The 169,189-nt window shown below is 39.4% G+C and carries 134 protein-coding genes and 2 pseudogenes (1 of these 136 running past the window's edge); 87 read left to right on the top strand and 49 right to left on the bottom strand.

Features of this window, described 5'->3' with window-relative positions; translation table 11 throughout:
- Positions 1–1,418: 1,418 nt before the first annotated feature.
- From rpmH to G4Y78_RS28585, 5 genes are all read left to right on the top strand, one after another.
- A complete protein-coding gene (rpmH, locus tag G4Y78_RS28605; protein ID WP_163836336.1) occupies positions 1,419–1,553 on the top strand; it encodes a 50S ribosomal protein L34 in 135 nt (44 codons plus the stop codon).
- Between the two features lie 25 nt (positions 1,554–1,578).
- A complete protein-coding gene (gene rnpA, locus G4Y78_RS28600; RefSeq protein ID WP_163836335.1) occupies positions 1,579–1,953 on the top strand; it encodes a ribonuclease P protein component in 375 nt (124 codons plus the stop codon).
- Between the two features lie 263 nt (positions 1,954–2,216).
- Positions 2,217–3,914, top strand: coding sequence for a membrane protein insertase YidC (gene yidC / locus G4Y78_RS28595; RefSeq protein ID WP_163836334.1), 1,698 nt, complete (start codon positions 2,217–2,219; stop codon positions 3,912–3,914).
- 128 nt (positions 3,915–4,042) lie between these two features.
- Positions 4,043–5,422: a tRNA uridine-5-carboxymethylaminomethyl(34) synthesis GTPase MnmE gene (gene mnmE / locus G4Y78_RS28590; protein WP_163836333.1), complete on the top strand. Its 1,380-nt coding sequence runs from the start codon at positions 4,043–4,045 to the stop codon at positions 5,420–5,422.
- 771 nt (positions 5,423–6,193) lie between these two features.
- The gene (locus G4Y78_RS28585) at positions 6,194–6,379 is read left to right on the top strand and encodes a hypothetical protein (protein ID WP_163836332.1); all 186 of its coding nucleotides are present in this window, start codon (positions 6,194–6,196) and stop codon (positions 6,377–6,379) included.
- A gap of 14 nt (positions 6,380–6,393) precedes the next feature.
- Here G4Y78_RS28585 and G4Y78_RS28580 read toward each other — a convergent pair whose 3' ends face one another.
- On the bottom strand, positions 6,394–6,744 hold the full coding sequence (locus G4Y78_RS28580) for a hypothetical protein (RefSeq protein WP_163836331.1): 351 nt from the start codon (positions 6,742–6,744) through the stop codon (positions 6,394–6,396).
- 209 nt (positions 6,745–6,953) lie between these two features.
- Positions 6,954–8,336, bottom strand: a complete 1,383-nt coding sequence (locus G4Y78_RS28575; protein ID WP_163836330.1) for a DUF6880 family protein — start codon at positions 8,334–8,336, stop codon at positions 6,954–6,956.
- Between the two features lie 976 nt (positions 8,337–9,312).
- Here G4Y78_RS28575 and G4Y78_RS28570 point away from each other — a divergent pair.
- The 3 genes from G4Y78_RS28570 to G4Y78_RS28560 are packed head-to-tail and all read left to right on the top strand — an operon-like array spanning position 9,313 to position 16,873.
- On the top strand, positions 9,313–10,863 hold the full coding sequence (locus tag G4Y78_RS28570) for a hypothetical protein (RefSeq protein ID WP_163836329.1): 1,551 nt from the start codon (positions 9,313–9,315) through the stop codon (positions 10,861–10,863).
- Positions 10,864–10,889: 26 nt separating this feature from the next.
- Positions 10,890–11,858, top strand: coding sequence for a TolB-like translocation protein (locus G4Y78_RS28565; RefSeq protein WP_163836328.1), 969 nt, complete (start codon positions 10,890–10,892; stop codon positions 11,856–11,858).
- Positions 11,859–11,872: 14 nt separating this feature from the next.
- Positions 11,873–16,873, top strand: a complete 5,001-nt coding sequence (locus G4Y78_RS28560) for an OmpA family protein (RefSeq protein ID WP_163836327.1) — start codon at positions 11,873–11,875, stop codon at positions 16,871–16,873.
- A gap of 48 nt (positions 16,874–16,921) precedes the next feature.
- Here the strand turns inward: G4Y78_RS28560 and G4Y78_RS28555 are convergent, their stop codons facing one another.
- Positions 16,922–17,236: an antibiotic biosynthesis monooxygenase family protein gene (locus G4Y78_RS28555; RefSeq protein ID WP_163836326.1), complete on the bottom strand. Its 315-nt coding sequence runs from the start codon at positions 17,234–17,236 to the stop codon at positions 16,922–16,924.
- Complete coding sequence (locus G4Y78_RS28550; RefSeq protein WP_163836325.1) at positions 17,233–17,571, bottom strand: NIPSNAP family protein; 339 nt, start codon at positions 17,569–17,571, stop codon at positions 17,233–17,235. Before G4Y78_RS28550 ends, G4Y78_RS28555 begins: the two co-directional genes overlap by 4 nt.
- Before the next feature lie 148 nt (positions 17,572–17,719).
- Between G4Y78_RS28550 and G4Y78_RS28545 the strand changes: the two genes are divergently transcribed.
- Together G4Y78_RS28545 and G4Y78_RS31825 are read left to right on the top strand one after the other, a co-directional pair.
- The gene (locus tag G4Y78_RS28545) at positions 17,720–18,424 is read left to right on the top strand and encodes an ArsR/SmtB family transcription factor (RefSeq protein WP_163836324.1); all 705 of its coding nucleotides are present in this window, start codon (positions 17,720–17,722) and stop codon (positions 18,422–18,424) included.
- 323 nt (positions 18,425–18,747) lie between these two features.
- Positions 18,748–18,891 (top strand): annotated as a pseudogene (locus G4Y78_RS31825) (transposase); the annotation flags it as partial.
- A 472-nt stretch (positions 18,892–19,363) separates the two neighbouring features.
- Here G4Y78_RS31825 and G4Y78_RS28535 read toward each other — a convergent pair.
- A complete protein-coding gene (locus tag G4Y78_RS28535; protein ID WP_163836323.1) occupies positions 19,364–19,696 on the bottom strand; it encodes a glutaredoxin family protein in 333 nt (110 codons plus the stop codon).
- 210 nt (positions 19,697–19,906) lie between these two features.
- Positions 19,907–20,239 (bottom strand): ArsR/SmtB family transcription factor, encoded by a 333-nt coding sequence (locus tag G4Y78_RS28530; RefSeq protein ID WP_163836322.1) that lies wholly within the window; start codon positions 20,237–20,239, stop codon positions 19,907–19,909.
- A 279-nt stretch (positions 20,240–20,518) separates the two neighbouring features.
- Here G4Y78_RS28530 and hmpA point away from each other — a divergent pair, with 279 nt between their 5' ends.
- The 3 genes from hmpA to G4Y78_RS28515 all read left to right on the top strand — a co-directional run bounded on the left by hmpA (position 20,519) and on the right by G4Y78_RS28515 (position 24,694).
- Positions 20,519–21,727 (top strand): NO-inducible flavohemoprotein, encoded by a 1,209-nt coding sequence (hmpA, locus tag G4Y78_RS28525; RefSeq protein ID WP_163836321.1) that lies wholly within the window; start codon positions 20,519–20,521, stop codon positions 21,725–21,727.
- 154 nt (positions 21,728–21,881) lie between these two features.
- Entirely contained in the window at positions 21,882–22,961 is a 1,080-nt protein-coding gene (locus G4Y78_RS28520) for a hypothetical protein (RefSeq protein WP_163836320.1), read from the top strand.
- Positions 22,962–23,320: 359 nt separating this feature from the next.
- The gene (locus G4Y78_RS28515) at positions 23,321–24,694 is read left to right on the top strand and encodes a multicopper oxidase family protein (RefSeq protein WP_163836319.1); all 1,374 of its coding nucleotides are present in this window, start codon (positions 23,321–23,323) and stop codon (positions 24,692–24,694) included.
- Positions 24,695–24,746: 52 nt separating this feature from the next.
- Here the strand turns inward: G4Y78_RS28515 and G4Y78_RS28510 are convergent, their stop codons facing one another.
- Entirely contained in the window at positions 24,747–26,762 is a 2,016-nt protein-coding gene (locus G4Y78_RS28510) for a M4 family metallopeptidase (RefSeq protein ID WP_163836318.1), read from the bottom strand.
- 989 nt (positions 26,763–27,751) lie between these two features.
- On the opposite strand from G4Y78_RS28510, the gene mnmG reads away from it, so the two are divergent.
- The 20 genes from mnmG (at position 27,752) to G4Y78_RS28410 (ending at position 51,679) form a co-directional block, all read left to right on the top strand.
- The gene (gene mnmG, locus G4Y78_RS28505; protein WP_163836317.1) at positions 27,752–29,656 is read left to right on the top strand and encodes a tRNA uridine-5-carboxymethylaminomethyl(34) synthesis enzyme MnmG; all 1,905 of its coding nucleotides are present in this window, start codon (positions 27,752–27,754) and stop codon (positions 29,654–29,656) included.
- A 3-nt stretch (positions 29,657–29,659) separates the two neighbouring features.
- Positions 29,660–30,334, top strand: a complete 675-nt coding sequence (rsmG, locus tag G4Y78_RS28500; protein ID WP_163836316.1) for a 16S rRNA (guanine(527)-N(7))-methyltransferase RsmG — start codon at positions 29,660–29,662, stop codon at positions 30,332–30,334.
- A gap of 35 nt (positions 30,335–30,369) precedes the next feature.
- The gene (locus tag G4Y78_RS28495; RefSeq protein ID WP_163836315.1) at positions 30,370–31,152 is read left to right on the top strand and encodes a ParA family protein; all 783 of its coding nucleotides are present in this window, start codon (positions 30,370–30,372) and stop codon (positions 31,150–31,152) included.
- 78 nt (positions 31,153–31,230) lie between these two features.
- On the top strand, positions 31,231–32,103 hold the full coding sequence (locus G4Y78_RS28490; protein ID WP_163836314.1) for a ParB/RepB/Spo0J family partition protein: 873 nt from the start codon (positions 31,231–31,233) through the stop codon (positions 32,101–32,103).
- Between the two features lie 448 nt (positions 32,104–32,551).
- Positions 32,552–32,947 (top strand): F0F1 ATP synthase subunit I, encoded by a 396-nt coding sequence (locus tag G4Y78_RS28485; RefSeq protein ID WP_230425668.1) that lies wholly within the window; start codon positions 32,552–32,554, stop codon positions 32,945–32,947.
- A 98-nt stretch (positions 32,948–33,045) separates the two neighbouring features.
- On the top strand, positions 33,046–33,906 hold the full coding sequence (gene atpB / locus G4Y78_RS28480) for a F0F1 ATP synthase subunit A (protein WP_163836313.1): 861 nt from the start codon (positions 33,046–33,048) through the stop codon (positions 33,904–33,906).
- Positions 33,907–33,969: 63 nt separating this feature from the next.
- A complete protein-coding gene (gene atpE, locus G4Y78_RS28475) occupies positions 33,970–34,227 on the top strand; it encodes a F0F1 ATP synthase subunit C (protein ID WP_163836312.1) in 258 nt (85 codons plus the stop codon).
- Between the two features lie 77 nt (positions 34,228–34,304).
- Positions 34,305–34,775: a F0F1 ATP synthase subunit B gene (locus G4Y78_RS28470; protein ID WP_163836311.1), complete on the top strand. Its 471-nt coding sequence runs from the start codon at positions 34,305–34,307 to the stop codon at positions 34,773–34,775.
- Between the two features lie 17 nt (positions 34,776–34,792).
- On the top strand, positions 34,793–35,326 hold the full coding sequence (locus tag G4Y78_RS28465) for a F0F1 ATP synthase subunit delta (RefSeq protein WP_163836310.1): 534 nt from the start codon (positions 34,793–34,795) through the stop codon (positions 35,324–35,326).
- Between the two features lie 17 nt (positions 35,327–35,343).
- On the top strand, positions 35,344–36,888 hold the full coding sequence (gene atpA, locus G4Y78_RS28460; protein WP_163836309.1) for a F0F1 ATP synthase subunit alpha: 1,545 nt from the start codon (positions 35,344–35,346) through the stop codon (positions 36,886–36,888).
- A 107-nt stretch (positions 36,889–36,995) separates the two neighbouring features.
- Positions 36,996–37,856, top strand: coding sequence for a F0F1 ATP synthase subunit gamma (gene atpG / locus G4Y78_RS28455; RefSeq protein WP_163836308.1), 861 nt, complete (start codon positions 36,996–36,998; stop codon positions 37,854–37,856).
- Positions 37,857–37,896: 40 nt separating this feature from the next.
- Positions 37,897–39,276 (top strand): F0F1 ATP synthase subunit beta, encoded by a 1,380-nt coding sequence (atpD, locus tag G4Y78_RS28450; RefSeq protein WP_163836307.1) that lies wholly within the window; start codon positions 37,897–37,899, stop codon positions 39,274–39,276.
- Positions 39,277–39,436: 160 nt separating this feature from the next.
- The gene (locus tag G4Y78_RS28445) at positions 39,437–39,862 is read left to right on the top strand and encodes a F0F1 ATP synthase subunit epsilon (protein ID WP_163836306.1); all 426 of its coding nucleotides are present in this window, start codon (positions 39,437–39,439) and stop codon (positions 39,860–39,862) included.
- A gap of 240 nt (positions 39,863–40,102) precedes the next feature.
- Positions 40,103–41,470: a bifunctional UDP-N-acetylglucosamine diphosphorylase/glucosamine-1-phosphate N-acetyltransferase GlmU gene (gene glmU, locus G4Y78_RS28440; RefSeq protein WP_163836305.1), complete on the top strand. Its 1,368-nt coding sequence runs from the start codon at positions 40,103–40,105 to the stop codon at positions 41,468–41,470.
- 225 nt (positions 41,471–41,695) lie between these two features.
- Entirely contained in the window at positions 41,696–43,531 is a 1,836-nt protein-coding gene (gene glmS / locus G4Y78_RS28435) for a glutamine--fructose-6-phosphate transaminase (isomerizing) (RefSeq protein WP_163836304.1), read from the top strand.
- 469 nt (positions 43,532–44,000) lie between these two features.
- Positions 44,001–44,831, top strand: coding sequence for a TnsA endonuclease N-terminal domain-containing protein (locus tag G4Y78_RS28430; protein ID WP_163836639.1), 831 nt, complete (start codon positions 44,001–44,003; stop codon positions 44,829–44,831).
- Positions 44,818–46,926: a Mu transposase C-terminal domain-containing protein gene (locus G4Y78_RS28425; protein ID WP_163836303.1), complete on the top strand. Its 2,109-nt coding sequence runs from the start codon at positions 44,818–44,820 to the stop codon at positions 46,924–46,926. Before G4Y78_RS28430 ends, G4Y78_RS28425 begins: the two co-directional genes overlap by 14 nt.
- Positions 46,919–48,553 (top strand): ATP-binding protein, encoded by a 1,635-nt coding sequence (locus tag G4Y78_RS28420; RefSeq protein ID WP_163836302.1) that lies wholly within the window; start codon positions 46,919–46,921, stop codon positions 48,551–48,553. The genes G4Y78_RS28425 and G4Y78_RS28420 overlap by 8 nt, the downstream gene beginning before the upstream one ends.
- Before the next feature lie 2 nt (positions 48,554–48,555).
- A complete protein-coding gene (locus tag G4Y78_RS28415; protein WP_163836301.1) occupies positions 48,556–50,097 on the top strand; it encodes a TnsD family Tn7-like transposition protein in 1,542 nt (513 codons plus the stop codon).
- The gene (locus G4Y78_RS28410) at positions 50,087–51,679 is read left to right on the top strand and encodes a Tn7-like element transposition protein TnsE (RefSeq protein WP_163836300.1); all 1,593 of its coding nucleotides are present in this window, start codon (positions 50,087–50,089) and stop codon (positions 51,677–51,679) included. Before G4Y78_RS28415 ends, G4Y78_RS28410 begins: the two co-directional genes overlap by 11 nt.
- Before the next feature lie 61 nt (positions 51,680–51,740).
- Here the strand turns inward: G4Y78_RS28410 and G4Y78_RS28405 are convergent, their stop codons facing one another.
- The 9 genes and pseudogenes from G4Y78_RS28405 to G4Y78_RS31900 form a co-directional block, all read right to left on the bottom strand.
- Positions 51,741–52,898 (bottom strand): pyridoxal phosphate-dependent aminotransferase, encoded by a 1,158-nt coding sequence (locus G4Y78_RS28405; RefSeq protein WP_163836299.1) that lies wholly within the window; start codon positions 52,896–52,898, stop codon positions 51,741–51,743.
- Between the two features lie 199 nt (positions 52,899–53,097).
- On the bottom strand, positions 53,098–53,658 hold the full coding sequence (locus tag G4Y78_RS28400; RefSeq protein WP_163836298.1) for a cytochrome b: 561 nt from the start codon (positions 53,656–53,658) through the stop codon (positions 53,098–53,100).
- 166 nt (positions 53,659–53,824) lie between these two features.
- A complete protein-coding gene (locus G4Y78_RS28395) occupies positions 53,825–60,238 on the bottom strand; it encodes an FkbM family methyltransferase (RefSeq protein ID WP_163836297.1) in 6,414 nt (2,137 codons plus the stop codon).
- Positions 60,239–61,261 carry a TauD/TfdA family dioxygenase gene (locus G4Y78_RS28390; RefSeq protein ID WP_163836296.1) on the bottom strand — a complete coding sequence of 341 codons (1,023 nt, stop codon included), beginning with the start codon at positions 61,259–61,261 and terminating at the stop codon, positions 60,239–60,241.
- 21 nt (positions 61,262–61,282) lie between these two features.
- Complete coding sequence (locus G4Y78_RS28385; protein WP_163836295.1) at positions 61,283–62,329, bottom strand: TauD/TfdA family dioxygenase; 1,047 nt, start codon at positions 62,327–62,329, stop codon at positions 61,283–61,285.
- Positions 62,295–65,321 (bottom strand): amino acid adenylation domain-containing protein, encoded by a 3,027-nt coding sequence (locus G4Y78_RS28380; protein ID WP_163836294.1) that lies wholly within the window; start codon positions 65,319–65,321, stop codon positions 62,295–62,297. Before G4Y78_RS28380 ends, G4Y78_RS28385 begins: the two co-directional genes overlap by 35 nt.
- 17 nt (positions 65,322–65,338) lie before the next feature.
- Positions 65,339–65,710, bottom strand: a complete 372-nt coding sequence (locus tag G4Y78_RS28375; RefSeq protein ID WP_163836293.1) for a VOC family protein — start codon at positions 65,708–65,710, stop codon at positions 65,339–65,341.
- A gap of 26 nt (positions 65,711–65,736) precedes the next feature.
- Entirely contained in the window at positions 65,737–66,621 is an 885-nt protein-coding gene (locus G4Y78_RS28370) for an MBL fold metallo-hydrolase (protein ID WP_163836292.1), read from the bottom strand.
- A gap of 1,117 nt (positions 66,622–67,738) precedes the next feature.
- A pseudogene (locus G4Y78_RS31900) lies at positions 67,739–68,805 on the bottom strand (IS4 family transposase).
- 259 nt (positions 68,806–69,064) lie between these two features.
- On the opposite strand from G4Y78_RS31900, the gene G4Y78_RS28355 reads away from it, so the two are divergent.
- Positions 69,065–69,424, top strand: coding sequence for an aminoacyl-tRNA hydrolase (locus tag G4Y78_RS28355; protein WP_163836290.1), 360 nt, complete (start codon positions 69,065–69,067; stop codon positions 69,422–69,424).
- An 895-nt stretch (positions 69,425–70,319) separates the two neighbouring features.
- Here G4Y78_RS28355 and G4Y78_RS28350 read toward each other — a convergent pair.
- The gene (locus tag G4Y78_RS28350) at positions 70,320–71,021 is read right to left on the bottom strand and encodes a glutathione S-transferase family protein (protein WP_163836289.1); all 702 of its coding nucleotides are present in this window, start codon (positions 71,019–71,021) and stop codon (positions 70,320–70,322) included.
- A 627-nt stretch (positions 71,022–71,648) separates the two neighbouring features.
- Between G4Y78_RS28350 and G4Y78_RS28345 the strand changes: the two genes are divergently transcribed.
- From G4Y78_RS28345 to G4Y78_RS28335, 3 genes are all read left to right on the top strand, one after another.
- Positions 71,649–72,926, top strand: a complete 1,278-nt coding sequence (locus G4Y78_RS28345) for a YjiH family protein (protein ID WP_230425664.1) — start codon at positions 71,649–71,651, stop codon at positions 72,924–72,926.
- A gap of 516 nt (positions 72,927–73,442) precedes the next feature.
- The gene (locus G4Y78_RS28340; protein WP_163836287.1) at positions 73,443–75,422 is read left to right on the top strand and encodes a pilin; all 1,980 of its coding nucleotides are present in this window, start codon (positions 73,443–73,445) and stop codon (positions 75,420–75,422) included.
- Positions 75,423–75,690: 268 nt separating this feature from the next.
- The gene (locus G4Y78_RS28335) at positions 75,691–77,244 is read left to right on the top strand and encodes a methyl-accepting chemotaxis protein (RefSeq protein WP_163836286.1); all 1,554 of its coding nucleotides are present in this window, start codon (positions 75,691–75,693) and stop codon (positions 77,242–77,244) included.
- 26 nt (positions 77,245–77,270) lie between these two features.
- Here the strand turns inward: G4Y78_RS28335 and G4Y78_RS28330 are convergent, their stop codons facing one another.
- Positions 77,271–77,912: a hypothetical protein gene (locus tag G4Y78_RS28330; protein WP_163836285.1), complete on the bottom strand. Its 642-nt coding sequence runs from the start codon at positions 77,910–77,912 to the stop codon at positions 77,271–77,273.
- A gap of 331 nt (positions 77,913–78,243) precedes the next feature.
- Between G4Y78_RS28330 and G4Y78_RS28325 the strand changes: the two genes are divergently transcribed.
- The gene (locus G4Y78_RS28325; protein ID WP_163836284.1) at positions 78,244–78,522 is read left to right on the top strand and encodes a hypothetical protein; all 279 of its coding nucleotides are present in this window, start codon (positions 78,244–78,246) and stop codon (positions 78,520–78,522) included.
- 284 nt (positions 78,523–78,806) lie between these two features.
- Here the strand turns inward: G4Y78_RS28325 and G4Y78_RS28320 are convergent, their stop codons facing one another.
- The 4 genes from G4Y78_RS28320 to G4Y78_RS28305 all read right to left on the bottom strand — a co-directional run bounded on the left by G4Y78_RS28320 (position 78,807) and on the right by G4Y78_RS28305 (position 82,597).
- Positions 78,807–79,928 (bottom strand): hypothetical protein, encoded by a 1,122-nt coding sequence (locus tag G4Y78_RS28320; protein WP_163836283.1) that lies wholly within the window; start codon positions 79,926–79,928, stop codon positions 78,807–78,809.
- A 15-nt stretch (positions 79,929–79,943) separates the two neighbouring features.
- Positions 79,944–81,263, bottom strand: a complete 1,320-nt coding sequence (locus G4Y78_RS28315) for an MBOAT family O-acyltransferase (RefSeq protein WP_222937607.1) — start codon at positions 81,261–81,263, stop codon at positions 79,944–79,946.
- A 487-nt stretch (positions 81,264–81,750) separates the two neighbouring features.
- Entirely contained in the window at positions 81,751–82,362 is a 612-nt protein-coding gene (locus G4Y78_RS28310) for a LysE family translocator (protein WP_163836281.1), read from the bottom strand.
- A 64-nt stretch (positions 82,363–82,426) separates the two neighbouring features.
- Positions 82,427–82,597: a DUF1127 domain-containing protein gene (locus G4Y78_RS28305; RefSeq protein WP_163836280.1), complete on the bottom strand. Its 171-nt coding sequence runs from the start codon at positions 82,595–82,597 to the stop codon at positions 82,427–82,429.
- Positions 82,598–82,794: 197 nt separating this feature from the next.
- On the opposite strand from G4Y78_RS28305, the gene G4Y78_RS28300 reads away from it, so the two are divergent.
- Entirely contained in the window at positions 82,795–84,231 is a 1,437-nt protein-coding gene (locus tag G4Y78_RS28300; RefSeq protein WP_163836279.1) for an aminotransferase-like domain-containing protein, read from the top strand.
- 33 nt (positions 84,232–84,264) lie between these two features.
- On the opposite strand, the gene G4Y78_RS28295 is transcribed toward G4Y78_RS28300, so the two are convergent.
- Positions 84,265–85,161, bottom strand: coding sequence for an EamA family transporter (locus G4Y78_RS28295; protein ID WP_163836278.1), 897 nt, complete (start codon positions 85,159–85,161; stop codon positions 84,265–84,267).
- Between the two features lie 104 nt (positions 85,162–85,265).
- Here G4Y78_RS28295 and G4Y78_RS28290 point away from each other — a divergent pair, with 104 nt between their 5' ends.
- From G4Y78_RS28290 to G4Y78_RS28260, 7 genes are all read left to right on the top strand, one after another.
- Complete coding sequence (locus G4Y78_RS28290) at positions 85,266–86,687, top strand: aminotransferase-like domain-containing protein (RefSeq protein ID WP_163836277.1); 1,422 nt, start codon at positions 85,266–85,268, stop codon at positions 86,685–86,687.
- A 249-nt stretch (positions 86,688–86,936) separates the two neighbouring features.
- On the top strand, positions 86,937–87,851 hold the full coding sequence (locus G4Y78_RS28285) for a mechanosensitive ion channel family protein (RefSeq protein WP_163836276.1): 915 nt from the start codon (positions 86,937–86,939) through the stop codon (positions 87,849–87,851).
- A gap of 16 nt (positions 87,852–87,867) precedes the next feature.
- Entirely contained in the window at positions 87,868–88,329 is a 462-nt protein-coding gene (locus G4Y78_RS28280) for an ATP-dependent zinc protease family protein (RefSeq protein ID WP_163836275.1), read from the top strand.
- Between the two features lie 8 nt (positions 88,330–88,337).
- Positions 88,338–89,243 carry a 30S ribosomal protein S6--L-glutamate ligase gene (rimK, locus tag G4Y78_RS28275; protein WP_163836274.1) on the top strand — a complete coding sequence of 302 codons (906 nt, stop codon included), beginning with the start codon at positions 88,338–88,340 and terminating at the stop codon, positions 89,241–89,243.
- Positions 89,244–89,260: 17 nt separating this feature from the next.
- Positions 89,261–90,322, top strand: a complete 1,062-nt coding sequence (locus G4Y78_RS28270; protein WP_163836273.1) for a succinylglutamate desuccinylase/aspartoacylase family protein — start codon at positions 89,261–89,263, stop codon at positions 90,320–90,322.
- A 228-nt stretch (positions 90,323–90,550) separates the two neighbouring features.
- Positions 90,551–91,000 carry a hypothetical protein gene (locus G4Y78_RS28265; protein ID WP_163836272.1) on the top strand — a complete coding sequence of 150 codons (450 nt, stop codon included), beginning with the start codon at positions 90,551–90,553 and terminating at the stop codon, positions 90,998–91,000.
- Positions 91,001–91,141: 141 nt separating this feature from the next.
- Positions 91,142–92,011, top strand: a complete 870-nt coding sequence (locus tag G4Y78_RS28260; protein ID WP_163836271.1) for a hypothetical protein — start codon at positions 91,142–91,144, stop codon at positions 92,009–92,011.
- Between the two features lie 69 nt (positions 92,012–92,080).
- Here G4Y78_RS28260 and G4Y78_RS28255 read toward each other — a convergent pair whose 3' ends face one another.
- The 4 genes from G4Y78_RS28255 to G4Y78_RS28240 all read right to left on the bottom strand — a co-directional run bounded on the left by G4Y78_RS28255 (position 92,081) and on the right by G4Y78_RS28240 (position 95,178).
- Positions 92,081–92,746, bottom strand: coding sequence for a LysE family transporter (locus G4Y78_RS28255; protein WP_163836270.1), 666 nt, complete (start codon positions 92,744–92,746; stop codon positions 92,081–92,083).
- Between the two features lie 95 nt (positions 92,747–92,841).
- A complete protein-coding gene (locus tag G4Y78_RS28250; RefSeq protein WP_163836269.1) occupies positions 92,842–93,663 on the bottom strand; it encodes a helix-turn-helix domain-containing protein in 822 nt (273 codons plus the stop codon).
- A gap of 454 nt (positions 93,664–94,117) precedes the next feature.
- Complete coding sequence (locus G4Y78_RS28245; protein WP_163836268.1) at positions 94,118–94,315, bottom strand: hypothetical protein; 198 nt, start codon at positions 94,313–94,315, stop codon at positions 94,118–94,120.
- Positions 94,273–95,178 carry a TRAP transporter substrate-binding protein gene (locus G4Y78_RS28240; RefSeq protein ID WP_163836267.1) on the bottom strand — a complete coding sequence of 302 codons (906 nt, stop codon included), beginning with the start codon at positions 95,176–95,178 and terminating at the stop codon, positions 94,273–94,275. The genes G4Y78_RS28245 and G4Y78_RS28240 overlap by 43 nt, the downstream gene beginning before the upstream one ends.
- Positions 95,179–95,278: 100 nt before the next feature.
- On the opposite strand from G4Y78_RS28240, the gene G4Y78_RS28235 reads away from it, so the two are divergent.
- The 5 genes from G4Y78_RS28235 to G4Y78_RS28215 all read left to right on the top strand — a co-directional run bounded on the left by G4Y78_RS28235 (position 95,279) and on the right by G4Y78_RS28215 (position 98,408).
- Positions 95,279–96,015 (top strand): IS5 family transposase gene (locus G4Y78_RS28235; protein ID WP_230425663.1). Its coding sequence is split into 2 segments (ribosomal slippage): positions 95,279–95,555 and positions 95,555–96,015, totalling 738 coding nucleotides; the frame shifts between segments, so codons are not numbered across the junction.
- A 213-nt stretch (positions 96,016–96,228) separates the two neighbouring features.
- On the top strand, positions 96,229–96,480 hold the full coding sequence (locus G4Y78_RS28230; protein ID WP_163836266.1) for a hypothetical protein: 252 nt from the start codon (positions 96,229–96,231) through the stop codon (positions 96,478–96,480).
- Positions 96,481–96,721: 241 nt separating this feature from the next.
- A complete protein-coding gene (locus tag G4Y78_RS28225) occupies positions 96,722–97,087 on the top strand; it encodes a hypothetical protein (protein ID WP_163836265.1) in 366 nt (121 codons plus the stop codon).
- A gap of 114 nt (positions 97,088–97,201) precedes the next feature.
- The gene (locus tag G4Y78_RS28220; protein ID WP_163836264.1) at positions 97,202–97,618 is read left to right on the top strand and encodes an N-acetylmuramoyl-L-alanine amidase; all 417 of its coding nucleotides are present in this window, start codon (positions 97,202–97,204) and stop codon (positions 97,616–97,618) included.
- A 58-nt stretch (positions 97,619–97,676) separates the two neighbouring features.
- The gene (locus G4Y78_RS28215; protein WP_163836263.1) at positions 97,677–98,408 is read left to right on the top strand and encodes a substrate-binding periplasmic protein; all 732 of its coding nucleotides are present in this window, start codon (positions 97,677–97,679) and stop codon (positions 98,406–98,408) included.
- A 62-nt stretch (positions 98,409–98,470) separates the two neighbouring features.
- Here G4Y78_RS28215 and G4Y78_RS28210 read toward each other — a convergent pair whose 3' ends face one another.
- On the bottom strand, positions 98,471–102,118 hold the full coding sequence (locus G4Y78_RS28210; RefSeq protein ID WP_163836262.1) for a DUF2339 domain-containing protein: 3,648 nt from the start codon (positions 102,116–102,118) through the stop codon (positions 98,471–98,473).
- A 225-nt stretch (positions 102,119–102,343) separates the two neighbouring features.
- Between G4Y78_RS28210 and G4Y78_RS28205 the strand changes: the two genes are divergently transcribed.
- Together G4Y78_RS28205 and G4Y78_RS28200 are read left to right on the top strand one after the other, a co-directional pair.
- Positions 102,344–104,008 carry a ShlB/FhaC/HecB family hemolysin secretion/activation protein gene (locus tag G4Y78_RS28205; protein WP_163836261.1) on the top strand — a complete coding sequence of 555 codons (1,665 nt, stop codon included), beginning with the start codon at positions 102,344–102,346 and terminating at the stop codon, positions 104,006–104,008.
- Between the two features lie 542 nt (positions 104,009–104,550).
- On the top strand, positions 104,551–105,702 hold the full coding sequence (locus G4Y78_RS28200) for a filamentous hemagglutinin N-terminal domain-containing protein (RefSeq protein ID WP_163836260.1): 1,152 nt from the start codon (positions 104,551–104,553) through the stop codon (positions 105,700–105,702).
- Here G4Y78_RS28200 and G4Y78_RS28195 read toward each other — a convergent pair.
- Positions 105,605–106,729, bottom strand: coding sequence for an ISAs1 family transposase (locus tag G4Y78_RS28195; protein WP_222937590.1), 1,125 nt, complete (start codon positions 106,727–106,729; stop codon positions 105,605–105,607). The two genes, G4Y78_RS28200 and G4Y78_RS28195, sit on opposite strands and share 98 nt — an antisense overlap.
- Positions 106,730–107,023: 294 nt before the next feature.
- Between G4Y78_RS28195 and G4Y78_RS28190 the strand changes: the two genes are divergently transcribed.
- The 3 genes from G4Y78_RS28190 to G4Y78_RS28180 all read left to right on the top strand — a co-directional run bounded on the left by G4Y78_RS28190 (position 107,024) and on the right by G4Y78_RS28180 (position 113,852).
- Positions 107,024–111,829, top strand: a complete 4,806-nt coding sequence (locus G4Y78_RS28190; protein ID WP_163836259.1) for a hemagglutinin repeat-containing protein — start codon at positions 107,024–107,026, stop codon at positions 111,827–111,829.
- A gap of 229 nt (positions 111,830–112,058) precedes the next feature.
- Entirely contained in the window at positions 112,059–112,580 is a 522-nt protein-coding gene (locus tag G4Y78_RS28185; RefSeq protein WP_163836258.1) for a hypothetical protein, read from the top strand.
- Positions 112,581–112,766: 186 nt separating this feature from the next.
- Positions 112,767–113,852, top strand: coding sequence for an SO_0444 family Cu/Zn efflux transporter (locus G4Y78_RS28180; protein WP_163836257.1), 1,086 nt, complete (start codon positions 112,767–112,769; stop codon positions 113,850–113,852).
- Positions 113,853–113,888: 36 nt separating this feature from the next.
- On the opposite strand, the gene G4Y78_RS28175 is transcribed toward G4Y78_RS28180, so the two are convergent.
- The 4 genes from G4Y78_RS28175 to G4Y78_RS28160 form a co-directional block, all read right to left on the bottom strand.
- Positions 113,889–114,821, bottom strand: a complete 933-nt coding sequence (locus G4Y78_RS28175; RefSeq protein WP_163836256.1) for a hypothetical protein — start codon at positions 114,819–114,821, stop codon at positions 113,889–113,891.
- A gap of 261 nt (positions 114,822–115,082) precedes the next feature.
- A complete protein-coding gene (locus tag G4Y78_RS28170; protein WP_163836255.1) occupies positions 115,083–115,916 on the bottom strand; it encodes an iron chelate uptake ABC transporter family permease subunit in 834 nt (277 codons plus the stop codon).
- Between the two features lie 58 nt (positions 115,917–115,974).
- Positions 115,975–116,712, bottom strand: coding sequence for a zinc ABC transporter ATP-binding protein ZnuC (gene znuC, locus G4Y78_RS28165; protein ID WP_163836254.1), 738 nt, complete (start codon positions 116,710–116,712; stop codon positions 115,975–115,977).
- 19 nt (positions 116,713–116,731) lie between these two features.
- On the bottom strand, positions 116,732–117,226 hold the full coding sequence (locus G4Y78_RS28160) for a Fur family transcriptional regulator (protein WP_163836253.1): 495 nt from the start codon (positions 117,224–117,226) through the stop codon (positions 116,732–116,734).
- A 209-nt stretch (positions 117,227–117,435) separates the two neighbouring features.
- Between G4Y78_RS28160 and G4Y78_RS28155 the strand changes: the two genes are divergently transcribed.
- The 3 genes from G4Y78_RS28155 to egtD all read left to right on the top strand — a co-directional run bounded on the left by G4Y78_RS28155 (position 117,436) and on the right by egtD (position 120,794).
- Positions 117,436–118,404: a zinc ABC transporter substrate-binding protein gene (locus tag G4Y78_RS28155; RefSeq protein WP_163836252.1), complete on the top strand. Its 969-nt coding sequence runs from the start codon at positions 117,436–117,438 to the stop codon at positions 118,402–118,404.
- Positions 118,405–118,549: 145 nt separating this feature from the next.
- Positions 118,550–119,830: an ergothioneine biosynthesis protein EgtB gene (gene egtB / locus G4Y78_RS28150; RefSeq protein ID WP_163836251.1), complete on the top strand. Its 1,281-nt coding sequence runs from the start codon at positions 118,550–118,552 to the stop codon at positions 119,828–119,830.
- 13 nt (positions 119,831–119,843) lie between these two features.
- Positions 119,844–120,794: an L-histidine N(alpha)-methyltransferase gene (egtD, locus tag G4Y78_RS28145; protein ID WP_163836250.1), complete on the top strand. Its 951-nt coding sequence runs from the start codon at positions 119,844–119,846 to the stop codon at positions 120,792–120,794.
- Between the two features lie 27 nt (positions 120,795–120,821).
- On the opposite strand, the gene G4Y78_RS28140 is transcribed toward egtD, so the two are convergent.
- From G4Y78_RS28140 to G4Y78_RS28130, 3 genes are all read right to left on the bottom strand, one after another.
- On the bottom strand, positions 120,822–121,265 hold the full coding sequence (locus G4Y78_RS28140; protein WP_163836249.1) for a hypothetical protein: 444 nt from the start codon (positions 121,263–121,265) through the stop codon (positions 120,822–120,824).
- A 41-nt stretch (positions 121,266–121,306) separates the two neighbouring features.
- Positions 121,307–121,741 carry a LexA family protein gene (locus G4Y78_RS28135; RefSeq protein ID WP_163836248.1) on the bottom strand — a complete coding sequence of 145 codons (435 nt, stop codon included), beginning with the start codon at positions 121,739–121,741 and terminating at the stop codon, positions 121,307–121,309.
- A 261-nt stretch (positions 121,742–122,002) separates the two neighbouring features.
- The gene (locus G4Y78_RS28130; protein ID WP_163836247.1) at positions 122,003–122,602 is read right to left on the bottom strand and encodes a hypothetical protein; all 600 of its coding nucleotides are present in this window, start codon (positions 122,600–122,602) and stop codon (positions 122,003–122,005) included.
- A 511-nt stretch (positions 122,603–123,113) separates the two neighbouring features.
- On the opposite strand from G4Y78_RS28130, the gene G4Y78_RS28125 reads away from it, so the two are divergent.
- Positions 123,114–123,896 (top strand): N-acetylmuramoyl-L-alanine amidase, encoded by a 783-nt coding sequence (locus tag G4Y78_RS28125; RefSeq protein WP_230425662.1) that lies wholly within the window; start codon positions 123,114–123,116, stop codon positions 123,894–123,896.
- A gap of 23 nt (positions 123,897–123,919) precedes the next feature.
- Here G4Y78_RS28125 and G4Y78_RS28120 read toward each other — a convergent pair whose 3' ends face one another.
- From G4Y78_RS28120 to G4Y78_RS28100, 5 genes are all read right to left on the bottom strand, one after another.
- Entirely contained in the window at positions 123,920–124,708 is a 789-nt protein-coding gene (locus G4Y78_RS28120) for a substrate-binding periplasmic protein (protein ID WP_163836246.1), read from the bottom strand.
- Between the two features lie 87 nt (positions 124,709–124,795).
- Positions 124,796–125,560, bottom strand: coding sequence for an enoyl-CoA hydratase (locus G4Y78_RS28115; RefSeq protein WP_163836245.1), 765 nt, complete (start codon positions 125,558–125,560; stop codon positions 124,796–124,798).
- A gap of 39 nt (positions 125,561–125,599) precedes the next feature.
- Positions 125,600–127,138, bottom strand: a complete 1,539-nt coding sequence (locus tag G4Y78_RS28110) for a hypothetical protein (RefSeq protein ID WP_222937606.1) — start codon at positions 127,136–127,138, stop codon at positions 125,600–125,602.
- Positions 127,138–129,279 carry an amino acid adenylation domain-containing protein gene (locus tag G4Y78_RS28105; RefSeq protein ID WP_222937605.1) on the bottom strand — a complete coding sequence of 714 codons (2,142 nt, stop codon included), beginning with the start codon at positions 129,277–129,279 and terminating at the stop codon, positions 127,138–127,140. The genes G4Y78_RS28110 and G4Y78_RS28105 overlap by 1 nt, the downstream gene beginning before the upstream one ends.
- 737 nt (positions 129,280–130,016) lie before the next feature.
- The gene (locus G4Y78_RS28100) at positions 130,017–131,285 is read right to left on the bottom strand and encodes an aromatic ring-hydroxylating oxygenase subunit alpha (RefSeq protein WP_163836244.1); all 1,269 of its coding nucleotides are present in this window, start codon (positions 131,283–131,285) and stop codon (positions 130,017–130,019) included.
- Positions 131,286–131,783: 498 nt separating this feature from the next.
- Between G4Y78_RS28100 and G4Y78_RS28095 the strand changes: the two genes are divergently transcribed.
- The 6 genes from G4Y78_RS28095 (at position 131,784) to G4Y78_RS28070 (ending at position 139,461) form a co-directional block, all read left to right on the top strand.
- Positions 131,784–132,869 (top strand): hybrid-cluster NAD(P)-dependent oxidoreductase, encoded by a 1,086-nt coding sequence (locus G4Y78_RS28095; protein ID WP_163836243.1) that lies wholly within the window; start codon positions 131,784–131,786, stop codon positions 132,867–132,869.
- Between the two features lie 115 nt (positions 132,870–132,984).
- Entirely contained in the window at positions 132,985–134,235 is a 1,251-nt protein-coding gene (locus tag G4Y78_RS28090; protein ID WP_163836242.1) for a sarcosine oxidase subunit beta family protein, read from the top strand.
- 15 nt (positions 134,236–134,250) lie between these two features.
- Positions 134,251–134,544 (top strand): sarcosine oxidase subunit delta, encoded by a 294-nt coding sequence (locus G4Y78_RS28085; protein ID WP_163836241.1) that lies wholly within the window; start codon positions 134,251–134,253, stop codon positions 134,542–134,544.
- On the top strand, positions 134,544–137,564 hold the full coding sequence (locus G4Y78_RS28080; RefSeq protein ID WP_163836240.1) for a sarcosine oxidase subunit alpha: 3,021 nt from the start codon (positions 134,544–134,546) through the stop codon (positions 137,562–137,564). Before G4Y78_RS28085 ends, G4Y78_RS28080 begins: the two co-directional genes overlap by 1 nt.
- Positions 137,557–138,189 (top strand): sarcosine oxidase subunit gamma, encoded by a 633-nt coding sequence (locus tag G4Y78_RS28075; protein ID WP_163836239.1) that lies wholly within the window; start codon positions 137,557–137,559, stop codon positions 138,187–138,189. The genes G4Y78_RS28080 and G4Y78_RS28075 overlap by 8 nt, the downstream gene beginning before the upstream one ends.
- A gap of 321 nt (positions 138,190–138,510) precedes the next feature.
- A complete protein-coding gene (locus G4Y78_RS28070; protein WP_163836238.1) occupies positions 138,511–139,461 on the top strand; it encodes a COG2958 family protein in 951 nt (316 codons plus the stop codon).
- Between the two features lie 168 nt (positions 139,462–139,629).
- On the opposite strand, the gene G4Y78_RS28065 is transcribed toward G4Y78_RS28070, so the two are convergent.
- Positions 139,630–140,382, bottom strand: coding sequence for a hypothetical protein (locus G4Y78_RS28065; protein WP_163836237.1), 753 nt, complete (start codon positions 140,380–140,382; stop codon positions 139,630–139,632).
- 394 nt (positions 140,383–140,776) lie between these two features.
- Between G4Y78_RS28065 and G4Y78_RS28060 the strand changes: the two genes are divergently transcribed.
- The 3 genes from G4Y78_RS28060 (at position 140,777) to G4Y78_RS28050 (ending at position 143,807) form a co-directional block, all read left to right on the top strand.
- A complete protein-coding gene (locus tag G4Y78_RS28060) occupies positions 140,777–141,436 on the top strand; it encodes a peroxiredoxin (protein WP_163836236.1) in 660 nt (219 codons plus the stop codon).
- A gap of 534 nt (positions 141,437–141,970) precedes the next feature.
- On the top strand, positions 141,971–143,161 hold the full coding sequence (locus tag G4Y78_RS28055; RefSeq protein WP_163836235.1) for a hypothetical protein: 1,191 nt from the start codon (positions 141,971–141,973) through the stop codon (positions 143,159–143,161).
- Positions 143,162–143,552: 391 nt separating this feature from the next.
- Positions 143,553–143,807: a hypothetical protein gene (locus G4Y78_RS28050; RefSeq protein ID WP_163836234.1), complete on the top strand. Its 255-nt coding sequence runs from the start codon at positions 143,553–143,555 to the stop codon at positions 143,805–143,807.
- Positions 143,808–143,900: 93 nt separating this feature from the next.
- On the opposite strand, the gene G4Y78_RS28045 is transcribed toward G4Y78_RS28050, so the two are convergent.
- From G4Y78_RS28045 to G4Y78_RS28035, 3 genes are all read right to left on the bottom strand, one after another.
- Positions 143,901–144,155, bottom strand: coding sequence for a hypothetical protein (locus G4Y78_RS28045; protein WP_163836233.1), 255 nt, complete (start codon positions 144,153–144,155; stop codon positions 143,901–143,903).
- Between the two features lie 14 nt (positions 144,156–144,169).
- A complete protein-coding gene (locus tag G4Y78_RS28040) occupies positions 144,170–144,490 on the bottom strand; it encodes a substrate-binding periplasmic protein (protein ID WP_268935116.1) in 321 nt (106 codons plus the stop codon).
- A gap of 260 nt (positions 144,491–144,750) precedes the next feature.
- Positions 144,751–145,887 (bottom strand): DUF1570 domain-containing protein, encoded by a 1,137-nt coding sequence (locus G4Y78_RS28035; RefSeq protein WP_163836231.1) that lies wholly within the window; start codon positions 145,885–145,887, stop codon positions 144,751–144,753.
- 316 nt (positions 145,888–146,203) lie between these two features.
- On the opposite strand from G4Y78_RS28035, the gene G4Y78_RS28030 reads away from it, so the two are divergent.
- Positions 146,204–146,914, top strand: a complete 711-nt coding sequence (locus tag G4Y78_RS28030; RefSeq protein ID WP_163836230.1) for a substrate-binding periplasmic protein — start codon at positions 146,204–146,206, stop codon at positions 146,912–146,914.
- Between the two features lie 18 nt (positions 146,915–146,932).
- Here G4Y78_RS28030 and G4Y78_RS28025 read toward each other — a convergent pair whose 3' ends face one another.
- Positions 146,933–148,024 carry a hypothetical protein gene (locus G4Y78_RS28025; protein ID WP_163836229.1) on the bottom strand — a complete coding sequence of 364 codons (1,092 nt, stop codon included), beginning with the start codon at positions 148,022–148,024 and terminating at the stop codon, positions 146,933–146,935.
- A 270-nt stretch (positions 148,025–148,294) separates the two neighbouring features.
- On the opposite strand from G4Y78_RS28025, the gene G4Y78_RS28020 reads away from it, so the two are divergent.
- Positions 148,295–149,584, top strand: a complete 1,290-nt coding sequence (locus G4Y78_RS28020) for an HD-GYP domain-containing protein (protein ID WP_163836228.1) — start codon at positions 148,295–148,297, stop codon at positions 149,582–149,584.
- On the opposite strand, the gene G4Y78_RS28015 is transcribed toward G4Y78_RS28020, so the two are convergent.
- The gene (locus G4Y78_RS28015; protein ID WP_163836227.1) at positions 149,581–149,937 is read right to left on the bottom strand and encodes a thiol-disulfide oxidoreductase DCC family protein; all 357 of its coding nucleotides are present in this window, start codon (positions 149,935–149,937) and stop codon (positions 149,581–149,583) included. The two genes, G4Y78_RS28020 and G4Y78_RS28015, sit on opposite strands and share 4 nt — an antisense overlap.
- Positions 149,938–150,303: 366 nt before the next feature.
- On the opposite strand from G4Y78_RS28015, the gene G4Y78_RS28010 reads away from it, so the two are divergent.
- The 4 genes from G4Y78_RS28010 (at position 150,304) to gbdR (ending at position 154,364) form a co-directional block, all read left to right on the top strand.
- Positions 150,304–150,819 (top strand): Hcp family type VI secretion system effector, encoded by a 516-nt coding sequence (locus G4Y78_RS28010; protein WP_163836226.1) that lies wholly within the window; start codon positions 150,304–150,306, stop codon positions 150,817–150,819.
- A 230-nt stretch (positions 150,820–151,049) separates the two neighbouring features.
- On the top strand, positions 151,050–152,159 hold the full coding sequence (locus G4Y78_RS28005; protein WP_163836225.1) for an S-(hydroxymethyl)glutathione dehydrogenase/class III alcohol dehydrogenase: 1,110 nt from the start codon (positions 151,050–151,052) through the stop codon (positions 152,157–152,159).
- Positions 152,160–152,174: 15 nt separating this feature from the next.
- The gene (gene fghA / locus G4Y78_RS28000; RefSeq protein ID WP_329604923.1) at positions 152,175–153,029 is read left to right on the top strand and encodes an S-formylglutathione hydrolase; all 855 of its coding nucleotides are present in this window, start codon (positions 152,175–152,177) and stop codon (positions 153,027–153,029) included.
- A gap of 342 nt (positions 153,030–153,371) precedes the next feature.
- Positions 153,372–154,364, top strand: a complete 993-nt coding sequence (gene gbdR, locus G4Y78_RS27995; RefSeq protein WP_163836224.1) for a choline metabolism transcriptional regulator GbdR — start codon at positions 153,372–153,374, stop codon at positions 154,362–154,364.
- Between the two features lie 84 nt (positions 154,365–154,448).
- Here gbdR and G4Y78_RS27990 read toward each other — a convergent pair whose 3' ends face one another.
- Positions 154,449–155,003, bottom strand: a complete 555-nt coding sequence (locus G4Y78_RS27990; RefSeq protein WP_222937604.1) for a PDC sensor domain-containing protein — start codon at positions 155,001–155,003, stop codon at positions 154,449–154,451.
- A gap of 831 nt (positions 155,004–155,834) precedes the next feature.
- Between G4Y78_RS27990 and G4Y78_RS27985 the strand changes: the two genes are divergently transcribed.
- From G4Y78_RS27985 to etfB, 7 genes are all read left to right on the top strand, one after another.
- Complete coding sequence (locus G4Y78_RS27985) at positions 155,835–156,026, top strand: hypothetical protein (protein WP_163836223.1); 192 nt, start codon at positions 155,835–155,837, stop codon at positions 156,024–156,026.
- Between the two features lie 681 nt (positions 156,027–156,707).
- Positions 156,708–157,685, top strand: a complete 978-nt coding sequence (locus G4Y78_RS27980) for a dipeptidase (RefSeq protein WP_163836222.1) — start codon at positions 156,708–156,710, stop codon at positions 157,683–157,685.
- A 3-nt stretch (positions 157,686–157,688) separates the two neighbouring features.
- On the top strand, positions 157,689–158,243 hold the full coding sequence (locus tag G4Y78_RS27975) for a 4-vinyl reductase (protein ID WP_163836221.1): 555 nt from the start codon (positions 157,689–157,691) through the stop codon (positions 158,241–158,243).
- 145 nt (positions 158,244–158,388) lie between these two features.
- On the top strand, positions 158,389–160,449 hold the full coding sequence (dgcA, locus tag G4Y78_RS27970) for a dimethylglycine demethylation protein DgcA (protein WP_163836220.1): 2,061 nt from the start codon (positions 158,389–158,391) through the stop codon (positions 160,447–160,449).
- Between the two features lie 465 nt (positions 160,450–160,914).
- Entirely contained in the window at positions 160,915–162,810 is a 1,896-nt protein-coding gene (locus G4Y78_RS27965) for a (Fe-S)-binding protein (RefSeq protein WP_163836219.1), read from the top strand.
- An 11-nt stretch (positions 162,811–162,821) separates the two neighbouring features.
- A complete protein-coding gene (etfA, locus tag G4Y78_RS27960; RefSeq protein ID WP_163836218.1) occupies positions 162,822–164,060 on the top strand; it encodes an electron transfer flavoprotein subunit alpha in 1,239 nt (412 codons plus the stop codon).
- The gene (gene etfB / locus G4Y78_RS27955) at positions 164,050–164,856 is read left to right on the top strand and encodes an electron transfer flavoprotein subunit beta (RefSeq protein WP_163836217.1); all 807 of its coding nucleotides are present in this window, start codon (positions 164,050–164,052) and stop codon (positions 164,854–164,856) included. The genes etfA and etfB overlap by 11 nt, the downstream gene beginning before the upstream one ends.
- On the opposite strand, the gene G4Y78_RS27950 is transcribed toward etfB, so the two are convergent.
- Positions 164,857–166,146, bottom strand: coding sequence for a coiled-coil domain-containing protein (locus G4Y78_RS27950; RefSeq protein WP_163836216.1), 1,290 nt, complete (start codon positions 166,144–166,146; stop codon positions 164,857–164,859).
- A gap of 412 nt (positions 166,147–166,558) precedes the next feature.
- Here G4Y78_RS27950 and G4Y78_RS27945 point away from each other — a divergent pair, with 412 nt between their 5' ends.
- The 5 genes in view from G4Y78_RS27945 to G4Y78_RS27925 are tightly spaced (at most 17 nt apart) and all read left to right on the top strand, a layout consistent with a single transcriptional unit that may run on beyond the window.
- Positions 166,559–167,155: a GspH/FimT family pseudopilin gene (locus tag G4Y78_RS27945; protein ID WP_163836215.1), complete on the top strand. Its 597-nt coding sequence runs from the start codon at positions 166,559–166,561 to the stop codon at positions 167,153–167,155.
- A 2-nt stretch (positions 167,156–167,157) separates the two neighbouring features.
- On the top strand, positions 167,158–167,712 hold the full coding sequence (gene pilV, locus G4Y78_RS27940; RefSeq protein ID WP_163836214.1) for a type IV pilus modification protein PilV: 555 nt from the start codon (positions 167,158–167,160) through the stop codon (positions 167,710–167,712).
- Positions 167,713–167,724: 12 nt separating this feature from the next.
- Positions 167,725–168,567 (top strand): PilW family protein, encoded by an 843-nt coding sequence (locus G4Y78_RS27935; protein ID WP_163836632.1) that lies wholly within the window; start codon positions 167,725–167,727, stop codon positions 168,565–168,567.
- A 10-nt stretch (positions 168,568–168,577) separates the two neighbouring features.
- Positions 168,578–169,102, top strand: a complete 525-nt coding sequence (locus tag G4Y78_RS27930; RefSeq protein ID WP_163836213.1) for a pilus assembly PilX family protein — start codon at positions 168,578–168,580, stop codon at positions 169,100–169,102.
- A gap of 17 nt (positions 169,103–169,119) precedes the next feature.
- On the top strand, positions 169,120–169,189 hold the beginning of the coding sequence (locus G4Y78_RS27925; RefSeq protein ID WP_163836212.1) for a pilus assembly protein. It continues 4,799 nt past the right edge of the window; 70 of the gene's 4,869 nt are visible here — the first part of the coding sequence; the start codon lies at positions 169,120–169,122; its stop codon lies off the right edge, out of view.

Raw genomic sequence — 169,189 nt, 5'->3', positions numbered from 1 at the left:
GAAAACAGATTGTTTTTCACAAGAAAAATCTATACTAATCAATAAATTACAGACTTAGAAACAAGATAATAACAAGTAGTTTACAAGTTTATTAACAGAAAAAATCTTCTGTTAATAACTTGTTAGTGGATAATAGGATAACCCTGTGCACAACCCAGTGGTTAACTCGTTGAATAACTTTATCAACAATTATTACACAGTCTTTGCAGAGTTATTACACAAATAATTCTCAAGATAGTCACAAACTTATCATTCCCATAAAGTATTGAAATTTAGTAGAAAAAAACACTTATCCACAGAAAAGTCTCATTATAATAATAATAACAATATCAAATCATCAACCTTTCTTAAAAAGAGTATTATTTTATAAATAATGATTTGGCGAATTGAATTTTGGCAATATACAAAAATCGTCAATCAAAACGTCAGTTGATGTGGACAACCCCAACATTAGCTAATAGAATTGGCAGCCCTTAAATCGGAAGTCATAGATTTATCAACAACAAAGCTAAAGAAGCCGTTTTAAGAGCAAACTACATGCTATTTAAAACAACTCTCTGTGTATAACTGTCTACATAAAACTCAACAAATACTAATGATTGTCCTATATAACTTGTTTTTCATTTAAAACTGAGTATATTTTGAACATTAATCTGCATCATCCAGCTGTTCTTGTTAGTAAATCCATTATTTTTTCTAAAAAATTTAGTCATATATCGAAGAATTAAGACTCATATTGGTAACTGCCAACAGCCTTTTGAATAAGATTGACTGAATGGCAGTGGTCTATCTGTTAGCGTTTAGTTATTCACAAATAGAAAGTTTGTAATAGAAAACGGCTCAACAGTGGATAGTAGTGACAAATTTGATCAACTCTTCTTCAAGCGTTAACAGTTCAGCTAAAAATCTTGTCTTACTATCCATTTTTGAGGAAGGAAATATAGAGTTGTTAGCAATCCATAATAGCCATTCGAGCAATTATCCACAGGGAAAGTAACTTTTTATGCCGATAGTTAATCTGTGTATAACCCAGTTAGTGCAAACAAAATGTCAGTTTTGTACTCATACTCCCTTCACCACCTACTTATTTACCTAAAACCAGCAAGTTTTATCGGTTTCATTCTGATATATCCTGATATTTGGTAAAATATCCGAGTTACCCACAGCTAACTGTAATTTTGAGAATAATCTACAGCTTGTGAATAAAGAGTCTTATTCAACCCTTTTAATGGCTGAAAAATATTCAAGCTGATCTACGTTTATCAACGGAAGCCCTTTAAAAACCTGCCCTTAAAACAAAAATTGCAGCTAAGCTGTTAATAAATTGACCTGACTAATAAGATTCCTTACAATTGCGCGTCTTTTAGATCTAAAAAAAGAGCTGTAAGTACTTTCTGGAAAGTAAATAGGTACGACGTATGAAAAGAACTTTTCAACCAAGTAACCTAAAGCGCAAGCGCACTCATGGTTTCCGTGCTCGCATGGCAACTAAGAATGGCCGTTTGGTAATCAAACGCCGTCGCGCTAAAGGCCGCAAGCGCCTGGCTGCGTAATTGGTTTTGATAGGGCACTTGTAGCGTGGATCAAAGATTCAGCAAAGAGTCTCGTTTATTAAACAAGGCTGACTTTCAACGGGTCTTTGACAACGCGCCCTTTCGAGCTTCCCACCCAAATCTGCTGATCCTGGCAACCCCATCTTCCCATCATCAAGCTCGACTAGGCCTGGTTGTGGGTAAAAAGAACACTAAAAAAGCTGTTTCAAGGAACCGAATTAAGCGATTGATTCGAGAGTCCTTTCGCTGTCATAAACAACAACTTCCTCCCATTGACTTGGTGTGCATAAGTCGTAAAGGTCTTGCGGAGTTGGATAACCCAGCTATGTTCCAATTACTAGAACAGCAATGGAAGCGGCTAATCAAAAAAGCTGGCAAACTATCCACAAGTAATAATTAGATAACTTCTATACCAGCAAATCAGCCCAATTAGCTTAGTTCGTAACACCAAAAACTGGCTATCATATGGCTAATACCCTAGAGAACAATAATTAGATCATTCATTATTTGATCTTTTGTATTCCTTTTACACTCAAATTGACCGTAGATTAAACACAATTAAACAAGATTAGCAGTAGGGTAATTAGGCAAACTTGCGTATAATCCCTCCCCTTATTTAGATGTGAATAACTGTTATCAACAGATGGTATGGCTTAAGAAACCATGGATTTTCAAAGAACGTTACTTATAGCTGGCTTAGCAATAGTTGGCTACTTAATGATTTTGCAGTGGGATAAAGATTACAATCAGGTCCCAACAACTACCCAGCAACAGGAACAGCATCAAACCGTTCCATCAACTGGAGATACTCCACAGCTGTCTCAGGTTAATCCTGAGTCTCCTACTACAGATGATGTACCAAAGTTAGATACTGTATCTGATGCAGCTACAGATGCTTCTGTAGCTGCAAATAAGTTGGTTACAGTAACAACTGACACCTTAGCTGTAGAAATCGACACTAAAGGTGGTGACATAATTAAAGTTTCACTGTTGAAATATCCTGTTAAGTTACCTGATGATGAAGAACCAAATCCCCCTTCATTCACTTTACTAGAGCGATCATCAGCTAGAACCTTTATTGCTCAAAGCGGTTTAATTGGACCTGATGGAACTGATAGCAAAGGCAAGCCCACTTATCAGTCAGCTCAAGCCAGTTACGAATTAAATGGTAAAGACACCTTAACTGTGGATCTTTCTCTGATTGATGAGAAAGGAGTTAAGGTTATTAAACGCTATACCTTCACCAAAGGCAGTTATGAGGTCAAAGTCAGTTATGTTGTGGATAACTCTTCTTCCACAACCTGGCAGGCGAACTTATATGCTCAGCTAAAGCGGGATAATACCCAAGATCCTAGTAACTCCGCCTCTTCCATGGGCATGAGTACCTATCTTGGCGCTGCTGTACGTGGCCAGGAAGAAAGGTATGTAAAACTACCTTTTGATGAATTCGATGAGAATAAGTTTAGCGCTGACGTTACTGGTGGTTATGCCGCTATTCTGCAACATTATTTTGTCAGTGCCTGGGTACCTAATCAGGAGCAGCTGAATAATTTCTATACCAGAAAAGCTGGTAGCCAAAATATCGTTGGCTTTAAAAACCAAAACAACCCTCTCAAGTTGGCTGCTGGTGAAAAAGGTGAAGTGAGTGCGACGCTTTATGTTGGTCCCAAAGATCAAAAGCGTTTAGCTGAACTGGCTGATGGTCTGGAGCTGACAATTGATTATGGCATTCTTTGGTTTGTTGCTCAGCCGTTGTTCTGGTTATTGACATTTATTCACAGCCTAATTCCCAACTGGGGCTGGAGTATTATTTTACTTACTGTGCTGGTCAAAGCTGCTTTTTACCCATTGTCTGCTGCAAGCTATCGCTCTATGGCAAATATGCGTCGTCTGTCTCCTAAACTTCAGGAGATGCGTGAACGTTACGGAGATGACCGACAAAAGATGTCTCAAGCGATGATGGAAATGTACAAGAAAGAGAAAATCAATCCTCTTGGTGGTTGTTTACCAATTCTTGTACAAATGCCAGTATTTATAGCCCTTTATTGGGTACTGCTAGAAAGCGTTGAGTTACGCCAAGCACCTTGGTTAGGTTGGATAACTGACCTGTCAGTTAAAGATCCATATTTTATCCTGCCATTGATTATGGGTGCATCTATGTTTGTACAACAGTTGTTGAACCCAACGCCTCCAGATCCTATGCAAGCGAAAGTGATGAAATTGATGCCAATCATTTTCACGGTATTCTTCTTGTTCTTCCCTGCTGGTTTGGTATTGTATTGGGTAGTTAACAACTTATTGTCGATTGCTCAGCAGTGGATGATTACCCGGCAGATTGAAGGCCAAGCTGCTTCAAAATAATCAACAGATTTCCACAATGTTATCCACAAGGCTCTAACTATTGGTTAGGGCCTTTTTCTTGCCTATAATCAATAAGTTAACTCATTTTAATCAACTTCCCTTTCTTAGCTTTTACACAGATAAAGATTATGAATTCCATTGCTACTCTCGATACTGATACCATCGTTGCTATTGCCACTCCCCCTGGTAGAGGTGGGGTTGGGATTATTAGGGTGTCTGGATCAAAAGCCAGGGAAGTAGCTGATCAATTGGTAAAAACTCAATTAAGACCGAGGATGGCACATTTCGGGCCATTCTATAGCCTGGGGAACGATGTTTTAGACGAAGGCATTAGCTTATTTTTCCAAGGGCCACACTCTTTTACTGGCGAAGATGTGTTGGAGTTACAGGGGCATGGTGGACCAGTCATATTGGATCTGATATTGAAAGAAATTCTGTCAATGGGAATTCGTCATGCCCGACCAGGAGAGTTCAGTGAACGAGCATTCCTCAATGATAAAATTGACTTAACTCAGGCGGAAGCTATTGCAGATCTAATTGATAGCGCATCAGAGCAAGCTGCTAAAAGTGCCATTCGTTCACTGCAAGGAGCCTTCTCGAAGCGTATCAACGAACTTGTGGAAAACTTGACTCAGCTGCGCATTTACGTCGAAGCCGCTATCGATTTTCCTGAGGAAGAAATTGATTTTCTGGCTGATGGCAAAGTGGCCAGGGATTTAGATTCAATTATCCACAATGTAGATTCAGTACTGAAAGAAGCTAATCAAGGAGCGATGCTCCGTGAAGGCATGAGTGTAGTAATTGCCGGGCGCCCCAATGCGGGTAAGTCCAGCTTGCTTAATGCATTGTCTGGTAGAGAAACAGCAATCGTCACTGACATAGAAGGCACCACTCGGGATGTGTTAAGAGAACATATCCACATCGATGGTTTACCATTACATATCATTGACACAGCTGGATTACGAGCTAGTGACGATAAGGTTGAGCAAATCGGTGTGGAGCGGGCCTTCAAGGAAATTAGCGAGGCGGATCGAGTATTGCTAATGGTGGATGCTAGTACTTCTCAAGCAACAGATCCTCATGAAATCTGGCCAGAGTTTGTGGATAAACTGCCTACTTTAGATAAAGTTACCATCATCCGAAACAAAGTGGACCTCACTGGTGAAGGTGCTGGGGATAAAACTAATCCACAAGGTGTAATGACCATCGCAATCTCTGCAATGCAAGAACAAGGTATTCAAGAGCTGAAAAGTCATCTAAAAGCCTGCATAGGATTTGAAGGCACAACAGAAGGTGGATTTACCGCCAGAAGACGTCACATAGAAGCCATCAATCAGGCTCAACAATACTTATACACAGGCAAGCAGCAACTCACCAGTTACGGTGCGGGAGAATTACTCGCTGAAGACTTACGGCTTGCTCAGCAATCACTGAGTGAAATTACTGGTGAATTCACCTCCGATGACTTACTTGGACGAATTTTTTCCAGTTTTTGTATTGGTAAGTAATTGGTTTTATCTCCGTGTTTTGAGCCCTTTATTCTTTGGTTAACGGGCTTTTTTGTATCTGTTTTTTGGTTTATTTGAATATTTTAACCCTTTTCTATTTATTACTATATTTTTATTTTAAGATAAATTGTTTAATAATTATTAATTATATTTAATTGTTAAAATTACTATTTTATTTATTTATACGTCAGTTGAATTAAGATATATTTTTAATATATTTAAATTTTTTTGTTTAATATGCTTGTATATTAGCTTTTTGTGTTTTTGTTATATTTTATTTTCTAATATACAATGCTTGTGACTTATAATTTTTTTTAGTATTGTTTGTTTTTTGTAAGATTTTAACCTAGATCTTAAGTTAAAATGAAGCCGGCAATACCAGTAATTCTGAAGCGATTACTGGAATGGATAAATCGATACTCGTATTTTCTGTAAATTATAGAAATAAAATTGCAGCCTATTTATAGACTAAAATGCTATTATTTATTAGCATGTATTTTGCAATTCAGTCTATCATTTTGTGTTCATACAAACTGGTAGGCCTACTCTAATTTATAAATAACATAAGCTTTATTTATTTTTCCAATTTTTTTCTTAAAGCTTTAGCTAATTTATTGCTATATAGGCTGATTAGCTGGCTTGGTCCCCTTGCTATTTTTAATGACATTTAAAAGTGTCATGAAACTTCCCCCTGACATAAAACCTTAAACCTCTCCATTTATCTCTGACCTATACTAAAACCCGCTAACACTTACAAAGGACCACCCAGCAATGCCAGGCAAGGAATATCAGCTGACACCCAAAGAACTAAGAAGCAGAGAGATAGCAGAACAAACAGCCGCATTCTTGAAGTCTGGCGGCAAGATACAAGAAGTTCCACCAGGGACAAGCGGGCTACCCAGTATTAAGGACATTAAACGGTCATATCAGGTAAGTATTAGGGGATTCCTAACTTGATCTATAATTAGTTATTAATGAAAATAGCATAGTAGCTCAATAAATGATGTTTTTAGCTCTGGCAGAATTAATGAACTTGAAGGATCACTTAAGCTTAAAGATCGTGAAGTCACTTCACTGAAGTCTGAAATAGAGTCCCTTAAGCTTGAAAATATTTCACTTCGAAAAAAACTAGGTTTACCTATAAGCGAATCAATACAAGATGACTCTGAATCTGTCGGCTCATACATAGATACAAGTGACAGCTCATTTCTTGCTGGTGCAGTGACAGGTGCTGTAGTTGTGGATAACCTATCTGATCTATCTTCATCTCCAGATTCTACTACCCCCCCTTGGTCCAGACATGGATTCAGGTAGCAGCTCATCAGATGGAGGGGCTGATGAAGGAGGTGAATAGTGAAACTCCTACACCTTAAGCACTCAGTATAACTATGTTAAACATACATACTTGAAATAAGTGTAAAAAATATTCATAAACTCATAGGGCTTCTTAGCTTAACGGCTGCTCCTAAAAGTGATTCACTTTGGCTATAAAGTAGTACTCTTAAAAAAAGATAGGGCTAAAAGCACTATTTTAGTCATTCACCCTACTCCAAAAACTGCGTTTTCTTCCATGTAGTTCTTGAAGGGTTTGATAATACTCTTCAGCTGTTTTTAAAGATTGGTAGTCTTGAATTTGGCTATCTAATGCTATTAATTTTTTCAGATAACGAGCTGCGTGGTTATAGGCTTTGCTGTGTGCATTATCAAGAATATCATCGGTTAATACTCGGTAGCATGCTATTACAGCCAGTAAGCATTTTTGTTTATCAAATGCTTTTACATAGTCGTTTAAACGTTTATAAGGAACACTAGGTAATTCTTTAAATCGTTTTAAAATTAGGTTTTGTGCTTTTTCAAATTGCTTTAAATAAACTAGTTTATCAATAGCAATATAAAGCATGTTACACTGTTCTGCTTCATCGACTGCTTTAGATAGCACTTGTTGTTTTTCTTCTTCTGGTAATAACTCAATTAATTCATTAAGTGCTTCAGCTGTTTGAGTGGTTTGGTAAATTTTTTCTCTGACTTCCCGCAGTTTGGGTTTGTTATTCATTAGCTCATAAACTTTATTAAGCAACTGATAGCGAGTAATTTCATCATTTGTCCAGGGTTGATCCAGCCACTTCAGTGCCTTTTCAGCCTGATTAAATAACAGGTATTGCTCAACCAAGCTTTGGATTTGCATTGAGTTAGGTGTTGGTGAAAGCAGTAATGTAGCATGTTCATATAACTCGGGATCAGCCAATGCTTGAGCGACCTGGTGTAGTTTTGTAGTCAGCTTTATTAGTTCGAAAGTGGGTCTTGTATAACTATTATGAGTGCCCTCCTTCTTCAATTGTGTACGTATTTCATTTTCATAGCGCCAGGATAGCTGCCGGAGTTGTTGCTCATTTAATAGCAAGTTAGCGTTAGGTAATAACGCATCTAAAACCCCATAGTCTTCTTGCTCAACCAGGTCATAGATTTTAGCCAACCAGTCAATGTTATTATTTCCCCAGGCTTTAGCAGCATTTAGCCACAGCACATTAGCACGAAGGAACTCGCCGCCGATAACACCACCAGAATCATCCACACGATTCATCACATCACTGTGAATGGAAAGCAACAAATCAGTTAACTCGAATGCACTTTTAGGGCTATGAGGTAGGATAACTTGCTCGATATCATCAATGATTGCAGAGAGCCTGCCTGCCAGTTGAAAGCTTTCTCCATACTCTATAAACCGGCGACCACGCTTAATAGACTGTATTTGGCTTTTTGCTTGGCGAGTTAGGCCCTCTGGGTTTGAGCGTAAAGCAAGGGACTCGATTTTTAAATCCAGTGTACGGTCCTCTCCTAGTAAGCTGATAACGAATTCAGCAAGAACGGTTGAATCAAGCTGTTTTAACTGGGCTATCAGTTGTTCCTTTTTCATTGATGTACTCTATATGTAATGTACGCTTTTCCCTACCCTGTATTTAAGGGCATAGGTGACTCCTAATATATGAGGGATATGATACCTCACTGTTTAAGAATAAAAAGAAGCTAGCACAGATACTGGGCTTGAGGCTGATCACGAATTGTCAACTCCAGTTTTAAACCATGCGTGTTAGTTTGATGTGAGTAGCATTAGGCGAAGGAATGTTTGATCTAATCTGGTGTTAGTCCAGTTGGTGCTGCTCTTTCATTATTTTCTGGAATGTTCCATCTAGCATGATTTTTCTTAGTCCTAGATTTATATCTCTAACCTTTTCTTGATAGTTGGCTGTTGTATTTGATACACCAATGTATATATATTGTTTTTTTATCGCAGGCTCTACAAAAATGATTTCATTAGTAATGCCTGGGTATTTTTTTCGTGCTCTACTTGCATCCGAAAATAATCGATTTTTTTATACAGGCTAATATGTCTATTCACTTTTACAGCTACCCAAGCTCCTCCTTTATCTTTGAGCTTACTTTTGTCATATAGGGGGATAGTCTTCAGAGGTTATTGTAAATGTCTTAGCAGTAGTCATTTCAGCTAGCAATTGCCAAAAAATAAGCGTTGACATGAGTGTTAAAATTTTTCTATAGCTTGTCATTTTATTGGTGTCTTGCAATTGCTATGGTTTTCAATCATTTAATTTTTTTGTATAGAAGCTTTGGCTAAAAGCTGAATTAGTTTCGATTAATTGCAAGAGTACTAAAGTCGTAGCGTATTAACTTTATATAAGTCATAGAATGTACATATCAATAGAAACTAAGTAGCAGGCAACCCTAAAAGTCCCATGTTATTAAAACGTTGACATACTACACAAGAGAATCAGCGTTTATTTTGGCTATGTACCACTACTCACCAAGGTTAAGCCTGTTTACAATGCCACTCTTGATTAAATGCGGATGCACTGTTGCTAAGGAGTGCTTATTCCATGTATGTACGCTTCACATTTGATGGTAAAACTTATGAATTTCACCACCGTGGGTTGCCAAGAGACTTCGAATTTAGTCGCAAGTCGTTTAGAAATGAGGCAGAAATGCGTCAGTTTGTGGATGCTTGTCTTAGAAGCGACTCAATGGCGGAAACCAAGCTGGCTTCTTTTGTAGGCACTTCTGTTGAGAGTAACTTAGCTGATCGGGTTGTTAAGGCTTTGCAAGCTGGACGGATTCAAGTCAGTGGACGTGGCGAAATACCAGTAATGCCGTTTAATCCGAAGCCTAGGGTTAAAGAGCCGGAATATGTGCCTGAGCCAGCCCGTTCTGTTACAGAAGAAAAGCCTAATCTTGACTATAAAATAGTCGTTGAAGTGGCTGGTATTTGCCAGGATATGAATCAGGTGGTGGTATACGGCAATCGTCAGGAAGGGCTGACAGAGTTAATGGAAGGCGCTGTTCCCTATAAAAAAGACGGCACTTTACACCGCAGTTTAGTCACAATCGGTAATATTCCTAATAAACCCAGGCAGCTGGGTCTCCGTATTGTTATGCATAAAGCAAATGCCGGTACCACAGAGCCACCGCTCTACCTGCCATTTGCTGACAATGTGCAACCCGTCCTCAAAGATACTGAGAAAGATGAGTGGGATAATGTCATCATTCCAGTTAAACCCCTTGGCTACATTACTGAGAATAAGCGACGACAAGAGTCAGATATCCTATCTCAGGGCGGTTGGGTGTATATATTCAAAGGCAGTGAGTTATGGCGAGAATTGCAGGTTTATAACCATCAAACCTATCGGGATACTCGATTACACTACTACCGAAGTATGCGGACCAATAAATTTGCTGCAGATGATCCTGAGCATCGAGAAGCCTTAGGCTCGGCTTACCACACCATTTGGCTACCTTATAAGGCTAATGGCGCAGTGATATCAGGTTATAAGATGATGTATTCCCGCAAGCCACTCACTTGGGAGCAAATTGATCAATTAGAAGCCAACCCAGTCGCGCTAGAAAAACGTACTACTCCTGTTGACGGGGTTGCTATTTATGGAAGCAGCAAAAATTTTGATCTAAATGACGGGCCTATTGGACCTGTTGCCCCTGCTTTATTGGACCAAGTTAAAGAACTGGTTCCTCCTCCAGATAATCCGAGGAAGGCACACCCAAACTATTTGGATGAGCATCGAGAGCATAAATTTCCCGTAGTGTATCTTGATGCGGTAGATAGAACGTTGCGGTTACATTTTGAACTAGACTGCCATGCCCCGGAAGATCGTAACTACTATTTCACTCTGCGTAAGTCAGACAACAGCTGGGAACATTCGTTAAAAATAGAGCAAAAGAAATCGGCATTGGTAGAAGGTGGTAATAACGAGTGGGTTGAACTGGTTTTTGAAGACGTGCCACCAGGTGGTAACTTTGATCTGATTCAGGATCAAGAGGAAGACGGAAAACTGCCCTTTTATGTATTTAGTGATCGTAGCTATGAGTCATTATTAGTCAAAAATTTGCAGTCAGAAAAAAGCGAACAAATTAACTAATAAAGTAGTGAAATAAAGGTATTTTGATGAAAAAACAACTATCAATATTTTTTCTATCCCTGTTTATAATTGCAGGTTGTAGTGAAGAACAATCCTCTTCAAGCAAAGAGACTAGTCAACAAGAACAAAAAATAACATTAACCCAGGCAGATCTTTTAGGCTTAAAGCTAGAAGAAGAGGTTTGGCAAGATCCAAAAAGCTATGATAGCCCTAGAATACAGTTTGTATGGGATGACTCACCTAGTGGACTAGAAACGAAACATCAGATGGAAATATGGAGTGCTAAGCCAGATTTTTCTGATTTAAAAATTAGAGTTCCAGGAAACTTAATAAAAGGAATTGTTCGAGATAGTAAGCCTTCACCAGACGGTCGTTATGTGGCTATGGCTGTTGATGATGGTGAGCGTTATGAAAAGCAGCTTTATGATATTAAGGCAAAGCAACTGAAAGTAATGAGCTTTGGACCTGTTATCCCCTCTTTTGAATGGAGTCAAGACAGTAAAACAGTATACTTCAATGAGGCAGGTAATATGAAAAAGTATCATGTACCTACCAATAAGCTTGAAGTAGTCACTAAATATGAGGAACATGGTAACTCGTTTATTTTAATGGATAAGGACACTAAATTTGTATTCACGCGAAATAAAAAAATAATTATTCGTGATGTTGAAACTGGAAAAAAAATGTATGAAAAAGAATATGGTAGTGTAGATCATAGAGGTTTAATTAAATATAAGAATGGGAAAGTCTTTGGATATCAAACAAACGAAGGTTTTATTGTAGCTAATATAGATAGCCCGGAAAAAGAACTAATAAAATTAGATGGGAGTGTTGGTAATTTACTAGGTTTTGATTTGAAGTCTTATAATAAAATTTGGCTCAATTTTTTTGGTTTTATAGACTTTAGTGTTGGAAGAATTCAGGATGTTGAGAATATAAGTAAATTTTCAAAGGCTGGCGGTTCAAAAAACCAATATGAGTTTTATAACCTATAAACAAGGTTTCTAGGATGTCAAGTAAAAAATTAGCTGAAGTACATGCGTTAAAAACAGTTTATTTGTTATCAGGTATTTATGATACTCAAGGAGTAGTTTCAGGTACCGCTCGGCCATTGATTAATACCCTATTTATTGCCAAAAGCCCTGTAGTAGATAAAAAAGATAAAACAGCTTTATTGGCCACTAATGATGATGGTTATATTAATAGAGTTGATGGGGACTTTACTCAGGGTAGTAGGATAAGAAATTTTTCTAAGGAGGAAGCAACTTATTTTTATTTTCCTCCTGTGGATACTATAGCTAAGTTATTTGCTATATATGGCCAGGATAGTTTTTTAGAAAAAATAGAGGAATGTATCACTAGTCAGCAGTTAAAAAAAAGTAAAGGGATTAAATTAAATACTAAGATCACTGGTGACTTGTTAGAAAAGCCAAGTGAGGGCGATAAGGGTAAGCATTATGAAAGTTGGTATAATGCACACAAAAGCAAGGTAATAGAAGGATTTATCCTGCCTAGGGTTAAAGTAGTGATACTGTCATTCTCTAAAAACTCTATTTTTAATGATGCTACTATTGAAATGTGGAAGCATAATGAGGTTGAGAGTGATAGTAAAATTAAAGGAGGTATGCAAAAAGATGATAACGAAACCCCGGTATTTATTACTATAGATACAGAGGGTAAAAATATTAATGAAGGACTTTATAATATAAGAATTATATTTTCTGATGATGCAAAAGGTGATATAGAAAATAGTCAATACAGTTTTACAAAAAATAAACTAGGATTTTATTTCTATGAACTAAAAGAACAAATCAAATTCGATATTCGAAACCCTACCGCTGATATCTGTATGTTAAATGCAGATCCGATTCATTTGGAAGAAGCTTTAATTAAGCAATTCCCTGAGGTGTTTCGGGATGTTATCAAAATTACCCGAGATATGACTAAGGGGAAAATTGATGGTAAAACAGCTGGGCCTGGTTTAACCCCTTATTTACATGATATGAAAGTGCGTCATGAATATTCGGCCTTGGCTGAAGGTATTATGACCAGTGCCTATACTTCCGTCAGCAGTGGCAAGGTGGATACCCCAGGATTAATTGATAATAGTACCAAGCTAATTGACACGGTTTTAACTGACCAAGGCTATACAGAAGCTGCCTTAGTAATGCGGATTGGTTTTGAGGCTAAGGCGATTCAGGCTACTTGGCAAGGCTTACAGACAGCGTTAAAAGATCAGCAAACCTATGCAAATAACTTAAAGAAAATCCAACGTATTGAAGCTATGTTGACTGATGGTGCACTTCACCCATTCCGTCAGCAATCATTAGCTAATATTATGGAAAAAATAAAATATGAAAACTATGTGAACTTTGAAAAGTTCAAACAAGTTATTAATGTAAGGGAGTGGTTGAACCCAAGTAAGTTTGCCATAAGAGATGCACAAAAAGTCGTAGATAAAGTGGCGCAAGAATATGTGATGGGAGTAAAGTTTAGTATACCGCCAAGGTATGTTCATTTCGGTACTCGTGCGTTTGGGGCATATCAATTTGTTACTGGTCTATCTGGGCTGGTAGATAGCTATAAAAACCTGGATGCGAAGCTTAAAAGTGCTGAAGAAAGCAAATCATTTTATGATGATGTCATTAAAAGTTATAAAGAGCAAATAGGCGAATCCATAACGCCAGAAATTAAAAAAATTCAAAATGACCTGTTAAAAATTGGTCAAGCAACCCATGCGAAAAAAGCCAAAGTTACTGGTGGTTTTAAAGATGGTCGCTATGTAATAAGAACCTTAATCACATTCAATCTAGATAAGCATGAAACAATTACTTTACCACTAGAGTCAGTTGCCAACTTAATTAAATCAGATGAAAAAGTTACTTTATCACTTTATGGGCATGCCTGCCCAATAGGTACTGATAAGTATAACTACGACCTATCCAAAGCCCGAACCGGGCATATCCACAAACAGTTTACCAATGCGGGTGTACCAGCAGACCGAATAGAAGTGGCCTGGTATGGTGAAACTCAACCGTTAAGAGATAAAGAAAGGAAAGTAGATTTTGTAGCAAGCCGGCGGGTAGAAGTTGTTTTGAGTGTACCTGGAGGGGAGCTAATTTTCAGGCCCTCTAGAGAGGCAATGCAGAACTTAGAGCAAGCCAGACAACTACAAGTTAATGCCTATTTTGATTACCATCAAGCACAAATAGAAATGTTATGGGCAATATTTGATGCAGCTTGTGGTATTGCTGCTATGTTTCCTCAAACCATGCTCATCGCAAACTGTTTAATGTTGTTTAAAGATGCCAGCAAGGCTTTAGTTTCAGCAACAGAATATATTGATGATTTGCTTGGTGATAATTTACTGAATGAATATATTGATTATCATCGCTTAGAAAAGGATATCGGTACCAAATCCCTTTACAATCGTAAATTTATTCAAATTGTAAAACAAGATGAGAAACAAGTTGATTATTTAAAATTTTTAAATAATCAGTATCGAATTCGTGCTGAAGTATTAAATAGCTTAATTAAGCTTATTATCCGTGCTGCTTACCAATATAAAAGCTTAGGCTATGTCATCATGAATGGTGGTGAGTTTTCACCTAACTATGCAGAATATAAAAAACAATTAGAAAAACTCCATATCGATAAATTCATTAACTTTTTTGTGCTCAATTCTGAATGGAGTTACCCACACGACAACCAATTTCATTATCCTCTTGATCAGTTTTGGATGGATTACTTAGGTATGCCTGATGTCTGGGACAATTCAGGGGAATATAAAGTGGATAAATCGTTACTATCCACTAAGTTTGAAGAATCCAGTAAAAATGTAATGAGAAAGAACTGGATGCTTCACAGCTCAAGGCTAAGAATTCCAATACCTATGCCAAACTTTGATGAAAAAATGATGTTGGCAAACTTCCAAAGTTGTTTTCCTATTCATGGTGTAGGTAGCCCATCCATTGAATCACTAATGATGGATTTGGATATTAATTATGCTGGTATGGATATTAGTATTTATAAATATACTGGTGTCTATATTAAGCCGGCTATAATAGAAAATAATCCAGAATGGATGCCTTTAGTAGACTATTTACAAAGTTTGGAGAGTAAAGATAGGTCTGTATCACCATTCGACGAAATACGGGTAATTATTGTTTTAAAGAAAGATGAGGAATATACGAAAGAACAAGGTAAGCCAGAGCATTACCTAGAACGAGCTATTCCAGTCAGCTTAAGACCTGTCAGGATGGTCAATGCGTTTGCTGAGTTAGAAGGCCCAGTTTATACAGATGTGACTCAAAAGCTAACAGATATTGATTTGCTGCCAGAAGAAAGTCAGTTTAAAGGCCATTATGGTTGTGTCTTTTATTTGCGTTATCGTTTTGGTGAGAGACGGATTATTCCCGGAATTAAACCAATGACTCAATCCCAGTTATTTGACTTTTTCGATAAGTCAGAGTGGAATAGTAAAACAAACAAGCTTGAAATGCAGTACAAGTTGGAAGTAACAGTAGGACGAAACCGAAAGACAACACGGCCTATCCGAGTTGAAGGCACTGATGAAAACTTTACACAAAGGAACAAGGATATTTTAGACGGTGTTGGAGTAACTGATGTCGTCAATATAGGAGGCGCAGTCGCAAAGATAGGACGAAATTTATACGATAATTATAAAGTTGCCGAAAGTTTTAATGAAAATTTTTGTTTGTCTATTAATCCAGACCGTTCAAAAGCATTAAGAGATGAAGAGGGAAATTGGATAAAGAATTTATTTCCAGAAAGCTATCTGTTTGATAAAGATTTTATGCTCTCAAAAGAGCGAGACTATCAATTTCCGAAACTGTTTTCTGGGCTTACGGCAGTTGCACCTATGTTTAGGGTAGCTGAACAAGGCTCATTTTTTATCTCAGCAAAATATGCTTATGGGCTATCAGGCACTAAGTTTAGCGGTAAAAATGATAAAGCTGATCATAAAACCATGTTAAAGGAGTTTGACTGGAATGATAAGGTTGAGTTGGGCTTACTAGCATTCGTAGAAAAAATTGATGAAGAAATGTACAAAAAAATGGGCCATAGCTGGCAACAACTGACTTGTGCCTATGATTTATCAGAAGAAGGTGATACGTCAACGGTAGGCCCGACAGTTAATACGACCTTAACCTATTTAGGTACACTGAAAGTAGATGCAAAACTTAAAACTAATTCCAGTGGTGGCTATATGGGGATAGCGACTGTGGATATTATAATTGACGAATCAAACTATACCTTTATTGCAAGTAAATTAGCTGAAAATCAATCGCTATTAAATACGTATCAGTTAGCACCAATGTTGTCGATGCTAAATTCTTCAGACTCATTAATCAAGAAACAGCTATTAGAAATCATTAAGCCTCACATCAGTGGTAAAATGTCAGCAACAGTTAAAAATAAAATGGAATTACATGTTTATGCTAGTGTTGAGAACTTATCTTATAAGACTCCAGCTGGCTATGAGGTTGATGGACTAAGGCCATTTGGCAAAAAAGCGATTTCAGATGGCTTCTTTGATTGGTTACTTGGAGCAGACGATAAGGTTGATTTAAAAACAAACAAGATGCATGACTTTAAGTTCTGGATTAAAAACCTGCGTAGTCAAGGTAAATCAGGACTTTCCGATAAACATGTTAAAAAATATGACGACGGTTTATTCTATATCCCTGCTCCTAAAAACTTTGCTGATCCTAAAACTTGTCCTTGGGCTAGAGACTCCGATGACCCTAAAGAAAGGGAAAAGGCAAAAAGTGGTGCATTTGACTTAACTCGTGATAAGAGATGGGTAGACAAAGTAGGAACGGTTACACCTAATAAACTACCTAACCTACCAACGACCAACAATGCGATTAAGTGGTACTTTTATGGTGAGTTTGATAAAAGTAAAGGCACCAATTATAGAAAAATGGCTATAAAAAAATGGGTTGAAGATGGTGTGTCAGCAAAAGATCCTAGTGTGCTGAATTGATAGGATTAAGTATGTAGTAAACATAAGACACCAGAAGTTAATGGTGTCTTATGTGGGATTTTTTTTTATACTATAATCACAAACAACCTCTGCTACTCGTATTCTATAATAATCAAATAAATAGTCTTTACCTCTTTTCTGTGCTCTTCGATGTTCAATTTGGTTACGCCAGGTTTTTACTGCATTTTCGTCTTCCCAAAAAGAGAGTGAAAGAATACGGCTAGGGTTTGTTAAGCTTTCAAAGCGCTCTACAGAGATAAAGCCAGTGATACTTTCTAAACTGGTTTTTAATTCCGCTGCTATTGTAAGATACTCTTCCTTTCCCTCTTCTTTAGGCTCTACCTCAAATATGACGGCGATCATATTTCATCCTTTGCTGGTTGTTTATAGGTTTGGGGTACTACTTTTAAAAATGTACGTTTTTCTGAAATGATAAATTTTTCTTGTTGAGCAAAATTAAAGTTTGCCTTTCCTTTATTATTTTCTTTCAACCTGGCCCTATATTTTTCATAGCCTGCCAGGCTTTGGAAGGTTATTAATCCATAAGCTGTATCATTGGTACCTTCATGGGGTAAAAAATAACCAATTAGCTCGCCTCCACAGGCAGGTATAATTTCACCCCAGTTTTGGGCATATTCTTGAAATTTATTCAGTTTCAATGGATCTATTTCATACTCAATAAAACAGGTAATGCTCATTAGTGTTATTTCCTCTTGGTTGTTCAGGCAGTCTAACAAGCAATAATTGTTTTGCTTCGATGAGCATCGAACTGTTCTCTTTCAAATGGATATATACTTAAAATGATCAGTATAATATTGCCTAAAAAGGTATGAAGGTAGATTTAAGTTGGAACCTGATATTTCATTTGTAGCCAGTTTAATTGGTGATACAGCAAGAGCAAAAATGCTAACTGCATTGATGGGAGGCAAGGCATTAACGGCCACAGAGCTGGCTATAGAAGCAGATATTACTGCACAAACAGCCAGTAGCCATTTAGCAAAGCTAGTAAATGGCGAACTAGTCGTTGTAAGAAAGCAGGGAAGGCACAAGTATTTTCAATTGAAAGACGCTGAGGTTGCTGGGCTTATAGAGAAACTACTGAATATTAGTTCTATAACAACCCATCAAAAAGTTGTAACTGGTCCTAGTGATCCTGCATTGAGGAAAGCCCGTGTTTGTTACGATCACTTAGCTGGGGAGCTGGGTGTAGTGCTTTATGATACCTTAATATCACAAGGTCACATAGTCGACAATAGTACTGAATTAGTCGTAAGTACTCAGGGGAAAGTTTTTTTCAAAGGATTAGGGATAGATTTTAATAAACTGAATAAAACTAAACGCCCGATATGTAAAGCTTGTTTGGATTGGAGTGAACGACGTAGCCATCTATCAGGTAGTTTAGGTCAATGGATATTAACAGATATATTTAGTAAGGGCTGGGCTACTAAACAATTAGATTCCAGAGCTATTAGGTTTACTCGGAATGGTTCCAACAGCTTTGTCAAACAGTATAACTTGCCCTCTACTCTCATAATTAGTTGCCACATTTGACTATACTAGTAAATTAAATATTAAAAATTAGTGAGTTATGAGTTTTATAGGTCTAGCCAAATTATTGGGGTGTCAGCTATTGAGCTATTTGTGGTTCATACAAGTAGCATTGTCAGAGCCAACTACGATTATCTGTAGTACTGATAATCCAAAAGGTTCTTTACATGTACTTGCTCTCGAAAAGTTTGGTGAACTTGTTAGTCGATAATTTTACATTGCCGCGCTGAACAGGCAGCAAGTGTTCGATCATTTTAAATTGTTGTGTTGTAATCTCCATGAGCCTATTGTAACAACATTAGTGTTAACAGGCCCTAGTAACCAAATACCGTAGAAAGTTCTTCACTAATGACATACTCAATAGCCTTGAAGCTATTTGTAATGAACAATGCAAACGCTGGAAAATTGATTTAGAGCAGTTTGGCGGTGAGGCAGACCACATACACTGTAGTGGCCTAATAGTGCCTTGATATGCTCGCTAGGTATCCCTGAATCCCTGACGGTATGCCGGAAACTTTAGATGGAGGGAAGCCCATCTTCCTTTTAAGAGATGAAAACCAAATAGAAACTACCCTTCCATATTTACCATCTAAAGGAATTAGCTCAAAAAGCTTCTATTGCCGCTCCCTATTTAAAATATAATCACTTAACCCTATTTTAATCAGGTCTCTATGTATAGGTATCTTTCTTATTGATTCTTTATTTTTACCTCTATTTCTATTAGCAGGATACTCGTAAAGCTGCGGTATAAAATCTATCACAACTGACTTTGCGACTTTTGCAATCGGTAAGTTTCCTACAATATCGATTAAACAATTAAATGCTGTATCAGCAGAATATCTCGTTCGTTTATTCCACCCCATTTTTGTAGCAAAGGCTAAAATGCTTACAAATTAATCATGTAAAAGTGTATCTACAAACAGACATAGATTTTCTGTATCCTCACCCCTCCAAAGCTGCCACTACTGCTTGGGGGTTATAGCCATTGATGGTTTTCCCCTTAACCGAAAAGAACGGTACTCCTTTGCCATTCAGTTGTTTGTATTGTTGATAACCTACCGCTGACTTTTCTATGTCATACTCTATATAAGGTATTTTATATTTTTCTAAAAATGTTCTGGCTTTTTTGCAGTAACCACACCAACTGGTGGCGTATAGCACAACGTCTTCTTTATTAATTGCTGAAAAGTCAGGTGGTGGATTTAAGAACAAGCTTATTTCTTGTCGGTTTTGAAATAAAACAACTACAGCAACTATTATCAACCACTTCTTCATAACTTCCTTTTTTACTACCCCTCTTGATTTAATCTATTGGATAGTTTTCCCAAACAACCATCCCACCCTTGACTATGTTTATACGTTTTGCATCTACTGTTGCAAACCCTTCATGCTGTATTGTTAACTGGGTTTGGTTAATCAATATCTCTGAAAACTGTAGTGTAATATTTATATTATCTTTGCTGTCATGCCACTACTAAGTAAATATTATTTACTTAGTAAGCTGACATAATCATCCAGATGATCAAGCTGTTGGTTCCAAAAGCTTTCATAGAAGCCTAACCATTGATGTGCTGCTTGTAGCGTTAACGGGTTGATTGAACATATTTGCTCCCGCCCTCGCTTTTTTCTGGTTATCAAGCCCGCTCGTTCTAGCACACCAACATGTTTTGCGACTGCAGCAAAACTGATATCAAAAGGCTCCGCTAACTCTCGAATGCTGTAACTACTCTTACATAATGTTTGCAAAAGCTCACGTCTGGTTTCATCAGCCAGAGCTTTGAAAACTAAATCTAATGATATGGATTGAAGTGTTCGCATAATAGCCAGTATAGATGTTGCACAGAAACACTCAACCAATTGGTTTAATATACCCTGATATATACTGGGTGTGAAACCCAAATAGCTTCAGCAGCGCTTACCACCAATATGATAGTGGTAAATACCTATATTGAGTTACTTGCTCCCTCTAAAATATGGATGTAGCATGCATATTTAAATAATGTATTTAACCTACATATTAAAGTTAACCAGCTATCCTTGTTGAAGCAAAGGGTACCAATCTCGATAACGCCCAGGGTAAATATAAAGGAGCTATTGATGCTAGACACAAACACCATCAACACAGTTAAAGCCACCGTACCACTATTAGAAAAAGCGGGCACAGCAATTACTGAACACTTCTATAAAAGAATGTTTACCCACAACCCAGAACTGCTAAATATTTTCAATGAGAGTCATCAACACACCGGAGAACAACCAAAAGCCTTATTTAATGCTGTATTAGCCTATGCTAAGTTTATTGATAAGCCTGAAGTGCTCACTGGCGCTATTGAGCATATTGCACAAAAACACACTGGTTTTTTAATTCAACCAGAACACTACCCCATAGTCGGTAATCATTTGTTGGCTACGTTAAAAGAATTAGCGCCTGAAGTAGCAACAGATGAAGTATTAGAGGCTTGGGGGAAAGCTTATCAAGTTCTAGCAGGTATTTTTATAGAGCGTGAGGCCACCATTTATAGTGAATATGAGCGAGTAGAGGGTGGTTGGAAAGGCCCGCGAGAATTTACAGTGATAGAAAAAACCATTGAAAGTGAGTTAATCACCTCATTTAAATTAGCTCCTGTTGATGGAAAACCTGTAAAAAGTTTTAAACCTGGGCAATACCTAAGTGTAATGACCAAACCAGAGTCATCTGCATATCAAGAAATACGACAATACTCATTATCTGACAAACCGAATGGCCAAACTTATCGTATTAGCGTGCGACGAGAAGATAGAGGATTAAAACCAGGCATTGTATCTAATTACCTTCATGAGCAAATCAAGGTAGGCGATACTTTAAAAGTGTTACCTCCTGCTGGTGACTTTTATTTGCAAGCCAACCAAGAAACACCTGTTGTACTTATTTCTGCTGGAGTGGGTTTAACACCACTGGTAAGCATGTTAAATACCTTAGTTGCCAGCAATCACCAAGCTCCCATCTTTTACTTACATGCCTGTGAGCACAGTAAAGTACATGCATTTAAGTCGTTTATTAAGCAAACTGAAGCTGAAAATAACAATATTCAATCTATTATCTGGTATCGCCAACCGGAAGCAACTGACCTACAAGGGATAGATTACCAGTTTGAAGGAACTATGCAGCTTGATGCTATTAAACAACAATTGTTATTGCCTAATGCTCAATACTACCTGTGTGGTCCATTTGGTTTTATGCAGGCAGTTAACCAACAGCTGTTAACTATGGGAGTAGAACCAAACCAAGTGCATTATGAAGTATTTGGGCCACAACAAACCTTATAAACAACCAAATGATCAATTGGAGGAACGATAAATAGCCAGCCAGCTCTTAGATTCATAAAAAAACCGACTTAAACCTGATATCTATAAAAAGCGCCACTTGTTATATATCTTAAGCAAGTGGTGTAATTAACGGTGTAGTGTTCAGGTTGTATCAATGATAAATCCAATAAAAACAAATAGTTATTTACCCTCCATGGTAGATGCTGTTGATCTAAGTAGAAGCTCCTCCCGCAATAGTTTAAGCACAATCAGCTTACAATCATTTAAACAACTGTTTAAGTCTAATAGTTTATCTGAAAGTAAATCTTTAGCAGAAACCGTTATTAGCAGGTTAAACCGAAAGCAGCTTTGGCAAGAAAAGCCTATCGATATGCAGCAAGGAGACTTATCTGATATTGCTGTGAATGCAGCACTTGCAGGGTTTACTTATGGCGAATCACTTACCCATATTAGCGATATTGAAGAAAAGATAAACAACTCTTCTCAACACAGCTTATATCGGCTAGAAGATTTTCGCTCTGAGTTTCTTAAAAAACCATTGCTAACTAACCTGAAGTTTTCAACTGAAGGAATCGTTTTTGATAAGCACACAGGGCTTATTGCAGCACTTTTTTATGACAAAACCAGCCACCAACTTAAACTGGTTTTTGGCGGCACGCATTCTGGCAAAGGCTTTGTTAAACCCAAACACTATCGATCCTTATCTCTCCAACAGCTAACTACAGATTTAAAAAACCTGGTAGCTAATTCAGTACCAACACTTTATCTACAGGCAGCTGCAGTTGTTGATGCTATCAAGACAACCACACAACAATTGGCGAATAGCAACAAGCAGCCTCAAATTGCTCCAAATTTATTATTACTTGGGCACTCTTTGGGCGGTGCAATGGCCCAATATGCAGCAATTAAACATAGTGTAAAGGCCATTGGGTATAGCTCAGCAGCCCTCGGTCATGCTGCTTTGCTAGATTTAGCAAAAGCCAATCGTCTTTGGGACGCAGATTGGGTTAAACAACATATTCAGCATTATTTTATTGCTGGGGACCCTATATGCGACCCTTTATTATGGAAAACTGGCGGCCGTTTTCGAGCTAAATTTTCTTTAACCAACTTGGGCACCCGCTACATAATTGACCCACATTCAAAGGGTTACAGCTCTTACCTAGCTAGACACAGTTATTCAGAACAGCATATTTTGATGTTTATTGATAAATATTTAGCTAAGCCCAGCTGATGTTTCTACAAAAATTATTTTATAAAATGCATATAAAAAATTGGCATAAATATACAGGTTATACTAAGTTGTAATTAGTAGCGTTTGATGCCGTACGTTACCTCTTATCCTTTTCAGTGCTTGTAGCCGTTTTGGCTAAACTACTGACGCCGTGGCCTTAATGTATTATCCAAAGTAGTATTTGTTGAGTAATAGGTTTTAACAGCCAACAACAATTGTGTTTTATTAATTGTTAAATGAAGCAGTAGCGTTTTACCCTGAACGATGGGTGTATACCCAACGTGTAGTTCAAGAAGGGTGTATTTTACTTTCTACTTCAGTGCTGGTTAAATGCCCAACAGGTTTTTAGGAGATGTAAAATGGCAATTTCCCGGCGTCAGTTTTTGTTATCCTCTGCAGGTATTATAGCGGCTAGCCAAGTTCCTCAACTTGTATTAGCAGCAAAAGAACCTGGCTTTGACTATGTAATAACAGCCGAAGAAGGCTCTGCCGAACTCATCCATGGTATTAACACTTCAATTTGGGGATTCAATGGTGGTTATCCCGCACCTGTATTACGTGCAAAACAGGGTAAACGCATTCGGATAAAGTTTATTAACAAACTAAACGAACCCACTACAATTCATTGGCATGGTATTCGAATTGATATCGCAATGGATGGTGTGCCATTTTTATCACAGCCACCAATTATGCCTGGCGAAACCTTTATCTATAACTTTGTTTGTCCTGATGCTGGCACATTTTGGTACCACCCCCACATGAACAGCACCCAACAGCTTGGCAGAGGTTTAGTGGGTGCCTTAATTGTTGAAGAAGCAGAAACAATTGATTTTGATGCAGACATCCCTCTTTGTTTGAAAAACTGGCATATTGATGAGAAGGGAGAGTTTACCGAGTTATCAATCCCTCGCTATGCTGCCAGAATGGGAACACCTGGCCGTTACGAAACAGTTAATGGTAAACACAAACCGACAATCGAAATTCCTGCGGGTGGATTGATAAGATTACGATTTTTAAATGTCGATAACACCCTTATTTATAAAATTGCTTTAAAAGACTTCCCAGCAAAAATCATTGCTATAGACGGTAATGCGCTGAGCGAACCTGTGCCATTAACAGCCCATGAAATCGGTGCAGGAATGCGTTTAGATATTGCTTTTATCGCGCCAGAAAAATCAGGTGAAGTTATTGAAGTACAAAATGGAAAAGGCCGGCTTTTCTTTGATCTGTTAAAATTGCAGACAGTTACAGCTAAGTTACCAAAAAGAAAAAATATCCCTGCATTGCCAGTCAACCCCATCCCAGAACCAGATGTAAAGAATGCCAAAACTGTAAATTTTTTATTTGAATGGTCTGGCGCTATGACGCCAGCAGATAAAAACGGTATACCCAAGCATGAATTTTGGACTATCAACCGCCGTGTCTGGAAAGGAATGAGCAAAAGTAATTTACCCGTACCGTTAGCAGAATTAAAACTTGGCAAAACCTATATCTTTGATATGAAAAATGTCACTCCACATAAACATCCTATTCATATGCATGGTCATACATTTACTGTTTTATGGTCAAATAAAAAGAAAATCAGACCATACCATACAGATACTGTTTTAATGGAAAAAAATGAAAGGGTGAAAATTGCTTTTGTGGCAGATAACCCAGGTAGATGGATGTTTCACTGCCATGTGATTGAGCATATGAAAACAGGATTAATGGGGTATATTTCGGTTGTTTAAATGAGAAAGGCCCTGAGGGCCTTTCTCATTTTCATCATTCACAAAGGTTATACTATTTCCAGTTCCATTTCTGTCCTTTTTTATTCTCATCCTTCAACCAAATACCAACCCAGTCCTTGTGCTTCTCATAAAAGTGCTGAATAACTGCAAAGTTATAAGCTACATTTTGTAAACGGCCATTGCTAAGGGTCCATCGTTGCTTCATATCATTCGCATTACAGCTACCAACCATCGCACGGTTTTTACCACTCCACCATTGCTCCATGATCAGGCATTTCTCAGGCTCATTCGCTGGATGTAATAAACCTTTGGAATCCAATTTCCATTGTTGGCTCTTATTTTTACTACAACTACTAGCATTCACCTGCATACTGCCACTGCGGCTTCCTAAACATACCTCCATATCATTCATCATTGGCTTGAAGTCACCTTGTGGTGGCTCTGGGTCTGGATTCGGATTGGGGTTCGGATTTGGGTTGGGGTTGGGGTTTGGATTCGGGTTGGGGTTTGGATTCGGGTTGGGATTTGGATTATCACCATCACCTGGCTTATCACCACCATCAGGCACATTACAACGGTTGCCTAGCCCTACTACTTTAAACGCTGCTTTAACATCACCAACACTCCAGCCTTTATCTTTAGCTGCTTTCATTACCCCACAAGCGCCGTCTTCAAATTGGGTATTTTGTTTCCAATACATTTTGTTGGCAATAACCATCACTTCAAAGGCAGATTTAACCCCCCACCCACTGGTATTGGCTAGGTTGTAAAAAGCGCGGTTATAAACCCCACTGGAAAAGTGCACATCCATCCCATTACGATACTTACTGGCATGATCAATTGAGCGTCCATCTTGACTTGGTTTTTCAAAATAACGAAGTGCTTTCATGCTTTTGGTTATAGTTGCACCAACCAGCCAGTCTACCTTTTTAAACATATGAAACTCAGCAGCTTCTCCCGCCATATCAGAGAAAGCCTCGTTCATACCACCTGACTGACCTCGGTATGCTAAACCTGAATTATGCTGAGTAAAACCATGGCTAACTTCATGGGCTGATACATCTAATGATGTAAGTGGGTAAAAGGTTCTACTTCCATCACCAAAAGACATTGCGCGGCCATCCCAAATGGCATTGTCATAATTTCGACGATAGTGGGCACGCATTTTTAATTTATGTGGCAGTGGCTTCATGTTAAACCACTCTTTATACATTTTGAAAACCATCATTCCAAAATAATGGGCATCATTTAGTGGTGAATAGGCGCCATTAATTTCTTTGTGAGTATTTTCTGGACAGCTAAACTTATGTACCTGACCACCTGAACTCTGATGTTTCATGTCGATGGTTTCAACATTCTCAGTACTCATCCGGCACTGATCATCAACAGGTAGCATGCCATGGTCTTTACCATACATGTATTTACCCATTTTTTTATTTCCACCTGGGCCTGTGGCTTCTCTTGTATTGATACCTTCCCAACTATCAACCACTTCACCGGTATGAGCATCAATTAAATAAAAAGGGCGAGTAGGTTCTGGGTCATGGGTAAAATACGAAACTTCATAGATTAATCGAGGTTTTTCTGGATTTTCAGCATATATATAAAGTTGTTTGTCGTTATGCTCTATTCTGGCTGATTTAAAACCAGCATGCCCTTGTTGCTGTTTAGCAATTTCCAGTGCCTGGTCAGCAGAAATACTTGGCTCAACAACTAAGTTATCCTGTTCAAGGCCTCTTAATAAATGACCACTAAAATCTCCTGCTACACCCTGTTTATCAACACCAGCAACAAAGGTATATCCCCAAACAGGCACCCCTTTGTAATGCTGCTGATAACGAGTTTTTTTAATACCACTATTAAATTTCATCATAGCAGCAGGTTTAGCATCTTTTTCAGATTCTAATTCCAAAATTTCGTGCACAGGTGCAATACTACGTATAGCGCGAGTTAATTCGTGCTCTTCAAGGTTAATTCTTTCTGCCGCTAGCGTTGTCATAGAAACTAGAGTACTGGCACTGAGCACACCAGCATACGCAATTTGTTTTAAAACATGCTGACTTTTCATAATAAGCCTCATCAAAGTAAATTTATTAGGCTTGTCGAGTATGCTAATAGCGAGGTTGATATTTTTATTATTTCAAACAAACACTATCAAATATTGCTAAAATAGCGGCTCAACAATTAGCTTAACTCTTCAATATTTTTTACAAAAAATTCCAAACTGATTGAGATACATAAATAGATAATAAACATTCCAGTTAAACAACAACTCATACCTTATCAGAAATTTTTACTTTACTTACAAGGTATTAACTGGCGATTAATCTGTAGGGTATAATGCAGGAATAAAATTAATTAACTTAGAAAAAGGTCACAGGTTATTCTTTAAAAGTCATCAGTAGTGTTTTTTTTGACCCAATTAAACAACAAACCTTTTATTTCTCCTCAACCGATTTGACTAATAATATTATTTTATAGTGGCCATTAAATATTATTTATAATTAAACCCATTATAATACTTACACTCAAAAACCAAATTACTGAAAGTAAACTAAAAATTACCGTAATTACCAACAAACTTGCTTGGCATTATTTTAAATTATTCGTACTTTAATAATATTAATTTCAAGTGATTTTGGGGTATGAATTCCAAGAAAGGGGGCAATTTGATTCGGCCACAGTCTGTATTACCTAAGAAGAAGCAAGGCAGGGGGAAAAACTACAGGTGTTAACACCATCTCTCTACCCAAGAAAGCCAAAACTATCTACAAAAATAACTGCCCAATCAGTCAACTTTATTCTTGATTTTGTGGATAAGGTGTGATTAGTTGTGGATATCAAGTTAATTTCGTGAGAAATTCCTCAACTTTTCTTTATTATCTGTGGATAACTTTCAGAGAATAAAAAACGCCCTACTACTAATACCTATAGCAATCTCTAAATTTGACTATAAAATAGCCAGACATACTTACAGCTACAGACCTAGTACAGCACTGGAACGCTTTTCTATATACTAGGCGATCATTTAAACAGGCATCTGGGTGAGGTATTACTGTGGACTATCCGACTCGCTATGACGTAATTGTCATTGGTGGCGGCCATGCAGGCACAGAGGCGGCCCTGGCAGCGGCTCGCACCGGGGTTAAAACACTGTTATTAACCCACAATATTGAAACATTAGGGCAAATGTCCTGTAACCCTGCTATTGGTGGTATTGGTAAAAGCCATTTGGTTAAAGAAATCGATGCCCTGGGCGGAGCTATGGCTTTAGCTACCGATAAAGCAGGCATTCAGTTTCGTGTACTTAACTCTCGCAAAGGTCCGGCAGTTCGTGCCACCCGCGCCCAAGCTGATCGCGCTTTATATAAGGCTGCAATTCGCCGGGTTTTAGAAAACCAGCCCAACCTGGATATTTTTCAACAGGCTGCTGATGACTTGATTGTGGAAGGCGACCAAGTTAAGGGCGTTGTTACCCAAATGGGCCTAAAGTTTTTCTCTAATAATGTGGTACTGACAACAGGCACATTTTTAGGCGGACAAATTCATATTGGCTTACAAAATTATTCCGGCGGTCGAGCAGGTGATCCACCTTCTATCGCCTTGGCCAATCGACTTCGTGAACTACCATTTAGAGTTGAACGATTAAAAACAGGTACTCCCCCTCGTATTGATGCCAAATCAGTCGATTTTTCTGCTATGACCCCACAGCCTGGGGACACCCCCACGCCAGTGATGTCTTATTTGGGTTCATTAGCTGATCACCCAGAACAGATTTGCTGTTACATAACCCACACCAATGAGCAAACTCATGACGTCATTCGTGGTGGAATGGACCGTTCACCAATGTACACCGGGGTTATCGAAGGTGTTGGTCCACGATATTGTCCTTCTATAGAAGATAAGATTGTTCGCTTTGCGGATAAAAACTCACACCAGGTCTTTGTTGAACCTGAAGGTTTAACCACCAACGAACTTTACCCTAATGGTATTTCAACCAGTCTGCCTTTTGATGTGCAACTTGAGTTAGTGCGCTCGATAAAAGGTTTTGAAAATGCCCATATCACTCGCCCAGGCTACGCCATTGAGTATGACTTCTTCGATCCAAGAGATTTGAGGCCTTCTTTAGAAACTCGATTTATCGGTGGATTATTTTTTGCCGGGCAAATCAATGGCACCACAGGCTATGAAGAAGCTGGAGCACAAGGCTTACTTGCAGGCTTAAATGCTTCTTTAAGAGCACAAGAAAAAGAGGCATGGAGCCCACGTCGTGATGAAGCTTATATTGGTGTATTGGTTGATGACTTGATCAACAACGGTACTCAAGAGCCTTACCGAATGTTTACCAGCCGTGCTGAATACCGCTTGATTTTAAGAGAAGATAACGCAGATTTACGGTTAACCGAAAAAGGCCATGAGCTTGGCTTGATCAATGATCAACGCTGGGCAGTATTTTGCCGTAAAAAAGAGGCCATTGAACAAGAAACCCAGCGGCTAAAAACCAGCTGGATTCAACCTAATACGACTGCCGGTGAAGAAGCCAATAAAATCTTCGAAAAACCAATTACCCGGGAATACAACTTATTAGAGTTATTGCGCCGACCTGAAGTGAGTTATAAGGCGATAGCTAACTTAGTGGGCGAGCCAGTTTCAGATGATCCTCAAGTCGCTGAGCAGGTTGAAATTCAAACTAAATACCAAGGCTATATTGACCGACAAACTGAAGAAATCGCCCGGCTAAGGCGTCACGAAAACACCCTTTTGCCAGAAGATTTGGACTACCAACAAATTGCTGGCTTATCCAATGAAATTAAGCAAAAACTGTCAGATGCACGGCCAGAAACTCTGGGGCGTGCCTCACGAATTCCTGGTGTAACGCCTGCTGCAGTTTCACTGCTGATTGTTCATTTAAAAAAACGATCCATCGTTGCCGACAAAACTAAAACTGATTTAAGCGCTTAAGTAGTGAACTCAAACTCTCAACAACAATCTTCTAAAAAACATTCCCAAGCGATTGCCACAGGAGCCTCTGCAATGGGGCTTCAACTCACTGAGGCTCAACTGGGACAACTAACGGCTTACCTGACCTTACTCAATAAGTGGAATAAAGCCTATAACCTAACAGCTGTTCGAGATATCCAACAAATGATTCCACGTCACTTGCTGGATAGTTTAAGTGTTGTGCCACATATAGTAGGCAATCACATCTTGGATGTAGGAACAGGTCCTGGTTTACCGGGCATTCCATTAGCGATTTGCTTTCCAGATAAACAGCTCACTTTGCTAGATAGTAACGGCAAAAAAACCCGTTTTTTAGTACAAGCAAAAACAGCTTTACAGTTAGATAATATACAAGTCGTTCAAAAACGCGTTGAACAATTTCAGGTTGATAAACCCTTTGATATTATTATCTCCCGAGCTTTTAGTGCTCTAAAAGATATGGTGAAATGGACTCAACATCTGCTCGCACCAGAAGGGTATTTGTTTGCCATGAAAGGTGTCCATCCAGTAGAGGAGATTCAACAAGCTGAAGCACTTTCAGCAAAGCTGGTAAAATCTATACCACTTAACGTAGCAAACTGTGAAGGTGAACGTCACTTGGTAATATTACAAAACAATAATGCAAACATCGCTTCTTAAAGTGACATAAAATAGGTAACACAAAGGAAACTATCGTGGCCAAAATACTTGCGGTAACTAACCAAAAAGGGGGCGTGGGAAAAACCACTACCTGCGTTAATCTCGCTGCGTCGTTAGTCGCAACTAAACGGCAAGTGTTGGTGGTTGACCTAGACCCACAAGGCAACGCCACGATGGGCAGTGGCATAGATAAAAACAGCTTAGAAAACTCCATTTATGATGTATTAGTGGGCGTAATTGATGCACAAGGTGCATTAATACCAACTGACCCAGCTGGTTTTGACTTGCTTCCAGCCAATGCTGACCTTACTGCAGCTGAAGTAGAGCTATTAGATATTCCACAAAAAGAGTTACGCCTAAAGAAAGCCCTGGCAGATGTAGGAACAATCTATGATTTTATTCTGATTGACTGCCCACCTTCGTTAAACATGTTAACTGTCAATGCCTTGGCTGCCGCTGACGGGGTTATTATCCCCATGCAGTGTGAATATTATGCACTTGAAGGGTTATCGGCATTGTTAGACACCATTAGTCGCATTGTTTCAGTATTAAATCCCAAATTAAAAATTGAAGGTTTATTACGAACAATGTATGACGCTCGCAATAGCTTGACCAATGAAGTGTCAGCGCAATTGGTTGAACATTTTGGCGACCAGGTTTACCGAACTGTGGTTCCTCGTAATGTTCGCTTAGCAGAAGCCCCCAGTTACGGCTTGCCTGTATTAAAATACGACAAACATTCAAAAGGTGCATTGGCTTATCTGGCTTTAGCTGGTGAGCTGATTCGTAAACAAGAGCAAGTAGCTATTAGCGCTTAATTATTAATCAACAGTGTTAACTGGCATTAGTTTACGGCATAATCAACCTAGTATTTTTATTCAGGATTTGCAAAACCAATGGCAACCAAAAAAAGAGGGTTAGGCCGAGGCCTTGACGCTTTACTGGGAAGCACCACAACTGCAACAGCTGTTGTAGAAACCAACGAAGAGCAAAACAACCAGTTAGAAGAGCTACCTGTTGAGTGGATTCAACGTGGTCGCTACCAGCCTCGCCGTGATATGCACCCTGAAGCGTTAGAGGAGTTATCTAACTCAATAAAAGCCCAAGGAGTAATGCAACCTATTGTCGTACGCCCAATTGGTCAAAATAAATACGAAATTATTGCAGGCGAACGACGCTGGCGCGCAACACAATTAGCAGGCCTGGATAAAATACCCGCCGTCATTCGTGAAGTGCCAGATGAAGCAGCTATTGCTATGGCTCTCATTGAAAATATACAGCGTGAAGACTTAAACCCAATTGAAGAAGCCATGGCACTCCACCGACTACAACAAGAATTTGGTTTAACTCAACAACAAGTAGCTGATGCCGTTGGTAAGTCACGTGCAACTATTACCAACCTGCTTCGTTTAATGACCTTAGCTGATGATGTCAAAACCATGCTAGAGCACGGTGATTTAGAAATGGGTCATGCCAGAGCTATTTTAAGCTTAACTAAAACGCAACAGTTAATGGCAGCCAAAACTATTGTCGCTAAAGGTTTATCCGTTCGACAAACTGAAGCCCTTGTGCGGCGAATGCAAGCAGAAGCAGAAAATAACAAACCTGAACAAAAAATTGATCCCGATATAAAACAGCTAGAAGATGAGCTAGGAGAAAAGCTCGGTACTGAAGTATTCATTCAGCACTCCGCAAAAGGAAAAGGTAAGTTAGTAATAAAATACAACAACTTAGACGAGTTAGATGGTGTGCTAGCCCATATTAAATAATTATAAACATTAATGACCTAAATATAACTGATCAATAAATAGTCTATTTTTGAACAACAAAACTATGAATTAAGATCAAGAAAATGTTGTTTATTCATTATCAAGCACACGAATACATTGATGTAGTGTTGATCATATAGGCTATTCGAAATATACTTCTGGCCCCAAATTTTGGCTGAAGTTTATATAAAGCTATTTGGTTATCAATTATCCAACTGTTCGACTTTTGTGAGTAGCTAAGCTCAATTTAAAGCTACAAAAGAGTTTAAGTTGAATAAAACAGTAAGGATAACAAAGGTATTTTATACCTGGCGGCTAATTAATATCCAAATAGCTTTTTACCTGAATCATTATTTGATTTAGAGGTAAACAGCTTTAAAGTTGATCGTTTCTTTAAGGTCGTAAGGGGGGACCTTTTGGTAAGGTTAGTAAGGCGAGTAGTTAATAAATGGGGTTAACTAAAGTAGTGATGGGGGCACCTCGTTTACCTAAACCACCGATCTACCGGGTTATTATTGCACAATTCATTGTGACGGTTTGTATAGCAAGTGTCTTGCTATTACACAGCGTGGTAACGGCCTACTCGGCATTATTGGGTGGACTCATCTGCCTGATTCCTAATGCTTATCTTGCCAAAAAAGCCTTTCAATACTCTGGTGCACGAGCAGCTAAAAAAATTGCTCAGTCCTTTTATAAGGGAGAAGCGGTTAAGTTCGTCTTAACTGCCTTATTGTTTGCACTGGTGTTTGGTTTTGTTGAGCCTCTCAATGTTTTCGCCTTATTCGGAACCTTTATTTTAGTGCAAGCAGTGAACTGGTTTACTGCGGCTTTATTAAAGTTTTAAAAAGCACATTAAGGCTTTAAAGAGAGCCAATAAGGTTTTAAGTACAGAATTTTAGCGTTTCTAGACCGTTTTCTTAGAATTGTCACGAGAGCGTATGTATGGCGAGTGAAAATCAAACAGCAACTGAATATATCCAGCATCACCTGCAAAACCTCACCTTTGGTAGGTTACCAGAAGGCTATGAGCGTTATGACGGCACTGTGCTGACAGACTCAACTTGGACACTTGCCCATGGTGCTGCTGAAGCAAAAGCCATGGGTTTTTGGGCCTTTCACCTAGATACACTAGGCTGGGCTGTTGCATTAGGTTGTTTATTCTTATTCCTATTCCGTAGGGCAGCTAAAAAAGCCACTAGTGGTGTACCAGGTGCTTTGCAAAACTTTGTTGAATTAATGGTCGACTTTGTTGACACCAGCGTTAAAGATACATTCCATGGCCGCAACCCATTAATTGCACCATTAGCTCTCACTATTTTCGTTTGGGTGTTTTTAATGAACTTAATGGACCTAGTGCCCGTTGACTGGATTCCATTACTTGCAAGCGCTATTGGTATTGAATACATGAAGGTAGTACCCACTACCGATCCAAACGCCACCATTGCGATGGCTCTAGGCGTATTCTTCCTGATTATTTACTACAGCATCAAGGTTAAGGGGGTTGGCGGATTTGTTGGTGAGCTTACCCTTCAGCCATTCGGCAAGTGGATGATTCCATTCAACTTGCTGTTAGAAGGAGTTGGTTTAATCGCAAAACCAATATCACTGGCACTACGTCTATTCGGTAACCTTTACGCTGGTGAGCTGATCTTTATCTTGATCGCCCTTATTCCTGTTTGGTGGGCGCAGTGGTTCTTGTCCGTTCCATGGGCAATCTTCCATATCTTAGTAATTACGCTACAGGCTTTCATCTTCATGATGTTAACCATCGTATACCTAAGCATGGCCCACGAAGATCACTAAACAAGATAGTAGTTATTAACTTTTTACCATTAACTTTGTTTACGACAACTGTCGGGAGGAAATATGGAAACTGTAGTTGGTTTGACAGCAATTGCCGTAGGTCTGTTGATCGGTCTTGGTGCACTAGGTACTGCGATCGGTTTCGGCTTATTAGGTGGTAAATTCTTAGAAGGTGCTGCTCGTCAGCCAGAAATGGTACCAATGCTTCAGGTGAAAATGTTCATCGTTGCGGGTCTATTGGACGCGGTAACCATGATCGGTGTAGGTATTGCATTATTCTTCACCTTCGCTAACCCATTTGTCGCATTAGTACAAGGGTAATTATTGTGCTTAAACGACTAATGCCAGTCGTTGTAAAGCATTAGTTTTCCTTAACACTAAACGCGAGAGGTGTTGGCATGAATCTCAATGCAACCCTTATAGGGCAATCACTAGCATTTGCGATCTTCGTGATCTTTTGCATGAAGTATGTGTGGCCACCAGTTACACAAGCTTTACGCGATCGCCAAAAGAAAATTGCAGATGGTTTAGAAGCTGCTGATCGCGCTAAGCGTGATCTAGACCTGGCTCAAGAAAAAGCCAGTAAGCAACTGCGTGAGGCCAAAGAGCAAGCTGCGGAGATCGTCGAGCAAGCCAACAAGCGGGCAAATCAAATTGTTGAAGAAGCTAAAGATCAAGCTCGGACTGAAGGTGAGCGACTCAAAGTCGCAGCCCAAGCTGAGATTGAACAAGAGCTTAATCGAGCAAAAGAAGCACTGCGTAGCCAAGTGGCAAGCATTGCCGTTGCTGGAGCCGAGAAAATCCTGGCGCAACAGATTGATAAGAAAGCCCAGAGCAAACTCGTTGATCAGCTAGCCGCTGAGCTGTAACCAAGGGGGTTATCCATATGGAACTGACCACCTTAGCCCGGCCTTATGCTAAAGCTGCGTTTGAATATGCACTTGCGCATAAAGCATTAGCCAAATGGTCAGAAATGTTGGCTATAGCATCCGCTGTATCACAAGCTGGAAAAGTCCAGCAAGTGCTTGGCTCTCCTGGGTTGACCACAACCCAGCAAGCCAATGCATTTGTTGAAGTCTGTGATAAAGAGCTGGATGAACAAGGCGCAAATTTCATTCGTGCTTTAGCTTCGAATAAACGTTTAACTTTGCTGCCACTCATTGCAGAACTTTTTGAGCTATTAAAAGCAGAGCAAGAAAAGTCTATTGACGTCACCATTACTTCAGCGATGGAGTTAACTGGTGGTCAGCAAGAGAAATTGGCAAAAGCACTCAGCAAGCGTTTAGGTCGCGATGTAAATGTCGTGAACGAAGTTGATGAAAGTTTAATCGGTGGCTTGGTCATCAAGGCAGGTGATCTGGTTATTGATGGCTCATTACGCGCCAAACTTCATCGATTGGCCGACGCGATGAAATCCTGAGTTTAAAGGGGCAGAGCATGCAGCAACTAAATCCATCAGAAATCAGCGATATTATAAAACAGCGCATCGAGAAGCTCGATGTTAGCTCTGATGCCCGTAATGAGGGCACAATTGTCAGCGTATCCGATGGTATCGTACGGATTCACGGATTAGCTGACGTAATGTACGGCGAAATGATTGAGTTTCCAGGCAGCGTTTTTGGCATGGCCTTAAACCTGGAAAGAGACTCTGTTGGTGCCGTTGTTTTAGGTGACTATCAGGATTTGGCCGAAGGCCAAACCGCAAAATGTACTGGCCGTATCTTAGAAGTACCCGTTGGTAAGCAACTATTGGGACGTGTGGTAGATGCACTAGGTAACCCAATTGATGGCAAAGGCCCTCTGGATACTGATTTGACTTCTCCTGTTGAGAAGGTTGCGCCAGGTGTTATCAGCCGCCAGTCTGTTGATCAACCAGTGCAAACTGGTTTGAAAGCAATTGACTCGATGGTACCTATCGGTCGTGGTCAGCGTGAGCTGATTATCGGTGACCGCCAGATTGGTAAGTCTGCGGTTGCGATTGATACGATCATCAACCAAAAAGGGACTGGCATTAAGTGTATCTACGTTGCCATTGGCCAGAAGCAATCTTCTATTGCTAACGTTGTTCGGAAACTAGAAGAACACGGCGCTATGGAGCACACCATTATTGTTGCCGCCGGTGCAGCCGATCCTGCAGCAATGCAGTTCCTGGCTCCATTTTCAGGCTGCTCGATGGGTGAGTATTTCCGCGATAACGGTGAAGATGCACTGATTGTTTATGATGACTTGACCAAGCAAGCTTGGGCTTATCGTCAAATTTCATTGTTACTTCGTCGTCCGCCTGGGCGTGAGGCGTATCCTGGTGACGTTTTCTACTTGCACTCTCGCTTACTTGAGCGTGCCGCTAGGGTAAATGCTGAATATGTAGAAAAATTCACTGACGGAAAAGTGAAAGGTAAAACAGGCTCATTGACTGCTTTACCAATCATTGAAACACAGGCCGGTGACGTATCTGCATTCGTTCCTACAAACGTAATTTCGATTACCGATGGTCAGATCTTCCTGGAAACAAGCTTGTTTAACTCAGGTATCCGACCAGCAATTAACGCAGGTCTGTCCGTATCTCGGGTAGGTGGTGCAGCACAAACAAAAGTCATCAAGAAACTTGGTGGTGGTATCCGTTTGGCGCTAGCCCAATACCGTGAATTGGCAGCATTCTCTCAGTTTGCTTCTGACTTAGATGAAGCAACCCGTAAACAATTGGAACACGGTCAACGTGTTACTGAGTTAATGAAGCAAAAGCAGTACTCACCAATGAGTGTTGCAGAGATGGCGGTCAGCCTGTACGCAGCAGACAAAGGCTACCTCGAAGACGTTGAGCTGAAAAAAGTCGGTGACTTTGAAGCCGCATTGATCTCTTACATGAACAGCGAACAAGCTGACCTAATCAAAGAAATCAATGAAACTGGTGGCTACAGCGATGAAATCGAGAAAGGCTTGAAGGAAGGGATTGAGAAGTTTAAAGCAACTCAGTCTTGGTAAGCCTTCTTAAGTGAATGGTTATCGAAACATACAGATAGCCGTTCGCTTACTGCTGCAAATGCAAAGCTGACATGTTTAATGTGTCACTAACCTGAAATAGGTGCTACATGGCAGTCGGAAAAGAGATTCGCACACAGATTGCGAGTATCAAAAACACGCAAAAAATTACCAGCGCCATGGAAATGGTGGCCGCTAGTAAGATGCGTAAAGCCCAGGACAGAATGCAACACAGCCGTCCTTATGCTTTGCGGATCCGTGAGGTTGTTGGCCATATTGCCAACTCGACACCAGAGTATCGCCATGCCTACATGACTGACCGTGAAGTTAAGCGAGTCGGATTTATTGTGGTTTCTACTGATCGTGGCCTTTGTGGTGGTTTGAATATCAACCTATTCAAACAAACGATCAATGAAATGAAAGCATGGGATGACAAAGGTGTAGAAGTCGATCTGTGTTTAGTAGGAAATAAAGCAGGAGCGTTTTTCCGCCATTTTGGTGGAAATATCGAAGCGTTAATTAACGGTCTGGGCGATACGCCAACTCCATCAGATTTAGTGGGTGGAGTCAAAGTCATGCTTGATGCGTATGATGAAGGCAAAATCGACCGGTTATTCCTGGTATACAATCAGTTCGTCAATACCATGACGCAAAAGCCTCATACCGAGCAACTCTTACCTTTAAAGCCAATCGAAGATAAGGCTTTAAAGCATCATTGGGATTACATTTACGAACCCGATGCAAAAGAGTTACTGGATGGGTTATTGGTTCGCTATATCGAATCACAAGTTTACCAAGCAGTAGTAGAAAACAATGCCTGTGAGCAAGCTGCTCGAATGGTTGCCATGAAGAGCGCAACTGATAACGCAGGTGATCTGATTGGTGAACTGCAACTGGTGTATAACAAAGCCCGCCAAGCGGCAATTACCCAGGAAATTTCAGAGATCGTGGGCGGCGCTGCCGCAGTTTAACGGTTAAACAGGTTCATTAAGATTGGTAGAGGAACCAGCTATGAGTAGCGGACGTATCGTACAAATTATCGGCGCCGTTATCGACGTGGAATTCCCTCGCGACTCTGTACCTAAAGTGTATGATGCTCTTAATGTTGAGGGCAAAGAAACCACACTTGAGGTGCAACAACAGCTAGGTGATGGCGTTGTACGTTCAATTGCTATGGGATCAACTGAAGGGTTGAGCCGTGGCTTAAATGTAAGTAACACTGGTGCGCCTATTGCGGTGCCAGTAGGTAAAGAAACTTTAGGTCGGATCATGGACGTCTTGGGTAATCCCATTGACGAAGCGGGTCCAATTGGTGAGCAAGAGCGTGCCTCTATTCACCGTGAAGCACCTAAGTTTGCTGACCAGGCAGCCACAAATGAGTTGCTGGAAACCGGTATCAAAGTAATCGACTTAGTTTGTCCATTCGCTAAGGGTGGTAAAGTTGGTCTGTTCGGTGGTGCGGGAGTAGGTAAAACCGTAAACATGATGGAGCTTATTCGTAACATTGCGATTGAGCACAGTGGTTACTCTGTATTCGCTGGTGTAGGTGAGCGGACGCGGGAAGGTAACGACTTTTATCATGAGATGAAAGAGTCAAACGTACTCGACAAAGTATCTCTAGTATATGGCCAGATGAACGAGCCACCAGGAAACCGTTTACGAGTTGCTCTAACTGGCTTGACCATGGCGGAGAAATTCCGTGATGAAGGCCGTGACGTATTGCTGTTCGTTGACAACATTTACCGTTACACCCTAGCAGGTACTGAGGTATCAGCACTGTTAGGCCGTATGCCTTCTGCGGTAGGTTACCAACCTACGCTGGCGGAAGAGATGGGTGTACTACAAGAGCGGATCACGTCAACTAAAACCGGTTCTATTACGTCTATTCAAGCGGTATACGTACCTGCAGATGACTTGACTGACCCATCACCAGCGACCACGTTCGCTCACTTGGATGCGACAGTTGTATTGTCACGGCAAATTGCTGAGCTAGGTATCTACCCTGCTATTGACCCACTAGACTCTACTTCCCGTCAGCTTGACCCATTAGTAATTGGTCAGGAACATTATGAAGTAGCTCGTGGTGTTCAGGCGGTACTGCAACGCTATAAAGAACTGAAAGACATTATCGCTATCTTGGGTATGGATGAGCTTTCTGAAGAAGATAAGCTAACGGTTTCCCGTGCACGTAAGATCCAACGGTTCTTGTCTCAGCCATTCTTCGTGGCAGAAGTATTTACTGGTTCTCCAGGTAAATATGTACCATTGAAAGAAACAATTCGTGGCTTCAAAGGCATCCTGAATGGCGAGTATGACGACCTACCAGAACAAGCGTTCTATATGGTTGGCTCAATTGATGAAGCAGCAGAAAAAGCTAAGTCAATGAAATAAAACCCCAGTGATAAGGCTTAGCTGCTAGGGGTAATGCTCAAAGCATTATTTTTAAAGGCAAAACCTTATCGCTGTTACGTCATTCAGTGAGGGGGTAAAAGAACACAGTCAACATGTTGTACTTTAATAACACTCCCTCAAGCCAGCGAGGCAAACAACAATGGCAATTACAGTGCATTGCGATATAGTCAGCGCCGAAACCGCAGTTTTTTCCGGTTTAGTGGAAATGGTGATTGCTCCTGGGCAACTGGGTGATTTAGGTATCGCACCTGGCCATGCGCCGCTGCTGACAAATCTTAAACCTGGCCCTATTCGGGTAATTAAGCAAGGTGGCGAAGAAGAAATATACTACCTTTCTGGTGGTTATTTAGAAGTGCAGCCAAGCGAAATCAAAGTATTAGCTGATTATGCTATACGTGCTGATGATGTAGATGAAGCTGCTGTCTTAAAGGCCAAGCAAGAGGCTGAGCATTTAATGGCTAATAAGAGCAGTGACTTTGATTACACGCGAGCTCAAACACAGCTTGCTGAAGCAGCTGCTCAACTTCGCACATTGGAACAAATTCGTAGGAAATTGGGCCGGTAGCGAATATTTCGAAGCTGAAAAAGGGTAGCATATGCTGCCCTTTTTTTGTTTTATACCCTTCACGAATAATTTTCCACCCTGGCTAAAGTCAAAGCGAAAAATTATTCGCGAAGAGTATATATACTTAAGGGCACCTCTAAAAATAGTAATTTATTCATGAGAGCAAGGCAGCACAGCTATCGGGTAGAAAGTGCATTTTTAGAGATACCCTAATAACTGTCGGATTTGGATAGAAAAACCATGAAGGTAGATACAGTTATTCTGGCTGCAGGCCAAGGTACACGCATGAAGTCAAACCTACCCAAGGTGCTTCATGAAATTGCAGGAAAGCCGATGCTAGCCCACGTAATTGAAACTGCACAACAGGCACTGACAGAAAGCCAAACTCATGTGGTCATTGGCCATGGCAGTGATCAAGTCAAATCAACTCTTAGTCAGTACCCGGCTAGTTGGGTATTACAAGAGCAGCAGCTTGGCACCGGCCATGCTGTTCATCAAGCAATAGAGCATGTCGCAGGCTCAGATTTGGTGCTGATTTTATACGGCGATGTGCCACTGCTTAAAAAAGAAACAATACAACAGCTGATTAATGCAGCTCAGCAAACTGGATTCGCTTTATTAACAGTCACACTTGCAGATGCTACTGGCTATGGTCGTATAGTTCGCAACAATGAAGAAAAAATTACAGCAATTGTTGAGCATAAAGATGCCACACCAGAGCAATTAGCTATTAACGAAATTAACACAGGCATCATGGCTGTCAGCTCCGAAAAACTACACCACTGGTTACCTAAATTATCTAATGACAATGCTCAGGGTGAATATTATTTGACAGATATTGTTGCCATGGCTGTAGCAGATGGCATGACCATAACTGCCGTACACCCTTCTTGTGAACAAGAAGTCGAAGGGGTAAACAATAAAATTCAGCTTGCCAAGTTAGAGCGTTGGCATCAATTACAGCAAGCAGAAGATCTGATGATAGCAGGGGCAACATTAAGAGACCCCAGTCGTATAGATATCCGCGGTGAAGTATCCGTTGGCAAAGATGTGATCATTGACGTTAATACAGTCTTTGAAGGCCAAGTGACACTTGGTGATAACATTACTATCGAGCCCAACTGTATTTTGAAAAACTGCCAGGTTGGCTCAAATACCACCATTAAAGCCAACTCTATTATTGAAGATTCTACTATCCACAGCAGCTGTGATATCGGCCCATTTGCTCGACTACGTCCTGGTACTGAGTTAGCCGATAAAGCCAAAGTGGGTAATTTTGTAGAAACTAAAAAAGCCAAAATTGGTATAGGCAGTAAAGTTAACCACCTGAGCTATGTGGGTGACGCTGAGGTCGGCGCACATGTGAATATTGGAGCTGGTACCATTACCTGCAATTATGATGGCGCCAACAAGTTTACAACCACAATTGAAGACAACGTATTCATTGGCTCGAATACCTCATTAGTAGCGCCTGTTACTATCAGCAAAGGTGCTACAACAGGAGCAGGATCAACTATCACCAAAAATGTTCCAGCCAATGAGTTAGCTATCGGCAGAACCCGCCAGACAAACTTAGGGGGATGGCAGCGGCCCACTAAAAAATCCTAGTTGTCGTGAATTACCTTTATGCTTTGTTGTGTCGTTCTTGATCACCAAGGATGGTAAGAATGCAGTTAACGCATGGAGCATTTAACTGTCATCCCAGTCACTTATTACTCATAAGCTCCTGGGCTTTATCACTTGACGGCCTCACCTAAAGGCAATTCATTTTGACTATAGTGAACAGGTTATTTTGTTGGTATCAGGAAAGAGTTTAAATAAAGGAACTCAACTATGTGTGGAATTGTTGGCGCAGTAGCGCAACGTGATGTAGCAGATATTTTAGTGGAAGGCCTACGCCGCTTAGAATACAGAGGCTATGATTCAGCAGGCGTTGCCATCATTGATAATGAAGGCCAACTAAAGCGAATCAGACGGCTAGGTAAAGTAGCTGAGCTGGCTGATGCTTTGAGTTTGGGCCCTTTAACTGGTGGTACTGGTGTTGCTCATACCCGCTGGGCTACCCATGGTGAACCCAGTGAGCGTAATGCCCATCCCCACTTTTCTGGTGAAGATATTGCCGTTGTCCACAATGGTATTATTGAAAACCACGAAATTCTAAGAAATTACTTAGTGCAAAGTGGCTACGAATTTACCTCTGATACAGACACTGAAGTCATCGCTCATCTAATTCACCACGAACTGAAATCCAATGGCAATAACTTATTAGAAGCCGTAAAAAAAACTGTTCATCAACTTGAAGGGGCATATGGCATGATGGTTATCGACCGTCGTGATCCTAGTCGAGCTATTGCTGCTCGTTCTGGCAGCCCTTTAGTGATTGGTTTAGGCATTGGTGAAAACTTTGTTGCTTCAGATCAGCTGGCATTATTACCCGTTACTCGCCGTTTTATGTTTTTAGAAGAAGGCGATATCGTAGAAATTACCCGCCAATCTGTTCAAGTCTATGATACCAATGGCGATCAAGTAGAACGTGAAATAGCCGAAAGCTCTGTAGAACATGATGCAGGCGATAAAGGTAAATATCGCCATTTCATGTTAAAAGAAATTCACGAGCAGCCAGAAGCAATTAATAATACGCTGGAAGGCCGTTTAAGTGAAAAACAAGTTATTGAAGAAAGCTTTGGGCCAAATGCCAAAGAACTATTTAGCAAGGCAGAAGCAGTACAAATTATTGCTTGTGGTACCAGCTATCATGCTGCAATGGTAGCCCGCTATTGGTTTGAAGCAATCGCCGGTATTCAATGTAATGTCGAAATTGCTTCAGAATTCCGCTACCGTAAATCTTTTGTGCCTAAAAACTGTTTATTTGTCACTATATCCCAATCCGGTGAAACCGCCGATACTTTAGCTGCCTTAAGGCTAGCAAAAGAGTCCGGCTTTATGGCATCACTCTCTATCTGTAACGTACCTGGTTCATCATTAGTGAGAGAGTCTGACCTTGCTTTTATGACTCGTGCAGGCGCAGAAATTGGTGTTGCTTCAACTAAAGCATTTACCACTCAACTAATTGCACTATTAATGTTGGTTACTTCTATAGCCAAACAAAAAGGCTTATCAAAAGAGCAAGAAGCAGAAATAGTTAAAGCCTTAAAAGAAGTCCCTAATAAAATTAATCATGTTTTACAGTTGAGTAATGACATCGAGCACTTAGCTGAAGAGTTCAGTGAAAAACACCACAGCTTATTTTTGGGCCGCGGCAACCAATACCCAATTGCTATGGAAGGGGCCTTAAAATTAAAAGAAATTTCTTACATTCACGCAGAAGCCTATGCGGCAGGTGAATTAAAACACGGGCCATTAGCATTAATTGACACCGATATGCCAGTGGTCGTAGTGGCACCTAATAACGAATTATTGGAAAAATTAAAATCCAATATGGAAGAAGTCCGCGCTCGTGGTGGATTACTTTACGTATTTGCCGACACCCACACCAAACTAGCCAACTCCGAAGGTGTAAAAGTGATGCACCTTGAAGACGTCCCCGAAGTCATCGCCCCCATTATCTACACAGTACCTTTACAGCTACTGTCTTATTATGTGGCGATTATTAAAGGTACAGATGTGGATCAACCAAGGAATTTGGCGAAGTCAGTGACGGTTGAGTAGCAAAAAACTATTATAACCAACTATTGTAGAAAGACATTAAAGTATGTGACAAACAATAAAGTATCATACTAAACAAAAATGTCTCATACTTTGCTGATCAAAAAAAGCTCTAAAAGTAAGAGTTATATATGAATAATGTATCGATAGAAAGCTCTTAAAACACTGTATTTAAGTGGTTTGAGACTTAAATGTGGCAAACTTTTAAAGCTCAATGAACATGCTTAGTATGATACTTTATTGTTTGAATAATGTAGAATATCCATAAACAAGACGACAAAAGTATGATACTTTAGCAATGATCACAGAAAAGTTGTTCTAGTAAAATCAATGGCTTACGACGCTCAAAAGTATGATGCTTTATTGTAAATCTACAACTATTGTAGAAAGACAATAAAGTATCATACTTTGGCCATTCTGAGCTATGCTAACAGTGTTGGCATAGCTTGGACGTTCATTTCTCGAACCCTCCATAAAGCCCGTCGTAGAGCTGCTAAAGCCCAATATAATAAGGCGCTTCAAAGAAGGTCGTGGTGAAGGACACGGTAAGTACTACAAGCCTTTTCTTAAAGTTCAGGATGTTCCCAGTAAGGGGCGAGTCCACAGACGACCATCCATAACCCATGGCCGAATTGTTCATTTACTATCCGACCTTGAGCTTGCTGCATTCTTACTATTTGACTGGTCTGAGAAAGTAGTCGATATCCGAGAACAGTTTCCCTTAGACCCCGAAAAGACTTTGGAAATTTCTGAAAGGGTTGGCATTAAACACCCAGCTTATAAAGGCGTGTTTCAAGTCATGACAACCGACTTGCTTATCGACCTGGAACAGGAAGGTATCATCACAACCCATGCAGTTGCAGTTAAGTACGCTAAAGATTTAGAAAATAAACGGGTAATCGAAAAGCTAGAACTAGAACGAAATTTTTGGGAATCACAAGGTTTTTCGTGGTTTATATTTACTGAACAAGAGGTACCCAAAACTCTCATTCAAAATATTAAATGGCTAATACCACACTTATATAACTTTGAATTGGATCAGCAAAACCAACAACTGGTTTTCTCAGAAATATGGAAAGCATTACAAACCTACCCTGAAGCTAAAATAGCTCATGTCATGTCTCTCCTTGATGAAAATAAAGGTGTAAAACGTGGCACTTACTTACTTTATTTGCGTCATTTATTAGCTCAGCAAGCTTTTTACTGGAATATGTCGAATATTAATCATCGATCATTAAGGTCTAATCAAATTCAAGCTTCTGAACATTGGCTGAAAGGAAAAACAGCTTATGTTTATGCCTAATGATGTTTACCAATATGGTGACAGTCGCATTAGAGTGCTGTGGTCCAATAAACAGATCATATTTTGGATAGATATTGATTCAGAAAATGCGTTACCCAAAGCAGTAGAGCGAGCAGACTTTGAGCATCAAACGGCAAACGGTTCCTTGAAAAAAATCGAAGACCCCTATGTTCACATTGCACTTACCGCACCCAAAGAAGGCTCTAAAGCTGAACAGGTACAAGAAAATGCCTGGGCTGCAATTAAAGACATTATTTCTGCTCAACCGGCTATTTACCTTCGCAAAGAACGGGGCTCTCTCATTGATCAAGTGCAAAAACAAAGTGGTGCAATAAAGCAAACCATTTATCGGTGGTTACGCCGATATTGGCAATTTGGTCTGTGCAAAAATGCATTAAGTGGTCGTTATGAAAAATGTGGCGGTGCAGGTAAGACTCGAGCTGCAGGTGAGAAAAAACGTGGAGCTCCAAGAACCCGGTCAGCTGGTACCGGTATTAATGTTGACGATAATATTCGTAGCATTTTTCGGGTTGCCATTGAAAAAAGTTATTTAAATGAAAATAAATACGACTTTGATTATGCCTACAACCAAATGCTTATTGCTTTTGGTGTAAAACTACCTTGTAAACCCAAAGATCTGCTAGAAGTCCCCACTGAGCGACAGTTTAAATATTTTTTTGAAAAAGAGTATTCCCCTATTGAGGTAACCAAAAAACGAGAAGGTAAAGTTAATTACTTGAAAGACTTCCGACCGGTACTTAACACCTCAACAGCAGAAGTATCAGGCCCAGGTAGTCGTTATCAAATAGATGCCACCATTGCTGATATTTATTTGGTCTCAACTCAAGATCGTGAGCGTATTATTGGTCGACCAACCATCTATTTAGTCGTTGATGTATTCAGCCGCATGATAGTCGGTTTGTATATTGGTCTGGAAAATCCTTCCTGGGTAAGTGCTATGGAAGCAATCGCTAATGCTGCTTTTGACAAAGTTGCCTACTGCAAACAATTTGATATCGATATAACAGAAGAAATGTGGCCATCCGTTGGTTTGCCGGAAACCATTATTGGTGACAAAGGTGAAATGATGGGTAGGCATGTGGAAGTGTTAAGCAAAGCTTTTCACATCAACATAGAGAATACACCGGCTTATCGTGCTGACTGGAAAGGTATCGTTGAACGGTATTTCCGAACAATACAGACCAAGTTTAAACCCTTCGTTGAAGGCTATGTTACCAAAAACCCAATTGGTAAAAAGCGGCATGGGAAAGACTACCGTCAGGATGCTATACACACCTTGCGAGAGTTTAGTCAGCTCATGATCAAGATTGTGCTCTTTTATAACAATGAGCATTGTTTATCAAAATACGATCCTGACGAAGATATGCCAGCATCATTGCCTCATAACCCGGTAACACTTTGGAACTGGGGCATTGAGTACCGTACTGGTCGGCTACGTCGCCCGCCAGAAAAACTGGTTCAAGTAAACTTATTTCCTCACACTAAAGCGACAATCACTGAACATGGCGTCAAATTATTTGGTTGCTACTACACCTGCAAAAAAGCAATTCAAATGGGGTGGTTTGAAGGTAATTACTCTGGACTTAAATCAGTTACAGTTGCTTATGACCCTTACTTTTCAAATAAAATATACATACGCCCAACTGATTCATATTCTGAATTTATGGAAGCTGAATTAACTGAACGTAGCCGAGAGTACCGAGATTTAACCATTTGGGAGGTTTGGCTTAAGAATGATATTAAGGCAGAGGTTGCAACAACCTCAAAACTTAAAAAACGAGCTGGTTTAGTGAATCTGACCACAGAGCTTGAGGAGATTGCTAATCAGTCGAAGCTAGCAAAACCCAATATTTCGTCGTTAAGTAAGTCAGAACGGGTGAAAGGAATTAATGAAAACAAGAGAAATGAACGTCATTATGAGCGAACTAAAAAAGCCCAGCAAAAACTGCCACCTAGTAACAAAGAAACACCAAAAAATGTGACTCCACTTCGACCAACAGAAGAAAACAGAGCAAGCTTTAAAGTCCCTACCCGCTTAAAAGACCTTCTGAATCAGGAGGAGTCTGATGAATAACGACCATCAAGACTTCAAAATACCCGAAGCAGACTACATTAATCCTGGGCTAGCTGAATATGCGGATAATCCGCTAATCAGTGCCTTGCCTCCTATCATGAATACAGCCAGTGTTGTAAAGCTACTGAGTAAAAGGCCGGTGTTTCAAGAATCAGAAAAGAATCTTCCTGGCCACATTAGAGTCCATGCAATTGCCAGGTTAACTAAAGATTTTTTTGAGCCACTTTCTTCTCACATTGTTCTTGAAAGAAAATTATCAATCCTGATCCGACAAGGCTATCTGGGTAGAAACCCTAAACATGCCAGCTTTAAAAAGCACTTAAATAACGGCTATCAAAGAATTGTCGAAAAAGACTTAGATGCTTATATGCATGATGATGTGGACTCTACTGCATCATCCATGGCCGTGATTGGAATTTCTGGCTCAGGCAAAACGACAACCTTTAACCGATTACTTAAAGCTTATCCCAAAGCAATATACCACCCAGAGTACAACATGATTCAAATACCTTGGTTAAAAGTAGACTGCCCTCATGATGGTACGCTGACCGAGTTCTGCCTGAGCTTTTTTATGGCCCTGGACAGGCGGCTAGGAACAAACTACTTGAAAAAGTATGGCGGCTCTCGAAAAGGTATCGGTTATCTAATTACAAGCGCCGCACAATTATCTTTGATTCACGCAGTCGGCTTACTGGTTATAGATGAATTTCAACACCTTGATTTAGCAAAAGGTGGTGGCGAGAAGAAAATGATCAACTTTCTCGTAAAACTAGTGAATACCATTGGTGTATCAGTTGTATTGATTGGAACACCAAAAGCCCTGCCTATTTTTGCTGGTGAATTTCGTAAAGCTCGACGCTCCGCCGGAGAAGGTAGTGTGTTTTGGGACAGGATGGTCAAAGACGAGAGCTGGGATGACTTTATATCTGAGCTGTGGCAATTCCAGTGGCTTAAAGAGCCTAAACCACTCACAACAATCATTCGAGATACCTTGTATGACCTTTCTCAAGGGATTCTAGATATTGTGGTTAAGCTGATGTGCTTGGCTCAAGCCCGGGCAATATTGGTAGGTAATGAATTCATTACCGTTGATCTACTTAAACAAGTTTACAATGACGAATTCACAACAGTTCACTCCATGCTAAATGCACTTCGCCAGGGTAACAAAAAGAAAATATCCGAATACGGTGATCTTTTCATGCCTGAAATAGAAGGAAAACTACTCAACACCTTTGACCATTTAACAGCTATTAAGCCAGAGCAACACTCCCGGATAGATACTGGTGTACCAGAAGAAACAGACAAAGCCAAATCCGCTATTGCCATGCTGATAGAAATGGGAGTAAATGAAGATATTGCTGTTCCGCTAGTTACTGATGCTTTACGGCGTACCCCTGATATATCAGTTATCCAATTAATTCATTCCACAACAGCAGAACTAGCAACCAAAAAGGCGGCACAAGCAAACATACCAAAACAAAAGGCTAAAAATAAAAAGACTAAAGACTGGGGGCAACTACCTGAGGAAGACCTTAGAAACGTCTTTGAACTAAAAACTGGAACAATGTACGAGTCAATAGAATCCCGTGGACTTATTTATCCGGTGGAAGATATGTTATCGGGGTAAGTATGGTTGCTTATTTTCCTTGCTCTTATCCAGATGAGTTATTGTACAGCCTAATTGCACGATATGGGGCTCACACAGGGCAAGAAAACCAAAAAGCGATCATCCAAGACCTATTTAACAGCAAAACAGTTGTGGCAGTTCCAGACTTTCCCAGTCACCTACCTGAATTAGTAAAATCAACAAATACAGTCTGGCAAACGAGTGTTGACGAAATCATTCAGAATCACACACTAGCCCCATTATATTTGCCATTTATTGCACCAGAGAATTCCGATAAAGTTTTAATTTCAATGAAGTCTACTTATGGAGGAAATATCCATACGAGGCTTGGTGTTGCAGCCTCATCAATAAAAACCCCTACCTACTTTCGCCACTGCCCCTACTGTATAGAAGACCAACAGCAGCAATATGGCGAAGCCTACTGGAAACGTATTCACCAAATCCCAGGTATAGCAGTTTGCCATCAACATAGTGTGCCTTTAATTGAAACAGCAATCTTTTTTCACCCTAAGGCTAAACACCTTTATGTTTTGCCACCCCAAAAAATGTTCGGTTTACCAAATTCAACCATTCACTTATCAAAAAAAGAATGGGCTGTTATCGAGCTTATCAATCAGCTTCTATCACTACCTATTGGTAACAAAATAAGCCAGTGGCAATGGACTCAATTCTACCGCTGGATAGCCACTCACCGTGGCATGATTAAAGGTAGTCGTATCAATCACAGCCAAATCGTAAAACATGTAGTCCAAGATTGGCAGAATAGCTTATTTAGACTACAGGTGGAGTATTGCCTCGAACAAAGCGACTCATGGTTGGTAAACCTGTTTCGAAAGCACAGAAAGTCTTTCCACCCACTACGCCATACTTTAGTTTGGCAAAGTTTTCTTCCTGAAGATGATGCAGTAGACATTATTGAACAAGTGCAGCAGTTTTCAAAGGTACCAGAAATAGCTAAACCAAGGGCTTCAACTAAAAAGCCATCAACTGCTGCTATTCAAGATAAGCGAAAACAGTGGTTAAAGGTCATGACAAAACACCCTGGTATGGGAGTGAAAGCGCTAAGGCAACAAACAGTTGGCGGAGCCCTTTATGCCTGGCTTTATAAACATGACCAAGCATGGCTCAGAAAAAACAAGCCTGAGCGAGTTAGTCCCAAACAACACTATGGCGCTAACTGGCGAAAAAGGGACCTTTCAACCATAAGACAACTAAAAGCTCTGCTTGCTGAGCTGATCAAATCAGAGAACTACCCCCAATTAACTAAAACATTTCTCATTCACCAACTAGACATGGCAAGCACCATCGAAAAACACTTGGCTGATTTACCAAAGTCTAATCAGTGGCTAAATAAGCACTGTGAAAGTACTGAGAACTATCAAATCCGTCGACTTCAAAAAGAAGCACAAGAGCTGACAAAAAGTGGTGAGAATGTGATAGTTTGGAAGCTTGAAAGAAAAGCTGGACTTCACAGAGAAAAGCTAACAAAAAAGGTTAAAACAATAATTAAGAAACTAGAAGGCACAGGAAAAAGTGGCAAGTAATACATATTTTAAAGGCATTCCAGAAGGATCAAAGTTATTGTTATTGGGTGACCTTTACAGAAAGCCATCTGAAGGCTGGAAAATAGTTGCCTATTTTTTAACACCAGAAAATCAGCCTCTACGAAAAGCATTTCCCATTGATGCCATTCCTGCACTGACTGTTGGCAGTATTTTCCCAATCACCAGTGATAACCAGGCTATAACCGGCTACAGAGGTCGATTTATTTTACCACCAACACACTTATGGCAGCAGAAAACATACAAAGACATGCCTGGTAGCCTTCAACGAATGAGTGAATATTATGATCAATTAAAAGACCAAGTTGTATTTTGTATTGAAAGTGAACACAAGATTTACTGGTTACCCTCTCTTGAGCTCGCCCGCCGACTTCACCTCTGTTCGGCAGAGTTGGTTCGTGTGGCCATGTTAGAAGGCACTACACGATCAATCGCTAATGTGAGCAAAACTAACTGGGAAGGTACTATCAACTTGATGCCAGATATTCCTATTGCATACCTTAACAACCAGGAATACAGAAAGTACTTTACATGGTTGTTATTTAACAATGATGCAGAAAACAGCTTTTGTTCTATTTACCGCCATCAAAACAAAGAGGCACGTATTGAATCAGGAGTAGAACGGTGGTCATTTAACTTCACACCACCCAGTCTTGAAGGCTGTGAAATCTCTTGGTCAGGCTTCACTGATGGAGAGCAAAATCATCATTATATTCGGAGGATTCAATCTATTGCGGGACTACCGTCTCCTCCACTAGAAAAGGTCTGGTTCAGTCATCCTGATGACCAAATTGTGATCACAGATAGCGAAAATAAAACTGATAGAACAAGGACTACAGAGCAAACTAAAGCCTCAGAAAAAAATGAAATTGATCCAGATGCCACACCCAGGCCAACTAATAAACACCGCCTTCTAACAGTCTCTCCTGCCGGCTTACATTTTGATCTTGAAATCGACATGAAACGTTCACCAAGGCATGTTCAATTTTTGCCAGCAGGAGAACAGTCTGATGTAGAAGAAAAAGAGTTAGAAGATAGCGTTGGTATTACTCAGTCTGACGCGACTGGTACAGTACCACGAGCAGACATTGACACTCGAATTGAATCTGACCTGGTAGAAGCACAAGACAAATTCACCCTGTTTCACAAACTATTAGAACAACTCGAGCAAAAACATAGCTGGAAAAGCACTGTACAAACAGGCAACGTGCCTCGTTGTAACTGTAAAACAGCACATTTAATTGATGGTCGTGAAAGGCAATACTCCTTCGTCACCTTACAGCGAGATGAAAATACCATAGTATATTTACTGGAAATTGAGCTTAAACCAGAGCAAAGCCTATCAACTCTTATATATCGAGCAGACCCTGCTGAAGAGTGCAATTTAAAAGACCAAATCCTCAAAGACCTGATGTCCAACTCCGTTAAATGGGAACGCAGAAATATCACTGAGCAGACAGTTTCTCGTTATTACTTGGACCACCCAGATAAAAAGATTAAAAACGAGGATGAAGCGTTGGAATCTTGGGTAGCGCGAGCTGCTTATAAAATTAATCTAATCTAAGTGCCTATTTGAAATTTTGCAATCATGAAGGAACAAAGTTATCAGAAAGTGGCTTTTGGCTTCATAAAGGTTCTTTTGCAGCACTGAAATCCTTTAACGCATCCCCAAGCAGGTCAAGTGCCTCAGCCAGTGTATTCAGTGATAAATAACCAAATCCCAGACGAAAAACCCTTCCACATTCTCCAAACCAATGACCATCAGCCAACTGCAACTCTCTATCTGCTAAGCCTTTCCAGAACCTAGTCAAACTTTCACTATCGAACTGACTCTCCTTTAGACGCATACAGCATAAGGCCCCCCCATCTGGACGCACCCAATCCAAATACTCCTCATGAATCCTGGTCCATTCAGCAACAATAGAAAGCCCTTGCTTTAGTAAAGTTTTTCTTGAAGTAAGTATTTGTGCTCTTTGCTCCAACAACAGAGCTGCAAGATTTTCATTCAACGGTGAGCCCGAGATTACAATGTTCATTTTGGCTGTGATCAGGCGTTGGCGTAGTTCTTCATCCTCCACAGTCAACCAGCCAACCCGGAGCCCTGGAGCTCCGTAGGCCTTGGAAACCGAAGCAGCAGTAATAATACGTGGATGTAAACCAGCGAAGCTTGCTGGCACCTTAGCCTCACCATATGTCGCTTCACGGTAGGTTTCATCAATGAATAAATAGGCATAGGGCGAAACCCTCAACATAAGCTCCAACATAGCCTCGATAGTTTCCTGGGATACCGTTACTCCACTAGGGTTCTGGGGTGTAGCTATACTTACTAACCTGGTGTTTTCCGTCAAGCATGCAGCGAAGTATTCAAGGTCAATCTGGTAACCATCATCAAACTCCAAAGGCACTTGTCGCAGGTTAACACCACTACCCACAAGACTGTCACGCGAGGGTGGAAAACAAGGGGTGAAAATAACTACATCATCACCTGGCCGGCACAATTCCACTGCAAGAAGATAAAGTCCTAGTGCCGTACCCTGCGTGCTTATCACATGTTCAGCGGGGATATTCATCATCTGACCCACTATCTGCCTCAAAAACTCAAGTCCCTGTGAATCCCCATAACCAAGACATATATTCCTAACAGCATTTGGTCCTACAAAATCCAGTAACTCTTCAAAGCTCAGATTTTGTGATGTACTTTCCGCTAGATTGTACCGCCTATTTACGTTAAGCAGTGAAATTATCTCATTCGGAGGAAAACGGCCCGCCCATGTATCAGTCATCTTCTTCTACATCTTTCTTTAGTATTTGATGGGTTTTGGCTAGTTCCAAACCATCAATTCTTTTAATTGATTAATTTTGATCGCCGAGACCTCAGGCAGAGTAAGGCAATTATATCTATGACTGCTATCTCGGCAGTGAACTCCCCTTCAAAATGCTGAGCCCAATTGCCAGAAATGAATGGGTATAAAAGGACTCCCGTTAGGTGCGCAGCATGCGTCTAAGGGTAGCATCACGATCAAGTAAGTGATGCTTCATGGCTGCTAAGACATGCAGGATAATCACCACTGCCATAACCCACATTCCGATTTCATGAATGTCGTGCCCTAATGCAGCCAAGTCTGCATCAAATGGCGTCATTCCCTTAAACTCTCCATTTTCCATTATTGGAGTACTTGTTGGAACAATTGCCAGGCCAAACAGCCCAAATCCATAACCGCTGTAGCCAGATGAAACCATGCCGGAAATGGGCATTGCAGCAGTGCAGATGATCAGCACCCAGTGTGTCGCTCGTGCAACAACTCTCTGCAACTTCGGACTATCCGATACTGCATCAGGCCACCCCTCCTTCAAACGCCAAGCAATTCGCATGACGGCTATAACAAAAAGAACAACTCCGAGCGATTTATGCCAGTCATACAGACTAAACACCTGATATTCAGCCATATACCAGCCAAGGAGTAGCAGCCCGATCATTCCCAGGGCAATCAGCCAGTGGAGCAGTTTTGTAGGGCGCGAAAGTTTCTGAGGGAAGCTATTCATTTTTTTCTCCTGATTGTCTCTTACTACTTATGAACTATTTACCCAGCTGTGTACTTGTCGTTAAAAATGGGTACACAAATCATTCACCAAATCAAACTTTTTCCAGAGGCAGCCACCCTGCTTATCTGGTGGCTAGCCAAAAAATATCCATAAAGGGCGCTGCAGGTCAGCTCAGCTCTAGATAACTCCTTATGCCGGAACGGTCAAAAACCACCTTTGGATCATCTATCAGAACCGCATGCTCACCAGCAATTTCCAAGCTGGTGAACTCACCCTTAGTCAATGTCAGCCATTCTTCCATGCCTTCTTTAGAAACGGTAATATCGTCAGTAGGCCAGATCGATACAACCTGGCACACCTTCAATGGTTTCAGCTCACTTTCATAACTGGTTGCCAGTTTTGACATACCTCGCAGAGCTTTGCAGACAGGGGCTAGAATTTCATTATTATCCAGGAAATGCTCTGGCATGCTTTTTAGTCTGCGCAATTCATCCTTTAGCTCCTGGTCACTCAACAAATGATAGCCTGGTGCAGGACCATCTGGGTTGGGAGCACCGGACCCGATCACAATCATCGCAACGGGTTCGATTTGCAGCAGCCGTGCAGTTTCATAGGCCAGAACAGCCCCGAAGCAACTTCCTACAAATACTAACGGCACGTCCGCCAGGGGATGCAACGCCTTAGCTAGTGCCTGAATCAGAACCTGGAATGGGATATCAGGAAGATTATCAAAGTCCGGATAACGCAGACCATGTAGCGCCACATCCTTGGGCAACAGATCGCACCACGGATCCAGGACTGACGGAGCTACACCAACCTGTTGGAACCCAATTACGCGCGCGGATGGTTTATCTACACGCTCAGTAGTCAACTCATTGAAGCCCACATGGCGCAAGGTGAGATAGACCTGGCAATATTCAATAATCGCCTCCACGGTTTCCAGCATCACAAATTCCGGCAGTGCAAACCTGCAGGACATTTGCTCCATCAAAGCACCAGCCAGCCGGACCCTCTGCAAGGAGGAAAATCCCAAATCACAAAGCCAATCCGTAGGTTCTGCCCTACATTCACCAATTTTGGAAACATGCTTCAGGACCTGGGCCGCAATCAAGTCATTGGTATTGCTCACATTAGCTTTCAGCAACTGATCGACGGAGTTTTTAATCTCGTCACCTATTCGCTTCGCAATTGTAGAATCCAATTTGCAGGCATCATATTGAAAACCAACTGTCAGTCTGTTGCCAGATAAATCCCAATCAACCGCAATAGGCATCATTGCATCCACAGCGAAGTAGCGGTTTTCCACTTGGTGATAATCGCCATTACTTTCATCTGGCTTATTGAACTGGATAAAGTTGAATATACTATCGATCTCCGCATGGTCACCTATCCAATGGGACAATTGCTCATGTGATATTGCTTTGTGAGTGAAGACTTGGCGATCAAAAGCATCAAATGCCCTTGCATCGACTACAAAATCTCCTGATTCCGATAGAGGGACTGGCAAGACATTCAAAAACATCCCAATTGCTAGTTCAGACCCTTCTACTTCAGGCCGCAGTGAATATACGCAACCAAGGCTGGATGGCCGATTGCCCAATGCTACGGACATAGCGCTTGCATGCAGCCCGAAAAGCAAAGCCTTTGTAGAGACCCCAAGATGACGGGAATAGGGACCGATGGCATCATACGCCTCAGCAGAGGACAACACATCTACCTGATGCATATCCGTTGTGTCACTGACCGACCTGACAGGTACAACAGGTTCTGAAGACGTTTTTCCAACAAACATTTTCTGCCAGAAACAGCGACTGTCATTGGACTTACCAGCCGCAGTCTCATCACTGGCCAAGGCTTCGAACACCGCAATATCGTCCGAAGTCTCAACCGGCTGCCCCATATATCGACGGACAAGTTCCGTGATCATCGCATTCAGACTGAGGCCATCCAATGCAGCGTGATGCTCTGCAACCAGGATATCAAACCGATCGACAGCGCGTTCAAACACCTGGAACCTGACCAAATCCCCTTTATGGGGGTTGAATGGTGTCGAACGTTCCTCATACACCGCCTCCTGAATGATCTGGTTGGCCTTTTCAAATTCAACCTCTGTCAAGTCATGATATTCAAAGCCAGCATTTTCCAGAGCTGGATCAATCTCAAACGACATGCCAGCTTCATTAAACACCAAGCGTGATTTTAGGATTGGATGCGCCCTGCGAAGCGCTCTAAGAACATCTGCAAAACATTCATGACGGTATCGCACCAATACAGGTGTGACAGTCGCATTATGGTAAACTTGGGGGTCATTCCGGATCATGGAAGCAGTCAACATCATCCGCTGCATCCCTGATGCCACCCAAGAACTTGCATTTCCAGGCTTCCTGGCCCATTCAATGCCTCCTGATGAATTTTCAGGAACCTTGGCGGAAGTCGCTTCAAGTGCCGATTTAACGGCACCTTTTGAAGTGGCCAACAAACCGGCAACGGTTGGCTGGTTGTTCAACTCACGTAGACTGATGGAAATACCTGCTTTCCGTGCTTCGGACTGCATCAGGATTGCTCGGATTGAATCCCCACCATTGTGGAAAAAGTCGTCCTCCTCCCCAAGATCAGGTTTACGCAAAATCATACGCCAAATCTCCAGCAAACTGGCTATGGCCTGGTCCTCTTCTTCCTGCAAAGCTAGGTTACTCTGCTCCGAAGCAGGCTCGGCGACAATATCCGCCAGGGTGGTTACCGTCGGATTGGCGTTCAAGTCCCTCAAACTGATCTCAATTCCCAGTTTACGCAGCTTTGACTGCATCAAGATCGCACGAATTGAATCTCCGCCATTGTGGAAGAAGTCATCATCTTCTCCCAGACCAGGCCTGCGCAGTACTTCTCGCCAGACCTCAAGCATATTGTGAACCACGAACAACCTAGAGCCCACCTTGTCATTCATGACAGCAGGCTGGCCTGACAATACTGGGTTGTCTCCAGACATCGCCAAAGGATGGCTTTCTTCCCTATCCGCGAGATCCAACAAGGCACACTTATCCAGCTTACCCTGTGCAGTCATAGGAAGTGCCTCAACAGTAAGCACTGTGTCCGGAATCATATAGGCGGGTAACTTTTTGGCCAACCGGTCTCTAATCTCCTGAGTATTTAGAGGTACATCCACTTTGCCTTGTGTGATAGGAATCTCCACATATTCCCGGGTATCTCTTTCAGCTCCTACAGGACGGTAGGCAACACAGTTCCAGCGGTCAGTGCCTATTAGATATTCATCCTGAGAGGTCTTAACGATAAAGCCTGCACCTTCCAAAAGATCAGAAACCTCTTTAACCCTACCTGAGGTCTTGCCCTTTGGGTCATCATGAATCTCGAGGGACACACATCGAATTTTGCTGAAATGACGTGCCTCGATCCCCTTGAGAACATCCAGCTCGGCACGTTGAACATCGATTTTCAGAATATCGATATACTCCAACTCCAGTTCATCAATCACTGAGGATAGTGTCCTCAATTGACAGGCATGCGTTTCTGCGTCGAAACGCCCTTCAAGCACTTTTTCGAGGTTATCATGGAGCATGGCAGCCGACTCGTCACCACCATCAGCCGCATTAGACAGATACGTTCGGATGACGGATTTCTCCATAGCGGCATCCGCATCATCGGAGCGGCTAGACATCATCGAATAGCCAGGATAGTAGGTGAACTCCACCTCCCCCTTATGGTCTGACAGCCCATAGGGAAGCACCTTCGCATTAGGCACATAACGAGTCACATTGCTTTCAAGACGTTTTCGAATCGGGGCTAGTGGTTCAAAAGCGAAGATCTTCGCATGGGGAACATTCTGTGCCACAAACATACTGAACATGCCGATATTCGCCCCCACATCGAACACAACGGCATCCTTTGGATATCTTATATCAGGACTGGTATAGATCCGGTCTTCGAAAATCTCCTTAAACTGATAGTTGGTCTCGTTCACGTTAACACTGGCCACCTTGTGTCCAGTCGGCAGATCAACAACCAAATAGTCATCTTTTTCCTCTAACTGGATGCCACTGTTCAAGGTGACGACCGCTGCCACCAGGCGGGGGGCTCCATCCATCCTTTTGTCGATAATAACAGCTGCATCGCTAACTTCTGGCATCTCAACAAGGCAGGATTTAACCTCACCGAGTTCCATACGCTGACCTGCAATTTTCACTTGATCATCACATCGGCTGACGAATGCGTAGCTACCATTGGATTGTTTTCGCACTAGGTCTCCAGATAAATAAGTGGCTGCACCGCTTCCAGACCTGGAAAAGCGCACCTGCTCGGATTCCGATGCACCGACATATCCTTGAGCAATGCCGGCTCCGCTGATTATCAGCTCCCCAGTGGCGCCGACAGGAACTTCAAGACCATTTTCATCGACGCAGGCCACATGGATATTCTCAAGCGGATAGCCTAGGGTTGGTACCGAGAAGTCTTTTACTCGGGCGACCAGTGTGTTCACCGTGGCTTCCGTTGGGCCGTAGACATTCCAGACCTCACAATCCTGCCAGGCACGTGCGATATCCCATAGCTCCTGGTCCATAGCTTCACCACCGACCAAAATCCAGCGAGGCATCGCGCATTTATCTGGACCGAAGCCGGCTGCGATCATGGCCTTGAGAATCGTTGGCGTGACATCTAGAGCTTCGATTTCCATCCTTTCCACGTACTCAATCATGGACTCTGGATCACGACGGACATCAGCCGGAATCGGAACAATCGTTCTACCTATTGCAGCCTGGAAAAACTGTTTCATGGAAGCATCAAACGCAAGCGGGGCATTGACTGACATACGCAAAATCCCTGTGGCTCCTGCATAAATCCGGTTTTTCAAGGCATTTAGAAGGTTACTGACGGATGCATGAGTCACCGCCACACCCTTGGGATGGCCGGTTGATCCTGAAGTGAAAAGAATATAAGCGCAACTTTCCGCATCATAAGATGCCTGTACCAATTCTCCTTTCTGCTGGGGGGCATGCCCCCGGGCGGCCAGAACCTTTCCACCGGTTAAACGCCGTGCGCGTTCCAGTTCTGACGGCTCTGCTACCGCACCCATTGCGCCAGACAGGCGGTGGATGTCAAGAATCCTTCTGTCAGGATATTCTTGCATAACTGGAACGCAAACCATTCCTGCTTTCAAGACTCCAAACATGGAAACCATAGCGTCAAAGGACCGGTCCGCAAAAATCATAATCCTACTACCGGGGGCATGCTCTTTAGCGAGACGTGCCGCCAGCGCCTCCGATTCCTGGTCCAGCTCCCAAAAATGATACCTGTATTCATCCGTTATAAAGGCAACCTCTTCCGGAATATGACTGATGGTTTCCCTGAATAGGTCGATGATGGTTTTACGTGTTGACGCAACAGCCGGAAAGTCTGGGCGGTCGCAGCCAATCAGTTGTGCAAGGTTAAAACTGCAAGAAGAATCTTCCATTTGCCCCAAGGCATCAGCAATAGCTCGTACAAGAGCTTCCAGGCCAGCATCGTCCACATCAGCAAGTGTCGAAGCCACCTGAATGTTGCGGCTATTCGAAGTCTGAGTGATCAGAATGGAGAGCTCCGCCTGTTCGCCTGTTTCCAGCTTGATACTGGCATCTTCGAAAACTTCATGAGTTGCGGGGCAGGAAACAGAAGTTACCAAGCAGGGCTGTGGTTTGGTATGGACCATTCCAGATATCTGTATCTTGGTAGTATTTTCCGCCAGAATCTTTTTGACCCTTCCAGTAAGGTCATTGACACCTATTTCTTGCTTAGCTTCCAGCAACAGAGGGACAGCAACCCTAAAAGGCCCTGCCATAACGCCAAAATCCTCAAAAAAGCGGCCATCAGCTGAAACTGTGATGCACTGATGACCATTCGGACTCTTTTCCAGAACTGGCATAAGGACTGAGTAAGTAGCTGACACAACTTGTATATCTGAAAGGAGCTGATCACTAGTTATTATTTTGGCTACTTGGCTGGTGCGATATGCTTCAGGGTTGCCTAAGGCTGGCCTGAAGGAAACTAAACTGCTTGCGATGCTCGGAGGCATTCCACTGCCGCTTTGCTCAAGACACCATTCTGAAAAATGCTGGAACATAAGCTCCTCAGTGGGAAGGTCTTTTCCCAAGCAACGCAATAGGCCATCAATATCAGTAATATAGGGAGGTGCAGAGAGTCCCAGACGGATCAAACCATCAGCATTAACCAACATTGCAACTCTGAGTGTCTCGACACCTGTCAGCTCAAACCGTTGTGAAAGAAGGTTGTCAAAAATATCCCGGTCTTCCACCAGTTCAATTCTAATCTGCCCTTCACCAAGCACTTGAAGACTTTCCCCAGAAAATTGCTCAATATGAATGCGAACGGAAAAAATTCCATGTGCACTGACCGCTTCCTCCAGTCTGGTGCGCACCTCCTGAACAGAAGCTGGTGAATCCCATGCACATTCAATCCACACATTGTCACGATGCCGATCCTGGTAAGCGGCTAGTGCACCTGCCTGTACAGGTGACAGGGGGAAACCTTCAACCACCGCATGCGTCTGGTTCTGAAGTTCATTAGTGATCATTTATATATTCCTCTCAATCAAACCAGTCATGCTGACCAACGTTGTCCTAGAACCTGTGAAAGGAGCCCGACCATGTAGGCAGCGAATATTGTTCAAAAGCAGTACATCCCCTGATAGCCAGGGGAACAAGAGAGTGCTCTTCTGGTAGACTTCCCGAAGATGCAGGATCGTTTCGTCTGGTATGGTGGCACCGTCACCAAAAGTGACATTCCGAGGCAGGTTCCCAGCTCCATAGGTTTCCGTTAGCGCCTCCCTTAAAGGTGTCGGCATAGCCGCAGGATGGAATATATGAGCGTGATTGCAAAACAACAGCTCACTTGTTTGCGGGTCACGGACGAAGGCTGCTTGCTGTTGAATGGTTTGAAGGTGTTCTTCTCCCAACCATCGCCATTCAATGGCGTTTTCTCTGCAATATTCCGCAACTTTTTCCCGATCGTCAGTTTGGAAAGCAGAGCGCCAATCCATATCTACATCAGGTCTGAAGTTTCGTGTATAACGTAGCCCTCTCTTCAGAAACTCGCGTTTAACAGCCTCATCAATCATTGCAGTAGAGCGGTATTCATCTGCAACAGGAGTCTCTCCACCGGTTTCTGCAATCGTATCTGCATAAAAAAAGATCTGAGCGGGTATGCATCTTGCGAAGGACATTTCATGATGTAGATCCACCCAGACTGTTGGTGAGAACTCTGTTGAAGTGAAAACCCCTGTCACGACTTCTTTTCGAACAGCTGCTCTCTCAAAATATGGGAGAGTGGGGTTTCCAAATGCGTTAACAGCTGCCTGGAAATCAAGTGCCTTTCGCACAGGGAATCCCCTGAACAAAATGCCTCCCGTCTCTAGTAATAGCTTGTTCAATTCACTGGCTTGTGACTGGATATAGTCTGACAAAACCATATCCTGATCAGGTGCCTCTACAATAGAAACAAAACCTGTAGATGCATCAATGTATTTGTTTTTGTCTATAACTGCAGGTTGAGCCGGGCGTGGCTTTATGGGAGTTTTTTTAAACTGGTCAATTTGCATGGCTTTGGTTTTTTTCAGAATTTACCGTATGATCGGACCAAATTTGTCCTGGCTGGAGTATGGTTTGGCCATCAATGTGAGGATACTGCGTTGTCCCTCGAAAGGATCCCGTCCATGCTGACAAATCATATTGTCCAGAACCAGAACATCACCCATCTGCCAATCAAACGACACCTTTTCACGGGAGACTGCAAGCCTCATTTCCAATAGATCTTTCTCAGAGAACGGTTCACCATTGCCAAAAAAAGTATTGGTCGGAACAGACTCCAGTCCGACTGCCTCAATCAGAGCACGCGAAAGATCCTCACCCAGGCTGGTAACATGGAAAAACAGTGCGTGATTAAACCAGATCAACTCCCCTGTATTGGGATGATGCTGGAACGCTGACCTGCGTTGGCGGGTGCGCAGATGGTTTTCCGTTAACCAGTCGAACTCAATTCCACGCTCGAAACAAAATGCCTCCACCTCGGCTTTTTTTGTCGTCTGAAAGGCAGTTTCCCAGCTCACTCCCAAACCAGGGGTGTAGTTCCGCTGATAAAGGACACCATACTTTTCAAATTTCTTCCGCAGCCTCTGAGATAGATGTTGGGAAATCCTCCGGTTATCTGCAATTGGTGTGTTCCCACCCTTATCCGCCTTGATGTCACAGAAAAAACAAATCAGGCAGGGCCAGTCCAGTGTGTAGGACTGCTCGCTGTGGAGCTTGATATCCTGGTCCTGCGGATGATCCGTCGATGTATAGACACGTTCAGCAACCGCATGCCGAGGAGATGAACGTTCTGTATACCTAAGAATATCTGGATCAATTTCCGAAATTGCATCAGAGAAATTAGTCGCACTGGCCACATAAAATCCACGAAACAGAATGCTACCAAAACGGTTCAGCTCCTGTATTAAATGAACTTGCCTGGATCTGATAAAAGCAGAAAGATCTTTCTCTCCATGTGGCGCCTCTATAGTGAGGGGAAATGCCGACGAAGAACCTGCTGCATCCTCTTTCCTAACGACTAGACGCACAGGGTGCAAAGGTTTGTCACGCTGGAATGCATTCATGTCTAATACTGCCATTTCTCAATTCCACTTCAGTCAAATGAGATATAACTTTCAACCTGGTAATAAATGCTTGATGCCAGCTCTCTAACGCTTTTTCAGAGAATATGCCCGACTTTCCATTCCAGACCGCGACATATCCATTTGGCTGCTCATCAATCCAAAGAGTTAGATCCAGCCTAGATGTTGGGTTCGGCAGAAAACTGGCTTCGACCTGACACTGCTTAGTCGATCCACGCGCATTGTGAGCTCCGAACGCAATAGAGAAGGGCGTCATCTTAGGCTCACCCCGCAAAGCCCTAGCCCTTTCTAAGATTGGCTTAATCCCAAGGTGGCTGTAAGCGACAAGGTCAAACAGAGAGCTTCCCAGCCCTTTAAGTCGATCGATCTGGGAAACTTCACCATCGACGCATACTACTATTGGCAACGTATTAACTCGGCAGTCGATCACTTCATAGTTACCTGGATATCGATCTGCCAAAGCAACCCCGACAGAAAAGCAGGTTGCGCCAGTACGCTGACTGACCACGTCCGCAAAGGCGCTAAGCATTACCCCCACCTGACTGATACCAACGGCAGACGCAATCCTTTTAACAGTATCAATCACAGTGGCTGCCAGAGGCTTACCAACCACAAGCGAAGACTCGCTCACTTCAGACATGCCAGCACTATAATCAGGCTGAAACTGGACAGGTTCCGAGTTCGCTAGGCTTTCAGAATTGCGGAGTATGAAACAATCATCCCTGGTCGGAACCAAGGGAGATCTCTGCCCCCTCTTTTCCACAGGCAGCGGTTCTCCAGATAATACGAGGTCTAGGTGTTTTTCCAGAACACCCAGCGACCAATGATCAAAAGACGTATGATCCGCGATCACCAACGCCTTGGCACTCCCCTCATCCTGGGCAATGATCACCGTTAAAGGACAGCCAGCTTTCATATGCAGGTCAAGCCAGTGGGTGTAATGACCATCGTCAATATTCCCCACATCATCAGTGCGGCTCACAGCTTGGCCAATCTTGGAAATGGGCCGGCGTATCAAACCAGCCCCATCAAGGGTAATTTCTGTGTGAAGTGCAATATGATGCTGAATGACTTGCCGGAAAGCATTTTCAAGTGATTCAGCACTCACTCCTTTGGCGCATACCTTAGCAAACAACCGATAGGCTGCCGGTTCGTCCGCCATCTGCATTGATAACCACATCTGGCTCTGAGCTGCCAAGACTGATGGCTCATCCGGTATGCTTTCAACGGCGTTTTCCGGGCTTGCTTGGGATAACAACTTCCTCAGGCCTCTAATCGTGGGCACACCAAATGCGTCTTTCAACATGATTACCCTGCCGGAAATACGCCTAAGCTCCGCAACAATCCGAACAAGATCCAATGACACCCCACCAAGGTCAAACAGAGTTTCATTTTCTGGAATATCAAAGCTACCAAGAACCTCTTGAAACATGGAGCTCACTGGATCGTCTGACTTGTCATCATCAGCAGATACCACTGGGTTTGGAAGCTTATTCTTGTCCAATTTACCACTGTTTGTAAGTGGGAAGACCTCCATATGCAAATAATGCAGCGGATGCATGTAACTAGGTAAATGGCTGGCAACCTGAGCCTTTATCATACCTACAGCTTCAGCCAAACTATGATTCTCGCTGGCCCATGTATAGTAGGCGACAAGCCCCTTGCGTGAGCCATCTCGTTTACGGCTCAAATCCTTAACTTGTACACTTGCCTGAGAAACACCAGGCACCGCACCGATTACAGATGCGACTTCCATTAGTTCAATGCGATGTCCATGTAGTTTGATCTGATCATCCAATCGTCCGACATAATGCAGATTACCATCTGGAAGCTGTCTGACTCGATCCCCAGTTCTGTACATGACCTGCCCAGAACGCCTTCCAGATGGGCATGGCAGAAAACGCTGTGCAGTCAAATCTGGTTGGTTGAAATAGCCTTTGGCTAGGCCTATACCGAAGAGGCAGAGTTCTCCTGGCTCCCCTTCCTGAACAGGCTCTAGCTGTTCATCCAAAATAGCAAAGTCAGTTCCTGGTAGGGGCCTGCCAATTGGCACATCCTCTCCGACATCACGGGCCACCAGGTATTCAGTTGAGTAAACAGTATCTTCCGTGGGGCCATATAAATTGAAAACCCGATCCACACCCTGCTCATAAACCTGGTACGAAAGTCCACCGTAAAGCGGCTCTCCAACAAAGATGCAGGCACGGACCGAGCTAGGTAGGCCCGCTACGGTCAACATCGCGGACATAGCAGAAGGCACAGTATTGATCAAGCTGATCTTTTCTCTACACGGGTTGTCCGCCAGATCGATAATCGAGTTCACAAGGCATAGACTTCCACCACAGGCAAGGGGGCCGAACAGTTCAAGAATTGAGATATCAAAAGAAAAGGACGTGGCTCCCAATACACAAGCCATATCCGAAGTACTGAATCGTTCCAATACCCAACCAATCAGTGCCGAAGAACTGCCGTGGGTGATCATAACCCCTTTTGGACGCCCTGTAGATCCTGAGGTAAAGATGACATAGGCTAGGTCATCTGGGGATATTTCATCGAAGCTACAAGACCTCTGGGGGCCATCGCACCACCGGAGATCAAGTACATCAACATTTTCCATAACCACAGGCTGATCTGTCAAAAGCCATCGGCACTCGGAAATATCGAACATATAACGGACACGATCTTCCGGTAGCTTGCGGTCAATAGGGAGATAGACAGCTCCCAGTGACATAATCGCATATATCGCTGCTACAGCATCGAAACTCCGTTCAGCCCTCAGCGCAACCAGGTCACCATGCCCTACCCCCCTAGCCTCAAGGCTACCAGCGATCTGCTCAACACGCGCCAGCAAATCACTATAGGTATAGTCACTCCCCTGGCTATGGAGCGCTGTTTTTCCAAGCACTACCTCACTCTCACAGAGCCGGAAAAATCTTTCATGAAGTAATAGACCACCGTGCCGTGAATACAATGTCAGCTCTTTCAACATCCCAACACTTCCTCCTGTTAGCCTTCCCGAAACTCAACAAATTCATGTACGTTGCCGCTGGGATCTTTGAAGGGAATGTAAACTCCTACTGGGCACGGTTCCGGTTTGGAATTGAGGAACTTAACCCCATTACTCTTAAGTTTATCCACGAGATTCTCAAGATTCTCACGAACCCTAAAATTGATCAGGGTCTGCGACTGAACCGGATAATGTAGCTCTGCTTTCTCCTCAACACGCGTGAGCAAAAGAAAAAAGCCTTCATTCTTCAGAGTCACCACCTGAGGGTAGTGATCCTTCAAATCTTCTTCGAACCCGAGTTTGCCGCAATAAAAGTCAAGGGCCTCGTCCATATCATGGACATTAATTTGAACTGCACTAATTTCATACATGAGCTTGATTCCGAGTTAGTGGTAAACTACCACCCGTGAAAGATTGAAAATGCCATTCTGCGTACATAGGCTGGGAAATATTTGTCATAATTCTTCCAGTCCTTGTATTCATCCATGCGGATCACATTTGGCAGTTCAAACAACAACGGAATACCCGGTTTAACCGCACCGGACTTCTTGTCCATAACCTTTTGATACTCAGTCAAGACAAGGTCATGCAGCTTGCGGTACATCTTTGCATTCTCACGCAAGCTTTTCACCGTATTACCAGGAGCATGGGCAGTAATCGCGTAACGGGGTTTCAGCGCAGCCATAGCCTCAAGGTTCAAGAGGGCACCAACATAGTTAGTACCCTCTTTAAACTTCGCAAAAGTAAACTCGCGGGGCATATACATATCCGCGGAAAAGATCACACCTTCTGTTGGCACATGGATGAAAGCAGTTCCCATTCCATCTCCCGGCGCCACATGCACCATGCGGACCAAAACTCCACCTACATCAAGACGCAGCTCATCATCAAAAGATAAGCTGACTTCTGGAACATCCATCAAGGCTGACATTTTAAAGAAATCCGAACAACCAGACGCGCAAGCAACTTTGGCTTCTCCAAATATCCTGGTTCCGCCAACATGGTCATAGTGTTCATGCGTTAGTGCTACATAACGAACGGGCGAAGCTGTCAGTTTGGATATTTCTGATCTCATCCGTATGGCACGTTCATTGAAGCCCGGATCAGTAACCAAAACAGAATCTTTGCCTATTACAATCAAACTGGAATAGCCACTGTCGCGAAAATGGTATAATCCGTTTTCAATTTTTTCGATTTCGGTATCTGCAACCAACTGCTGTTCAGCAAGAGCAGTCGTTATTGCCAACGATAAAGCCAATACAATGATAGATAAAATTCTCATTAAACACCTTACTTTCTGTGTAGCTGATAATAGGTACAATTAAAAATTAGACCTGCTCAGATATTTAACCCAAATTCATAATGATTAATAAAACTCAGTAATCGAGTCATACATCTCATCTACTTTTGAGAAACAACTTTTTCTCTTAACCATTGCAAGAATTTTTCAAAGCCAATTAACTTTGACCTGATTTTTTTGGTTATTTATTTTTCCTTGCTACATACTGAACTTTATTTATTAGTTTTTCACACAAATAACAATGAATCGCACATTTTAACAAAATAAGGTAAATTTAGAATTCAAAATATTACAAATAGATCAAACCAAAAAGGCAGCAAGAACTCCACCATATTAATCCGGTAAGATAGTATAAAACAAAAGCATTATTTAATTTATTTCAACACCCAACAAAATCATGTAATAACATTTCATCCACGCCTAAACAAAACTTAATGGCACCAGCACCTCGAAAACATATATAATTAAAAATATAACTTTTTATCTATCGCTCTTTGTTTTCAAATATAATAGAGTAAGACTGAATTTTAAAAAGCAAAAGAACGCTTTTTAGACACAATAAGCTCAATTACTAGTACATAAAAATTAATTTTCACTTAAGAGAATAACATTCCCACCCGTATATGAGCCGAGCTATTGACTAAAAATCTAACGATACCTACAGGATTAGCACATGAATACTTAACTTGACGTATTTTACACAATTGATACAAATCTGCAAGTATTTACTTTAGAAACTAATTAGAGAATACCACACTTAAAAAATATGCTCATATAAGACTTTATGCTTATGATTTAGTTTTAGTTTTAGTGGCAATAAGAGTTTCATGTGATTAATTCGTAAAAAATGATGGTTTTTATGTATGATATTTGTAATTAAATGTATCCAATCAGTAATTAACGCGAATAATATTGATTTTCATCTGTCTTATAGTAACAGTTACTATAAGACAGATGGTCAAATTTTGTTTGTATCAGAAAATAGTGCTTTATTTAATCAAAGGAGGCAGCTATAGAACAACTATTCAATATGATTAAATTGCATACAAAGCATAGTATTGACTAATATTTAATCTCTAGAGCTAACTTCTGATAGCACTCAAAGTCGTAATAGCAAAAGGATAACTTTTAAACAATAATGAAACTGCTGTATTTTAGTTCTTCCTTCAACTAATAGCCGATGTAAGTAGTCGATTCCGATACGAAATAGGCTTTTGGACTTCCGGCCATGCTTTTTTAGCTTGATAGGCTTAAGTGTATTTTGCCAAATGCCTAAAGTGAAGCACCAGCCAAATGCTAATGCCAATACAAAAAATAGCTTATCTAGTCGCTCATAATGCTTTAGGTGAGTCGCTTCTAAATTGAATCCTCGGCTTTTTAAGCAGCCAAATAACGTTTCAATCGACCATCTTATGGAGTAGCGCTCGATAGCTGTTTTTGGCTGATCGTTAGTAGCAACGATAACACGCCCTTGCTTACCCATCATGCAGGATAAATAAACAGGAATTCCCCAAATCTCTCGCTGTTTGTTTAAGCTCATTTGTTCACCTTGTTGCAAACCAAACATTCGACTAACAGGAAATTGTTGATTTCGGTGTTTATTCCACACCTGAGTATTGTTGGGAATTCTCACACAAAATGGAATCTCCTCATCAACCAAAAACTGCAGCCAGTCCTTACCTTTGAATTCTCTATCAGCTGTTAAATAGGCTGTTTTTTAGTATCAAATACATACAAAAAGCGATTGATTAAAGCTTTTCGCTCGTCTGTATTGGAATTTCCTTTTTTTGGTAATAATACCCAAAATAAAGGGATTGCTAGTCCTTTGTGCGCAACGGCAAGCACCATAAAGTTAATTTTCAATGAACCGAATTGCCAATTAGTCCGGTCCAAACAAAGTACCCAAGCATCCTCAGGGCAAAACCACTTAGCTAACACTCGAGCGCATTGATCATAGTCCAGCGTAAACTCTCTTAAAAATCGCTGAAGCCGTTTATAATTGGATGCAGGTAAGGCCGTTCCATAAAAAACGTGTGCTACTTGAGTCAGGTTCGTCGAGCGAACTTTCAGCAATGCAATTATAAATTGAGCAAGTAGTACTACTCGGGCTTGATGCCAGCCAAAAACCCCTTTAAGCTCTTTGGCCAGTGAGTTGATCTCTCTCATTTGTTGTACAATTCTTGATGGTTTGGTGACCTGATTTGTAATGACAAGGAGGGATCAACTCACCTCTAACCGATTGATTTATCTCAATAAAATGCTATTTTGTCCTGTACTTAGGTGAGTTATACATTTTTTGATTTTTAAAACACGTTCCAAGCTTTCGAGATATTCATCATACCTACTATTAGATTGGTTTAGCTAAAAAATATATAATAGTTATAGTTCAACAATCAAAATTTGTAGCTTACCTTGAGTAATTTTTATGGATAGCCCAAAAGCTTATTTTGTTATACGTAGTGATTTAGAGCTTAATTCAGCCAAACTTGCTGTACAAATAGGGCATGGTACAGACTTGATATGGCAGCATCAAATTACTGATCAAGCTTCATTCAATTCCTGGCTAGATCCCAAACAGGGTGATAGACGAAAAATTGTATTAGAGGTTAAATCACTTGAAAAATTAACCCATTTAAAGGAAAAGCTAGTAAATAACGGCTTCTATTGCTACGACATTGTTGATTCAGGGTATAACTTTGTAGAAGCTAATACTCAAACGGGCATAGTAATTTTTCCAACTGCTGTGAATAACAATACAATTAAACGACTTAGGGTTTATAAATAATAGGCAGTCAAATTTTTGAGTATATATACAACGAGTCGCATACATCCTGTAGTACAGAGATGGAGGGCCAAAGCGTTGTCACAACTGGAGGAAGACCTCATAAATGCTTTCGATGCACTGTCGATAGAACATGAGCTGCAAGTTAAAGAACTACAAAATGCCCAAGCGAAATTACAATAGTTGTAAGCTACATTGAAAGAAAATGCTCAGTTACGAATGTAAATCGAGCACTTGGATAATAAAATAGGTAACTTAAATGGGCAACTCCGATTATTAAAAGCATCATTGAAATAAACAAAATCACCATATTACCAGTTAAAATAGACTTTCAAAAATCAGTCAGCCACACAACAGCCAATAAACATGATTAAATTGCATACAAAACGAAGCATTGACTAATATTCAATCTATCAAGCAGCGACAACAACAAAAGAATAGTTTTTATACAATAGAAGCACTATTCTCCACACCTAGTATTTGATTAATAATCAAACAAACACAATGAGAAGAACTACAAAGAATTACCCTCATAGGCCATGAGTGTGACTTATGAAATTTTTATAATTCTTAAGTCATTATATCTAACTGATTTTTATAGGAAATATATGAAAGTATGATACTTTATTGTTCAGGAAAACCACAAAAACCAAATGAAAGGCAACAAAAGTATGATACTTTACTGGAAATGCTTAAACTACTCCCTAATAAAATCAATGACTTACAAAACTCAAAGTATGATACTTTATTGTCAATCTACAACTATGGTAAATAAATAGTTATTGATTTACCAACTATCTGACTCTCTCAGATAGTTGGTCCTTATCTTCAAAAACTAAATTAGTATACCTAAGCTATTTTTCCATACAACTATTAGTACATTAATCAGTCTCCATCATTATTTATAAAACTCACCCTGTATCCGCTTACAATAACTCACCAGATTTTCAAAACTTCGTGCTTGTTTATTAAAATCATTATCGATTTCAACTAAAATACATTCAGCTAAAAAAGCATAGGCACTGGCATCTAGCGAGCAGGGTTTATCGCCTAAAAAATAGGGTTTCTCACCTAGCATTACTGATAAACTTTGTAGTGAGTGTGAAAATATTTTCTTAATTTCATCATTTGAGTGCCTTCCTAGCCCTTGTTTTTCTAGTGACTTTTTTACTCCATTACGAAGTATGGTTGGCATGACTTGTTTAACAGGAAACAGCATTGAATTAAAAAATGCTTTTTTGATAATCGGCCAGGTGTCATCACACATCCAACGAGAGTACACGATACACCAGTAAAAATTTTCATCTAATGATTTTGCCACCAAATGAGCTATGGCTCTTTGTTCATCTGATAGCCACTGATCTAGTTTTGACTGATATTTTTCCGCTAAATATTCAATAATAAAGTAAGAGTCACCAACAACCTTTCCATCATCTTCAATAAAAGGTAGTTTACCTTTTGGGGCTTTCTGCAAATTTGCCATGCTTGATACTGTCTCATATTTAATACCAGACATCCTCAAATAAGCATCAACTTTCAATACAAACGGGCTTGGGTCTGCAACCCCAAATCCACTGCCAAAACCATATAATTTGACCATTTGCTACCCCCTAGTTTATTCCATAAGATTCATCAATGATGAAACTATAGGACACAGCTACTGACAACAGTATGTCAGTAGTGCTTTATTTTAGTCAGTAAGTAAACACGCACAATTAATCGGTTATAGTAACTACTCGCAACCCACTGTAAGTAAGACTGTTCAAAGAACAAAACTCAAACTATCTGAACAATATTTAACCTTTCAAGTAGCTCTTGTATATTCCAGGCACCTCTCTCTTAAAGCAAAGCGTAGTGAAAGTGTGCTGAGGAATAAACATGGAGTAAAACTGCCTGAAAGGCTGAAATCCAACCGTGTAGATTTGCCAAACTAAAACATCTAGAATGCCTTTGCCAGAAAACGCTATGGTATAGATGCTCCACTTGACTTGGGCAAGTCAGTATCTAAAAAGGAGGTCGCTTTTCAGAAAGTAATAGGCTAAGTGTGCATTCTGGAAAGCTTTACAATAAGCGTGAAAGATAGGTAAGTACCAATTACTGTCAGTATAGCTGAAAGAATATAAGAGAATTTTGCATGCAAGAGCAAGTATTATCAAGAAGTGAGCTATTCAATTTAAGAAATATATTGGTTTTTGTGATCCCCTCTTTAATAGGGATCTTATTATTTATGACACCAGTTGCTTATCAGGACAGCCTTACTATTCCTGTTGCTATTTTGGCAAAAAATATAAAAACTGCTCTTGGTGACAATGCTTCTTTGGTGCTGACTTGTTTAGTAGTTTTATCCGCCGGCTTAAGCCTCATTACACAAACCTTAAAACCTGTTCTGATTACACAGCACCCTTTTTTAAATGCATTATTTAATGAGTCATGGTTTTGGCTGACTATACGAGTTTTAGGGGCTATTTTTATTCTTCTTACTTTTTTAAAGACAGGCTCAGATGTTGTGTATAGTGATGCCACTGGCGGCCTGGTGTTAAATGATTTACTACCAACATTATTATCTGTCTTTATATTTGCAGGGCTATTACTTCCACTATTAGTCAATTTTGGGCTATTAGAACTGCTTGGCACTTTATTAACTGTAGTTATGAAACCACTTTTTAAGTTACCAGGACGCTCAGCAATTGACTGTATGACTTCATGGTTGGGGGATGGCACTGTCGGTATTTTATTAACCAATCAACAGTATGAAAATAATCATTACACCCAGCGTGAAGCAACGGTTATTGCAACCACTTTTTCCGCTGTTTCGATTTCTTTTAGCTTAATTGTTATTGCCCAAGTTAAATTAGAGCACCTGTTTCTACAATTTTATTTAACGGTGTGTTTGGCTGGCTTTGTTGCAGCCATTATTGTACCTCGTTTACCTCCATTAAGCTGGAAAAAAGATCACTATATTGATGGTAGCGAGAAGAGTAAAAATGAAGCTGTAGTCCCTGAAGGATATACAGTGATATCTTGGGGATTCGAACAGGCTTTACAAAAAGCTAATTCAGTTACAAGCTTCAAAAAAGTATTCACTGATGGCTTGAATAATGTTATTAGCTTAGTGTTTGGCTTGTTACCAGTAATAATGGCTGTTGGCACCTTAGCACTGGTTGTTGCAGAGCATACACCAGTATTCGAATGGTTAGGAAAACCGTTTCTACCCTATTTAGAACTGCTACAAATACCTGAAGCCGTTGCAGCATCCAAAACTGTAGTTGTTGGTTTTGCTGATATGTTTCTTCCATCAATATTGGCTGCTTCTATTGAAAATGACATGACACGATTTGTCGTTGCAGCAATGTCAGTCACTCAGTTGATATACCTATCAGAAGTTGGTGCATTATTATTAGCCAGTCGTATACCAGTTACTATATGGGAGCTATTTGTAGTGTTCCTGTTAAGAACCTTGGTAACACTACCAGTCATTGCAGGAGTAGCACATATTATTTTCTAAAATAGCCTACAAAGTCAGGCCTAAATATTTAAGGCCTGACTTTAATACCCATAATACCAAATAAATATAAAATTTATTTCACCTCACTATCTACAGTTTAATTATTTCACTCTAGTTACTAAATTACTTAAAAGCTTTATCCAGCCTATATTTTCATCACAATTTATCTATACCCAATATTTTATATATTTACCACATACTGAGGGTACAACTGATTTATCTTATTACTTCCATCAAGTATGATTCCTCCCGCTATAATTCAATGAGTTCTTTGAGTTAATCAAAGTGTTGAGAAATCACTAAATGATGAAAGAGATTATTATGCGTCACTATCTAGCCACTTTACTTATATGTGTTTCTATACTGAGTGGTTGTTCCGACAGCGATAAACAAACCCCTGATAAGCCCAAGGCTGCTCCTGAGAAAGTTCAGCTTAAGATGGCCAACTTTACAGACAAAAGCTGGTTAAGAACCCAGTTACCTGTGGATACTCTAGCTTATTTAAGAGTACCAAATGTGTGGTTTTTATTTGCCAACGTAGAAAGTGGCTTCAAATATGCCCAAGGTAACGAGCAACATGTAGCCCAGCTCAAAGCTATTCAGCAAGGTCTGTATCAAAACCTCATAGATAAAATGGAAGATGCTGTTAAACCAATTGCTTCATTATTAATTAAACATATTAATGGCCCATTTGAAGCTGCAGTATTAAATAATCCTGACAATACAATGATGCCTTATGTGGTAGTTGCTACTAAACTTGATTTCAAACAAGTTTCAGATTTTGAAGCAAGCTTTACCCAATTATTACAACAACAGCCAATGCTTCAAATAATTGACAAAATTAATGCAGAAGGAAACGGCAGCATACAGTTTGCGCCAATGGGTGTAAATGGTCAGTTTCAATTCAATGCACAAACTGGTCGTTTTCAATTAGTTGCAGCAATGGGGGCACAACCTGAAAAGCTAAAAAATATTTTAAATAGTTTAGTTCCCGTTAAAGATCACCCAATGTATGCAGTGGAAGCAAAAACAGATTCAAGTGGAAAAGGCTTATTCGGATATATTAACGCCAAGCTTATTTTGCCTATTGCACTAAAAACTATGAAACCAGAACAACTAACTGTTTTAAAAATGTCTGGTTTTGATTCAGTCAATTCGTTGGCATTTGGCTACGGAACAAGCACTGATAAAACACGCTTGAAAATCATTGCAGAAATGCCAGTGGCTGGTTTTAGAGCTTATTTACCTAGTGTTAAAAATAGTTTTGATCTTTCAGCTAGAGGTGAGATCGACTCTATTGGTATTTTATCCTTACCCACAGAAGCACAATACAGACAAATTGAAGCAACTGCGACGATGATGAAAGGCTCCTCACCAGGATATTTCAAAGCCAAGGAAGAATTTAAAAAACTGTCTGGTTATTCAATCGAACAACTGCTTTCAATATTTGGTCCAGAAGTTATCTATTTTTCTGATGCAGTAAGTGACTTTGTTGCTATTCGGCTAAGCAAACCAGAACAATTCAAACAACTAATCAGTAATGCACAACAAAAAGAGTGGTTAAACTATCAAGAATATAAAAAGAATGGATTGACCATTAAACATATTACAACTCCCTTTACCCCACCCTTTATGAGCTTTGGTGACATTACTGAGAGTATAACTAAAGACTCTCCTTTGCTAAAACAAATCAGTGTTCAAATAAAAAGTCACTATTATTGGATTGAAGATAATGGATACATGATTATCTCTGCAGTACCTCAACCATTAGTTGAGCGTATTAGTAGAAAAGATATCACCAGTATTGGTGAGTGGTTAACTAAGTCTCAGAAGCACGATCTTTCTAGTGCATTTTTAGGATATTCAACTTCAAAATTAAAATTATCTCGGACCTCCTACCATGTATATTTACAATTAATCAACATGCTGGCAGATATTAGTGATGCACAAGTAGATATTTTCTCATTACCTCATGCAGGCCAACTTAGTTTTGCCGACAAGGGTAGCTTAGGTGTTAACCTAGATTTTAATGAAAATTATCTGGCATTAGAGTTTCTTTTTGAACAAAGTATGCTCGATTTACTTTATGTAAGTGATTATAACTCTGTTGCTATGATAGGTATTCTAGCAGCAGTGGCAATTCCTGCTTATCAGGATTATACAGTTCGCGCTCAAGTCATGAATGCATACATTGCTGCTCAACCAATTCAACAGGAAATTCGCCGACAAATTGATAAGGGAACTCCTATAGATCAAATAACAAATGGCACTGGTAATATATTACCAGCAATTGATTATCGTTCTGACTATATTACTTCCATTGAAGTAAATGATGGTAATATTGCCATTAATCTTGGAGGAGAGAAAATGAATCACAAGCTACATGGATTCTCTATAAACCTGACAACACAATATGAAAAATCAACAGGTCAATTAATCTGGGAATGTTCCGGAGCAGATATAGAAAGTAAATACTTGCCTACAGCTTGCCGATAAAATAATGGGCTACAGCCCATTTTTTTATATCTTTATTTATTATCATACTGAAATATAATATGTTTTCTTTTGCTTGCGTTATTGTTCCTAGACATAAAAAATTAACAATAATAAACCTTTTAGTTATTAGTAACCTCATGTGAAAATTTACCTATTTTTAGGTACACTGCTATAATAAATAGCTAATAATGTCTAATTCATACAATAAATCTACAAAGCCCCTCCCACTATCTACCAGTTTTTTGTGAACAACAAGGGGAAAAGACGAGTGCGAAAAAATCTTCCAGTTACAGGTAAAGAAAAGTCTTTTTCTCCAGAACAACGGTTAATTTCTACTACAGATTTGAAAGGACAAATTACCCATTGCAATGAAGTATTCATGCAAGTTGCTGGCTTCAGTCAGGATGAGCTTATCGGCAAGCCTCACAATATCATTCGTCACCCAGATATGCCTGCAGCTGCATTTAAAAATATGTGGGAGTATCTCAAAGCAGGTCAACCATGGATGGGTATTGTAAAAAATCGTTGCAAAAATGGAGACTATTATTGGGTTAATGCTTATGTGACACCTATTTTTGAAGGAGAAAATATCATTGGTTATGAATCTGTTCGTACTTGTCCCACCAAAGAACAAGTTACCAGAGCGGAAAAAATTTATTCAAATATAAATAATGGAAAAAAATTAAAACTAAGCCCTTTTATAAATCTAGCCGAAGGTGCTGCTTTAATATTTATAATGGCTACACTTGTACTGCTCATTTTACAATTACCGGCTATTGCTGCAATAACTGGTGCAACAGGACTTTTTGTGAGCTTATGCTTAAACCGATGGAAACAACAACGCTACAACCAACTTTTACTCAAACTATTAACAGGTAGTTTTTCAGACCCACTTGCTGGATTAGTGTATGCCAATGACCCTGGTCCAATAGGCCAAATTCAAGTTTCAATTCTCAGCTTAAAGGCACATCTCAATACAGTAATTACTCGTATTGAGGAGCTATCAAAGCATGTAGCACTTCAAGCCGATAAAGCGCTAAAAGCTACCCAGTGTTCGCAACAGGCTATGCAAAAACAGCTTACCGAAACTGAATCTGTTGCCCTTGCAATGAACGAAATGACAAGTGCAATTGGTGAAGCATCATCCCATATACAAGACACTGCTCAGCAAACCGAAGAGGCCAGTCAACATGCCGCATCAGGAAAAAACATTGCTGTTACAACACGGGAAAGCATTGCTCAACTCCAAAATAAAGTGAATGACATAAGCCTATCAGTTGAAGAGTTATCAGCTCAAACAGAAAATATTGCCAATGCTGCTAACTTGATTGAAGGGATTGCAGACCAGACCAACCTCCTAGCGTTGAATGCAGCCATTGAGGCTGCTAGAGCAGGTGAGCAGGGGCGTGGTTTCGCTGTTGTAGCTGACGAAGTCCGTCAGCTTGCACAGAGAACCCAAAGTTCGACTCAAGAAATTCATAACATTATTCAAAGGCTAACTGCACAAGCGAAAACTTCAGTTGAAACTGCCAAACAAGGTCAGAGTGATGCTGATAATGGCTTAAATAACGTAATGGAAGCTGAAGCTATGCTTGGAGAAATTACTAGTGCACTTTCAAAAATAGCAGCAGTTTCTGCTCATATGGCAACATCTGTTGAACAGCAAGCCAAATCATCTGAAGAAATTAATCATCAAGTAAACTACATTTCTTCACTTGCTCAAGAAACTATGGCTACAGAACAGGAAACACTAGATGGGATTCAATCCTTAAAAGGAGCATCAAGCGACTTGCATATTTTGGTAGAGCGTTTTCAACGCTAGTTTTAACAAAACATAAGGAAGGGGGATTAAACCCCACAATCCCCATAAAACTTTATTGCATCACCACCCATTGGTTTTAATAAACGAATAACACCAGTGTAATTTGTATGTTCAACTCCAGATTTTCCAGAATTCATTTCAACCTCTATCTGAATGTTTTTATCAGCAGCTACTTCATAAACTCGTTTTTCATTAGTTTCTGACTTAGTAGCATTTACCAATTTTATTTTTTCCCGCTTATTATTAATTTGCATGTAAGCTGTATCTTTAGAATCATCTAAAATTGTTACAAAAACAAATTTCCAAGTTTCTTTATTATCAAAATCAAACTTATGGCCTTCCTTGAAGAAAGTGCAATAGGAATTAGCACCTGGCCAGTGCATTTCTCCAATAGTGGGTGATTTTTGATCAGTTTCTACAACAGGCATTGTCTGCTCTGCTTCTACTGCTTCTAACACTGGCTCTTCTGATATAGCTTGGACTTGAGGCTCTGCTTGTTCTTGTTTCGCTATCCCTTCATTTTCTGTTCCCTGCTTTGGTTGTGCTGGCTGCTCTTGCTGTACTGCTTGATTTGCGTTCTCTTGGTTTTTAGTAGGTGATTGTGATTCATCAGTACCGCAGGCTGATAACAATACTAGAAATGAAGATAATGCAAAAACTCTCAGCATAGTTATTCCTTACTTTATAAAAAGAATAGTGAGACTAACAGGCGATAGAAATTATTGCACTAATTTAATTACTTTTTTTTGATAAATACATCATTAAATATCAAAATTACTCACAACTGTTGTATTTTGGATACGCTTTCTTATAGAGGATACCAAGTATTTATACACTATGTGTAAACAAAAAATTAACCTTATTTTGATAAATATATTAATTGAATAATATATTTATCTTTGTATAACCCTAAAATCGATCGAAATTTAACCAGAAAAACTTGCAATTGATATTTATTCGGGTAATAATAAATTAATGTTGGTTATTATGAGGTATTTTATGGAGCATTTAGGAACTTATCTCATTGTTGCTATTTTGGCACTGATTGTCATAAGTAATGTTTACGCTACTTTTGTAGTTGCTAAAACTTATTTTGAAATTAAACAACGTCGTTTATATCAAATTTTATTTATCTGGTTAGTTCCTGTTATAGGTGCCGCACTAGCAATATATCTTAATCTTGAAAACTATTTTGAACAAAAACGTTCAACTCAAATAGGAAATCACCCCAACATTACTGATGCACAAGCTGTTACCTTAGCTGCAACAGATCGGTAGTTATACTCTTCGCGAATGATTTTTATTCCTTTTTACCATCATTTGATCACCAAGGGTGGTGCGATGCATGGTGGTATGGATACCACTAATTAGAGCAATTGCCGAGGAGCAATAAACTGCCTTCACCACAATCATCTAGTTTATCTAAGCGTCCAGTAACGCTTTTATATAAAATAAAGCAGCTACTTCTCCTAGGGGTTTATCGCTTGGTAGCCTTGCCTAAATTATACTTCGGCTGTGAGTATATATCGATTTACTTTCTCACCTACAAATGATTCATGATGTTATTTAAGCTTATTACCAAACTGTTTGCTAGTAGCATTACAGTCTGATTGATTCATAACATTCAACATAATGTCTCCAAGTGACTTTCGGTAATGTGATGGTTCCCAGAACCACTTCAACGCTTTCCCTTTTGTTTTAGTTGGTTGCTCATTGCTGAATCGACGATCACTTGCAAAATCCCAAAATTCTAGCCTTGGATGCTTTGATGTTTCTAGTATATCAGTCAATATTTTTAGCCACTGCTGATATTTATTGTTTAATTTATATTTATTAATTAACTTCCAATAGTCGTTATGGAAAGGGTTTGTAAATAGTTTTACAGAAATTTGTTTTTGTTTAGCTATTTGTATAAAATTTTCTAATTCATCAAAATCAGTTGACCGATTTCCTGCTGAGTCAAACAAGTATTTTGGACGACTGAGACGAGCTGACAGCTCTGGTAATTTTTGTGAGAATAGTGCTATAGCTCCCTCTTCATTGATAACAGTTAAGTAGTCTTGTGCTGGGTTAAAGCCATTATCTTTACGATTACTGGCATTGGAATTTTGTTGCAAAATGGTTTTAAAACTACTATTCAATGCATTCAAAGTTAATAAAGATTGATAACTATCTATAAAATATTGCCATTGATACTTTTCATTTTTTTTGCCATTTTCATTATATTTCATCCTTTTTATAATATTCAAATTGATATTTTTTTGTTGATTTTCATAATCTTTTTGATCAATTAAGAAATCTGTAAAATCGACACCTATATATATTTTCTTAATATTTTTTTGATAAATCTGATTCAGTGCATAATGCAATTGCATTTTTATACCAGCACCTGGAATAGCCAAATTATAAACTGAATGTTTATTAAAGCACTGGTGATTAGGATCAAAGCCCATCTCAACCCTAGAGTTTCCAACAATTAACGTATCCATTGACATTCTTACAGGCTGATAAGCTTTTGTAATACGTACATAATTATTAATATCTGCCTTATAATAATTAAAGCCTGATATTCTGGGTGAGCTAAACATAAGGTATGGATCAATAAACCAGTTAAACATGGCAATCACTAATGCTAAACAGCCACCAGACCAGAGCAGTCTACTTAAATATTGTTTTGCATTCATGTTGATTGCTTCCTGTTAAAACTGGAAATACAAAAATTCAGAAACCTGAGTAAGAGTTAGAATACCAAAAACCAGCATCAATGCTGTTTTAGCTACCCATCTATTATTGTAATCCCATTGAAGCCAATGCAATGAAGAAAGCTGAAACTGAATTTTTGAATCACAAGATACTTTTTCTTTTGATGCAAATATTTCCACTACATTTGGAGCTTTCAACGCAATCGCTGCTGCCACTACAACCCACAGAGCATTTAAGACGAGTTGTTTGCCCCCCCCCTGGGATATTCCAACCCCCATATCAGCTAACCAATTAGACATTCCACCCAACTGGGCATAAATACCTGAAGGCAGGTTTGCACCATATTCTCCAGCCATTGCTAGAAGGATGGTATTGGCTTGCTCAAGATTAGGTGCACGAAAGTAAACCCAGCCAACAACCACCGCTAATAGTGTAAGAGCCCAACTAAACAGCTGATAAAGCTTGTACTTTTCTATTGAAAGATTAAATGTTTTTAATAGATGAACCCAGGCATGGTTGACTACCAAATAGAAGCCATGCAAACACCCCCAAATAACAAATGTCCAACCAGCGCCATGCCAAAGCCCTCCGAGTACCATAGTTAGTAATAGGTTAGTATAACGCCTGACTTTGCCATGGCGGTTACCCCCCAATGCAATGTAAAGATAGTCTCTTAGAAATCGAGATAAGGTAATATGCCAACGCCGCCAAAACTCAACTATACTAGTTGACTTATATGGGGAAAAGAAGTTGATGGGTAGCTTTACTCCAAATAGCCTAGCACACCCAATAGCCATTTCGGAATAACCTGAAAAATCAAAGTATAGTTGTAATGTATAGGCTAAAGCACTGCCCCAGGCAGTAAAAAAATCAATGCTTGCTGTTAAATTTGTATTATCAAATACTGGGCTGACATAAAGTGCTAAATTGTCAGCTATTACTGTTTTTTTGAAAAAGCCAATAGCAAATATAGTAATACCAATGACAAAGTTTGTTGCTTGTGGCCTTAAGTTTGTGGGGCGCAAAATTTGTGGCAACATTTCTTTATGATGGACAATAGGCCCAGCAATTAGCTGTGGAAAAAAGCAAACAAACAAACAATAGTGTAAAAAACTATATTCCTTAGTTTCTCCTTTCCAAGCATCAACCAAATATGCAATTTGCTGAAATGTAAAAAAAGAAATCGCTAGGGGTAAAACTATATTGGCTATACTCAACTGAGTGGCCAATACTAGGTTTATATTTTCAACAAAAAAGTTAGCATATTTAAAATAGGCTAATAAACCCAGGTTCATGGTAATACCAAATATTAACATGCCTTTAGGCTTTTTTATTGATGATTTATTACTACAAGATCCACTTATTTTTTTACCAACAAAAAAATTAAACCCTATCGAAAATAGCATTAATGGTAGATATGAAGGATTCCAAAAGCCATAAAAAAATAAAGATGCAAATACAAGTAGAGCTAAACCACATTCAAGAGAGAACTTCCTCACAATAAAAAAATAACTGAATACTGTAATAGGCAAAAACAGAAAGAGGAATTCAAAAGAATTGAACAGCACTACGTCATTCCTTGAGTCATTAATTTCTACTGATGGTTGACAGCTTACGTTTGCATACTAATCTTCAAGGTGGCTGTATTCAAGAAAAGAAGGTGGTACCTGTAGGATTTGCTCAAGGATACCACCAAAATATGGGAATATGTCACATTAATTATTATGATCAGTAGAACTGGCTATCATTCAATTAATCCATAGTGTTCAGTGACAGCCTAAAAACTATTCGCGTTGAATATAACTATCGATTCAAAAAGACATCAAACAAAAGCCATAAACCAACTAGCACTAAGCTTAATGCAAAACCAGCATTTAAATATTTTGCCCAATAGGTATTTTTGATTAGTTTGATAATAAGTGAGCCCATCCATATCCAGATAAAATGTGATGTAATGTTTAACAGGGCCAACATGACTATTAGGATAGCTATACCATATTCACCATACTCTTTAGCTGACTGGTCGGTGAACAAGGTAAACATCAACGCAACCAATAGCCACCCTTTAGAGTTAACTAGCTGTAATATCACACCATCTTTAAAGCCCAAATTACTATTTAGTGTTGAGGAAGATTTGTTTACAGGCTTGATAAATTTGATTGCTAACCAAAAAATATAGAGTGAGCCAATAACCTGCAAATACAATAAACTCTGTGGATATAGTGCTAGAGTAGAGCCAAAGCCTACACCAACTAAAATAGATTTTATTAAAAAAATAAAGTCTACGCCTAACAATAATGGTAATGACTTTCTAACTCCAACATTAGCGCCATTTGCTGCAAAAACAACATTAGCAGGGCCAGGACTAAATGCTAAAGGAAACATTACTGCTAACCAGCTAACAAAAAAAACCATCTACTTCCCTTCCTTTACTGGTTAAAAACTTATTTGCAATAAAGTGTATAACTCGCAGGGGGAATTATTTCTCCCAAAAAGGCTTATTGCACTCGGCTAATGCTTCATTAGGGGAAATACCTACATCTTTTAATTCATGATTTTCTAACCTTAAAAGTTGTCTGCGAGTACTCGAACGTTGATGCCAGCAACTCAAATATTTAGAGAGGTGGTAAAAGAACTCATATACGGCCATGTCGCTCTTCTCGTGTCGATGACTGGGTAAATAGAAATATCTTGGTGATCACGAGAAAAATGATACGGCTTTCCTAATAAGCATTACAGATGCAAAATCATATTATATAACCATTACAGTTAGTGAAAATAAAACTCTGTGCTGGTAATATTGCCTCTAAACTGTACTGACAAAATTATCTGTAATGGAAATGTGTCATGAAACTCTATGAGAGGATTGCCGAGAAACTTACGCAACTTATCAGTCAGGGTTATTATCCTGCGGGCTCCAAGCTCCCTTCCATTAGAGACTTGAGCAAAGAGCAGGGAGTTAGCATTTCAACCATTCAGGAAGCTTACCGGCTGCTTGAGGAACAGGGCTCTGCTGAGGCGCGTCCGAAATCTGGCTACTATGTTTGTCAGAAAAATACTCCCCCAAAACTTCCTGAGACTAGCCGCCCAGTTCAACGCCCCATTGATGTTTGCCAGTGGAATCAAGTATTAGATTTACTAACCAGCCATACCTTTTGTAGCAAAGACTGGATCTTCCTAGGTAGAGCAATTCCTGACTTCCATTCAGCAACACTCAATCCATTACTAAAGACCATGGCCAATATGAGTCGGGATGCAAACCATTTTGGTATTGACTATGAACAAATAAATGGCCTCAAACAGCTAAGAGTTCAAATTGCTCGTCAAATGATGCATTCCGGCTGTCAGTTACATCCAGATGACATCATAGTCACTAATGGTGGTCAGGAGGCGCTATCACTCAGTATTCGGGTAACGACCAAACCAGGTGATGTGGTTGCTGTCGACTCCCCCAGCTATTACGGCACTATGCAAACCCTTCGATCACTTCAGTTAAAAGCACTGGAAATTCCCACTCATCCAGAAACAGGAATTAGCCTCGAAGCATTAGAGCTTGCCCTGGAACAATGGCCAATTACTGTGGTTCAAGTCACCCCCAGTTGTAACAACCCGCTTGGCTATACCATGCCAGACGATAGGAAAGAACAATTGTATAAGCTTGCCCAACGCTATGATATTGCCATTATTGAAGATGATATTTTCGGCGATCTTGCTTATAGCTCCACCCGATCTCGCACAGTGAAATCATATGATAAAGATGGACGTGTAGTGTTGTGTAGTTCATTTTCCAAAACAATTGCACCAGGCTTTAGGCTGGGCTGGGTGGCACCTGGCCGTTATTGTGACCTGATGACCCATACTAAATATGCCTCTAGTGGCTGCACTACCACATTACCACAACTTGCTTTAGCAGACTTTATGGCCCAAGGGGGTTATGAACGTCACTTACGTAAAGTACGCCAGCATTATAAGCAATCCCGTGATGTGATGTTGGATTGGCTGAAACGTTATTTGCCAGAGAATATTTGCACAAGCTATCCGCAGGGGAGTTTTCTACTATGGATAGAGCTACCTGAAGAAATAGATTCAGTAGAGCTAAACAGGCGATTAGTGTTACAAAATGTGCAAGTAGCCCCAGGCATATTATTTTCAGCTACAGGCAAATACCGCAACTGTATTCGGGTTAATTACAGTGGTGAGCCTTCAGCTCGCCAAGAAACAGCTATAAAAAAGCTAGGGGAAGAAGTTTTTAAAATGTTAGACGAATCTGAAAACAAACAGTAACTAATCTATTAGGCACTGTTTGTTGCTATCATACTATTTTGATACACGCGTCTTGGCGAGATTCCCCAAGGCCGTTTGGTACCAAGCCACACCCATCGGAATCATTACCCCTACAGTAATAACAATACAAGCTAACACTTTATTTAAACTGACTAATTCATTATAAAATAACGCAGACCCAATTAAACCAAAAATGGGTACTAATAAATTAAGAGGAGCAATAGCAGACATAGGGTAGATAGTCATTAGCCTATTCCATACCCAATAGCCTAATAACGTTGTAATGAACGATTGAAATAAAATAGAAAAAACGCCTAGTTCATCTATTGACTGTATTTCATTAAATACATTCTGATCATTAATTAAAAAAGCCAATGCAAACAATGGTAATGGCGCAAATAAGCAAGACCACACAATAAAGGCAAACATTTGCTTAATCTGGGATTTTCTTATAATTAAACTAATACAGCTCCAGGACACTGCTGCCAACAATCCTAAAATTAAGCCTATTAACGTAACAGATCCATCTTCTATAGTTAAGATAAGGCCAAGACCAACAAAAGCAAATAATAAACCGACTATTCCAACCTTACTCAACTTTTCTTTCAGAAAGACCACTCCAAATATTACACTGATAAATACAGTAAACTCCAAAATCAAACCTGCCATGCCTGCCGATACACCAGAATAAATTGCTAAATTCATTAGTCCCCAAACTCCAACACCAAATAGTAATCCATAGCTTATCAACACTTTTAATTTCACATTAGGTCTTTTAATAAAGAATACGGCTGGTATTGCAGCAAAGGTAAACCTAAACCCGGCAAGAATGAGTGGATCCATAGCCTCTACACCTAGCTTAATAACAGAAAAGTTAAACCCCCATAAGCAAGTTACAGCAATCGCAAGCAATAAATGTTTGGTTGTCATATTTCATACCTCAAAACTTGATCAATCTCGATCATGTTTGACAAGTATGCCGATGGGTAACAAAATGGACAGATATAATTTTTATGTTTTTTGAGGGTACAGTTATGGTGGCCTTATACAAAGCACTGGCTGATTCAGTAATCGACAGCATCCAGTCAGGTAAGCTAAAAGTAGGGGCAAAAATGCCATCAATCCGCCAATTTAAAGACCAACACCAGGTGAGCAAAACCACTGCCTTAAACTGCTATTACCTACTACAAGAACAAGGTTGGCTTCAATCTAAACCTCAGTCTGGCTTTTATACTTCACTCCCCTGGGGGGAGCAACGATTACCACTGTACCCTAAATTTGAAGCGATGATCACCAAGCCTAGACTACCGCGATTTTCCATGGGTGAGCGAGATGCACCATTTTATGCGTCACAACTGGCACCAGAACTTATCCCCTTAGAACTATTAAACAGGTGTTTTAAAAGGGCCAATTGCCGTAGTGATAATGGAATTAATCTTTACCCCCAGGCCCAAGGCAACCCAAAACTGATCAGAAGCCTTTCACAGCATTTTAGTCAACATTATTTCCCTATTTCAGAAAGTATAGTAATCACTAACGGCTGTATTGATGCAGTATGTACCGCTATTGAAGTAACCACCAAAGTAGGGGATGCTATTGCCATAACCTCTCCCTGTTTTAATGGTTTATTGGAGTTACTCGCCAATTTACAAAGAATGGTGGTGGAAATACCAAGTCATAATGGAGAGTTAGATCTTGATCAATTAGAACACCATATGAAAACAGGTACAATAAAAGCCTGCTTGATGAGCTCTAATCATATTAATCCACAAGGGTTGGTTTTAACCGTTCAACAAAAACAGGTGTTGGCCAAACTAGCAACTCAATACCAAGTTGCCATTATAGAAGATGATGTTTTTCTAGAATTAAGTTACACAAAAAATAACCCTTTACCAATCAAACATTGGGATAAAAAAGGCTGGGTATTATGGTGTGGATCTGTATCTAAAACACTATCACCAAGCTACCGCATTGGCTGGTGTGAACCTGGTAGATTTTTTAACCAATATTTGGCTCAACGACAAGTTAAGTTTTATGGAGTAAGCCAGCCCGTTCAAAATACACTTCATGAGTTTATTAACTCCGGTCTTTACTTAAAACATTTAAATAAATTACGTTTAACATTAGCTCAACAGGCTAGGGATTATTATCAATTTCTGCAGCAGCATTTACCAACAACAGCCAGATTAAGTACAGCTTTAGGTGGAATGGTTATTTGGATTCAAGTTCCCAAATTAAATAGTCAAAAACTGTTTAACACAGCTAAAGAACAGGGGATATTTTTCAGACCTGGTAAAGAGTTTAGTAGCCGTAACTTGTATAACGACTGTTTTCGAATAAATACTGGGTGGCCAATTAGTTTAAGTAGTAATGCCAATACTCAAAAAGAGCAAGTTGATAATAGAAGAGATGAGTTAAAAAAGCTATGTAATTTAGTTATACAACAGTGTGAATGAGATAGAACAACTATCGAAAAATTCTGCGTATAAACAGTTAAAAGTATATTTTTTAAGATTAAATTGATTGTATCAGTAACTTCCAATAGGTGATAAATATTGTCACCAAGGCAAAAAAATGTTCTCTATAATTTAAAGTTTTTTTAACACTAAAGCCATAATAAAACTTTTATGTTAACCTTTAGTACTCAGTACAAGTATATTTAAACTATAGACTAATAATTTTGCAACAAAAATTTAATTCCAAATATGAACAGTTTCTTTACAGAAAACAAACTTATTGCATCAGTTGTTGTTATTGCCATTATTTTAATACTTCGCTGGTTAGTTATAAGACACTTACGGCAACGTCCTTTAGACGAGGATGGATTTCCTAGAAGATGGATCAACACAGCAAAGAACACAGCCAACTTATTGATTGGTATCAGCTTAATTGTTATTTGGATATCAGAGCTACGGCTTATTGCCTTATCTATCGCTACTTTTGCTGTTGCACTGGTCTTCGCTACCCGGGAGTTTATTCAAAGCTTTTTTGGATCACTATACAATGCTAGTGCTCGCACCTTTTCTGTAGGTGACTGGATAGAGGTAGGTGCATACTGTGGTGAGGTTGTTAAGAGCGACTGGTTAAGTACGACGTTATTAGAAATTGACTTGGCAGGTGCTAGTTATGGCTATACAGGTAAAACACTAATAATACCCAACAACCAATTCACCTCACATACACTTACAAATTTGAATTATATGCGTCGTTATGTCACCCACTCATTTTCGATAGTGCGAGATTCAGATCTTGTGGATGTTTTTACTGCAAAAGCATTTATTTTAGAAAAGATTCAAGAATACTGTACACCTTTTGAAGAGGTTGCTGCAAGATACAACAGTTTAATTGGTAGTCGTATGGGGGTAAATATACCAGGACCAGAACCAAGTGTGCGAGTAACCACTAACAATGTAGGTAAAAACGTTTTCTCTGTTTCCTTTTTTTGCCCTACTCAGGAAGCAGTTAAAGTTGAACAGCAAGTCATTGAAGCCTTCATGCACCACTGGTATGAAGCCAATGAAAATTTAAGAGAAAAAGACAAAAAAGAAAAAAAATATAAGAAAGTAGAAGATGCTGACAATACAGCTATAGATATAAGAAAGGAAGAAACTGTGCCATAACCAGTTAGGTAAAGAAATGGATGCAAACAAAATCACTATTGGCTGGCGAGAATGGATCAGCTTACCAGCCCTAAATATTAACCATATTAAAGCCAAAGTAGATACTGGCGCAAAAACCTGCGCCTTACATGCATATTATATTAACCCATATGAAAAAGACGGAGAAACCTGGGTTAAATTTGGTATTCACCCTATTCAGCTTAATACAGATACTTCAGTCGAATGTCATGCTAGGTTAGTTGATCAACGTAATGTTACAGACTCTGGTGGCCACTTAGAACAACGTTATGTCATTATTACTACACTTATAGCAGGTACTCAAAAATTTGATTCCGAATTAACACTTACCAATAGAGACTCGATGCGATTTCGCATGCTGCTAGGGCGTAATGCACTAAACAACCGTTTTGTCGTTGATCCAGTTAAATCCTTTTTATTAGGGCCAGGACTTGGTACTGATGATATGGATAAGGAATAAAGTACACCATGAAAATTGGTATTTTATCAAGAAACAGAAGACTGTACTCAACTAAACGACTAGTGGAAGCAGCCAAACAACGAGGCCACGAAGTAACAACTATCGACTGCCTTAAGTGCTATATGGACATCACTTCAACTAAGCCTGCTGTTTGGTATAAGGGTGAAAAGTTAGAAGGATATGATGCTGTTATTCCTAGAATTGGTGCCTCAATTACAAGCTATGGTACTGCTGTAATACGACAGTTTGAAATGATGGGGGTTTATTGTCTTACAGAGTCTGTTGCATTAGGAAGATCAAGGGATAAGCTAAGAGCACTACAGCTGTTGTCTAGAAAAGGGGTTGGCATGCCTATTACAGGTTTTGCTAACCATCTTGATAATACCAAAGATCTGATAAAACTAGTTGGTGGCGCTCCGCTTGTGATAAAACTACTTGAAGGTACTCAAGGAAGAGGAGTCGTATTGGCAGAAACCGCCAAAGCTGCAGAAAGTGTTATTGATGCCTTTCGGGAATTAGATGCAAACTTCTTGGTCCAAGAATTTATTAAAGAAGCTGGTGGTAGTGATGTGAGATGTTTTGTAATTGGCTCTAAAGTAGTAGCAGCAATGGAGCGAACGGCTCAAGCTGGAGAATTTCGATCAAATTTACACCGAGGAGGAATAGCCAACCTAACGAAACTAACTCCCACTGAGCGGAAAACTGCAATCAATGCAGCACAAACATTAGGACTTAAAGTATCTGGTGTCGATATTTTACGTTCAAGCCGAGGACCTTTAGTTATGGAGGTTAACTCATCACCAGGTTTAGAAGGAATAGAAAAAGCTACTAATAAAGATGTAGCTGGGGCTATTATTGAATTTATCGAAGAAAATGCTAAGCCTAATCAAACCCGCACCCGCGGTAAAGGATAAAGTAGCTGTAAGTAGAGATGAAAAATAAACCCATTGTAATTAGCGGCGTTACCATTAAGCCTGGCGAACAAAAAACCATTGATATTCCTCTAGTAGCAATGGTTACTCACAACAACGTACAAATGACCGCTCATGTTATACATGGAAAAAGTGCTGGCCCATCTTTGTTTATCAGTGCGGCTATTCACGGTGATGAAATCAATGGTGTTGAAATTATCCGTCGACTACTTAAACAAAAACAAATGCAAAGAATTAGCGGTACCATAATCGCTATTCCTATAGTGAATGTACATGGTTTTATTACCCATTCACGATATTTACCCGACGGCCGTGACCTAAATAGAAGCTTTCCTGGCAGCAGCAAGGGATCACTTGCTGCCCGAATGGCAAACACCTTTCTTAAAGAAGTAGTTTCCAAATGTACTCATGGTATTGACCTACATACTGGCTCAAGACACCGGGAAAACTTGCCACAAATACGTGCTGATTTGAGTACAGATGAGGTTAGAGAGTTAGCTCATGCCTTTGGTGTGCCAGCTATTATCAACTCCAAAATTCGTGATGGTTCTCTACGTGCTACTGGCGGTGATGCAGGCATACCAATTTTATTGTATGAAGCAGGTGAAGCACTTCGTTTTAATGAAGTGTGTATCCGTGGAGGAGTTAAAGGAATTTTAAGTGTTATGCGACAATTACGTATGCTGCCAAGACTAAAAGCCAAAGAGCTCCCTAAACAGCCTATCGTTTCCGATAACACATCCTGGATACGTGCACCTTCCAGCGGAATTCTAAGAGTCTTAGTTCCCTTAGGAGCCAAAGCAGAAAAAGGTAGTGTATTAGGTGTAATAGCCGACCCATTAGGAGTGGTCGAATCAAAAGTCATTGCATCACAAGAAGGCGTAGTTATCGGTCGCACAAATCTACCATTAGTTCATGAAGGAGATGCTCTATTTCACTTAGCTTACTACGACCATAGGGTAGATGCAGTGGTAAACTTGGTAGAAGACTTTCAAGAGAAACTGGAACCAGCAACACCTTCTACTGCACCCCATAAGCCAGCTGATGGACCTATACTATAATAGAGTCTTCTAAAGTTTTTAGAGGACGCAAAAACAAGCAGCCTGTAAATTTAATTGGTTTTGCTATTAAAATTTATTAGTTATACCTTCTTGATATTTATACCTGTTTTAAATTTTTTGAGTATTGTAAATGCACTTAATTATGGTTTATCAGTATCGCAGTCATTACAACACCCAATGATGTATATCACAAAGTTATAAGGTATAATTTTAAGAAAGGAGGCAATTATGCACTTCAAATTAGAAGGCGCTAGCATTCATTGTATTCGTACACATACAAATCATAAAACCAACACAATAACTGAAGAGATTGTCGTTTCATTCGATAGTCACTTACAGGAAGTTGCACCACATGTAGCTGCCAGGTTAACAGAGGATGAAATTTTCTCCTTACGACATTGGCTAAAAGAAAGAGACCAAATTGATCAAGAGCCTACAGCACAAAACTTGTTGGAAGCATTGCCTGACGTTATCGAAAAAGCAACCGAAGCATTAGCAGATTTAGACCACCTTGATAAGATCACTTACGATAAACTAGTCAATATAATAGAAGTTTTTCTAAACAAAATAAAACAGTATGATGGTGTTTGTGATGGTAGCCGTATAGAGTTTAATGAAATGGACCAAAACCAGATTTTAGCCGAACGCATTCATCAAGTTAAAAAAGACCTTACCTAATAACATTTTATAGCTATCTTGCCAGTTAACTACGTAACAGCTATAGAAACTTAGTTTTTATCTATTTTACTATTCCATATATGTTAATATTGCTACTCAGAGTTACATCTATATTTGTTTAATTTTAATAGGAATTTGTTAGTGAAAATATTTTTTTTAAGTTCATTAGCTAGTATATTAATTATTTTTGGCCATACAATCCAAGCACAAGTCACTCTTTCTAACGACCCAATTTCTGCTAAAAGTAATGGGGTTGCCGCACTCCTAGCTAAAGTAAAACGATCTGTTGCAATAAAAATACTCACTAATATAGATAAGGACACTTCAAGCATGGATCAGTACATGGAATGTAGTGCTATAACTGAAATATCTGGTGCTTATATTTGTGTAGCTTTTTATCAAGCTGATTTAAACAATGCTTTTACTCGAATTGGCATATTTATGGGCGCAGGTAAAGGTATGAAACGAGGCACCCTGTTAAAAGAAGACGACTGGAAACTAAAAAACTATAAAAAAATAGTTGCCGGCCATAATATGCCAGGTAAAACCATTATAGAGTTCTACAATCAGGTTAAAGAAAGCTCTTCAATTAAGCTAAACCAAAAAGAACAAGCATTCAAAGAGGCATTCATAGATACCCCATCAATACAAGTAAAAAAAGAAAATTTTTATGTAATTGGTCTATCTGTTCAAAGCACTAAATCTCAAGCATCTGTAGCAAGTCATGAGATATTTCATGCCCAGTATCTTCTAACACCTAACTACAAAAAAGTAGTAGATGATTTTTGGCACAATCAAATTACTGAGATAGATAAAAAGAAGATTAAGACAATATTAGGTAAAGCATACAATACTGAAGACTATATTATTATTGACGAATTTCAGGCTTACCTGATTCAAGATAATGCTGAAAAAGACTTTTTAGGAGAGTTTGTTAATAAGTATCGCAAAGCATTGATCAGTGCTTTAGCAAAAGCAGGTGTTGATATAGTGAGAGTAGCATCCAACTGAAATAAATTTGCCAGGTATTTATATGTATCTCAAGTAAATAAGATAACTACCTGGCAAACTTGGAAAATGCTATATTATGATTCGGAATATTATAACCAACCCAACACTACTGAATAGAAGCCCTGTTAGTATGTTAATATAACCTTCAAATTCTTTTATCCAATGTTGCATCTTCTTTGAAGACAAGAATATTGCTAATACAGAAAACCATATAAAAGTCAGTAAAAAAAGCTCTGCAGCAATTCCAAATTTAAGTGATATAGAGCTGCTGTTTACGACAAATGCAGATATCAAACTAATAAAATAAACTAATGCTTTAGGGTTAAGCAGATTGGTAATTAGCCCTGTTAAATAGACCTGCCAAATTCCAGTAGTATTTTGGGTGTTTCCACTCATCCTTACGCTGGTTACATAACCTGATTTAACCCTAATCCAACCAGTCTTTAATGCACCACAGCCTAAAAAAAGTAAATAAGCAGCGCCAATTAACTGTAAACCAGTAAATAAAATCAGATGATTTTTAATAAGCATACTAACGCCAATTATAGACAGCAAGGTATGTATTAATACCCCACTGGATAACCCCAATGCAGTTATGCAAGCAAATTTTCTAGAAAGAGAAAGGCTATCACTTGATAAACTATTTCTTAATACCAGGGCAAAATCTGGTCCAGGGCTAATTAAGCCGCCTAAATGGACTGCGCCCACAGTTAGTAGCAGCATTAAATCAGTCATTTACTTTTCCATTATGCACTTAAAAACTGCATTCTAGGAAAATTGTAAAGTCATGAATTGTAAATTATTGCAGAAATCGCTTTTAGAGGTTCAGTTTATTTTATCGACTGCTGTATCAGGGAAGGCACAACCCCAAAGGCTTGCTTAAAAGCACGGTTAAAGTGGCTTTGATCGTAAAAACCCACTGCCTGAGCAGCGTCACAGATAGTGTTGCCTTTTTGTAATAATTTCAGACTATACTCTAACCTCAAACATTTTAGATAAGCATGAGGAGTAATATGCATAGCTTGTTTAAATTGACGCAAAAATTGAAAACGACTTAATCCAAATAAGTTAGCCAACGTTTGCAAATTTACTTTTTCACTTAAATTGGCTGTTAGATAGTCTTTAACCAGACTGAGTTGAGACCTGCTTAATGCCATCGGATCTGAACCACACGCAGACTGTCCCTGATGCTTGAGTAAATCAGCTATGCAGGTTAGCAGCTCTGCATCAATAGCCAAAGTAGCTCCTCCAAATTCCATAAGATGATGCAATTGCATAACTTTTTGGAATAAAGCTGGCTTGAGTATATTTGGCTGATTAAAAAAAGGCAGCAGCCCTGGCTTATCAGCAATATCTTCTACCCAAGATTGCATTAGTGTAGGACTGATTGCCAGGACCCGAACCTGATAGCCTTGAGCTTCTAAGCTATGGCCATCATGGGACTCATCAGGATTGATGGTAGAAATCTGGCCAGGACCCAAGTTGTAGGTATTTCCTCGGTGGTAAAAGCATTGGTAGCCTTGTTGTACTACTCCAATATGGTAGTCAAGATGGAAATGGCGCTGGAACTGAAACTCGACATAACGAGCCACACTGAGGTTTAGCCCTTCACAAGACGCCAATTGCCAACGTTTAACCTCATCAGCTTTCATCAATACTACCTAAGCAGCAAAGCCATTTTTGAAAAACCTAGATTTACACACTCTCTACGGGATTATAAGACCTTGTGGCAGTTAAAGGCTTGTAAAAAATTGCAGAGTAAGGATGACAAACTTGTTAAGTGCCAAATATAAGGCACTGTGTAAGCAACTAAAGTATAAAAAACTACCATTTGTCAGGTTTTTGAATTTTTGATGTCATTGTAGACTTACGTCCCAGTTTATTTGGTGAATATGGTTATGATTAAGTCTCATTCTTTATGAAAAAGGACTCAATATTATGATGACAACTACGTCACCCCAGCCGATCCGTGGTCACTTTCCTAAACCCAAGCCAAAGCCAGAGCCAACTACTCCAAATAAATTCTAAATAACGTTAATAGATAGAGCAGATTACCCTCCATGGGTGGGGGATAGAGAGTGGGAATACTCCCACTCGTCTTGTATTTTATTTATTTATAACTTCTAATACTCCTTGTACCACCATCTCTCCTTCTAAGTAGCTTCCATAACCTATATTTTTATACTGCTTGTACCAAATTTTTTTTGCTACATTTATCCATTTTTGTTTATCTTTAAGCTCATCAACTTGCATTCCTTTACTTATAAGTTCTTTTTTGAAAAAATATTTTTCTTGATAATCCATTTCCACTCATACTCGGCTGCTTCTAACGCTGCTCTATTTACTGCAATTTTAAGTTTATTAGGTAAACTTTGATAAAAAATTTCGTTTATTAAAATAGGTCCAGTCCATAAGAATGGAGCGTTATTAGTAACATATTTTTGATCTGCTTCCCAAAACTTAGAATAGTATATAACGTTATAGGGATTTTCTTGCCCATCTACGTGCTTTTCTTTTAATGCGTTGAAAGTATCCCCCCAGTTTAATGCTTTTACTGTTGCACCAAATGCCAAATAAGTATCACGCATCAATCGGTTACGAGGAGTACGAATAATAAGTCCTTTCATTTCATCTAGCTGAGTTACAGGCCTCTTAGAATTAGTCATATGGCGGTACCCACCTATCAGCCAGCCAATAGCTCGAACATTATGCTTTTTTGCAAGTATATCATTAACTTTTTCAGTCATGAGTTTACTCTTAAAAAGCTTTTCTGCTGACTCTATTTCAGGGAAAATATATGGAAGCATTAAAAATTCTAAAATGTATGCCTTTAAAGATGCATTTCCTGAAGCAATTACTGTAATGTGCAAAGGCTGCTTAACTTTTGGGTGATTTAGCCCTGACATTACCATATTCATATTAGTTTCTTCCCCACTGATGGCAGGGTATTTCTGGTTTCCACGGTAATGAATTTTAGTAATAAGTTCTCCATTAGAGTATCGACTAACAAGTTCACCAAACTTTTCGAGAGCAAGTACATGTAAAGAAACTTTTGGATTATCAGTACTACAGATAATCGTAGTTGGCTCTGACAATGCTACTTGTATGAACCACAAATAGCTCAATAGCTGACATCCCAATAATTTGGCTAGACCTATAAAACTCATAACTCACTAATTTTTAATATTAAATTTACTAGGGCCTGTTAACACTAATGTTGTTACAATAGGCTCATGGAGATTACAACACAACAATTTAAAATGATCCTTGCTGCCTGTTCAGCGCGGCAATGTAAAATTATCGAATATACAAGTACTCAACGCCGTTCTCTATGTTGCCGAGCATGGTTGTAAGTGGCGAGGGTTACCGAAATATTTTAGCAACTGGCACAGCATTTATACACGCGTTAATCGATGGGCCAAAAAAGGTGTTTTAGATGATGTTTTTTCTGTATTACAAGAAGCTGATGTCATCAATATCCAGGTTGATCTTGTATCGCTCGATAGCACAATCATACAAGTTCATCCTGATGGTACAGGCGCGTTAAAAAAAACGGTCCACAAGCGATTGGTAAATCAAGAGGAGGATGGTCAACTAAAATTCACCTGGTAGCAGCAGATGATCAAACGGCGGTCACTTTTTCATTATCTCCAGGTCAAGCAGGTGATGCACCGGAAGGTAGAAAGCTATTAAAGAGGCTTGAAAACTGTGGCTGGGAAGGTGCGCACGTCATTATGGATAAAGCCTACGAAGGTGACGAAACCAGGCAACTCGTATTTGATTTAAATATGGAGCCTGTGGTTCCGCCAAAAAGTAATCGGTTATCACCTTGGAAGTATGATCGTGAAATGTACAAGAACCGTAATGAAGTTGAACGCTTATTTCGTAGGCTAAAAGGCTTTAGACGTATATTCTCTCGATTTGAAAAATTAGACACTGTTTTTCACTTTTTTATTCACTTTGCACTTATCGTCGACAAACTAATTAGTGTTAACAGGCCCTAGTACTAAATGATATTTTAGCTTATAAACACAGTGATAATGGGATTTCATCTATTTACAATAATGAAGAACAAAAAGTGATGTCGCTTTTGGACATATAGGCAAACAAGGTCAGTTGTAATATCGCATCACCTCATGACGATTCATCGATAGAGAGTATGTCGCATGGGCCTTTCAGGGACTTAATATAATTTTTATACAGGAGTTATTTAAATAATGAGCTTGAGAAACTGTTTTACAGCAATTCGTGCTATGCCAAAATGTGATTGGATAGTACCAGTTAAAAGTCAGAATGTAACATGGCAAGTGTATAGAAGTAGTTTATCAACTAAAATTAGGGATTTAAGAAGGAATAATCATATGGAAGAGGCTGATGCTGTACTTGCTTTACAAAAAGCTATAGAGGATGCTATTAGCCATCATCTTATACACTCTGAGGATCAAATTCCTGATGATTTTAAATTTTAAAATCCTTGCTAATATAAAAATATTTATTCTTTAAGTTCGTAACTCATATTGATATAATGCGCCTGTTGTTTAGATTACTTTCCTAAACACAGCAATCATTTTTAATATTGTAAAAGCCCCATCCCTATGGGGCTTTTTTTTACCCCGAATTTATTGTTTTGGTCTCTTTGTTGTCATCTTTATCTATACCGCTTAAGTCGTATAATTCTCGATCCTTACGTCAAAAAGAAAATAATTAACCATGAAAAAGATAATAGTTACAGCTTTAGCTGTTGTGGGTATTAATAGCGCCCATGCAGATTTGGTGACTAAAAATGACGAGTTTAGAGCTATAGACTTACCACCAGAGTTTAGGCTAGTCGCGCAAGAAATTGAATGTAGGTATAAGCTTTGTCGCCGTCCTTATTTAGGCTTAGACATATCAATTGAGTTCGCACTTGGAGGTCCACACTGGCCTAAGCCACCTAAAGAAGGCAGTAAGCCTATTGAGTTTGCGAATCTAGCTACGGGCCGTGGTGGGATGAGACCTAGTGTTGTTCCTACAGTTACTGTAAAAGGTGGGCCTAGCTGCCCAAGACCACCAAAAGGTAACAGAGCACTAGGTTAATAATTTATTCATATTGGGTAGACTATAATTGGTCTGCTCAGTACTAAAAACAGACAATTAATATCCTTTCAAGCCCCACATTTTTGGGGCTTTTTTTATACTTAAATAAAAATCATGAAAATAACAAAACTCGTCATCCATTGCTCAGACACGCCAGACGACCGGGACGTTACCGCCGCTGATATTCACCTATGGCATGTGCAACGGAATTGGTCAGGCATCGGCTATCACAAGGTAATTCGGCGTGATGGGGTGATCGAGAATGGCCGCCCTGAGTTCTGGCCTGGTGCTCATGTTAAAGGGCATAACCGCAACAGTTTAGGTGTTTGCCTGATTGGTCGAGATGAGTTTACAGAAGACCAAATATTGAGCCTGGACTATGTTTTGAGTGAGTGGAAATTTAAATACCCGTTAGCCGAGATATGTCGACACCGGGACTTAGACCCTAAGAAAACCTGTCCTAATTTTGGTGTGGGGGAATGGTGGGAAAGTGAACAAAGTGGAATATTATCATCTAATCTGTACAGATAAGCCTAAGTAACTAATGCTGGTCAAGTCAGTAATGAAGCTTTTTTACATAGTATTAACTATGCTTTCAATCCAAGCTAATGCTGAACTAAGCATAACTTTGTCTGGTGGGGAGTGGCCACCTTATGTATCAGAAAAGTTAAAATATAATGGAGTAACACCTAGATTAATTACCGATGTGTTTGCCTCAGTTGGGATAAAAGTCAGTTACAGATTTCAAGTTTGGGCTAGGTCTATAGAGGATGCTAAAAAGAGTAAAGTACATGGAACATTTCTATGGTTTAAAACACCTGAAAGAGAAAAGGAGTTTTTATTCAGCGATCAACCTATAGGCTATATAACATTTGTATTTTTTCACTTGAAAAATCGTCAATTTGATTGGAAGAATTTTAATGATTTACATGGGTTGAGAATAGGCGCTACAATTGGTTATAACTATGGCCAGGACTTTATGGACGCTGAAGCTAGCAGTAGTTTGCAAGTGGTGAGAGTAAAGTCTGACCTGCAAAACTTAAAAATGTTACTGAAAAATAGGATTGATATTTTTCCCCATGACTTAAGTGTGGGCTATTTTGAGATAAATAAATTTTTTCCAAAGACAATGGTTCAGTTATTTACTAATCATAATAAACCATTAAAAAAACAAGGTGCATATTTGCTACTTTCTAATAAAATAGAAAAAAATAAGGAGATAATGAGTTTGTTTAATAAAGGATTTAATGAATTTATGGACTCAGGGAAATATGAACAATACTACTTCGATGATCTAGTTAATAATGTGTATGTAAAGTAAAGACTTTGTTACCCACCAGCTGAGCCAATGATGCCAATTTACAAGCAAATGCTAGGGCTATTTTACGTCCGTTCCTTCATTCGCTGGAACTGATATGCTCCTACAAGCAAAATAGTACCTACGGCTATCATGACCAGCATTTTGTGGAATAATGAATAGTCTTGCATATCGTAAAGCACAAGTTTTATTGTGCAGGCTGCAAATAGTAGCAGTGAAAGTTTGAGGATATTTCGATAGTATTCTTTTAAGGTCATAAACAGCACAATAAGCGCATGGATTAGCAAGGTGATAGTAGTTGCAACCGCTAGTACACTACCAAATAGTAATTTAATTATTGCAAGATAGCTCAATAGCAAAATACCATGTCCCACCCATATTTGAATATTGAGTTTTTGGTAGTTTTGCCAAAAAATTTTATTTTGATAACACAGTTTATGGGTGATAAAAATTCCAATTATACCATATATTATTAAAACTATTATGTTAGCAATATTGATATTACTAGCAGCTAGAATGTTAGGAGCTAGTAATAATATCGATAACATCAGTACATAGTTTATTCTAAACACTGCATGTATAAAGGAAAATAAGGGATTGCGAAACTCACTATAAGTCATAATAAGTAGAGCAGGCAACATACTTAAAGCTATATTGCTTGTGAATCCATAAACAAGGGCAGCTATACAAAAGCACATTAGAAAATAGCTAGTGCCAAATGACTGTTGATATCGCGACTGCTTTAATTTTTCTGCTGTTAGTGGCCTCTCTATAATAAGTAACAAGGATACACTAAGAAGTGCTGCAACAATATTTAATAATGTAGCTCCACTAAAGATAGTGACAGCTGAAATCAATGCATTAAATATAGTTATAATGGTTGCGATATAAAATATTACATAAAACTCAATAGTCAGCTGTTTTAGCTTTAAGAGCCAGTTTAAACCCCAACAAATCGCCAATGAAAACCAGAATGCGCTAGTAATGAACTGAGGATAGTGCCGATAAATATGGGGTAATGGAATTAATGGAATGGCTAGATAGACGATTATTCTTACAATATCAGCTGCTTTAGTGAGTCGTCCATCTTGTTCCTGGTTAATATACTGATAAAATAAAGGTAGTGCCCAACCAGAAAAAAATAACTCAGCCCAAGCCAACTTAGTTGTTAATAACTGATCAGAAAAATGAAATGAGCCTACCTGAATACCTCCTTGTATAATGGCAACCACAAAGCAAAGTGGGATTAGCCAGGCAAAAACTTCGCTTACTTTCAGTTTGTATTTCAATGCACTATAAAGTAAGACCGCCCAGGGAATAATGGCTAAGTTCAACCAAATTTCTGTATTTAAAGAAGCAGCGGTATATAGAAAAAATACGGCTAAACCAATACCTAAAGGTTCTGACAATATTAACCTATATTTTTCATAAATTGTCTCGCTATCAGGTTTAAGTTGATAAATTAATAGATATAAAAATATGACTATAATAATTAGGTTAATTATATAATTGTACCACAGGTTACTGTTAATTACGGGGTATTGGCGAATACCAATGTGATTGACAAGTAAACTAATAACATCTAAACCAAGAAACACAGGCATGATTGCATAAGCAATCCCCTGATATATATATGGTAGCTTATCCGTGCTTAGTTTAAACGTGGCAAACCGGCTAAGCTGACTAATCAAGCTAAAACAGCCTATAACACACAACCAGTTAATCCAACTAATGGGAGGTTGTATTAACCAGTAGTATGCTGAATGATTGCTTACAATTGTGAAAGCTGTTAATAGAGTAACTGCTTCTAATAGGCAAAGTAGAGGAATAGTGTACACCAACCATTCAGTTAGTTTTAATTGATGATATTGATTGCGCCACATCAACCATACCAGTAAAGGGACTGATGAAATGGCTAGCCAATATACATTGCTAGTTAAACAGATTATTAACCAAGAGCTAAAGGCTGATAAACTCACGCCCTCATTAGAGTACCTCATAATGATACTTTCAAAAGGCTTTTGTACTTCATCGTAAGGCTGGATAAGTTTAAAACAGCACCAGAGTAAGCCTGTTAATCCAAATAAAGGTAGAAGTATTTCTACGAGAGCAAAATCAGTTGAAAACCAATCTGCGAAAACTACATCTGAAATTAGCTTTAACAGTGCAATTCCATATAAAAAATAGCCTTCAAGTCTTAAGTAATAGGCTTGATAACTGTAACCAAGGTAAACTAAGACTAATCCTTCGATACCAACTAAAATGCCAAACCAATCAAGTGGCATTAGGGCAAACAATGCGCAAGCCAATTGCAGCGAAGCCATTAATGAGACGACGGGGCCAAGTGCTGTTGCTCTTAATTTAAAAAACTGAAATATTGTAGTTATTAAAATGGCATTTGTGAGTAGTAACCCTCCTATTGCTATGTTGCTGGCAGGCAGGCTGAAGCAGGCATAAATAAAGTAAAATAAAATAGTGTTTAAAGCGATAAGGTCAAATGGGACTAATTCAGCTTTAGGCTGTCTATCTTTAACTCCCCAGTTATAACTGAATAAGTAGAAAAAGCTGAATAAAAAGAAAATACTGACTAGATTGAAGTGGTTCCAAAAATAACCACCATATTCTAGTAAGCCTAATGTCGTAAACAGTGCAATATTAGCTAGTATCTGCCAATTAATTCGATGGGCGATGTGTAAATTGGCTATTGTCAACAGCAACAGATACAGGGCAAAGATATGACCAACTACAAATGTGTCGCCCGTTACGATAGGTGATAGTGAACCACCCAATAACGTGACAGTAGCGACCACTTTTGTTTCAAAAGTAATGGCTAGTACATAGGAAATTAATGTAATAATAGCCAGAATGAGGAAACTAGTAAAACCACTGACAACTTCAAAATAAGGCCCAAGAAAGTAGCTAACTAAATAGTCAATGATAATACCTAAGCCAATTAAGCTAGATCCATACTCGCTGAAAGCGGGTTTTTTGATACAAAGCCAACAGCCGAGCAGTGATACAGCGATACCAATCAAATAACAAACGGCAAATTTTGCGTAAAAAGATAAAAACTCAGTAAACGAATATTGAAGTAAATAACCAAATCCTATAACTAAGGTAGTAATACCTGCTGCGGTCATTAAAAAGACTGGTGTCTTACCCTGTTGTTGGTAATGCTCATAAATGTGAGTTATTTGCTCAATTAACCGAGCAAAGGGGCCAATATAAACAATACAGGATATTAGCCAGTTAAATGCATCGACCAACTTATTCGGCTTTTCTTCTGATGTATTTTCTACGTTTTCTAAAGTGTCTGTTGTGTCATCAATAAGTCGTGATTCTGTTAGTTCAGCCCCCTGAGAAACAGGCTCTGTCGACTCTTCTATAGTATCTTGCTGGTTATGAAACTGTTGTTCTGTTTCAGCTGGTATTATAGAAGCTTGTAGTGATGCCTGCTCTGCTTCACCCTGTGTTTCTTGTTGTACACTCCCCAGCCCTATATCAGAATGGCCTGGCTTTGACTGAGAATCTAGATCTAGTTCAGTTTCATGATGTTGTGCTGATAAATCTTCAGGTGATGTTTGAGCAAATTGTTGGCTAATTGTATCAAGCCTAGCTGATAACTGGTTTGCTCTGTTGCTGAACTGCTCCTGCAACTCTGCAAGTTCCTTTTTCAGCAATGCTATTTCAGCTTGATAGGCCGATTTATCCATAATCGCCAGTTAACAATAGATAGTTTCCATCATTATAAGAAAGACAGTATAACTCATATATGACTAATCGTTTGTTTTAATTGTAATTGGACATATAAACTAGCTGCTATTCATTAAAAACGTTGACTCGTCTTATTAGTGTCACATTGGCAACTATTTACTACACTTTGGTTCACTAAAGGATTTAATTTAGTGTAATAATTTTTTTAATAAGAATTAAAAGTAATGCTGTCATTAATTAAAACAAAAGGCAATAAATTATTAGTTTTGCTAGTTGCTACTAACTTTTGTTTGTATGAGGATGCATCAGCTGTAGATATACCGACTGAGAATAATCAATTAAGAAATCCACTAATAGACGAAGAGCAACGTTTGAAAGCAGAAGAAATACAGAAAAAACAACAGTTTACTCCAGGTCAAGAGCTTAAGTATGAACCTGAAGCCAAACAGTTTGACGATATTCAGTGTGTAAAAATAAATAAAGTTAAATTTAAAAGCGTCACTTTGATTGCAAAACAGTACCAACAGAAATTAGTTAATGGTTATGAGTTTACCTGTTTGACAGCAAAAAAAATTAATCAGCTGTTATTGGATATTACCCGGTATTATATTGAAAGTGGCTATATTACCAGTCGTCCTTTAAAGCCTATTATTGATGAAGATACAAACCTTGTGGTACCCATTGTTGAAGGAAAAATCTCTGAAGTAGAACCTGCGACAGGTAATGCCATCAATATTAATACAGCTATACCTAACTTATATAAAGATGTCTTTAATATTAGGGATCTAGAACAAGGTTTAGACCAAGTAAATAGACTAACGTCTAACGATGTTACAGTTGAATTGGCTCCAGGCAAAGCTTTTGGTACCAGTAAATTAGTAGTCAATAATACTGATGAGAAGCAGTGGCACTTATACATAAGTGCTGATAATTACAATGAAGGAAGAGATTCAGGCAGCATCAGTTTCAGTTACGATAATCTACTTGGCTTAAATGATAACCTGTTTTTGAACTGGCGCCATCAGTTATGGTATGCAGAACAAGATAATGAAAGTAAATCGATTAATTGGTCCGTACCTTACGGTTATTGGACATTTGCTGCCTTTATCAGTGAGTTTGAATATCTAACACCAATTGAACTGCCAAATCAAAAATTAAATGCTACTGGTTTTAACCGAGAACAAGGGGTGAGAGTTGACTATGTTGCTTTTCGCGACCAGAAAAATAAACTCAGCCTTGCAGCTCAGTTGATTCATAAAAAAATCAGAAACTATTTAAACGATAGCCTGATTACTATCAGTAGTCATGATTTAACACTAGCTGACTTTTCGATTAACTGGTTTCGCATAGGACTGGGTGCCTTGTGGGTTTCGGAAGTAGGCTATAGTCAAGGACTAGGCATTATTGGTGGTGATGATAAAGATCCACCTGATACTCAATTTGAAAAATGGCGTTATAGCATCAATATGATCAAGTCCTTTACAAATAATTGGCAGTTGGTTAGCTTGCTATCTGGGCAGTTCAGTCGAGATATTTTACCTGGTACTGAGCAACTGCAAATTGGTAGCCCGTATACTGTTAGAGGTTTTAGAGATCAAAGCGCCAGTGCCAGTAAAGGAATTTATTGGCAAAATACCCTCTATGCGCCTTGGAGTAACCTTATAGCTGAAGACTTAAAATGGAGGCCTTATCTTGGCCTGGATACTGGACGTGTGGCAGCGAATGGCGATACTTCTGGCAGAGAACTTGCCGGAGTAACAACAGGTATTACTTTTGACTGGCAACAAACCGGCCAAGTGGATATCCAGTTAGCGCGGTCGCTAAAAAAACCAGACAGCTTTGACCAGGAAGGCTGGCATGCCTTGATCCGATTTGCAATCAACTGGTAACTCTTACCAAGCACAGTAATTCCTCCAATTAGATGTTCTAAAACTAAGCCTATTAATAATTTACAATTATGTGATAACTATCGCTTTTTTGTTTGTATAAGTAAGCCGGTAATAGTTTCTTTACACCGCAAATATATCTGTAAGCCCCATTTTACCTGGCTTGCTAAAAATAATGTAAAAAATTAATACCCTTATCTATGATAAGTCCAACTATTTATTTTAATTTTATAAAGCGATAAATAGATTCTAGTAATAATTAATTGCTATTAAAAAGATGATATCTTGACTAATTCTCATCCATTAGACGACAGCGTTTTGACCATTACGTTTTTTTATTAAACGCATAGTAATTTTCATTTATTAATATTGATTGGCTAGTCAGTATACTACTTACCAAGTTAAACATATGTATGAATTGAGAGATTAACTAACCCTACCTCTCTCAAGATAAACCACAAAATTTAAAATATTTTTGGTGCAAACACGCTGCTACTTGTTTGTGTCATTAGGCAGTTTTTATCTTATGAATGGAGAATATTGACATGAATAAGCCATTATCCGGATTAAGCGGCAAAGGTAAATTAAAATTAGCCGTGGTTGCAGTAATTGTCACTTCAGCTAATACTGCTATTGCTGGCGGTATTAATCCTGCCAATAGTAATACTACTGTGACTCAGCAAAATGGTGTCGACATTGTCAATATAGCAAAGCCTAATAGCAAAGGTTTATCTTACAATAAGTATAATAAGTACAACGTAAGTAAGCAGGGTGTTGTGTTAAATAACGCTACATCTAAAGCCCATTCTCAAATACTAAATAAATCACTTAAGGCAAACGCAAACCTAAATGGTAAATCAGCATCAGTCATTTTAAATGAAGTAGTCAGTAAAAACCCATCCACTTTACTAGGCTTGCAAGAAGTATTAGGTAATTCTGCCAAAGTAGTGGTTGCTAATCCTAATGGCATTACCTGTGATGGCTGCGGTTTTATTAATACTCCCAGTGCTACCCTGGTTGTTGGTAAACCAGCTGTAAGTAAAGGGGAATTAAAATCTTTTAATGTCAATAATAAAAATTCCAGTTTAAATATTAGGGGGAGCGTATCTGCAGCAGATGCAGTATTAAACCTGGTAGCTCCAAAAGTTATCGTTAATGGCCAAGTTAAAGCAGGTAAAGAACTAAGTATTGTTGCTGGTTTAAACCAGGTAGACTATGACCAGCAGTCAGGCTCTATTACAGCCATTAGACCTTTAACTCAAACCATCAGCAGCTTTGATGCTCAATTAATAGGAGCCATGCAAGCAGGCCGTATTCGCATTGTAAATACAGCTCAAGGTGTGGGTGTAAACTTAAGCGGCGCGAGTATAGAGGCTGACGAGTCAATCTCTATAGCATCAGCTGGTAACATAAATATTGCCTCAAAGAAGATAAATGGTAATAGATCTGTACAGGGAGCCAAGCTGAAGAGCAAAAAAAATATTGATCTAAAATCAAAAAATAATATTGACTTAGCTGCAGTAGTTTTAGATTCAAAAAATATCAATATAGCTGCTAATAAACAGGTTAACCTTAACAGCAGGGCAATCGCATATAAATTTACACGGAACAAATCAACTTCATTAAATACTCATGATCCCAACCAGCAGACAGCCTCTTATTTTTTATACCAATTTTATAAGTGTCATCTTGTTTAAGTATATTAAGGGCTATTTGTCTAATCCTGGACATGTTTTCAGCTGAATGGCCTATACGAATTCGACTATCATCTTCCCTAAATGCAACATCCAGACTCCAATGTAGGCTATTCTCAATTTGCCAATGATGCTGAATCATTTCACTGACAGCTTTTGCTGACAAGGGCTGGCTAGAAATATAATAGCGTTGTTCTTTTGCTTTTTTGCCTTGCAAGGTGCGCTCTGTTTCAACCCTAACGACAGCCGCTAAATCGATCCACTCTGTTGCTATAGGTAGTTTAGCCACTGAGTGATAAACCCAGCAGCGCCGTATCTCATGACGGCCATGCTGTTCTTTTTCTGAAGAATGAAAGTCTATAGCGGGACGTTGATACACTTTGGCTTTTTTAGAATACAGTTGTTCTTGAATAGCAGAATATAAACGAGGTTGGTTATTTTTAACTGCCAACAAGTAATGAGCCTCTTTTTCACGAGTTTTTTCAGCAATGGCTTTGTGACATCCCATCGCATCTATTGATACAACAGCACCTTTAACTGTTATTGCTTCTAATAGTTCAGGAATGGCGGTGATTTCATTGGATTTCCTATCAGTTTTAAGTTGGCCTAACACCAGCTTATTTTCTATTGACCATGCGTTAACCAAGTGAATAGCGTTCTTCTTATCAGGTTCAGTAAATGATCGTCTAAGGGTTTTACCATCAATTGCTACCAGCTTGCCAGGTAAGCTATCAGTGATTGACTGAATCCATTGGATGAAGCAGCTTTGAAACGAGATAGGGCAAAGGCGTGAGAAAAAACGACCAAAGGTATCATGAGAGGGTATTCCATTCGGTAGTTCTAGAAAGCTTTTAAACCATGATTCTTTGGCGTTACCAAATCGCTCAATAGCTACCCAGTCATCTGCTCCACATAAAGCGGCACAAATCGTAATAGTAATAATATCAATGAGCTTATGGCGACGATGGCGTTCCATTCGAGGATCATCTAACTGTTCAAAATGATCTAAAACTGTACTATTTTTTACCAATGTTGCACTCTATATCAGTTGCTTTTTATCCTATTATACTGATTTTGTTGTATTTTTATATGCGATTGCCCTGACCTTAACAGTTTATCTACGGTAAAAACGAACATTGGAAAAGACTATCAATTACATGAAGACTTTGCCGGAACTGATATTGGTGAAACAACCACTACGAATACTCATACAGAAAAGCGCAGTCATACTACTCAGCTAACTGCAACCAACGATATTAATATTACTGCTGAAGAAAAATTAATTTTAGATGGTGCTAGTTTAACTGCAGGAAAAAATGTTAATTTGCTATCCGATAGTGATATTCAATTAAATAGTGTAGAAAACATAACTGAAACTAATAAAGATTATTACAAGTGGTTTCGGTTATATGAAAAGAAAACAGTTAATAATGCTAAAAATGTAACCAAGCAAGGTGTTGTTATTCATGCCGGTAATAACATCAACCTTAATTCTGGAAGGAACTTAGAAACTAATGGTGCTGAGCTTAATGCTGAAAATAGCATTAACTCACTAGCAAAAGGGAGTATTATTTTAACTGATAGCTTAAATAGTTTCTCAAATTCTTATTCTTTAAGGACAAAGAATGAAGGCTTGTCACTGAAAAATAGAAAGAATAGTAGAAATCAAGTAAGTAGAACTGTAAATAAAACAAATATCGTAGCAGGAAACAATATTAATTTTGATGTAAGTGACTCAGTTAAACTTTCAGCTGCTCAGCTGAATGCAGAGGGTGATATTAATATTTTGACTGGAGATAATTTAACTGCTGAAGGTGCAGAGATTAATGCAAAAAATAATTTTTATGTAAACACGCAAGGTGGTGTAGAATTAATTGGCAAAATTGCCACATCATCAAATAGCAATATATCAAGTAACTCAAACGGTTTCACAAGCCAAACGTCAAATGACCAAAACACTAAACAGACCGTTAGTCGAACAACGATTTCTACAGGAAAAAATCTAGCCATTCAGTCAGATAAATCAATAACCCTTGCAGCAACTGAATTATCTGCTGAAGGAAATATAATTCTTGATGCTAATAATGACGTAAATATTACAACTCGCCAATACAGTCAAACCAGTAGTCAGAATTCATATAGTGGTGATACAGTGGGCGGTGCTTTCTGGGGTTCTTCTGGTAGCTCAAATCGCGATGATATGCTAAACGAACGTTCTACAGTTAAAGCTGATGGTGAACTATTTATTAATGCTGAAGATAATATACGTATTCAGGGTAGTACTGTCTCAGGAAAAGAAGGGGCATATGCTTTAACCGAAAAAGAATCCATTACTATCGATAATGCAACGAATATTAGCGAAGCAGGGCTATCAGATTATAAAAACCGATTTATTGGGATAGTGACCTCTAATAACGAATCTGATTCAAGAAAAAAAGAGGTTGTTGGTTCTGAAGTTTTATCTGATACCAATATTCAAATATCAAGTGCTAAAGATGCTCAAATAGTGGGCAGCTTGGTAAAAGCAGCCAAAGACTTAAATATTAAAGCAATAGGCAATATCATTGTTGAAGCAGCTTTCAATACCGATTCATCAAATACCAATAAAGACAACACTACGTTTTTTACTGATGGTAATGTTGATGATGAAGCTGGTGAGGCTAGTGGTGCTATAGGAGTTAAAGTAACGAATATAGTTGAAAAAAATGATAAATCAACAGCTATCAAAGGTGGCTTGGTTGCTGGAAATAACTTAGATATTGAAACTAAAGAAACATTCAAAACAAAAGGAGCAGATGTTACTGCGAAAAATGATTTAAATATCACAGCTAAAGAAATAGTAAACGAAGCTGTTTATAATACTGAAACCAATAGCAAAACTACTACCGAAACTAAAGGTGGGATTACCTATTATGCAGGTGTTGAGCGTATTGGTCATGATTATAGAGTAGATTTCAGTAAAAATACTACTACTGGATCATCGTCTAATGCCGTGGTTAATACGTTTAAATCAGGTGGAAATCTTAATCTCAATGCTGATAAGTTTACTGATGAAGCCAGTAATATTTCAGCTAAAGGAAAAACACAAATCAATACTAACCAGCTAACTCAAAAAGCTGTTTATAATACTAAAACGGTTGCTGAAAATTCTGAGACTGGTTTTGGGAGTATTGGTGTAACAATTAACCCTAGTTTAAAGAATGTTTACGAAGATCAGGTTGGTGATATTAGAAAAGATGTTATACCTACACCTGTTGAAACACAGCATATTGATCCTGATTTCGGTCTAAACTTGGCTGGTGGCTTCGATGCTAATAATAATCAACGCATAATTAAAAATGCTATCACAGGCTCTTTGAGTGGTGCTCAAGTAGTGCTAGCAGGGAATTATGTCAACTTATCAGGCACAAGCTTACTTGCAGATTCAGGTGATGTGGTTATTAATGCAGATAAATATACCCATACTGCAGCTTATAACTCAGATATTTTTTCAGCGTTTGCTGAAGGAGGAGCTGGGAGTGCCCGTATAGCTACTCAAACGACAAAGGATGTACGTATATCTGGTAAAGGAGAATACAATTGGAGCAATAATTCTAAGGAAGCTACTAACGCTGTTACTGGCCACATTACTGCTAAGGGTGGAAATGTCTTGTTCAACGTTGGTGAAGGTTATCTGGAAGGTGTTGATATATCTGTCGGTGGTAATGTTTTAGGTGTATCTGAGAATAACTTCACTTTCTCTGCGGCCGAAAATACTGAAAACTCTTCTGATCATTCATTTAAAGCAGGCGGTGAGTTCAGTCTAAAAATCGGCAAGCATAAGAATGGAGCCGTATGGACTGATCAGCTATCCAGTAAGATCTCTGGTAAAGCAAAAAATAAAGCAAGCACTTTATTTGCTTCAAACTCTGATAAGCCCTCAAAATTTGGAAAGTTTAAATATAAAGTAACTTCAAGTAGTGCTTATAGCAAAGCAAACGATATTTTAGCAAAAACCAAGCAAAATGTTAATGATACACGGGTTAAGTCAGCTAAAGGTATTGGTCTTGCTGGTAATTATGAAGAAAAGGTAACAACAAAATCTTCAACCACACATAAAGTAGGTACTATTACAGCAGGTGGAGATATTCGTTTCACTGCCAAAAATGGCGACATTACCTTAGAGGCTACCCAAATAAATTCAGATGGTAAAACAGAATTCATTTCTGAAAAAGGGACTGCCGAAGTACTAGCTGTTTACGATACGGAAAGTAATAGTGTTTCCCACCACAAAGTTGCTGGTGAAGTGGGTATTAAGGCTGATAAAGACGAAGCTAGTTTGAGAAGTAATAATGATGCTGATGCGAGTGATAAAAGTGATTCAAACCAGCAAGATAAAGGTAAATATACCTCGAAAGACACATCAAAAAATAAAGCAGTTGCTGACACAAGTGATAAATCTAACGATAGTAGTAAAGGATCAACAACCAAGGATAAATCAAAAAGCCTGAAAAATGGTGCTTTTAATAAGCTACAAAGAGCAAAAAGTTTTGTAAACATTGGTGCTGATGTGCAGTGGAATGATACTGAATCAGGAAGTCAAACTGCTGTTGTTAGCAATATAAACTCTCAACAAGGTATCAATATTATCTCTGGAAAAGGAAAAACTGTTATCCAGGGAGCTGATATTTCATCTGCACCTGATGCCGACATTAAATTAGCTGGAAAAGGTGGTATTGACTACCAAGTGGTTTCTAGTACTAGCTCTATTAAAGAAAATATCAATAATATTGGTTTGGGCGTAGAGCAGAAAAAAGATGTTGTTTCTATTAATAGCGACCATAAAGCATTGGATAATTTTATAGTAAAAAGGAAAACCAAACCTTTTACTAAACATAAGATATCTAATGATAGAGTTGCTGGTTTAAACCTAGAGCTTAGCCGGGCAGACTACATCACCACCACAGAACAAGCAGGCTCAATTAAAGGCGGTGCTATTGAGGTGGTATCCAATAATGCTGATGTAGTGTTTGTGGGGACTGATATTAAAGCCGATTCTTTTAAAGTAGTTGCTAAAAACTTTACCCATGACGTGACCACATCAACTGTTAAAGGTAATGGCTGGAATGCTAAATTAGCGGTTAATCCATTAGAAGCAACGGTAATAGATGATAGGATCAGCGGACTAGATAAAGTTGATAAAGCCAAAGCAGCTGGTAGGAATTATAAAAATGGTATTGTTGGTGGTTATGACAACAGAGACATGGTCACTCACCAGGGTGGTAATATTCAGGTCAACAGTATTGATATGAAAATAAATGAAACTGCTCGTTTTGTTGGTACCAATTTAACTTCTGACCAAGGGGAAATATCGGCTGGTAAAGATATTCAACTGGAGGCGGCGACTTCCAACCATAACCAATATAAAGTACAGGCTGATTTAGGGGTGGGCTTAGAAAGTAAAGCAAGTGTTGAATACAAAGATATTGATAGGGTAGATCATCAAGGCAGTCAGTTATATATTAGCAAAGGTAAGGTAACTGTTGACAATAACCTGTCGTTAACCAACTCTACTATTACTGGCAATATTAATGTAACAGTGGATGGTAACTTTAATGCCACTAGTGTGAAAGATAAAGATGTCAGCACTGAAATCGATAGTTTTATAGCGTTAAAAAGACCGGCTGGTACCGTTACTTTTACTGATGCTGTAGAGAAAAATCTGCCAATCTTGAATGTGATCAGAAAAATAAAAGATATATTAACTCATCAGGTTGGTGCTAAAGCTGACGTTAAAACCAGTGATACCAACGCAGTTACACAAGCTTCTAAAGTAGATGTTAAACGAATAAAGGTTGGTGGTGATGTGACTTTAACGGGAGCCAATTTTGATGCTGAGTTAATTAGTGTCAATGGGGCTATTAATACCTCAGCCGTATCTGGTTCCGTTGATAAAACGGAAGCAACTGGTGAAATCAGTTTAGGTTTACAACCCGTTGTGGATACAGTTAAACAAGCAGCAACAGATATAGTTGAAGGAAAAGTTATTGGTGAGTCGTTAAATGCAGCAGTGACAGTAAGATCACCTGTCACTTATGTAAAGGAAAAACAACAACAAACTATTAACTCAGAACTAACAGTCAAAAAGTAGTAGGAACTTTATGAACTCTATATTAATCCTGACTCTTCACTGATAGTCAGGATTTTTATTTTATAAAATTATAAATTGTTGTGTTTATTAAATCTACTGGTTATAAATTGAGGGTGATAGCGTAGAGCCTTCTTCTAGGCTTTGGCATCTCTTAATCAAAGAAAGCATTCATCTTCAAAGGGTTTCATCTACACTTTAATCAGTGAACTCAAAATTGGTAGTTAGTTTGATGAAAATGAAGTTAGCTATTTGTGGATTGTGGTTAGTAGTTGCTGCTCATGTGGGTGCAAGTCAAACAACTGTTCAATTGGAAATTCCTAAAGACTGGAAAGTTGATACTCAACCGATCAAGGAAGAACCAACTGGTGCAGATGCAAAAAAAGTTTGGGTAGCTTTAGAAGAATCGGCATTTATTGAGATAGAGCAGCCCAACACAGATGTAATGTTTGTAATTGGTTTATTAGCCAAAGCAAATCTGCCAATAAAAGCAAAAGATCCATTATCTTTTCAGCAAGAAACGATAAAGATAGAGCATAAAACCCCCCTGTCAGGACCAACTTCTATCAAACTGGATAATGTGCCTTTTTCTACTTTTGATGTAAAAGTGAGAGGGGCTAAAAAGAAAGAATTTTTTGAATCTCATTATATTGGTTATTTGGGGGATCATATTCTGCAAATTTATACATCCTGCCTGTCGAAGCAAGAGTGTGCCCCTGCGAATAAAGCGATTGCTCAGCTTAAAATCAATTAGGAATGTAACCGTCTGTTTTTCTGAATGTTTTTTTGTTCTTGAGAGTGATGAAAAAGTACTGTTGCTTGCTTGACCTTAGAGCTAACTCTAGGGTTTATACTGCTGTTGTGATTAGCTCTGTTAGAGTGGTTATTGATAACACTCAGTAAATTAATACAACACTTTGGTAACACCGGAGGCCCCATAGTGACAGTTGCAACCCAGTTTTGGTTACTACTTACTGAGTCAGCCCCTTGGTTATTGTTGGGATTTTTTATAGCGGGTTTGATTAAAGTTTTTATTCCTCCTAAATGGATCGAAAAACACCTAAAAGGTCAACATTTTAGCAGTGTTATTAAAGCAGCAGTTATTGGTGCCCCACTACCATTGTGCTCTTGTGGAGTTATTCCTGCTGCTATTGGTGTGCGCCGAGCTGGAGCATCGAAAGGAGCCACCACTGCATTTATGGTAGCAACCCCAGAAACAGGCGTTGATTCAGTTAGCTTGTCCTACGCAATGATGGGGCCGGTTATGGCAATTGCTAGGCCCATTGCTGCAATTTTCAGTGCGTTAGTTTCTGGCTTGCTTGTTAACTTATTCGAAAGAAAAAGTAAAGCAGATGAAGTACTCCTTAATAATTCAAAGTGCGGAAGTTGTTGTGGGCAAAAAAACAATGCTAACAGTCAAAGCAGTTGTGGTAATCAGCCTTCAAAGCTATCAATTTATCATAAGTTATTAGCTGCCACTAAGTTCGCGACGACTGATTTACTAGCAGATACGGCTGGTTGGTTATTAATAGGTTTATTAGGTGCTGCACTGATAACTAGTTATGTACCACAAACCTTTTTATTAGAGTGGGGGAATGGGGTTATTGCCATGATGTTTATGGTATTAATCAGTATTCCTATGTATATATGTGCAACCGCTTCAACGCCATTAGCTGCTAGTTTAATGTTAGCCGGTATTTCTCCTGGCACAGCTTTAGTCTTTATGCTTGCTGGCCCTGCGACTAATATTGCAACCTTAGGTGTGATTGGTCGGGAATTAGGTAAGCGCTCTTTAGTTGCGTGTTTAGTTGGAGTAATAGGAACTGCTATTTTCTGTGGATTGGTGCTAGATGCAAGTATCAACTATTTTGGTTGGACAATGGTGTTAGCTGGTAGCCAGGAGCATCACTCGCAAGGGATAGGTTGGGAAACGATAATGGCATTATTGCTTGTTGCATTAATGATTAGAGTATATTGGCAAAAAATTAGACGGCAGTTCTCTCCATCTTTAGTTAGTGTGCCTTAGTTAATATAGCCTTCTCAGTTTAAACTCTGAAGAAGGCTATTGAGCATACAATGCAATATGCGGCTTTAATTCAGTATTCACCCTCTTCAGCAGGTTTAACTCAAAATAAGGGTTAACCTGACGAGTCCTGGTTTTTAATAATGCTGCCAACCACCTTGAGTCTTTCATTGACCGAGTTGTAACTACTGCTCTGGCATTTTCTTTTACCATTTGATCGACAATACTATCCAACACATAGCGTACATCGAATAAACGATCCTGAACTTCATTCTGATTTAAAATAATAATATTCAGAAGAACTGAATTAACATCTTGAGGTAGCTCAGCTAATACCCGGCGTTGCTCATCACTGAGGGACTCAAATAAAGTCTTAGCGATCAGCGAGTCATCTCCTTTTGCTGGAGGCTGAATAATTGTTACTTTACCAGTGGATTTAGTGCCTTTAGTGGCAGACGCAACTTGTGCTTTTACTTGTTGCCGAATCTGGTTGACTAACTCATTTCCTCCAGCAATATCTGGAACAACTTGTTGAGCAACATTGGCATAGTATAAAGCTTTTGCTTGATTATTTTGGCCATATTCATGGTAAGCCACTTGCATTAACCTGCGTGCTAGAGTTTGTTTAAGGCCAACCAGTTCTGGGTGAGAAGGAGCGTTTTGCTCCAACTCATGGATGTTAGTTAAAGCACTGTTTGAAATTGGCTTGGTGAGATTTCCTGTATCAATTAAACGTTTAATTTTATTGGCCAGTTGATCAGCTGCAGAGGTTTTTTTAATTGTATAGTTGGTTGGCTCTGATTGAGTCGCTGAAAGCCTGGTTTTAATCGCAATAGGCTTGCTGGCCAGGGCTGTTTGGGTGGCTGTTGTTGGCTGCTCTTGTACAGGAGGTATTGATTGACAGCCCATTACTAAAGCAGTAATGCCAATTAGAATTTGCTTACTCACTGCTTTAGAGGCAACTTTTTTCATAACCCCAGGAACACTTAACTGGTACACAAAATTATCTTTCTTTTATTTGGTTGGAGCAAAGCCCAAAGTTCATCTTATTTAATAGCGCTATATTGATGATATATGGCCAAATTATGTAGTTATTTACTTGGCTGGCGCTTAGTATTGTTAAATAAACAGCCAATCAACATAAAGTTAAACTGGATTACATAATACCTTATCTAACCAAGCCTTTAAATCAGTTGCTGAGCTTAATTATGTAACAAACTATTAAACTAGAAGCTAATCGCTTCCTTTTAACCTTTTTTCAAAAAACTGTGATAAAGTCGGCATAATTAAAGTCACTAAAAATAAAACTCCTGCACATACCACTATGGTGGGGCTTGTTTGTGTATCCCAATGGTAAGAAACGAGAAGGCCACTTACCACGGCTAAACTACCTATTACGCTTGCTCCCACAGCCATCGATTCAGGGGTATTGGCAAAACGTTGAGCGGTTGCAGCTGGAATAATCATCAGCGATGTTATTAGTAACATACCCACTATTTTCATGGCTACAGCAATTACCAGTGCAATTAGCAGCATTAAGGCTAAACGCAACCAAGCTACCGGCAAACCTTCTACTTTTGCTAAATCTTCATCTACCGTAATCGCCAGAAAGGGCTTCCATAGTAAATAAAGCACTACTAGGACAAGTCCTCCACCAGCAAATATCCAGACAATATCGGTTGTGGTTGCTGCTAGAAGTTCTCCAAATAAATAGCCCATTAAGTTGTCACTAATTTCTGTGCTATCCATCAGGCTGATCGTGACTAGCCCTAAAGATAATGAGGTATGTGCCAAAATCCCCAATAATGTATCGGAAGCAATCATGTGCTTTTGCTGTAAGGAAACCAATAAAATAGCCAGCAATACACATACTATTATCACTGCCAAGGTAAGGTTAACTTGCAATAAAAAACCAAGAGCTACTCCTAGTAATGCAGAGTGAGCTAAGGTGTCGCCGAAATAAGCCATTCGACGCCACACAATAAATGACCCTAAAGGCCCAGCCACTACTGCTACGCCAATGCCTGCCAGCAAGGCATCACTTAATAACCAAAAAAAATCAACCATATAACTTACTGTTACTTAATATTGTTAGGATCTTAACAAACTACTTGCTTGAGATTTTTTATTGGCTGATGACTTTTCCATCCACGCCATGTTGATGGTCATGATGGTGGGTATATACAGCCAGTTCTTCTTCAGGCTCTCCAAAAAGTGCTAAATATTCTGGATGATTACTTATTTGTGAAGGTGAGCCAGAACAACAAATGTGGCGATTTAAACATACAACTCGATCAGTGGCCGCCATTACTAAATGTAAATCATGAGAGACCATTAAAACGCCACAGTCTATCTCGTTACGAATTGATTGAATCAATCGATACAGCTCTTTCTGGCCACTAATATCTACACCTTGAACAGGCTCATCCAGCACTAACAATTGAGGCTTGCGTAATAAAGCTCGCGCCAGCAAGATTCGCTGCATCTCTCCACCAGAGACTTTTTGAACAGGGCTTTTCTGCAGTCGTGAAACTCCTACTCGTGCTAGAGCAGCTTTAATTTCTGGGATAGAGTAATGCCCTGCCAGTGCAAGAAAGCGTTCTACTGTAAGGGGAAACGTTGGCTCAATATGCAGTCGTTGTGGCATATAACCAATTCGCAGATTATGCTGTTGAAATCGTTCACCGCGATCAGGTGCCAGTAACCCTAATACCAGTTTGACTAAGGTAGTTTTACCTGCGCCATTAGGGCCAATCAGGGTAACGATTTCCCCTTGGTGCAACTCTAAATTGACACTTTGCAACACTTGTCGCTGTTGAAAGCTAACACCAATATTTGTTAGCGAAACAAGTAATTTGGTCATAGATTAATTAACCAGATACTCACTGCGATGATTGACAGTTAGGGCATAACCCTACAACTTCAACGGTTTCATTTTCCACTGTAAAGCCTGCTTGATGTGCAAAAATACTGAGTTCTTTGGCTAGGGTATCGCTATTGATCTCCATAGTTATGGCGCAATTACGACAAATCAAAAAGAAACTCTGGTGTTGATGTTCAGGCATAGGGCAACCAATGAAGGCATTCAAGGAGCTTATTCGGTGTACTAAGCCTTGCTCCTGCAGAAAGTCTAGTGCCCTATAGACTGTAGGAGGCGCTGCTTTTTTACCCGACTGATCTGAGAGCAAAGCCAATATATCATAAGCACCGAGTGGCTTATGACTTTGCCATACTAGCTCCAGAACTTGGCGGCGTAACTCAGTTAACTTAACACCACTCTTCTTGCAAAGTTCATCGGCGCGTAACAGGGCATCTTCAATACACTGGCCATGATCGTGAGGGTTAAGCAGTAAAGTTTGTTTATCAGATCTAGACATAGTGACCAAGTTATTGTCTAATTAACGTTATAGTATAACATTTCATATAAATGCTTAAACAATTTAAAAACTGTGGCAAAGCTTAAACATAAGTCTTGTACACCGTAAAAGTTGAGCATTGTAACTAATGAATGCTTTGCAAATGATGGTTGCACCAAGTACAAACAATTCAGCTGATGGCTTGTTATTTGTGGTATGGAGCTAGGATCTTGTTCAACACCTTTAAGCAATTAGTAGCCTGTTTTACCCGACGGTTTACAGTTATCTGCCTCACTATTCTTGGCTTGGTTTGGCAAGTAGCTGCGTTTGGTGCTGAACAAGTAACTCAAGTTAGCACATCACCAGTCAATATTTTAGTGTCGGTAAAACCTCTCCAGCTCATTGCTAAAGCAATTACTGGTGATATAACCACACCAGAAGTTTTAGTTCCCACTTCTGCTTCCCCACATCATTATGCGCTTAAGCCGTCTGATCTTACCAAAATTCGTCAAGCAGATGTGGTGTTTTGGGTTGGGCCTCAAATGGAAATGTTTTTACAAAAGCCGTTAGCAAAACGTTCTCTAAGTCAGCCCACAGTATCCTTAATGGATCTTGATAATTCAGTAGTAGGGCTTGCTCCCATAAGTCAGCAGCATGATCATCACAATCATAGTTTTGAGAGCAAATTGCATATATGGTTAGATCCAAAACAGGCATTACGTGCCGCACAAACAATCACTAACACCTTATCAGAGCTATACCCTAACTATCGTAATCAATGGCAAGCTAACTTGACTCAATTTGCTGGACAGTTACACAAAGTAGATATTGATAATCAACAGTTACTTTCAACTGTTAATCACAAAGGTTTTTTTGTCTTACATGATGCTTATGGCTTATTAGCTGAACACTATCAGCTCAATATTATTGATAATGTCACAACAACCCCTGATCAACTATCTAGCACACGCCATATCATCCAGCTAAGAAAAAAGCTGTCGTCTGCGGGTAAAGCTTGTTTATTTCTTGAGCCACAGTTCTCGCCCAGAATTTTAACTAAATTAACCCAAGGTCTCCCTATTAAAAAAGCCATTTTAGACCCACTTGCTATTGAACAAGTGGTAACTCAAAATGGTTATGTTAATTATCTGCAAAGTTTGGTGGGCAGTTTGTATTATTGTCTATCGACAACAGGTTAGTCTGAATATCCAGAATCATTGATATTCGGTGAAATACTCAGGTTAGCTTCCTTCAATAAACTGTAACATCACGCCAATAATCTATTGCTACCCTTTAAGTTTGAATAAAATTTTTTATCATCAAACGAAAGCAAAGGAAAAGCATGTGACGCATAGGTCGGCAGTTGTCGAAAAGCTAGACAGTTACCAGGAAAAATACCAAAGCTGTCGAGCTCACACTTGGGTATTATGTGAGCCCTTAGAGCTGGATGACTATAATTTACAAGCTGTAGTTGAAACAAGTCCAGTTAAGTGGCATTTAGCTCATACAACCTGGTTTTTTGAAACCTTTATCCTCGCCAAGTTGGAAGACAACTTCAAACCATTTCATCCAGCCTTTCATCATTTGTTTAATTCCTACTATAACGGCATAGGTAAGCCCTTTATCAGGCGAAACCGACATTTACTTTCCAGACCAACTGTAGATACTGTTTACAGATACCGAGAGCATGTTGATGAAAAAATAAAAACATTACTTAAGCATAACAGTAAGCTTTCTGATCATCAGCGAGAGTGGTTACTATTCAGATTGGCACTTGGTATTCATCATGAACAACAGCACCAGGAGTTGATACTAACCGATTTAAAATATAATTTTTTTCAGAATCCTCTACTGCCACGTTATCAAACTAAGTTACCGAAAATAAATCATAAACTTACCAGTCCAGAGTTGAAGTTTATTGAGTTTCCTGGAGGGAAAACCACCATCGGTTATGAAGATAAAGGCTTTAGTTTTGATAATGAAAAACCACCTCATGAAATATTGGTACAGCCATTTTCCTTGGCAAATCGTCTGGTATTGAATCATGAATACTTAGCATTTATTGAAGACAAGGGTTACCAAAACCCCGAGTTTTGGCTGGCTGATGGTTGGGAGTGTATTTGTCGGAGCGGTGTTAATAAGCCACTATACTGGTATCAAAAAAATCGTGAATGGTATGAATTTACTTTATACGGCAGTATGCCACTTAATATGCAAAGTCCGGTATGTCATATTAGTTATTATGAAGCTGATGCCTATGCTCGCTGGGCAGGATATCGCTTGCCTACAGAACAAGAGTGGGAGTTTGTAGCAAAACGATACAGCCACCTAGCGGATGTTTTACCGAATTCCCCTTATCATCCATTGCCTCATACTAACACTTATGAAATCAATCATTTATTTAATCATTGCTGGCAATGGACCTTATCAGCTTATTTACCTTATCCTAAGTTTAAACCATTTATAGATGAAGTGGGTGAATACAACGGTAAATTTATGTGTAACCAAATGGTGTTACGCGGTGGGTCATGCTTGACTCCTCATGACCACATTAGACCAAGTTACCGTAACTTTTTTTATCCTAAAGACCGGTGGCAAATGACTGGCATCAGATTAGCAAATTAAAGGACTAAAAAATATGTCTACTAATACTGTTTTTTTCTATGATCGTTTAGCCGCTGCTAATGATACCAATGAAGAAATTTTACAAGATTTAACTGCCTCTCCTAAAAGAATAAAACCAAAATATTTCTATGATAAAGTGGGATCTCAACTATTTGATAGGATTACCCAATTACCTGATTACTATGTAACAAGAACTGAACTCAGTATATTAAAAAAATATTCTGAAGCCATTGCTCAGGCAGTTGGTAACCACACTTTATTAGTCGAATATGGTAGTGGTAGTAGTGAAAAAATCAGAGTTTTGTTAGAAGCTGTACAACCAAAGGCTTACATGCCATTGGATATATCCCGTGCTCACTTACTCGATTCAGCACAAAAGCTGGCTAATGATTATCCTTGGTTAGAAGTACATGCTGCTTGTTTAGACTACAGTCAACAATTAAGCCTGCCAAATACCGAGTACACCCATAAAGTAGGTTTTTTTCCTGGCTCTAGTTTAGGTAATTTTGAGCCAGAAGAAGCTAAATTATTTTTGCAAAGGCTAAAACAACAGTTGGGTGATGATAGTGCTCTAATTATTGGCATAGACTTAGTTAAGCCAGTCGAAATTTTGAATAAAGCTTATAACGACAGCCAAGGAGTGACAGCCAAGTTTAATAAAAATGCTCTGCTGCATCTAAATAAGCTTGTTAATGCTAATTTTAACCCTGAACTATTTTCTCATAAAGCTTTTTTTAACAATGAAAAAAGTCGCATTGAGATGCATCTAGTAAGCTTGATCGACCAGATTATTACTATTAATAACAAAAAAATTCGTCTAGCTAAAAATGAATCAATTCATACTGAAAATTCTTACAAATATACAACTGCAGACTTCATTAGCCTAGCAAGTAGTGCTGGTTTAGCTTGTACTCAACGTTGGGTTGATGACAAGCAATGGTTTGCTATTTTTTATGTAGAATAACTATTTTAAACGACTAATAGTCCATGACTAAGCAGCGGCTGATATCTGTTTGTTATGTGTATTACAGTGTTTAGTAGAGCAAGCAGGAGTAAGTACGACTGGGTAGTATTCTTTTACTGCTCTGTGCCCATTAAACTGCCAACGTTCGATTAATATCGAGTTTTTTAGTTTGTTATCTTCGGCATTTACAATTAACTCAATAAAACTGCCTGATTCAACATAGGTGGCTATTGGGGTGATTAAATCATCCAAGTCACCTTCTGGTGTTTCAGATAGAACTATTTGATTAATATTTCCATTTTTATCAAACTCTACAGAAAAACCAGATTGCTTAAACTCATCCATGATAAATGGCTGTTGGTTGTCATAGGTAATATCACTACGCTGATAACATAAAGCTTCTAATAGAGGGATAAATTGTGAACGGTGAATAAAAAAGTGTGAATGGTAATGACAATATTTGTCCATCATAATTCCCGTAAAAATTACTAGAAAAATTTTCTTAATTAATTTTATTGACAACTGTGTATACGGTGTACAACTACTCCCCAAACAACATTGTCTACATACCCTGTAATATTAATTGGTTTAGTCTGTGGGTTGCGAGTGATTAGCCAAGCTTTATTTTTAGTCAGTTGTATTTCTTTGACTGTTAACTCTTTTTTTTCTAGCTCTGCAATGACAGTGCTGCCATTTTGAGGTGTTAAAGAGCGATCCACCATCAAAAGGTCACCTGAGCGAATCCTTACTTCTAGCATAGGTTCCCCCTCAACCTGAACAAAAAAAGTGGCCAATGGATCTTTCACTATAAACTCATGAAGATTGATCTTGGCCTCAGCATGGTTGTTTATGGGAAATGGGTCTCCAAATGCTGAGTGATTACTGAGCAATGGTACTTTCTCTGTTGGCTGAATCTGCTTAGCCGTAAATAGCTGAGTGACGTGCATGATGATAACCATATACTGTATTTATATACAGTATATTAATCGAAAATCTGGTTAAGGCAATTATTAATTTCTATCTTATAAAAGATTCTGATAGCTTTTTATTTTAATGAAATGAGCTTTAACAATTATGAAGTTAGTTATTAACCACGATCTTTTTGGTGTTAGTTATAGGTAGTTAGGAAAGGAGCACTGGCTGGATAAAAAAAAGCCACATAGGTTTATGTGGCATTTGTTCAAATTTCAACGGCAGGTTATTTATGATCAGGCAGTTTGCATATGCCCTTGTACGTGGTTAGCCAGATTATAGAGTGAATCAACACGGTTATGGATCGTTTCTGCTATGTCTTGCTTCTGAAACTCAGAAAGGTTCTCTAGCTTGTCCAACATTAATAAGTTTAAGTGCAAGCAAGGGCTTTGGGCACGAAACTCTCTCAAGTCGCCGTTTACTAATACAGGCAAGAACTGATGTCCTTTATTCTTAAGGAAGCTGTTAAGCACTTCTAGGCCTTGGCCTAAAGGGTAGATCTTTTGCTGTTGCTTAATTGGTAGCACCATATACAGCTTTTTGGTTTTATTCACTGTATTCGCCACGAGCATAATATTAGTAGGGCGAATAGCACTTTCATCAATATGATTGAAAGTATCATGAAAGCAATAAAAATTGGGAAGTATCACCAAACCACTGTTGTAGTTATTTGGTGTTATAACCTCATAGTTTGAGTACAGTTTTGAAACTGTTGGACTGTACACGCAAAAGCAATCTGCAATCAGTTTAAAAAAGTCGATTGCCTTTTTGCGATTAAAAATATGATTTAGATCCCATACTAAGTCTTTGTTGTCGACGTCCGTATAGCTAACCATACATTCACCCTGCTTCCTGCCATTAAAAGAAACTTGTGTTACAAATTAAACACTATATCGGTAACATTGGGAAACGTTCTTATTTCTGATTTGTTAACTAATTATTAATAAAATGTGATTTAACTCATATTATTCATTAATAACTTTTAAATAAAAAAGCATTTAAATCAAGCATTTGTTTTGAATTCATGAGGTTTCTAGTAAAACATTTATAAAAAAAATAATTCAGGTGAGTATAACTGATTGGTCAATTAAAATTATCTATTGATACTTGTACTTTAAATCATCATAAATGTTATTAAAAAATCATTTTTTATAGCTAAATAGTGTACTTTAATAAAAGCCATATATTTTACATTGAGTGAGTAACAAGTTAAGTGTCTTTACAGTCCTATACTCTTTGCTGTGAGTATATATCGCTTCATTTCTACACCTAAAAATGTGTATCTCTTGCTTGGATTTGACTACTGGTCTATGTAGCCTCCAACCTTGTATACTCAAGGGGATACTTGTGATAGCAATAAACAAAGGGGGCATATTGCTAGTTATCGACGACTCTTCCTACCGTTCACTAAGTTATAACAGTCGTATACGTTTTCTGGTGGTTCACTATACTGCAATTAATTTTGTCGAGGCAGTGGCTGCGCTCACCACTAATGTGAGCGCTCACTATCTTCTACCTTGTTTAGAGGATTCTAGCTATCCTTTCCCTGACTTACGTACCTTTAAGTTGGTAGATGAATCGCAACGAGCTTGGCATGCTGGCATCAGCGCCTGGGAGGACAGAGTTAATATCAACGACCAGTCTATTGGTATCGAGATTGTTTATCAGCCAGAGGAAAGGGCTAACTCAGCAGATTTGGATTTTCCTGATTATCCTACCGATCAAATCAAACAGTTGATTTTATTGTGTAAAGACATACTACAACGTCACCCCGATATTACCCCTACCCGTGTTGTTGGCCACTCAGACATTGCTCCAGATAGAAAGGCAGATCCTGGGCCAAAATTTCCATGGCAGCACTTATACTTGGAAGGAGTTGGGGCTTGGTATAATCCCGAAACTGTTGAATACTATCAACAGCAGTTTCGTAAAACCCTGCCATCTGTAATGGAAGTTCAACAAAAGCTGAAAGCCTATGGTTATCCGATAAAGCTGACAGGTGTAGAGGATGAGCAAATGCGACAGGTTGTGAATGCATTTCAAATGCATTTCAATCCCGAGTCTTATTATGGTCAGTTAGACATAAAAACCGTGGCAGTACTTTATGCATTAGTGGATAGGTATTTTTAGCTTTTAACTTTATTAGGGGACTTTTACTTATCAGCAGTAATATCTGTGTAATGTTTTAACACCCATTTATATACCAATGATTTTTTCAAGCGAAATAAAGCGATATTAATTAGGTCTACATCTTCTTTAGCAACAGAACGTTTGCTAAATAGCAAATGAATACTATTATCGTGAACAACTAATGGGTGAAATTCAAATTTTCCAACCAGTTTCATTTGACGCGTTAAAAAGGTTGCAGCTACTTGATCATCAACGACAGCTGTTAACCTACCTGCTTCAAGTAACTTCATGCGCTGTTCTGGACTGGAAGTCAAGTGCACTTTTTGTTTTAGGTTTTTATCTTCAAGCACTTTTTGAAACTCAGGGCCATAATAAGCACCATTACTAGCTCCAATTTTAACGTCGTATTTATTGAATAGCTTCATCAAATTACTGGCAGGATATTTTTTTGATTCTCCTTTGCGGAAAACTAATAGCATTACTTCCCGTCGATAAGGATCAGAATAATAACCATATTTTTGTCGTTCTTCAGTAATTGATGCGGCTGTCACCATATCAATTTTGCCTTCTTTGACCAAATTCAGTGCACGTCGTCCAGGAATTTCTTGAAGTTTGTACGGACATCCCGCTGCAGTAAGTAGCAGATCCATAATCATAGCATCTAAACCATCAGGTTGGCCTTTATCCTTGGTCATAAAAAAAGGCTCCCATTTATTCCATGCAGCCTCAAGTTGTTTTGAACAGGCAAATACACTTGTAACGGTTGTTAGAAGAAAGAATAAAAAAATAAAAGCCTGATGCCACTTTTTCATAACAAGCCCCGAAAAGTGCAAATTAATTTAAGGTAAGCTTATATGATATGGTGGAAACTACCACTACTTTAGTGTTATTCTTAAAACTTATTTATTTTTAAATTGTGGATTCCTTTTCTCAATAAAAGCTCGCATACCTTCTTTCTGATCCTCGGTTGCAAATAATGCATGAAAAGTTCTACGCTCAAATAAGATACCTTCTTGTAAGCTTAACTCTAAAGCACGATCAACAGCTTCTTTTGCCACCATAGCAGCAGGCTTTCCATAAACAGCGATAGTTTCTGCGGCGGCAATAGCTTCATCTAGCAATTTATCATCTGGAATAATGCGTGCAACTAATCCAGTACGTTCAGCTTCTTCTGCGTCTATCATTCTACCAGTTAAAATCATGTCCATGGCTTTGGATTTACCTACTAACTTGGTTAATCGTTGTGAACCACCTATCCCAGGTATAACGCCAAGTTTGATTTCTGGTTGACCAAATTTAGCGGATTCCGCAGCAAAAATCATGTCGCACATCATTGCCAGCTCACAGCCACCTCCCAGTGCATATCCGGATACCGCTGCAATTGTTGGTGTGCGTAATGCTGTGAAACCATCCCAAGCAGCAAAAAAATCTTGATAAAACATGTCCATATAAGATTGGTTAACCATTTCTTTAATATCAGCCCCAGCAGCAAATGCCTTTTCTGAGCCGGTTATGATAAAACAACCTATTTCGGGATCTTGATCTAATGGTTGTAAAGTAGTGACTATTTCTTTCATAATCGCTGAGTTCAGCGCATTTAACGCTTTTGGTCGATTCAGTTTAACAATAACTACTCGCCCTTTGCGTTCTATTAAAATATTCATAGTTTCCTCATTGCATCATTTTTATTAGATAAAACTTCCTTATGAATCCCAAATAGCACCATATGCAGGAATTCCTCGAATTTCTAAGCCATGGACAACTTCATAAGTTAATTTCTGATTTGAAATACAAATAACCGCTTCGGCATTAAAATAGCGATAGGCTAAATAAGCCAGTTTAACCATATCTGGTTTACCACTTTCAGTAGTGTCCCAAATAGTAGCATTAGGCTCTGCTGCTAAGATTTCATCGACTAAAGCATCTCCGTAAGTTTTACGAGGGCTTCTTGTTGACCAAACTAAATGAGCAGGAACTTCTTGGGCCAATAAATGAGGTAGGCAAGGGCCTATTCCACTACCTGTTGCTACATAAACAACTCGTTTAAACAGTTTTTCAATGTTGGCAACACCTGCTGTAGGAATACCTTTTACCCATACATGACTTGGAGGGCTATCAATAAATGCACCAGTCCAATCACCTGCTCTCGAAATAGTTAAGCGATATCCTTTTTCACCGGGTTTGGGTACATTGGCAAAGGCGTGCCACTCGGCAAGTGGATTTAAACTAATTGCCATAGATGATCCAGGAAATGGCGTTACACCATAATTAAAGCGCGCCAATGCAACATGGGATGAAGGGGTAACAATTTCGACAGGCACTTTTTTTAATCGTAACCAGGGAATAACAATGCTAATTGTCACTGCAATTAACAGCCAAAAACCAACACTGGTAAATAAAGTATCCGCTAATGTGTTATCCCTCTTTTGGTCGTTAACAAAAATGACTGTTTGCATCCAAAATAGCAGTAGCGCAGTCCAGCCTCCAAAGCGGTGGATTAGCTCAAAGTTATTATGAAAACGAGCACGATTGCTAGGTAAAGCCATCACTACGATTAACATTAATAGTGCTAATAAAACATAGGTAATAACAACTGTTCCGAGCGATATTCCTGGTAGATTACTTGTAAATTGATAAGTGATGGAACCAGCAAAAGCAGCGAACCAAATAGTAGCAGCAACAGCACAACCGCTATGTAAGCCACCAAAGTGATAAATTTTGCCCAGTGTCCAGCGAATGGATAATGGCCAGCTCGTAGGTGCTCGGGTTGCAAGCCAGAACAAAAAATTAATAACATATTGCTGGCGCATTATGATGGCAATTGACATGTTAATAACCACTATATTGGATATTCCACCAAGTGCAACCCCTTCAGCAGTCCACCAGTTATATTGGAACATACCCAATAAAAGCAAACTTAAGTTAACTAATGCCACTAAATAAACAAGACGGTTGTAGTGCATTAATTTTTCGTGCTTACCCAGACGTTGCAATAACCTTTTTTCTTTAGGTAGTTTTACACTGGGTAACTTAATCTTTGATGCATCTACCGGCTGATTAGCCGGTTTTATTTTTTTATTAACTGGTTTTGTTGATTGTTTTTTTAATGGCTGTTGGCTTGTTATTGGTTTAGATGTGTTTTTGCTCTTAGCTGTCTGCTTAGTTTGATTTTTGTTGTTTGCTTGTTCTACTATTGTAGCTTGCTCTGTTACTGAGCTTTTTAAGCTTGCAACGTTACCCATTATGATGTCTCCTTTATCATTTCTGGTTGTTGCTGGTCGTGATGTTGTTGGGCAATTTTCAGCAACTCTCTTTTATCTACTTTGCCTCGACTGGTTTTAGGTAACTTATCAATTGCGAAAATCATGGATGGTACGCAATAGTAAGGAAGGGAATCTGCAATCACTAGTTTTGCTGCTTCTGTATCAACACTTTGTGGGCTAACAAAAGCAACCAGATGACGGCAATCCAGTTTTAATGTAACGGCTTGGGTGCAACTGGGTACCTTTTCCAAAACTGCTGATACAGAGTCAAGTTCAACTCGAAAACCGCGAATTTTGACTTGATCATCAACTCTACCGAAATGCTCCAGCTCACCATTTTTGGTCCATCGACCAAGGTCTCGAGTGCGAAACATTATTTGTCCATTACCAAGAAAAGGGTCTGGAGCATAACGTTCTTTATTTAATTCTGGGTTATCTAAATAGCCTGCTGTAACACAATCTCCACCAGCCCACATTTCTCCTACTTCGCCAATTGCGCAGGGTTGCATATTGTTATCAAGAATGTACACGGTATTATTTGGGGTCGGTTTACCAATGGTAAGCGCTTTAGAGTCCTTATGATAATGCTGTACGGTATTAACTATTGTGGTTTCAGTTGGTCCGCAGGAGTTATGGAATTTGCAAAAAGCAGCCCATTTATCTGCCAACGGTTTAGGGCAGGGCTCACCCGCAACAGCCACAACTTTCACATTATGACACTGGGCAACGTCTAGAGAGCCAAGCACTGAAGGTGTTGCAATTACTACATCTGCTTGCTGTACCGCTTGTTGAATATTTTTCCCTCGAATTACTAATGTTGCGCCGTGGGTTAAACACCCTAGTATTTCCCACGCAGCCATATCAAAGGCAATACTGAGAATTTGCGCTACTTTCATTCCTGGTTTAATTCCCAAATTACCAGGCTCAGTTAAAATAATATTACAGACATTGCCATGAGTTACTTGCACGCCATTTGGAGAGCCGGTTGTGCCTGAAGTAAATAAAATAAAGCAGTTGTCGCTGGCTTGAATTTCGATTTGAGGGTTTTGATCAGCCACTTCATCGTTTAGTGGTGATTGCATGATTTCATCAATTGCAATACAAGTGTGCTCTGCTGGTACGGGAATAAGAGGTTTTAATTTTGAGAGTGTTAAAATAATCTTTGTCTTTGCTGCTTTAATGACATGTTTTAGCTGCTTTTCTGGAGCAACTCCTACATGCTGTGGCACATATGCTGCACCTAGTTTAAGTACTGCAAAAATTCCAACTAACATCGGAATAGAACGTTCCAAAAACAAAGCAACATTATCGCCTTTTTTTACACCTTGCTTTTTCAACAACATAGCAAGTCGATTAGCTTGATGGTTAAGTGCTTGATAACTAATTGATTGCCCTAAATATTCTGCTGCAATGGCATTTGGTTGTACTGTAGCCTGTTGCTCAAAGGCATGGTGGATACAGGTATATGGAATAGCCTTAATGGGGCCTTGGCCAAATTGCTCAAATAAATACTGGTCGTGGTGATTAAGATTACTAATAGCTTGTTGTAAGAAAGAGAGCTTTCTTGTCTGGCTATTTGTTTTTTGTGCTAAATTGTTGGTTGAAGCGGTATTATTGGTTTCGCTCCAATGAATAGCCGACAGTTCTTGACTTATTATATCTGCAAGATCACTTGTATTCTTACTCTCAATAAAGTGTTTGTCATTTAATTTATTTAATACGGAGCCTATAACAGTAACTACGTGTTTATTTTTAATTAATTCATGCTCTGCGAGGTTTAACTTATTGTTAATATCACTTATTTTATTTTCTGTTAGTTTTAGTTTGCTTTCTAGATGATTAATTATTTCAGAAGAGTCTTCACAAATATCATGAATAATCTTTTTATATAAATCCTCTGGTTGTTGCAAGTGTTCGTTATGGGGATAGGTATCTGGGTTGATGTTCTTAGAAATCCTGACGTTAGCTTTTGAGTCTTTTCTTGGGCTGTTTTTCAGCCAAATTGACATTAGGGTTCTTGGGTCACTATGTTTTAGCTGCTCTTTTAACGAAGCTCCTGTGACCACCATACCTTTTTCTTTAATTTTTAAACCGGCCTGTACAACTTGCTCGATGTTCATAAACACTACACCTGACTGGAAATATCACTCAACAAAAATACTTTCAAAGGTTATGTATATTTTATGTAAATCATTTTTTCTTTAATCTAAGCAATCTTTTAAGGTGTGATTATTAAATTTAACTTATATTTTGTGCTTTTGTGATTAGTGTTTGAGTTTTTGTTAATGTTTTGAGTGAGAAGAAAATCCAGCTATAGACTTCAATAAAGAGCATAAATGTCTTCTTTATTAAAAATCAAATGCAATAAAAGTTTGATGGATAAAGCTCACATCAATAGTCATTGCTCAATAATGAGCTGCAAACACTTTTCAATTTAATGGATCTAAGATAGTAATAGATAACTTATTATTTTTTTAACCTACCTTTTATAAACTAATTTTATTAATAACTCTTAAGCTAAATTGCCACTCAAGAATAACTCATTAAATAGAACGGCAACTAAACAACCTTGTTTCATCTAATGATTGAAAAATGAGACATCAATTCTAAATAAAATCGACAGTGTGAGTTTGTTTAAGAAAGAGTTATACCATTTTTTTTGATGTAGATAATGAAAGGAGATAAGCAGGCCGAAAATAAATAAGCTTAAGGGCTATTTAGGGGGAATACAAAACAAAGAAGACTGATGGGTAGGGGTAGTTCTGTTTTGATTAAAATGAAAGAAACCTTAAAGGAGATCTTGTTAGTTTGTGGACCCCACTTTTATGAGGTCCACGTTTTTAGTAGTGCTCTATAGTTATTCGCTATGCTGGGTTCCTAAATGGTTAAGCATTGATTCGCTATACCAATTTAAAAAGTTAATCACTCCAAACTCATATGTTTTTGAGTAAGGGCCAGGCTCATAGGCCATCGAGTTAATCCCTAATTGGTTATCTTCAGCAAGCTTTCTATCTTGGGAGTTAGTGGCATCCCATACTTTTCTCAGGTTTGCTGCGTCATAATCAACACCTTCCACAGCATCTTTGTGAACCAGCCATTTAGTGGTGACTAAAGTTTCCTGAGGACTTAGTGGTGTAACGATAAATGCAATTAAATGATCACCCATCGCGTGGTTCCATGAGTTAGGCAAATGCAATATCCGCATTGAGCCTAAGTCAGGGCTTTTAATACGCCCCATCAGTTTTTTGCAGCCTGGCTTGCCATCCATGGTCATGGAAACTGTTCCTTCCATTAGTGGCATTCTCACAATTCGGTTTCTTAAACCATGAGAAACATGTTGATGAGGGATTTTTTCTGCTTCCCAATCCGCCTGTTTACGGGCAACATGAGCCTTAAATTCATCTGATGCACGGGGGTCAGTGGTGTCATCCCATTCTAATAAACTGTTGAGTAATTCTGGGTGTGAACCATTACAGTGATAACACTCACGGTTGTTTTCAATGACCAGCTTCCAGTTAGCCTTTTCAACAATATTGGACTCTACCGCTACTTTTGCATTTTCTAAGTCATAAGGTTCTAGGTAGTGTTCTAAATCATTAATAAAAGAATCTATTTCTGGAGGGTATTCAGCTAAAGAAATAAAAATATAGCCGCCAGCTGTTTTGACATGGACAGGCTTTAATGAAAAGTTACTCTTACAGAAGTCGTCTCCCATTTCTGTGCCAGCAAAAATGAGTTGACCATCAAGTTCATAAGTCCATTGATGGTATGGACATACTAACTTTGCGACTTTACCTTTAGGCTGCAAGCAAACTTTAGAGCCACGGTGTCTACACACATTATGGAATGCCTGTATTTCGTTATGCTGATTTCTTACAACAAGTATCGGATTATTACCGATATCGACCGTAAAGAAATTACCTTTTGCAGGTACTTCGCAAGTTAAACCTACAAACAGCCACTCTTTACAAAAAATCTCTTCCATATCAATTTGAAAGAGATGAGGATCATTATAAAAAGGTTGGGGCAGGGAGTAGGCTGGGTCACGATCTTGCAGCATTTTGGCTACATCCAGACGAGTAATGCTTGTGCTGGAAAGCTGCTTGATATCAATCAAGTTACCCATAGTGATACCTCATCATTATTTGTTATATATACGGCAACATTTGTTGTAGGCTAAATCGTCCGTAAGTTTAAGCACCTCTAATATTGGCATTGGCTTATTTTTATACTGCTCATGTTATTGGCATGAGCACTCATACTCTAGTGGCGCCTGTTATGAAATAAGTGGCATTTAGCAGGCAATTAACTCATTTGCTATCAGGTGCATGACTGCATCACTAGGTACTTAGAGGCACATTGTTAATTGTAGGCATTCTGATTAATAAACCTACTAATAACATAGTTAAAAGCGACCTGGCAGAAGTTGGTTTCCGACGCGAATAAGGCAAGGGCTAACTATCGGCTGCAAAAACTATTTGTAGGTCGTTTTTAGGTAACCTCACTTCCAGCCCCTGACCCAAAATCCAGTAAAGTCATAAATAGTCAAAATTGCTTCAACACTAAAAGATCAAGCAATAAAGACCCAATAAGAAATAACCGCTAAACGGAAGAGAGCAGTGACATGACCGAAGCCTTCGCCAATCCAACTGCATTAGATGTGTGGCAGCCAGGTACCTTAAGTGTGCGTTGTGTGGCTGTGATTCCTGAAACCCATGATGTGATGTCTTTTTGGTTTCAAACTGAGAAGCCAATGATATTTCACTTTAAGCCTGGGCAGTTTGTAACACTGAATCTCACTATTAATGGAAAGCCTCTTCAGCGCTGCTATACCATAGTTACTTCTCCTTCTCGCCCATACTGCTTTGCTATTGCTGTTAAACGTGTGCCCGACGGGTTTATTTCTAACTGGCTACACGACAACTTGAGTGTAGGTGACACCCTTGAAATTCAGGGCCCTGCAGGCATATTTACCAACATTGATTACCCTGCTGAAAAAGTACTTTTACTTTCAGGAGGTGTAGGCATTACCCCTGTTATGTCAATGGCTCGTTGGTGGGCTGATACTATGGCTGATGTTGATGTGGTGTTTATCCATAGTGCTAGAACACCTTCTGACATTTTATTTTTAGAAGAACTAACCCGGCTTGATGCAGTAATGCCAAATTTTAAATTGGTCGTTATTTGCGAAAAAATTGAGCCTGGCCAAAGCTGGTATGGCTACCGGGGTTTTCTCCATAACAATATTCTTGATGCAACAACCCCTGACTTATTAGAAAGAGAAATTTTTTGCTGTGGTCCTGGCCCATATATGGCAGCTGTCCAGCAAATGCTGCAAGAGGTTGGTTTCGACATGAGTCGATACCACGAAGAAAGCTTTATCACAGCACCAGAAGAGAATCCTGAAGACGCAGCCAATTATGTAGAAGTTACATTCGACGAATCAGAGCTTATCACTGTTGAATTTGCTGCTTCAGAAAAAGTCGCCGAAATACTACCTGGTGAAACTATTCACCAGGCTGCTGGTAAAGTGGGCTTGCACATGCCAAGGGCTTGTGGTATGGGGCTTTGTGGTACCTGTAAAGTTTTGAAAAAGTCTGGCGAGGTTTCGATGAACCACAGCGGTGGTATAACTGATGAGGACATTGCTGAAGGCTATATTTTAAGCTGTTGCAGTGTACCTACTGGCGATGTTGTTGTCGACTTCTAAACCATTTTCATACACAACACTTGTTTTCTATTCAAACTGTGTGAAGTAACCCCTCTCACGAACACTGCTTTTGTAACAGCCTCAGTGGGAGCTAAGCGAGTAGGTAAATAAAAATATGGAAAAATACTCAGGTTTTGGCCTGCTCAAGCACGCCTTAAGCTACCACGAAAATTGGCAACGGGTATGGCGCAACCCCACCCCCAAATCAAATTATGATGTGGTTATTATTGGTGGTGGTGGCCATGGTTTAGCAACTGCTTATTACCTTGCCAAAGAATGTGGCATTACCAATGTAGCCGTTATTGAAAAAGGCTACTTGGGAGGAGGCAATACTGCACGTAACACCACCATCGTTCGTTCTAATTATTTATGGGACGAAGCGGCACTGCTTTATGAGCATGCCTTAAAACTCTGGGAAGGCTTATCACAAGATCTGAACTATAACCTGATGTTTAGCCAGCGTGGCGTTTTAAACCTTGGCCATACTTTGCAAGATATGCGGGATATCGAGCGCCGAGTAAATGCAAACCGTCTTAATGGTATTGATTCTGAAGTTTTACATACCCAACAAGTACAAGAGTTGGTACCAATTCTTAACTGTTCTTCCAATGCCCGGTATCCGGTACTAGGGGCATCTTGGCAGCCTCGCGGTGGTGTTGCCCGTCACGATGCGGTAGCATGGGGTTTTGCGAGAGCAGCCGATGCCTTAGGTGTTGATTTAATTCAGCAGACTGAAGTCACAGGCATTCGCCGGCAAAATGGCGTAGTTTGCGGCGTCGAAACCAAAAATGGATTTATTGGTGCGAAAAAAGTCGGCTGTGTAGTAGCAGGCAATTCTGGCGTATTAGCCTCCATGGTAGGAATGCGTTTACCACTGGAGTCCCACCCCCTGCAAGCTCTAGTATCAGAACCGCTCAAGCCAATCCTTGATACTGTGGTTATGTCTAACCACGTACACGGTTATGTCAGCCAGTCAGATAAAGGCGACTTGGTTATTGGGGCTGGTATCGATAGCTATAACGGTTATGGCCAACGCGGCTCTTTTGCCACTATTCAACATACGGTTGCTGCCATAGTTGAAATGTTCCCTATTTTTAGCCGGGTACGAATGAACCGCCACTGGGGTGGCATTGTTGATACCTGCCCAGATGCCTGCCCCATTATCAGTAAAACCGATATTCCTGGTTTGTATTTCAACTGTGGCTGGGGAACTGGTGGCTTTAAGGCAACGCCAGGTTCTGGTCATGTATTTGCCCATACCATTGCAAACGATAACCCACATACATTAGCGGCTCCATTCAATATTGACCGCTTCTACACAGGCCATTTGATCGATGAACACGGCGCTGCTGGCGTAGCACACTAGCGGAGGGAACTGAAGATGTTGCAAATACACTGTCCTTATTGCCAGGAAACCCGCGAAGAAGACGAGTTTCATTACGCTGGGGAAGCGCATATTGTCCGACCAGAAAACCCTGAAACGCTCTCTGATGAAGAGTGGGGAGACTATTTATTCTTCCGTAAAAACCCACGGGGCCTGCATCATGAGCGCTGGTATCACACTGCAGGTTGTCGACGATTTTTTAATGTGACGCGAAATACCGTGACCTATCAAATTCTAGAAAGCTACAAAATGGGGGATAAGCCTCAGGTAACAGCGGAGGGAGAGCAGTAGTGAGCCAAGTTAATCGCTTAAATCAGGGCGGCAGAATAAACCGCAACCACCCCATTCGCTTTACCTACAATGGTCAGCAATACCAAGGCTTTGAGGGGGATACCATTGCGTCGGCACTATTAGCCAATGGTGTAGATATTGTTGGTCGTAGTTTTAAGTACAGCCGGCCACGAGGTATTGTCGGCGTAGGTTCTGAAGAGCCTAATGCTATCTTGCAAGTCGGCAGCACAGAAGCAACCAGTATTCCTAATTTAAGAGCCACTCAAACCGAACTTTATGATGGGCTAGTTTGCGAGAGCGTTAGCGGCTGGCCGTCAGCTGAAAATGACGTAATGGGTTTGGTAGGTAAGCTGGGTGGTAACATGATGCCCCCTGGTTTTTACTACAAAACCTTTATGTACCCTGAAAGCCAGTGGCTGACGTATGAAAAATATATTCGTAAAGCTGCCGGACTAGGACGTGTTCCTCAAGAAACAGACCCTGATCGCTACGACAAAATGCATCACCACTGTGATGTGTTAGTTGTTGGGGGTGGCCCTGCTGGTTTAGCTGCAACTTTAGCTGCTGCAAGGACTGGCGCAAGAGTTATCTTGGCAGATGAACAGTCTGAATGGGGAGGTTATCTACTCAACAACACAGAAACCCTTGATGGACTGCCAGCCAGCCAGTGGGTCAGTAAAGTAATAGGTGAGTTAGGCTCGTTGGCCAATGTTAACTTGCTAAGTCGCACCACTGCACTTGGTTATTACGATCACAACCTGGTAGCACTTGTGGAGCGCTGTACTGATCACGTTGGTGAGAATCAGCCTGGTGTTCGACAACGGCTACACAATGTTCGTGCTAGCCAAGTTATTCTGGCAGCTGGAGCACAAGAGCGCCCACTAGTCTTTGGTAATAATGACCGACCTGGTTGCATGCTTGCATCAGCAGTAGCTACCTATATTAATCGTTATGGTGTGGTACCCGGAAACAAATTGGTGCTAATGACCACCAATGATTATGCCTACCAAACAGCTCTCGACTGGCAAGCAACTGGTCGTGAAGTAGCACTGATTGTTGATACTCGGGCTAACCCTCAAGGTGAATTAGTCAAGCAGGCTATCAGCAAAGGTATTCGTGTTCTTACTGGGCATGGTGTAATTAATGTTAAAGGCAGCAAGCGAGTTAAAGCGATTGAAGTAGCACCATTGAGTGCTGATGGCCATCAATTGACCGGCAGTGCTGAACAATATGAATGCGATACCGTAGCAAGCTCTGGTGGATGGAGCCCAGTGGTACACCTAAGCTGTCACACGGGGAGTAGGCCGGTTTGGCGTGATGAGATTGGCGGCTTTATTCCTGGCGAAACTCACCAGGCTCAATGGTGTGTAGGTGGCATCCAAGGTACTTACTCACTGGAAAAGGCATTACAAGAAGGGGTTGATACTGGTTTGCAAGCAGCTGTTGAGTCTGGCTTTGGTAAAGGAGACCAGACAATAGAATTGCCTAAAACCAATGAACCTACTGTTGAGCAAGGCCAGCTTCTATTTCACATTCCACACCACCAACCATCCAGCCGGGCACCCAAGCAGTTTGTGGATTATCAAACTGATGTGACCGCAGCAGCTATTGAGCTTGCGGCACGGGAAGGGTTTGAGTCTGTTGAACACGTTAAGCGCTATACTGCCATGGGCTTTGGAACTGACCAGGGCAAGCTGGGTAACATCAACGGGATGGCAGTTTTAGCTAAAGCATTAGGCAAAACGCTAGCTGAAACGGGCACGACTATATTCCGGCCGTCTTACACCCCCACTACTTTTGGTGCCTTAACTGGACGAGAAGTAGGTGAGCTGTTTGATCCTAAGCGTTACACCGCCATGCATAGCTGGCATGAAGCAAATGGCGCACTATTTGAGGATGTGGGCCAATGGAAACGCCCTTGGTATTACCCTAAACCTGGGGAAACCATGCATGAGGCTGTTGCTCGGGAATGCTTGGCTACGCGAAATAGTGTTGGTGTTTTAGATGCTTCAACACTGGGAAAAATTGATATTCAAGGACCAGATGCTCGTGAATTCCTCAACCGCATTTACACCAATGCCTGGAGTAAACTGGCTGTTGGTCGCTGTCGTTACGGCTTAATGTTGAAAGAAGATGGGATGGTGTTTGATGATGGGGTTAACTCCTGCTTAGGTGAAAACCACTTCTTATTAACGACTACTTCTGGTGGTGCTGCTGGGGTGCTGGAGTGGCTGGAAAACTGGCATCAAACAGAATGGCCAGAACTGGAAGTTTACTTCAACTCCGTTACGGATCACTGGGCGACTATTTCTATGTCTGGTCCTAACAGCCGAAAAGTACTGGAGAAAATCTGTAGCGACGTTGATCTTTCCAATGAAGCTTTTCCTTTTATGAGCTGGAAAGAAGCAACGGTTGCTGGCGTTAAAGCCCGAGTATTCCGGATCAGCTTTACTGGTGAACTGTCTTTCGAAATCAACGTGCAAGCTAACTATGGCCATTATGTGTGGGAGCAAGTGATGGCTGCTGGTGCTGAATTTGGCATTACCCCTTACGGCACTGAAACCATGCACGTCTTACGGGCAGAAAAAGGGTTTATTGTTGTTGGCCAGGATACTGACGGTTCTGTCACTCCTTTTGACTTAGGGATGGACTGGGCTGTTGGCAAAAACAAGCCTTTCAGTTTCATAGGAAAGCGCTCAATGGATCGTAGTGACTGTATTCGAGTTGATCGCAAACAGTTTGTGGGCCTCAAGCCGAAAGATCCTAATGCGGTTTTGCCGGAAGGTGCCCAACTGGTACTCAATCCTGATCAGCCCAAGCCAATGGCAATGATTGGCCATGTCACCAGTAGCTATCAAAGTGCTTGTCTGGGTTACTCTATGGCTTTGGCAGTAGTAAAAGGTGGCCACCATAAAATGGGTGAAACCGTTTTTGCGCCATTAGCAGATGGCCGCACTATTGAAGCTGAAATTTGTTCACCAATATTTTTAGACCCCAAAGGAGAGCGCCAAAATGTCTAGAGTCGCTGATGATGTATTTAATGACCAGCAATTGGCTGTGCGAGCAGAATCTCCGCTCCACCATTTGGGGTTAACTGCAAAACCTGCCAATCAGCCTCAAGGTGGCGTGCAATTAAAAGAGCAGGCATTACAAGGGCACCTTATTTTAAGGGGGGATCCTAATAATGAACTATTTACTAAGGGAGTGGAAAAAACTCTGGGAACAGCTTTACCAACCCAACCTCATCAAAGCAGCCAAAGTAAGACAGCTGTGGTGCAATGGTTAGGGCCTGATGAGTGGCTAATTTTAGTAGACGGTGGCAGTGAAGCGCAGATAGAGAAAGAGCTGTACGAACATCTCCACGGCCATTATTTAGTGGTGGATGTGAGCGGTGGTCAAACTATTCTTCACTTGTCTGGAACAAACGCTGAGCAGGTTTTGCAGAAATCTACTGGATATGACGTGCATTTACGGAATTTCCCAGTAGGGAAAGGTGTGCAAACCACTTTAGCAAAAGCTACTGCATTAATTCGCCGAACAGAAACTAATACATTTGAGTTAGTGGTCAGACGCAGTTTTGCTGATTATGTATGGCGCTGGCTGGTAGATGCCAGTGAAGAATATGGATTATCGATAGGTAGTTGATTTAGGCTAACACTAAAGTTAGCGGATATGGGATGGTAGGATATTCTGTAGCCTAAGGCATGGATGCCTTTTTAGCTCTTGATAGGCTAGGGACGGCACTTCAAGAGTAGTGGAAGAATATCCAGTTATTCCATATCGAACACTTAATATACTTTTGTATCTGTTAGTCCCCTCTCATAACAAACTACCCAGAATAACAGGTTAAATTTTCCCGTTGCGGTAGTCTCTAAAAATATTCTCTCCATTTGACCGCTTGCAGATTTCCCCTATCTGGTGAAAAATAACCACCCTAATTAGAGCATACAACAGTTAATATGTAATATGAGTCGGGTTTCCCAATCGCAAAAAGTAGCTGAGTTTTTAAAAGAAAATCCAGGTGAAAAATTTACTGCCCGGCAGATTGCTGAGGCTATTATTGCGCGTCACCCAGAAGATTACTTGGATAAACGCTCTAACCCTCGTTTTAGTGATGAGAAAGCCTTTTTGCAGCAAATTGTGGCTGAAATTGGTGCCCAAAAAGCCAGCATTTTACGTCAGGACAATAAAATTCATTGGCAGGACAAGCCCAGGCCCAGAGTTTATTGGTTTGAAATTAATGCCAATGAAGAGGAAGAAGAACCTGAATGGCATGATTCAGATTTGGAAGAGGATGATGCTGCTATTGAGGTTATCACCCAGCAACAAATATTGGCAGAAGTAGAGTTATATCCATTACTAGTTCAATATTTAAAAAGTGAGCACCACCTGTATTGTTTACGTATTGATGAAAAGCGCTCTCGCAATAGTCGAGGTAGTGGTGGAAATCACTGGTTGCATCCAGACATAGTGGCAATGGAGCCAGTAGCAAAAGGTTGGAATGAGCTGGTGCAAACCTGTGTTCGGCAAGGTGGCAGTCAAAGTGTGAGGTTGTGGGCATTTGAAGTAAAGCGTGAATTAACCAGAGCTACTGTACGTAAATCGTTTTTTCAGGCAGTGTCTAATTCCAGCTGGGCCAATGAAGGGTATCTGGTGACCACTAGTATTGCTGATACTTTAGTGGAGCAAGAGCTAAGAATGCTGTCGGCTTTGCATGGGATCGGGGTGATTTTGCTCGTCACAGAAAATCCTTTTGAAAGTGAAATTCTTTTACCCGCCAGGGCCAGGCCAGAAGTTGACTGGCAATCAGCCAACCGCATTGTAGATGAAAATGAAGATTTTCGGGATTTTATTGAGCAGGTTTCAATGTATTATCAAACCGGAATTTTAAGGCCGAGAGACTGGAATAAAATTTAGGGCATCTCTAAAAATAACAAAAGCTCCTGATAGTTTTATCGAGAAATACCAGGTATAAACTTCTCGCATTGCATTTTTAGGCCAAAGAATTACAGATGTAAAGACTCATAGCGAAGGGGTTTTATACCCCTAGGGCACAAGGGCAAGGCCGTCGAGTGATGAGTATAATTAAAAAATACCCCGAAACACTCCAAAACACCAAGCAAATGCGCTTAAAATAGTACCGATTAATGAAAAATTTAATAAGGTACGCCAGCCAGTTTGCATGCTGTTGACTATTTGAAAGTCACTGACATAAATAGTTTCACAAGCGCCATTACCAGTATCTTCACGGGTGGTACTAGTACCACGGGAACCTCCCAGATGGTTTGAATATTTGGATAACCAACCTTTGATTTTTATTTGATCTCCAATTTTTACATCACTAATTACATCACCGATCATTTCATTATCAGTAATTAAGTGATTATTTGATAGTTCATTATTTTTAAATATTTTATATTGCAGATAATCCTTTGCTTGGTAAAAACAAGTAAACTCTCCACTCCAAAATTCAAATTTATTTAAATCTAATTTTTGTGCATTGTCACCCCATACCACACATAAATCTGCAACATTTATATGGTCGCTCCAGCTTTTGTGCAAACCAAACTTTCCATCATGGTGATTATAGGAAACAACTAAGCCTGTTAATTCATATTCATATAAAGGCTCTACTTTATACAATACATCATTTTTATAAATATTAAATGGTTTTTTATTCGTGCGAAGCTGCTTTGGAGGCTCATTAATTTCACTAGTAAACTGGATTTCTGAACGAGAAGCAAAATCGTTTCTAAACCAAAAAGCCACTATTAGCAAAACGGTGCATATATAAAAAGTAAAATTAATGAGTTTATGAATTGGGCTTTTCGTTCGCACAGCTGTACCTCTTTCCAATATTGCAGCCTAATGAGTTGAGGAATAGCTGAACTTTGTAAGGAGGCTATAATCATCTCAATTGGCTATGGGGTGACATAATATGTCTGTGCTGGTTGGTTTGCAACCACTTGTTATAAAAAAACTATAAGTCTATATTATTCAGATGTTTACGATGACTCTAGTTAGCCTACTTATTGCTCGTAGTGAATAGAATATGCATTCATTGAACTTATTACAGGCTAGAACCATCATAACTATTGATTATAAGCCACCTGTTTGACAAACTCGTAGCAAAGGACACCTATTACAAACGCTAGGTCAGTTGGTTTAGCTACATTTGTTTGGTTGTTGCTGATTATTTAAAGCCTAATATACTGATTTTGGAGGATATTTCATGCCTTTACGGATTGGGGACCAAGTACCTGATTTTAAAGCGGAAACCACAGAAGGAACTATTAACTTTCATGAGTGGATAGGCGACAGCTGGGTTATGCTATTTTCGCACCCAAAAGATTTCACTCCAGTATGTACGACAGAACTCGGCTATATGGCCAAAATGAAGCCTGAGTTTGCTAAGCGTAACTGTAAAGTAATTGGTTTAAGCATTGATTCAGTTCAAGACCATCATGAGTGGGCCAAAGATATTGAAGAAACTCAAGGACATGCACTTAATTATCCATTAATTGGAGACACTGATTTAATCGTAGCCAAACTGTTTGACATGATTCATCCTAATGCCAGTGGCAAAGCTAAAGAGCGTACAGCTGCTGACAATGCGACTGTAAGATCAGTATTCATTATTGGTCCCGATAAAAATATCAAGCTGATGATCACTTACCCGATGAGTACAGGGCGTAACTTTGATGAAGTATTGCGAGTGCTTGATTCTGTACAACTTACAGCTAAACATAAAGTAGCAACACCAGTTAACTGGCAACAAGGAGAAGATGTCATAATTGTCCCTGCTGTTTCAGATGAAGAGGCTAAAAAGCAGTTTCCAAATGGGTGGAAGGCACCTAAGCCTTATATTAGGCTGGTACCTCAACCATCTTAAAAGGATTTTTTAAGATCACCTTCATAACATGATCAGCAGTACTTTGTTTCATACTCAGTTGGGTATGAAACAAATAACTTTAAACTTGAAATAGAGCGGACTAACTTTTCTTGTTTACAGAGTGCGGTAGTTTATATCGAGGTTTCATTAGGTTAAATAAAAATTGCAAACACCAGTTAGCAATAAAAATTAACATGCCAGTCACGATTATTAAAAAACCTGGGTTTTTACTGGTTGAACTGCTGAAAATCATACTTAGTATTTGGCAAGTAAACTCCAAATTCTGTTTATGGCATTTTAGTATTTCTACATGGTAAATGCATTCTAAAATAAAACAAAAGAAACCCATCAGGAAACATAAAATACCTAGTATAGGTAATATAAATTTCACCATTTTTTCTCTTTTATGGTGTTTGGTTTTACATTAGTAAGACAATCAACTATCTTACTGATTTAGCCAGTTATTATTCAGCTCATACCATATTTGTAGATTTTTTAGAATAAATATTAAACAAATAGATAAGGATGTCACAAATGAAGCAATTGGCTTTTATTTTCTTAACTGGACTTAGTTTGATAAATTTGATGGCGTACAGTAGTCAAAATTTAACAAATACAGATAACTCACCTTATACTTCTGTTAATCCAACTATAGAAGAGCAAAGGCTTTCTACTATTCAAGTCAATCAGCCCAAACTATTAGTACCTTTTCAATCATTGATTAATAAAGCCAGTCAAGATATTCAAGCAATAGAAGACTTTAACCACTTAGTTACATTTGCTAAGGATACTGGGCATAAACTTTGGCAGCAGGCTAGCAACCCAAGTCGCTTAGTAATAGATGATAGGCCGCTTTACTGGGCGAGACTGGCCGTCAGTAAAATCATTCGCCAACGGATAAATAGCCTGAATTTAGGTGTTAGTCAGCAAGTGTCGTTGTTTTGGCAGTTTGAACTTGCCTCTCGTGGTCAATTAGATGTTAGCTTTCAAACAGGTGACCAACTAAGAATATTAATTACTGGGTTTGATCCTTTTTTTCTGGATTATAAAATTGGTCAAAGCAACCCTTCTGGTGCAATCGCACTTGCACTTGATGGCAAAAAATTTAGTGTTAATGGCCAGCAAGTAGCTGTTGAAGCTTTCATTTTACCTGTTAGGTTTGAAGACTTTGATCGTGGCATGGTTGAAACACTGCTAACACCTTATATTGCTAACCCATTGGTTGACATGGTAGCAACTATCAGCATGGGTAGATCAAACTTTGATTTGGAGCGATTTCCAGGTTTACGCCGATCTGCTCAAGCACCTGATAACTTAAATAAATACACGGGGGCATCAGCAAATAATCCACTGACTCCCCTATTGAAAGGGCAACCACTGGATGGTTCAGAGTTTGTTGAGTTTAGTCTTCCTGCTCAATCGATGAGGCAAGCAACAGGCCGATATCAGATATATGACAACCGTAAAGTAATTACTAAACAAGGTATTCGTTACCCCAATAACCTTGCTGAACTGAGCAGTGCAATTTCCGTTGAAGGCTCGGGTGGCGGGTATTTGTCTAATGAAATTTCTTATCGTAGCATTCGCTTACGTAATCGCTATCAACCATTGCTTCCAGTTGGTCATATTCACACTCCTAGCGTGGGAGAGTTTAATAAAACCACACAAAAAGCCATTATTAAGCAAGTGAAAGAAATGCTTATGCTGGCTATAGAATCTATGTAAATACTTTTAACTGTTTGATTAATCAATATGATGTCTACTAAATTTTGGGCGTCAATTAATGCCTTTTGAAACCAAAAGCTGTAGACATTAATATAGACTTGACTCGTCACTCATGATTTCCATAAAAATAAAGTCTTAACCCCTGTTTTATAAAAAAACAACTTATTTTAATAAAATATGTCTATCTGATTATGTATTTTGGAATAAGTGACTTATTAGTCATTTCTGTTTGAGACGGAAGTAGATAACCCACTGGATGTTTACTAGTTAACAGCTTAATATTTTAGTAAATTTTAAAAGGTAACTTTTGCTTACTTATACGTGGGTTAAAATAGAAGCAAATGTTATATTTCAAAAGTATTTAATTTAACTAAAGGTAAAGGAAGTTGTCATGTCTGTTGATGGCTCATTTAGAGTAGCCGGCAGTAATAGCTCGTTATTTGCTCAATCTTCCTCAGCTGATAAAACAGCTACAATGACTATCAGCAGGAATGGAAACACTAAACTTGAACTTAAACAGTTAAATAATGGTAAATTCAATCAACTGTTTAATCAACTTTCACACTTAAAACCTCTTGTTAAACCATCAGCTACCTCTCACGACATTTTAAAGGGTCTCAGGCCTATAGCTCTAGATGCTAACTAGTAAACATTTTTTGTATCGTGCCTCAAAAAAGCCTTGTACGTGTTGCAGTTACTACTCATATAATAAATATCCTGATGGATGAGTAAATTACGATTATCGGTATCCTTGATAAAGCTTTTGATAGAATTCAGTTGTTTTAGTTTTTTTTATAACTCTATTCAATTCTTGGGCTGACGCTACACTAAACTGTTTACTCATTAAGAGGTAAAGAGGCTCTTTAAATAACATTTCCACTACAGCAAGTTGTTGAGGTTCTCTTAGCTTTTGCTTAAACTGTTCAAAAATAGATTTATAGTTAATAAAGCCTGCTATACGCCCAGAATCTAGTAATGGAGCAAATTGTCTCAAACTGGATACTTTTACTAATAAATGGCTGTAACCCTCATTTTTTTTAAATTTTCAAAATTTGGACCATAGTATCCCTGTCTCAGATATCCTACTTTTAACCCTGAATCAAGATAGCTGATTAAAGAATTTTCTTGCTGTTTTTTCATTATTTTTTTTAGAGAGTAGAATACAACTTTTATCTCTCGATAAGCTATAGAGTACTGATATATTTTTGCGCGAGACTCTGTAAAAGATGCTTCTGGAATAAGGTCTATTTTCCCAGCTTTTAGCTCTTTTAGTAACCTTCCCCACGGCATTTCTAAATATACAACTTGGCATCCTAGCTTTTTAAATATGAATTAAGCAAATTGATAGTCTAAACCTGCTATATTACCGCTTGAATCTTGATAAAAATAAGGGGGGTCGTCTAACCAGCCAAACTTAACAGGCCTATCCAAGCATTGAGCAGCAACCTGCCCAATGCATAACAATACCAAACATAGTAGCATATATAATGCTTTCAACAGCTTAAACCTATTAGAGGTGCACTAATACTTTTTATAATGTACTTAGTATAGTCAAGCTGCATCTATCAGTAGGCTTTCATATAAATGGTTTAATAGCGATGCAAGGCAATGTTGCCTTCTTTTAGCCAGATTTTCCAATGTTGATCTAATGCCGTGAGACCACCAGGGTAATACTGAGTAAAAAACGCTTTAGCATCAATAGGCTGGCACTTATTTTCACTTAAGGTTTTCATGTATTTACTCAGAAGCTGTTGAGTATCAGGCTGGTCCATTAAAAAATAAATAACAGACCAGGCAGTAGCGTACATTGTGGCTGAATCTTGTTCATACCAGTTTTTTCCTTCAAAGCTGAAATATTGATCAAGACTCATTAATTGATTTTGCTGTTGTCGCCTGGCTAATAAACGCAACCACCCTTGGTTTGGCTTAATGGTGGCTAATTGTCCAGAAAGCTCCATTTGTTCAAAGTATTCTGCCAGCCCTTCAGTAAACCAGCTGGGAATGTAACCAAATAATCCCGCAATAATTACATGAGTAGCCTCATGACGGGCAACAGCATAGGTATGCTGGTCATTTCTCTGGCGCATTACTGCTGCTATATTGAGCTTAGGGTTATAAAAACCACTATTGGTTTTTAGTGTGGGCGCCACTTTAGAACGATAATGACTAAACTGTTCTAGCTGATCAAATACCTTGATAGTTAATGTGACCTGACGTAAATCAGCTAAAGATAAGCTGTTTGTCATAATCTGAAATACTTTTTGTGTATCTGTAGTCAACTTATCTTTCATCAAAATTGGTAAGCTGCTGCCTTGTTGCTCTACAGTTAAACGAAAATATTGTGCTTTTCGGGTATACTCTGCAGATAAGTCAGTACTTTTCTGTTGTTGAGGAGCTTTATCGGTAAAGTGGACTTTTCCGTTTTTATCAACCCATTTATAAATACGACTAGTAGGTTCTATTTCAGTTATTTCACGGGTTGTTGGTGAACATTGAAAACCTGCCATTTGCCATCCTTCAACTTTATCGATTATTTTTTGAATAGGGAGTGCATTCGTTACAGGAATCTTACTTACTGGCTGACTACTGGGCTCTCTCTTAGGAAGCTTAATACCAATTTGAGTCAAAAGCTGTTGGCGCTGTGTTTCAGTCGCATGCTGCCACATAACAGCAGCAGAGGATACAATAGCAAAGAGAAATAATAACCAAAATCGAGTACGTCTCATCGAATTATCTAAAAAGCTTGTTTAGCAACACAAAATAAATTTAGGGCAGAGCCTAGGTCCTGCTAACACTATACCTAAGAATGAAGAAAAAAACCTAGTCTTTTAAAAGCTATAGCCAAAGTGAATGGTTTTTAGACAGTACAGTTTTATCAAATTTCATACTAAAATAAAGTATTGGTGATAAAAGCTTAACGATGCTAAGAGCCTAGTTATAAAAGAGGTTGTAGTTATCAGCAGTGTACTTAGTAAACTAAGGCTTATTCTGTTCAGCTCTGTTTTGAGTTTCTATTGGAATAGCTTTTTAATAGGCCAAACCATGTCTATTGCCATTGCTGAGTGGCCTCCCTATGCAGTTAAATCAGAGCAAGTTGGGGGGAAGTACGCTAAGCGAGTCATTGACTCATTAGAAGTCGCTGGTTTTAGTGCTCAACTTATTTGGTACGATAGCTGGTTAACTGCTTATAACCGAACGCTTGCAGCAAAAAATGATGCTAGTATTTTTTGGGTTTGTAACCTAGAGCGTGCTGAGCATTTTTTTTATTCTAATCCTTTTCAAGTTGTTCAAACAGTAATGTTTCATTTAAAATCAAATAATTACCAATGGAAAGACTTGTCAGACTTAAAAGATCATGGGCCCTTTGGGGTTACAGCTTCTTATTATTATGGAGATAACTTTTCTAATGCAGCTAAAAAATATAATTTCGAATTACGTGAAGTTAGGCTAGAGTCACTAGTTTTTAACTTACTTATTTATGGGCGAGTCAATTATGTACCTACAGATATTTTAAATGGGTTTGAGCTAATTGAAAGGTATGTCCCTAAGGAATCCCAATCTTATATCACTTACAACCCTAAGCCAATTGAGGAAGGTTATCTGCACTTCATAGTGTCAAAACGCCATCCTCAAGCAAAAGTATTGGTCAATAATATCAATAAGGCTATTGCTTTGCTGGATGATAAATATTCTAAACAGTTATCTCTAAAAAGCTTAAAAGATTCATGTCCAGTTATTGATCAAACTCTATGATAGCCTTTATCGAAACTATTAATTATTGCAGCTAAATCCAGATACCCATCCATCAAATGAACATCCGGTTAAAAAGGTACCCGTTTTAGTAAACTTTTCAATAATATCGGCAGCATCATGTTCATCCATAAATGCTTGATAACTGCCTTTATCTGAACAAGCTACACAAGCATAAAAACCACATAAGTTTTTTAGATGATTGTCTCCCCAAGCGTGGCGATCATGCATCTGGCAGCAATAGTCTAATGAGGACATTGGCTGATATGGCTTGTTATCCCAGCCATCACCACAATAGTAGCCGTAACGTCCAAATAGGCCTCCTATCTCCCATTCTGTTTTACACACAGCTCCTCCATCTTTTTTACAACGATTGACAGCAAGCTTATGTTCATTTGCATTTTGATAAAATGGACTTCCAGTATATTCAACTGAAGAGTAAAAACCATAGAAATTATAAAGCAAATTACTAATAGAAAAATCTTCTTGTGTTTCTTTTGCTGATGATGTGGATTTATTTGATTTTACTTTCTTTATTTTATTCATGTTTTTTGTGTGTGCAGCTTTGATGTCAATACAGCTATCTAAATTGGCTGGATTAAATAGATTTTGGTGCATTGGTTTAATGCTGTTTACTTTGAATAAAAGTGCAGTTTCTTTAAACTGAAACTTTAATATGTCTTCCTTATTTTTGTTTTTATTTTTTTGCCAGGATATTCCTTGTTTTTCTGAGGTGTTTTTCTTATTTGATCTGCTTTTTTTGAACAAGTTTCTTATACTTGGTGCTTTGCTATCGCCAAGTGAAAAGCTGGTACAACTAGTCGTGCTTTGAATATATCCTTTTGCTGGGTTAGTGTCCCAGTCGTAATAAATATATGATTTATTGAATTCGCTAATACTAACCTCAATTAAAAATGCTTGTTTTTCTTCACTGAAATGAAGTGTTGCAGGTAAGTCAATATTAGGTAACGCAACCTCTCCAGAAGCTGAAAATGCCTTTTCAGCAAGTACTTGTGTACGTTGAGGTCCCTCTAAGCTAATAGCAGATGCATTAGTGATATATACAGAAGAAGCTATAACAGGAAGCAGTAATGTATGAAATAATTTATTCATTTTAAAGTCTCAATTTATTATTTTTCTCATGTTGTTTTAAGTATTCTCCTTATAACATCAAATTCACACTAACTTGTTTTTAGTTAAAAGACGGATTTTTTTAAATTAAGAAATAGAATTAGGCTGATGATTGTTGTATCAGTGAAAGCTGTTATCTCAAAATGCAATGCAAGTGCTAACTAAGATCAACTATATTTTTTATAACCTCTAAGTAAAGCCCAGCACATTCACTATACTAAACAATAAAAGACACGGAATGCATAACTATAAATGACCGAGTACATAGAAAAGAAGTTGAATGTATCTGAACTAGAGGTCGGTATGCATGTTGTTCGCCTAGATAAACCTTGGCTTGAGACTTCATTTTTATTACAAGGCTTTATTATTCAATCTCAAGAGGATATCACCGCTTTAGCAGAGGAATGTAATTACGTCTATATTCAAGGCAAATTTAAGTCTGCTGAAAGTAGTTCACCAAAAGTTAAATCTAACTTACCAAAACGCCAAGCGGTTTATATTAATAAAGTTAGCTTTGAGCAAGAAATTGAAAAAGCTTCTATTAACTTTCGTCAAGCTCGCGGTTTGGCCAAGAATATTATGGATGGCATTCGCATTGGCAGGGCGCTTGATATCAATGAAGCGAAAGATGCTGTAGCTGAATGTGTTAACAGCATTTTACGTAACCCGGATACGCTACGTTGGTTAACCCAAATTAAGCAACGAGATGAGTATACTGCAGAGCACAGTATGAATGTGTGTATTTTATCTGCAACATTTGCTCGCTACCTGGGCATGTCTCCTCCTGAAATAGAAAAAATAGGGCTTTGTGGTTTATTGCATGATGTTGGAAAAGCCAAGGTACCTGAAGAAATCCTAAATAAGCCCGGTAAGTTAGATCCAGACGAAAACAGCATTATGCAAATGCATACTGTTTTTGGTAAAGATATTTTAACAGCTGCTGAAAATAAATACTTGATTACTGTTGATGTTGCTCACTCGCATCACGAAAGAATTGATGGCACTGGCTATCCTCGCAGATTAGAAGCTCGACAGATTCCACTTTATTCCAAAATTGTCGCACTTACTGATGTCTATGATGCTATTACCAGTAGCCGTTGTTACGATGGTAGCAGAACTTCATTAACTGCACTGAATATAATTTATAATGAGATGGGGACTCATTTTGATACTGAATTGGCTCGTGAATTTATTAAATGTATTGGTATTTACCCACCAGGTAGCATTGTTGAAATGACCAATGGTGAAGTAGGTATTGTGATGAACAATGACCATATCAGTCGTTTAAAGCCTAGGGTATTATTGTTGTTAAACGAGTTTAAAGAGCCAAGAAAACATCGGCTAGTTGATATGACAAAAATAGACCTAGATGCAGAGAGTAAACCTTATGTTATTCAACGTGAATTGATTAATGGCAGCTATGGTGTAGATATTAATGATTATTTCAACTTAATAACCAGCAACTCTTTACCAAAAATTTCTCATAAACAAGAAGAAAAACAATCCATTCTCCAACAGCCCGATGAAGCTGCCCAAGGCTAAGGTAGCCTATTAGTTTTTTTTAACCGTCCATACACATTTTTTTGATAAAGAATATGTAAATAATGCTTGATCATTTTAAAATTCATGGCCCATGCAATTATCCGTAACCAGGGGTTTAATTTTAATAGCTCTATATAAGCATCAATATCATTAACAATTCTGCCATCAGCTAACTGAATATGTAAGCTGGTCAGTGCATCCTTTGGGCTGATGCCAGCTTCTTCCAGCGCTGCTTGATTGCTATTAATATCACACCATTCTATTTTGCTTTCGTCAATCCAGTGTTTAAACCACCGTTGATCCCGTTGGCAGCTGGGGCATATAGCATCGTAGTAAATGGTTATTTTACTCATCACTATTGGTGGCTCTAAAAATCCACTTTTAAAATAATTGTGGTCAATGACTCAGTGCTTTTCAATTGCAGAAGATTCTTCGAGGTGAAGAAGAATATTGAAGCCTGTGAGCAGTTTCTTGCTCCTTTATTATTTGAAAAAATTGAGCTTAGTCATAATTTTGCTTCCTATCAGGATAAGTGAGCAATAGATGACTCAGTGGTTGTTACTTGTGAGCAATAAACTGCTCACTTGTTTCTTTTAAATTGGGTTAGATTTCAATAGTTATTCATATCTATATGTTTTTAAAAGAAAAAATTCAAATTGGCATGTAGTTTGACTATTACCGGCCATATCTTTTCTAATTAACAAACAAGGAATGAAGCTATGCCAACTCCCGCGTATATGAAAATTGAAGGTGAGAAGCAAGGTCTGATTACGGCTGGTACTTTCACTGAAGTCTCAGTTGGTAATATTTTCCAGGAAGGCCACGAAGACCATATTCTGGTACAAGCTTTTCGTCACGATGTAATAATTCCTCGTGATCCGCAAAGTGGACAGCCAACAGGCCAGCGGGTTCACCAGCCATTAGTGATTACAAAGGTTTTCGATAAATGTTCACCTTTGCTATATAACGCATTAACAAGTGGTGAGCGTTTACCAAAATGCCATATTGATTGGTATCGTACTTCAGCTACAGGCACTCAGGAGCATTATTTCACCATCGAAATTGAAGATGCTATTATCGTGGCAATTAATGCCTCAATGCCTAACTGTCAAGACCCGAGCCAAGCTCATTTTACGCATTTGGAAGATGTTCACTTTACTTACCGCAAAATTACTTGGACTCACGAGTGTTGTGGTACATCAGGTGATGACGACTGGCGTAAACCAAAAGTATAAAAAACTTGAAAAAAGCCCTCTCTTTGAGGGCTTTTTATTTATATCTTTTTATCGCCTTAACCTCTTTCCTGCTACCTGAAAGATTGTTGCTATACAGCAAAAGTCTTTTGATCTTAACTGCATTAATTAGCTTTACTTCATTGCATAGACTCACTCTGTATTATTTTTTACCTGATTGACCATTTGGTCACTAATCGGCCATGCAATAAATAACCAACAAGGAATCATCCATGAAAGCACGTGCAGCTGTTGCCTGGGAAGCTGGCAAACCTCTTGAAATAGAAACTGTTGATATCGGTGGCCCAAAAGCAGGCGAAGTATTGCTCCGAATGGTTGCAACAGGTGTATGTCATACTGATGCCTATACACTTTCTGGAGCTGACCCTGAAGGATTGTTTCCCGTTATTTTAGGGCATGAGGGTGGTGCAGTTGTTGAAGAAATAGGTCCTGGAGTCACTTCTCTAAAACCAGGCGATCATGTAATTCCACTTTATGTACCGGAGTGTGGTCACTGTAAGTTCTGTCAGTCAGGTAAAACCAACTTATGCCAAGCGATTCGAGAAACTCAAGGTCGTGGGGTAATGCCTGATGGTACTAGTCGCTTTAGCTGTAAAGGCAAAGAACTATACCACTACATGGGTACCTCCACTTTTTCTGAATATACCGTAGTGCCCGAAATTTCAGTTGCCAAAATTAGCAATAAAGCACCGTTAGATAAAGTGTGTTTGTTGGGGTGTGGTATTACTACCGGTATAGGTGCTGTATTAAATACCGCTAAAGTAGAGCCTGGCTCTACAGTTGCCGTATTTGGTTTAGGTGGTATAGGCCTTAGTGTTATTCAAGGTGCCGTGTTGGCTAAAGCTGAGCGTATTATTGTTGTAGATATTAATGAAGATAAATTTGAAATGGCCAGATTATTAGGTGCCACAGACTTCATTAACCCACAAAAATACGACCAACCCATACAGGATGTTATTGTGGAACTGACTAGTGGTGGTGTTGATTATTCCTTTGAGTGTATTGGTAATGTCAATGTTATGCGCTCAGCGCTAGAGTGCTGTCATAAAGGCTGGGGAGAGTCAGTTATTATTGGTGTTGCTGGCGCAGGTGAAGAGATTTCAACTAGGCCTTTCCAATTAGTGACAGGTCGAGTGTGGCGGGGTACTGCTTTTGGTGGTGTAAAAGGACGTACTCAGCTGCCTGGATATGTTGAGCGGTATATGAAAGGCGAAATTAAGTTGGATGAGTTTGTTACCCACACCATGGGTTTAGAGGACATCAATAACGCTTTCGATTTAATGCACGAAGGCAAAAGCATTCGTTCTGTTATCTTATTTTAAGTGTGAGGTGAGCTGATGTCTGAACAAAATCAACTGGAAATCATTTCTCAAACCAAAGTGCATGGGGGTTGGTTAAAGCGTTATAAACACCACTCCAATGTATTAAATTGCGATATGGTGTTTGCCATATTTTTGCCGCCACAAGCAGAAGAGCAGGCTATACCCACCTTATACTGGTTATCTGGCTTAGAATGTACTGATGAAAATTTCATGCAAAAAGCTGGGGCGCAACGACTGGCTGCAGAGTTAGGTATAGCAATCGTGTGTCCAGATACTAGCCCTAGAGGCACTAACTTACCAGGAGAGCACGACAGTTGGGATTTAGGATCTAGTGCCGGTTTTTATGTAGATGCGACAGAACAGCCGTGGGCTGCCCACTATCAAATGTACAGTTATGTCACTAAAGAATTACCAGCATTAATTGCTGAATCATTTCCTGTCACTGATAAGAAGGCCATTAGTGGACATTCGATGGGTGGGCATGGGGCATTGATTTGTGCATTAAAGAATCCTGGTAGTTATACATCAGTATCTGCTTTTGCTCCAATCTGCCACCCTAGTGAATGCCCTTGGGGGCAAAAAGCTTTTAGCCACTATTTAGGAGAAAATAAAGATAGTTGGGCACAATTCGATGCATGTCACCTGATTGAGAAATCCACTAATCCCATACCTATTTTGGTAGATCAAGGCAGTGCAGATAAGTTTTTGAGTGAACAACTTAAACCTGAAGCATTAACTAAAGCATGCAAAGATAATAACTTCTCCCTCACTTTGCGTATGCAACCAGGTTATGATCATAGTTACTTTTTTATAACGAGTTTTATTGAAGATCACCTACGCTATCATGGTAAGGCTTTAGGTCTATTATAAAAAAGGTGATAAGTGTTTACTTTGGGTTTGAGTCTTTTTGAGTCAGGCCTGAAGTAAACAACAGTCTATGGAAAGCATAGTTAATCTTTGTAACAAAAGTTTATATTTTGTAGTTAGCTTATCCGGCTATTGACGTATAGACAACTTCAGAATAACGTTGAGCAGTTCCGGAATAAAGGACAGGATTGGGACTACAGTAAAGTAGAAATAATAAGAACTTTATTTATAGGAAACACCTGGCAGTAAAGTACGGCCAAAAAATAAAAATAGTAGCCAACCACTTAATAAACTTGGTTGGTGTGAGTAACTTATTCAATATAGTTTTGTTGTGGAGTAATAATCATGTCCATAACTAATCCGTCTGCGTGTACCGTTGGTTTTTTGGTATTAAATAACTTTACCTTAATGTCTCACGCTTCAGCGGTGGAACCGTTAAGAATGGCAAATCATTTGTCAAATCGTACGCTTTATCGTTGGAAAACTATTTCTATTACAGGTGACCCTGTAACAGCCAGTGATGGAATGCAAATAACACCTGATCATAGTATAGAAACTGATGAGAAGTTTGATTTAATCGTTGTGTGTGGAGGGCTGGAAGTAAAACAACAATATAACCGTCGTTTATTACAATGGCTGCAACGGCAAGCACGTCTTAAAACACCTTTAGCTGCTATTTGTACGGGTAGCTATGTATTAGCTAAAGCGGGTTTACTAGGAGGTTATCGTTGTACTATTCATTGGGAAAATATGGCCAGCTTTAAAGAGGAATTCCCGCATATTATGGTCACCAACCATATATATAGTGTCGATAGGGATCGCCTGACTTGTAGTGGTGGCACGGCACCACTGGACATGATGTTGAATGTAATTGCCAATACTCATGGGCGAGAATTAAGTGCATCCATTTCTGAAATGTTTGTTCACGACCGAGTCCGCAATGAAGTTGAGCAACAACGAGTTCCATTAAGGCATACATTAGGTATTAGTCAACCCAAGTTAGTGGAAATAGTGGCGCTAATGGAGGCTAACTTGGAAGAAACTATTAGTTTGGACGACTTAGCAAGCTATGTAGGGTTATCAAGGCGTCAGTTAGAACGATTATTTTTAAAGTATTTAGATTGTTCGCCATCAAGGTATTATCTCAAACTACGGTTACAAAGAGCTAGACAGTTACTACAGCAAACTAATTTATCGATTATTGAAATTGCAGCTGCCTGTGGTTTTATTTCTACGCCACATTTTAGTAAGCGTTATCGTGATTGTTTTGGTATTCCACCGAGAGACGAGCGGTTAGGTTTACAAATAAGAACACAGCCTGTAGCCATGGCAAGTTAAAATAAAGAACATCTTTAATAATAATTTGTCAGGTAAGTGAAAACTGTTCTCTTATTCTTTGTAAATTGAGTAAGAGAACTATTTTCATTGTATTTTGTCTACGCTTAACCCTACAGTTATAGCTCCAATAGCTTTTTCTTGATCTAACACGGGTACGGAAACTTGAATTAAATAGGCTTTTGCGCTTTCATCAAATGCTACATCACCTATATAAACATCCCCTTTTCCTTGATTAAAGCTGTATTTAAATTTGTCCTCATCACCTTGCCAGTAGTCTGTTGTTTTATTGGTCATGGCAATATTTTCACCTTTATCACCCATTAAAAAAAGCTCTACAAAATAGGGTTTAGTTTTCTCCAGCTCAATTAAACGCTTGGCCGCTTTATTTTGCATAAGCTCTTTCATTAACTGTGTTATACCATTAGCACTTTTCCATTGTTGATCTCTTTGTTTAATGCTTAGCAGTGTAAGGCCTTGTTTGTTATGTTGTTTGACGAATTCAACTATAGCTGGATCTTTTCCCCATTCTTGTAATGAGTCAATAATGCTTTCTACGGAGTTTGGACTTTGCTGGTCAGCAAATACATTAAAATTTAACGACATTATCATAAAAATGGCTATGCTTGTTTTAATAGTCACGATCATATTTCCTATATATCATGCCTAATTATTATATTAGTCAGAATATTTCACTGAACCAAAAAAATTGCCAAAATTGGATAAGTGTATTGTGTATATTCTTATGCCTGTGAGAACTATGGAAATAGGATTGACACGTCCTGATTAAAAATTAATTATTACAATTTATTAAAAGAAAAAAATAAATATGCATAAATAAAAATGGTCTATACATTAGATAATAAAGCACCATTGTACCAGAAATAGGTGTAATGTATATACATTTAATAGTCGTTCAAACAGTGTGATTTTATTGATCGTCTGAAAAACAGTAACGCAAAGTAACAAATTTATAAATAGTGATAGAGTTTACATAAATTGCTATTAAATATTATACTTAAGTCGTATTATATTATTTTGCTGAAAAGGTGGTAAGTATAATTACCAGTCTATGTTTGTGTGCGCATACTTAAAGTAATTTGTTTATTATTACACTCTAGACTATTTAGCTAACAAAATAAAAACGAAAAAATATGCTTAGCTAGTATAACTCATCATTTAAAAGTATCCGTAAAAACCCTAATTCAATTTATAACCAATAGCTGGTTAGTATCTATTACAAGCGAAATGTAAACACTGTAATCACATTAAGACTATTTGGGGATGCTCAATAGAAAGGGTATAGTTACAGCGTTTACAGTAGTGTCGCTTTCGGTTGTCTAGAAAGGTGGCAGTATCTAACAAAGATGGATGACTGCTTAGTCTATACCCTTAGCTGTTTTGTGTAGGGGTATATAAAACTGACGCCGCTCAAAAATATAGTGGTGTCTACAAGAACAATGGACCTTACAAATGACCCCTTGGAAAGTAGACCAGCAAGTACTAAATACAACACCTGACGATCTTGTTTACCTCACTAATTTAGATCCAGTGATGTACCATAATCTACTTGATATGTCAGCAGCATTTGCAAACCGTGCAATAAAAAAAATGATGTCAAGTGAGCAAGCTTCTGTAGTACTAGACAAAGCTTGCAGCAAATAACTCATAAAAAGTAAGTGCTTACAAGAATTTCTCGACTTTTAATATATTGGCTAATTCAACTTTTTATTTAGATTATATTCTTTGCCTTTACATTGAAAAAGCATAAAACCATTTATAATAACTTATGTTAATCGATCAATGTTATAAATAAGGTTTTATTTGGGATAAATATCCTTTAATATACGACACAAGCGGGTGGAGAAGGGTTAATACAACACCATATTGGAAATAACCCTCGATGTCCCTGACGCCCGCTTTTTATTTACATTTATTTTCAAGTCCCTTCTATTTAACAACTACCTCTATTTATTATTAAGTGTCCTGGTTGTCTAACATATTTGTATTGGATATTTTGTTGTATTATTTGTGTTTAATGCTCCAGCATCAACGCGTGAATATGTTGTGATATAAACAAGCTGCTAGTTCTAATATATGCCTTTCTGGTTAGGTCTCTTCAATAATAAGTTAAGCAACTATAATGCTTTAAAACCCCTAGTGTTGAGCTGCTGCAGGCTACTGAGTTAGTGACGGTTTTGCACATAGCTCTGTCGCTTTCAATGGAAAGTTTCGCTTAATCCTGGTGCTAGACTGGCTGGAAGTTCAAGGATTCTATATCCATCGTGCATGTTGGGTATGAAAATGTTAACAAAAATAAGCCATTACTAGTTTGAGGGTAAAAGTATGACATCCAGCGAGCTGCATGATACCTCGATTGTGATAGACGGTTTAATTATTGCCAAGTGGGGCCGTGAGCTGTTCGAGGATATGCGCCGAGGAGGCTTGACCGCAGCGAACTGTACAGTATCGGTTTGGGAAGGATTCCAAGCGACTGTAAATAACATCACAGAGTTTCACCAGTTTTTTGAAGACCACAGTGATCTGATCATGCCAGTAAGAACTACTAAAGATATCTTACGGGCTAAAGAGCTGAATAAAACCGGTATTATTCTAGGTTTTCAGAATGCCCACGCATTTGAAGACAAGCTGGGTTATATTCAGATATTCAAAGAGTTGGGAGTCGGCATTGTGCAAATGGCTTACAACACCCAAAACCTGATTGGTACTGGTTGTTATGAAAACGATCGTGGCTTATCTGATTTTGGTCGTGAAGTAGTGGCTGAGATGAACCGGGTAGGCATTATGTGTGACCTTTCCCATGTGGGTGCTCAAACCTCAATGGATGTTATTGAAGCTTCAACCAAACCTGTTTGTTATTCTCATTGCTTACCTGCTGGGCTTAAAGAGCATCCCCGAAATAAGTCTGATGACGACTTAAAGTTTATTGCTGATCGTGGTGGTTTTATTGGCGTTACCATGTTTACCCCATTCCTAAAACAAGGGGTTGATGCCACTGTTGATGATTATATAGAGGCTATTGATTACATCATTAACATTGTTGGTGAAGATTGTGTGGGTATTGGTACTGACTTTACCCAAGGCCATGACAAAGCTTTTTTTGACTGGTTAACTCACGACAAAGGTTATGCGCGCTCTTTAACTAATTTCGGCAAAATTGTTAACCCAGCAGGCTTTCGTACGATTGGTGAGTTCCCCAACTTGACTGACGCCATGATGAGAAGGGGTTGGTCTGAACACAAAATTCGCAAAGTAATGGGTGAGAACTGGTTACGCACTTTAAAAGAGGTATGGGGAGAATAAATAATGGGTTATAGAGCACCTGAAGTACCAATTAATGTTGATGAAGAAACTGGGGTTTGGACTACGGATGCACTCCCCATGTTGTATGTTCCGCGGCACTTTTTTATGAATAACCATACGGTTATTGAAGAAGCACTAGGAGCAGATAAATACGCTGAAATTCTTTATCAAGCAGGCTATAAGTCTGCGTATTACTGGTGTCAGCAAGAAGCGAAAGAGCACGATATATTTGGCGTAGAAGTTTTTGAGCACTATATGCGTAGGCTTTCTCAGCGTGGTTGGGGTATTTTCTCCATTGAAGATATTGATTTAGAAAAAGGTTATGCCAAAGTTCGCTTAGATCACTCTGCATTTGTTTATCACTATGGCAAAGTAAATCGAAAATTGGAATATATGTTTACTGGTTGGTTTGCTGGTGCTATGGATCAAATTGTTGAGCGCTTGGGTTATTCTTTAACTACACAAGCAGAGCAATTACAAAGTGAAGCAGAAGAAGGTTGTGATCATGGATTGTTTGAAGTAAAAACAGTTAGTCAAGGTGATTTTACCCGGCATTAATTAATAACCTATTAAAACTCAATAACAATACACCCAGTTTTATTAATAAAAAAATAAGGGTGAAAACAATAATCGAGGGATATTTAAAAATAGTATTTTAAATATCCCCCTTGTGTTAGCCAGTGACTACTAATGAGGGACAACGATGGCTCAGTACGACGCAATATTTCAGCCATTGACCATCAATAAAACAACGATTCGTAATCGTGTTGTCAGTACTGCCCATGCCGAGGTTTATGCCACTGAGGGAGGAATGACAACTGAACGCTATGTGAAGTATTACGAAGAAAAAGCCAAAGGTGGTGTAGGGCTTTGTATTTGTGGTGGCTCCAGTGTAGTGTCCATCGATAGTCCACAAGGGTGGTGGAAATCCGTTAATTTATCAACAGACAGGATTATTCCTCACTTTCAAAATCTTGCTGATGCGGTGCATAAACATGGCGGCAAGATAATGATTCAAATTACCCATATGGGGCGTCGTTCCCGTTGGGATGGTGGTCATTGGTCAACCCTGTTAAGTCCCAGTGGTATTCGTGAGCCAGTCCACCGTGCTACTTGTAAAACCATTGAGCCAGAAGAAATCGAGCGTATTATAAAAGACTATGCCCAGGCAGCCCGTCGTGCTAAGGAAGGTGGCTTGGATGGCGTAGAAATTTCTGCTGTGCATCAGCACTTAATTGACCAATTTTGGAGCCCACGAGTTAATAAGCGTGCTGACGAGTGGGGTGGATCTTTTGAAAACCGGATGCGGTTTGGCTTAGAAGTGGCAAAAGCCATTCGTGAAGAAGTAGGGCCAGATTTTGTTGTTGGATTGAGAATCTGTGGTGATGAATTCCACCCAGATGGCCTCAACCACGACGATATGAAACAAATTGCCAAATATTACAACGACACTGGTTTAATTGACTTCTTCGGTGTGGTTGGCTCCGGCTGTGATACTCACAATACCTTAGCTAATGTTATTCCCAATATGAGTTATCCACCTGAGCCTTTCCTGCATTTAGCTGCAGGTATTAAAGAGGTGGTGGATGTCCCCGTTATTCATGCACAAAATATTAAAGACCCTAATCAAGCACAACGGATTTTAGAAGAAGGTTATGTTGATTTAGTCGGTATGACTCGCGCTCATATTGCCGACCCGCACTTAATTACCAAAATTAAAATGAATCAGGTGGACCAGATTCGCCAATGTGTAGGGGCAAACTATTGTATTGACCGTCAATACCAAGGACTGGATGTGTTGTGTATTCAAAACGCAGCAACTTCCCGTGAAAGCACCATGCCTCATATCATTAAAAAAACTGAGGGGCCTATTCGTAAAGTAGTTGTGATAGGTGGAGGGCCTGCTGGGATGGAAGCTGCCCGTGTTGCTGCTGAGCGTGGCCACCAGGTTACTTTATTTGAAAAAGCTGATGAATTAGGTGGACAAATTACCACTGCGGCTAAAGCACCACAGAGGGATCAAATTGCTGGTATTACTCGTTGGTTTGTTTTGGAGCTAGAACGCTTAGGTGTGGATGTACGGCTAAACACAGAAGCTAATACCGATGCTATTTTAGACTTAAAACCTGACATTATCATTTTGGCGGTTGGTGGCAAACCATTCTTAGAACAAGAGCCAGAATGGGGCGCTGAAGAAGGCTTAATTGTCAGTAGTTGGGATATTCTTAATGGCACGGTTGAGCCAGGCAAAAATGTTTTAGTGTATGACACTATCTGTGAATTTAGCGGCATGTCAGTTGCTGACTATTTAGCAGCAAAGGGCTCGTTAGTTGAAATCGTTACAGATGATATAAAGCCAGGTGCTGCTGTAGGCGGCACCACCTTCCCGACTTATTATCGCAGTTTATATGAAAAAGAAGTGGTGTTTACCTCTGACTTTGTGTTGGAAAAAGTCTATCAGGAAGGCGATAAAAAAATTGCTGTGCTAGAAAATGAATATACCGGTCAAAAAGAAGAGCGTGTTGTTGATCAAATCGTTGTAGAAAATGGCATTCGCCCAGACGAAAAGCTCTATTACGAATTAAAAGCCAATTCACGCAATAAAGGCCAAATTGATATTGAAGCCTTATATGATGCTAAGCCACAACCTGCATTAGCAGAAACAGGTGATGGTTATTTACTGTATCGAATTGGTGATTGTGTATCGCAGCGTAATACGCATGCAGCGATCTACGATGCATTACGCCTGTGCAAAGACTTTTAATATACCCTTCGTGAATAACTTTTATGGTTTGTTGCCGTCGATCTTCACCCCAGTCACTTATTTTTCATAAGTTCCTGGGGCTTCATCACTCGGCGGCTGCCCCTAAAAGTACTTCACTTTGGGTATATGGGTATATGGGTATATGGGTATATGGGTATATGGGTATATGGGTATATGGGTATATGGGTATAAAAGTAGAAATGGCTATTTGCCTCCAGCTCAGTTAATAAAAATAACTGAATGAAGATAACAGCTTATAGATATTCAAATTTCACAAAAAGTATAAAGTGAATTAATTCACAAATACTATATCCACAGCGAAGGATATTTTAGGCGAGCCCATCGAGCGAACAAGCTTCAGGAGCTTATGAAAAATAAGTGACTGGAGTTGAGATCGATGATAACAAAGAATAAAAATCCTTCGCGAAGGATAAAGCCCTTGAAATAAAAAGGGGAAATAACTAAATGTTACTTAATTGGATACTACCTGTATTACTCTGTGCAGCCATTTTACTGGCTGTAATTGGTGCGGTTAAACGCATTAATTTATGGCATCAGGGGCAGGCTGATAAAGTCAATATTTTGCATGGTTTAATGCAAATTCCTAAGCGCTATATGGTGGATTTACACCATGTGGTAGCACGGGATAAATACATTGCTAACACACATGTTGCAACAGCTGGTGGGTTTGTTGCAGCCAGTGTGTTAATTATTTTAGTTTATGTGTTCGGCTTAGATAACCGTATTTTAATATGGGGGTTATTAGCAGCCTTAACCGCGATGCTGGTAGGTGCTTTTTTTGTTTATAAACGCCGCAAAAACCCTCCTGCCCGACTTTCCAAAGGGCCTTGGATGCGTTTACCCAAAAGCCTGTTTACTTTTGCTATTACCTTCATTTTAATTTCTTTACCCGCTGCAGGCATTTTGCCAGAAAACTTTGGCGGTTGGTTATTGGCCACCATTCTATTAGCTGGTGTAGTGTATGGGGTTGCTGAAATGTTTTTTGGCATGACCTGGGGTGGCCCGATGAAACACGCTTTCGCAGGTGCTTTGCACTTGGCTTTTCACCGTCGCGCGGAGAGGTTTGGTGGGGGTCGTTCTACAGGCTTAAAGCCAGTTCAACTGGAAGAAAATAAATTAGGTGTTGAACAACCTGCAGATTTTAAATGGAATCAACTATTGGGCTTTGATGCCTGTGTGCAATGTGGCCGTTGTGAAGCGATGTGCCCTGCTTTTGCTGCTGGGCAGCCGCTTAATCCGAAAAAACTGATTCAGGATATGGTGGTTGGTTTAACGGGTGGCTCTGATGCTAAATATGCTGGTAGCCCCTACCCTGGGATTGAAGTGGGTCAACATCAAGGAGCGCCTTTACAGCCTATTGTTAATGGTCTGGTTGAGTCAGAGACGCTTTGGTCATGTACCACCTGTCGTGCTTGTGTAGAAGAATGCCCAATGATGATTGAGCACGTAGACGCCATTGTGGATATGCGCCGCTTCTTAACCTTAGAGCAAGGCCAAACACCAGAAAAAGGTGTTGAAGTCATCGAAAATCTTATTGCCACTGACAACCCAAGTGGCTTCGACCCAGGCCATCGTGCTAACTGGGCAACCGACCTGAACTTACAATTAATGTCAGATGTTCAAGAAGCTGATGTCTTATTCTGGGTTGGTGATGGAGCATACGACATGCGCAGTCAGCGTACCTTACGAGCCGTAGTTAAATTATTGCGTGCTGCTAAAGTTGATTTCGCTATTTTGGGTAATGAAGAAAGAGACAGTGGTGATGTAGCCAGACGGTTAGGTGATGAAGCCACGTTCCAATCTTTAGCCAAACATAATATTGCTACGCTAAAAAAATATCAGTTTAAGCAGATAGTAACAGCTGACCCTCACTCTTATCATTGCTTAAAAAATGAATATAAAGATTTTGGTGGCGAATTTGAGGTTTATCATCACACTACATTTTTAGCTGAAAAAGCCAAGCAAGGCACTTTAAAACTAAGGGAATTAAAGTTTGGTACAGTCACCTATCATGACCCCTGTTATTTAGGCCGCTATAACGGTGAATATGAAGCACCACGGGAATTATTAAAAGCACTTGGCCTGGAAGTAACTGAAATGGAGCGTTCTGGCTTCCGTTCCCGTTGTTGTGGCGGCGGGGGGGCTGCACCGATTACGGATATTCCAGGGAAACAGCGAATTCCTGATATGCGCATGGAAGATGTCAAAGCTACCAATGCTGAAGTGGTTGCAGTGGCTTGCCCGCAATGCGCGCTAATGCTGGAAGGTGTGGTAGAGCCACGTCCAGAAGTGCGAGATATCGCTGAAATGTTGGCTGATGCAGTGGAAACGATTCATTAGGAGGGGTTGCTGTGAGTAATATAATACGACGAGACCCGCGTATTGAATACATAATCCGAAACCGCTTGCACCCAATGCATGCCAATTTTGCTACTGGGCCAGTACGGGGCCCTACTGGATTAATTCGGAAAAATCCTCACCAGGTCGGGTTTATTGGTCCTAATGGCATCAAGCGGATTGATCGCAGTGCCACAGGTGTATCTGCCGCGCAATTTGCCAGCCGTAGTCAAGCTAAAGGTGCAGAGCAACAAGAGGTGCGTAAGTCTTTTGTTGTTGAAGAACCGGCATTTTATATTGCAGTTGTACTGGATTTAGTGGGTGGCCGTTTAACCAGTCATGATAAAGATATTCTTGGCCAGGCCCATTTATTAGCCACTGAATCTGATTCCAAAGGTGCAGTGCTTGCCATTGCCTTAGGTGAGCTAAAAGATGACAATTTAAAGCTTGCGGGTGTTGACCGGCTTTTACATTTTGCAAGTGAAGAGTTTCAACAGTTTAATCCCGAATTAAAATTAACCGCATTAACGGCTGTTGAAGCTAGCTATCAACCTCAATATTGGTTATTACCTGACAGTATTCATGGTGGTGGAGATTTAGGACGTCGTTTAGCTGCCCGGTTGGGTGAGCGTCCTGCTACCCAAGTATGGAAAGTAGAGCAAGATAAAATCACTTGCCGTGCAAATGGTGGAACTCAAGATGTTGAGCGTGATATCCCCAGAATTATGCTACTTGCTGAAGAAGTCGCCTACCCAGTCATGGAAACTGAACACCAGGCAACTGCACTAGCAGTACCTGATATGCCTGCAATGCTTCCTCATATCGAAGACTTGGGTCAGCAAGCGGTAGATCCAAGTGAAATTCCATTAGCAGAAGCAGAATTTATTCTCTCTGGCGGTAATGGCATTACGGACTGGGAGTTATTCCATCAAGCCTCTGCCATATTAGGGGCAACAGAAGGCGCAAGCCGTGTCGCAGTAGATAATGGTGATATGCCTCGCTTCCGTCAAGTAGGAGCAACTGGTACCTGGGTAAGTGCTCGGGTTTATATTGCCGTTGGTATTTCTGGGGCCATCCAACACTTGCAGGGTATTGGTCAATGCGAAAAAGTTATTGCCATTAATCTGGATAAAGACTGTGACATGATTAAACGTGCCGACTTAAGCGTTATCGCTGACAGCTCAGCAGTATTGGATGAATTAATAAAGCTAGTCAACGAAAGCAAGCAAGAGGCAGCCGCCAATGCAGCCTAATACTCAACAAAAACCTAATAATAACGGCATTGCCAAAATCACAACGTTGGTTTCCATTGGTTTACATCCAAAATCACAACGTGGTCGCAGAGCAGATCAAGATGCGAAAGCTTTGGAATTAGCATTGAATCTAGTCCCCGAGCAATTGGAAGTACTTCATGCCGGTAACCCTAGAGAATCTGTATTACGTCAATATTTAGGTATGGGGGTGGACCAAGTGACGGTTTTGGACCAACCCTACGAAGCTGACGCAATTCCAGCGCTAATAGAATATTTAAGTGAAAATAAAGCCGATATTATTTTTACCGGCACTAAAGCTGAACAAGGTGAATCATCAGGTATGACGCCGTATTTAATTGCTGAACAGCTTAAATTGCCAATGGTGCCCAACGTTGCAGCTATAAAAAGTATTAATGGTCGTATTGCAGAAATACTCCAAGCATTACCCAGAGGACAGCGCCGTTTAATTAAAGTGCAAATACCATTTGTAGCTAGCATCGACACCGCCGCGGCAGCTCCACGTCAAAGTGCGTTTGGTAAGGCAAAAAGAGGTGTTATTAATGATCAAGATGCCACTATTAGTATTGATGAAGTGAGGGCCAGTTGGAATGCATACCCAGCTAAAAAGCGTCCTAAACGGTTAAAGGTTATGAAAGCCAAAACCGCTGCTGATCGTTTTAAAGCAGCTACTGCCAGCAGTAAAAACGAAGGTGGCAGTGTAATCGAAAACAAATCACCAGCCGAAGCAGCTAAAGCGATATATGATTTGTTAGTGGCGGAGAAGGTAGTTAAATAGTTATTTGTTTTTAAGATCCAAATACATCTTATTCAATAAATGATATTCCTGGGTCATTCTTTTAATTTTTTGAATGGCCTCTTCATAGGCTTCTTTATAATGTCCATCCATGCTAGTGCCAGTTACTGCTGTTTGTTTTAGTTTTTGTAATAAAGCATTTTTTTCGTCTTTTAATTGTTGAATTTCTTGTTCTTTCTTGCCCATATCCATTGAATAACGCTCAAAAAGTTGTGCTAATGCATCATTGGCTGCTTGGTCCTCTTCTACCTCTTCAACAGGCATTCCTTTTTGTAGTTTTTTGTTTTTATATTCAAGTTTTTCGATTTCATCTTTATAATCCATAATTTCACGTCTGAGCTGTTTTATCAGCTTCTGCGAGTTTGCCAGTAGCTCTTCTAGCTCTCGGTGATAGTCTTCCTCTGTATCTCCTTCCTGAGGTTTGCTTTTTTTTAGCTTGGCAATCATTGACTCATTAAGCGCAATAATGTGTTCCAGGCTGGCAATTTGTTCTTGGTAACCATCAATCTTCTGGTTTGACTGCTGAATAGCCAGTTCTGTAAAAGTGCTTTCAATAGCACTTTCTTGATCTTCAGCTGTTGCCTTTTTATCAGAAGCTTCTGATGTCGCTGGTACTTGTACCACCTCCGGTTCAGGAGCCAGTGTTTTAAAATAATGTATAATCTTTTTGTTGAGCCGTTCTTGATGCTGATCCCCTTGTAGCCGACCACGAATGGTTTCCAGCTCAAAATGAATCAATGACTTACGCAAGCAAATAGCATCAGTAAGCGAAAGGTGATGCGCTTGAAATAAATCCAATTTTACATTGTCAAATTGTTTTTCATATTCAACGAGTGATGCAAGTTGTTCCTTTAAATAATCTTCATAAGTAGGCGCCTTAATACTTAGTGCTTTTTGAAAGCCCTTTTGTAGTTTCTGGAAAAGCTTGCAGTAACCTTGGTTAGATTCTTTATCTCTAGCCTCAGGCTCCTTATGTTTTAAAGCGGCAGTTTCAATGGTTAACACTTGCTTTCTAAGAGAGTTAACCTGTCTTCTATTAATTGGCTCAATTAACCATTCCTGAGGTACGGTTTCCCCACTCTCTTTTAACTCAGCCTCCATTTCATCTAAAATGGCTTGCAAGGTGCTAATAACTTTGCGGTTATCAAAAAGCTTCTTTTTGATAACGGATATTCTATGTTGCTTAATCAACAGCCAAGCCAGCACAACCGCAAGCAAACTTGCAACAACAGCATAATTGGCTAAAACAACTAAAACGAGCTGATCTGTCATTACATAAAACCTAAAACAACAGCTACCCCTAAGTGTAGTGGGTTTTTGGCCTCTATCAGCCCTAAAGCTTAAGGTCTATGCGGATATCAGTAACTGAAATAATAATAATTAGACACTATTTCAATAGGCGATAAAACAAACACCTATTGATGTATCTTGCTACCTATCAACGAGCACCATCCTCCTTCTCTTTGTATTGATACAGCTTGTACTAATACACCAAAACGCTCATAAACCAGTCAATAAACTACCATTCGTCAAGTATTAATACGACGAGTGGAAATATTTCGAGACAAGTGGCACAAAGTGACAAATAAAAGAAAGTTATAATTCGTTAGCTTTATACAAACGCGTTGCATGTTTGGTGTACAGCACAATATGTGGAAATGTAAGTTAAGGGTGTGATTAGAACGTGATCAAAAAAACAACAGGTTTTACCTTAATTGAATTAATGGTAACCATTGCCGTGTTAGCCATTATCGCGGGTATTGGCATACCCTCAATGAGTAACTTCATTGACAACAACCGTATGAATTCAGCAAAGGACCGATTAGCCGCCGCTATCAGCCTCGCCCGCTCCAATGCCATCACCAACAACACCAAAACCATTATTTGCGGCTTGAAAACAGCAAACGCCAGTGAATGCAGTGACACAGGTGAATGGAGATTCGGCTGGATGGTATTTTCAGATGAAAATAATAACGATCAATACGACAAAGGAACTGATAAAGATGATGGAGAACTACTCGTTAGAGTAGATCGATTATCCGACAACAGCATTCAATACGCCATTCACCAAGAAGCAGCAGCAAAGACAGTAAAAGCTTTTTATTATCGCCCTAATGGACTGGCTGGTGCAAAAATCGGAAGTGATAAAGCCTTATTGGCCAAGCCATTGACTATTTCCATTTGTAAAAGCGGTTTTAAAACTGCCCTTTCACTAGGCATGATCGGCTCTGCCATGACTAAAAAAGATCAAGCAAAAGATTGCGTTGAAGAGAAAAAGTAATAATGAATAAAAAACTAAAATTTTCCCAGCAAGGGGTTGGGATGATTGAAGTGTTAATCACACTGCTAGTGATGACTATTGGTTTATTAGGCATTGCCGGTTTAATGTTATATGGCGTTAAAACCAGTCACTCTAATTATTTCCGCACCCAGGCAATGATGGCCACTCAAGACTTAATTGGACGTATGCGAGCTAATACCCAAGGTGTTTGGGATGGGCATTATGAATTAGCAAAAGATAAAACTATTTCCGGTGAATCTGATAAATGCGCAGGTAAAGATAAAAGCTGCACTCCTGCAGAGTTAGCTGCATGGGACCTAGTCCAATGGTCAGGCTTGGTAGGTATGGCAAATGGCAAAAAAGGTGTCTCAACCCTTGGTTTACCTAATGCCAGTGCCACTGTAAAAGGTGATGCAAGTGATAAAGGGAGATATACCATTACCATTACCTGGAAAGATATTCAGGCAGAAGAAGGTGGTAAATCAGACGAATATAAAACAGTAGTCGATTTTTGTCGAAATACTGTAAAAGACGATAAGCATAACAGCTGTATTTAAGAGCATTTAAAAATGAGATATACGTTTACCAAACAACAGGGTTTTACCCTGATAGAGTTAATGATTGCATTAACTCTAGGGTTATTTTTAAGTGGTGCAGCACTAATGATGTATGTTGCTAATAAAAATACCTATGGCACCATCGTAGATAATAGCCGCCTACAGGAAAATGCCCGTTATGCACAAAAATTTATTCAAGAAAGCATCATGCGAGCTGGCTGGAAAGCGATTCCCCATGGAGGAGCAGATATAAAATTTCGTGAAACTACTAAAACTGATTTACAGGACCCTGGCTGGAAGTTAGATCAATTTATTACGGCTATTAATAGTCATGAAGGTGGTGAGGATGATGAAGGCCCTAAAAAAGACAGTGATATTCTCTTTACTCGCTATTATGGCAGCTCAACTGACCAAACAATGCAAGACTGTTCAGGTACCGCACATGCAGAAAGCCAAGTAGTAACAGAAATACTATTTGTGAATAAAAAATATGAATTAAAGTGTCGTATTGTGGTTGATAATGCCATTGAAAAAACCATCACGTTAATCAGTGGTGTAGAAAGTTTACAGTTATTATTTGGCGCTGATACTGATAAAAGCCAAGATTATATTGCCAATAGCTACATGAACGCAGCCGATGTAACCAGTAAAAAACTATGGGAAAAGGTTGTTTCTGTACGAATTGGCTTATTAGTTACATCGGGTGTATTTAGCAGTAACGCTAATAATAAAGACAAAGAGGGTAAAAAAAATAAATACACGATTCTTGATCAAGCGGATATAGCTATCAGCGATTCAAAGCTCTATGGCCAAGTATTCAATAGCACAGTTTCTGTTCGTAACCCACTTCGATAAGACACTCGATATGAAAAACCTAAACAAACAGCAAGGGGTAGCGTTAGTATATTGCCTGATAATTATGCTAGTGCTAACCATTATAGGCGTAAGTATTACCAGTTCCTTAACCAGCAGTACTAAGTTAATTGCTAATCAACAAGCTAATCAAATAGCATTAGAAGCAGCAGAAGTCGCTTTAATGGATGCAGAACAGTGGTTATTTAGTAAAGATAATCCAGAACACTCACCCATAGGAACTGAACAGACTGATGATTTAAAAGTATGGTATTATGATCCTACTAATAAAATATGGCAAAATAAAGAGCACTGGAAAAAAGCGACCAAAATAACGAGCTATACCCCAATTGTTGGCACAAAAGAAAAGCCAAAATATATAATAGAAGACTATGGGTTTAAACAAAGTGGTGGAGCGGTAAATGACCGAAACTCTAACTCTGAAAAAAAAGTATTTTATCGAGTTACCGCTATGGGAAATGGCCCAGGAAATAGCACCGCTTATTTACAAACAATTATCATGAAAAATGCAGAATAAGGTATTATGTTGTAACTATGAGTAAAATGAATTTTAAAATAACGCTTATATCTTCTATTGTTTCTGCCTCTGTGCTTCAAGCATCAT

It is taken from the genome of Spartinivicinus ruber (assembly GCF_011009015.1).
GTDB lineage: Bacteria > Pseudomonadota > Gammaproteobacteria > Pseudomonadales > Zooshikellaceae > Spartinivicinus > Spartinivicinus ruber.
The sequence above is the reverse complement of the archived record's forward strand: the minus strand, read 5'-3'. Positions and strand labels throughout refer to the sequence as shown.

What these genes read in the sequence shown, in the direction of transcription:
- G4Y78_RS28300 (WP_163836279.1), top strand. Translation starts at nt 82,795, where the DNA reads ATGAAACTCTATGAGAGGATTGCCGAGAAACTTACGCAACTTATCAGT.
- G4Y78_RS28250 (WP_163836269.1), bottom strand. Translation starts at nt 93,663, where the DNA reads ATGAAAGCTGATGAGGTTAAACGTTGGCAATTGGCGTCTTGTGAAGGG.
- G4Y78_RS28280 (WP_163836275.1), top strand. Translation starts at nt 87,868, where the DNA reads ATGGATGCAAACAAAATCACTATTGGCTGGCGAGAATGGATCAGCTTA.
- hmpA (WP_163836321.1), top strand. Translation starts at nt 20,519, where the DNA reads ATGCTAGACACAAACACCATCAACACAGTTAAAGCCACCGTACCACTA.
- G4Y78_RS28315 (WP_222937607.1), bottom strand. Translation starts at nt 81,263, where the DNA reads ATGTTAATATTTGGTATTACCATGAACCTGGGTTTATTAGCCTATTTT.
- atpA (WP_163836309.1), top strand. Translation starts at nt 35,344, where the DNA reads ATGCAGCAACTAAATCCATCAGAAATCAGCGATATTATAAAACAGCGC.
- rpmH (WP_163836336.1), top strand. Translation starts at nt 1,419, where the DNA reads ATGAAAAGAACTTTTCAACCAAGTAACCTAAAGCGCAAGCGCACTCAT.
- G4Y78_RS28130 (WP_163836247.1), bottom strand. Translation starts at nt 122,602, where the DNA reads ATGGTTAGCTATACGGACGTCGACAACAAAGACTTAGTATGGGATCTA.
- gbdR (WP_163836224.1), top strand. Translation starts at nt 153,372, where the DNA reads ATGTCCATAACTAATCCGTCTGCGTGTACCGTTGGTTTTTTGGTATTA.
- G4Y78_RS27935 (WP_163836632.1), top strand. Translation starts at nt 167,725, where the DNA reads ATGAGATATACGTTTACCAAACAACAGGGTTTTACCCTGATAGAGTTA.
- G4Y78_RS28390 (WP_163836296.1), bottom strand. Translation starts at nt 61,261, where the DNA reads ATGCAAATTGACCAGTTTAAAAAAACTCCCATAAAGCCACGCCCGGCT.
- G4Y78_RS28425 (WP_163836303.1), top strand. Translation starts at nt 44,818, where the DNA reads ATGTTTATGCCTAATGATGTTTACCAATATGGTGACAGTCGCATTAGA.
- G4Y78_RS28530 (WP_163836322.1), bottom strand. Translation starts at nt 20,239, where the DNA reads ATGCGAACACTTCAATCCATATCATTAGATTTAGTTTTCAAAGCTCTG.
- G4Y78_RS28105 (WP_222937605.1), bottom strand. Translation starts at nt 129,279, where the DNA reads ATGAACATCGAGCAAGTTGTACAGGCCGGTTTAAAAATTAAAGAAAAA.
- mnmE (WP_163836333.1), top strand. Translation starts at nt 4,043, where the DNA reads ATGAATTCCATTGCTACTCTCGATACTGATACCATCGTTGCTATTGCC.
- G4Y78_RS28095 (WP_163836243.1), top strand. Translation starts at nt 131,784, where the DNA reads ATGACCGAAGCCTTCGCCAATCCAACTGCATTAGATGTGTGGCAGCCA.
- G4Y78_RS28185 (WP_163836258.1), top strand. Translation starts at nt 112,059, where the DNA reads ATGAAAATGAAGTTAGCTATTTGTGGATTGTGGTTAGTAGTTGCTGCT.
- G4Y78_RS28160 (WP_163836253.1), bottom strand. Translation starts at nt 117,226, where the DNA reads ATGTCTAGATCTGATAAACAAACTTTACTGCTTAACCCTCACGATCAT.
- G4Y78_RS28560 (WP_163836327.1), top strand. Translation starts at nt 11,873, where the DNA reads ATGTCAAGTAAAAAATTAGCTGAAGTACATGCGTTAAAAACAGTTTAT.
- G4Y78_RS28380 (WP_163836294.1), bottom strand. Translation starts at nt 65,321, where the DNA reads ATGTTGAAAGAGCTGACATTGTATTCACGGCACGGTGGTCTATTACTT.
- G4Y78_RS28535 (WP_163836323.1), bottom strand. Translation starts at nt 19,696, where the DNA reads ATGAAGAAGTGGTTGATAATAGTTGCTGTAGTTGTTTTATTTCAAAAC.
- G4Y78_RS28055 (WP_163836235.1), top strand. Translation starts at nt 141,971, where the DNA reads ATGAAGCAATTGGCTTTTATTTTCTTAACTGGACTTAGTTTGATAAAT.
- G4Y78_RS27985 (WP_163836223.1), top strand. Translation starts at nt 155,835, where the DNA reads ATGACCCCTTGGAAAGTAGACCAGCAAGTACTAAATACAACACCTGAC.
- G4Y78_RS28170 (WP_163836255.1), bottom strand. Translation starts at nt 115,916, where the DNA reads ATGGTTGATTTTTTTTGGTTATTAAGTGATGCCTTGCTGGCAGGCATT.
- G4Y78_RS28555 (WP_163836326.1), bottom strand. Translation starts at nt 17,236, where the DNA reads ATGATCGCCGTCATATTTGAGGTAGAGCCTAAAGAAGAGGGAAAGGAA.
- G4Y78_RS28205 (WP_163836261.1), top strand. Translation starts at nt 102,344, where the DNA reads ATGCTGTCATTAATTAAAACAAAAGGCAATAAATTATTAGTTTTGCTA.
- egtD (WP_163836250.1), top strand. Translation starts at nt 119,844, where the DNA reads ATGTCTACTAATACTGTTTTTTTCTATGATCGTTTAGCCGCTGCTAAT.
- G4Y78_RS28325 (WP_163836284.1), top strand. Translation starts at nt 78,244, where the DNA reads ATGGAGCATTTAGGAACTTATCTCATTGTTGCTATTTTGGCACTGATT.
- G4Y78_RS28215 (WP_163836263.1), top strand. Translation starts at nt 97,677, where the DNA reads ATGCTTTCAATCCAAGCTAATGCTGAACTAAGCATAACTTTGTCTGGT.
- G4Y78_RS27950 (WP_163836216.1), bottom strand. Translation starts at nt 166,146, where the DNA reads ATGACAGATCAGCTCGTTTTAGTTGTTTTAGCCAATTATGCTGTTGTT.
- G4Y78_RS28120 (WP_163836246.1), bottom strand. Translation starts at nt 124,708, where the DNA reads ATGAAAAAGTGGCATCAGGCTTTTATTTTTTTATTCTTTCTTCTAACA.
- G4Y78_RS28050 (WP_163836234.1), top strand. Translation starts at nt 143,553, where the DNA reads ATGTCTGTTGATGGCTCATTTAGAGTAGCCGGCAGTAATAGCTCGTTA.
- G4Y78_RS28345 (WP_230425664.1), top strand. Translation starts at nt 71,649, where the DNA reads ATGACACCAGTTGCTTATCAGGACAGCCTTACTATTCCTGTTGCTATT.
- G4Y78_RS28245 (WP_163836268.1), bottom strand. Translation starts at nt 94,315, where the DNA reads ATGGATTATCAAGAAAAATATTTTTTCAAAAAAGAACTTATAAGTAAA.
- G4Y78_RS28305 (WP_163836280.1), bottom strand. Translation starts at nt 82,597, where the DNA reads ATGGCCGTATATGAGTTCTTTTACCACCTCTCTAAATATTTGAGTTGC.
- yidC (WP_163836334.1), top strand. Translation starts at nt 2,217, where the DNA reads ATGGATTTTCAAAGAACGTTACTTATAGCTGGCTTAGCAATAGTTGGC.
- G4Y78_RS28100 (WP_163836244.1), bottom strand. Translation starts at nt 131,285, where the DNA reads ATGGGTAACTTGATTGATATCAAGCAGCTTTCCAGCACAAGCATTACT.
- G4Y78_RS28035 (WP_163836231.1), bottom strand. Translation starts at nt 145,887, where the DNA reads ATGAGACGTACTCGATTTTGGTTATTATTTCTCTTTGCTATTGTATCC.
- G4Y78_RS28550 (WP_163836325.1), bottom strand. Translation starts at nt 17,571, where the DNA reads ATGAGCATTACCTGTTTTATTGAGTATGAAATAGATCCATTGAAACTG.
- G4Y78_RS28135 (WP_163836248.1), bottom strand. Translation starts at nt 121,741, where the DNA reads ATGCACGTCACTCAGCTATTTACGGCTAAGCAGATTCAGCCAACAGAG.
- G4Y78_RS28520 (WP_163836320.1), top strand. Translation starts at nt 21,882, where the DNA reads ATGATAAATCCAATAAAAACAAATAGTTATTTACCCTCCATGGTAGAT.
- dgcA (WP_163836220.1), top strand. Translation starts at nt 158,389, where the DNA reads ATGGCTCAGTACGACGCAATATTTCAGCCATTGACCATCAATAAAACA.
- G4Y78_RS28210 (WP_163836262.1), bottom strand. Translation starts at nt 102,118, where the DNA reads ATGGATAAATCGGCCTATCAAGCTGAAATAGCATTGCTGAAAAAGGAA.
- G4Y78_RS28395 (WP_163836297.1), bottom strand. Translation starts at nt 60,238, where the DNA reads ATGATCACTAATGAACTTCAGAACCAGACGCATGCGGTGGTTGAAGGT.
- G4Y78_RS28295 (WP_163836278.1), bottom strand. Translation starts at nt 85,161, where the DNA reads ATGACAACCAAACATTTATTGCTTGCGATTGCTGTAACTTGCTTATGG.
- G4Y78_RS28110 (WP_222937606.1), bottom strand. Translation starts at nt 127,138, where the DNA reads ATGGGTAACGTTGCAAGCTTAAAAAGCTCAGTAACAGAGCAAGCTACA.
- G4Y78_RS28420 (WP_163836302.1), top strand. Translation starts at nt 46,919, where the DNA reads ATGAATAACGACCATCAAGACTTCAAAATACCCGAAGCAGACTACATT.
- G4Y78_RS28005 (WP_163836225.1), top strand. Translation starts at nt 151,050, where the DNA reads ATGAAAGCACGTGCAGCTGTTGCCTGGGAAGCTGGCAAACCTCTTGAA.
- G4Y78_RS27930 (WP_163836213.1), top strand. Translation starts at nt 168,578, where the DNA reads ATGAAAAACCTAAACAAACAGCAAGGGGTAGCGTTAGTATATTGCCTG.
- G4Y78_RS28200 (WP_163836260.1), top strand. Translation starts at nt 104,551, where the DNA reads ATGAATAAGCCATTATCCGGATTAAGCGGCAAAGGTAAATTAAAATTA.
- atpD (WP_163836307.1), top strand. Translation starts at nt 37,897, where the DNA reads ATGAGTAGCGGACGTATCGTACAAATTATCGGCGCCGTTATCGACGTG.
- G4Y78_RS28485 (WP_230425668.1), top strand. Translation starts at nt 32,552, where the DNA reads ATGGGGTTAACTAAAGTAGTGATGGGGGCACCTCGTTTACCTAAACCA.
- G4Y78_RS27980 (WP_163836222.1), top strand. Translation starts at nt 156,708, where the DNA reads ATGACATCCAGCGAGCTGCATGATACCTCGATTGTGATAGACGGTTTA.
- G4Y78_RS28175 (WP_163836256.1), bottom strand. Translation starts at nt 114,821, where the DNA reads ATGAAAAAAGTTGCCTCTAAAGCAGTGAGTAAGCAAATTCTAATTGGC.
- G4Y78_RS28565 (WP_163836328.1), top strand. Translation starts at nt 10,890, where the DNA reads ATGAAAAAACAACTATCAATATTTTTTCTATCCCTGTTTATAATTGCA.
- G4Y78_RS28375 (WP_163836293.1), bottom strand. Translation starts at nt 65,710, where the DNA reads ATGTATGAAATTAGTGCAGTTCAAATTAATGTCCATGATATGGACGAG.
- G4Y78_RS28320 (WP_163836283.1), bottom strand. Translation starts at nt 79,928, where the DNA reads ATGAATGCAAAACAATATTTAAGTAGACTGCTCTGGTCTGGTGGCTGT.
- G4Y78_RS28085 (WP_163836241.1), top strand. Translation starts at nt 134,251, where the DNA reads ATGTTGCAAATACACTGTCCTTATTGCCAGGAAACCCGCGAAGAAGAC.
- G4Y78_RS28515 (WP_163836319.1), top strand. Translation starts at nt 23,321, where the DNA reads ATGGCAATTTCCCGGCGTCAGTTTTTGTTATCCTCTGCAGGTATTATA.
- rimK (WP_163836274.1), top strand. Translation starts at nt 88,338, where the DNA reads ATGAAAATTGGTATTTTATCAAGAAACAGAAGACTGTACTCAACTAAA.
- etfB (WP_163836217.1), top strand. Translation starts at nt 164,050, where the DNA reads ATGCAGCCTAATACTCAACAAAAACCTAATAATAACGGCATTGCCAAA.
- atpE (WP_163836312.1), top strand. Translation starts at nt 33,970, where the DNA reads ATGGAAACTGTAGTTGGTTTGACAGCAATTGCCGTAGGTCTGTTGATC.
- G4Y78_RS28090 (WP_163836242.1), top strand. Translation starts at nt 132,985, where the DNA reads ATGGAAAAATACTCAGGTTTTGGCCTGCTCAAGCACGCCTTAAGCTAC.
- G4Y78_RS28115 (WP_163836245.1), bottom strand. Translation starts at nt 125,560, where the DNA reads ATGAATATTTTAATAGAACGCAAAGGGCGAGTAGTTATTGTTAAACTG.
- G4Y78_RS27975 (WP_163836221.1), top strand. Translation starts at nt 157,689, where the DNA reads ATGGGTTATAGAGCACCTGAAGTACCAATTAATGTTGATGAAGAAACT.
- G4Y78_RS28265 (WP_163836272.1), top strand. Translation starts at nt 90,551, where the DNA reads ATGCACTTCAAATTAGAAGGCGCTAGCATTCATTGTATTCGTACACAT.
- G4Y78_RS28220 (WP_163836264.1), top strand. Translation starts at nt 97,202, where the DNA reads ATGAAAATAACAAAACTCGTCATCCATTGCTCAGACACGCCAGACGAC.
- G4Y78_RS28350 (WP_163836289.1), bottom strand. Translation starts at nt 71,021, where the DNA reads ATGGTCAAATTATATGGTTTTGGCAGTGGATTTGGGGTTGCAGACCCA.
- pilV (WP_163836214.1), top strand. Translation starts at nt 167,158, where the DNA reads ATGAATAAAAAACTAAAATTTTCCCAGCAAGGGGTTGGGATGATTGAA.
- G4Y78_RS28585 (WP_163836332.1), top strand. Translation starts at nt 6,194, where the DNA reads ATGCCAGGCAAGGAATATCAGCTGACACCCAAAGAACTAAGAAGCAGA.
- G4Y78_RS28405 (WP_163836299.1), bottom strand. Translation starts at nt 52,898, where the DNA reads ATGACTGATACATGGGCGGGCCGTTTTCCTCCGAATGAGATAATTTCA.
- G4Y78_RS28010 (WP_163836226.1), top strand. Translation starts at nt 150,304, where the DNA reads ATGCCAACTCCCGCGTATATGAAAATTGAAGGTGAGAAGCAAGGTCTG.
- G4Y78_RS28290 (WP_163836277.1), top strand. Translation starts at nt 85,266, where the DNA reads ATGGTGGCCTTATACAAAGCACTGGCTGATTCAGTAATCGACAGCATC.
- znuC (WP_163836254.1), bottom strand. Translation starts at nt 116,712, where the DNA reads ATGACCAAATTACTTGTTTCGCTAACAAATATTGGTGTTAGCTTTCAA.
- G4Y78_RS28510 (WP_163836318.1), bottom strand. Translation starts at nt 26,762, where the DNA reads ATGAAAAGTCAGCATGTTTTAAAACAAATTGCGTATGCTGGTGTGCTC.
- G4Y78_RS28230 (WP_163836266.1), top strand. Translation starts at nt 96,229, where the DNA reads ATGAGCTTGAGAAACTGTTTTACAGCAATTCGTGCTATGCCAAAATGT.
- G4Y78_RS28470 (WP_163836311.1), top strand. Translation starts at nt 34,305, where the DNA reads ATGAATCTCAATGCAACCCTTATAGGGCAATCACTAGCATTTGCGATC.
- G4Y78_RS28490 (WP_163836314.1), top strand. Translation starts at nt 31,231, where the DNA reads ATGGCAACCAAAAAAAGAGGGTTAGGCCGAGGCCTTGACGCTTTACTG.
- G4Y78_RS28075 (WP_163836239.1), top strand. Translation starts at nt 137,557, where the DNA reads ATGTCTAGAGTCGCTGATGATGTATTTAATGACCAGCAATTGGCTGTG.
- G4Y78_RS28070 (WP_163836238.1), top strand. Translation starts at nt 138,511, where the DNA reads ATGAGTCGGGTTTCCCAATCGCAAAAAGTAGCTGAGTTTTTAAAAGAA.
- G4Y78_RS28580 (WP_163836331.1), bottom strand. Translation starts at nt 6,744, where the DNA reads ATGAGCTGCTACCTGAATCCATGTCTGGACCAAGGGGGGGTAGTAGAA.
- G4Y78_RS28020 (WP_163836228.1), top strand. Translation starts at nt 148,295, where the DNA reads ATGACCGAGTACATAGAAAAGAAGTTGAATGTATCTGAACTAGAGGTC.
- G4Y78_RS28015 (WP_163836227.1), bottom strand. Translation starts at nt 149,937, where the DNA reads ATGAGTAAAATAACCATTTACTACGATGCTATATGCCCCAGCTGCCAA.
- G4Y78_RS28385 (WP_163836295.1), bottom strand. Translation starts at nt 62,329, where the DNA reads ATGGCAGTATTAGACATGAATGCATTCCAGCGTGACAAACCTTTGCAC.
- glmU (WP_163836305.1), top strand. Translation starts at nt 40,103, where the DNA reads ATGAAGGTAGATACAGTTATTCTGGCTGCAGGCCAAGGTACACGCATG.
- G4Y78_RS28355 (WP_163836290.1), top strand. Translation starts at nt 69,065, where the DNA reads ATGGATAGCCCAAAAGCTTATTTTGTTATACGTAGTGATTTAGAGCTT.
- G4Y78_RS28025 (WP_163836229.1), bottom strand. Translation starts at nt 148,024, where the DNA reads ATGAATAAATTATTTCATACATTACTGCTTCCTGTTATAGCTTCTTCT.
- G4Y78_RS28270 (WP_163836273.1), top strand. Translation starts at nt 89,261, where the DNA reads ATGAAAAATAAACCCATTGTAATTAGCGGCGTTACCATTAAGCCTGGC.
- G4Y78_RS28575 (WP_163836330.1), bottom strand. Translation starts at nt 8,336, where the DNA reads ATGAAAAAGGAACAACTGATAGCCCAGTTAAAACAGCTTGATTCAACC.
- G4Y78_RS28240 (WP_163836267.1), bottom strand. Translation starts at nt 95,178, where the DNA reads ATGAGTTTTATAGGTCTAGCCAAATTATTGGGATGTCAGCTATTGAGC.
- atpG (WP_163836308.1), top strand. Translation starts at nt 36,996, where the DNA reads ATGGCAGTCGGAAAAGAGATTCGCACACAGATTGCGAGTATCAAAAAC.
- G4Y78_RS28285 (WP_163836276.1), top strand. Translation starts at nt 86,937, where the DNA reads ATGAACAGTTTCTTTACAGAAAACAAACTTATTGCATCAGTTGTTGTT.
- G4Y78_RS28370 (WP_163836292.1), bottom strand. Translation starts at nt 66,621, where the DNA reads ATGAGAATTTTATCTATCATTGTATTGGCTTTATCGTTGGCAATAACG.
- G4Y78_RS28255 (WP_163836270.1), bottom strand. Translation starts at nt 92,746, where the DNA reads ATGACTGATTTAATGCTGCTACTAACTGTGGGCGCAGTCCATTTAGGC.
- G4Y78_RS28570 (WP_163836329.1), top strand. Translation starts at nt 9,313, where the DNA reads ATGTATGTACGCTTCACATTTGATGGTAAAACTTATGAATTTCACCAC.
- G4Y78_RS28030 (WP_163836230.1), top strand. Translation starts at nt 146,204, where the DNA reads ATGTCTATTGCCATTGCTGAGTGGCCTCCCTATGCAGTTAAATCAGAG.
- G4Y78_RS28310 (WP_163836281.1), bottom strand. Translation starts at nt 82,362, where the DNA reads ATGGTTTTTTTTGTTAGCTGGTTAGCAGTAATGTTTCCTTTAGCATTT.
- atpB (WP_163836313.1), top strand. Translation starts at nt 33,046, where the DNA reads ATGGCGAGTGAAAATCAAACAGCAACTGAATATATCCAGCATCACCTG.
- fghA (WP_329604923.1), top strand. Translation starts at nt 152,175, where the DNA reads ATGTCTGAACAAAATCAACTGGAAATCATTTCTCAAACCAAAGTGCAT.
- G4Y78_RS28330 (WP_163836285.1), bottom strand. Translation starts at nt 77,912, where the DNA reads ATGCTGAGAGTTTTTGCATTATCTTCATTTCTAGTATTGTTATCAGCC.
- G4Y78_RS28400 (WP_163836298.1), bottom strand. Translation starts at nt 53,658, where the DNA reads ATGAATAGCTTCCCTCAGAAACTTTCGCGCCCTACAAAACTGCTCCAC.
- G4Y78_RS28060 (WP_163836236.1), top strand. Translation starts at nt 140,777, where the DNA reads ATGCCTTTACGGATTGGGGACCAAGTACCTGATTTTAAAGCGGAAACC.
- G4Y78_RS28415 (WP_163836301.1), top strand. Translation starts at nt 48,556, where the DNA reads ATGGTTGCTTATTTTCCTTGCTCTTATCCAGATGAGTTATTGTACAGC.
- glmS (WP_163836304.1), top strand. Translation starts at nt 41,696, where the DNA reads ATGTGTGGAATTGTTGGCGCAGTAGCGCAACGTGATGTAGCAGATATT.
- G4Y78_RS27965 (WP_163836219.1), top strand. Translation starts at nt 160,915, where the DNA reads ATGTTACTTAATTGGATACTACCTGTATTACTCTGTGCAGCCATTTTA.
- G4Y78_RS28445 (WP_163836306.1), top strand. Translation starts at nt 39,437, where the DNA reads ATGGCAATTACAGTGCATTGCGATATAGTCAGCGCCGAAACCGCAGTT.
- G4Y78_RS28140 (WP_163836249.1), bottom strand. Translation starts at nt 121,265, where the DNA reads ATGATGGACAAATATTGTCATTACCATTCACACTTTTTTATTCACCGT.
- G4Y78_RS28465 (WP_163836310.1), top strand. Translation starts at nt 34,793, where the DNA reads ATGGAACTGACCACCTTAGCCCGGCCTTATGCTAAAGCTGCGTTTGAA.
- G4Y78_RS28225 (WP_163836265.1), top strand. Translation starts at nt 96,722, where the DNA reads ATGAAAAAGATAATAGTTACAGCTTTAGCTGTTGTGGGTATTAATAGC.